The organism is Streptomyces sp. NPDC088766 (assembly GCF_044750845.1).
Lineage (GTDB): Bacteria > Actinomycetota > Actinomycetes > Streptomycetales > Streptomycetaceae > Streptomyces.
In genome coordinates this window covers 113,141-339,443 of sequence record NZ_JBIVKQ010000001.1, presented here as the reverse complement: position 1 = coordinate 339,443, position 226,303 = coordinate 113,141, and the positions used below count along the sequence as shown (strand labels likewise).

General features: G+C 72.7%; 190 protein-coding genes, 3 pseudogenes and 1 riboswitch (2 of these 194 cut by a window edge). Of the genes and pseudogenes, 87 read left to right on the top strand and 106 right to left on the bottom strand.

From position 1 onward, the window contains the following. The 3 genes in view from ACIP5W_RS01515 to ACIP5W_RS01505 are tightly spaced (each overlapping or abutting the next) and all read left to right on the top strand, a layout consistent with a single transcriptional unit that may run on beyond the window. On the top strand, positions 1-1,122 hold the 3' portion of the coding sequence (locus tag ACIP5W_RS01515) for a toxic anion resistance protein (RefSeq protein WP_401464983.1). It extends 54 nt beyond the left edge of the window; only the last 1,122 of its 1,176 coding nucleotides appear in the window; its start codon lies off the left edge, out of view; its stop codon occupies positions 1,120-1,122. Further along, positions 1,119-2,672, top strand: a complete 1,554-nt coding sequence (locus ACIP5W_RS01510) for a substrate-binding domain-containing protein (RefSeq protein WP_401464980.1) — start codon at positions 1,119-1,121, stop codon at positions 2,670-2,672. Before ACIP5W_RS01515 ends, ACIP5W_RS01510 begins: the two co-directional genes overlap by 4 nt. Beyond that, positions 2,659-3,261 (top strand): hypothetical protein, encoded by a 603-nt coding sequence (locus tag ACIP5W_RS01505; RefSeq protein ID WP_401464977.1) that lies wholly within the window; start codon positions 2,659-2,661, stop codon positions 3,259-3,261. The genes ACIP5W_RS01510 and ACIP5W_RS01505 overlap by 14 nt, the downstream gene beginning before the upstream one ends. A 191-nt stretch (positions 3,262-3,452) precedes the next feature. On the opposite strand, the gene ACIP5W_RS01500 is transcribed toward ACIP5W_RS01505, so the two are convergent. Continuing rightward, complete coding sequence (locus ACIP5W_RS01500) at positions 3,453-5,276, bottom strand: phosphoenolpyruvate carboxykinase (GTP) (RefSeq protein ID WP_401464974.1); 1,824 nt, start codon at positions 5,274-5,276, stop codon at positions 3,453-3,455. 301 nt (positions 5,277-5,577) lie between these two features. On the opposite strand from ACIP5W_RS01500, the gene ACIP5W_RS01495 reads away from it, so the two are divergent. The 4 genes from ACIP5W_RS01495 to ACIP5W_RS01480 all read left to right on the top strand — a co-directional run bounded on the left by ACIP5W_RS01495 (position 5,578) and on the right by ACIP5W_RS01480 (position 9,363). Then, positions 5,578-6,291 (top strand): hemolysin III family protein, encoded by a 714-nt coding sequence (locus ACIP5W_RS01495; RefSeq protein WP_401464971.1) that lies wholly within the window; start codon positions 5,578-5,580, stop codon positions 6,289-6,291. A 124-nt stretch (positions 6,292-6,415) separates the two neighbouring features. After that, entirely contained in the window at positions 6,416-7,960 is a 1,545-nt protein-coding gene (locus ACIP5W_RS01490; RefSeq protein ID WP_401464968.1) for a DHA2 family efflux MFS transporter permease subunit, read from the top strand. Beyond that, positions 7,957-8,598 (top strand): TetR/AcrR family transcriptional regulator, encoded by a 642-nt coding sequence (locus ACIP5W_RS01485; RefSeq protein WP_401464965.1) that lies wholly within the window; start codon positions 7,957-7,959, stop codon positions 8,596-8,598. Before ACIP5W_RS01490 ends, ACIP5W_RS01485 begins: the two co-directional genes overlap by 4 nt. 33 nt (positions 8,599-8,631) lie before the next feature. Next, positions 8,632-9,363, top strand: a complete 732-nt coding sequence (locus ACIP5W_RS01480) for a Mut7-C RNAse domain-containing protein (RefSeq protein WP_401464962.1) — start codon at positions 8,632-8,634, stop codon at positions 9,361-9,363. Between the two features lie 168 nt (positions 9,364-9,531). Here the strand turns inward: ACIP5W_RS01480 and ACIP5W_RS01475 are convergent, their stop codons facing one another. Together ACIP5W_RS01475 and ACIP5W_RS01470 are read right to left on the bottom strand one after the other, a co-directional pair. Next, positions 9,532-11,946: a galactose oxidase-like domain-containing protein gene (locus ACIP5W_RS01475; protein WP_401464959.1), complete on the bottom strand. Its 2,415-nt coding sequence runs from the start codon at positions 11,944-11,946 to the stop codon at positions 9,532-9,534. Between the two features lie 132 nt (positions 11,947-12,078). Then, the gene (locus ACIP5W_RS01470; protein ID WP_401464956.1) at positions 12,079-13,485 is read right to left on the bottom strand and encodes a glycosyltransferase family 39 protein; all 1,407 of its coding nucleotides are present in this window, start codon (positions 13,483-13,485) and stop codon (positions 12,079-12,081) included. Between the two features lie 750 nt (positions 13,486-14,235). On the opposite strand from ACIP5W_RS01470, the gene ACIP5W_RS01465 reads away from it, so the two are divergent. Further along, the gene (locus ACIP5W_RS01465) at positions 14,236-15,462 is read left to right on the top strand and encodes a glycosyltransferase (RefSeq protein WP_401465649.1); all 1,227 of its coding nucleotides are present in this window, start codon (positions 14,236-14,238) and stop codon (positions 15,460-15,462) included. Beyond that, positions 15,459-16,649, top strand: a complete 1,191-nt coding sequence (locus ACIP5W_RS01460; RefSeq protein WP_401464953.1) for a glycosyltransferase — start codon at positions 15,459-15,461, stop codon at positions 16,647-16,649. Before ACIP5W_RS01465 ends, ACIP5W_RS01460 begins: the two co-directional genes overlap by 4 nt. A 450-nt stretch (positions 16,650-17,099) precedes the next feature. Here the strand turns inward: ACIP5W_RS01460 and ACIP5W_RS01455 are convergent, their stop codons facing one another. After that, complete coding sequence (locus tag ACIP5W_RS01455; protein WP_401464950.1) at positions 17,100-19,130, bottom strand: thioredoxin domain-containing protein; 2,031 nt, start codon at positions 19,128-19,130, stop codon at positions 17,100-17,102. A 429-nt stretch (positions 19,131-19,559) separates the two neighbouring features. On the opposite strand from ACIP5W_RS01455, the gene ACIP5W_RS01450 reads away from it, so the two are divergent. Together ACIP5W_RS01450 and ACIP5W_RS01445 are read left to right on the top strand one after the other, a co-directional pair. After that, positions 19,560-20,126 (top strand): Uma2 family endonuclease, encoded by a 567-nt coding sequence (locus ACIP5W_RS01450; RefSeq protein WP_401464947.1) that lies wholly within the window; start codon positions 19,560-19,562, stop codon positions 20,124-20,126. A 267-nt stretch (positions 20,127-20,393) separates the two neighbouring features. Next, positions 20,394-20,783 (top strand): annotated as a pseudogene (locus ACIP5W_RS01445) (purine phosphorylase); the annotation flags it as partial. 267 nt (positions 20,784-21,050) lie between these two features. Here the strand turns inward: ACIP5W_RS01445 and ACIP5W_RS01440 are convergent. Beyond that, the gene (locus ACIP5W_RS01440; protein WP_401464944.1) at positions 21,051-21,296 is read right to left on the bottom strand and encodes a hypothetical protein; all 246 of its coding nucleotides are present in this window, start codon (positions 21,294-21,296) and stop codon (positions 21,051-21,053) included. After that, entirely contained in the window at positions 21,289-22,149 is an 861-nt protein-coding gene (gene mca / locus ACIP5W_RS01435; protein WP_401465646.1) for a mycothiol conjugate amidase Mca, read from the bottom strand. The genes ACIP5W_RS01440 and mca overlap by 8 nt, the downstream gene beginning before the upstream one ends. A 181-nt stretch (positions 22,150-22,330) precedes the next feature. On the opposite strand from mca, the gene ACIP5W_RS01430 reads away from it, so the two are divergent. Beyond that, the gene (locus tag ACIP5W_RS01430; protein ID WP_401464941.1) at positions 22,331-22,729 is read left to right on the top strand and encodes a DUF4307 domain-containing protein; all 399 of its coding nucleotides are present in this window, start codon (positions 22,331-22,333) and stop codon (positions 22,727-22,729) included. A gap of 170 nt (positions 22,730-22,899) precedes the next feature. Then, on the top strand, positions 22,900-23,400 hold the full coding sequence (greA, locus tag ACIP5W_RS01425) for a transcription elongation factor GreA (RefSeq protein WP_401464938.1): 501 nt from the start codon (positions 22,900-22,902) through the stop codon (positions 23,398-23,400). Between the two features lie 93 nt (positions 23,401-23,493). Here greA and ACIP5W_RS01420 read toward each other — a convergent pair whose 3' ends face one another. The 3 genes from ACIP5W_RS01420 to ilvA all read right to left on the bottom strand — a co-directional run bounded on the left by ACIP5W_RS01420 (position 23,494) and on the right by ilvA (position 26,878). Then, positions 23,494-24,351, bottom strand: coding sequence for an ABC transporter permease (locus ACIP5W_RS01420; protein WP_401464935.1), 858 nt, complete (start codon positions 24,349-24,351; stop codon positions 23,494-23,496). Continuing rightward, complete coding sequence (locus ACIP5W_RS01415) at positions 24,348-25,337, bottom strand: ATP-binding cassette domain-containing protein (protein WP_401464932.1); 990 nt, start codon at positions 25,335-25,337, stop codon at positions 24,348-24,350. Before ACIP5W_RS01415 ends, ACIP5W_RS01420 begins: the two co-directional genes overlap by 4 nt. A 311-nt stretch (positions 25,338-25,648) precedes the next feature. Beyond that, on the bottom strand, positions 25,649-26,878 hold the full coding sequence (gene ilvA / locus ACIP5W_RS01410; protein ID WP_401464929.1) for a threonine ammonia-lyase: 1,230 nt from the start codon (positions 26,876-26,878) through the stop codon (positions 25,649-25,651). Between the two features lie 163 nt (positions 26,879-27,041). Between ilvA and ACIP5W_RS01405 the strand changes: the two genes are divergently transcribed. The 3 genes from ACIP5W_RS01405 (at position 27,042) to ACIP5W_RS01395 (ending at position 28,454) form a co-directional block, all read left to right on the top strand. Then, positions 27,042-27,545: a MarR family winged helix-turn-helix transcriptional regulator gene (locus ACIP5W_RS01405; protein WP_401464926.1), complete on the top strand. Its 504-nt coding sequence runs from the start codon at positions 27,042-27,044 to the stop codon at positions 27,543-27,545. 160 nt (positions 27,546-27,705) lie between these two features. Continuing rightward, entirely contained in the window at positions 27,706-28,209 is a 504-nt protein-coding gene (locus ACIP5W_RS01400; protein ID WP_401464923.1) for a sigma factor-like helix-turn-helix DNA-binding protein, read from the top strand. After that, positions 28,206-28,454: a hypothetical protein gene (locus tag ACIP5W_RS01395; RefSeq protein WP_401464920.1), complete on the top strand. Its 249-nt coding sequence runs from the start codon at positions 28,206-28,208 to the stop codon at positions 28,452-28,454. The genes ACIP5W_RS01400 and ACIP5W_RS01395 overlap by 4 nt, the downstream gene beginning before the upstream one ends. A gap of 150 nt (positions 28,455-28,604) precedes the next feature. Here ACIP5W_RS01395 and ACIP5W_RS01390 read toward each other — a convergent pair whose 3' ends face one another. Continuing rightward, positions 28,605-29,759, bottom strand: coding sequence for a cystathionine gamma-synthase (locus ACIP5W_RS01390; protein WP_401464917.1), 1,155 nt, complete (start codon positions 29,757-29,759; stop codon positions 28,605-28,607). A gap of 131 nt (positions 29,760-29,890) precedes the next feature. Between ACIP5W_RS01390 and ACIP5W_RS01385 the strand changes: the two genes are divergently transcribed. From ACIP5W_RS01385 to ACIP5W_RS01375, 3 genes are all read left to right on the top strand, one after another. Beyond that, positions 29,891-31,009, top strand: a complete 1,119-nt coding sequence (locus ACIP5W_RS01385; protein ID WP_401464914.1) for a hypothetical protein — start codon at positions 29,891-29,893, stop codon at positions 31,007-31,009. A gap of 101 nt (positions 31,010-31,110) precedes the next feature. Then, on the top strand, positions 31,111-31,785 hold the full coding sequence (gene msrA, locus ACIP5W_RS01380; protein ID WP_401465643.1) for a peptide-methionine (S)-S-oxide reductase MsrA: 675 nt from the start codon (positions 31,111-31,113) through the stop codon (positions 31,783-31,785). A 49-nt stretch (positions 31,786-31,834) separates the two neighbouring features. Further along, a complete protein-coding gene (locus tag ACIP5W_RS01375; RefSeq protein WP_401464911.1) occupies positions 31,835-32,428 on the top strand; it encodes a DUF4291 domain-containing protein in 594 nt (197 codons plus the stop codon). A gap of 362 nt (positions 32,429-32,790) precedes the next feature. Here the strand turns inward: ACIP5W_RS01375 and ACIP5W_RS01370 are convergent, their stop codons facing one another. Continuing rightward, positions 32,791-33,522, bottom strand: a complete 732-nt coding sequence (locus ACIP5W_RS01370; protein WP_401464909.1) for a hypothetical protein — start codon at positions 33,520-33,522, stop codon at positions 32,791-32,793. A 384-nt stretch (positions 33,523-33,906) separates the two neighbouring features. Between ACIP5W_RS01370 and ACIP5W_RS01365 the strand changes: the two genes are divergently transcribed. Then, positions 33,907-34,647 carry a hypothetical protein gene (locus ACIP5W_RS01365; protein ID WP_401464906.1) on the top strand — a complete coding sequence of 247 codons (741 nt, stop codon included), beginning with the start codon at positions 33,907-33,909 and terminating at the stop codon, positions 34,645-34,647. Between the two features lie 85 nt (positions 34,648-34,732). On the opposite strand, the gene ACIP5W_RS01360 is transcribed toward ACIP5W_RS01365, so the two are convergent. Continuing rightward, positions 34,733-35,773 (bottom strand): NAD(P)-dependent alcohol dehydrogenase, encoded by a 1,041-nt coding sequence (locus tag ACIP5W_RS01360; RefSeq protein WP_401464903.1) that lies wholly within the window; start codon positions 35,771-35,773, stop codon positions 34,733-34,735. Between the two features lie 168 nt (positions 35,774-35,941). On the opposite strand from ACIP5W_RS01360, the gene ACIP5W_RS01355 reads away from it, so the two are divergent. Beyond that, entirely contained in the window at positions 35,942-36,859 is a 918-nt protein-coding gene (locus ACIP5W_RS01355) for a helix-turn-helix domain-containing protein (protein ID WP_401464900.1), read from the top strand. Between the two features lie 146 nt (positions 36,860-37,005). Here ACIP5W_RS01355 and ACIP5W_RS01350 read toward each other — a convergent pair whose 3' ends face one another. From ACIP5W_RS01350 to ACIP5W_RS01335, 4 genes are all read right to left on the bottom strand, one after another. Next, complete coding sequence (locus ACIP5W_RS01350) at positions 37,006-37,689, bottom strand: ABC transporter ATP-binding protein (protein ID WP_401464897.1); 684 nt, start codon at positions 37,687-37,689, stop codon at positions 37,006-37,008. Between the two features lie 43 nt (positions 37,690-37,732). Then, the gene (locus ACIP5W_RS01345) at positions 37,733-39,181 is read right to left on the bottom strand and encodes an ABC transporter permease (protein ID WP_401464894.1); all 1,449 of its coding nucleotides are present in this window, start codon (positions 39,179-39,181) and stop codon (positions 37,733-37,735) included. 135 nt (positions 39,182-39,316) lie between these two features. Next, positions 39,317-40,564, bottom strand: a complete 1,248-nt coding sequence (locus tag ACIP5W_RS01340; RefSeq protein ID WP_401464891.1) for an Ig-like domain-containing protein — start codon at positions 40,562-40,564, stop codon at positions 39,317-39,319. Between the two features lie 236 nt (positions 40,565-40,800). Next, a complete protein-coding gene (locus ACIP5W_RS01335) occupies positions 40,801-41,178 on the bottom strand; it encodes a hypothetical protein (RefSeq protein WP_401464888.1) in 378 nt (125 codons plus the stop codon). A 109-nt stretch (positions 41,179-41,287) separates the two neighbouring features. Here ACIP5W_RS01335 and ACIP5W_RS01330 point away from each other — a divergent pair, with 109 nt between their 5' ends. Together ACIP5W_RS01330 and ACIP5W_RS01325 are read left to right on the top strand one after the other, a co-directional pair. Then, complete coding sequence (locus ACIP5W_RS01330; RefSeq protein ID WP_401464885.1) at positions 41,288-41,608, top strand: LAETG motif-containing sortase-dependent surface protein; 321 nt, start codon at positions 41,288-41,290, stop codon at positions 41,606-41,608. A 42-nt stretch (positions 41,609-41,650) separates the two neighbouring features. Then, positions 41,651-42,451 carry a hypothetical protein gene (locus ACIP5W_RS01325; RefSeq protein WP_401464882.1) on the top strand — a complete coding sequence of 267 codons (801 nt, stop codon included), beginning with the start codon at positions 41,651-41,653 and terminating at the stop codon, positions 42,449-42,451. A gap of 59 nt (positions 42,452-42,510) precedes the next feature. Here the strand turns inward: ACIP5W_RS01325 and hutH are convergent, their stop codons facing one another. The 5 genes from hutH to ACIP5W_RS01300 form a co-directional block, all read right to left on the bottom strand. Next, positions 42,511-44,049 (bottom strand): histidine ammonia-lyase, encoded by a 1,539-nt coding sequence (gene hutH / locus ACIP5W_RS01320; RefSeq protein WP_401465640.1) that lies wholly within the window; start codon positions 44,047-44,049, stop codon positions 42,511-42,513. Between the two features lie 155 nt (positions 44,050-44,204). After that, positions 44,205-45,347: a diguanylate cyclase domain-containing protein gene (locus ACIP5W_RS01315; protein WP_401464879.1), complete on the bottom strand. Its 1,143-nt coding sequence runs from the start codon at positions 45,345-45,347 to the stop codon at positions 44,205-44,207. Between the two features lie 82 nt (positions 45,348-45,429). Further along, positions 45,430-46,230, bottom strand: coding sequence for an enoyl-CoA hydratase/isomerase family protein (locus tag ACIP5W_RS01310; protein ID WP_401464876.1), 801 nt, complete (start codon positions 46,228-46,230; stop codon positions 45,430-45,432). A gap of 1,174 nt (positions 46,231-47,404) precedes the next feature. After that, positions 47,405-48,532, bottom strand: coding sequence for an adenylate/guanylate cyclase domain-containing protein (locus tag ACIP5W_RS01305; protein WP_401464873.1), 1,128 nt, complete (start codon positions 48,530-48,532; stop codon positions 47,405-47,407). 199 nt (positions 48,533-48,731) lie between these two features. Beyond that, positions 48,732-49,622 (bottom strand): biotin--[acetyl-CoA-carboxylase] ligase, encoded by an 891-nt coding sequence (locus ACIP5W_RS01300; protein WP_401464870.1) that lies wholly within the window; start codon positions 49,620-49,622, stop codon positions 48,732-48,734. A 110-nt stretch (positions 49,623-49,732) separates the two neighbouring features. On the opposite strand from ACIP5W_RS01300, the gene ACIP5W_RS01295 reads away from it, so the two are divergent. The 4 genes from ACIP5W_RS01295 to ACIP5W_RS01280 all read left to right on the top strand — a co-directional run bounded on the left by ACIP5W_RS01295 (position 49,733) and on the right by ACIP5W_RS01280 (position 53,515). Continuing rightward, positions 49,733-51,325 (top strand): acyl-CoA carboxylase subunit beta, encoded by a 1,593-nt coding sequence (locus ACIP5W_RS01295; RefSeq protein WP_401464867.1) that lies wholly within the window; start codon positions 49,733-49,735, stop codon positions 51,323-51,325. A 10-nt stretch (positions 51,326-51,335) separates the two neighbouring features. Beyond that, the gene (locus ACIP5W_RS01290; protein ID WP_401464864.1) at positions 51,336-51,542 is read left to right on the top strand and encodes an acyl-CoA carboxylase epsilon subunit; all 207 of its coding nucleotides are present in this window, start codon (positions 51,336-51,338) and stop codon (positions 51,540-51,542) included. Positions 51,543-52,725: 1,183 nt separating this feature from the next. Then, positions 52,726-52,854, top strand: a complete 129-nt coding sequence (gene mmpB, locus ACIP5W_RS01285; protein WP_401464861.1) for a morphogenic membrane protein MmpB — start codon at positions 52,726-52,728, stop codon at positions 52,852-52,854. Positions 52,855-52,894: 40 nt separating this feature from the next. Then, positions 52,895-53,515, top strand: coding sequence for a Maf family protein (locus ACIP5W_RS01280; RefSeq protein WP_401464858.1), 621 nt, complete (start codon positions 52,895-52,897; stop codon positions 53,513-53,515). Here ACIP5W_RS01280 and ACIP5W_RS01275 read toward each other — a convergent pair. Further along, positions 53,484-53,969: a hypothetical protein gene (locus ACIP5W_RS01275; protein WP_401464855.1), complete on the bottom strand. Its 486-nt coding sequence runs from the start codon at positions 53,967-53,969 to the stop codon at positions 53,484-53,486. The genes ACIP5W_RS01280 and ACIP5W_RS01275 overlap by 32 nt on opposite strands. A 377-nt stretch (positions 53,970-54,346) precedes the next feature. On the opposite strand from ACIP5W_RS01275, the gene ACIP5W_RS01270 reads away from it, so the two are divergent. After that, positions 54,347-56,119, top strand: a complete 1,773-nt coding sequence (locus ACIP5W_RS01270) for an acetyl/propionyl/methylcrotonyl-CoA carboxylase subunit alpha (protein WP_401464852.1) — start codon at positions 54,347-54,349, stop codon at positions 56,117-56,119. 304 nt (positions 56,120-56,423) lie between these two features. Here ACIP5W_RS01270 and ACIP5W_RS01265 read toward each other — a convergent pair whose 3' ends face one another. Together ACIP5W_RS01265 and ACIP5W_RS01260 are read right to left on the bottom strand one after the other, a co-directional pair. After that, positions 56,424-57,386, bottom strand: coding sequence for a DeoR/GlpR family DNA-binding transcription regulator (locus ACIP5W_RS01265; RefSeq protein ID WP_401464849.1), 963 nt, complete (start codon positions 57,384-57,386; stop codon positions 56,424-56,426). Between the two features lie 178 nt (positions 57,387-57,564). After that, positions 57,565-59,013 carry an NAD(P)H-quinone dehydrogenase gene (locus tag ACIP5W_RS01260; RefSeq protein ID WP_401464846.1) on the bottom strand — a complete coding sequence of 483 codons (1,449 nt, stop codon included), beginning with the start codon at positions 59,011-59,013 and terminating at the stop codon, positions 57,565-57,567. Positions 59,014-59,129: 116 nt separating this feature from the next. On the opposite strand from ACIP5W_RS01260, the gene ACIP5W_RS01255 reads away from it, so the two are divergent. The 3 genes from ACIP5W_RS01255 (at position 59,130) to ACIP5W_RS01245 (ending at position 62,460) form a co-directional block, all read left to right on the top strand. Further along, positions 59,130-59,567, top strand: a complete 438-nt coding sequence (locus ACIP5W_RS01255) for a gamma-glutamylcyclotransferase (protein WP_391979938.1) — start codon at positions 59,130-59,132, stop codon at positions 59,565-59,567. A 118-nt stretch (positions 59,568-59,685) separates the two neighbouring features. Further along, positions 59,686-60,510, top strand: a complete 825-nt coding sequence (locus tag ACIP5W_RS01250) for a purine-nucleoside phosphorylase (RefSeq protein ID WP_401464842.1) — start codon at positions 59,686-59,688, stop codon at positions 60,508-60,510. Positions 60,511-60,828: 318 nt separating this feature from the next. Continuing rightward, positions 60,829-62,460, top strand: coding sequence for a phospho-sugar mutase (locus ACIP5W_RS01245; protein WP_401465637.1), 1,632 nt, complete (start codon positions 60,829-60,831; stop codon positions 62,458-62,460). 653 nt (positions 62,461-63,113) lie between these two features. On the opposite strand, the gene ACIP5W_RS01240 is transcribed toward ACIP5W_RS01245, so the two are convergent. After that, positions 63,114-63,821: a PH domain-containing protein gene (locus tag ACIP5W_RS01240; RefSeq protein WP_401464839.1), complete on the bottom strand. Its 708-nt coding sequence runs from the start codon at positions 63,819-63,821 to the stop codon at positions 63,114-63,116. 201 nt (positions 63,822-64,022) lie between these two features. On the opposite strand from ACIP5W_RS01240, the gene deoC reads away from it, so the two are divergent. Genes deoC through ACIP5W_RS01225 form a run of 3 tightly spaced genes read left to right on the top strand, consistent with a single transcriptional unit; the run spans position 64,023 to position 67,313 of the window. Continuing rightward, positions 64,023-64,991 (top strand): deoxyribose-phosphate aldolase, encoded by a 969-nt coding sequence (gene deoC / locus ACIP5W_RS01235; protein ID WP_401465634.1) that lies wholly within the window; start codon positions 64,023-64,025, stop codon positions 64,989-64,991. Between the two features lie 5 nt (positions 64,992-64,996). Then, positions 64,997-66,433 (top strand): aldehyde dehydrogenase family protein, encoded by a 1,437-nt coding sequence (locus ACIP5W_RS01230; protein WP_401464836.1) that lies wholly within the window; start codon positions 64,997-64,999, stop codon positions 66,431-66,433. Further along, positions 66,426-67,313, top strand: a complete 888-nt coding sequence (locus ACIP5W_RS01225) for an aldehyde dehydrogenase family protein (protein ID WP_401464833.1) — start codon at positions 66,426-66,428, stop codon at positions 67,311-67,313. The genes ACIP5W_RS01230 and ACIP5W_RS01225 overlap by 8 nt, the downstream gene beginning before the upstream one ends. Positions 67,314-67,386: 73 nt before the next feature. On the opposite strand, the gene ACIP5W_RS01220 is transcribed toward ACIP5W_RS01225, so the two are convergent. Continuing rightward, positions 67,387-67,800, bottom strand: coding sequence for a hypothetical protein (locus ACIP5W_RS01220; protein WP_401464830.1), 414 nt, complete (start codon positions 67,798-67,800; stop codon positions 67,387-67,389). A gap of 62 nt (positions 67,801-67,862) precedes the next feature. Here ACIP5W_RS01220 and ACIP5W_RS01215 point away from each other — a divergent pair, with 62 nt between their 5' ends. After that, positions 67,863-68,567 (top strand): uridine kinase, encoded by a 705-nt coding sequence (locus ACIP5W_RS01215; protein WP_401464827.1) that lies wholly within the window; start codon positions 67,863-67,865, stop codon positions 68,565-68,567. 270 nt (positions 68,568-68,837) lie between these two features. Here the strand turns inward: ACIP5W_RS01215 and ACIP5W_RS01210 are convergent, their stop codons facing one another. Beyond that, positions 68,838-69,632 (bottom strand): SigE family RNA polymerase sigma factor, encoded by a 795-nt coding sequence (locus tag ACIP5W_RS01210; protein ID WP_401464824.1) that lies wholly within the window; start codon positions 69,630-69,632, stop codon positions 68,838-68,840. Between the two features lie 609 nt (positions 69,633-70,241). Here ACIP5W_RS01210 and afsQ1 point away from each other — a divergent pair. From afsQ1 to ACIP5W_RS01185, 5 genes are all read left to right on the top strand, one after another. Then, on the top strand, positions 70,242-70,919 hold the full coding sequence (afsQ1, locus tag ACIP5W_RS01205; RefSeq protein WP_401464821.1) for a two-component system response regulator AfsQ1: 678 nt from the start codon (positions 70,242-70,244) through the stop codon (positions 70,917-70,919). Next, positions 70,916-72,472 (top strand): sensor histidine kinase, encoded by a 1,557-nt coding sequence (locus tag ACIP5W_RS01200; protein WP_401464818.1) that lies wholly within the window; start codon positions 70,916-70,918, stop codon positions 72,470-72,472. The genes afsQ1 and ACIP5W_RS01200 overlap by 4 nt, the downstream gene beginning before the upstream one ends. Before the next feature lie 5 nt (positions 72,473-72,477). Then, complete coding sequence (locus ACIP5W_RS01195) at positions 72,478-73,089, top strand: hypothetical protein (RefSeq protein ID WP_401465631.1); 612 nt, start codon at positions 72,478-72,480, stop codon at positions 73,087-73,089. Between the two features lie 70 nt (positions 73,090-73,159). Next, positions 73,160-73,708 carry a VanZ family protein gene (locus ACIP5W_RS01190; protein ID WP_401464815.1) on the top strand — a complete coding sequence of 183 codons (549 nt, stop codon included), beginning with the start codon at positions 73,160-73,162 and terminating at the stop codon, positions 73,706-73,708. 96 nt (positions 73,709-73,804) lie between these two features. Next, the gene (locus ACIP5W_RS01185; RefSeq protein WP_401464812.1) at positions 73,805-74,008 is read left to right on the top strand and encodes a PspC domain-containing protein; all 204 of its coding nucleotides are present in this window, start codon (positions 73,805-73,807) and stop codon (positions 74,006-74,008) included. A gap of 67 nt (positions 74,009-74,075) precedes the next feature. Here ACIP5W_RS01185 and ACIP5W_RS01180 read toward each other — a convergent pair whose 3' ends face one another. Together ACIP5W_RS01180 and ACIP5W_RS01175 are read right to left on the bottom strand one after the other, a co-directional pair. After that, positions 74,076-74,429 carry an ATP-binding protein gene (locus ACIP5W_RS01180; protein WP_401464809.1) on the bottom strand — a complete coding sequence of 118 codons (354 nt, stop codon included), beginning with the start codon at positions 74,427-74,429 and terminating at the stop codon, positions 74,076-74,078. A 134-nt stretch (positions 74,430-74,563) separates the two neighbouring features. Then, entirely contained in the window at positions 74,564-75,727 is a 1,164-nt protein-coding gene (locus tag ACIP5W_RS01175) for an adenosine deaminase (RefSeq protein ID WP_401464806.1), read from the bottom strand. Positions 75,728-75,840: 113 nt separating this feature from the next. On the opposite strand from ACIP5W_RS01175, the gene ACIP5W_RS01170 reads away from it, so the two are divergent. Then, the gene (locus ACIP5W_RS01170; protein ID WP_401464803.1) at positions 75,841-76,602 is read left to right on the top strand and encodes an alpha/beta hydrolase; all 762 of its coding nucleotides are present in this window, start codon (positions 75,841-75,843) and stop codon (positions 76,600-76,602) included. 42 nt (positions 76,603-76,644) lie between these two features. On the opposite strand, the gene ACIP5W_RS01165 is transcribed toward ACIP5W_RS01170, so the two are convergent. Beyond that, on the bottom strand, positions 76,645-77,595 hold the full coding sequence (locus tag ACIP5W_RS01165; protein ID WP_401464800.1) for a LysR substrate-binding domain-containing protein: 951 nt from the start codon (positions 77,593-77,595) through the stop codon (positions 76,645-76,647). A 63-nt stretch (positions 77,596-77,658) separates the two neighbouring features. Here ACIP5W_RS01165 and ACIP5W_RS01160 point away from each other — a divergent pair, with 63 nt between their 5' ends. Continuing rightward, positions 77,659-78,963 (top strand): MFS transporter, encoded by a 1,305-nt coding sequence (locus tag ACIP5W_RS01160; RefSeq protein ID WP_401464797.1) that lies wholly within the window; start codon positions 77,659-77,661, stop codon positions 78,961-78,963. A 162-nt stretch (positions 78,964-79,125) separates the two neighbouring features. Beyond that, positions 79,126-80,142, top strand: coding sequence for a sigma-70 family RNA polymerase sigma factor (locus tag ACIP5W_RS01155; protein ID WP_401464794.1), 1,017 nt, complete (start codon positions 79,126-79,128; stop codon positions 80,140-80,142). Here the strand turns inward: ACIP5W_RS01155 and ACIP5W_RS01150 are convergent. Next, positions 80,026-80,457, bottom strand: coding sequence for an STAS domain-containing protein (locus ACIP5W_RS01150; RefSeq protein WP_401464791.1), 432 nt, complete (start codon positions 80,455-80,457; stop codon positions 80,026-80,028). The two genes, ACIP5W_RS01155 and ACIP5W_RS01150, sit on opposite strands and share 117 nt — an antisense overlap. A gap of 97 nt (positions 80,458-80,554) precedes the next feature. On the opposite strand from ACIP5W_RS01150, the gene ACIP5W_RS01145 reads away from it, so the two are divergent. Both ACIP5W_RS01145 and ACIP5W_RS01140 read left to right on the top strand, forming a co-directional pair. Further along, positions 80,555-81,157 (top strand): TetR/AcrR family transcriptional regulator, encoded by a 603-nt coding sequence (locus tag ACIP5W_RS01145; RefSeq protein WP_401464788.1) that lies wholly within the window; start codon positions 80,555-80,557, stop codon positions 81,155-81,157. A gap of 4 nt (positions 81,158-81,161) precedes the next feature. Next, positions 81,162-82,334, top strand: coding sequence for a lipase (locus tag ACIP5W_RS01140; RefSeq protein ID WP_401464785.1), 1,173 nt, complete (start codon positions 81,162-81,164; stop codon positions 82,332-82,334). Positions 82,335-82,496: 162 nt separating this feature from the next. Here ACIP5W_RS01140 and ACIP5W_RS01135 read toward each other — a convergent pair whose 3' ends face one another. The 8 genes from ACIP5W_RS01135 to ACIP5W_RS01100 all read right to left on the bottom strand — a co-directional run bounded on the left by ACIP5W_RS01135 (position 82,497) and on the right by ACIP5W_RS01100 (position 92,715). After that, positions 82,497-83,774, bottom strand: a complete 1,278-nt coding sequence (locus ACIP5W_RS01135) for a thymidine phosphorylase (RefSeq protein ID WP_401464782.1) — start codon at positions 83,772-83,774, stop codon at positions 82,497-82,499. 111 nt (positions 83,775-83,885) lie between these two features. Continuing rightward, complete coding sequence (locus ACIP5W_RS01130) at positions 83,886-84,290, bottom strand: cytidine deaminase (RefSeq protein ID WP_401464779.1); 405 nt, start codon at positions 84,288-84,290, stop codon at positions 83,886-83,888. Next, complete coding sequence (locus tag ACIP5W_RS01125; protein ID WP_401464776.1) at positions 84,287-85,549, bottom strand: ABC transporter permease; 1,263 nt, start codon at positions 85,547-85,549, stop codon at positions 84,287-84,289. Before ACIP5W_RS01125 ends, ACIP5W_RS01130 begins: the two co-directional genes overlap by 4 nt. Further along, a complete protein-coding gene (locus tag ACIP5W_RS01120) occupies positions 85,549-86,670 on the bottom strand; it encodes an ABC transporter permease (RefSeq protein WP_401464773.1) in 1,122 nt (373 codons plus the stop codon). Before ACIP5W_RS01120 ends, ACIP5W_RS01125 begins: the two co-directional genes overlap by 1 nt. Further along, complete coding sequence (locus ACIP5W_RS01115; RefSeq protein WP_401465629.1) at positions 86,667-88,319, bottom strand: ABC transporter ATP-binding protein; 1,653 nt, start codon at positions 88,317-88,319, stop codon at positions 86,667-86,669. The genes ACIP5W_RS01120 and ACIP5W_RS01115 overlap by 4 nt, the downstream gene beginning before the upstream one ends. Before the next feature lie 257 nt (positions 88,320-88,576). Continuing rightward, positions 88,577-89,623, bottom strand: coding sequence for a BMP family protein (locus ACIP5W_RS01110; RefSeq protein ID WP_401464770.1), 1,047 nt, complete (start codon positions 89,621-89,623; stop codon positions 88,577-88,579). Between the two features lie 516 nt (positions 89,624-90,139). Then, positions 90,140-91,201: a BMP family protein gene (locus ACIP5W_RS01105; protein WP_401465626.1), complete on the bottom strand. Its 1,062-nt coding sequence runs from the start codon at positions 91,199-91,201 to the stop codon at positions 90,140-90,142. 284 nt (positions 91,202-91,485) lie between these two features. Then, positions 91,486-92,715, bottom strand: coding sequence for a M20 family metallopeptidase (locus ACIP5W_RS01100; RefSeq protein ID WP_401465623.1), 1,230 nt, complete (start codon positions 92,713-92,715; stop codon positions 91,486-91,488). Positions 92,716-93,080: 365 nt separating this feature from the next. Here ACIP5W_RS01100 and ACIP5W_RS01095 point away from each other — a divergent pair, with 365 nt between their 5' ends. Then, positions 93,081-93,344 carry a hypothetical protein gene (locus ACIP5W_RS01095; RefSeq protein WP_401464767.1) on the top strand — a complete coding sequence of 88 codons (264 nt, stop codon included), beginning with the start codon at positions 93,081-93,083 and terminating at the stop codon, positions 93,342-93,344. A 136-nt stretch (positions 93,345-93,480) separates the two neighbouring features. Here ACIP5W_RS01095 and ACIP5W_RS01090 read toward each other — a convergent pair whose 3' ends face one another. The 4 genes from ACIP5W_RS01090 to ACIP5W_RS01075 form a co-directional block, all read right to left on the bottom strand. After that, entirely contained in the window at positions 93,481-94,569 is a 1,089-nt protein-coding gene (locus ACIP5W_RS01090; RefSeq protein WP_401464764.1) for a hypothetical protein, read from the bottom strand. A gap of 55 nt (positions 94,570-94,624) precedes the next feature. Next, entirely contained in the window at positions 94,625-95,563 is a 939-nt protein-coding gene (locus ACIP5W_RS01085; RefSeq protein ID WP_401464761.1) for an N-acetylneuraminate synthase family protein, read from the bottom strand. Positions 95,564-95,575: 12 nt separating this feature from the next. Next, positions 95,576-96,871: a cytidylyltransferase domain-containing protein gene (locus ACIP5W_RS01080; protein WP_401464758.1), complete on the bottom strand. Its 1,296-nt coding sequence runs from the start codon at positions 96,869-96,871 to the stop codon at positions 95,576-95,578. Between the two features lie 133 nt (positions 96,872-97,004). Next, positions 97,005-98,366 (bottom strand): DUF6716 putative glycosyltransferase, encoded by a 1,362-nt coding sequence (locus ACIP5W_RS01075; RefSeq protein ID WP_401464755.1) that lies wholly within the window; start codon positions 98,364-98,366, stop codon positions 97,005-97,007. Between the two features lie 197 nt (positions 98,367-98,563). On the opposite strand from ACIP5W_RS01075, the gene ACIP5W_RS01070 reads away from it, so the two are divergent. The 4 genes from ACIP5W_RS01070 (at position 98,564) to ACIP5W_RS01055 (ending at position 105,106) form a co-directional block, all read left to right on the top strand. After that, a complete protein-coding gene (locus tag ACIP5W_RS01070) occupies positions 98,564-99,565 on the top strand; it encodes a glycosyltransferase family 2 protein (RefSeq protein ID WP_401464752.1) in 1,002 nt (333 codons plus the stop codon). Then, the gene (locus ACIP5W_RS01065; RefSeq protein WP_401464749.1) at positions 99,565-100,929 is read left to right on the top strand and encodes a polysialyltransferase family glycosyltransferase; all 1,365 of its coding nucleotides are present in this window, start codon (positions 99,565-99,567) and stop codon (positions 100,927-100,929) included. Before ACIP5W_RS01070 ends, ACIP5W_RS01065 begins: the two co-directional genes overlap by 1 nt. 252 nt (positions 100,930-101,181) lie before the next feature. After that, positions 101,182-103,779 (top strand): glycosyltransferase family 4 protein, encoded by a 2,598-nt coding sequence (locus tag ACIP5W_RS01060; protein WP_401464746.1) that lies wholly within the window; start codon positions 101,182-101,184, stop codon positions 103,777-103,779. 166 nt (positions 103,780-103,945) lie between these two features. Continuing rightward, the gene (locus ACIP5W_RS01055) at positions 103,946-105,106 is read left to right on the top strand and encodes an acyltransferase family protein (RefSeq protein WP_401464743.1); all 1,161 of its coding nucleotides are present in this window, start codon (positions 103,946-103,948) and stop codon (positions 105,104-105,106) included. Positions 105,107-105,284: 178 nt separating this feature from the next. Here ACIP5W_RS01055 and ACIP5W_RS01050 read toward each other — a convergent pair whose 3' ends face one another. The 7 genes from ACIP5W_RS01050 to ACIP5W_RS01020 form a co-directional block, all read right to left on the bottom strand. Further along, positions 105,285-106,865, bottom strand: a complete 1,581-nt coding sequence (locus ACIP5W_RS01050) for a methylmalonyl-CoA mutase (RefSeq protein WP_401464740.1) — start codon at positions 106,863-106,865, stop codon at positions 105,285-105,287. Between the two features lie 517 nt (positions 106,866-107,382). Then, positions 107,383-108,561 carry a hypothetical protein gene (locus tag ACIP5W_RS01045; protein ID WP_401464737.1) on the bottom strand — a complete coding sequence of 393 codons (1,179 nt, stop codon included), beginning with the start codon at positions 108,559-108,561 and terminating at the stop codon, positions 107,383-107,385. Then, the gene (locus ACIP5W_RS01040) at positions 108,561-109,220 is read right to left on the bottom strand and encodes an RNA polymerase sigma factor (RefSeq protein WP_401464734.1); all 660 of its coding nucleotides are present in this window, start codon (positions 109,218-109,220) and stop codon (positions 108,561-108,563) included. Before ACIP5W_RS01040 ends, ACIP5W_RS01045 begins: the two co-directional genes overlap by 1 nt. A 410-nt stretch (positions 109,221-109,630) precedes the next feature. Continuing rightward, positions 109,631-110,554, bottom strand: coding sequence for a hypothetical protein (locus tag ACIP5W_RS01035; RefSeq protein ID WP_401464731.1), 924 nt, complete (start codon positions 110,552-110,554; stop codon positions 109,631-109,633). 87 nt (positions 110,555-110,641) lie between these two features. Then, a complete protein-coding gene (locus ACIP5W_RS01030) occupies positions 110,642-111,259 on the bottom strand; it encodes an RNA polymerase sigma factor (protein WP_401464728.1) in 618 nt (205 codons plus the stop codon). A gap of 185 nt (positions 111,260-111,444) precedes the next feature. Next, positions 111,445-111,885, bottom strand: a complete 441-nt coding sequence (locus tag ACIP5W_RS01025) for a hypothetical protein (protein ID WP_401464725.1) — start codon at positions 111,883-111,885, stop codon at positions 111,445-111,447. A 172-nt stretch (positions 111,886-112,057) separates the two neighbouring features. Beyond that, the gene (locus ACIP5W_RS01020) at positions 112,058-112,525 is read right to left on the bottom strand and encodes a hypothetical protein (protein ID WP_401464722.1); all 468 of its coding nucleotides are present in this window, start codon (positions 112,523-112,525) and stop codon (positions 112,058-112,060) included. 149 nt (positions 112,526-112,674) lie between these two features. Between ACIP5W_RS01020 and ACIP5W_RS01015 the strand changes: the two genes are divergently transcribed. Continuing rightward, a complete protein-coding gene (locus ACIP5W_RS01015; RefSeq protein ID WP_401464719.1) occupies positions 112,675-113,169 on the top strand; it encodes a DUF1877 family protein in 495 nt (164 codons plus the stop codon). Positions 113,170-113,299: 130 nt separating this feature from the next. On the opposite strand, the gene ACIP5W_RS01010 is transcribed toward ACIP5W_RS01015, so the two are convergent. Beyond that, entirely contained in the window at positions 113,300-113,887 is a 588-nt protein-coding gene (locus ACIP5W_RS01010; protein WP_401464716.1) for a hypothetical protein, read from the bottom strand. A 153-nt stretch (positions 113,888-114,040) separates the two neighbouring features. After that, positions 114,041-115,639, bottom strand: coding sequence for a glycoside hydrolase family 20 protein (locus tag ACIP5W_RS01005; protein ID WP_401465620.1), 1,599 nt, complete (start codon positions 115,637-115,639; stop codon positions 114,041-114,043). Between the two features lie 237 nt (positions 115,640-115,876). On the opposite strand from ACIP5W_RS01005, the gene ACIP5W_RS01000 reads away from it, so the two are divergent. From ACIP5W_RS01000 to ACIP5W_RS00980, 5 genes are all read left to right on the top strand, one after another. Continuing rightward, on the top strand, positions 115,877-116,431 hold the full coding sequence (locus tag ACIP5W_RS01000; RefSeq protein WP_401464713.1) for a 2-oxo-4-hydroxy-4-carboxy-5-ureidoimidazoline decarboxylase: 555 nt from the start codon (positions 115,877-115,879) through the stop codon (positions 116,429-116,431). 258 nt (positions 116,432-116,689) lie between these two features. Next, positions 116,690-117,070: a succinate dehydrogenase, cytochrome b556 subunit gene (sdhC, locus tag ACIP5W_RS00995; protein WP_363091276.1), complete on the top strand. Its 381-nt coding sequence runs from the start codon at positions 116,690-116,692 to the stop codon at positions 117,068-117,070. Positions 117,071-117,075: 5 nt separating this feature from the next. Beyond that, positions 117,076-117,558 carry a succinate dehydrogenase hydrophobic membrane anchor subunit gene (locus ACIP5W_RS00990; protein WP_401464710.1) on the top strand — a complete coding sequence of 161 codons (483 nt, stop codon included), beginning with the start codon at positions 117,076-117,078 and terminating at the stop codon, positions 117,556-117,558. A 23-nt stretch (positions 117,559-117,581) separates the two neighbouring features. Next, positions 117,582-119,336, top strand: a complete 1,755-nt coding sequence (gene sdhA / locus ACIP5W_RS00985) for a succinate dehydrogenase flavoprotein subunit (RefSeq protein WP_401464707.1) — start codon at positions 117,582-117,584, stop codon at positions 119,334-119,336. Then, positions 119,336-120,109, top strand: a complete 774-nt coding sequence (locus ACIP5W_RS00980; protein ID WP_401464704.1) for a succinate dehydrogenase iron-sulfur subunit — start codon at positions 119,336-119,338, stop codon at positions 120,107-120,109. Before sdhA ends, ACIP5W_RS00980 begins: the two co-directional genes overlap by 1 nt. Before the next feature lie 124 nt (positions 120,110-120,233). Here ACIP5W_RS00980 and ACIP5W_RS00975 read toward each other — a convergent pair whose 3' ends face one another. The 4 genes from ACIP5W_RS00975 to ACIP5W_RS00960 form a co-directional block, all read right to left on the bottom strand. Next, positions 120,234-120,497 carry a TM2 domain-containing protein gene (locus ACIP5W_RS00975; protein ID WP_073495377.1) on the bottom strand — a complete coding sequence of 88 codons (264 nt, stop codon included), beginning with the start codon at positions 120,495-120,497 and terminating at the stop codon, positions 120,234-120,236. A 335-nt stretch (positions 120,498-120,832) separates the two neighbouring features. Then, on the bottom strand, positions 120,833-121,243 hold the full coding sequence (locus ACIP5W_RS00970) for a DUF2752 domain-containing protein (RefSeq protein WP_401464700.1): 411 nt from the start codon (positions 121,241-121,243) through the stop codon (positions 120,833-120,835). Continuing rightward, the gene (locus ACIP5W_RS00965; RefSeq protein ID WP_401464697.1) at positions 121,236-121,703 is read right to left on the bottom strand and encodes a TM2 domain-containing protein; all 468 of its coding nucleotides are present in this window, start codon (positions 121,701-121,703) and stop codon (positions 121,236-121,238) included. The genes ACIP5W_RS00970 and ACIP5W_RS00965 overlap by 8 nt, the downstream gene beginning before the upstream one ends. A 92-nt stretch (positions 121,704-121,795) precedes the next feature. Further along, on the bottom strand, positions 121,796-122,266 hold the full coding sequence (locus ACIP5W_RS00960; protein ID WP_401464694.1) for an ATP-binding protein: 471 nt from the start codon (positions 122,264-122,266) through the stop codon (positions 121,796-121,798). Between the two features lie 235 nt (positions 122,267-122,501). Here ACIP5W_RS00960 and ACIP5W_RS00955 point away from each other — a divergent pair, with 235 nt between their 5' ends. The 5 genes and pseudogenes from ACIP5W_RS00955 to ACIP5W_RS00935 form a co-directional block, all read left to right on the top strand. Next, positions 122,502-123,356 carry a helix-turn-helix domain-containing protein gene (locus tag ACIP5W_RS00955; RefSeq protein WP_401464691.1) on the top strand — a complete coding sequence of 285 codons (855 nt, stop codon included), beginning with the start codon at positions 122,502-122,504 and terminating at the stop codon, positions 123,354-123,356. A 7-nt stretch (positions 123,357-123,363) separates the two neighbouring features. After that, positions 123,364-123,561, top strand: coding sequence for a DUF397 domain-containing protein (locus ACIP5W_RS00950; RefSeq protein WP_401464688.1), 198 nt, complete (start codon positions 123,364-123,366; stop codon positions 123,559-123,561). Positions 123,562-123,672: 111 nt separating this feature from the next. Beyond that, positions 123,673-124,083, top strand: coding sequence for a VOC family protein (locus ACIP5W_RS00945; RefSeq protein ID WP_401464685.1), 411 nt, complete (start codon positions 123,673-123,675; stop codon positions 124,081-124,083). A gap of 135 nt (positions 124,084-124,218) precedes the next feature. Then, positions 124,219-125,022, top strand: coding sequence for a TetR/AcrR family transcriptional regulator (locus ACIP5W_RS00940; protein WP_401464682.1), 804 nt, complete (start codon positions 124,219-124,221; stop codon positions 125,020-125,022). A gap of 64 nt (positions 125,023-125,086) precedes the next feature. Further along, positions 125,087-125,293: pseudogene (locus ACIP5W_RS00935) on the top strand (hypothetical protein); the annotation flags it as partial. A 130-nt stretch (positions 125,294-125,423) separates the two neighbouring features. On the opposite strand, the gene ACIP5W_RS00930 reads toward ACIP5W_RS00935, so the two are convergent. Both ACIP5W_RS00930 and ACIP5W_RS00925 read right to left on the bottom strand, forming a co-directional pair. Beyond that, positions 125,424-126,713, bottom strand: a complete 1,290-nt coding sequence (locus ACIP5W_RS00930; RefSeq protein WP_401464679.1) for a metallophosphoesterase — start codon at positions 126,711-126,713, stop codon at positions 125,424-125,426. A gap of 72 nt (positions 126,714-126,785) precedes the next feature. Beyond that, entirely contained in the window at positions 126,786-127,025 is a 240-nt protein-coding gene (locus tag ACIP5W_RS00925; protein ID WP_366059686.1) for an SCO4848 family membrane protein, read from the bottom strand. Positions 127,026-127,116: 91 nt separating this feature from the next. Between ACIP5W_RS00925 and ACIP5W_RS00920 the strand changes: the two genes are divergently transcribed. Continuing rightward, entirely contained in the window at positions 127,117-128,511 is a 1,395-nt protein-coding gene (locus ACIP5W_RS00920; protein ID WP_401464676.1) for a D-alanyl-D-alanine carboxypeptidase family protein, read from the top strand. Here ACIP5W_RS00920 and ACIP5W_RS00915 read toward each other — a convergent pair. The 3 genes from ACIP5W_RS00915 to ACIP5W_RS00905 all read right to left on the bottom strand — a co-directional run bounded on the left by ACIP5W_RS00915 (position 128,465) and on the right by ACIP5W_RS00905 (position 131,064). Continuing rightward, positions 128,465-129,415, bottom strand: a complete 951-nt coding sequence (locus tag ACIP5W_RS00915; protein WP_401464673.1) for a YihY/virulence factor BrkB family protein — start codon at positions 129,413-129,415, stop codon at positions 128,465-128,467. The two genes, ACIP5W_RS00920 and ACIP5W_RS00915, sit on opposite strands and share 47 nt — an antisense overlap. A 103-nt stretch (positions 129,416-129,518) precedes the next feature. Continuing rightward, positions 129,519-130,547, bottom strand: a complete 1,029-nt coding sequence (locus ACIP5W_RS00910) for a decaprenyl-phosphate phosphoribosyltransferase (protein WP_401464670.1) — start codon at positions 130,545-130,547, stop codon at positions 129,519-129,521. Further along, positions 130,540-131,064, bottom strand: a complete 525-nt coding sequence (locus tag ACIP5W_RS00905; RefSeq protein ID WP_401465617.1) for a phosphatase PAP2 family protein — start codon at positions 131,062-131,064, stop codon at positions 130,540-130,542. Before ACIP5W_RS00905 ends, ACIP5W_RS00910 begins: the two co-directional genes overlap by 8 nt. A 198-nt stretch (positions 131,065-131,262) precedes the next feature. On the opposite strand from ACIP5W_RS00905, the gene ACIP5W_RS00900 reads away from it, so the two are divergent. Both ACIP5W_RS00900 and ACIP5W_RS00895 read left to right on the top strand, forming a co-directional pair. Further along, positions 131,263-132,612 carry an FAD-binding protein gene (locus ACIP5W_RS00900; protein ID WP_401464667.1) on the top strand — a complete coding sequence of 450 codons (1,350 nt, stop codon included), beginning with the start codon at positions 131,263-131,265 and terminating at the stop codon, positions 132,610-132,612. A 27-nt stretch (positions 132,613-132,639) separates the two neighbouring features. After that, complete coding sequence (locus ACIP5W_RS00895) at positions 132,640-133,395, top strand: decaprenylphospho-beta-D-erythro-pentofuranosid-2-ulose 2-reductase (RefSeq protein ID WP_401464664.1); 756 nt, start codon at positions 132,640-132,642, stop codon at positions 133,393-133,395. A gap of 7 nt (positions 133,396-133,402) precedes the next feature. Here ACIP5W_RS00895 and ACIP5W_RS00890 read toward each other — a convergent pair whose 3' ends face one another. The 12 genes from ACIP5W_RS00890 to ACIP5W_RS00835 all read right to left on the bottom strand — a co-directional run bounded on the left by ACIP5W_RS00890 (position 133,403) and on the right by ACIP5W_RS00835 (position 148,593). After that, positions 133,403-133,996 (bottom strand): 2'-5' RNA ligase family protein, encoded by a 594-nt coding sequence (locus tag ACIP5W_RS00890; protein WP_401464661.1) that lies wholly within the window; start codon positions 133,994-133,996, stop codon positions 133,403-133,405. A 172-nt stretch (positions 133,997-134,168) separates the two neighbouring features. Next, complete coding sequence (trpS, locus tag ACIP5W_RS00885; protein ID WP_401464658.1) at positions 134,169-135,182, bottom strand: tryptophan--tRNA ligase; 1,014 nt, start codon at positions 135,180-135,182, stop codon at positions 134,169-134,171. Positions 135,183-135,305: 123 nt separating this feature from the next. Then, positions 135,306-136,757, bottom strand: a complete 1,452-nt coding sequence (locus tag ACIP5W_RS00880; protein WP_401464655.1) for a glycine hydroxymethyltransferase — start codon at positions 136,755-136,757, stop codon at positions 135,306-135,308. A 360-nt stretch (positions 136,758-137,117) separates the two neighbouring features. Continuing rightward, positions 137,118-138,065 (bottom strand): ABC transporter substrate-binding protein, encoded by a 948-nt coding sequence (locus tag ACIP5W_RS00875; RefSeq protein ID WP_401464652.1) that lies wholly within the window; start codon positions 138,063-138,065, stop codon positions 137,118-137,120. A 1-nt stretch (position 138,066) separates the two neighbouring features. Then, positions 138,067-140,007, bottom strand: coding sequence for an ABC transporter permease (locus ACIP5W_RS00870; RefSeq protein WP_401464649.1), 1,941 nt, complete (start codon positions 140,005-140,007; stop codon positions 138,067-138,069). Then, positions 140,007-141,125 (bottom strand): glycine betaine/L-proline ABC transporter ATP-binding protein, encoded by a 1,119-nt coding sequence (locus tag ACIP5W_RS00865; protein WP_401464646.1) that lies wholly within the window; start codon positions 141,123-141,125, stop codon positions 140,007-140,009. Before ACIP5W_RS00865 ends, ACIP5W_RS00870 begins: the two co-directional genes overlap by 1 nt. Next, positions 141,122-142,750, bottom strand: a complete 1,629-nt coding sequence (locus ACIP5W_RS00860; protein WP_401464643.1) for a GMC family oxidoreductase — start codon at positions 142,748-142,750, stop codon at positions 141,122-141,124. Before ACIP5W_RS00860 ends, ACIP5W_RS00865 begins: the two co-directional genes overlap by 4 nt. A gap of 129 nt (positions 142,751-142,879) precedes the next feature. Continuing rightward, positions 142,880-144,400: an aldehyde dehydrogenase family protein gene (locus ACIP5W_RS00855; protein WP_401464640.1), complete on the bottom strand. Its 1,521-nt coding sequence runs from the start codon at positions 144,398-144,400 to the stop codon at positions 142,880-142,882. A gap of 256 nt (positions 144,401-144,656) precedes the next feature. Then, complete coding sequence (locus tag ACIP5W_RS00850) at positions 144,657-145,646, bottom strand: malate dehydrogenase (protein WP_401464637.1); 990 nt, start codon at positions 145,644-145,646, stop codon at positions 144,657-144,659. Positions 145,647-146,032: 386 nt separating this feature from the next. Further along, positions 146,033-146,869 carry a DUF2690 domain-containing protein gene (locus tag ACIP5W_RS00845; protein WP_401464634.1) on the bottom strand — a complete coding sequence of 279 codons (837 nt, stop codon included), beginning with the start codon at positions 146,867-146,869 and terminating at the stop codon, positions 146,033-146,035. Positions 146,870-147,134: 265 nt separating this feature from the next. Then, positions 147,135-147,671 (bottom strand): DUF3017 domain-containing protein, encoded by a 537-nt coding sequence (locus ACIP5W_RS00840; RefSeq protein ID WP_401465614.1) that lies wholly within the window; start codon positions 147,669-147,671, stop codon positions 147,135-147,137. A gap of 67 nt (positions 147,672-147,738) precedes the next feature. After that, on the bottom strand, positions 147,739-148,593 hold the full coding sequence (locus tag ACIP5W_RS00835) for a bifunctional methylenetetrahydrofolate dehydrogenase/methenyltetrahydrofolate cyclohydrolase (protein ID WP_401464631.1): 855 nt from the start codon (positions 148,591-148,593) through the stop codon (positions 147,739-147,741). 281 nt (positions 148,594-148,874) lie between these two features. Here ACIP5W_RS00835 and ACIP5W_RS00830 point away from each other — a divergent pair, with 281 nt between their 5' ends. Further along, the gene (locus ACIP5W_RS00830) at positions 148,875-149,516 is read left to right on the top strand and encodes a hypothetical protein (RefSeq protein WP_401464628.1); all 642 of its coding nucleotides are present in this window, start codon (positions 148,875-148,877) and stop codon (positions 149,514-149,516) included. A 388-nt stretch (positions 149,517-149,904) separates the two neighbouring features. Here ACIP5W_RS00830 and purH read toward each other — a convergent pair whose 3' ends face one another. Together purH and purN are read right to left on the bottom strand one after the other, a co-directional pair. Continuing rightward, the gene (gene purH, locus ACIP5W_RS00825; protein WP_401464625.1) at positions 149,905-151,476 is read right to left on the bottom strand and encodes a bifunctional phosphoribosylaminoimidazolecarboxamide formyltransferase/IMP cyclohydrolase; all 1,572 of its coding nucleotides are present in this window, start codon (positions 151,474-151,476) and stop codon (positions 149,905-149,907) included. After that, positions 151,473-152,102 carry a phosphoribosylglycinamide formyltransferase gene (gene purN, locus ACIP5W_RS00820; protein WP_401464622.1) on the bottom strand — a complete coding sequence of 210 codons (630 nt, stop codon included), beginning with the start codon at positions 152,100-152,102 and terminating at the stop codon, positions 151,473-151,475. The genes purH and purN overlap by 4 nt, the downstream gene beginning before the upstream one ends. A 334-nt stretch (positions 152,103-152,436) precedes the next feature. On the opposite strand from purN, the gene ACIP5W_RS00815 reads away from it, so the two are divergent. Further along, complete coding sequence (locus ACIP5W_RS00815) at positions 152,437-153,261, top strand: hypothetical protein (RefSeq protein ID WP_401464619.1); 825 nt, start codon at positions 152,437-152,439, stop codon at positions 153,259-153,261. A 454-nt stretch (positions 153,262-153,715) separates the two neighbouring features. Here the strand turns inward: ACIP5W_RS00815 and ACIP5W_RS00810 are convergent, their stop codons facing one another. Next, a complete protein-coding gene (locus ACIP5W_RS00810; RefSeq protein ID WP_401465612.1) occupies positions 153,716-155,176 on the bottom strand; it encodes a DUF6350 family protein in 1,461 nt (486 codons plus the stop codon). Positions 155,177-155,290: 114 nt separating this feature from the next. Here ACIP5W_RS00810 and ACIP5W_RS00805 point away from each other — a divergent pair, with 114 nt between their 5' ends. Next, a complete protein-coding gene (locus ACIP5W_RS00805; RefSeq protein ID WP_401464616.1) occupies positions 155,291-156,472 on the top strand; it encodes a sigma factor-like helix-turn-helix DNA-binding protein in 1,182 nt (393 codons plus the stop codon). A gap of 97 nt (positions 156,473-156,569) precedes the next feature. Here the strand turns inward: ACIP5W_RS00805 and sucD are convergent, their stop codons facing one another. The 7 genes from sucD to ACIP5W_RS00770 all read right to left on the bottom strand — a co-directional run bounded on the left by sucD (position 156,570) and on the right by ACIP5W_RS00770 (position 165,980). Beyond that, complete coding sequence (gene sucD / locus ACIP5W_RS00800; protein WP_363091233.1) at positions 156,570-157,454, bottom strand: succinate--CoA ligase subunit alpha; 885 nt, start codon at positions 157,452-157,454, stop codon at positions 156,570-156,572. 21 nt (positions 157,455-157,475) lie between these two features. After that, complete coding sequence (gene sucC, locus ACIP5W_RS00795; protein ID WP_392240530.1) at positions 157,476-158,654, bottom strand: ADP-forming succinate--CoA ligase subunit beta; 1,179 nt, start codon at positions 158,652-158,654, stop codon at positions 157,476-157,478. A 534-nt stretch (positions 158,655-159,188) separates the two neighbouring features. Continuing rightward, a complete protein-coding gene (locus ACIP5W_RS00790; RefSeq protein WP_401464612.1) occupies positions 159,189-159,623 on the bottom strand; it encodes a hypothetical protein in 435 nt (144 codons plus the stop codon). 126 nt (positions 159,624-159,749) lie between these two features. Continuing rightward, positions 159,750-160,370, bottom strand: coding sequence for a hypothetical protein (locus tag ACIP5W_RS00785; RefSeq protein ID WP_401464609.1), 621 nt, complete (start codon positions 160,368-160,370; stop codon positions 159,750-159,752). A gap of 466 nt (positions 160,371-160,836) precedes the next feature. After that, positions 160,837-162,027, bottom strand: a complete 1,191-nt coding sequence (locus ACIP5W_RS00780; RefSeq protein WP_401464606.1) for a VWA domain-containing protein — start codon at positions 162,025-162,027, stop codon at positions 160,837-160,839. Next, on the bottom strand, positions 162,024-164,477 hold the full coding sequence (locus tag ACIP5W_RS00775; protein WP_401464604.1) for a DUF5682 family protein: 2,454 nt from the start codon (positions 164,475-164,477) through the stop codon (positions 162,024-162,026). Before ACIP5W_RS00775 ends, ACIP5W_RS00780 begins: the two co-directional genes overlap by 4 nt. Before the next feature lie 348 nt (positions 164,478-164,825). Next, the gene (locus tag ACIP5W_RS00770) at positions 164,826-165,980 is read right to left on the bottom strand and encodes an AAA family ATPase (RefSeq protein WP_401464601.1); all 1,155 of its coding nucleotides are present in this window, start codon (positions 165,978-165,980) and stop codon (positions 164,826-164,828) included. Between the two features lie 145 nt (positions 165,981-166,125). Here ACIP5W_RS00770 and ACIP5W_RS00765 point away from each other — a divergent pair, with 145 nt between their 5' ends. Next, complete coding sequence (locus ACIP5W_RS00765) at positions 166,126-167,487, top strand: SWIM zinc finger family protein (protein WP_401464598.1); 1,362 nt, start codon at positions 166,126-166,128, stop codon at positions 167,485-167,487. A 215-nt stretch (positions 167,488-167,702) separates the two neighbouring features. After that, positions 167,703-169,307 carry a DUF5691 domain-containing protein gene (locus ACIP5W_RS00760; protein WP_401464595.1) on the top strand — a complete coding sequence of 535 codons (1,605 nt, stop codon included), beginning with the start codon at positions 167,703-167,705 and terminating at the stop codon, positions 169,305-169,307. A gap of 280 nt (positions 169,308-169,587) precedes the next feature. On the opposite strand, the gene ACIP5W_RS00755 is transcribed toward ACIP5W_RS00760, so the two are convergent. After that, the gene (locus tag ACIP5W_RS00755) at positions 169,588-170,004 is read right to left on the bottom strand and encodes a cobalamin B12-binding domain-containing protein (RefSeq protein WP_398097142.1); all 417 of its coding nucleotides are present in this window, start codon (positions 170,002-170,004) and stop codon (positions 169,588-169,590) included. A 458-nt stretch (positions 170,005-170,462) separates the two neighbouring features. On the opposite strand from ACIP5W_RS00755, the gene ACIP5W_RS00750 reads away from it, so the two are divergent. Next, complete coding sequence (locus ACIP5W_RS00750) at positions 170,463-171,389, top strand: esterase/lipase family protein (protein ID WP_401464592.1); 927 nt, start codon at positions 170,463-170,465, stop codon at positions 171,387-171,389. Between the two features lie 348 nt (positions 171,390-171,737). Beyond that, positions 171,738-173,255, top strand: a complete 1,518-nt coding sequence (locus ACIP5W_RS00745; protein ID WP_401464589.1) for a M23 family metallopeptidase — start codon at positions 171,738-171,740, stop codon at positions 173,253-173,255. A gap of 66 nt (positions 173,256-173,321) precedes the next feature. On the opposite strand, the gene pcrA is transcribed toward ACIP5W_RS00745, so the two are convergent. Then, entirely contained in the window at positions 173,322-175,808 is a 2,487-nt protein-coding gene (gene pcrA / locus ACIP5W_RS00740) for a DNA helicase PcrA (RefSeq protein ID WP_401464586.1), read from the bottom strand. A gap of 231 nt (positions 175,809-176,039) precedes the next feature. Continuing rightward, a riboswitch (cyclic di-AMP (ydaO/yuaA leader) is annotated at positions 176,040-176,207 on the top strand. Between the two features lie 50 nt (positions 176,208-176,257). Here pcrA and ACIP5W_RS00735 point away from each other — a divergent pair. Continuing rightward, positions 176,258-177,418, top strand: a complete 1,161-nt coding sequence (locus ACIP5W_RS00735; RefSeq protein ID WP_401465609.1) for an NlpC/P60 family protein — start codon at positions 176,258-176,260, stop codon at positions 177,416-177,418. 150 nt (positions 177,419-177,568) lie between these two features. Next, complete coding sequence (locus tag ACIP5W_RS00730; RefSeq protein ID WP_401464583.1) at positions 177,569-178,543, top strand: tellurite resistance/C4-dicarboxylate transporter family protein; 975 nt, start codon at positions 177,569-177,571, stop codon at positions 178,541-178,543. Here ACIP5W_RS00730 and ACIP5W_RS00725 read toward each other — a convergent pair. After that, entirely contained in the window at positions 178,521-178,874 is a 354-nt protein-coding gene (locus tag ACIP5W_RS00725) for a hypothetical protein (protein WP_401464580.1), read from the bottom strand. The two genes, ACIP5W_RS00730 and ACIP5W_RS00725, sit on opposite strands and share 23 nt — an antisense overlap. A gap of 500 nt (positions 178,875-179,374) precedes the next feature. On the opposite strand from ACIP5W_RS00725, the gene ACIP5W_RS00720 reads away from it, so the two are divergent. Next, positions 179,375-180,445, top strand: coding sequence for an NlpC/P60 family protein (locus ACIP5W_RS00720; protein ID WP_401464577.1), 1,071 nt, complete (start codon positions 179,375-179,377; stop codon positions 180,443-180,445). 10 nt (positions 180,446-180,455) lie between these two features. On the opposite strand, the gene ACIP5W_RS00715 is transcribed toward ACIP5W_RS00720, so the two are convergent. Beyond that, positions 180,456-181,196 (bottom strand): LuxR C-terminal-related transcriptional regulator, encoded by a 741-nt coding sequence (locus tag ACIP5W_RS00715; RefSeq protein WP_401464574.1) that lies wholly within the window; start codon positions 181,194-181,196, stop codon positions 180,456-180,458. Then, positions 181,196-182,518 (bottom strand): PspC domain-containing protein, encoded by a 1,323-nt coding sequence (locus tag ACIP5W_RS00710; RefSeq protein WP_401464571.1) that lies wholly within the window; start codon positions 182,516-182,518, stop codon positions 181,196-181,198. Before ACIP5W_RS00710 ends, ACIP5W_RS00715 begins: the two co-directional genes overlap by 1 nt. 143 nt (positions 182,519-182,661) lie before the next feature. Between ACIP5W_RS00710 and ACIP5W_RS00705 the strand changes: the two genes are divergently transcribed. After that, positions 182,662-184,080: a PspC domain-containing protein gene (locus ACIP5W_RS00705; protein WP_401464568.1), complete on the top strand. Its 1,419-nt coding sequence runs from the start codon at positions 182,662-182,664 to the stop codon at positions 184,078-184,080. After that, entirely contained in the window at positions 184,067-184,318 is a 252-nt protein-coding gene (locus ACIP5W_RS00700) for a hypothetical protein (protein WP_401464565.1), read from the top strand. Before ACIP5W_RS00705 ends, ACIP5W_RS00700 begins: the two co-directional genes overlap by 14 nt. A 77-nt stretch (positions 184,319-184,395) precedes the next feature. Here ACIP5W_RS00700 and ACIP5W_RS00695 read toward each other — a convergent pair whose 3' ends face one another. The 3 genes and pseudogenes from ACIP5W_RS00695 to ACIP5W_RS00685 all read right to left on the bottom strand — a co-directional run. Next, positions 184,396-184,929: a DoxX family protein gene (locus tag ACIP5W_RS00695; RefSeq protein ID WP_401464562.1), complete on the bottom strand. Its 534-nt coding sequence runs from the start codon at positions 184,927-184,929 to the stop codon at positions 184,396-184,398. 164 nt (positions 184,930-185,093) lie between these two features. Beyond that, a complete protein-coding gene (locus ACIP5W_RS00690) occupies positions 185,094-186,371 on the bottom strand; it encodes a hypothetical protein (RefSeq protein ID WP_401464559.1) in 1,278 nt (425 codons plus the stop codon). Positions 186,372-186,545: 174 nt separating this feature from the next. Then, a pseudogene (locus ACIP5W_RS00685) lies at positions 186,546-186,692 on the bottom strand (class II aldolase/adducin family protein); the annotation flags it as partial. 110 nt (positions 186,693-186,802) lie between these two features. Here ACIP5W_RS00685 and ACIP5W_RS00680 point away from each other — a divergent pair. After that, positions 186,803-187,294: a pyridoxamine 5'-phosphate oxidase family protein gene (locus tag ACIP5W_RS00680; RefSeq protein ID WP_401464556.1), complete on the top strand. Its 492-nt coding sequence runs from the start codon at positions 186,803-186,805 to the stop codon at positions 187,292-187,294. 40 nt (positions 187,295-187,334) lie between these two features. On the opposite strand, the gene guaA is transcribed toward ACIP5W_RS00680, so the two are convergent. Further along, entirely contained in the window at positions 187,335-188,915 is a 1,581-nt protein-coding gene (gene guaA, locus ACIP5W_RS00675) for a glutamine-hydrolyzing GMP synthase (RefSeq protein WP_401464553.1), read from the bottom strand. 209 nt (positions 188,916-189,124) lie between these two features. Between guaA and ACIP5W_RS00670 the strand changes: the two genes are divergently transcribed. Then, positions 189,125-189,517: a chorismate mutase gene (locus tag ACIP5W_RS00670; protein WP_401465606.1), complete on the top strand. Its 393-nt coding sequence runs from the start codon at positions 189,125-189,127 to the stop codon at positions 189,515-189,517. An 850-nt stretch (positions 189,518-190,367) separates the two neighbouring features. Next, positions 190,368-191,390: an LAETG motif-containing sortase-dependent surface protein gene (locus ACIP5W_RS00665; RefSeq protein ID WP_401464550.1), complete on the top strand. Its 1,023-nt coding sequence runs from the start codon at positions 190,368-190,370 to the stop codon at positions 191,388-191,390. Positions 191,391-191,506: 116 nt separating this feature from the next. Here ACIP5W_RS00665 and ACIP5W_RS00660 read toward each other — a convergent pair whose 3' ends face one another. The 8 genes from ACIP5W_RS00660 to ACIP5W_RS00625 form a co-directional block, all read right to left on the bottom strand. Beyond that, positions 191,507-193,384 carry a GMC oxidoreductase gene (locus ACIP5W_RS00660; RefSeq protein ID WP_401464547.1) on the bottom strand — a complete coding sequence of 626 codons (1,878 nt, stop codon included), beginning with the start codon at positions 193,382-193,384 and terminating at the stop codon, positions 191,507-191,509. Positions 193,385-193,413: 29 nt separating this feature from the next. Further along, a complete protein-coding gene (locus ACIP5W_RS00655; protein WP_401464544.1) occupies positions 193,414-195,027 on the bottom strand; it encodes a succinic semialdehyde dehydrogenase in 1,614 nt (537 codons plus the stop codon). Positions 195,028-195,131: 104 nt separating this feature from the next. Next, complete coding sequence (locus ACIP5W_RS00650) at positions 195,132-195,638, bottom strand: hypothetical protein (RefSeq protein ID WP_401464541.1); 507 nt, start codon at positions 195,636-195,638, stop codon at positions 195,132-195,134. Between the two features lie 28 nt (positions 195,639-195,666). Continuing rightward, the gene (locus tag ACIP5W_RS00645; RefSeq protein WP_401464538.1) at positions 195,667-197,499 is read right to left on the bottom strand and encodes a serine/threonine-protein kinase; all 1,833 of its coding nucleotides are present in this window, start codon (positions 197,497-197,499) and stop codon (positions 195,667-195,669) included. Positions 197,500-197,601: 102 nt separating this feature from the next. Next, on the bottom strand, positions 197,602-199,191 hold the full coding sequence (locus ACIP5W_RS00640; protein WP_401464535.1) for a serine/threonine-protein kinase: 1,590 nt from the start codon (positions 199,189-199,191) through the stop codon (positions 197,602-197,604). Positions 199,192-199,347: 156 nt separating this feature from the next. Further along, entirely contained in the window at positions 199,348-201,255 is a 1,908-nt protein-coding gene (locus ACIP5W_RS00635; protein WP_401464533.1) for a protein kinase, read from the bottom strand. A gap of 171 nt (positions 201,256-201,426) precedes the next feature. Further along, on the bottom strand, positions 201,427-203,859 hold the full coding sequence (locus ACIP5W_RS00630; RefSeq protein WP_401464530.1) for a protein kinase: 2,433 nt from the start codon (positions 203,857-203,859) through the stop codon (positions 201,427-201,429). A 258-nt stretch (positions 203,860-204,117) separates the two neighbouring features. Beyond that, entirely contained in the window at positions 204,118-206,223 is a 2,106-nt protein-coding gene (locus ACIP5W_RS00625; protein WP_401465603.1) for a serine/threonine-protein kinase, read from the bottom strand. A gap of 309 nt (positions 206,224-206,532) precedes the next feature. Here ACIP5W_RS00625 and ACIP5W_RS00620 point away from each other — a divergent pair, with 309 nt between their 5' ends. Continuing rightward, a complete protein-coding gene (locus tag ACIP5W_RS00620) occupies positions 206,533-207,657 on the top strand; it encodes a serine hydrolase domain-containing protein (RefSeq protein WP_401465600.1) in 1,125 nt (374 codons plus the stop codon). A 152-nt stretch (positions 207,658-207,809) separates the two neighbouring features. Here the strand turns inward: ACIP5W_RS00620 and ACIP5W_RS00615 are convergent, their stop codons facing one another. After that, entirely contained in the window at positions 207,810-209,516 is a 1,707-nt protein-coding gene (locus ACIP5W_RS00615) for a glycerol-3-phosphate dehydrogenase/oxidase (protein ID WP_401464527.1), read from the bottom strand. Between the two features lie 294 nt (positions 209,517-209,810). Between ACIP5W_RS00615 and ACIP5W_RS00610 the strand changes: the two genes are divergently transcribed. Beyond that, positions 209,811-211,019 (top strand): nucleotide sugar dehydrogenase, encoded by a 1,209-nt coding sequence (locus ACIP5W_RS00610; RefSeq protein ID WP_401464524.1) that lies wholly within the window; start codon positions 209,811-209,813, stop codon positions 211,017-211,019. 295 nt (positions 211,020-211,314) lie between these two features. Here ACIP5W_RS00610 and ACIP5W_RS00605 read toward each other — a convergent pair whose 3' ends face one another. From ACIP5W_RS00605 to ACIP5W_RS00590, 4 genes are all read right to left on the bottom strand, one after another. After that, positions 211,315-212,439 carry a GuaB3 family IMP dehydrogenase-related protein gene (locus ACIP5W_RS00605; protein ID WP_382785277.1) on the bottom strand — a complete coding sequence of 375 codons (1,125 nt, stop codon included), beginning with the start codon at positions 212,437-212,439 and terminating at the stop codon, positions 211,315-211,317. Positions 212,440-212,544: 105 nt separating this feature from the next. Beyond that, complete coding sequence (gene guaB, locus ACIP5W_RS00600) at positions 212,545-214,047, bottom strand: IMP dehydrogenase (RefSeq protein ID WP_401464520.1); 1,503 nt, start codon at positions 214,045-214,047, stop codon at positions 212,545-212,547. A 261-nt stretch (positions 214,048-214,308) separates the two neighbouring features. Further along, positions 214,309-214,896 carry a sigma-70 family RNA polymerase sigma factor gene (locus ACIP5W_RS00595; protein WP_383241209.1) on the bottom strand — a complete coding sequence of 196 codons (588 nt, stop codon included), beginning with the start codon at positions 214,894-214,896 and terminating at the stop codon, positions 214,309-214,311. Positions 214,897-215,535: 639 nt separating this feature from the next. After that, positions 215,536-216,147 (bottom strand): response regulator transcription factor, encoded by a 612-nt coding sequence (locus tag ACIP5W_RS00590; RefSeq protein WP_003948568.1) that lies wholly within the window; start codon positions 216,145-216,147, stop codon positions 215,536-215,538. 379 nt (positions 216,148-216,526) lie between these two features. Here ACIP5W_RS00590 and ACIP5W_RS00585 point away from each other — a divergent pair, with 379 nt between their 5' ends. After that, positions 216,527-216,862: a WhiB family transcriptional regulator gene (locus ACIP5W_RS00585; protein ID WP_401464517.1), complete on the top strand. Its 336-nt coding sequence runs from the start codon at positions 216,527-216,529 to the stop codon at positions 216,860-216,862. A 111-nt stretch (positions 216,863-216,973) separates the two neighbouring features. On the opposite strand, the gene ACIP5W_RS00580 is transcribed toward ACIP5W_RS00585, so the two are convergent. Next, positions 216,974-217,870 carry a LysR family transcriptional regulator gene (locus ACIP5W_RS00580; RefSeq protein ID WP_401464514.1) on the bottom strand — a complete coding sequence of 299 codons (897 nt, stop codon included), beginning with the start codon at positions 217,868-217,870 and terminating at the stop codon, positions 216,974-216,976. Positions 217,871-217,963: 93 nt separating this feature from the next. Between ACIP5W_RS00580 and ACIP5W_RS00575 the strand changes: the two genes are divergently transcribed. From ACIP5W_RS00575 to ACIP5W_RS00555, 5 genes are all read left to right on the top strand, one after another. Beyond that, a complete protein-coding gene (locus ACIP5W_RS00575) occupies positions 217,964-218,638 on the top strand; it encodes an MOSC domain-containing protein (RefSeq protein ID WP_401464511.1) in 675 nt (224 codons plus the stop codon). A 97-nt stretch (positions 218,639-218,735) separates the two neighbouring features. After that, the gene (locus ACIP5W_RS00570; RefSeq protein WP_401464508.1) at positions 218,736-219,509 is read left to right on the top strand and encodes an SDR family NAD(P)-dependent oxidoreductase; all 774 of its coding nucleotides are present in this window, start codon (positions 218,736-218,738) and stop codon (positions 219,507-219,509) included. 125 nt (positions 219,510-219,634) lie between these two features. Beyond that, positions 219,635-220,324: an ester cyclase gene (locus ACIP5W_RS00565; protein WP_401464505.1), complete on the top strand. Its 690-nt coding sequence runs from the start codon at positions 219,635-219,637 to the stop codon at positions 220,322-220,324. A 164-nt stretch (positions 220,325-220,488) separates the two neighbouring features. Next, positions 220,489-224,937 (top strand): BREX system serine/threonine kinase PglW, encoded by a 4,449-nt coding sequence (gene pglW, locus ACIP5W_RS00560; protein ID WP_401464502.1) that lies wholly within the window; start codon positions 220,489-220,491, stop codon positions 224,935-224,937. A 134-nt stretch (positions 224,938-225,071) separates the two neighbouring features. Then, positions 225,072-226,303, top strand: the 5' portion of a protein-coding gene (locus ACIP5W_RS00555; protein WP_401464500.1) for an ATP/GTP-binding protein. Its footprint extends 91 nt past the window's final position; only the first 1,232 of its 1,323 coding nucleotides appear in the window; its start codon is at positions 225,072-225,074; its stop codon lies off the right edge, out of view.

Below are 226,303 nucleotides of genomic sequence, written 5' to 3'. Positions count from 1 at the left end.
GTGCCGCGGGAGAGGGCCGGCGGACTCGTGCCGGTCGACGACCGGGTCCGCACCGACATGGCCGCCAAGGCCGCCGCGTACGTCGGCGGCCTGGCCGCCCTGGACGCCCGCTCGCCCGAGTTCGCCGGCAAGGTCGGCGAGATCACCGCGCTGGGTGCCGGCGAGATGCGCACCGCGACCGCGCAGTCCAACCGGATGCTGGAGCGCACCGTGCGCAGCCTGCCCGACAAGGGCGGGGACGCCTCGTCGAAGGTGGCCGGCTCGCTCGTCGAACTGCGGCGCGTGGTCGAGGACCTGGACCCGCGGGACCTGCCCGCGAGCAAGGGGCGCAGGTTCCTGTCCCGGCTGCCCGGCGGCAACCGGCTGCGCGACCACGTCGCCAAGTACGCCTCCGCTCAGGGCACGTTGAACAACATCGTCGGTTCGCTGCGGGGCGGCCAGGACGAACTGCGCCGCGACAACGCCGCACTGCAGACCGAGCGGGTCCGCCTGTGGGAGACCATGGGCAAGCTCCAGGAGTACGTCGTCCTGACCGAGGCCCTGGACGAAGCCGTCGAGCAGCACATCGCCGGCGTCGGGGCCACCGACCCCGCGCAGGCCGACACTCTGCGCGCCGACGTCCTCTTCCCGGTCCGGCAGAAGCACCAGGACCTGCTCACCCAGCTCGCGGTGTGCGCGCAGGGGTACCTCGCCATGGACGTCGTACGCCGCAACAACGACGAGCTGATCAAGGGGGTCGACCGGGCGGCCACGACGACCGTGTCGGCACTGCGGATCTCCGTGATGCTGGCCTCGGCGCTGGACAACCAGAAGAAGGTCGTCGAACAGGTCAACGCCCTGCGCGGGACCACCGAGGACCTGATCCGGGGCAACGCGGAGATGCTGGCGACGCAGAGCGGGGAGATCCAGCGCATCGCCGCCGACCCGGCGGTGGGGGCCGAGACCCTGCGGACCGCCTTCCAGCAGATCCACCGCACCCTCGACGCCATCGACACGTACAAGGTGCAGGCCACCGAGGCGATGGCGGTGACGGTGGAGAACCTGACCTCCGAACTCCAGCAGGCGAGCGCCCGTCTGGACCGCAGCCGCTCGCAGGGCGCGCTGGAAGGAGGCCTCGGATGAGACGGCCGGCCGCCGCCCTGCTCGCCGCCGTCGCCCTGCTGACCGCGTGCACGGCCGCCCAGGAGAAGGGGAAGGAGAAGGACGCGGGCGCCCCCGAGCCGGGCACCCTGCGCGTCCTGGCCTCCAGCGAACTCAGCGACATGACACCGGTCTTCGAGCAGATCGAGAAGGACACCGGTGTCACGCTCCGGCCCACCTACATGGGCACCCTCGACGCCGTGGACCTGCTGGCCGACGGCAAGGCCGACGGCCGCTACGACGCCGTGTGGCTGTCCTCCAACGACTATCTGCGGCTGCGCCCGGACGCGGCGGAGCGGGTCCTGTCGGAGACCCCCGTCATGTCCAGCCCGGTCGCCGTCGGCGTCCGGACCGCCACGGTCGAGAAGTTGGGCTGGAAACCGGCCGAGGTCACCTGGTCGCAGATCGACCGGGCCGTCCGGGACGGGCGGCTCACCTACGGCATGACCGACCCGGCCCGCTCCAACTCCGGTTTCTCCACACTGATCTCGGTCGCCTCCGCGCTCTCCGGCGCCCAGTCCGCGCTCACCGACGCGGACGTGACGAAGGCCCGTCCCCGGCTGAAGGAGTTCTTCCGGGGACAGAAGCTGACCTCGGGCTCCTCGGGCTGGCTGGCGAGCGCGTACGCCCGCCGCGGCGACGTCGACGCACTGCTCAACTACGAGTCCGTCCTCAAGGGCATCCCGGGCCTGACCGTGATCCGCCCGACGGACGGCGTCGTCACCGCCGACTACCCCCTCTCCTCCCTCGCCGCCACCGGCACGACGACCCGCGAGGACGTGCGCCGGGTGGCCGAGGCGCTGCGCACGGACGCCGTGCAGCGGCTGATCACCGACCGCACCCACCGCCGTCCGGTCGTCGCCTCGGTGCCGCCCGCGGCGGGCCTCGACACCGCCCGGCGGCGCGAACTGCCCTTCCCCGGCACCCGGTCCGTCGCCGACGGCCTGCTCGACGCCTACGAGAACGAGCTGCGCCGCCCCTCGCGGACGGTGTACGTCCTCGACACCTCCGGATCGATGGAGGGCGGCCGCCTCGAGGGGCTGAAGGCGGCCCTCACCGGCCTCACCGGCGACTTCCGCGACCGGGAGGAGGTCACCCTGATGCCGTTCGGCTCGGACGTGAAGAGCGTGCGCACGCACGTCGTCGACCCCGCCGACCCGGAGAAGGGACTCGCCGCGATCCGCAGCGACACCGGGGGCCTGGAGGCCGACGGCGACACCGCGATCTTCACCTCCCTGGAGAAGGCGTACGACCATCTCGGCACCGGCACCGGCACCGGCACGGACGCGTTCACGTCGATCGTGCTGATGACGGACGGCGAGAACACCGCGGGCGCCGACGCGGACGACTTCGACGCCTTCTACCGCGGGCTGTCCGGCGACCGCCGGAACATCCCCGTCTTCACCGTCCTGTTCGGCGACTCCGACCGCGCGGAACTGGAGCACATCGCCGAACTGACCGGCGGCCGCCTCTTCGACGCCCGGCAGGGCTCGCTGGACGGCGCCTTCGAGGAGATCCGTGGCTACCAGTAGGTTCGTGGGCTACCTGGAGTCCCGCAAGAACATCGCCGGCAGCGGGTGCGGGCTGGCCGGCCTGGTGCTGACCTTCACGGGTGTGGCGGGGCCGTACTGGCCGGTCGTGGTCGTCGGCCTGTACGGCGCGGGCGCGCTGATCGCGCCGCCGGAGCGGCCCGCGCCGCCGGACTTCCCCGACCCCTCCGCGCAGCTCGACGAGGTGCGCGGCGACTTCCGCCGGCTGGAGACCTATCTCGCGGACGTCGAACTGCCGCCCGCGGCGGCCGGCCGGCTCACCGAACTGACGGAGCTGCTGGCCGCGTTGCTGGACCCGGGCTGGGTCACCGAGATCCTCGCCCAGGACCCGGAGGCGGTGCACGCGCTGTCGCGGGCGGTGCGCCAGGACGTGCCGGAGGCGGTCGACACGTTCGTGCGGACCCGCTGGTGGACGCGGCTCGCGCCCGGTCAGGAACCGCCCGAGCGCCACCTGGAGCGGCAGCTGGGGCTGCTGCACGAGGAGGCGGAGCGGCTGGCGGCGGGGCTGCGCGAGACGGAGGCGCGGCGGCAGGAGTCGCACACCCGGTACCTGGAGGACCGCTCGAAATAGGGCGTGACAAGGGCGAAGGCCTGCCGCCGCCCGTCCCGTCGGGGCTGACGGGTGGGCGGCGACAGGCCCTGGGCCCCCCACGCCGTTGTGCGGGGCCTCGCCGGTCCTTGGTGCTGTCACCGCGGCCGGCCGTGACGATGTTGCTGGTCAGGGCTCGATCGGAACCGGCCGCGGCGTATGGAGGGGGCTGGTCAGCCCAGGCGCTGCACCAGAGCGCGGTACTCGTCCCACAGCTCCTTCGGCGTGTGGTCGCCGAAGGTGTCGAGGTGGTCGGGGATCAGGGCGGCCTCCTCGCGCCAGATCTCCTTGTCGACGGTGAGGAGGAAGTCGAGGTCCTTCCCGTCCAGGTCGAGGCCCTCGGTGTCCAGGGCGCCCGGCGCCGGCAGGATGCCGATCGGTGTCTCGACGCCCTCGGCCCTGCCGTCCAGGCGCTCCACGATCCACTTCAGGACGCGGGAGTTCTCGCCGAAGCCTGGCCAGACGAACCTGCCGTCGTCGTCCTTGCGGAACCAGTTGACGTAGTAGATCTTCGGGAGCTTCGCCTGGTCCTTGTCCTTGGCGACGTCGACCCAGTGGCCCATGTAGTCGCCCATGTTGTAGCCGCAGAACGGCAGCATGGCGAAGGGGTCGCGGCGCAGCTCGCCGACCTTGCCCTCGGCGGCGGCGGTCTTCTCGGAGGCCACGTTGGCGCCGAGGAAGACGCCGTGGTTCCAGTCGAAGGACTCCGTCACCAGCGGTACGGCGGTGGCGCGCCGGCCGCCGAACAGGATCGCCGAGATCGGCACGCCCCTGGGGTCCTCCCACTCGGGCGCGATGATCGGGCACTGCGAGGCGGGGACGGTGAAGCGGGCGTTGGGGTGGGCGGCAGGGGTCCCCGTCTGCGGGGTCCAGTCGTTGCCCTTCCAGTCAGTGAGGTGGGCGGGCGGCTCCTCGGTCATGCCCTCCCACCACACGTCGCCGTCGTCGGTGAGGGCGACGTTGGTGAAGACCGCGTTGCCCCACAGCGTCTTCATCGCGTTGGCATTGGTGTGCTCGCCGGTGCCGGGCGCGACGCCGAAGAAGCCCGCCTCGGGGTTGATGGCGTACAGCCGGCCGTCCTCGCCGAACCGCATCCAGGCGATGTCGTCGCCGATGGTCTCGACGGTCCAGCCGCGGGTGGTCGGCTCCAGCATGGCGAGGTTCGTCTTGCCGCAGGCGCTCGGGAAGGCGGCGGCGACGTACTTCGGCTCGCCGTGCGGCGGGGTCAGCTTGAGGATCAGCATGTGCTCGGCGAGCCAGCCCTCGTCGCGGGCCATGACGGAGGCGATGCGCAGGGCGTAGCACTTCTTGCCGAGCAGGGCGTTGCCGCCGTAGCCGGAGCCGTAGGACCAGATCTCGCGGGTCTCGGGGAAGTGCGAGATGTACTTGGTGGTGTTGCACGGCCAGGGGACGTCCGCCTCGCCCTCGGCCAGCGGCGCCCCGAGCGTGTGCACGGCACGCACGAAGAAGCCGTCGGAGCCGAGCTCGTCGAGGACGGGCTGTCCCATGCGGGTCATGGTGCGCATGGACACGGCGACGTAGGCGGAGTCGGTGATCTCGACGCCGATCGCGGAGAGGTCCGAGCCGAGGGGGCCCATGCAGAACGGGACGACGTACATCGTCCGGCCCTTCATCGAGCCGCGGAAGACGCCCTTCTCACCGGCGAAGATCTCCCGCATCTCGGCGGGGGCCTTCCAGTGGTTGGTCGGGCCCGCGTCCTCCTCCTTCTCGGAGCAGATGAAGGTGCGGTCCTCGACCCGGGCGACATCGGTCGGGTCGGACGCGGCGTAGTAGGAGTCGGGGCGCTTGACGGGGTCGAGCTTGCGGAAGGTGCCCTTCTCCACCAGCTCCTCGCACAGCCGCCGGTACTCGGCCTCGGATCCGTCACACCAGACCACGTTGTCCGGCTGCGTCAGTTCGGCGATCTCGTTGACCCACGAGATCAGTTCCTGGTGCTGGGTGGGGATGACGGGGGGAGCCGCGATGTCGCGCGCCACGATCGCTCCTAGGTGAGGGATTTTGTCCTTTTTGCCCCGTGGGGGCCGCGACCCGGATGCTTCGCAGCGAGCTGCTGAGCGCTCATCCGGTGCCGACCGCACTCATTTGATCATCCGACGTGCGCACGCATCTGTCCAGAGGGCATCACAGATGAGCGGCGTGAGGCTCGCCACGTACACTCCCGCCGACGCCCGCCGCACCCTCGGCGTCCGATCGGGGGCGTGAGACGATGACCACTCCTCGTCGCCCATCTCACCCCGGCGAGCCGTAACTTACGGTTCCGTAGGTACGATGGAACGCATGACTGCGTCCGCCCCCGACGCGCGTACGGACACACCGGCCGCCGGCCGTGGTCCCGTCGCGCTCTCTCTGCCGCATCCGGTCAAACCCAAGCTGCGCGGCTGGCTGCACCTCGCCATGTTCCCCGCCGCCCTGGTCGCGGGCCTCGTGCTCACCGCCCTCGCCGACTCCACGAGGGGCCGTATCGCCTGCGGCGTCTTCGCCCTCACCGCCTGCCTGCTGTTCGGCGTGAGCGCGCTCTACCACCGGGGCGACTGGAGCCCGCGCATGGACGGCGTCCTGCGCCGCCTGGACCACGCCAACATCTTCCTGATCATCGCGGGCACCTACACGCCGCTGACGATGCTGCTCCTGCCGGGCGCCAAGGGCGAGGTGCTGCTCTGGGGCATCTGGGCCGCCGCCGCGGCGGGGATCGTCTTCCGGGTCTTCTGGGTCGGCGCCCCGCGCTGGCTCTACACGCCCTGCTACATCGCGATGGGCTGGGCGGCCGTCTTCTTCCTGCCCGACTTCATGCGCACGGGCGGGATCGCCGTGCTGGTCCTGGTCATCGTCGGCGGCCTCCTCTACAGCGCGGGCGGCGTGATCTACGGCATCAAGCGCCCGAACCCGTCACCGCGCTGGTTCGGCTTCCACGAGGTGTTCCACTCCCTCACCCTGGCCGCGTTCATCACGCACTACGTGGGCATCTCACTGGTCGCCTACCAGCACGGATAGACCCCACCACCCCTCCGAGGGCCACGGCTTGCGAGCCGTGGCCCTCTTCCGTGCGCGCGAAACGGCGGACACGGCACGGCACCTTCATTGACAGACACCACCTTTTGACAGTTACTCTCATTTCATGGTGACTACCGCAAGCCCCGATCCACGCCGTTGGTGGGCGCTCGCCGCCCTGGTCGCGAGCATGCTGACGCTCGGCTTCGACATGACGATCCTCAACGTGGCGCTCCCGACGATGGCCCGGGACCTCGGCGCCTCCACGGGTGAGCAGCAATGGATGGCGGACTCCTACGTCGTCGTCTTCGCCGCGCTGATGCTGCCCGCCGGACTCCTCGGCGACCGCTTCGGCCGCCGCCGCATGCTGATCACCGGACTCGGCGTCTTCCTCGCCGGCTCGCTGGCCGGGGCGCTGGCCGACGGCGTCACCGGGGTCGTCGCCGCCCGCGCCGTGATGGGCGTCGGCGCCGCGCTGGTCACCCCGCTCGCCCTGTCCGTGCTGCCTTCGCTGTTCGCGCCCGACGAGCGCACCAAGGCCGTCGGCATCGTCTCCGCCGGCTCCACGCTCGGTCTGCCGCTCGGCCCGATCATCGGCGGCTGGCTGCTCGACCACTACTGGTGGGGCTCGGTCTTCCTGATCAACCTGCCGATGGCCGCGATCGGCATCGCCGCCTGCGTCCTCCTGCTCCCGGAAACCAGCGACCCCGCCTCCCCCAGGGTCGACACCGCCTCCACGGCGCTCACCGCGACCGGGCTCGGCGCGCTCATCTACGCGATCATCGAGGCGCCCACCCGCGGCTGGACCGACCCCCTGGTCCTGGCCCTGTCCGGCGCCGCCGTCGTCCTGATCGCCGCGCTGGTCCTGCGCGAACGGCGGGTCGCCCGGCCCATGCTCGACATGTCGCTGCTCGGCCGGCACGGTTTCCTCCTCAACGCCCTTGCCGCGACCCTGGTGATGTTCGTGCTGTCCGGCCTGATGTTCGTACTGCCGCCCTACCTCCAGGCCGTCCTCGGTCACGACACCCTCGGCACCGGCGTGCGACTGCTGCCGCTGATGGGCGGTCTGCTGGTGGCCGCGCGGGCCGCGCAGCCGGCCGTGGCCCGCTTCGGGTCGCGGGCCGTGGTCAGCGCGGGCCTGGTGGTCCTCGCCTTCGCCACCCTCCTGGGCAGCCGCACGACGGTGGACTCCGGGTACGGCTTCACCGCCCTGTGGCTGGCCGTCGCCGGGACCGGCTTCGGCTTCTCGATCGTCCCCGCCATGTCCGGCGCCCTCGCCACCCTGCCCGCCGACCGGGCCGGAAGCGGCTCGGGCCTGCTGATGACCCTGCGCCAGGTGGGCGGCGCGATCGGCATCGCCCTGCTGGGCAGCCTGCTCGCGAGTGCCTACCGCGACCGCCTCGACGTCGGCGGACTGCCCGCGGACGCCGCCGACACCGCCGGGGAGTCCGTCGTCGCGGCGCACGTGATCGCCGGCCGGGCGGGCTCGACGGACCTCGTGGCCTCCGCGAACAGCGCTTACGTGCACGGCATGGGCGTCGCGATGCTGGTGTGCGGCGCTGCCGCCCTCGTCGCCGCCCTGCTGGCGGCCGCGTTCCTGCCGGGGACCGTGCACGGCGCCCGGCCCCTCGCCCCTGACCTGGCCGCCCCGAAGGCCGATGCCCGACAATGACCACCATGACGGCCGCACGCTCCCCCCTCTCCCCCGCCGACCGCCCCCACCTCGGGCTCCGCGAACGCAAGAAGATCAAGACGCGCGAGGCGATCCGCTCCGCGATGTACGCGCTGGCCGAGGAGCAGGGGTACGAGGCGACGACGGTCGAGCAGATCGCCGAGCGGGCCGAGGTGTCGCCGTCGACCGTCTTCCGCTACTTCCCGACCAAGGAGGACATCGTCCTCACGGACGAGTACGACCCGATCCTGGTGGAGGACGTGCGGGCCCGGCCCGCGGACGAGCCGTGGCCGGAAACCATCCGGCACGTGATGCTGGCGGCCGCGCGGGCCGGTGTCGAGGAGGACCCGCGCGTGGCGCGGCTGCGCACCCGGCTGATGGCCGAGGTCCCGGCGGTGCGCTCGCGGATGATGGAGAGCATGTCGGTCACCGGCCGCATGATCTGCGCCGCGCTCGCCGAGCGCACCGGCCGCGACCCCGACAGCCTGGAGGTCCGCGTCTACGCGATGTCCTTCATCGGCGCACTGATGGAGGCCTCCCTGTACTGGGCCGAGAACGGCCACCAGGGCGACTTCACCGCCCTCGTCGACCGCGCGCTGAACGTCCTGGAGCACGGCCTCGGCAAGGAAACCCCCTGAGGCCCCGCCGCCTCCCCGTGCCATCCTGACCAGGTGAACGCACCCGAGATCCGCGTCGAAGTCGCCCCCGAGCTGGCCCTGTTCGTCCCGCACGCCCGGCGGGCCGGCGCCACCGCCCTCGCCGTCGACGGCGTCTCCACCCTCGGCCACGTCGTCGAGTCCCTCGGGGTGCCCCTCACGGAGGTCGGCACCCTCTTCGTCGACGGCCGCGAGGTACCGGTCTCGCACGTCCCGGCCGACGGCGAGTCGGTGGACGTACGCCCCGTCGCCCGCCCCCAGCGGGTGCCGGGCGCCCCGCTGCGCTTCCTCCTCGACGTCCACCTCGGCACCCTCGCCCGCCGGCTGCGGCTGCTCGGCGTGGACACGGCGTACGAGTCGGCCGACATCGGCGACCCGGCGCTCGCGGCCCGCTCGGCGGCCGAGCGGCGGGTCATGCTGAGCCGCGACCGCGGTCTGCTGCGCCGCCGTGAGCTGTGGGCGGGCGCCTTCGTCTACAGCACCGGCCCCGAGGAGCAACTCCGCGACGTCCTGGACCGGTTCGCCCCCGAGCTGCGCCCCTGGACGCGCTGCACCGCCTGCAACGGACTGCTGCGCGAGGCCGCCAAGGAGGAGGTCGCCGACCAGCTCAAGGGCGGCACCCGGAAGTCGTACGACGTGTTCGCGCGGTGCCTGGACTGCGGGCGGGCGTACTGGAAGGGCGCGCACCACGAGCAGCTCGAGGCCATCGTGGAGCGCGCCCTCCGGGACTTCGCGGGCGACCGCTAGCTGTTGCGAAAGTGGCGTCGTCGCCCGAAGGGCGGCCGCGCGGCGTCCGGTGCGTGCTGTCGGCGTGCCGCCCGGAAGTCCTCGTACTGGGCGTACTCGGGCTTCCGGGCGGTGCGGCGAGAGGGCGTGCCGGGCGTCGCGCGGCAGGCGCCACTTTCGCAACAGGCTCTAGCGCTGCTTCTTCCGCACGTCGCCCTTTCCGCAGGCGATGCCGTCCCTGGTGCGGTCCAGGCCGTGGCGGTCGCGGCCGGAGACCTTCAGGCCGGTGCCGTAGCCCTTCTTCTCCAGCCAGTCGCAGCGTTCGACGACGGTGTTCGCCTTCTTCGGGAAGGTCCAGGGCACGCACTGGCCGATGGTGCCGTAGGAGTGGTCGCAGCCGTCGAAGCCCGCGGGCATCTCGACGCCCTCGTGGCCCTGGTGGTTGTGGTGGTCGCCGTGGCCGGTGCTCTCCGGTACGGCGGTGCCGGCCTCGTTCGCGGGGACGGCCCGCAGGTCCTCCGCGAAGTCCTGGACGCGGGCCGCCGCGACCTGGCCGGCCGCTCCGATCCGCACCCACGTCGACACCGACGGCACGCCGTTCGCGTCGACGACCGACAGCATGTACCAGCCGGGCGGGGCCAGGTCGGGGTTGCTGGTGAGGCTGAGGTCGATGGTGTCGCCGTCGACGGTCATCGGCAGGTCGACGTAGCGCTGGTTGGGGTCGGAGGAGTGGGTGATGGCCGCCGGGCGGATCAGGGAGGCCTTGACCACCGGCTTGTCGACCGTGATGCGCTGGTCGGTGCCGTACGCCCAGGTGGTGTTCGCCACCGAGGTGATCCGCGGGCGTGCGCCCCGGAACAGGTAAGGCGGCTCGTAGAGGGACACCCGCTGGTCGAAGGAGCCGTCGCCCGGGTTGTCGCCGACGCTCAGGACGCGGCCGTCGGGCAGCAGCAGGGACGAGGAGTGGTAGGTGCGCGGGACCGGGTCGGTCGCCAGGCCGGCCTGGAAGGTGTTGCTCGCCGGGTCGTACATCGACGCCTCGAAGACGGGGTCCTCGCGGTAGGTGTGCAGGGCGCCGCCGGTCTCCAGGACCTTGCCGTCCGGGAGGATGACCGCGGAGACGTACACCTTGCCCTGGTCGCCGGTCTGCGGGGTGCCGTCCTGGTAGTGGCCCTGCGGCAGGTTCGGGCCCGGCACGTACTGCGGCGAGTCGGCCTTCATGTCGATGACGTCGACGAGCCGGTGCGCGTCGGGCGACACGGTGTGGTTGCCGCCGCCGATCGTGGCGACCTTCTGGTCCTGGGCGGGGGGCAGCAGCACCGACATGGACTGGTCCCGCTCGTCCTTCTTGCGCAGGCCCGGCACCTCGGCGACGGTGCCGGCGCCGTAGTCGTACACGGAGGCGCCGGTGCCGGGCAGGCCGTTGCCGAAGACGTGGCTGCCGGTGTAGAAGAGGCGGCCGTCCTGGAGCAGGATCATCGACGGGTACAGCCCCCAGAAGGACCAGGCCTGCTTGGTCTCGCCGAGCGGCAGCCACTCGTTCCGGGCGTAGGAGAAGTGCTCGTTGACGACGGTGCCGGAGGAGTCCTCGGCGAGGCCGCCCAGCGAGATCACGTCGCCGTTGCCCATGGCGGTGGCCGACGGGTACCAGTGGCCCGCCAGCATGTCGTTGACCTTGGTGTAGGTGTTCCGGTCGGGGTCGAAGACGTAGCTGGTGCGCAGGCCCTTGTAGCCGACGCTGCCGTCGGGTGCCGCGTAGTCCTTGTTGCCGCCGACGACCAGCACCCGGCCGTCGGGGAGCTGCACGTGCCCGGCGCAGAAGAAGTCCTCGGGCGTCGGGATGTCGGTGTAGGCGCCGGTGACGGGGTCGTAGAGCGAGGTCCTGAAGGTGCCCGCCTCGAACATGTCGAGGTTGTTGCCGGAGCCGGCGATGAGCAGGACCTTGCCGTTGTGCAGCAGCACCGAGTGGATCGCGCGGACGGGCATGCGGGAGGTCTGGACGGTCCATTCGCCCGTGCACTGCGGTCCGGTGCCGCCCGTGGCGCAGGGGTCGGGGCCGGCGGGGACGGTGGCGTCCGTCATGGCGTAGTCGTCGGTGGTGAGGGTGCCGACGCCGTAGAGGGCGCCGCCCCAGGTGATCCGGTCGGTGTCGGGCGGGATGACCGGGGTGCGGACCTCGGTGCGGGTCCAGCCGGCCGACTGCTCCAGGGTCTTGAGGTCGGTCCAGTAGACCCAGCCCTGGACGGTGTCGTGGCGGAAGAGGGTGAAGGCCACGTCGGGTGTCGTGGACCTGTACCAGAACGACAGGTCGTACTGGTGGGCCGGAGTGACCTGCGGGGCGCAGTCGTTCTCCAGCATCATCGTCTTGCGGTCGCCGTCGGCGCGCCGGGTCAGCTCGATGCGTACGGCCCGGCTGCCGGAGTGGGCGTCGTCGGTGACGGTGAAGGAGAAGTCGTTGTCTCCCCAGCCCGACTTCTCGAAGCACTGCGGGAACCGGGACGGCCCGTCGAGGATCTCCAGGCCGGGGTTCCTGACCAGGTTGGTGGCGGCGGTGGCGGGCTGGGCGCCCAGCGGGCCGAGCCCGAGGGCGGCGGCGAACAGCATGAGGGCGGTGAGCAGCAGACGCGGTGTCCTTCCGGGTGGAAGGGTCCGCCGCCCTGGTTGTCTTCGGGCTCCGTACATGGGTTCCCCCCTTGTTCACGGGCTCCCCGCATCACGGGTGGTGCACCACTCGCGTCACTCGTCGTGCTCGATGCGGAGGATGTCGATCCGGCCGTCGCCCTCGCCGAAGGTGGCGACCGGCGTGCCGTGCGCGAACAGGTCCCGCAGGGTGGGGAGATGCTCGCGCTCACCGCGCAGGGCCGGGGTGGACACGACGTAGTCGATGTCCTTCCAGCCGTGCGGCAGCGTCTTGGTGACCGCCGGGTCCTGGTCGAGCTTGTAGTGCCAGATGACACCGGTGCCCGGCCGGTGGCCGGCGTCGACCGCGTCCAGCCAGAGCACGCCGTCGGTGACGACGCGCACCTGGTCGCGGTCCTTGACGGGCGTCTCGCGCAGCCAGCGGGCGGCGTCGTGGTAGACGCCGTTGTCGTCGGCCCGCGCGGCGGCACGGTCCTGCTCGTACCAGTGCGGTGCGGTGATCACCACGGCCAGCGCGACGGCCGCCAGGGAGGCGGTGGTGCGCGGCCCCGGCCGGGCGGGCAGCCGTCTCACCGCGGCCCCGGCGGGCCCCGCCACGGGACGCGGCCCGCCGGGCAGTCTGCTCACCGCGGCCTCGGTCAGCCCGGCCGCGGTGAGCGCCAGGAAGGGCAGGACCTGCACGATGTACATCTGCGGCAGGTAGCCGCCGGGGCGCAGGGCGACCAGCGCCAGCACCAGCACGGCGAGGGCGGCGGGCCGCAGCCGGCGTACCGCGAACGCGCAGACGGCGGCCGCGGCGCCGCCGATCAGCAGATACGGGTCCCGGTCCAGCCAGCCGGTGAACAGCTGGTGGGCGTCGGTGCCCTCGGCGAACGCCGATCCGCTGCCCTCGCGCCCGCCGAGCTGGAACTTGAGCGTGCCGAGCAGCGAGACGTGTCCGGCGCCGGGGAACAGCTCGCCCTTGAGCAGGGCGTACAGCGGATAGAACAGGCCGGTGAGGACGAACCCGGAGCCGAAACCGGCGAAGGAGAACTTGCGGGTGCTGGGGTGACTGCCCTGCCAGAGGGTGACCAGCAGCACGGGCAGCAGGACCGCGATGGTCTCCTTGGAGAGCACGGCAACGGCGAACGCCATGCCGGCCGCGGCGTGGTGCCACAGGTGGCGGCGCGGCGACAGCGCGAAGGCGAAGGACACCAGGACCCACAGGACGGCGAAGTTGTCCAGGTAGATCTGCCGGTGCAGCACCACGGCGAGCGGTGACAACGCGTACAGCAGCATCGCCGCGGCGGCCGTGGGGCGGGCCAGGCCGAGGCGCCGGCCGACGACGAAGACGAGGACCATCGACGCCGCGGCCACCGGCAGCATGGCGATCCGGCCCTGGACGAACGTGGGCAGGTCGGGCAGCAGCCGGTCGGGCAGCCAGGACACGGAGGCGAGCTGTATCCAGCCGAGCGGCGGGTGGTCGTACCAGTAGGTGTAATGCGCGAGTTCGCCGTGCTGCACCGCCCACGCCTGCGCGAGATAGGTGCCCTCGTCGTCGTTCGGGAATGGGTAATTTCCGATTCCGAGAATCCTTGCCAGGAGACCGGCGACGAGAACGGGCGCAACCCAGAAATAATCGCGCCGTAACACACTCCCGCGCAGGGAGGTGCGATCGGTCGCGGAATCTCCGGGCCCCGGCCGGGAAACGGAAGGAGCGCCTTCGGAAAGCTCTGTTTCGGACTCGTCACGCGCACGCGTTTTCGGCACGGCAGTCCCCATGCGGAATCCCCCCACCCACTTCTCGGCCTGACGGCAGCCGCGGGACTCCCCCTCGAAACCCCCCGGAATCAGGCATGCCGGAGCATCATGGCACACGCCTGGGCGACGCATAAGCAGAACCCATGACTCCGCTTGCGGCGGGTACCATCACGCCGAGGCCACATTGCGAGGGAAATGCCGAACCTGCTAACTTCGGCCCTGGTTTGCTCGTGGGCCCGAATTGATCATGCGCGAAAACTCCGTGATATCGAGGTGGGAAACCGGCTGGGAACCGGCCTCTCGCCAAGGGCAGCCACACATCACGAGCATCACACGGAACACCGTCCGCCGGGGGGCCGCAGACGGACGATTCCTTTCCTGAGAAAACCCGAGAACACCCGAGAACACCGGGTTGCACCCGGTGGAACAACATGTTCCGACAAGGATGACCAAGAAAGACCGAGGGGGGAATTCGTGGTCTCCGCCATTCTGTTCATCGATTCGATCGTCCTCATGGCCGCCGCCGGCGTGACCCTGTGGTGGATGCTCCACGCCTGGCGCACCCCGGAGACACTGGAGTCGACGGCCTTCGCCACGCCCGACGGCAGGGCGGACCTGTCCTTCTCACTGCTGGTCCCGGCCCGCCACGAGGAGGCCGTCCTGCGGCACACGGTCGAACAGATGCTCCGCATCGACCACCCGGACTACGAGATCCTGCTGATCGTCGGACACGACGACCCCGGCACCGCCGCCATCGCCCACGAACTCGCCGCCGAGCACCCCGCCAGGGTGCGCACGGTCGTCGACACCCACGCCAGGAAGAACAAGCCCCGCGCCCTCAACACCGCGCTGCCGCACGCCCGCGGCGAGATCATCGGGGTCTTCGACGCCGAGGACGTCGTCCACCCCGAACTGCTCAGCCACGTCGACTTCGCCTTCCGCCACGAGAACGCCGACGTCGTCCAGGGCGGCGTCCAGCTGATCAACTACCGGAGCAGCTGGTACAGCCTGCGCAACTGCCTGGAGTACTTCTTCTGGTTCCGCAGCCGGCTGCACCTGCACGCCCGCAAGGGGTTCATCCCGCTCGGCGGCAACACCGTCTTCGTCCGGTCCGCACTGCTGCGCGACACCGGCGGCTGGGACGGCGACTGCCTCGCCGAGGACTGCGACCTCGGCGTCCGGCTGTCCAGCGGCGGCGCCAAGGTCGTCGTCGCCTACCACTCGGCGCTGGTCACCCGCGAGGAGACGCCCGGCTCCATCAGGGCGCTCTACAAGCAGCGCACCCGCTGGAACCAGGGCTTCCTCCAGGTCCTGCGCAAGGGCGAATGGCGTCGGCTGCCCGGCTTCGGCCAGCGGATGCTCGCCCGCTACACGCTCAGCACCCCGTTCGTGCAGGCCGCGACCGGCGTGATGATCCCGCTGGGCATCCTCTTCGCCCTCGTCGGCGGAGTCCCGCTGCCCTTCTCGATGTTCGCCTGGCTGCCCATGCTGCCGATGGCCGCCATGATCGTCTTCGAGGCGGTCGCCCTGCACGACTTCGGCCGCGAGTACGGCTTCCGCATCAGCCTGGGCCAGTACGCGGGGCTCGTCCTCCTCGGCCCCGTCTACGCCGTGATCCTCGCGGGCGCCGCCCTGCGCGCCGTGTGGCGCGAGTACACCGGGCGCCGCGACTGGGAGCTGACCTCCCATGCCGGCGCGCACCTCCCCGTCCACACCCCGCAGCCCCAGGAGGCACGGTGACGGCCCCGCCCGCCGACGTGTCCATCGTCGTCCCGACCTTCAACGAGGCCGACAACATCCACGAGTTGCTCGCCCGCATCGGCGCCGCGATCCCCTCGGGGACCCGCGCGGAGGTCGTCTTCGCCGACGACTCCACCGACCACACCTGCGAGGTCATCGAGGAGGCGGCCCGCCGCGGTGCCGTCCCGGTCGTCCTGCACCACCGGCCCGTCCCCGAGGGCGGCCTCGGCGGTGCCGTGGTCGAGGGCATCGCCCGCGCCTCGGCGCCCTGGATCGTCGTCATCGACGCCGACCTCCAGCACCCGCCCGAACTCGTCCCCCACCTCGTCGCCCGCGGCACGGCGACCGGCGCCGAACTGGTCGTCGCCAGCCGCTACACGGACGGCGGGGACCGCGGCGGCCTCGACGGCGGCTACCGCAGACTCGTCTCCAGCTCCTCCACCCTCCTGGCCAAGTCCCTCTTCCCCCGCGCCCTCGGCGGCCTCACCGACCCGATGAGCGGCTTCTTCGCGATCCGCCGCACGGCGGTCGACCGCGCCTCGGCACACGACGAGGGCCTGCAACCCCTCGGCTACAAGATCCTCCTCGAACTGGCGGTACGGTGCCGCCCGCGCGGCGTCACCGAAGTCCCGTACGCCTTCGGGGAACGGCACGCCGGCGAGTCCAAGTCGACCGCCCGCGAGGGCATGCGCTTCCTGCGCCACCTGATCACCCTGCGCACCGCCGACCCCCGCGCCCGCGCCGTCGTCTTCGGCCTCATCGGCCTGTCGGGCTTCGTCCCCAACCTGGCCCTGCTCTGGCTGCTCACCAGCCGGGCCCCCGGCCTGCACTACGCCCCGGCGGAGATCATCGCCAACCAGGCGGGTCTCCTGTGGAACTTCGCCCTCATCGATTCCTTCGTCTACCGCAACCAGCGGCGCCACCACCGGCGCGGGATACGGCTCCTGACGTTCGCCGCCGTCGGCAACGCCGACCTGGTCGCCCGCATCCCGCTCGCCGCGCTGCTCATCGGCGCCGCCGGCATGACCGCCCTGCCGGCGACGGCACTCGCCATGGCGATCGTCTTCACGGCCCGCTTCCTGGTCGTGGACCGCTGGCTGTACCGCCGCCTGCACACCACCCTTCCGCCCCTCCCCCGCGTCACGCCGGACCCGGTCCCGGACCCGGTGCCGGACCCGCTGGGGTGACGGCGGGGGCCGGAGCGACGGCCGGAACAGGGCGGGAGGGACGCTGGGGCGAGGCCTCAGAACGGCTGGGGCGAGGCCTCAGTCACGGCTGAGGCCGGGGCCCGACTCGGCCCGACTCGGCCCGGCTCGGCCCGACTCGGCCCGGTCGGCCGCCGGCCGGCCCCGTCGGCGTGCGGGGCCGGCGGTGACACGGCCGCGACCGGCCGGAAGCAGGGCTGACACCTGCGCGACCCCACCCGGCCGGCCCCGGCCCGCTCCGGCCCGCTCCGGCCCACCAGACCACCGGGCACCGGGCGCGGGGCCCAGTCGGCGGACGCGACCGGCGGTGACACGGCCGGCGGTGACACGGCCGCGGCCACCGGAGGCGGAGCCGTCACCCGTGCCGCTCCGCCGCGGGGCGCGACCGGCTCCCGCCGCGCCGCCCCCGCGCCGCGGACGGCGCCCCGCACCTCACGGGGTGAGCTTCGCGCGCAGCGCGTCCACCTCCGTCACCGGCAGATCGCACACGAACCCGCGGCAGACGTACGCCGTCGGCGCCCCGCCCACCAGCGCCCGGTCGGCGAGCAGCAAAAACTCCTCGCTCCCCGGCGTGCCACAGGCGACCACCGCTCCCGGCGCGGTCGCCAGCAGCGCGGCGCGATGCAGCTCGCGCGTGCCGGGATCGTCGAGCGAGGGTCCGACGACGGCCACCTCGCGCGGCCCGTCGAGCAGCGCCTCGGCGGCGGCCAGACCCCATCCGATGAACCGCGGCACCCGCGGCCCGAGCGCCTTCACGACCCCCAGCGCCTTCTCCGCGGCGGCGCGGTGCGCCTGCGAACCGGTGTGGGCGGCGTACGACAGCAGCGCCCCGGCAGCCGCCGACCACCCGGAGGGCACCGCGTTGTCGGTCGGGTCCTGCGGGCGCCGGATGAGCTGCTCGGCGTCCGACGCCGTGTCGTACAGGGACCCCGACTCCGGGTCGGTGAAGCGCGCGAGGACGTGGTCGAGCAGGAACCCGGCGAAGTCCAGCCAGACCCCCTCGCCCGTCACCCCGGCCAGCGCGAGGAAGCCCTCGGCGACGTCGGCGTAGTCCTCCAGGACGCCCGCGTTGGACCCGGCCCTGCCGTCCCTGCTGGTCCGGGTGAGCCGCGCCTGGTCGTCGAGGTGCAGCCGGACGAGGAGATCGGCGGCGGCGACGGCCGCGTCCACCAGGTCGGGCCGGTCGAAGTAGGCGCCGGTCTCGGCGAGCGCGGCGACGGCGAGGCCGTTCCAGGCGGCGACGACCTTGTCGTCCCTGCCGGGTGCGGGCCGCTCCGCCCGTGCGGCCAGCAGCCGCTCCTTCACCGACGCGATCTTCTCCGCGTCGAACACGCCTTCCCGCTGCGGCAGTTGAAGCACGGAGGCGCCCTCCTCGAAGGTGCCCTCGTCGGTCACCCCGAAGTGGGCGGCGGCCAGCGCCGCGTCCTCGGCGCCCAGGGCGTCGGTGAGCTGCTCGGGCGTCCACACGTAGTACGCCCCCTCCACGTTCCGCCCGGTTCCGTCATCGCTGTCGGCGTCCAGCGCGGAGGCGAAACCGCCCTCGGCGGTGCGCAGTTCCCGCACCATGAAGTCGGCGGTCTCCAGGGCGACCCGCCGGGCCTGCTCGGACCCGGTCGACCGCCACAGGTGGGCGTACACCCGGCACAGCAGCGCGTTGTCGTACAACATCTTCTCGAAGTGCGGCACCGTCCAGTCCCGGTCGACGGAGTAGCGGGCGAAGCCGCCCCCGAGCTGGTCGTAGATCCCGCCGCGGGCCATCCGCTCGCAGGTGTCCCGCGCCATCTGCAGGGCGCCGTCGGCACCGGTGCGCGCGTGGTGGCGCAGCAGGAACTCGATCACCATGGACGGCGGGAACTTGGGCGCCCCGCCGAACCCGCCGCGCTGCGGGTCGTACTCCCGGGTCAGCCCGAGCAGTGCCTGCGCCAGCTGCTGCTCGCCGGGCGCCAGGCTGTCACCGTAGGAGATCTCGCGTCCGGCGAGGTCGCGCACGATCTTCCCGGCGACCTCGGCGACCTCGTCCCGCCGCTCGCCCCAGGCCTGCCGTACGCCCTCCAGCACCTGCCGGAAGGACGGCATGCCCTGCCGGGGCGCGGGCGGGAAGTAGGTGCCGAAGTAGAACGGTTCGGCGTCCGGCGTGAGGAACACGGTCATGGGCCAGCCGCCCTGCCCGGTCGCGGCCTGCACGGCCTCCATGTACACGGCGTCGATGTCGGGCCGCTCCTCACGGTCGACCTTGACGCTGACGAAGTGCTCGTTGAGTTGGTCGGCGGTGGCCTGGTCCTCGAAGGACTCGTGAGCCATGACGTGGCACCAATGGCACGCAGAGTATCCGACCGACAGCAGAACGGGGACGTCGCGCCGTTTCGCCTCCTCGAACGCCTCGGGTCCCCAGGGCCACCAGTCGACCGGATTGTCAGCGTGCTGGAGCAGATAAGGCGAGGTCGTACCAGCCAACCGGTTCATACGGCCCAGCCTCTCACAACGCCTGGAACGACCGGCGAAACCCTCACGAGCCCGCCCCGCTCGGCTGAATTGCCCTTGTGGGCCATCACATGGTGGGCGGCCCCTCCTCCTCGGAGTCGGCATCGAACCTTTCTAGTGCTGTGGCCGGAAAGGTTTGCCGGAAAGCTCGCGGCGCCCGGTGCGGTGCATCGCAAGGCGGAGCATTGCCCGCGTACTGGATGTACTCGGGTGATGCGACAACGCGGCGGTGGGGGCCCCTCCCGCGCGAGCGAAGCCGAGCGTGGGGGAGCCGTGCCGGACGTCGCGAGCCGGTGAACCTTTCCGGTCACAGCACTAGGCGTTCCCCCGGCCCGGGCGACTCGACACCTCGAAACAGTAGGCTGGGGCAGCAGCGCCGGCCCTGCCGAGGCTCCTCGAAGGAGGTACACCATGACGGCCGAGATGGTGGCGCCCGCGTGGATGCATCCGCAGATCAGCGCGGAACAGTACGACTCCTGGTCCGAGGAGCAGTGCGCCGGCATCGAGATCGTGGACGGGATGGTCGTCGTGGGCCCGAGCGCCTCGAAGCGGCGCAACCGGCTGGCGCGGGTCCTGGCCAACGCCCTGGACGCTGCTGCAGGCCCGGACTGGAACGCCGACACGGACTTCGACGTCCGCCTGCAGGACGTTCCCCTCACCAATCACCGCCCGGACGTCATCGTCCACCGGGCGGAGACCATCGACCTCACACCCACCCGCCCCGAACACGTTCTCCTGGTCGTCGAGGTCGTGTCGCCCGGCTCGGAAACCACCGATCGGGTTGTGAAGGTGGACCAGTGCGCCAAGGCAGGCATCCCCTTCTACTGGCGGGTCGAGCAGGCCGCCACCGGGGTCCCGATCGTCTACACCTACGTTCTTGATCCCGCCACAAAGGTCTACAGGGACGGCGAGATGTTCACCGGCGCGGTGAAGGCCACCGCACCTTTCCCCGTCACGGTCGATCTCGGGGTCATGTAAGGACGGAGAGGTCTCGCTTTCGACATCCGACCGATAGCGCTCGGACAGTCGTTGCTCGCGGGCGATCGGAACACTCACCGCCTTCGGGCCGGATGCACCACCCCGCGGATGCCGTGCCGGCCCGTAGGCGATCGTTTAGCCGTGCCCGGTCAGGAACTGGTCAAGGTCACGTTGACGGAAGATCGCACCACCCGGGACGGCTACCCACGAAATTGCCCCAGGTCTCGGCATCCAGTTGCAGTTCCATGAGCGCGGTACCCGGTTCGACGCGGTACCCGGTTCGAAGTGGGCACCGTACGGGGCACATCGTGCCGTGTCGCGCTCGGCCTGACGAACAAGGGGAACCATTCCGCCGCGGTGATCGCAGAACGCGCGATCCAGGAGTTCTCGCCGGTGGCCGTGCTGTTCGTCGGAGTCGCCGGCACCCTGTGGGACGCCACCAGGCCGGGTGACGTGGTGATGGCGTCACACGTGTACGCCTACCACGGCGGGACCAGCGAGGAAGACGGGCTCAAAGCCCGTCCCCGGGCGTGGGAGGCGCCGCACGGCATCAGCCGGCTCGCCTCGCACCTGGCCCGTTTGGACGACCGGGCGGACCCCACACCCGGTCACGAGGACGGACCGCAAGTGCGTTTCGGGGCGATCGCCGCCGGCGACCAGGGCGCGGATGCCCCACCGACCGATGCCGACCACTTCCGGCGCGGGCCTGCGCCGTCGTGGCTGCGCGAGGCCGGAGGCCGGGGCCGTCGTGGCTCCACGGGCCGGGGACCTCCGCGCCACCGCCGTGACTCCACGGGCCGAGGGCCCACGGGCCGCCGACGGGCGCAGCCCGCGGGGCCGCAGGGGCTGGCGCGGCGCGGCCCGTCGGCACCGCTGCCCGCGCGGGCGGGTGGCGGTGCCGGCGGTCCGCAGGTGCGGCCCGGCTCAGCCCTTGGCGGGCGTGGGCTTCTCCGTGGTGGTCTCGCCGGAGGCGTCCTTGGGGGTCTCCACGAAGTCGACCTTGCCCATGCGGCGGTTCATCGACTTCATCAGGCCCCAGACCGCGATCGCCATCGCCGCGAAGACGATGAAGCCGAGGACGCCGGGGGTGACCTTGTTCTCGTCGACCTCCTTGGCGAGGGGGACGAGGTGCGTCATTGCCAGGCTCACGCTTGCGCTCATGTCAGGCATTGTCGCGGATGCCCGCAAAGAGGTCGTCCTCGGGGAGGGAGGTGTCGACGCGCGACTTCGCCAGCTCGTACTCCTCGGTCGGCCAGACCTCCTTCTGGAGTTCCATCGGCACCCGGAACCAGCCCCCGTCGGGATCGATCTGGGTGGCGTGCGCGATCAGCGCCTTGTCGCGGATCTCGAAGAAGTCGGCGCACGGAACGTGCGTGGTCAGCGTGCGCTCGACCCGCTCGAACTCGCTCCAGCGCTTGAGCCAGTCCCCGTACGGCGACTCCAGGCCGCGGTCGAGCATGGCCTGGTGCAGCGCCTCGGTGCGCGGACGGTTGAAGCCCTGGTTGTAGTAGAGCTTCAGCGGCCGGTACGCCGGCCCGAACTCGCCCTCCGGGTACTTCGCGGTGTCGTCCGCGCCCTCGAAGGCCACCATGGAGATCTTGTGGGTCATGATGTGGTCGGGGTGCGGGTAGCCGCCGTTCTCGTCGTAGGTGGTGATCACCTGGGGGCGGAAGGAGCGGATCTGCTTCACCAGCTCACCGGCCGCCTTGTCGACGTCCTCGAGGGCGAAGCAGCCCTCGGGCAGCGGCGGCAGCGGGTCGCCCTCGGGCAGCCCGGAGTCGACGAAGCCGAGCCACTCCTGCTTGACCCCGAGGATCTCGCGGGCCTCGTCCATCTCCTTCTTGCGCACCTCGTGGATGTGCTCCTCGATGTAGGTGTCGCCCTGGAGCTTCGGGTTGAGGATGGAGCCGCGCTCCCCGCCCGTGCAGGTCACGACCAGCACGTCCACCCCCTCGGACACGTACTTCGCCATGGTGGCCGCGCCCTTGCTCGACTCGTCGTCGGGGTGGGCGTGCACGGCCATCAGTCGCAGCTGGTCAGTCAAGACTCAAATCCTCAGTAAGTCGGCGCCCCCGTGGAACGGGGTGCGATCGGCGGCTTCTATAGTGACCGAATCGGGGGGCCAATAATTCCGTGGTCCTGCCCCCGCAGCCCACTTTCGGACCTTCGCCCGACCGGCCGGAGGCCTTGCCGAGAGGACGATCATGAGTACGGCGAGCACGCGACCGCCCGAGGGCCGTTACGGCCGTTCCTCGGACGAGCGCGCGGACCGCACACTCAAGGTGGCCGGTGCCGTCCTGGGTGCGCTGCTGCTCGCGTTGGTCGGCTACTTCGCCTACCACTACGTCGCCCAGAACAAGATCAGCGGCGAGATGATCACTTTCCAGGTCTCGGACGACTCGGTGCGGGTGCACCTCGAGGTCCGCAAGGACGCGGGGGTGAGCGGTTACTGCACGGTCCGCTCACAGGCCGAGAACGGTGCCGAGGTGGGCCGCGCCGACTTCCGCTTCTCCGGCCCGGACACGCGGATCGACAAGGTGGTCACGCTCCGTACGACGTCCCGGGGCACCACGGCGGAATTGCTGGGTTGTCACGAGGACTGATCATCGCCGCAATACGCGGGCACTGACCTGCGTCGACGTAAGTCTTACGGCTTATGTCCTCCCCCTTGGGCCGCTGAATTGTTAGGCTCGTGGTTTCGCCCATCTGTGGAGGAACATGCTTCCGGGTAGGGCGATGCTTTGTTATTCCCAGTACCGACGAGGAGCACCCTGTGACCCAGACCAGCGAGAACGTCACCTGGCTGACCCAGGAGGCGTACAACAAGCTCAAGGATGAGCTTGAGTACCTTACTGGTCCTGCGCGCACCGAGATCGCCGCCAAGATCGCGGCCGCGCGCGAGGAGGGCGACCTGCGTGAGAACGGCGGGTACCACGCTGCCAAGGAGGAGCAGGGCAAGCAGGAACTCCGTATCCGCCAGCTCACCCAGCTCCTGGACAACGCCAAGGTGGGCGCCGCCCCGGCGTCCACGGACGGTGCGGTGGCGCCCGGAATGGTCGTGACGATCGCCTTCGACGGTGACGAGGACGACACGCTGTCCTTCCTGCTGGCCTCGCGTGAGTACGCGAGCTCCGACATCGAGACCTACTCGCCGCAGTCGCCGCTGGGCTCCGCCGTGATCGACCACAAGGTCGGCGAGGACGCGGAGTACGAGCTGCCGAACGGCAAGAAGGCCTCCGTGCGCATCCTCAAGGCCGAGCCCTACAACGGCTGACGGACCCCGGCGGTCCGCACCGCCCCCATTCCCGATCGGACCCCCGGCGCCCGTGGCGCCGGGGGTCTCGTCATGCCCGGTGGGCCGGCGCGGTCATGCGGTGGCCGAGCGGTACTTGCGTACCGCCAGGGTGCGGAACACGAGGATGATCACCACCGAGTAGAGCAGCGAGGCCCAGACCGGGTGCTGCATGGGCCAGGCGTCGGAGGTCGACTGTCCCGGGTTGGCGAACAGGACGCGGCAGGCCTCGACGGTGGCGCTGAAGGGGTTCCAATCGGCGACGTGGCGCAGCCAGGGCGTCATGTTGGCGGTGTCCACGAAGGCGTTGGAGATGAAGGTGACCGGGAAGAGCCAGATCAGTCCGCCGGAGGTGGCCGCCTCGGGGGTGCGGACGGACAGGCCGATGAGGGCGCCGATCCAGGTGAACGCGTAGCCGAGGAGGAGCAGCAGGCCGAAGGCGGCCAGGACGCGTGCGGCGTTGGTGCTGCCGTCGGAGCCGACCCGCCAGCCGACCAGGAGCGCGACGACGGCGAGGACGAGCAGCGTCAGCGCGGTCTGCACGAGGTCGGCGAGGGTGCGGCCGGTGAGGACCGCGCCGCGGGCCATGGGCAGGGAGCGGAACCGGTCGATGAGGCCCTTGTTCATGTCGTCGGCGATACCCGCACCGGCGCCGGCGGTGGCGAAGGTGACGGTCTGGGCGAAGATCCCCGCCATGAGGAAGTTGGTGTAGTCGGCGGCGCTGGTGCTGCCGCCGACCCGCATGGAGCCGCCGAAGACGTAGGTGAACAGCACCACGAACATGATGGGCTGGACGAGCCCGAAGATGATCATCTCGGGAATCCTGGACATCCGGATCAAGTTGCGTTTTGCAACGACCAGGGAGTCCCGGACGCTCTGCCCGAGCGGGTTGCCCGGGGCCGCGCCCGGGACGGCGTCGGTGACGGCGCTCATTTCACGGCCTCCTTGCCGTTGTCCTCGGACTTGCCCCCGCGCCCGTCCTCGGCGGCGTGTCCGGTGAGGGACAGAAAGACGTCGTCGAGGGTGGGGCGGCGCAGGCCGATGTCGTCGATCTCGATGCCGCGGATGTCCAGCTCCCGGATGACCTCGGCGAGGAGCTTGGCGCCGCCGGTGACGGGCACGGTGAGCTTGCGGGTGTGCTCCTCGACGGTGGTGTCGCCCTTGCCGAAGCCGGCCAAGACCTCGACCGCGGTCGGCATGTGCTCGCGGTCGTGCACCACGACCTCCACGCGCTCGCCGCCGGTGCGGGCCTTGAGCTGGTCGGAGGTGCCGCGGGCGATGACCTTGCCGTGGTCGACGACGGCGATGTCGTGCGCGAGGTGGTCGGCCTCCTCCAGGTACTGGGTGGTCAGCAGCAGTGTCGTGCCGCCGGAGACGAGTCGCTTGATCACCTCCCACAGCAGCTGGCGGTTGCGCGGGTCGAGGCCGGTCGTCGGCTCGTCCATGAACATCACGGGCGGGGAGACCACGAGTGCGGCGGCCAGGTCGAGGCGGCGGCGCATGCCTCCGGAGTAGGTCTTCGTGATGCGGTCGGCGGCGTCCGCGAGGTCGAACTGGTCGAGCAGTTCGGCCGCCCGGGCCTTCGCGGCCCTCGCCCGCATCTGGTAGAGCTGGCCGACCATCTGGAGGTTCTCGCGGCCGGTCAGGTACTCGTCGACGGCGGCGAACTGACCGGAGAGGCCTATCGAGCGCCGGACCTCGTTGGGATGCTTGAGCACGTCGAGTCCGGCGACCACGGCCCGGCCACTGTCCGGGCGCAGGAGGGTGGTCAGGCAGCGGACCGCGGTGGTCTTGCCCGCGCCGTTCGGCCCGAGGAGGCCGAGGACGGTGCCCTCCGGGACGTCGAGGTCGACGCCGTCCAGAGCCCTTACGTCGCCGAAGGTCTTCACCAGGCCTTCGGCATGGATGGCGCCTGGCATGTGAGTCTCCACGTCGTCGGGGATTCTTCGGAAAGACTAGATTTGTACGTTTCGCTCCGCCCGCCCGGGACGCGTCGAGCGCACCGGCGAGATGGCGTGACCCACACCGTAACGCGATGTATCGCGTCCCTCAACGGACTTACCCGAACGAGTGACCAAGAGGATTCCGGCCCGGCGTACGGCCCGGCGTACGGCCCGGCGTACGGCCCGGCGTACGGCCCGGCGTACGGCCCGGCGTACGGCCCGGCCGGCGCGCTGCGCCGACGCCGGCCGGCGGGCGCCGACATCGGTCGATGACGGTGCAACCGGCCTCAGTCGATGACGGTGTAACCGGCCTCGCGCAGGGCCTGGCCGACCTCGGCGCAGTGCACCGGCCCCTTCGTCTCCAGGTGCAGCTCCACCTCCGCCTCCGTGAGCCCGAGCCGCGGGTCGGTCCGCACGTGGCTCACGTCGAGGACGTTGGCGTCCACCGTCGACAGCACCCCGAGAAGCGTCGCGAGCGCACCGGGCCGGTCCGTCAGCCGCAGCCGTACGGCCAGGTAGCGGCCCTGCGCGGACATGCCGTGCCGCAGGACGCGCTGCATCAGCAGCGGATCCACGTTTCCGCCGGAGAGCACCGCGACCACCGGCCCCTCGAAGGCGTCCGGCGCACTCAGCAGCGCCGCCACCGGACTCGCCCCGGCCGGCTCGACGACCAGCTTGGCCCGCTCCAGACAGAGCAGAAGCGCGGCGGCCAAGGCGTCCTCCGACACCGTGCGCACCTCGTCCACCAGGTCGCCGACGATCCCGAAGGGCACGTCACCGGGCCGGCCGACCCTGATGCCGTCCGCCATCGTCGCCGGACTGCGCAGCGACACCGGCCGGCCCGCCGCCAGCGAGGGCGGATAGGCCGCCGCCCCCTCCGCCTGCACCCCCACGATCCGCACGTCGGGCCGCAGCGCCTTCACCGCCACGGCGATGCCCGCCGCGAGCCCTCCGCCCCCGATCCCCACGACGATCGTCCGCACCTCCGGGCACTGCTCCAGGATCTCCAGACCCACCGTGCCCTGCCCGGCGATCACGTCCGGGTGGTCGAAGGGGTGGATGAACACGGCTCCGGTCTCCGCCGCGTGCTCCTGCGCGGCCGCCAGCGTCTCGTCGACCACCTGCCCGTGCAGACAGACCCGCGCGCCGTACTCCCGGGTCGCGCTGATCTTGGGCAGCGGGGCGCTCGTCGGCATGAACACCGTGGACCGCACGCCCAGCAGGGTGGAGGCCAGCGCGACGCCCTGCGCGTGGTTGCCCGCACTCGCCGCGACGACCCCGGCCGCCCGCTCCTCCGGCAGCAGGCCGGCGATCCGGACGTACGCGCCGCGCAGCTTGAACGAACCCGTCCGCTGGAGGTTCTCGCACTTGAGGTGCACCGGCGCCCCGACGAGCTGGGACAGGTGCCTGCTGCCCTCCATCGCGGTGGTCCGCGCCACCCCCGACAGCATCTTCTGCGCGCCGCGCACATCGTCGAGGGTGACGGGCCGCAAGGAGTCGGCCGTGCCATAGCTCATGACATCAGCATCGCAGTTCACAGGCGGGAACGACCGCTGCGACCAACCACCGAGACCGGTTTCCGCAGCGCCGGTACGACCCGCCTCCGGGCCGCGTACCCTGTCCCCCAACCCAGCACCCCTTTCATGAAGTGAGCCCCCGGCCATGCCCACAACACCTGAAATGTCGATGGACATGACGACCGTCGGTGACACCGGTCTTCTGGACACGCTGCAGCACGAGGTCGCGGTGTTCGCGCGCCGTGCCGAACAGACCCGGCTCGGCGGCGTCGGGCAGGTGCGCAACTCCATGGACCGCGCCGCCTACCTGCTGCTCAACCGCCTCGACAAGGAAGGCCCGATGGGCGTCAAGGCGCTCGCCGCGAGCATGGGCATCGACTCGTCGACCGTCACCCGGCAGGTGGCGCCGCTGGTCGACACCGGTCTGGTCAAGCGCACCTCGCACCCCGAGGACGGGCGGGCCGTGGTGCTCCAGCTGTCCCCGCGCGGGCTGTCCCGGCTGGACGAGGTGCGGTCCTCCAGACGTCAGCTGATGGCCGAGCTGACCAACGACTGGAGCCCGCAGGAGCGCGAGGCGTTCTGCGCGCTCCTCACCCGCTTCAACACCGCGCTGTCCACCCGGATGGCCTCCCCTCTCCCCGGTACGGAGCCCGCACCGGCTTCCTGACCCCCGCACGCAACGCGCGTCCCGCACGCAACGCGCGTCCCGCGCGTGCGCGGCTCTTGACCGACGGCCCGCCCCTGGCCTCATATGAGACCGGGTCCCCGTTCGCCGCAGCCGGCCGGGATCCGTTCCCAGGGGGTCGCCGGCAGGCGGGAGGCGCGCGGTGCGAGCACGGCATGCGGGCCAGGACGCCCGCCGGGCCAAGGATTTCGAGGCGTTCGTGGCGGGCGCGGGCGGGCGGCTGACGCAGACCGCCACCCTGCTCACCGGGGAACCGTCCGACGACAACCCGCGCGCGCGTCGGCTGCTGACGCACGCCCTCGCGCACACCTACGCGTGCTGGGACCGGCTGCGCGGCGAGGACCCCTACGACCACGCCCGCCGGCACCTCGCCGTCCGCTTCGCCGGCACCGCCTGGCACCGGTACGCCGCCCTGGGCGGGCCCCGCCGGCACCTCACCGGCCCGCTGGCGGGCCTCACCCCGCGGGAACGCCTCGTCCTGGTCCTCAGGCTCTACGAGGGCGTCGGCGAGGAACAGGTCGCGGCCCTCCTCGGCCTGCCCACGGAACGCGTCCACACCATCTGCGACCGGGCGACGGCGACCGTCCTGCACCCGCCTCCGGCACCCTCGCCCCGGACCCCCGCGACGAAGGCGGCGCCGACGTGAACCGGCCCCAGCGGGAGGCCGCCGTACGGCAGATCATGGAGCGGACGGTGCCCCGGCTGCCGCCCGAGCTGCACACGGACGCCGTCCGCCGCGGCAGCCGTATGCTGCGCCGCCGCAGGCTCGCCCGGCGCCTGCTGTGGCTGCTGCTGTGGACGGCGGCCGTCGCGTTCGCCGTCTGGGCGACGGTGGCCGAGCCGTGGGTGGAGCCGCCGTCGGAGACGACCCCACCCCTGACCGGCTGGTGAGGCCGGACCGGACTTCGGCCCGGGGCGTGTCCGACGGTTCGCGTCGGACCAGCGCGCGGCGTCCGGTGCCGGGAGCACCTCCCACGCCTTTCGGGCAGTGGGGGAGCCGTGCCGGGCGTCGCGCGCCCGGCGGGAATCGTCGGACACGCCCTAGCCGAGGGCCTGCTGGAGGTCCGCCAGCAGGTCGTCGACGTTCTCGATGCCGACCGAGACGCGCACCAGGTCGGCCGGGACCTCCAGGGCCGAACCGGCCGTGGACACGTGCGTCATGCGCCCGGGGTGCTCGATCAGCGATTCCACGCCGCCGAGGGACTCGCCCAGTGTGAACACCTGGGCGCGGTTGCACACCTCGACCGCGGCCTCCTCGCCGCCCGCCACCTGGAACGACACCATGCCGCCGAACGCCCGCATCTGCTTGGCGGCGACCTCGTGACCGGGGTGGTCCGGCAGACCCGGGTAGAGGACGTTCGTCACGCGTGCGTGCCGGGTGAGCATGTCGGCGACCTTGGTGGCGTTCTCGCTGTGCCGGTCCATGCGCACCGACAGCGTCTTCGTGCCCCGCAGCACCAGCCAGGAGTCGAACGGACCGGCGACCGCGCCCATCGCGTTCTGGTGGTAAGCCAGCTCCTCGCCCAGTTCCCGGTCGCCCACGATCAGCGCACCGCCGACGACGTCCGAGTGGCCGCCCATGTACTTGGTCAGCGAGTGCACGACGACGTCCGCGCCGAGCGCCAGCGGCTGCTGGAGGTACGGCGTGGCGAAGGTGTTGTCGACGACGAGCCGGGCGCCCGCGTCCCGCGCCACCTGCGCGACGGCCGCGATGTCGGTGATGCCGAGCAGCGGGTTGGAGGGGGTCTCCACCCACACCGCCTTCGTCTTCGGGGTGATCGCGGCCCGTACGGCGGCCGGGTCGCTGGTGTCGGCCACCGACCACTCCACACCCCACCGGGAGACGACCTTCGCGAACAGCCGGAAGGTGCCGCCGTAGGCGTCGTTGGGGATCACCACGTGGTCGCCGGGGCTGAGCAGCGTACGCAACAGGCAGTCCTCGGCCGCCAGTCCGGAAGCGAACGCGAGGCCCCGGACGCCGCCCTCCAGGGCGGCCAGGTTCTCCTCCAGGGCGGTCCTGGTCGGGTTGGCGCTACGGCTGTACTCGTAGCCGCCCCGCAGCCCGCCGACGCCGTCCTGCTTGTAGGTCGAGACCTGGTAGATCGGCGGGACGACCGCGCCGGTGAGGGGATCGGCGGTGTTGCCCGCATGGATCGCGAGGGTCTCGAAGTGCTGACTGATGTGCCTGTCGCTCATGGGCACCGAGCGTAGTGCGCCGGAGTCGAAGGTGCGGGACGGCGGGGTGGCCGCCGCCCCCACCGGGAGGTTTTCCACAGGCGGGCGGAGGGGGTTGGCCAATTGTCGGCGGCGTCTGGAACCCTTGGGGCATGGAAATTCTCTGGGTCCTGATCGCGCTGGTCATGCTCAGCTTCGTGCTGCTGCCGTTCCTGCGGCGCAGGCGCGGCGGGATCGAGCAGGTCCCGGCCGGTCACCCCGACGCCGCGGACCCCGCGGACTACGGCTTCGTCCGCGAGGAGGAGCTGGACATCCGCATGCCCGGCCCCGACCAGGACCTGCTCGACGTCCTGGACGTGGTGCAGCGCACCCAGGACCACCGGGCCGCCCGGCAACTGCTGGTGGGCACCGAGGTCGAGGGCGAGCGGCGCTGGCAGCGCGTGCAGGCCTTCGCGGGCGCCGCCGCACTGGAGCTGCAGCAGCGGCCCGGCGGGGTCGGTGACACGCCGGGCGGGCAGTGGCTGCGGGTGTGGCGCGCCGAGGCGCCCGAGGATCCGGGCGGTGCGGCGGTGCACGCCGAGTTCCTCGTCCAGCAGGCGTGGCGCACCTCGACGCCGGGCACGGACGACTTCCGGATCATCATGGAGGAGGCGAAGGACGCCTGCGGACAGGCGGCGCTGCTCGCCCCCGGTGACCCGGTCCCGTACATCGTCGAGCTGTCGGTGGCCCGCGGTCTGGGCTACTCGCAGCGCGAGTTCGAGCAGCTCTGGCTGAAGATCCTGGACCGCGCCCCCGCGCACATGGGCGCGCATCTGGCGGCCCTGCACTACTGGTGCGAGAAGTGGCACGGCTCGCGCGAGACGGCGATGTCCTTCGCGGAGGCCGCGGCGGCGCGCGCGCCCCGGGGCTCCCTCCTCGCGGCGATGCCCCTCTTCGCGGTGTTCGAGCACCTCCCCGAGGTCAACCTGGTCACCGGCTTCTACCAGAGCGAGGTCGTGACCAGGGCGATCCACGGCGCCCTGTTCGCCGTCCACGCGGCCCGCCCCGACGACCCCATGCTGGCGCACGTGCGCCACCTCCTGGTCTTCTTCCTGGTGCGCGCCGAACGCTGGTCGGAGGCGGTGAACCAGCTGGTCCACGTCGACGGCCACGTGGGCGCGCTGCCCTGGACCCTGTCCGCCGACCCGGCGGGCGAGTTCGCGGTGTACCGCGCGCTGGCCGTGGCGGGGTACGAGGCCAACGGCGGCAACCCCGCGTCGCTCCCGAACTGAGCCCGGACACGAGCCCGGCCCGGCCCGTGGCTCGGGCCCCGGGCCGGAATGCGCCGGGGCCCACAGGCGTTGACATGCCCGGACCCCTGATTGGAGACCGCATGTTCCTGCACAGCAGCAAGCCCCAGCTCCCGACCCCCGAGCAGGCCTTGCCCGGCCGCACCGAGCCGGCCTTCTCCGTCCCCGACCGCCACACCGTGCTCGGCACCCCGCTGCTCGGCCCCTACCCCGAGGGCCTGGAGACCGCCGACTTCGGCCTGGGCTGCTTCTGGGGCGCGGAGCGCAAGTTCTGGCAGCTCCCGGCCGGTGTGTGGACGACGCTGGTGGGCTACCAGGGCGGCCACACCGAGCACCCCACGTACGAGGAGGTCTGCTCGGGCCTGACCGGCCACACGGAGGTGGTCCGCGTGGTCTTCGACCCGGACGTCATCTCCTACGAGACCCTCCTGAAGACGTTCTGGGAGTCCCACGACCCCACCCAGGGCTTCCGCCAGGGCAACGACGTCGGCACCCAGTACCGCTCCGCGATCTACACCCACACCCCCGCCCAGTCCGCCACGGCCGAAGCCTCCCGCGACGCCTACCAGCAGGTCCTCACGGCGGCGGGCCACCCCACGATCACCACGGAGATCCTCCCGGCGCAGGACCGGACGTTCTACCCGGCGGAGGGCTACCACCAGCAGTACCTCTCCGACGCCAAGAACCCGAACGGCTACTGCGGCCTCGGCGGCACCGGGCTGTCGTGCCCGATCGGTGTGGCCAGGGCCGGGGGCTGAGTCCTTAAATCGGTGGCCGCCCGCACCGGGCGGCCGCACGCTGTACGCCATGGAAGAACCGCAACGCCGGATCCGCGCCGTCCACACGGAGTCCACGGTCACCGTCCACCAGGCGTACCCACCGGAGATCGGCGTGCCCGCCGCGCGCGACGGCCGCTTCCCCGCTGCGTGGAAGCGGGACCGGATGACCTGGATCAAGCCGTCGTTCCTGTGGATGATGTACCGCTGCGGCTGGGGCGAGAAGGCCGGACAGGAGACGGTCCTCGCCGTCGAGATCTCGCGCGAGGGCTTCGACTGGGCGCTGCGGCACGCCTGTCTGTCGAGTTACGTGCCCGAGGTGCACGCCGAGCGCGCGGCCTGGCAACGTCAGTTGAAGCGTGCGCCCGCTCGCGTGCAGTGGGATCCCGAGCGGGACCTGCGTCTGCGGGCCCTGCCGTACCGGTCGCTGCAACTCGGCCTCACCGGGGAGGCAGCACGACGCTACGCGGACGAGTGGACGGTCGCCGTCCGCGACGTGACGCCGCTCGCCCGCGAGATACGCGGCCATGTGGCCGGTGGCGACCTCGACGCCGCGGCCCGGCTCCTCCCGCCCGAACGCCCCTACCCCGCCCCGGACGAACTCCTGGCCCACCTGCGCGGGTGAGGTGTCCGGACACGGCTGGGGCGTTGTTCGGCCTGGTGGGGTGCCGCGGTCGGCCGCGATCGTGCGCGCTGCCCGCGCGCAGGGCGCACACCGAGCACCGTCCCGGGTGCGCACGACCTCGACCGGCGGCTCCGAGGTCTTTTGTCCGTCCGTGACCGTCGGACGCGGCGAACCGCCACAGGAGGAGTGGAAGGCCGCGCCCGGAAACGACCGGTCGGGCAGTTTCCGGGCCGTCAGCCCACTGCTCGGCCCGTCATCGGGCCACGGGGAGGTTCTCGGCCGGTCCTTCCCCGCGTCTGCCCGTGCCCACACCGTCGAGATGAGCCGTCTCCGTTTGCCGCAGCACAGCCGGAGTGTCGGCGTCAGCGTGAGTGGGACGGAGCGGTCAGGGCCGCCCGTGTCCGCGCACCCCCGACGGGGCGGAAGCCGGGGTTCGTCACGCAGCCGAGGTTCTGGTAGATGCTGGCGTTCGTCTGGGGGTCGAGGCCGGCCCAGTGGTACTGGCACGCCCCTTCGATGAACCTGCCCTGTACCCCGCCCGGGAAGTCGATCTCCTTGTTCCACAGGTACGGCGACTGGATGCCGGTCATCCGGGCGGTGGCGTTCACGTCGATTCCGCCGGGGGCCTGGATCGCGTACACCCAGCCGTCCTTCCCGCCCCCTGTGGCGAATCCCTGCGCCACCCACCGGTCACAACTGGTGCTCACGTGCGCGGTGTTCTGACCGCCGCCCCCGATGATCCACTTCGACAGCGGTGTGAGGTCCGTACCCAGCGGGGTGAAACCGCTGCGGAAGATCGCCTGCGGGTCCGGTCGGGTGTCGCCCCGCCACAGCGTGTTGTCGTCGTGCCGCCAGTACCAGTCCTCGCGCACCGCGGCGAGGTCCACCTGCGGCTTGATCGTGCGGTCCGTCGTGGTCAGTGCCCACTCCGACGGCCGGTACCCGCCGGTCGGGCCGCAGGGCCCGGTGTCACGGATCTGCTCGGGAGTCCCCGGGAACGGGTCCGCCGATGCGGCGGCCGAGGGGACGAAAGTCAACGAGGCGACAGCGAGTGCCGTGGCGGAAGCGATCCGCAGCGCAGCCTTCTTCAACATGGTCGGGCCGATCTCTCACTCGGGGACGTGGCCCGTGCTTCCTATCGGGAATGCCGGGAGCGAAGGCTCAGGCGTTCACGAGGGTCGCCCGCAAGCACCACGCGGTTCACTCACCCGGCGCACGCTCCCTCCGACGACGTTGCGCATGCCGTTCCCGCCACGCCCGCCGAGCCGCACCGCCTGCGCGCCCGCCACCCCGGCCGGCGCTCCGTCCGCCCCTGCGGCTGCCGCCCCCGTCACCCGCACCCGCACCCGGCAGGGGCGTCGAGGAAATCCGGCGGCGCACGGCCGCTCGTTCGTGAGTTACTGCGCGGGCAGCCGGTTCGACCGCGGCTGCATCCGCATCCGTCCACGTCGTCCGTACCGAACCCCGGGGAGATCCGCATGAATGGCAGCAGTGACGTGTTCCTGATCGGTGGGGGGCAGGACGAGTCGGCCGTCGGTGCCGTCTACGCTCCCTTCCTGCGCGCCGCCTCCGCGGCCGTGCCCCGGGTGCTGTGCGTCCTCGTCGACGAGGGCGAAGGCGCCGGCCTGTTCGCCCGGTACGACACCCTGCTGCGCAAGGCCGGCGACTGCGCGCCGGTGCCGCTGCTGCTGCCGCTCGGGGAGCCGTTCGAGCCGGGGGCGCTGACGGCGGACGTGGACGCGCTGCTGGTGTGCGGCGGGCTGACACCGGCCTACCAGGAGGCGTTCGCCGGCAGTCGTGACGCGCTGCCCGCGCTGCTCGCCGAGCGGGGTGTGCCGTACGCCGGCTACTCCGCGGGGGCCGCGATCGCGGCGCGGGACGCGGTGGTCGGCGGCTGGCTGGCGGACGGGGTGGCGGTGTGCCCGCCGGACACCGCGGAGGACCTGGAGGAGATCGAGGTGCGGCCCGGACTGGGGCTGGTGCCGTTCGGGGTGGACGTGCACGCGGCGCAGTGGGGGACGCTGGCGCGGCTGGCCGCGGTCGTGGCGGGCGGGCGGCTCGCGCACGGGGTCGCCGTCGACGAGAACACGGTGGTGCGGGTCGTGGGCGGACGGGCGCAGGTCTCGGGAGTCGGCCGCGCCCACTCCGTACGGCCCGCGCCGGGCGGCGGGGCGCTCGTGCGGTCGTACGGCGCCGGTGAGTCCTTCTCCGCGGGCTGACCAAGAGGCCGGGCCCGCGGAGGACGTACGACGAGGGCCCCCGCCGGCGTGTGCGGCCGGGGCCCGTCGATGGTGACGTGGGACGTCAGATGGTCGCCGTGTCGATCACGAAGCGGTAGCGGACGTCGCTGGCCAGCACCCGCTCGTACGCCTCGTTGATCTCGGAGGCGCTGATCAGTTCGATCTCGGCGCCGAAGCCGTGCTCGGCGCAGAAGTCCAGCATCTCCTGGGTCTCCTGGATGCCGCCGATTCCGGAGCCGGCGAGGGTCTTGCGGCCGCCGATCACCGAGAACAGGTTGAGCGCGACGGGCTCCTCGGGGGCGCCGACGTTGACGAAGGCGCCGTCCGTGCGCAGCAGGGCCAGGTAGGCGTCCAGGTCGAGCGGGGCGGAGACGGTGGACAGGATCAGGTCGAAGGTGCCGGCCAGTTCCCTGAAGGTCTCCGGGTCGCTGGTGGCGTAGTAGTGGTCGGCGCCCAGCTTCAGGCCGTCGTCCTTCTTGCGCAGCGACTGGGAGAGCACCGTCACCTCGGCGCCGAGGGCGTGCGCGATCTTGACGCCCATGTGGCCGAGGCCGCCCATGCCGAGGACGGCGACCCTCTTGCCGGGGCCGGCGTTCCAGTGCTTCAGCGGGGAGTAGGTGGTGATGCCGGCGCAGAGCAGCGGGGCGGCCACGTCGAGGGCGAGGCCGTCGGGGATGCGGACGACGAAGTTCTCGTCGACGACGATCTTCTCCGAGTAGCCGCCGTAGGTGGGTTCGCCGTCCTTGCCGACGGCGTTGTACGTGCCGACGCTGCCGCCGGTGCAGTACTGCTCCAGGCCGGCCTTGCAGTTGTCGCACTCGCGGCAGGAGTCGACGAGGCAGCCGACGCCCACGCGGTCGCCGACGGCGAACCTGGTCACACCGGGGCCGACCTCGGAGACGACGCCCGCGATCTCGTGGCCGGGCACCATCGGGAAGATGGCCTCGCCCCAGCCCTCGCGGGCCTGGTGGATGTCGGAGTGGCAGATGCCGGCGAACTTGATGTCGATCAGGACGTCGAACTCGCGGACCTCCCGTCGCTCGATCGTCGTGCGCTCCAGCGGAGCCTTGGCGGAGGGTGCGGCGTACGCGGCAACAGTGGTCATGCCGGGGTTCTCCTAGCAGTCGTACGCCCGGTCGGCCTTCGGACCGGGCATGGCGTCCAGCCTGCCCCGTATCGCGGCGTCCACCCAGGCCTCACTTGTGCCTACGTTCGCCGTGCCTACCACTGGCGGGGTCAGGTTCGCCTGCGTACGACCGTGAATACTGGACGCATGGACGAACAGGCCGATGCCGTACCGCAGCCCGGCGGGCGTCTGGACCGGCGTGCCGAACTCAGCGAGTTCCTGCGCACCCGGCGCGCCCGGCTGAAGCCGGGGGACGTGGGGCTGCCCGACTTCGGGCGGCACCGCCGGGTGCCGGGGCTGCGGCGCGAGGAGCTGGCGCAGCTGGCCGGGGTGTCGGTGGCGTACTACACGCGCCTGGAGCAGGGCAACGGGCGGAACGTGTCCGCGGAGGTGCTGGACTCGATCGCCCGTGCGCTGCGGCTGACCGATGCCGAGCACGCGCACCTGACCCATCTCGCCAAGCCGAAGCAGCACAAGAAGAAGCCGGCGGCACGGGGCCGGCAGGTGCGGCCGGCGCTGCGGGAGCTGCTGGACCAGATGGACGGGGTGCCCGCGTACGTGGTCGGGCGGCGGTCGGAGATCCTCGCCTGGAACCGGATGGCGGCGGCCGTGTTCGGGGACTGGGGCGAGCTGCCGGTCGCCGAGCGGAACTGGGCGCGGCTGGTGTTCCTGCGGCCCGACTACCGCGATCTGTTCGTGGACTGGGAGCAGAAGGCGATCGACATCGTGTGCACGCTGCGGATGGACGCCGGCTGCTATCCGGACGACCCGCGGCTGTCGGCCCTGGTGGGTGAGCTGTCGGTGAAGAGCGAGGACTTCCGGCGGCTGTGGGCGACGCACGACGTCAAGGACAAGGGCTACGGCGTGAAGCTGCTGCACCATCCGCTGGTGGGTGAGCTGTCCCTGCACTTCGAGGGGTTCCAGCTGCTCGGGGAGGGTGAGCAGACGATGGTGACGTATCACGCGGAGCCGGGGTCGCCCTCGGCGGAGGCGCTGCGGCTGCTGGCGAGCTGGGGGGCGGACGCGAGCCGGACGGGGGCGGGCTCCCCGTCGTCGCCGGTGTGACGACGCGCGCGCCTTCCCGGGCCGGGCGCGAACGGCCCGCCAGAGGCCGGTGCCTCGGGGGCCGTTCGCTCGTCGTGCCGTGCCGTGGGGCGTCGTGTCGTGCCGTGGGGCGTCGTGCCGTGCCGTGTCCGGGGTGCCGTACCGCGTCAGGAGACGGCGTTCTCCTTGACCGTGATCCTCCCCTTGCGGATGGTGGCCACGCGCGGGGCCCGCTTCGCGATGGTGGAGTCGTGGGTGACCATGATGAAGGTCAGGCCGTGCTCCTTCCACATGGTGTGCAGTACGTCCATGATCTCGTCGCGCATGCCCTCGTCGAGGTTGCCGGTGGGCTCGTCGGCGAGCAGCACCTTGGGCTGCTTCACCAGCGCGCGGGCGATGGCGACGCGCTGCTGCTGGCCGCCGGACATCTCGCCGGGGAGGTGTCCGAGCCGTTCGCCGAGGCCGACGGACCTCAGGGCCTCGGCGGACCGTTCGCGCCGCTGCTTGCTCTTCACGCCGAGCGGGACGAGGGCGGTCTCGACGTTCTCCTGCGCGGTGAGCGTCGGGATGAGGTTGAAGGACTGGAAGACGAAGCCGATGTTCTCGCTGCGCACCTTCGTCAGCCTGGCCTCGGACAGTGCGGCCAGGTCGGTGCCGTCGAGGACGACCTCGCCCGCGCTGGGCCGGTCGAGCCCGCCGAGCATCTGCAGGAGGGTGGACTTGCCGCCTCCGGTGGGGCCCTGGATGACGAGCCGGTCGCCGTCCGGGACGGTCAGGTCGACCCCGTCGAGGGCGTGGACGGTGTCCTTGCCGCGGGTGTAGCGCTTGGTGACGCCTCTGAGTTCGTACATGGGGACAACAACTCCTGGAATGGGTACGGGGGTCGGCGGTTGGTTATTCGACGCGTCGCAGTGCGTCGGCCGGCCGCAGCCGGGACGCCCGCCAGCCGCCGAACGCCCCCGCGATCAGACCGCCGGCGACGGCGAGTCCGACTGCGACGGCCACCGTCGTGACGCTCACCGGCGCCGTCAGCGCGACGTCGAGGGTGCGGGCCGCGGCCTGCCGGCCCGGACCGCCGAAGCCGCCGCCGGGGCCGCCCTGGCCGCCGCCGGCGGAGCCGCCCAGCTCGGCCTGGAGGGTGGGGCTGACGGCGGTCACGAGGTAGGCGCCGCCGAGGCCCAGCGCGATGCCCAGGGCGCCGCCGAGGAGGCCGTTGACCATGGCCTCGCCGACGACCTGCCGGGTGACCCGGCCGGACTTCCAGCCGAGCGCCTTGAGCGTGCCGAACTCACGCACACGCCGGGACACCGCGGAGGAGGTGAGGAGTCCGGCGACCAGGAACGCGGCGACGAGGACCGCGACGGACAGCCACTTGCCGACGCTGGTGGCGAGCGAGGAGGCCGTGGAGAGGGAGCCGGAGACGGTGTCGGCGAGGTCCGCGGAGGTCGTCACCGTCGTGCCCGAGACGTTCTTCTGGATCGCGGACTCGACGCTGTCGATCTTCTGCGAGTCGGTCGCCCGGACGTAGATCGTGGTGACCTTGTCCTTGGAGTCGCTGAGTGTCTGAGCCTGCGTCAGGGGGATGTAGACGTCGGCGGCGGAGTCCCCGCTGTCGGCGGTGGCGATGCCGATGACGCTGAACTCGACGCCCTTGACGGTGACCGTCGAACCGGCCTTGAGCTTCTTCTCCTTGGCGTAGGCCGAGTCCACGACGGCGACCTTCGCGTTCGTCTCGGTGGTCTTGAAGGTACGGCCGCCGGTGATCTCGGAGGAGGTCAGCGGGCCGAGCGCGGGCTCGGTGACGTCGGTTCCGTAGACGGAGTAGTTGTCGACGTCGAAGTCGGCGCCGCCGCCCTGGACCTCGCCCTGCGGCTGGCCGTCGCCGCCGCCGGGTCGGCCCTGTCCGCCGGCCTCGCCCTGCTGGAACTGGCCACGGGTGAACTGGCCGTTGACCTTGATGACCGTCAGGCTCAGTCCGCCGACCGCGTCGGAGACGCCGCTCTGCTTGCCGACCTCGGTGACGGTGGCGGCCGACAGGGTCTGGAAGCCCTGGACCATGACGCGGTCGCTGCTCTGCTCGGTGTCGGAGTCGCCGTCCTGCGCGTCGAACCGGAACCGCGGGCGCTCGGAGGTGTTGGCGGTGGGCTCGGCCGCCTTGGTGACCGTCATGTCCGTGCCCAGGCCGTAGAGGGACTGGAGGACCTTGTCCTGGGCCTTCCCCATGCCGGCGGACACGGAGGTGACGACGATGACCAGCGCGATGCCCAGGGCCAGTCCGGAGGCGACGACGAGGGCCGCTTTCCTGCGGCGGCGCAGTTCGCGCCTCAGGTAGGTGAAGAACATGGCCGCAAGCTAGGTACGGAGCGTGATGAAGGCGTAAGGCCGGCATAAAAGAAGCATGAGAAGGCTGTGCCCGGGCCCGGAAACACCGGTGCCGCCCCTGAGGGCGGCACCGGTGGACTGTGGACGGGATGTGCGTCAGGCGGCCGAACCGGCCTTCCACTGCGCCCAGTCCATGTTCCAGCCGTTGAGGCCGTTGTCCGGCGAGACGGTCTTGTCGCCGGTGTTCTGGACGACGACCACGTCACCCACGATCGAGCTGTTGTAGAACCAGGCGGCCGGCGTGTTCGGGTCGTCGGCGCCCTTGGTGTCGGACAGGCCGACGCAGCCGTGGCTGGTGTTCACCGAGCCGAAGATGGACTTGGCGCCCCAGTAGTTGCCGTGCAGGAAGGTGCCGGAGCTGGTCAGGCGCATGGCGTGCGGCACGTCCTTGATGTCGTACTCGCCCTTGCCGTCGTCGTCGGTGAAGCCGACCGTCGCGCCGTTCATCCGGGTCTCCTTGAACTTCTCGGAGATCACCATCTGGCCCTCGTACGTCTTGTTCTCGGGCGAGCCGGCCGAGATCGGGATGGTCCGCACGGTCTTGCCGTCCTGCGTGACCTTCATCTGCTTGGTCTTCGCGTCGACGTACGTGACCTGGTTGCGGCCGATCTTGAACGTGACGGTCTTCTGCTGGACGCCGAAGACCCCGTCGGCACCCTCGACCCCGTCGAGCGCGAGCTTCAGCGTGACGGTGGAGTTCTCCTGCCAGTACTCCTCGGGCCGGCAGTCCATGCGGGTGGCGCTGAACCAGTGGCAGGCGACTTCCTGACCGCTGGTGGTGTTGACCGTGACGCCCTTCTGGACGGCGGCCTTGTTGGTGATCTCCTTGTTGAAGTTGATGGAGACCGGCATGCCCACGCCGACGGTCGAGCCGTCCTCCGGCGTGAAGTTGCCTATGAAGCTGTTGTCGGGGGAGACCGTGGTGAAGGAGGCGTTCTCGTGGGCCTCCAGGCCCTTGGAGTCCTTCGCGGTCGCCGCCAGCTTGTAGGTGGTCGAGCGCTCCAGCTGGACGCCGGGCTTCCAGCTGGTCTTGTCGGCGGACAGCTCGCCCGCCACCTCGCTGCCGTCGGCCGCGGTCATCGTCACCTGGGTGAGCGTGCCCTTGCTCACGGTCACGGTCGCGGAGTTGTTGATGGAGGCGTTGTTCGAGCCGTCCGCAGGTGTGATCTTGATCTGGGCCTCGGAGGACTTCTGGGCCGCCGCCTCGTCGGCCTGGGCCTGTGAGGAGCCGCCTCCGCCGTCGGCCGCGTCACTGTCGCCGCTCGAGCACGCAGAGAGCACCAGAACACCACCGAGCAGGGCGGACGCGGTCATGAGACCCCTGCGCCGCCTACCGTCCGTCATCACACGCTTCTCCATCGTCGCCGAATCCCGGTAACCCCCGGGAGTCCCCGTCAAGACCTTCAACGCTACGACCGGTTCGTCCCGTTCCACATATGCCTGATGTGTGGGCCACACCACGTCCGCGGGCGCCCGGTCCCCTCCGGGGCCCCTGGTGCGGGTGTCGGTCGACGCGTCCCCTGAGACGACGAAACCCCGGGCGGTGGTTGCCGCCCGGGGTCACGAATTCCCCGAGACGCTCAGCCGATGCCGCCCGCGCGGCCGTCCTCCTCGACGTCCGCCGCGCCGTCCCGGTCGTCATCATCCTCGTCGAGGTCCCAGTCCGGCGAATCGGGGTCGTAGTCGACGGGCTCGGTGGACCAGGAGGCCTGTTGGAGTTCGACGCCGGGGATCTCGCCGACCAGGTCGAACGGGTCCACGAGACAGGCGAGGGCCTCGGCCGTGTCTTCCGTCACAGCACTCTCGGCCTGCGTGCGCTCACTCTCCGGAACCTCCGGGTCCGCGGCCTCCTCCGCAAGTCGCCGCAGCGCGGCCGCGGTCAGGGCGCCCTCGTCGTCGATCTCCAGGACGAGTTCGAGACGAAGGCGGACAAAATGTGATGTCTTTTCGGTAGTCATCCCCGGAGCGTACGGCTACCGGCGCCCGCGGCTTTCCCGCGGCCCACGCCGTTCATTAGCATCGGTGCACACGGCCAATTCGCCAGCGCCACAAGGGGATCGATATTCCGTGTCATCCGCTCGCCGTCCGTTGCTGACCGCCACCGCCGCGGGAACCCTGCTGGGTGCCCTGTGGTTCGTCCCGAACGCCCAGGCGACCCAGGACGAGCCCACCAGAACGGCCGTGACGACGCAGGTCACCACCCAGGCGCGGGCCGCGTCCACGGACATCGCCGGCACCGCTCTCGCCGACGGCACCTCCGCCGGCACCCGCCTGGCCGACACCGGAAGCTTCGACACCACCCCGTACATCGTGGGCGGGACGACCCTGCTCGCCCTCGGCGCCGGCTTCGTGGTGTATTCCGTTCGCCGGGAACGTCTGGGTTTCTGAATTGATTTGACGCTTACTTGACCCGACCTTCATAGTCCGCTCATGAAGAGATCATCGGGGGCGCGCCTGTGCGCCACGGCTGCTGTCGGCGCACTGTCGCTCGTCCTCATCACGGGCTGCTCGGACGAGGGGTCGAAGAAGGACTCCAAGGGATCCTCGAAGGGTTCCGGTTCCTCCTCCTCGTCCTCGGCCCCGGCCGCGAAGGCGCTGACCGCGGCCGAGCTGGAGAAGCTGCTGCTCGCCCAGGGCGAGGTCAAGGGCTACAAGATCGACGCGGGCGACCCCAGCCTGCCGGCGTCCAAGAGCGCGGTGAAGGTCGACAAGTCCGCCTGCGAACCGCTCGTCTACGCCATTTCCGCCCTCCCGCCGGGTGACACGGACGCGAGCGCGCGGAACACCGTCACGGAGGACAAGTCGGCTCAGGCGGGCACCAAGTCGCCGGAGGACATCAGCGAGTCGGACATCGAGGACGCCTTCGACGTCACCACCACGCTCGTCGGTCTCTCGTCCTACGAGGGCGACGGGGCCGAGAAGGCCATGAAGGCTGTCACCGACAGCGTCACGGCCTGCTCCGGCGGGTTCAGCATGTCGGCCGACGGCGAGACCCAGAAGGCCACCGAGGTCACTTCGGCCAAGGCCTCCGGGCTCGGCGAGGAGTCCGTGGCGTTCACCGTGGTCGCCGACATGGACGGCGAGGGTACGGCCAACTTCCAGGTCGAGGTGGTGCGCAGCGGCAGCACGGTCGCCACGTTCTACGGGATCAACCTCGGCGCGCTGGCCAAGGGCGGGGACTCCAAGGTCCCGGCCGCCGTCTCCCAGGCGCAGGTCGCCAAGCTCAAGTAGGCACACCGGGGCCCTGCCGCAGGCGCGTGCGCGCCTGCGGCAGGGCCCTTTCGTGCCGTCTAGCGGAGCGGCCCCGTCACCGTCTCCACGGCCGCGACCAGCCGTCCGTCGCGCACGACGGCGTCGGCCGCGGCGAGGTCGGGGGCGAGGAAGCGGTCCGGTCCCGGGCCCCGGACTCCCGCCTCGCGTACGGCGGCGAGGACCGCGCGGGTCGCGGGCGCCGGCGTCAGCCCCTCGCGCAGCTCGACGGCGCGGGTGGCGGCGTACAGCTCGACGGCGAGGACGCGCGTGAGGTTGTCGATGGCGGTGCGCAGCTTGCGGGCCGCAGACCAGCCCATGGAGACGTGGTCCTCCTGCATCGCGGAGGACGGGATGGAGTCGGCGGAGGCCGGCACGGCCAGCCGCTTCAACTCGCCGACCAGCGCGGCCTGCGTGTACTGGGCGATCATCAGGCCCGAGTCGACACCGGCGTCGTCGGCGAGGAAGGGCGGCAGGCCGTGGCTGCGGTTCTTGTCCAGCAGCCGGTCGGTGCGGCGCTCGGCGATCGACGCGAGGTCGGCGGCGGCGATGGCGAGGAAGTCGAGGACGTAGGCCACCGGGGCGCCGTGGAAGTTGCCGTTGGACTCCACACGGCCGTCGGGCAGGACGACCGGGTTGTCGACGGCGGAGGCCAGCTCCCGTTCGGCGACGAGGCGGGCGTGGGCCATGGTGTCCCGTCCGGCGCCGGCGACCTGCGGGGCGCAGCGCACGGAGTAGGCGTCCTGGACGCGGGGCGCGTCGTCCTGGTGATGCCCGGTCAGCTCCGAACCGGCCAGTACGGCAAGCATGTTGGCGGCGGAGTCGCCCTGGCCGGGATGCGGGCGGATGGCGTGCAGCTCGGGCGCGAGGACCCGGTCGGTGCCGAGGAGTGCCTCCAGCGTCAGGGCGGCCGTGACGTCGGCGGACTTGTAGAGGCGGTCCAGGTCGGCGAGGGCCATGATCAGCATGCCGAGCATGCCGTCGGTGCCGTTGAGGAGGGCCAGGCCCTCCTTCTCGCGCAGTTCGACGGGGGCGATGCCGTGCTCGGCGAGCAGCTCGCCGGCGGGCCGTACGGCCCCGTCCGGGCCCTCGGCGTCCCCCTCGCCCATGAGGGTGAGGGCGCAGTGGGAGAGCGGGGCGAGGTCGCCCGAGCAGCCGAGGGAGCCGTACTCGTGGACGACCGGGGTGATGCCGGCGTTGAGGAGGTCGGCCATGGTCCGTGCGACCTCGGGCCGTACGCCGGTGTGTCCGGAGCAGACGGTCTTCAGGCGCAGGAACATCAGGGCGCGGACGACCTCCCGCTCGACGCGCGGCCCCATGCCGGCGGCGTGCGAGCGGACGATGTTGCGCTGGAGCCGGCCGCGGAGTTCCGGGCTGATGTGCCGGGTGGCGAGGGCGCCGAACCCGGTGGAGACGCCGTAGACGGGCTCGGGCTTGGCCGCCAGCGCCTCGACGATCTGGCGCGCCGCGGCGAGGGCCGCCACCGCCTGCTCGGAAAGCTCGACCCGGGCGCCGTCGCGCGCCACGGCGAGCACGTCGGACGCGGTCACGCCCGAGGTCCCCACCACCACAGTGTGCATATCCATATTCAGGAGCGTACGCAGTGAAGATGAAGATGTCACCAGTGGGGGCGGGCTTCGCCCCTTACCGGTACGTCACCGCCGCTTACCGGTACGCCACCGCCGCTTACCGGTACGTCACCGCCGCCCGGCGCCGCCCGCACAAGCGCCGCCGCTCACCGCCGCCCGCGGAAACGCCGCCGCTCCCCGGCCGGACCGTGCGGCGGCTCGTCGGCCAGGCGGACGACCGGGTCGTCGGGCCCCTGCCGCCCCGCGACGACCGGCCGGGCGGCCCGGACGGCCTTGGCGCGGTACTGGGCCGCGTCCGCGAGCCGGAAGAGACGGCGGGCCGACCGCACCGGCCCGATCGGGTCCCCGGTGGAGGCGACCCCGCAGGCCACGCCCTCGCCCAGCTCCAACTCGGCCGCCCGGCGGCACAGTTCGTCGGCGACCTTCACCACGTCGTCGGCGGCCGGGCCGACGGCGAGCAGACAGAACTCGTCCCCGCCGAGCCGGGCGGCCAGCCCGCCGGGCAGCATCGCCCCGCACAGCGACAGCACGGACCCGAACCGCTCCAGGAGCCGGTCGCCGACGGCGTGCCCGCAGGTGTCGTTCACCCGCTTGAGCCCGTTGAGATCGCACACGACGAGACTCACCACGTCCCCGTGCACCCGGTGCCGCTCCACCGCCTCCTCCAGGCGTACGTCCACGGCGCGGCGGTTGGCCAGGCCGGTCAGGGCGTCCGTGAAGGCGAGCCGGCGGGCCTCCTCCAGCCGCTCGGTCTGGGCGAGCCCGGCCGCGACCACGGCCGCCAGGACCGTCGCGAAGTCGGCGTCGCCGCGGTCGAAGACGGGGGTGCCGGAGGAGCGGGCCACATACAGCTCGCCCCACGCCCGGCCGTGCAGCACGATCGGCGCGACCACGCAGGAGCCCCGCCCGCGCCGGCGCAGGGCGGCGACCCTCTGGTGGCAGTAGCCGGGGCGCCCGGCGGCCGGCCCCTGGGCCGTCTCCACCCAGGCGTCGGGCTCGCCGCCCGCCATCCAGCGCTCGTGCAGGAACTCGGTGATCTCCGGGAACCGGTGCACCGGATAGGCCTCGTCGTCCGGGAACTCGTCCTCGTCCGGCGCCCGGTCCCCCACGTTCACGAGGACGCGCAGCCGCCCGAGGTCGCGCTCCCAGACCGACAGCGCGGCGAACCCGCCGGCCAGCGCCCGGCAGGCACCGAGGGCCGCCGCACGCCACGACTCGCGGGGCGTGCGCGCCGCCGCCATCCCCTGCGCCAGCGCCACCACGGCCGCGAGGCGTCTGTCCTCACCCATCTCCCCAGGCTAGGGATATTTCGCCGCAAAGGGGACTCCTGGGCGGCGTCAGGAGTGACGGCCCCGCCTCCCCCGGACCGGTTCACCGCCCCGGCCACCGCGGCTTGCGCTTCTCGTTGAAGGCCGCGACCCCCTCGGCCCGGTCCCCGGAGAAGGCCACCGTCCGCCAGGCCGCGTCCTCCACCTCCAGACCCGCCCGCAGGTCCAGCCCCTGCCCCAGCCGCAGGGCGCGCTTGGCAGCCCGCAGCCCCACCGGCGAGTTCGCCCCGATGCGCTCCCCCAGCGCCAGCGCCTCCTCCCGGTCCCGCCCCTCGTCCACCAGGACGTCCACCAGCCCCAGCTCCCGCGCCTCGGCGGCCTCGACCCGCCGCGCGGAGAAGATCAGCTCGGCCGCGCGGGCCGCGCCCACCCGGCGGGGCAGCAGCTGGGTCCCGCCGCCGCCCGGGATCACCCCGACCGACACCTCGGGCAGCCCCACCACGGCCGTCCGGTCGGCCACGATCACGTCACAGGCCAGCGCCAGCTCGAAGCCGCCGCCCAGCGCGAACCCGTGCACCGCCGCGACCGTCGGCACGGGCAGCTCCAGCACGCCGGTGTACGCCCCCCGCGCGACCGGCCGCTGCCGCACCAGTTCGGCGTCGGAGAAGGAGTTGCGCTCCTTGAGGTCGGCCCCGACGCAGAAGGCCCGCTCGTGCGTCGAGGTGAGCACGACCACCCGTACGTCCCGGTCGTCACCCAGTGCCGCGCAGGCGGCCCCGACGGACCGGGCCATCTCGGTCGACACGGCGTTCATGGCCTTGGGCCGGTCCAGGGCCAGCTCCGCGACATGCCCGTCCCCGTGCCGCCGCACCAGCACGAACTCCCCGAACCGTTCCTCACTCATGACACCCTCCGGGTTAACGCGGGTTAACAGACCTGGCTCGCCCGATCATCGCAGCCGCGCCGCGCCGGGAAAAGGCCCGGCCGCGTCCGGCCCGCGCCGCACTCGGCCCCCGCCCACCCGTTCGAGTGACATCCCGCCCGACTCCACCCGCACCGCCCAAGGGAGCGCATAACGTGCGTCCGCCACGGCGCAGAGGGGGCGCGACGACATCGGGAAGGGCACGCGATGACGACCACACCGGTGAGGACCCGGGCCGCAAGCGCGAGAGCGGACTGTGCCGAGGAGGCCACCGAGGCGACGGGGACCGGCCGCGCACCGCACCGCCGCACCCGCGGGCGGCATCGCCGGCCCCGGTCCCGGCCTCGGCCCCGGAAGGCGCTGTTCGCCGCGGGCGGGTTCGCGCTGGCGGTGGGGGCCCTGAGCCTGCTGCGGCCGGGCCCGGACTCCGGCGTGGACACCGCCGAGGCCGGACCCCGGCTCCAGCCCACCGCGGACACCCGGCCGGAGACGGCCACGGGCCACCCGGCCGGCGCGACCGGCGTGGCCGGCGCGGTCTCCCCGGCACCCGGGCCGACGCCCACCGCCCCCGTTCCGATGGGCGGCACCCCCGCCTCCCCCGCGGTCCCCGCCGCCTCCCCGACCTCCGCGGTCCGCGCCCCCAGCGGTCCCTACGGCCCCCGCGCGACGCCACCGGCCGCGGCACGCCCGCGCACACCGGCGCCCACGTCCTCCCGGAGCGCGTCTCCCCGGCCTCCCCACGATTCCGGGCCCGCCGGGCCCACGGCGTCCCCGGCGCCCGGCCCGGCCACCGTCCCGCCGTCTCCCGGGCCGACGGGCGGTCCCGTCCTCTGCCTGCCGGTCGTCGGACTCTGCGTGGACACGCTGACCGGTCCAGCGAACTGAACCGGGGAACGGGACCCGGAGCCGGTCCGGCGGATCGCGCCAAGGACGCGGGACCCGGCACGCCCGCCCCCCGGACGAGTGCCCCGGCGGCGCCGTCCTCGGCCGCCGGCTCCCCCACGCCCGGTCGCGTTCGCGCGAGGGCCCCACCGCGACGACGGGCTCATACGCCGCGCAACCGGACGTACCGGCCCCGCTCACCCGGACCGAAAGGCGCCGCCGGCCCCTCCGACTCGACCCGCCGGTTCCCTCCGGCTCGCTCCGCCGGACCGGCCTACGCGCCGCCGCCGTTGCGCCGCGTGAGCAGCCAGGGCTCGACCACGCCCAGCCCGCGCACGGGCCGCTGCCACATCGGCTGGAGCGCGAACCGGTACCCGGGCGGCTCCTCGCCCTCCTTCTCGGCGGCGGCCGCGGCCTCGGCGGCCGCCGTCTCCGAGGCGGGCGCGTCGCCGGTGCGGACCAGTTCCTCGGCGAAGGCGCTGTCCACGAGCACGGCGTCCCGGGGCGCTATCGACGTCAGCCGGGAGGCCAGGTTGACCGTCGTGCCGAAGACATCGCCCATCCGGGTGGTCACCGTGCCGAAGGCCATGCCGACCCGCAGCTCGGGCATGGTCGGGTCGTTGCTCATCGTCTCGACGAGCAGCAGCGCGATGTCGGCGGCGGTGCCGGCGTCGTCGGCCGCGTACAGCACCTCGTCGCCGAGGGTCTTGATCAGCCGTCCGCCGCGGCCCGCGACCAGGTCGGCCGCGGTGGTCTCGAAGGCCTCGACCAGTTCGCCGAGCTCCTCCTCCTCCATGCGGCGGGTCAGCCGTGTGAAGCCGACGAGGTCGGCGAAGCCGACCGCGAGCCGGCGGTCGACCATCTCGTCGTCGTCCGCGGCCTGCACGACCCGCCCCGCCGAGGCGGCGAGCTGCCTGCGCCACACGTAGACGAGGAACTCCTCCAGTTCGGGCAGCAGCAGCTCGACGATCGGATACGTCACCTCGGTACGGGTCATCCCCGGCTCGGGCGGCTCGGTCAGCCCCTCCAGGAAGGAATCGATCTGCCACTCCGCCAACCGGGCGGTGGTCTGCCCGGTGGACCGCGCGACCTGCACCGCCATGGCCTCGCTCAGCAGCCCCGCCTCGACGAGACCGGCGAGGCGGCGCAGGGCCAGTACGTCGGCCTCGGTGAGCGCCTTGGCCTGCCCGATGTCGGCGAAGCCCATGGCACGCCAGAAGCGGGAGGCCAGCTCCATGGAGACACCGGCGCTGCGGGCCGCCTGGAAGGGGGTGTAGCGGCGCTCGGCGCCGAGGATGAGCTGCTCGAGGCGCAGGGCGAGAGGGTCGTCGCCGGGGTCGGCGGCCGGCACGTCAACCCGGCCGTCCGCGCCCTCGTCGGAGCCCGTGTCGTCGACGGTCACGCCTGCTGCCCTTCCGATCTATCGCGGTCAGGTTTCGACCGGCCCCAACTCTACGGCAGGTGTGCGCCAGCTCACTCCGTCCGCAGAAGAGGCCCGTCCCGCCACCGACCCGGTCGACCGGCCGGCGACGGTCGGGCGTCCCGGTCCGTCCGGGGCCGTCCCGCAGGAGGAGTTAGAGGACGAACCGCCCGGGCACGGCTCACGCCGGCCGCAGGTGCACGATGTCGCCCGCGCCCACCGGCTCCCGCACCCCCTCCCCCGTGGCGATGACCAGCCGCCCGTCCCCGTCCACGGCCACGGCCTCCCCCACCACCGAACGCTCCCCGGGCAGCTCCGCCCGCACGGTCCGCCCCAGCGTCGCGCACCCCGCCGCGTACGCCTCCTGGAGCCCGGACAGGGACGGGTCCCCGCCGGCCCGCCGCCATCGCCCGTACCACTCCTCCAGCGAACGCAGCACCGCCCGCAGCAGCGGATCGCGGTCCGTGCTCACCGCCCCGGCCAGCGCCAGCGACCCCGCCTGCGGCACCGGCAGCTCCCCGGCCCGCAGGGTGACGTTGATGCCGACGCCCACCACGACCCCGTCCGCCCCGGCCCGCTCCGCCAGGATCCCCCCGGCCTTGCGCTCCTGGCCGCCGACGGTCACCAGCAGGTCGTTGGGCCACTTCAGCGCCGTGTCGACGCCCGCCGCCCGGGCCAGCCCGGTGGCGACCGCGACGCCGGTCAGCAGCGGCAGCCAGCCCCACCGCGCCACCGGCACCTCGGCCGGCCGCAGCAGTACGGAGAAGAACAGCCCCGAGCGCGGGGGCGCCGTCCAGCGCCGGTCCAGCCGCCCCCGGCCGGAGGTCTGCTCCTCCGCCACCAGGACGGTGCCCTCGTCGGCCTTCCCGGCGGCGGCGAGCGCGACCAGGTCGGAGTTGGTGGACCCGGTGCGGGGCACGATGTCGACCGCCGTCCACAGCCCGCCCTCGCGGAGGAGTCCGCGCCGCAGCGCGACGGCGTTGAGGGGCGGACGGTCCAGATCGGACCACCGGCTGCCGTGTCCTGGATCTCCTGGGGTCCCGGGGTTTCCTGCTGCATCTCGCGGCGTCATGCAAGCCACCCTAGGTGTGGTAAATGCCGCACTGCCGATCGGTGGGGCCGCCACTACTCTACGGATGAGTAACCGTCCCCCCTTTTGAGCAGGCAGGGAGCCGCATCCCGATGTCCGAGTCGGAAGAGATCGACATCCACACGACCGCGGGAAAGCTCGCGGATCTCCAGCGCCGCGTCACGGAGGCGACGCACGCCGGCTCCGCACGCGCCGTCGAGAAGCAGCACGCCAAGGGCAAGCTGACGGCCCGTGAGCGCATCGAACTCCTCCTCGACGAGGATTCGTTCGTGGAGCTGGACGAGTTCGCCCGGCACCGCTCCACCAACTTCGGCCTCGACGCCAACCGCCCGTACGGGGACGGTGTCGTGACCGGGTACGGCACCGTCGACGGCCGGCCCGTCGCCGTGTTCTCGCAGGACTTCACCGTCTTCGGCGGTGCGCTCGGCGAGGTCTACGGCCAGAAGATCGTCAAGGTCATGGACTTCGCGCTGAAGACCGGCTGCCCGGTCATCGGCATCAACGACTCCGGCGGCGCCCGCATCCAGGAGGGCGTGGCCTCGCTGGGGGCGTACGGCGAGATCTTCCGCCGCAACACCCACGCCTCCGGGGTGATCCCGCAGATCAGCCTGGTCGTCGGGCCGTGCGCGGGCGGCGCGGTCTACTCGCCCGCGATCACCGACTTCACCGTGATGGTCGACCAGACCTCGCACATGTTCATCACCGGCCCCGACGTCATCAAGACGGTCACCGGCGAGGACGTCGGCTTCGAGGAGCTGGGCGGGGCGCGCACCCACAACTCCACGTCGGGCGTGGCCCACCACATGGCGGGCGACGAGAAGGACGCCGTCGAGTACGTCAAGCAGCTGCTGTCGTACCTGCCGTCGAACAACCTCTCCGAGGCCCCGGCGTTCCCGGAGGAGGCGGACCTCGCCGTCTCCGACGAGGACCTGGAGCTGGACACCCTCGTCCCGGACAGCGCCAACCAGCCGTACGACATGCACACGGTGATCGAACACGTCCTGGACGACGCCGAGTTCTTCGAGACGCAGCCGCTGTACGCGCCGAACATCCTGACCGGCTTCGGCCGGGTGGAGGGCCGTCCGGTCGGCGTCGTCGCCAACCAGCCGATGCAGTTCGCGGGCTGCCTGGACATCAAGGCCTCCGAGAAGGCGGCCCGGTTCGTGCGGACCTGCGACGCGTTCAACGTCCCGGTCCTCACCTTCGTGGACGTGCCCGGCTTCCTGCCCGGCGTGGACCAGGAGCACGACGGCATCATCCGCCGCGGCGCCAAGCTGATCTACGCCTACGCGGAGGCGACCGTCCCGCTGATCACGGTCATCACCCGCAAGGCCTTCGGCGGGGCGTACGACGTCATGGGCTCCAAGCACCTGGGCGCCGACCTCAACCTGGCCTGGCCGACCGCCCAGATCGCGGTGATGGGCGCGCAGGGCGCGGTCAACATCCTGCACCGTCGCACGATCGCCGAGGCGGAGTCCGCGGGAGACCCCGAGGCGACCCGCGCCCGGCTGATCCAGGAGTACGAGGACGCGCTCCTCAACCCCTACATCGCCGCCGAACGCGGTTACGTCGACGCGGTGATCATGCCGTCGGACACCCGCCGGCACATCGTGCGGGGCCTGCGTCAGCTGCGCACCAAGCGGGAATCCCTCCCTCCGAAGAAGCACGGCAACATCCCCCTGTAAGGAGCCCGCTGTGATCAAGGTCGTACGGGGCAATCCGACCCCGGAGGAGCTGGCCGCCGCACTGGCGGTGGTTCACGCCCGCGCCGCGGCGGCGACGGCCGAGCCGTCCGGCGCGCAGGACACCGGGGACTCCTGGTCGGACCCCTCCCGCATCGCGGCCCGCCGCCTGCCCCGTCCGGGCCCGGCCGCCTGGGGCCGCACGTACTGGCCGGGCTAGGGCGTGTTTCGAAAGTGGCGTCGTCTGCCCGAAGGGCAGGCCCGGCGGCGTCTGGTGCGTGCGATCGCAAGGCGGAGGGTCGCCCCGATACTGGTTGTATCGGGGTGATCCCGACAACGCGGCTGGGGGTGCCCCCTCCGGGGGAGTGCGTGCCAGACGTCGCCAGGCAGACGGGACTTTCGAAACACGCCCTAGTCCGGCCTCCCGCCCGTCACGGACGGACGGCCACGGCTCCGGCCGTCACCGCGTATCCCGCGCCGCCCGGGTGCAGGTGGCCGCCGGAGCCGCACGCGGGGTGCGTCCGGTCCGGGTCCGCCGGATCGGCCAGGGCCTGTCCGGCGGATCGAGTCGGAGGAAACCGGCGGCTCCTTGCAGCCGAGGCGAGCGGGGTCCGGTGCGTCCGGCTGCAAGGCGGAGGAGGGCGTCGACGCGGTGTGGGCACCTCCCGGCCGAAGGCCGGGGACGTCGGCAACCGACGGCAACGCCGCTGGAGGTACCCCCCTCCGGGGGAGGGCGTGCCGGACCCCGCATCTCCGGCATGATCCGCCGGACAGGCCCCGGTGCCCGGCTCAGGTCCACGACCGCGTCGTAGTCGTAGGCGCCGGAGCGGCGCACCCAGGCGTCCACCTCGCGGCTCACCCCGGCCGCGTGCTCGCCCCAGCGGTCCGAGCCCCCGAACGGCAGCAGGGTCGCCCCGATCACCCGCAGGCCCCGCAGGTGGCCCCGGGCCGGGATCGCCGTGGGTCCCGCGCTCCCGAAGGTGAGGCGGGTGACGGAGTCCGGCTCGACGGCGGCGCCCGCGGCCGTGCGGGCCACCGTGGCGGCGGCGACCCGGACCGGGGAGGTGCCGTAGGCGTTCGACAGCCGGATGCGCATCCGGTCGCCGCCCGCCGTCAGCCGCCCGCCGTCAGCCGTCAGCCGTCAGCCGTCAGCCGTCAGCCGTCAGCCGTCAGCCGGACGGTCTGGCGCACGGACCGGCGCCAGAAGCCCTCGCGGGACCAGTTGGGGTGAAGCCCTCGCTGGGGAGCTGGGGCGGGGCGGGGCGGTCCGAGCGGTGGTGGACGCGGGCGTGTCCTCTCGTCGGCCGGCACAGCGCGAGCCTTGATGAGACAACAGTCCCGTCTGGCGAAGTTGAGTACGCGTACTCAGGCGTCCGGCACCGCGTCGCCGCAGGCTGGACGGCATGCTGTGGTCCGACCCGGAGAACGAACCGCCCGAGGAACTGCGCGACACGCAGGAGATGCTGCGGCGGCTCGGACTCCTCATGGCGCTGGCCATGGTGCTCGCGATGATCGTCATCGGCCTGAGGTGACCGGGGTGAACGCGGCGCGGCACGCCGATACCCTGACCGCATGACCGATCAGCCGCGCCGCCGTCTCGTGCTCGCCTCCCAGTCCCCCGCCCGGCTGGGCCTGCTGCGCCAGGCAGGCCTCGACCCCGAGGTGATCGTCAGCGGGGTCGACGAGGACGCCGTGACCGCCCCCACCCCCGCCGAACTGGCACTCGCCCTCGCCGAGGCCAAGGCCTCCGTCGTGGCCGCGAAGCCCGAGGTCCGGGGCGCCCTGGTGATCGGCTGCGACTCGGTCCTCGACCTGGACGGCGAGGCCCTCGGCAAGCCCGCGGACGCCGAGGAGGCCACCGCCCGCTGGAAGTCCATGCGCGGCCGCGTGGGCACGCTGCAGACCGGCCACTGCGTCTACGACACCGTCACCGGGCGCTACACCTCCGGCGTCGCCTCCACCGTCGTCCGCTTCGGCGAGCCCACCGACGAGGAGATCGCCGCGTACGTCGCCTCCGGCGAGCCCCTCCACGTCGCCGGGGCGTTCACCCTGGACGGCCGCTCGGCACCGTTCATCGACGGCATCGACGGCGACCACGGCAACGTGATCGGCATCAGCCTGCCGCTCGTGCGCCGGCTGCTGGCGCATCTGGGCGTGGGCATCACGGAGTTGTGGGCGCCGGCGGACCGCTGACCGGGGCCGGCCCCTGGCCCTTCGGCCCCTCGTCCCGGGGCTCGGCGGCGGGCGCGGCGGGCCCGTCGTGGCGGTCGTACGTCATCAGCAGCAGCACGATGAGCGCGAGCACGACGACCATGAACAGGAAGGCGGGCCACCCCACCAGCCCCCACGCGGCGGCGGCCAGCAGCCCGTGCACCACCGCGGCGCTGATCAGCAGGACGCGGCCGAAGCCGGCCGGGGGCCGGTCGCGGACCGCCACCAGCAGGGCGACCAGCCCGCAGAAGGCGAAGTAGAGGCCGAAGACGATCCCGCCGGCCTTCGACGACGTCGACATCATGTCCGGGTCCAGGCCCGCCAGGGACATGTCCTGACGGTCGACGACGATCCCCAGGAACCAGTTCAGCGCGGCGACGCCGAGCGCCTCCACGACGAGCACGACCGCCACGACCACTGCCACCGGTCTGCGCATCACCGGCCCCACCCACTTTCGACCCGGCCCGTACGGGCCCCCTAGCAACCCCGAGTAGCGTTCGAGACGCCACGAACGCTACTAACGGGTAAACCAGGGGACAAGGGTTCTGCCGGCGGCAAAGAATCATTGGGCCATTCGTAGGGACTCCACAAAGAATCGGAGTGGGCCGCAGCACGTGCTCACAGAGACCTTGGCCACAGTGGAGGGCTAGGGTTTCCGGAAGGAGTGCTGCGTACGGCGGTGCTGCAAGGGATTTCGCAATCGAGTGAGCCTGACATCACGCTGCGTGTGGGAAAGCTCACCATCGAGGACGGGTCGATGAGTCGTGTCGGCAGTCCCTAAACTCGGCTTGTTTCAAGGAGGGAGCCTCAATCGTGCGCAAGGTGCTCATCGCCAACCGTGGCGAAATCGCAGTCCGCGTGGCCCGGGCCTGCCGGGATGCCGGTATCGCAAGCGTCGCCGTGTATGCCGAACCGGACCGGGACGCTCTGCATGTCCGCGCCGCGGATGAGGCGTTCGCCCTGGGCGGTGACACTCCCGGCACCAGCTACCTCGACATCGAGAAGGTGCTGAACGCCGCCCGCGAGTCCGGGGCGGACGCGATCCATCCCGGCTACGGGTTCCTCTCGGAGAACGCCGAGTTCGCCCAGGCCGTCCTGGACGCGGGCCTCATCTGGATCGGCCCGCCGCCGCAGGCCATCCGCGACCTCGGCGACAAGGTCGCCGCCCGGCACATCGCCCAGCGCGCCGGTGCGCCGCTGGTGGCGGGCACGCCGGACCCGGTGTCGGGTGCCGACGAGGTCGTCGCCTTCGCCGAGGAGCACGGCCTGCCCATCGCGATCAAGGCCGCCTTCGGTGGCGGCGGACGCGGCCTCAAGGTCGCCCGCACCCTCGAAGAGGTCCCCGAGCTGTACGACTCGGCGGTCCGCGAGGCCGTCGCCGCCTTCGGCCGCGGCGAGTGCTTCGTCGAGCGCTACCTCGACAACCCCCGGCACGTCGAGACCCAGTGCCTCGCCGACAGCCACGGCAACGTCGTCGTCGTCTCCACCCGTGACTGCTCCCTGCAGCGCCGGCACCAGAAGCTGGTCGAGGAGGCCCCGGCGCCGTTCCTCTCCGACGAGCAGCTCGCCGAGCTGTACTCCTCCTCCAAGGCCATCCTCAAGGAGGCCGGCTACGTCGGCGCCGGCACCGTGGAGTTCCTCGTCGGCATGGACGGCACGATCTCCTTCCTGGAGGTCAACACCCGTCTCCAGGTGGAGCACCCGGTCACCGAGGAGGTCGCCGGCATCGACCTGGTGCGCGAGATGTTCCGCATCGCCGACGGCGAGGAACTCGGCTACGACGACCCGGCGCTGCGCGGCCACTCCTTCGAGTTCCGCATCAACGGCGAGGACCCGGGCCGCAACTTCCTCCCCGCCCCCGGCACCGTCACCACGTTCGACGCCCCGTCCGGACCGGGTGTGCGGCTCGACGCGGGCGTGGAGTCCGGCTCGGTCATCGGCCCGGCCTGGGACTCCCTGCTGGCCAAGCTGATCGTCACCGGCCGCACCCGCAAGGAGGCCCTCCAGCGGGCCGCCCGCGCCCTGGAGGAGTTCCGGGTCGAGGGCATGGCCACCGCCATCCCCTTCCACCGCGCGGTGGTGAAGGACCCGGCGTTCGCCCCCGAACTCACCGGCTCCGACGCGCCCTTCACGGTCCACACCCGCTGGATCGAGACGGAGTTCGTCAACGAGATCAAGCCCTTCGCGGCCCCCGCGGACACCGAGGCCGACGAGGAGACGGGCCGCGAGACGGTCGTCGTCGAGGTCGGCGGCAAGCGCCTGGAGGTCTCCCTCCCGGTCTCGCTCGGCATGTCCCTGGCCCGTACGGGCCTCGCGGCGGGCGCCAAGCCCAAGCGGCGCGCGGCGAAGAAGTCCGGCCCCGTCGCCTCCGGTGACACCCTCGCCTCCCCGATGCAGGGCACCATCGTCAAGATCGCGGTCGAGGAGGGCCAGGAGGTCAAGGAGGGCGACCTGATCGTGGTCCTGGAGGCCATGAAGATGGAACAGCCCCTGAACGCCCACCGCTCCGGCATCGTCAAGGGCCTCGCCGCGGAGGTCGGCGCCTCGATCACCTCGGGCGCCCCCATCTGCGAGATCAAGGACTGACCCGACCGGTCCGATCAGGAACCCCGCGCACCGGAAGAGGGCGCGGGGTTCCGCCGTCACGGGCCCCTGCCGAGCAGCCGACGGCACCCTCACCCACCCGGGGGCTCGGGCCCCTGCCGCACACCGGCTCCGCCGCGCGGGCGCGCCCTCATCGGCAGGACACGGTGACCGATCAGCCGACGGCACCCCAGCCCACCCAGGGGCGCGGGGAACTGCGCGACCGGCCACGACGGAGCGCCGCCCGCCCACGCACCTCACCACCCACGGGCGACAAGGTGCACCGCCAGACCGCCGGAGGCGACCGCTACCGCCGTCGCATGTCCGCGACCCGCGCACGCTCGGCCCCCGGTGCCTGCTCACCCAGCACCGCGGCCGCCCGCAAAGCCGCCGCGGCGCCTTGCATCTGCCCCCGCCGGGGAGCCGGCAACGGTACGTCCCGACGCTGCTGCCGCCGCGCCGGGACCGCCTCACCCCCCGGGCTCCCCGCCGCCCCCGCCACGGCGATCTGCACCCCCTGGTCGGCGAGAGCCTGGAGTTCCGTGCCGGCCCGGTCGTCGTGCGCCGGCGGCTCGTCGGTCACCAGGCGGGTGATGACGTCCGTCGGCACCGTCTGGAACATGGTGTCGGTGCCGAGCTTGGTGTGATCGGCGAGGACGACGACCTCGGCGGCGGCCTGGACGAGGGCCCGGTCGACCGACGCCGACAGCATGTTGGAGGTGGACAGACCGCGCTCGGCGGTCAGGCCGCTCCCGGACAGGAAGGCCTTGGAGACCCGCAGTCCCTGGAGGGACTGTTCGGCTCCGCTGCCCACGAGGGCGTAGTTGGAGCCGCGCAGGGTGCCGCCGGTCATCACGACCTCCACGCGGTTGGCGTGCGCCAGTGCCTGGGCCACCAGCAGGGAGTTGGTGACGACGGTGAGTCCGGGGATCCGGGCGAGCCGACGGGCCAGCTCCTGGGTGGTGGTTCCCGCTCCGACCACGATGGCCTCGCCCTCTTCGACGAGGGTGGCGGCGAGGTCGGCGATGGCGGTCTTCTCGGCGGTCGCGAGATGGGATTTCTGCGGAAAGCCGGACTCGCGGGTGAAACCGCCCGGCAGTACCGCACCGCCGTGCCGGCGGTCGAGGAGTCCTTCTGCCTCCAGTGCGCGCACGTCCCGCCGTACGGTCACTTCGGAGGTCTGGACGACGCGGGCGAGTTCACGGAGCGACACGGCTCCGTTGGCTCGCACCATTTCGAGGATCAATTGGCGACGTTCTGCAGCGAACACGAAACTGACAGTAACGCGGGCGACCGTCTGCTTTCAGCTCTTTGCGCCGAATAGCGGAAGTTGTTCGCAGAGCAGCACACGAAGTGGTATATGGCCCCGGCCGTCCCGCCCGCGCCACGCGCGCATGCGGCAACTCCCCGTCATCGGCGGGGAGTCGGTGCCGGCTGCCGGACCGGCCCTACGCGTCGCTGCCCGTCTTCCGGGTGTGCAACTGCCGTGCCACTTCGGCGATCGAGCCCGAAAGAGACGGGTACACCGTGAAGGCGTTCGCGATCTGTTCGACCGTCAGATTGTTGTCGACCGCGATCGAGATGGGGTGGATGAGTTCGGAGGCGCGCGGCGCCACGACGACGCCGCCGACGACGATCTCCGTGCCCGGACGGCAGAAGATCTTGACGAAGCCGTCGCGGATGCCCTGCATCTTGGCGCGCGGGTTGCGCAGCAGCGGCAGCTTCACCACGCGGGCGTCGATCTTGCCGCCGTCGACGTCGGCCTGGGAGTAGCCGACGGTGGCGATCTCGGGGTCGGTGAAGACGTTCGACGAGACGGTCTTGAGGTTGAGCGGGGCCACCGCGTCGCCGAGGAAGTGGTACATGGCGATACGGCCCTGCATGGCGGCGACGGAGGCCAGCGCGAAGACGCCGGTCACGTCACCCGCGGCGTACACGCCGGGGGCGGTGGTGCGGGAGACCCGGTCCGTCCAGATGTGGCCGGACTCGCGGACCCTGACGCCGGCCTCCTCCAGGCCGAGGCCCGCGCTGTTGGGGATGGCGCCGACGGCCATCAGGCAGTGCGAGCCGGTGATGACCCGGCCGTCGGCGAGGGTGACCTCGACGCGGTCGCCGACGCGCTTGGCGGACTGGGCGCGCGAGCGGGCCATGACGTTCATGCCGCGGCGGCGGAAGACGTCCTCCAGGACGGCGGCGGCGTCCGGGTCCTCGCCGGGCAGCACGCGGTCGCGGGAGGAGACGAGGGTGACCTTGGAGCCGAGGGCCTGGTAGGCGCCCGCGAACTCGGCGCCGGTGACGCCGGAGCCGACCACGATGAGTTCCTCGGGCAGTTCGCGCAGGTCGTAGACCTGGGTCCAGTTGAGGATGCGCTCGCCGTCGGGCTGGGCGTCGGGCAGTTCGCGGGGGTGACCGCCGGTGGCGAGGAGGACGGCGTCGGCGGTGAGGGTCTCCTCGGTGCCGTCGGCCGCGGTGACGACGACCTGGCGGGAGCCGTCGAGGGCCTGCATGCCCCGGAGCCGGCCGCGGCCGCGCAGGACGCGGGCGCCGGCCCGGGTGACGGAGGCGGTGATGTCGTGGGACTGGGCGAGTGCGAGCCGTTTGACGCGCCGGTTGACCTTGTCGAGGTCGACGCCGACCACCCGGGCCGACTGCTCCATCGGCGGGGTGTCGTCGGCGACGATGATGCCCAGCTCCTCGTAGGAGGAGTCGAAGGTGGTCATCACCTCGGCCGTGGCGATCAGGGTCTTCGACGGCACGCAGTCGGTCAGCACCGACGCCCCGCCCAGACCGTCGCAGTCGACGACGGTCACCTCCGCGCCGAGCTGGGCGGCCACCAGGGCCGCCTCGTATCCGCCGGGTCCGCCACCGATGATCACGATCCGAGTCACGTACTCCATTGTCCCGCACGAGCGGGGGTGCTACTTCCCCGGGGGGCCGGGGAAGGTACGCCCGTTGCCGGAGGGGCACGGGACGACGGCCGTGACGTGCGGACCGGCTGCCGTAGTCTCGTCGCATGTCGCTCTACGCCGCGTACGCCGGCAACCTCGACGCGCGGCTGATGTCCCGCCGCGCTCCGCACTCGCCGTTGCGCGCCACCGGCTGGCTGAACGGGTGGCGGCTGACGTTCGGGGGCGAGCAGCTGGGCTGGGAGGGCGCGCTCGCGACGATCGTGGAGGATCCCCTCTCCCAGGTCTTCGTCGCGCTGTACGACCTGGCGCCGCCGGACGAGGAGTCGCTCGACCGGTGGGAGGGCGTGGGCCTCGGCATCTACCGCCGGATGCGGGTGCGGGTGCACACCCTGGACGGCGAGGAGCAGAGCTGGGTGTACGTCCTGAACGGCTACGAGGGCGGGCTGCCCTCCGCCCGCTACCTGGGCGAGGTGGCCGACGCGGCGGAGTCGGCGGGGGCACCGCACGACTACGTGATGGAGCTGCGCAAGCGCCCCTGCTGAGGTCCCGGCCCCTTTCGTCCCCTCCGCGCCGTCCCTGTCGGAAACGACAAGACAACGATCGCCATCCCGTGGGCTCTGTCATCTACGCGCGTAGGCCCGGACCGGCTACCCTCATCGCGTGAACGCATCTCTTCTCCCGGACGACATCCAGGGCGACCCCCACTCCGCCGCCGACGCCGCAGCCGCGCGCCTGCGCGAACTGACGGGCGCCGAGACCCACGACGTCGCCCTCGTGATGGGCTCCGGCTGGGCACCGGCCGTGGACGCCCTGGGCGCCCCCGACGCCGAGTTCCAGGTCACCGAGCTGCCCGGCTTCCCGCCGCCGGCGGTCGAGGGCCACGGCGGCAAGATCCGCTCGTACCGGATCGGCGAGAAGCGCGCCCTGGTGTTCCTGGGCCGCACCCACTACTACGAGGGCCGCGGGGTGGCCGCCGTCGCCCACGGCGTCCGTACGGCGGTGGCGGCCGGCAGCAAGACGATCGTGCTGACCAACGGCTGCGGCGGCCTCCGCGAGGGCATGCGGCCGGGTCAGCCCGTTCTGATCAGCGACCACATCAACCTCACGGCGACCTCCCCGATCGTCGGCGCGAACTTCGTCGACCTGACGGACCTGTACTCGCCGCGGCTGCGGGCGCTGTGCAAGGAGATCGACGCCACGCTGGAGGAGGGCGTCTACGCCCAGTTCCCCGGCCCGCACTACGAGACGCCGGCGGAGATCCGGATGGCCCGGGTGATCGGGGCGGACCTGGTGGGCATGTCGACGGTGCTGGAGGCCATCGCGGCGCGCGAGGCCGGCGCCGAGGTGCTGGGCATCTCCCTGGTGACCAACCTCGCCGCGGGGATGACCGGCGAGCCGCTGAACCACGAGGAGGTCCTCCAGGCCGGCCGCGACTCCGCGACCCGCATGGGCGCCCTGCTGACCCAGGTCCTCGACCGGCTGTAAACGGCGCCGGCCCGTGCCCTCCCGGCCCGTGCCCTCCCGGCTCGTACTCTCCCGACCCGTGCCCGTACTTCCCCGCCCCGACCCGGTGAGCCGAAAAGCGACGGCGGGGCGATCCGGTCCGCCCGGTGGCACCCCCTCCTGGGGAGCTTGCACCCCCTCCTGGGGAGCTTGAGGACGAGGCCCGTTCAGGGCCGGCAGCGGGGTCCGGGTGCGCAGCCCCCCGGGTCCGGTGGGTCCCCCCGCTCGAGCGAAGCCGAGAGCGGGGGGAAGGACGGCGGGGGCGAGACAACTCACGTACGACTCGAGAGGTTGACCACCGTGCACGACGACCTGATCGCTCGCGCCCGCACCTGGCTCGCCGAGGACCCCGACGAGGAGACCCGCGAGGAACTCGCGGCCCTCCTCGACGCCGGGGACCTCCCCGAGCTCACCGCACGCTTCGCCGGCACCCTTCAGTTCGGCACCGCCGGCCTGCGGGGCGAACTCGGCGCGGGCCCGATGCGCATGAACCGCGCCGTCGTCATCCGTGCCGCCGCCGGCCTCGCCGCGTACCTCCGCAAGCAGGGCAGCCACGACGGCCTCGTCGTCATCGGTTACGACGCCCGACACAAGTCGGAGGCGTTCGCCCGCGACACCGCCGCCGTGATGACCGGCGCGGGCCTGCGCGCGGCCGTCCTGCCCCGCCCGCTGCCGACGCCGGTCCTGGCCTACGCCATAAGGCACCTGGGCGCGGTCGCCGGCGTGGAGGTCACCGCCAGCCACAACCCGCCCCGCGACAACGGCTACAAGGTCTACCTGGGCGACGGCTCGCAGATCGTCCCGCCCGCGGACGCGGAGATCGCCGCCGAGATCGACGCGATCCGCTCCCTGGCCGACGTACCCCGTCCGGACGGCGGCTGGCAGGTCCTGGACGACTCCGTGCTCGACGCCTACCTGGCCCGCACCGACGCCGTCCTCGCCACCGGCTCGCCCCGCACCGCGCGCACCGTCTACACGGCGATGCACGGCGTGGGCAAGGACGTCCTGCTGGCGGCCTTCGCCCGGGCGGGGTTCCCCGAGCCGGTCCTGGTCGCCGAGCAGGCCGAGCCGGACCCGGAGTTCCCGACCGTCGCGTTCCCCAACCCGGAGGAACCCGGCGCGATGGACCTCGCGTTCGCGAAGGCCCGCGAGACCGAACCCGACCTGGTCATCGCCAACGACCCCGACGCCGACCGCTGCGCCGTGGCCGTCAAGGACGGCGACCGGTGGCGGATGCTGCGCGGCGACGAGGTCGGCGCCCTGCTCGCCGCGCACCTGGTGAGCCGCGGAGCGCGCGGGACGTTCGCCGAGTCGATCGTCTCCTCCTCCCTCCTCGGCCGGATCGCCGAGAAGGCCGGCCTGCCCTACGAGGAGACCCTCACCGGCTTCAAGTGGATCGCCCGCGTCGACGGCCTGCGCTACGGCTACGAGGAGGCCCTCGGCTACTGCGTCGACCCCGACGGCGTACGCGACAAGGACGGCATCACCGCCGCGCTCCTCGTCACCGAGCTGGCGTCCGAACTGAAGGAGCGCGGGCGCACGCTGCTCGACCTGCTCGACGACCTCGCCGTGGAGCACGGGCTGCACGCCACCGACCAGCTGTCGGTGCGCGTGGCGGACCTGACGGTCATCGCCCGTGCGATGGAGCGGCTGCGCGAGAACCCCCCGACCGAGCTGGCCGGGCTGGCAATCACCCGCGCCGAGGACCTCACGCGGGGCACCGACCGGCTGCCGCCCACCGACGGGCTGCGCTACACGCTCGACGGGGCCCGCGTGATCGTACGGCCCAGCGGCACCGAGCCGAAGCTGAAGTGCTACCTGGAGGTCGTGGTGCCGGTCGGCTCGCGCGACGGTCTCCCGGCGGCCCGCGCCCGCGCGACCGAACTGCTCGCGGCCCTGAAGCGGGACCTGTCGGCGGCGGCCGGCATCTGAGCCGTGGGGTCGGGGCGCCGCCGGACGGTGGCGCCCCGACCCGTGTCCGACCCGTGTCCGACCCGTGTCCGAGCCGTGGGGTCGGGGCGCCGCCGGGCGCCCGCGACGCGCCCTGTGTCCGGGCCGTAGCGGCGGGGTGCCGCCCGGCGGCCGTACTCCCACCGGCGACCGAGCCGCAGGCACGGTGCGCCACCGGGCAGCGGCAACCCGGCCGGCAGCCAAGCCCTGGGCAGAGAACGCCACCGGGCAGCGGCACCCCGGCCTGCATCCCGGCCTGCATCCCGGCCGCAGGCACTGGGCGCCGCCGGGCGAGGGCACTTCTTCGGCTGATCGCGCGGGCCGCGCGGCGGGCCTTCGGCGGGCGCCCCGGCCCCGGCGTCCGCGCGCGCCACCACCGTGGTGGGGCCGGGGCACCCCGACGCCACGAGGCGCCGGCGCTCGGGCCCCGGCGCCCGGGTCCCGGAGGCACGCGACGGCGTGGCCCCACTGCCCCGGCCGTCCCGGGCCGGGCCGATCAGAGGGGCGCGACGGCGCGGCAGCGCAGCCTCCGCCGTCCCCCGCCGGGCCCCCGGAGGAACGCGAGGGCGCGGCAGTGCGGCCCCGGCCGTCCGGCGGGCGGGCCCCGTGCCCTCGGTCCCGCCGAGGGCGCGAGGTCATCCCACGGCGAGCAGGATCGCCAGCAGCAGGGCGCCGGCGGCGGCCGGGCCCACGATCTCCCAGGCCCACCGCACGGTCACCTCGCCCTGCGCGGACTCCTCCTTCTGCCGCGCTTCCCAGAGGTTGCGCAGCTCGTCCATGGCCTTGTCGGACTCGGCGCGCGCGGGCCCCTCGGGAACGTCCGGGCCCCCGTGCGAGGACAGCCCGCCCCCGAACCCGGCGGGCCCCCCGAAGCCGCCGCGCCTGCGGCGCGGCCGGCCCTCGCGCTCGGCGGCCTGGTCCGCGGCGAGACGGTCCTGCTGCCGGGCGGCCCGCTTGCGCGCCCGCAGCGAGACCGGGATCGACCAGAGCTGGAACTTCTGCCCGGACTCGGCGACGACCTCGTTGGAGTACGCCGACCGCAGTGAGGCGACCTGCCCCCAGGGCAGCACGACCACGCGGAACGGGTTGCGCACCCGCAGCCGGTCGTCACCGGCGAACACGGCCGGCCGCAGCGTGAAGGCGGTGACCAGCGGAACCAGCAGGATCAGCGTGGCGAGCGCCAGCCACGGCGTCCGGCCCTCCCCGGCGACGATCGCGTCCACGCCGAGCCAGCCGACCAGGCCGAGCAGCAGCACCCCGCCGGCGAACCCCGCGGGCGACCGGTACACCCGGTCCTTGACACCGGTCACCGGCACGGGCCCCTGCTCATCCGAACTCGTCATACCCCCGATTCTGCCCGACCGCCCGAACCGCCTCCCCCGACGCCCCCGCCCGGCGGCCCGCCCCGGCCGCCGGGCGGGGCCCGAGCCCAGCCGTGCGGACTCGTTCCTGGCCACCGCGCCGCCCCCTCGGCCACCACCGCCCCCGGAACCCGTCGGGGGCTGTACACCCGCTACGCGCGTAGATATGCTCGTCTGGTGACCATGCCCACCAACGCACCCGCACCCACCGCGGCACCCCCTCTCCCGGACGTCACCACGTCCGACGCCACGCTGCGCCGCTTCCTCCACGGGCTCCCCGGCGTCGACGCGGTCGGCCTGGAGGCGCGCGCCGCGGCCCTCGGTACCCGTTCCATCAAGACGACCGCGAAGGCGTACGCCATCGACCTCGCCATCTCGATGGTCGACCTGACGACGCTGGAAGGCGCGGACACCCCGGGCAAGGTCCGGGCGCTCGGCGCGAAGGCGGTCCACCCCGACCCGACCGACCGTACGACCCCCTCGACCGCCGCGGTCTGCGTGTACCCGGACATGGTCGCCACCGCGAAGGCCGCCGTCGCCGGCTCGTCCGTCAAGGTCGCCTCCGTCGCCACCGCCTTCCCGGCCGGCCGCGCCGCCCTCGGCGTGAAGCTGGCGGACGTCCACGACGCCGTCGCCGCGGGCGCCGACGAGATCGACATGGTCATCGACCGCGGCGCGTTCCTGGCGGGCAAGTACCTGAAGGTGTACGAGGAGATCACCGCCGTGAAGGAGGCCTGCGGCACGAGCGCCCGCCTGAAGGTCATCTTCGAGACGGGCGAGCTGTCGACGTACGACAACATCCGCCGCGCCAGCTGGCTCGGCATGCTCGCCGGGGCGGACTTCATCAAGACGTCCACCGGCAAGGTCGCGGTGAACGCGACGCCCGCGAACACCCTCCTGATGCTGGAGGCCGTCCGCGACTTCCGTGCACAGACCGGCGTGCAGGTCGGCGTGAAGCCGGCCGGCGGCATCCGCACCACCAAGGACGCCGTCAAGTTCCTGGTCCTGGTCAACGAGACCGTGGGCGGGGACTGGCTGGACAACCACTGGTTCCGCTTCGGCGCCTCCTCGCTGCTGAACGACCTGCTGATGCAGCGTCAGAAGCTGGCCACCGGCCGCTACTCCGGCCCCGACTACGTGACGGTGGACTGATCACCATGGCTTCTCTGTTCGAGTACGCACCGGCGCCCGAGTCCCGCTCGGTCGTCGACATCGCGCCCTCCTACGGCCTGTTCATCGACGGCGAGTTCACCGAGGCCGCCGACGGCAAGGTCTTCAAGACGGTGTCCCCGTCGACCGAGGAGGTCCTGTCGGAGGTCGCGCGGGCCGGCGCCGAGGACGTCGACCGCGCCGTGCGGGCGGCCCGCAAGGCCTTCGAGAAGTGGTCGGCGCTGCCCGGCGCGGAGCGCGCGAAGTACCTGTTCCGCATCGCCCGGATCATCCAGGAGCGCAGCCGCGAACTGGCCGTCCTGGAGACGCTGGACAACGGCAAGCCGATCAGGGAGACCCGCGACGCCGACCTCCCCCTGGTCGCCGCGCACTTCTTCTACTACGCGGGCTGGGCCGACAAGCTGGACCACGCCGGGTTCGGAGCGGACCCGCGCCCGCTGGGCGTCGCGGGCCAGGTCATCCCGTGGAACTTCCCCCTGCTGATGCTGGCGTGGAAGATCGCCCCGGCCCTCGCGACCGGCAACACGGTCGTCCTGAAGCCCGCGGAGACCACCCCCCTGTCCGCACTGTTCTTCGCGGACATCTGCCGCCAGGCGGGTCTGCCCAAGGGTGTCGTCAACATCCTCCCCGGGTACGGCGACGCCGGCGCCGCGCTGGTCGCGCACCCGGACGTGAACAAGGTCGCCTTCACCGGTTCCACGGCGGTCGGCAAGGAGATCGCGCGGACCGTCGCGGGCACCCGCAAGAAGCTCACGCTCGAACTGGGCGGCAAGGGCGCGAACATCGTCTTCGACGACGCTCCGATCGACCAGGCCGTCGAGGGCATCGTCAGCGGCATCTTCTTCAACCAGGGCCAGGTCTGCTGCGCGGGCTCGCGCCTGCTGGTCCAGGAGTCGATCCACGACGAGCTGCTGGACTCCCTCAAGCGCAGGCTCGCCACCCTGCGCCTGGGCGACCCGCTGGACAAGAACACCGACATCGGCGCGATCAACTCCGCCGAGCAGCTCGCACGCATCACCTCGCTGGTGGAGCGCGGCGAGGAGGAGGGCGCGGAGCGCTGGTCCCCGGAGTGCGAACTGCCCGCCTCCGGCTTCTGGTTCGCCCCGACGCTGTTCACGAACGTCACGCAGGCGCACACGGTGGCCCGCGACGAGATCTTCGGTCCGGTCCTGTCGGTCCTCACCTTCCGCACCCCGGACGAGGCCGTCGCCAAGGCCAACAACACGCCGTACGGCCTGTCGGCGGGCATCTGGACGGAGAAGGGCTCCCGCATCCTCGCGGTGGCGAGCAGGCTCCGGGCCGGTGTCGTCTGGTCCAACACGTTCAACAAGTTCGACCCGACCTCGCCGTTCGGCGGCTACAAGGAGTCGGGCTTCGGCCGCGAGGGCGGCCGCCACGGCCTGGAGGCGTACCTCGATGTCTGACCGTTTGAGCGTCTTCAAGACCTACAAGCTGTACGTCGGCGGGAAGTTCCCGCGTTCCGAGAGCGGCCGGGTGTACGAGGTGTCGGACTCGAAGGGCAAGTGGCTGGCGAACGCGCCGCTCTCCTCCCGCAAGGACGCCCGTGACGCGGTCGTGGCCGCGCGCAAGGCGTTCGGCGCGTGGTCCGGCGCGACGGCCTACAACCGGGGCCAGATCCTCTACCGGGTCGCCGAGATGCTGGAGGGCCGCAAGGGCCAGTTCGTGCACGAGGTCGCCGACGCGGAGGGCCTGTCGAAGTCGAAGGCCGCCGAACAGGTCGAGGCCACGATCGACCGCTGGGTCTGGTACGCGGGCTGGACCGACAAGATCGCCCAGGTCGTGGGCGGCGGAAACCCGGTGGCGGGCCCGTACTTCAACCTGTCGTCCCCGGAGCCGACGGGCGTGGTCGCGGTCCTCGCCCCGCAGAAGTCGTCGTTCCTGGGCCTGGTCTCGGTGGTGGCCCCGGTCATCGCCACGGGCAACACGGCGGTCGTGATCGCGAGCGAGCGGTCCCCGCTCCCGGCCCTGTCCCTGGGCGAGGTCCTGGCCACCTCCGACCTGCCCGGCGGCGTGGTCAACGTCCTCTCGGGCCGTACGGCGGAGATCGCGGCGCCCCTGGCGGCGCACCAGGACGTCAACGCGATCGACCTGGCCGGCGCCGACGACGTGCTGGCGAAGGAGCTGGAGGTCGCGGCGGCCGACAACCTCAAGCGCGTCCTGCGTCCACAGCCTGTGGACGACTGGCGGGCGGCGCCCGGCACCGACCGCATGACGGCGTTCCTGGAGACGAAGACGGTCTGGCACCCGACGGGTTCGCTGGGCGCGTCGGGCTCGTCGTACTGAGCCGTCGCGAGAAGCCGGAGGGCCGCGCCCTCTCCCCGTCCGGGGAGGCCGCGGCCCTCTCTGCACGCGTGCGCTACGACCGGCCGCCCAGCAGCCCCGTCACCTGCCCGAGCACCGGGATCGACCCGATCGACTGCGCCTGCGCCACCGGGCCCGTCAGGGCCTTCGAGGTGAGCGGCCGGAAGTCGGCGAGCTGGGTGCCGACGCCGTTGTCGAGCGGGTCGACGCCGGTGCCCGCGAGCGGGTTGGGCTTGAGGTCGGCGAGCGGGCCGGTGACGTAGCCGACCGTGCCGGTCAGCGCCCGCAGACCGGCCTGCGGGTCCACGTCGCCGAGCGAGGTCGGGCGGGTGTGCAGTACGCCCGTCGCCGTCTGCGCCTCGTCCGCGGACGCCGTCGTCGCGCCCGCCCCCAGCGCCACTCCGACGGTCGCGAGGGCGATCAGGGCGCGCTGGGCGGTGGGGCTGTGGGGGGAGGCGTGTCGGGCCATCGGTGATGCCACCTTCTAGTGCACTGGGTGATCCGGTCGACACGTAGGGTAGTTGGGGTGTGATGCGCGCTGCAAAGCCGACCCGCGGGGTCGTGACCGGCCGGGCCGATGCCTCACACTGGTGTCCCGTGAGTCCCCATCCGCCCGTACCCACGCGAGTCGTGCTGCTCTGCGGCCCTTCCGGCTCCGGCAAGTCCCTCCTCGCGGCCCGCTCCGGCCTCCCGGTGCTGCGCCTCGACGACTTCTACAAGGAGGGCGACGACCCGACGCTGCCGCTGGTCGCGGGAAGCTCCGACATCGACTGGGACGACCCCGGTTCCTGGGACGCGGACACGGCCGTCGCCGCCATCGTCGACCTGTGCCGCACGGGCCGTACCGAGGTGCCCGTGTACGACATCTCGCTGAGCGCCCGCACCGGCGCGGAGCGCGTCGAGATCGGACGGACCCCGCTGTTCCTCGCGGAGGGCATCTTCGCCGCCGAGATCGTCGACCGCTGCCGTGAACTGGGCGTGCTGGCCGACGCGCTGTGCCTGAGCCGCGGCCCGGTGAAGACGTTCCGCCGCCGTTTCCTGCGGGATCTGCGGGAGGGCCGCAAGTCCGTGCCGTTCCTGCTGCGCCGCGGCTGGCGCCTGATGCGCGCCGAACGCTCCATCGTGGCCCGCCAGAGGGCGCTCGGCGCCCACGCCTGCGACCGCGACGAGGCGATGGGCCGCCTGGCGTCCGCGGCGGCCGGCCACCGCGCCCCGGCGGCCCGTACGGCGGCGTGACGCCCGCCGGGCGCGGGGGAAGGCCGGGAACACCCGCCCGCGGACGCGGGAAAGCGGGACCGGACGGACCCCCCGGCCCTCCAGCCCCGCTCCCCTTCGTGCTCCCCCGTGTCCCCCGGGTGGTGCTCCCCCGTGCACGTGCGCGGTACCGCTCGCTCCCCAACGTCCCCCGTCGGGCCCCCCGGTACCGCTTCCCCCGTGTTCCCCCGTTCCCCCCGTTTTCCCCCGTGCACCGGCTTCCGTGACCGGAAGCCGGATCCCCCGTGCGCCTCAGGCGACCAACTCGCCGAAGGCGTCCTCCTCGTCACGGCCGAAGCTGAGGACCTCGTCCTCCCGCAGCCGGCGGAGCGACCGCCAGATGCTGGACTTCACCGTGCCGACACTGATGCCGAGGATGCCCGCGATCTCCGGGTCGGTGCGGCCCTCGTAGTACCGCAGGACCAGCATCGTCCGCTGGAGTTCGGGCAGCCGGGCCAGCGCCTGCCACAGGACCGTGCGCAGTTCGGTGCCGCGCATCGCGTCCGTGTCGCCGGCCGTCTCCGGCAGTTCCTCGGTCGGGTACTCGTTCAGCTTGCGGCGGCGCCACGCGCTGATGTGCAGGTTGGTCATCGTCCGCCGGAGGTATCCGCCGACGGCCGCCTTGTCGCTGATCCGGTCCCACGCCCGGTAGGTCGAGAACAGCGCGCTCTGGAGCAGGTCCTCGGCCTCGAAGCGGTCACCGGTGAGGTGGTAGGCGGTGGCGTACAGGGAGGCGCGGCGCTCCTGGACGTAGGCGGTGAACTCCGCCTCCGACAGCGAACGGCGCTCCCCCGTGGCCTCCCTGTACGCGGCTCCCCCTGCCGTACCCGTGGCGGCTGCCGCCGCGGGCGTCTCCCCCGTGCCGGCGTCGACCACCGTCATGAACCCGGTGTGCTGACGCCCGGCGCCGCGGGCGCACCCCCGCCCCCCGCGCTCGAAGCCGGCGCGGGACGGACCCCCGTCGGCACCGGACCTCTCCGAACCCCGGTTCACGTCGTGCAGGCGCGTGATCACTGCGCTGGTGTTCAGGCTGTGCAGCGTGTTCATCTCGCGCCCCCCGTCGTGGACTTGCGGTGATTCGGTCTGTCGTTCCGGGCTCGGCGTCCTGCTTCCCCGCCCGTGCCGAGAAGCTTGCCGACGCCACTTCATCGCTGTGTCCGTCGTCTGTCACAGACCTGTCACAGGGGCCCGTCACGGCGACACCACAGATCCCGCACAGGCGTTGCCGGTAGCCGTGGGGCGCGGCTTCGGGCGGGCCGGCGCGGGAATGCCGACGGGGGAATGCCGACGCGGGAATGCCGGCGGGTCGACCGGCCGGGCGGCGAGGGCCGGCCGGTGCTCCGCGGTCCGGCCGGCCGCCCCGTTCCCCGTGTGGTCCGTGCGCGGTCCGCGCACGGCCGGGGGCGCCGGCACCGCGCCCGGCCTGTGACGCGTAGCGCCGCCCTCGGTCCGCGCACGCCCGGCGCGCTGCCCGGAATCGTTCGAACAGGCAGGTCCGCGGGCCGCCGGCGGACCGGGGCCCGGCCTCCGTACCGGCGCTCGCGGGGTGCCCGGCGAGCCGCCGCGCGCCGCGCGCGGCGCGGAAACCGCGCACCTGCGGCACCCGAGCCCGGACCACGGGTCGAACGACAGCCCTCCATGGGCCAGAATGAGCCTGTGCCTTCCCTGTTGCTGATCGAGGACGACGACGCCATCCGTACGGCCCTGGAGCTCTCACTGACGCGCCAGGGACACCGGGTGGCGACCGCTGCGAGCGGTGAGGACGGTCTGAAGCTGCTGCGCGAGCAGCGGCCGGATCTGATCGTGCTGGACGTGATGCTGCCAGGCATCGACGGGTTCGAGGTGTGCCGCCGTATCCGGCGCACCGACCAGCTGCCGATCATTCTGCTCACCGCGCGCAACGACGACATCGACGTGGTGGTGGGGCTGGAGTCCGGCGCCGACGACTACGTCGTCAAACCGGTGCAGGGGCGGGTCCTCGACGCCCGGATCCGGGCCGTGCTGCGGCGCGGGGAGCGCGAGTCGAACGACGCCGCGACCTTCGGCAGCCTCGTCATCGACCGTGCGGCGATGACGGTGACGAAGAACGGCGAGGACCTCCAGCTCACCCCGACCGAGCTGCGGCTGCTGCTGGAGCTGAGCCGCCGCCCCGGACAGGCACTGTCCCGGCAGCAGTTGCTGCGGCTGGTCTGGGAGCACGACTACCTGGGCGACTCACGGCTGGTGGACGCGTGTGTCCAGCGCCTGCGCGCCAAGGTCGAGGACGTCCCGTCCTCCCCGACGCTCATCCGCACCGTGCGCGGAGTCGGCTACCGCCTGGACACCCCTCAGTGACACGAGCGCAAGGGGGGGTCCGCGGCTGGTCCGCGGCGCGCAAGGGACATCTTTCACGGCTGCGGTTCACCAGCCTGCGGCTGCGGCTCGTCGTGGTCTTCGGGGCGGTGGCACTGACCGCCGCGGTGTCCGCCTCGGGCATCGCCTACTGGCTCAACCGCGAGGCCGTGCTCACGCGTACCCAGGGCGCGGTGCTGCGGGACTTCGAGCAGGAGATGCAGAACCGGGCGGGCTCGCTTCCCGAGCACCCGTCGCAGGACGAACTCCAGCACACCGCCGGGCAGATGGCCAACAGCAGCCAGCGCTTCAGCGTGCTGCTCGTCGGCGAGGACGCCAACGGCACGACCGTGTACGGCAACTCCGGGGGCCTGAACGGCTTCTCCCTGGAGGCCGTGCCCGAGTCGCTGCGCACGGCCGTCGGCAAGAAGCAGGACGCCGCCTCCGGCAACAAGTCGCCGTACCACCTGTACTGGCAGCGGGTGGTCGACCACGGCACGCCGTACCTGATGGCCGGCACGAAGGTGATCGGCGGCGGCCCGACCGGCTACATGCGCAAGTCGCTCGAGCCGGAGGCCAAGGACCTCAACTCCCTCGCCTGGTCGCTGGGGATCGCCACCGGCCTCGCACTGATCGGCGCGGCGCTGCTCGCGCAGGCCGCCGCCACGACCGTGCTGAAGCCGGTGCACCGCCTCGGGGTGGCCGCCCGGCGCCTCGGCGAGGGCAAGCTGGACACCCGGCTGCAGGTCTCGGGCACCGACGAACTGGCCGATCTGTCACGCACCTTCAACAGAACGGCCGAGGCCCTGGAGAAGCGGGTGGCGGACATGGCGGCCCGCGACGACGCGTCCCGCCGCTTCGTCGCGGACATGAGCCACGAACTGCGCACCCCGCTCACCGCGATCACCGCCGTCACGGAGGTGCTGGAAGAGGAACTGGACGCGGAGTCCGGCAGCATCGACCCGATGATCGAACCGGCGGTCCGCCTCGTCGTCAGCGAGACCCGGCGCCTCGGTGACCTGGTCGAGAACCTGATGGAGGTCACCCGCTTCGACGCCGGAACGGCCCGCCTGGTCCTGGACGACGTCGACGTCGCCGACCAAATCACCCACTGCATCGACGCACGCGCCTGGCTCGACGCGGTGGAACTGGACTCCGAGCGCGGCATCCACGCCCGCCTCGACCCGCGCCGCCTCGACGTGATCATGGCCAACCTGATCGGCAACGCCCTCAAGCACGGCGGCTCGCCGGTACGCGTCTCGATCCGGGAGTCGCAGGACGAGGTCGTCATCGCCGTCCAGGACCACGGCCCCGGCATCCCCGAGGACGTCCTCCCGCACGTCTTCGACCGCTTCTACAAGGCGAGCGCCTCCCGCCCCCGCTCCGAGGGCAGCGGCCTGGGCCTGTCCATCGCCCTGGAGAACGCCCACATCCACCGCGGCAGGATCACCGCCGCCAACTCCCCCGAGGGCGGCGCGGTGTTCACCCTGTACCTGCCACGGGACGCTTCGGAACTGGCGGAACGATCCGAGAAGGACAAGGGGGACGCCTCATGAACCTCATGAAGAGGCGCCGTGTACGCCCTCTGCTCGCCCTTCCCCTGCTCGCCGGGCTGCTCACCGGCTGCGGGATCCGGGCCACGGAGGTGCCGACCGACTTCGGCCCCGCACCCTCACGGGTGCGCTGCTCCCTCGCCGAACCCGAGGTGACGACCCAGACCGCGAGGGGCGTCCCGGTCCGGGTGTTCCTCCTGTGCGGCTCGTCCCTGGTGGCCGTGGACCGCGCCCTGCGGGTGCCCGACGGTACGACGGACTCCGGACGCCGGGTCCTGGTGGCCCAGGGCCTCCTGGACGAACTGGCCGAGTCGCCGTCCGCCGCCGAGAAGGAGGCCGGCTACAGCACGGACGTGCGCGGCGGCATGAAGGTGAGCGGCCCGGCTCCCGGGGACGCCGACGACACCCTGCGCCTGAGCACCTCCCCCGGCGCTCTCACGTCGTACGCCCTGGCCCAGCTGGTGTGCACCTTCTCCGACTCGGCGGCGGCGGAGGGCGACGGCTCGGTGGTGCTGGGCGGCCCCGCGCCGGAACGCCCCCGCCGCTACGAGTGCACCGACGAGGTCCGCTCCCGCCCCGGCTCGGCGGAACCCCCGTCGGCGGACGCCTCGAACAGCTGACGCCGGACGGCGTGACGCACGCCCCTCCCGCCCCGGAACCGATCCCGCCGCCTTCCGCGTCTAGGGGAACGTGCAGCGTCAAGGCATCGGCGGCAGCGCCGTGATCCGCATCCGTGCGGCCGGGAGTGTCCTCCTGGTCGCACATCTCCTGTTCGTCGCCTGGCTCACGCTGCGCCCACTGGACGTCCCCTGGGTGATGCCGACCAACCTGCATCCCTTCGCGGGCATCCGGGCGGACCTGAGGCTGGGCGCGTCCGAGGCGGCCCGCCGCATCGGTGAGGACCTGGCCCTGCTGGCCCCCCTCGGCGTCCTCCTCCCGCTGGCGCACGGCAGGCCGGCCGTCTCCCCGCTGGCCTCCCTGGTCCGCACGGTCACGGCGGGCGCCCTGCTGTCCCTGGCGATCGCCCTGCTCCAGACGGGCGTGCCCGGCCGCGCGGTCGACATCGACTCGGTGCTGCTGAACGCGACGGGCGTGGCGCTGGCGCACGTGGCGCTGGTCCCGGCGGCCCGGTCCCGGCTGCGCCACCGCGGTGCGCGGCAAGGGCTGCGCGGCGCGGGCCCGGAGGAGCCGGCTCAGGGTCTGACCCCGACGATTCCCAGGGTCGGGATCGCCCCGTAGAGCGACGTTTCATCCGCTTCGTCTTCGTAGCGTTGTGTTCACCGGGGGCGGTCGACCAGAGCCCGCCCCGGACCGACGCTCACGAAGGAGCCGCAGATGTCCAGCAGCCTCGCCCGCCCCACCCACGGCCGCATGATCGGCGGAGTGTGCGCCGCGCTGGCCCGCCGCTTCGGTACGTCGGCCACGACCATGCGCGTGGCCTTCCTGCTCTCCTGCCTCCTGCCGGGCCCGCAGTTCCTGCTCTACATAGCGCTGTGGATCTTCCTTCCCTCCGAGGACAAAGCCCGCACGGCCTGGTGAGCGCACATGCCGTCGGGGCGCCCCCGGGAAACCGGATGCGCCCCGACGGCGTGCGGGCGGGGCTGGTTCAGCCCAGCGGGATCCCGTTCACCGGCAGCCCGTGCGTGGGCAGGCCCTGGAGCGGCAGACCGCCGAGCAGACCCGCGACGGGGGCGGTGGGACCCTGGGCGAGGAGCTGTGCGGCGACGGGCTGGGCGGCGGTCAGACCCGCACCCAGCGCCGGCTGGGCCTGTGTCAGCGCGTCCCCGGCGACCGGCAGGGCCTGGGCGACGTTCTCCGCCGGCAGCGTCCTGGTGACACCGTCCAGGGTCCGGGCGGCGTCCGGGACGGCCGGCGCGGCGTTGGCGGCGCCCGCACCGGCGGCGGCGAAGGCAGCGCCGAGGGCGGCGACACCGAGGGTCTTGACAGCAGACTGCTTCATGATGAATGCGTCCTCGAAATACGGGTGACTGAGCGGTCCATGACCGTAAACACGGGATACCGGTCACCGCAAACATCGAAATGCGGACGGATCGTGAAGACCCGTCCCCGCGAAAAGCCCGAAAAGGCGGGCGCTCAGCCTTCTTCGCGGGAAGAACCGCTGGTGGATGCGGTCTGCCGGAAAAGCCATTCGGACTTCAGTTCTGCGTAACCGGGCTTGATCACGTCATTGATCATGGCCAGCCGTTCATCGAAAGGAATGAATGCTGACTTCATAGCATTGACGGAGAACCACTGGAGATCGTCGAGCGTATAACCGAACGCGTCGACAAGGTGCTCGAATTCCAGGCTCATGCTGGTGCCGGACATCAGCCGGTTGTCGGTGTTCACCGTGGCCCGGAAGTGCAGCCGCCGCAGCAGCCCGATCGGGTGCTCGGCGTACGAGGCGGCGGCCCCGGTCTGGAGGTTGGAACTGGGGCACAGCTCCAACGGGATGCGCTTGTCGCGGACGTACGAGGCGAGCCGTCCGAGCTTCACCGAGCCGTCCCCGGCGATCTCGATGTCGTCGATGATGCGGACGCCGTGTCCGAGCCGGTCCGCGCCGCACCACTGGAGGGCCTGCCAGATCGACGGCAGCCCGAAGGCCTCGCCGGCGTGGATGGTGAAGTGGTTGTTCTCGCGCTTGAGGTACTCGAAGGCGTCGAGGTGCCGGGTGGGCGGGTAGCCCGCCTCCGCGCCGGCGATGTCGAAGCCGACGACACCCAGGTCCCGGTAGCGGTTGGCGAGTTCGGCGATCTCCAGCGCGCGGGCGGCGTGCCGCATCGCGGTGAGCAGGGCGCCGACGCGGATCCGGTGGCCGTTCGCGCGGGCGAGCCGCTCGCCCTCCCGGAAGCCCTCGTCGACGGCCTCGACGACCTCTTCGAGGGTCAGACCGCCGTCGAGGTGCTGCTCGGGCGCGTACCGCACCTCGGCGTAGACGACGCCGTCCTCGGCGAGGTCCTCGGCGCACTCACGGGCGACCCGGACCAGCGCCTCGCGGGTCTGCATGACGGCGACGGTGTGGGAAAAGGTCTCCAAGTACCTTTCCAGGGAACCGGAGTCGGCGGCTTCCCGGAACCAGATGCCGAGCTTGTCGGGGTCGGTCTCGGGGAGGCGGGTGTACCCGGCGTCCCGGGCGAGGTCGACGACGGTGCCGGGCCGCAGGCCGCCGTCGAGATGGTCGTGCAGCAGAACCTTGGGCGCCCGGCGGATCTGCTCCGGACTGGGGGCGGCGCCCTTCTGGATGCTCTGGCTCGTCATTTCCGCACTCTAACTCCTACGCGCGTAGACCGCCCGGCGGACAACTCGGTCGATACGCAACGGTGACCGCACGGCCGGGTGGAGTACACCGGGGCTTCTGAGAATGTTCTGTCATGGGACAGCAAGCGACGCCGCTTCGGTCGGCCAGCCTGGGGAGGGTCAGCGGTCCGGAGCCGCGGGCGGTGAGCGGGGCGGTACTGCTGCTCCCCGGCGGCGAGGAAGTCTCCGGCCGCAGACCCTCGCCCCTGTGGCCGACCGCCTCCGTCCGCGCCCTCGGGCGCAAACTAGCCCGCGCGGGACGGGAGGAGGGCCTGGCCGTGCACGTCGTGCGGTACCGCTACCGCGGCTGGAACGGCAGCGAGGCCCATCTGGCCGCCGACGCCTCCTGGGCCGCCGACGAGACCGTACGGCGCTACGGGGACGTCCCCGTGTGTCTGGCCGGCTTCGACATGGGCGGACGGGCGGCGCTGCGCGCGGGCGGTCACGAGGCCGTCAACTCCGTACTGGCCGTCGCTCCCTGGCTGCCCGAGGAGGACGTGGCGGTACCGCCCGAACCGGTGAAGCAGCTGGCGGGGCGGCGGGTGCTGATCGTGCACGGCACCAATGACGAACGGACCGACCCGGAGCTGTCGTTCCGGCTGGCGGCGCGGGCGAAGAAGGCGAACCGGGACGTGTGCCGGTTCGAAGTGCACTCGGACGGCCACGGGTTGCACCAGCACCGCGCCGAAGTGCTCTGCCTGTGCGAGGACTTCGTGATGGGGGCGCTGTTCGGGAAGGATTTCTCCCGGCCGGTCGAGGACGCGTTCGCCGCCCCGCCGCCGCTGGGGCTGCGGATGCCGCTGGCCTCGGGGTTCGGGCGGTCGCTGCGGCGGTAGGGAGCGGGCGCCGCCGGGCTCGGCGAGGGCGTCGGCCCACGGCTACGGCAGCAGGTTGCCCCTCCGCGACAGCAGGAACTTCTTGAAGGCCGCCACCGGCGGGGTGTCGGGGTGGCCGTCCAGCCAGGCCACCCCGATCTCGCGGGCCGCCCTGGGGGCGGTGACCGTCAGTTCGACCACGCCGGGGCGGGGGACGGCGGGGGGCGGCAGCAGCGCCACGCCCAGGCCCGCGGCCACCAGGCCGCGCAGGGTCTCCGCCTCCTCGCCCTCGAAGGCGATCCGCGGGCGGAAGCCGGCCTCCTGGCAGAGGTCGTCGGTGATGCGGCGCAGGCCGTAGCCGGCTTCCAGGGTCACGAAGGTCTCGTCGGCGGCCTCGGCGAGGCGGACGCGCCGGCGGGTGGCGAGGCGGTGGTCGGCGGGCACGACCAGGCGCAGTTTCTGTTCGTCGAGGCGGCGGGCGACGAGGTCGGGGGCGTCCGGCACCGGCGAGGTCAGGCACAGGTCCAGTTCGCCGGCGCGCAGCCGCTCCAGCATCGCCTCGCCGTAGTTCTGGACCAGGCTGAAGCGGACGCGGGGATGGTCCGCGCGGAAGGCGTGGATCAGGCCGGGGACGGTCTCGGCGCCCATGGTGTGCAGGAAGCCGAAGGCGACCTTGCCGGTGGCCGCGTCGGCGTCGGCGCGCACCTCGTCGGCGGCGCGCTCGACCTCGGCGAGGGCGCGTTCGACGGAGGTGAGGAAGGTGCGGCCGGCGGGGGTGAGGGAGACGGTGCGGCCGCGGCGGGCGAAGAGGTCGACGCCGAGGTCCTGTTCGAGGCGGACCATGGCGCGCGACAGGGTCGACTGCGGGACCTGCATCTCCTGCGCGGCTCGCGTGACGTGCTCGGTGCGGGCGACGCCCGCGAAGTACGCGAGCCGCGGGGCGAGCAGCGTGACGATGTCTTCTGTGTCACCGGACGGTGACAGCTGCCCCTGTGACCTCTGCTGATGCGCCATGGGAACGATTATGGGGTTTCCGTGCATTGGACGGATGAGCGGGGCGGTCCGTAGGTTCGAGGCATGTCTCCCGCCAGTACCGGGGCGTCCACCACCGTGGGCGCCGTCGCGACCGTTCCCGCCGCCTCCGCCGCTCCCTCCTCCGCCTCCGCTCCCTCCTCCGACCCGCGCATGGCTCCGGGTGGCCCCGGTTATCGCCGGATGAGTTTCGCCCTGTTCCTGGCCGGGGTGGCGACCTTCGCCCTGCTGTACTCCACGCAGGCGCTGCTGCCGCTGATCTCCGGTGAGTTCGGGGTCGCGGCGAGCGACGCGAGCTGGACGGTGGCGGCGGCGACCGGCGGGCTGGCCCTGTTCGTCCTGCCGATGAGCGCCCTGTCGGAGCGCTACGGCCGCCGTACGGTGATGACCGGATCGCTGGCGGTCGCCGTCGGCCTGGGGCTGCTGGTCCCCTTCGCGCCGTCGCTGGGCGCCCTGGTGGTGCTGCGCGGTCTGCAGGGAGCGGCGCTGGCCGGTCTGCCGGCGTCCGCCACCGCCTATCTCGCCGAGGAGGTCCGTCCGCGGGCCCTGGTCACGGCGATCGGCCTGTTCGTGGCGGGCAACAGCGTCGGCGGGATGAGCGGCCGGGTCATCACCGGCTGGGTCGCCCAGGAGTGGGGCTGGCGGGTCGCGGTCGCGGTGATCGGCGCGGTCGCGGTGGTCTGCGCGGTCGCGTTCCGCCTGCTGCTGCCGGCGCCGCGGCACTTCACGCCCGGTTCGCTGCGCCTGCGGGTGCTGGCCCGTACGGTCCGCGATCACCTGGCCGATCCGCTGCTGCGCCGTCTGTACGCGATCGGCGCGCTGTTCATGACCGTCTTCGGCGGCGTGTACACGGTCATCGGCTACCGGCTGACCGAGGGGCCGTTCTCGCTGCCGCAGGGCATCGTCGGCTCGATCTTCCTCGTCTACCTGGTGGGCACGGTGTCCGCGTCGACGGCGGGCCGCCTGGTCGGCCGCCTGGGCCGGCGCGGGGCCCTGTACCTGGCGGGCGGTACGACGGCCACCGGTCTGCTGGTTTCCCTCGCCGACTCGCTCCCGCTGGTCCTGCTGGGCCTGGTGCTGATCACGGCGGGCTTCTTCGCGGGGCACGCGGTGGCCTCCTCGGCGGTCGACAAGACGGCGACGACGGGCCGCGCGCAGGCCTCGGCGCTCTACCAGTCCGCGTACTACATCGGTTCCAGCGCGGGCAGCACGGTCGGCGCGACGGCGTTCCACGCGGGCGGCTGGGCCGGCACGGTGGGCGTGGGCGTCCTGGCGGTGGTCGGCGTCGTGACGATCACGGTGTTCGGTTCGCGGGCGGCGCGCCGGCAGCCCCTGGCCGCCGCGCACTGAGGTCCGCGCGTTTGGGCACTCCCCGGCATTCGCCTCACCATCCCTGCTCCGAGCTGGGGTTTCGCCGGCTCGAGGGGCCGTTGTCAGTGGGCTGCGGTAGCTTCCGAAGTACTGGGGCGCACAGGCGCGTGACAGAACGGCCACAGGGGCGGGTGGACGACGATGAGCGACAGTACGGCGACGGTGGAGGACCTCGACGCCAGGCTGGAGAGACACCGGGTCGAGCTGACGGGGTACTGCTACCGCATGCTCGGTTCCTCCTTCGAGGCGGAGGACGCGGTGCAGGACACCCTGGTGCGTGCCTGGCGGAGTTACGACAGGTTCGAGGGCCGTTCCTCGCTGCGGTCCTGGCTGTACCGCATCGCGACCAACGTCTGCCTGGACATGCTGTCCGCGGCCGGCAAGCGGGCCCGCCCGATGGACCTCTCCGAGTCCACGCCGCTCGCCCGGGCCGCGCTCTGCCCCCGCCCGGACCACACCTGGCTGGAGCCCGTGCCCGACGCGCGCGTGCTGCCCACGGTGCAGGACCCGGCGGAGGCGGCCGTCGCCAAGGAGTCGGTGCGGCTGGCGTTCATGGCCGCGCTCCAGCAACTGCCGCCCAAGCAGCGGGCCGTGCTGATCCTGCGCGAGGTGCTGGCGTGGCGGGCGAGCGAGGTCGCCGAGCTGCTGGAGACCTCGGTCGCCTCGGTGAACAGCGCGCTCCAGCGGGCCCGCGCGACCCTCGCCGAGCGCGCCGACTCCGCCGCGGACGCGGCGGTCTCCGACCCGTTGGACGAGGAGCAGCGAAAACTCCTGGAGCGCTATGTGGCGGCCTTCGAGGGGTACGACATGTCGGCGCTGACGGCCCTCCTCCACGAGGACGCCGTCATGACGATGCCGCCGTTCGACCTCTGGCTGACCGGCCACGACGACATAGCGGGCTTCATGACCACGATCGGCTCGGCCTGCGAGGGTTCACGCCTGCTGCCGGTCCAGGTCAACGGCCTGCCGGGGTTCGCGCAGTACAAGCCGGACCCGGAGAAGGGCGGGTACACGCCCTGGGCGGTGCAGGTGCTGGAGATCTCAGACGGCCGCCTCACCGGATTCCACTTCTTCCTCGACACCCAGCGGTGGTTCCCGCTGTTCGGGCTTCCTCTCCACCTCGAAGCGGAGCCCGACCAGGTCGAGCAGGGCGAGTAGCGCCGGGTCGGGGGCGCGCAGGCGTATGCGCCCCCCGCCCCGGCCGGCCGTCAGCCGGAGCCGCGCCAGCAGGTCGACGGCCATGAGCCCCGGCGTCCCGAGCCCCTCCGCGTCGCAGACGACCACGGCGCCCGCGGTGCCCGCCGTGCCCTCGGTGCCCGCTATGCCGTCGGTGCCCGCGGTGCCCTCCATCAGAAGCCGCAGGTCGTCGCAGAGCTCTGCCACCCGGCTGCGGGTGACGGGGCCGGTCAGGGTGAGTACGGGGGGTGTCGTCGCGTCCACGGGGGGTAGACCGGGCGGGCGCGTACAACTCATCGCCTCATCGAACTACGCCATGCACCTGTTTGCCTAAACCCTTTAGCCAGATGCAGAATAGTGTCAGGTTTCTGGCGAGAGGACGTGGAGAACTGTCATGGCGCGTGCAGGCCTGACCCCGGAGCGGCTGACCCGGGCGGGCGCGGAGATGGCCGACGAGGTCGGCTTCGACCAGGTGACCGTCTCGGCGCTGGCCCGCCGGTTCGACGTCAAGGTCGCGAGCCTGTACTCGCACGTGCGCAACTCGCACGACCTGAAGACGCGGATCGCGCTGCTGGCCCTGGAGGAACTGGCCGACCGGGGCTCCGCCGCGCTGGCTGGCCGTTCCGGCAAGGACGCCCTCACCGCCCTGGCCGACGTCTACCGCGACTACGCCCACGACCACCCCGGCCGCTATGCCGCCGCCCAGTTCCGGCTCACCCCTCAGGCCGCCGCGGCGAGCGCCGGGGCGCGGCACTCCGAGATGACCCGGGCCATCCTGCGCGGCTACGACCTCACCGAACCCGACCAGACGCACGCCGTGCGGCTGCTCGGCAGCGTCTTCCACGGCTACGTCAGCCTCGAGCAGGCCGGTGGCTTCAGCCACAGCGCGCCCGACTCCCAGGAGTCCTGGTCCCGCATCCTCGACGCCCTCGACGCGCTGCTGCGCAACTGGCCCGGCCCGGACCCCTCCCCCACGACCCGTCGAAACGCAGGATGAAGCGATGTCTTCCGATACCCACTGGATCACCACCCCCCTCACCGACGACCTCCTGCGCGGGGCCCTGGAGACCGAGCGCACCGAACACGGTCTGCTGCCGCACCGGCTGCCCGCACGGGCCCGCGCCCAGTGCGCCGACGGGCAGCTGGCCATGGCCGAGTCCCAGCCGTCCGGCGTCCGGCTGGTCTTCCGCACCCGGGCCACCGCCGTCGAACTGGACACGCTGCCCACCAAGCGGGACTACGTGGGCGCGCCGCCCCGGCCGGACGGCGTGTACGACCTGGTCGTCGACGGACGCCTGGTGGGCCAGGGCACCGTGCCGGCCGGTCACGTCCTGACCGTCGACATGGCCGCGGGGACCTTCGAACGCCGCCCCGGCCGCCCCGGCACACTCCGCTTCACGGACCTGCCCGAGGGCGTCAAGAAGGTCGAGATCTGGCTGCCGCACAACGAGACCACCGAACTCGTCGCCCTGCGCACCGACGCCCCCGTGGAGCCGGCGGGCGCTCCGGACCGCCGGGTCTGGCTGCACCACGGCAGTTCGATCAGCCACGGCTCGGACGGCGCGAGCCCCACCCGCATCTGGCCCGCGCACGCCGCCGGGCTCGGCGGGGTGGAGCTGATCAACCTCGGGCTGGGCGGGAGCGCCCTGCTCGACCCGTTCGTCGCGCGGGCGCTGCGGGACACTCCGGCCGATCTGATCAGCGTCAAGATCGGTATCAATCTCGTCAACACGGATCTGATGCGGCTGCGGGCCTTCGGGCCCGCCGTGCACGGGTTCCTCGACACCGTGCGGGAGGGGCATCCCGACACGCCGCTGCTGGTCGTGTCGCCCATCCTGTGCCCGATGCACGAGGACACGCCCGGTCCCACCGCTCCGGACATGCGGGGGCTGGAGAAGGGGGTGCTGCGGTTCGTTCCCCTGGGGGACGCGGCGGAGGTGCCCGGCGGGAAGCTGACCCTGCGGGTCGTCCGGGAGGAGCTGGCGCGGATCGTCGGGGAGCGGGCCGCCGACGATCCGGAGCTGCACCACCTCGACGGGCGGGAGCTGTACGGGGAGCGGGACGTCGAGGAGTTCCCGCTGCCCGACCAGCTGCACCCGGACGCGGCGACGCATCTGCGGATGGGTGAGCGGTTCGCCGCGGCTGTCTTCGGCGAGGGGGGCGCGTTCGCGTGAGGGGCGTCGGGGGCGGCCCGGGCGGTTCTTTCGCCCCCGCCGCCCCTTCCCGTCCCGTCCGGGGGCTGCCGCCCCCAGCCCCCAGACCCCAGACCCCAGACCCCTGCTTCGGCCTGAACGGCCTCGTCCTCTAACGCCGGACGGGCTGAAGGGCTGAAGGGCTCAGGCGATGCGCTCCAGCACCACCGGCGACGCCGTGTACGGCGTTCCCGCCGCGGCGATGTCGTAGGAACCCGCCACCGCCTCCAGGGCGTAGGCGAACCGCTCGGGGGTGTCGGTGTGGAGGGTCAGCAGGGGCTGGCCCTCGGTGATCGTGTCGCCGGGCTTGGCGTGGAGTTCGATGCCGGCGCCCGCCTGCACCGGGTCCTCCTTGCGGGCGCGGCCCGCGCCCAGACGCCAGGCGGCGACTCCGACGCCGTAGGCGTCCAGGCGGGTGAGGACGCCGGTGGCCGGGGCCCTGACGACGTGCTGTTCCCGGGCGGTGGGCAGGGGGGCGTCGGGGTCGCCGCCCTGGGCGGTGATCATGCGGCGCCAGGCGTCCATCGCGGAGCCGTCGGCCAGGGCCTTCGCCGGGTCGGCGTCGCCCAGACCGGCCGCGTCCAGCATCTCGCGGGCCAGCGCCAGGGTGAGTTCGACGACGTCGGCCGGGCCGCCGCCCGCCAGGACCTCGACCGACTCGCGGACCTCCAGGGCGTTGCCCGCGGTCAGGCCGAGGGGGGTGGACATGTCGGTGAGGAGGGCGACCGTCCGGACGCCGTGGTCGGTGCCGAGGCCCACCATCGTGGAGGCCAGCTCGCGTGCGTCCTCGATGGTCTTCATGAAGGCGCCGGTCCCGACCTTCACGTCCAGGACGAGGGAGCCCGTTCCCTCGGCGATCTTCTTCGACATGATCGAGGAGGCGATCAGGGGGATCGCCTCGACCGTGCCGGTGACGTCGCGCAGGGCGTACAGCTTCTTGTCGGCGGGGGCCAGGCCGTCGCCCGCCGCGCAGATCACGGCGCCGGTGGTGCCGAGGACGTGCAGCATCTCCTCGTTGGAGAGCAGGGCGCGCCAGCCGGGGATGGACTCGAGCTTGTCGAGGGTGCCGCCGGTGTGGCCGAGGCCGCGGCCCGAGAGCTGCGGGACCGCCGCGCCGCAGGCGGCCACCAGGGGGGCCAGCGGGAGGGTGATCTTGTCGCCGACGCCGCCCGTGGAGTGCTTGTCGGCGGTGGGGCGGGACAGGGACGAGAAGTCCATGCGCTCGCCGGAGGCGATCATCGCTGCCGTCCAGCGGGCGATCTCGCGGCGGTTCATGCCGTTGAGCAGGATCGCCATGGCGAGCGCGGACATCTGCTCGTCGGCGACCTCGCCACGGGTGTACGCGTCGATGACCCAGTCGATCTGTTCGTCGCCGAGTTCGCCGCGGTCCCGCTTGGTGCGGATGACGGAGATGGCGTCCATGGCCATGGATTTCCTTCCGAGGTGCAGAACTTCCGAGGTGCAGAAGACGGTGCGTGAAAAGTGTGCGGCCCCTCCGCCCGGTTCACGCGAGTCGGAGGGGCCGCACGGGAGTCACTTGGTGAGGTGGTCCGGGCCGAAGGCCTGCGGGAGCATCTCCGCCAGCGGCAGGATCCCGGCCGGCGTCTCCAGCAGCAGGTCCGGTCCGCCGAACTCGTAGAGCAGCTGGCGGCAGCGGCCGCACGGGACGAGGATCTCGCCCCGGCCGTCCACGCAGGTGAAGTGCGTGAGCCGGCCGCCGCCGGTGCGCTGCAGCTCCGAGACCAGCCCGCACTCGGCGCACAGGCCGATGCCGTAGGAGGCGTTCTCGACGTTGCAGCCGGAGACGGTACGGCCGTCGTCGACCAGGGCCGCCACGCCGACCGGGTACCCCGAGTAGGGGGCGTACGCGTGGCTCATGGCCTCGCGGGCCAGCTCGCGCAGGACGTCCCAGTCGACGCCGGCGGCGGCCGGGGTCACTTGCCCTGCCCCTTGCGATAGGGCAGACCGTCGGCCTTGGGCATGCGCAGGCGTTGCGCGGAGAGCGACAGCACCAGCAGCGTCACGATGTACGGGGCCGCCGAGACGACCTGGCGCGGCACCTCGTCCACGCTGGTGTACCAGAAGAACATCACGGCCGAGATCACCGCGGTGACGACGGCGGAGACGTACTTCTTCTTCCAGGCCAGGTAGGCCGCGCCGAACACCAGCAGGATCGCGAGGAGCAGGATCAGGGCGTGCACGTTGGTGGTGCCGCCGCGCAGGTTGAGGCTGTCGGTGTAGCCGAACAGGCCGGCGCCGAGGGCGAGGCCGCCCGGCATCCAGTTGCCGAAGATCATCGCGGCGAGGCCGATGTAGCCGCGGCCCGCGGTCTGGCCGTCGAGGTACACGTTCGAGGCGACGATCGACAGGAAGGCGCCGCCGAGGCCGGCGAAACCGCCCGAGACGATCACGGCGATGTACTTGTACTTGTAGACGTTGACGCCGAGGGACTCGGCGGCCACCGGGTTCTCACCGCAGGAGCGCAGGCGCAGGCCGAAGGCGGTCCGCCACAGCACCCACCAGGTGGCGGGGACGAGCGCCACCGCGACGACGGTCAGCGGGGAGAGGTTGGTGACCACGCCGCCGACCAGACCGGCGATGTCGGAGACCAGGAACCAGTGCTTGCCGTTGAGGGTCTCCAGCCAGCCGGACAGGCCGGGGATGTCGAAGGTGCCCAGCGACTCGATCGGCGGGGACTGCTTGGAGGAACCCTGCGGGGCGTCCTCGAAGGTGAACTTCGACAGGTAGCGGGTGGTGCCCAGCGCCAGGATGTTCAGCGCCACGCCGGAGACGATGTGGTTGACGTTGAAGGTGACGGTGGCGACGGCGTGCAGGACGGCGCCGAGCGCGCCGCCGATGATGCCGAAGGCGACACCGGTCCAGGGACCCCACTGGTAGCCGGCCCAGGCGCCGAACCAGGTGCCGAGGATCATCATGCCCTCGAGGCCGATGTTGACGACGCCCGCGCGCTCGGCCCACAGGCCGCCGAGGCCGGCGAGGCCGATCGGCACGGCGAGGCGCAGCGCGGTGGACATCTGGCCGGTCGAGGTGATGCCGTCCGCGCCCGAGATCAGGCGGACGATCGAGGTCAGGACCAGCACGCCCGCGATGACCAGCAGGAGTACCGGGAGAGACATGCGGCGGCCGCCCTTGCCGGGCTGCTTCGCCTGCGGCTTGGCGATGGTCGCGGTGGACATCAGGCCGCCACCTCCTTCTTGGCGTTGTTGTCGGTGGCCTCGGCCAGTTCGGCGCCGACCCGCTTCTGCTGGCGGCGCAGACCCCACTGGCGCACGGCCTCGTAGGAGATGACGACCGCGAAGACGATCAGGCCCTGCATGATCGTGGCGATCTCCTTCTCGTACGCCACCGGGGTCGCGTAGTCGAGGGCGGGCGAGGTCTTCTCCAGGAAGGCCCACAGCAGGGCGGCGAGCGCGATGCCGCCCGGGTTGTTGCGGCCGAGCAGGGCGATGCCGATGGCGGTGAAGCCGAGGCCGGCCGGGAAGCTGAGGCTGTAGGTGTGCGCGGAGCCGAGCAGCAGCGGCAGACCGGACAGGCCGGCGACGGCGCCGGAGATCAGCATCGCGGTGAGGACCATGCGCTTGGCGTTGACGCCGGAGGCGGCGGCGGCCGTCTCGGACTCGCCGGTGGCGCGCAGGTCGAAGCCGAAGCGGGTGCGGTTGAGGACGATCCAGTAGCCGATGCCGAGGGCGACGGCGAGGAAGACCAGGCCGTAGATCTCGCCGACGTCCTGGCCCAGGTCGATGCCGGGCACCCAGCCGGATTCCTTCATGATGCCGGTGGTGACGTTGTCGCCGACCAGGACGCCGAAGTTCTCGCGGAGGGTGAGGTAGCCGATGAGGCTGGTCGCGATCGCGTTGAGCATGATCGTCGCGACGACCTCGCTGACGCCCCGGGTGACCTTCAGGACGCCCGCGATGCCCGCCCAGAAGGCGCCGGTGAGCGCGCCGACGAGGAGCAGCAGCGGGATCTGGAGGAAGGACGGCAGCGCCACGTGGGCGCCGACCACCGCGGTCATCATCGCGGCGAGGCGGTACTGGCCGTCGACGCCGATGTTGAACAGGTTCATCCGGAAGCCGAGGGCGACCGCGAGGGCGGCGACGTAGTACAGCGAGGCCTGGTTGACGATCAGGACCTGGACGTCGGAGTAGGGGACCTGCTCCAGCATCAGCCGGTACGGCTCGAACGGGTTCTTGCCGGAGGCGATCAGGACGACCGACGTCAGCAGGATCGCCGAGACCAGCGCGATGACCGGGCCGGCCACCGCGAGGAGCAGGCGCTCCTTGTCGAACTTCTTCATCGGGCCTCGTCCTCCGGGGCGGCTTCTTCTTCGACGTGCTCGAGGTGCCCGGACGCGGCGCCGGTCATGGCCGAGCCGAGTTCCTCGGGGGTGACGGTCGCCGGGTCGGCGTCGGCGACCAGCCTGCCGTCGTAGATCACCCGGAGGGTGTCCGACAGGCCGATCAGCTCGTCCAGGTCGGCGGAGATCAGCAGCACGGCCAGGCCTTCGCGGCGGGCCTCGCGGATGCGGTCCCAGATCTGCGCCTGCGCGCCGACGTCCACACCGCGGGTGGGGTGGGCGGCGATCAGGAACTTGGGGTTGTGGCTCATCTCGCGGCCGACGATCAGCTTCTGCTGGTTGCCGCCGGAGAGGGAGGCGGCGGTGACGTCGATGCCGGGGGTGCGGACGTCGTACTCCTCGACGATCCGGCGGGTGTCGGCCTGCGCGCCCTTGGGGTTGAGCCAGAAGCCCTTGGCGTTGGGGGTCTCGGTGACGTGGCCGAGGATGCGGTTCTCCCAGAGGGGGGCCTCCAGGAGCAGGCCCTGGCGGTGGCGGTCCTCGGGGATGTAGCCGACGCCGGACTCGCGGCGCCTGCGGGTCGGCCAGGGGGTGATGTCCTCGCCGAGGAAGGCGATGGTGCCGGAGTCGGCGTTCTTGGTGCCGATCAGGGCGTCGATCAGTTCCGTCTGGCCGTTGCCCTCGACGCCGGCGATGCCCATGACCTCGCCGGCGTGGATGGTGAAGGTGACGTCGTCGAGGACCTTCTTGACCACGCCGGGCGCCTCGACCAGGGAGCCGGGGCCCACGGGCTCGGCCTCCACGCCCAGGGAGGCGCCGCCGCCGGCGTAGACGGTGAGGTTCTCGACCTTGATGACGGGCTGGTCGGTGACCGTCGACTCGGCCGTCTCCGGGGTGGGCAGTTCGCTGCCGACCATCATCTCGGCGAGCTGACGGGGGCTCGTCTCGGCGGGTACGGCCGTGCCGACGGTCGTCCCGCGCCGGATGACGGTGATCTCGTCGGCCACCGACAGGACCTCGCCCAGCTTGTGGGAGATGAAGATGACGGAGAGGCCCTCGGACTTCAGTTCGCGCAGGTTGGCGAAGAGGGCGTCGACCTCCTGCGGGACCAGGACGGCGGTCGGCTCGTCGAGGATGAGGTGGCGGGCGCCGCGGTAGAGGACCTTGAGGATCTCCACGCGCTGGCGGTCGGCGACACCGAGGTCCTCGACCAGGGCGTCGGGGCGTACGCCGAGGCCGTAGCGGTCGGAGATCTCCTTGATCTTCTTGCGGGCGCCGCCGCCGATGCCGTACAGCTTCTCGCTGCCGAGCGCCACGTTCTCCAGGACGGTCAGGTTGTCCGCGAGCATGAAGTGCTGGTGGACCATGCCGATGCCGCGCGCGATGGCGTCGGCGGGGCTGGAGAAGCTCACCTGCTCGCCGTCGACCGCGATGGTGCCCTCGTCCGGCTTCTGCATGCCGTAGAGGATCTTCATCAGGGTCGACTTGCCGGCGCCGTTCTCGCCGACGAGGGCGTGCACGGTGCCCTTGCGGACGGTCAGGTGGATGTCGTGGTTGGCGACGACACCGGGGAATCGCTTGGTGATGCCCGCGAGCTCTACCGCGACTGTCGACGGGGCGGTGAGCGGAGGGCTGCTGGACGCGTCGATGGCGCACTCTCCTCGGGAAAGGGGCCGCTCTACGCGCGTAGCGCCCCTGCTTTAAATAGTGCCCGGACCTGATCGATCTTGATGACCGGCTTTTCGGTCGGTCTCGATCCGTTCCGAGCATTCTGCCGCGCGAACGGGGCGCGGGGAGTCATCGTCCCCGCACCCCGTTCCGAGGTCGTAACGCTGTCATTACAGCGCTTCTTCGGCCATGCCTTCGACAGTTCTCGACGAATCTCGACAGGCCGACGACACGGTCGTCAGGAGGTCTTCACCGTGATGGTGCCGTTCTTGATGCCTTCCTCGGCCTTCTTGACGGCGGCCTGGATCTCCTGGTTGCCCGCGAAGGTCGGGTTGGAGTTCGCCAGGCTCACGCCGCCGTTGGCGAGGTCACCGCGGACCACACCGGTGGCGGGCTTGCCGTCCTCGACCGACTTGGCGAGCGTGAAGACCGCGCCCTCGACGTTCTTCATGGCGGAGGTGAGGATCGAGTCCTTGTACGCCTTGAGCGCGTCCTGCTTGTACTGGTCCGAGTCGACGCCGATGGCCCAGATCTTGTTGGCGTTGGCGGCCTTGATGACGCCCTGGCCGGAGAGGCCGGCGGCGGCGTAGACGACGTCGGCGCCGGCGTCGATCTGACCGTCGGCGGCGCTCTCGCCCTTGTCCGGGCTGGAGAAGCCGCCCTCGGCCGCGGTCTCGGTCAGGTACTGCGACTTGACCGTGACGCCCTTCTTGGTGTCCGCGACGCCCTGCTTGTAGCCGGCCTCGAACTTGTGGATCAGGGGGACGTCCACACCGCCGATGAAGCCGACCACGTTGGACTTGGTCGCCTTGGCGGCGGCGACGCCCGCCAGGTAGGAGGCCTGCTCCTCGGAGAAGACGAGGTCGGCCACGTTGTCGGCCTTGGTCTGCTCGTCGTCCACGATGCCGAAGGTGGTCTTCGGGTACTTGGCCGCGGCCTCCTTGACGGCCGGCGCGTAGGCGAAGCCGACGCCGATCACCGGGTTGTAGCCCTGCTTGGCGAGGCTCTCCAGGCGCTGCACCTTGTCGGCGTCGGACTCGCCGTCCTGCGGCTCGACCGCGGTCGACTTGTAGCCGAACTCCTTGTCGGCCTTCTCCATGCCCGCGGTGGCGGCGTCGTTGAAGGACTGGTCGCCCTTGCCGCCGACGTCGTACGCGAGGGCGAGGCCCAGGTTCTTGTCGTCGCCGGAGGAGGACGACGTGGACGAGCTTCCGCAAGCGGAAACGGTGACGGCGAAGGCTGCGGTAGCAACACCAGCAACCGCGATACGGGACACCCGGCGCATGGAACGAGACTCCTTTGTGCAAGCGCCCTTACCAGGCGCTGGTTCCGCCGCAGCGTAACGCGCGTAGACCAGACGGAAAAACCCTTCTGTCCGGTCCGTTACCGAGCTGTGGCCACAGTTTGCGCCCCAGCGTACGGACCCTGGAGCGCCACGTGCGGGAGGCCGGGGCCGCTGGTCTGCGAGGACGCCCTCGACGGGCACGGGCGGGAGGCTCCGCGGGCGGCTCCGCCGGTGACGGGGGCTCCGGGCCCGGGGCGCCCCGTGGTGCGGGCAGCCGCCCCCGGGCGGGGCGGGGGCGGGGTTCTCACCCCCGCCGCCCCTTCCCCGTCCCGCCCCTGGGGGCTGCCGCCGCCGGCCCCCGCTCCCGGCCCGAACGGCCTCGTCCTCGAGCGCCGGACGGGCCGGGAGCCGGCCCCTCCGGCGTTCGAGGAGCAAGGCCGAAGAACGCGGGCGGCCCCGCTCGCGCGTCCCCCGGACGGGGACGGGCGGGCAGGGCCGGTGCCGCGGCGGGGCGGGCTACTTCGTGTCGACGGTGACCTTGCCGTCGATGATGTCCTGCTTGGCCTTGTTCACGGCGTCGACGACGTCCGTCATGGCCTTGTACTTCGGGTTGGTGTCGGCGAAGCCGACGCCGTCGTTGGAGAGGCTGCCGCGGACCACGCCGGCCAGGGGCTTGCCCTCGTGGACGGACTTGGCGAGGTCGTAGACCGCGCCGCCGACGTTCTTCAGCGCCGAGCCGAGGATGTAGTCCTTGTACGCGGCCAGCGAGGTCTGGGAGTACTGGTCGGAGTCGACGCCGATGGCCCACACCTTCTTGCCCGCGGCCTCGGAGATCACGCCCTGCCCGGACAGGCCGGCCGCGTGGTAGATGACGTCCGCGCCGGCCTCGATCTGGCCGCTCGCCCCCGCCTTGCCCTTGTCGGGGCTGGAGAAGCCGCCCTCCTGGGGCGTCTCGGTCAGGTACTGCGACTCGATCTTGATGGCCGGGTTGACCGACTTGGCGCCCTGGACGTAGCCGGCCTCGAACTTGTGGATGAGCGGGATGTCCACGCCGCCGATGAAGCCGATGTGCGCCTTCTTGGAGGCCTTCGCGGCGGCGACGCCGGCCAGGTAGGAGGCCTGCTCCTCGTGGAAGACGAGGTCGGCGACGTTCTTCGCCGTCACGGTCTCGTCGTCGATGATGCCGAAGGTGGTGTCCGGGAACTTCGCGGCGACCTCCTTGACGGCCGGCGCGTAGATGTAGCCGACGCCGATCACCGGGTTGTAGCCCGACTGGGCGAGCTGGGTCAGCCGCTGGACCTTGTCCGCGTCCGACTCGCCGTCCTGGGGCTCGACGTCCCGGCCGCCGATGCCGAACTCCTTGTCGGCCTTCTGGAAGCCGGCGTACGCGGCGTCGTTGAAGGACTGGTCGCCCTTGCCGCCGATGTCGTACGCCAGACCGATGCCCTTGCCGGAGTACGTGCCGGACTCCTTCTCATCGGCCTTGGAGCCGGTGCTCGACTCGCCGCAGCCGGTGGCCACCAGGGCCACGACCGCGACGGCCGCCGCCGCCTGGACGAACCCGGTCCTTCGAGATATGAGACGCACAGCAGCACCCTTCATCCCCACGGCGCCGTCGCCGGCCCGCATTCCCCAATGTGGCGCCTCCGGCACGGCTCCCCGACAGGCCGTCCCGAGGGGCGATTCCGGCGCACAGTAACGCGCGTAGAAGGCGAGGGGAACGGGGTTCCTCGTGGCCGTTATCGATTCGTGCCGCCCCCGCGTCGCAACGGGGTCCCACGGGTTACGCCCCGGTGACACAGGCGGACGAAGGGGTGCCTTTCGGGCACCCCTTCGTCCGGGCCGTCACCGGCGTCCCGTGCTCACGCCGTCCGGGTCGCCGCGTCCAGCAGGGCCGCCGCGGTGAACAGCTCCACCCCCACGGTGATGGCGTGCTCGTCGGCGTCGAAGTCGCCCTGGTGCAGATCGCGGACGGTGCGCTCGCCCGGCGTACGGACGCCGAGGCGGGCCATGGCGCCGGGGACGTGCTCCAGGTACCAGGAGAAGTCCTCGCCGCCGAGGCTCTGCTCGGTGCTCTCCACCGCCTCCTCGCCGCGCCGGGCGACCATGGCGTCCCGGAGCAGGCCGGTGACGTCGGCGTCGTTGACGACCGGGGGGACGCCGCGGACGTAGTTGATCTCGGACTTGGCGCGGTGCAGGTTGGCGACCTCGTCGATCGCGGCGACGACGAGGTCCGGCGCCTGCCGCCAGGCCTCGATGTCCAGGCAGCGCACGGTGCCGGACAGCTCGGCGTGCTGGGGGATGACGTTCGGGGCGTGGCCGCAGTCGATCCGGCCCCAGGTCACCGCGAGGCCGGCCCGGGTGTCGACGCGGCGGCCGACCAGCGCGGGCACGTCGGTGACGACGCGGGCGGCGGCGGTGACGAGGTCGGTGGTCAGGTGCGGGCGGGCGGTGTGGCCGCCGGGCCCGTCCAGGGAGATCTCCAGGCGGTCGCAGGCGGAGGTGATGGCACCGTTGCGCAGACCGATCAGACCGGCGTCCACGCGCGGGTCGCAGTGGACGGCGATGATCCGGCCGACACCGTCCAGGGCGCCGTCCTCGATGGCGTCGGCGGCACCGCCGGGCAGCACTTCCTCGGCGGGCTGGAAGATCAGCCGCACCGGGCGCGGGAGCCGGCCCTCGCGGTGCAGGCCGGCGAGGACGAGACCGGCACCGAGGACGACCGTGGTGTGCACGTCGTGACCGCAGGCGTGGGCGCGGTCGGGGACGGTGGAGCGGTAGGCGCAGTCGGCCTTGGTGTCGGGGATGGGCAGCGCGTCGATGTCGGCGCGCATCGCCAGGACGGGGGTGCCGTCGGCCGAGTCGCCGATGTCGCAGATGAGCCCGGTGCCGGCGGTGAGTACGCGGGGCTTGAGGCCCGCCCTCTCCAGGCGCTCCTTGATCGCCGCCGTCGTACGGAACTCCTGGTTGCCCAGCTCGGGGTGCATGTGCATGTCGCGGCGGAAGGCGACGAGCTCGGCGCGCAGGGCCTCCGGCAAGCTGCCGGGGAGCACGGCTTCCCCTGAAGGATCGGCCTCGGACTCTCGGGACATCAGTTGCTTCACCCTCTGAAGGGTAGGACGCCGGGACGGTCGGCTGACCCACGATCAACAAAACTTCAACCCGTTAGGGGAAGAAAAGTTGGCCGCGCGGCGCATGGCTGGCATTCGGGCTGGGTAAACTCCGCCGGTTCAAGCCGAGTGGATCATGGCTTTCCGGCCCATCCCTCCATCTTCCTCCTCCACGGTTACCACGGCCCACTCGAAGCACGCCCGGCTGTCCACGAAGCGGACCAGCGGATGGGCAGCGCCCCCCCCGCTCTTCCCGGGTTCGGCTGCCCGGCGGACGGGCGCACCACTGGAGTCCGGGCCCGTGAACGAACCGAACAGCCGCTCGATCCGACACGCACCTGCCGGCGGTGTTCGCCGAGTTCCGGCACGTCCTCCTGCCCGGCAGGTACCTGCTGCTCTGCTTCCAGACGGGGGACGGCGAGCGGCAGCGCCTGACGCAGCGGTTCGGCCGGGAGATCGTTCTCGACCACTACTGGCGCACGCCGGAATCGGTCGCCGAACGCCTCACCGACGCGGGCGCCGAGGTCCAGGCCCGCGTCGTGCTGGAGCCCGAGGGAGGCGCGACCCGGCCGCGCGCGTTCCTGCCGGCCCGCAGGCCGGAACAGTCCTGACAGCGACGGGGAGGCGGCCCTGACCGCGGCGGGGAGGCGGCGTCCCGGGCGCCCGGGCGCCCGCCGGTGAGGCGTGCCGGCACGCGTCGGCCGGACGGGTGGCGGGTGTGCGCCGGTGAGGCCGCTCCGGGGGCGGTCAGGCGGTGGTGACCCGGGCCAGGCGGTCCACTCCGCGGGCCGTTCCCGTGACGCCTGCGAGGAAGCTCCGGGCCCGGGGCGAGGCGCTCTCCGTCAGCCAGGCCGGGTCGATGTCGCAGACCGCGACGCGGACGTCCGTGCCGGCGAGGGCCAGCGGGAGGGTGTGGACGACCGTGGAGGGGAAGCTGAGGACGGTTCTGCCGACGGGACCGCGGCGGGCGATGAGTTCGAGGGGGAGGTCGGGGCGGACGACCTCCAGGCCCGTCTCCACGGCGAGGCGGTGGAGTTTCTCGGCGCTCTCGCGGCGGTGGGCGAAGTAGCGGGCGGCGCCGTGGGCCCTGGCGAGGACGCCGACGGCGTGCAGATAGCGGTCGCCGTCGACGACGCCGGTCTCGACGAGGGACGTACCGACCAGGTCGGCGCCGTTCGTCACCCGGGGCGGGCCGAAGCGCTCGCGGGTCCAGGCGAAGGTGTGGGAGGTGACGGACACCCCGTCCGGGGCGTCCGCTATCGGCATGGCGGAGAAGACCTCCACGCGGCGGGCCGGGCCGGGGGTGAGGCGGCGGCGGGCCGAGGAGGACACCGGCGCGAACAGCAGGTCGCGGGGGCCGGGACGGCCGCCCTTGCGGTGCCAGCGCACCAGGCGTTCGCCGCGGGCGAGCTGGCCGACGAACTCCATGGTGGCGGTGCCGTCGTCGACGACGACGAGGTCGTGGGCGCGGGTGATGGTCAGCAGGAGCTGGACGTACCGGGAGAACGGGTCGCCCATGACGATCCGGTCGGCCCGGCGCAGCTCGCGGGTCAGGCCGCCGATGGTGTGGAAGGGGGCCGCGGGGCCGCCGCGGGCCTCCTCCCAGCGGACCTCGTGGCCGTCCTGGCGGGCCAGTTCGGCCATGCGGCGCAGCTGGCCGCGGGTCATGGGGTCGGTCGGGGACAGGACGACGAGGGTGAACCCCGCGCCGGGCTGCTCCTGGGGACGCGGTCCCTGGGCGTGCGCCCACTCCAGGACGTTCAGGAGCTGCACCGGACTCTCGACGAACGCGAGGGTGTGGGGGGTGGTGCCGGAATTCCCGGCGCGAGGGCTCATCGTCGTACGACCGTCCCGTGAGGCACTGGTAGCGGTGGCCGGAGGGGCTGCGGGGTCAGACGCCGACGGGTTCGCCGGCCGCCGCGGCGATCTCCGCCTCGGTGACGACGCCCGGGACGCGGCGCAGCTTCTTCATCGGGCCGAGCTCGGACTCGTAGACCTTCTTGACGCCGTCGCCGAGGGAGGCCTCGATGGTGCGGATGTCGCGCACGAGGCGGGTGAGGCCCTGCGGCTCCACGGAGGCGGCCTGGTCGGAGCCCCACATGGCGCGGTCGAGGGTGATGTGGCGCTCGACGAAGGTGGCGCCGAGGGCGACCGCGGCGAGGGTGGTCTGCAGGCCCGTCTCGTGACCGGAGTAGCCGATCGGAACGTTGGGGTACTCGGCCTGGAGGGTGTTGATGACGCGGAGGTTCAGCTCCTCGGCCTTCGCCGGGTACGTCGAGGTGGCGTGGCAGAGCAGGATGTTGTCGCTGCCCAGGACCTCGACGGCGTGGCGGATCTGCTTCGGGGTGGACATGCCGGTGGAGAGGATGACGGTGCGGCCCGTCGCACGCAGGGCGCGCAGCAGTTCGTCGTCGGTGAGGGAGGCGGAGGCCACCTTGTGGGCGGGGACGTCGAACTTCTCCAGGAAGGCGACGGCCTCGGTGTCCCAGGGGGAGGCGAACCAGGCGATGCCCTTCTCCCTGCAGTACTCGTCGATCTGCCGGTACTCGTCCTCGCCGAACTCCACGCGGTGGCGGTAGTCGATGTACGTCATCCGGCCCCAGGGGGTGTCGCGCTCGATGTCCCACTGGTCGCGCGGGGTGCAGATCTCGGGCGTGCGCTTCTGGAACTTGACGGCGTCGCAGCCGGCCTCGGCGGCCACGTCGATGAGCTTGAAGGCGTTGTCGAGGTCGCCGTTGTGGTTGATGCCGATCTCGCCGCAGATGTAGACGGGGTGACCGGGGCCGGCCGTGCGCGAACCGAACTGGCGGAGGCGGGAGTTGGTGCTCATGGGAGGGGTTCCTTACTTGGTGAGGGGGGCGGGGGAGTCGAGAGAGGGTCCGAGGATCCAGCCGGCGATCTCCCGGATCGCGCCGTCGCCACCGGGGAGGGTGGTGACCGCGCGTGCGGCGCCGCGTACGACGTCGTGGGCGCTCGCGACCGCCACGGGCCAGCCCACGAGGGCGAAGCACGGGAGGTCGTTGACGTCGTTGCCGACGTAGAGCACGCGCTCCGGCGCGATGCCCTGCTCCTCGCACCAGTGCTTGAGTGCGAGGTCCTTGTGGTCGATGCCGTGCAGGACCGGGAGCCTGAGCTTCCGGGCGCGGGCGGCGACCACGGGGTTCTGTTCCGTGGACAGGATCAGCAGCTTCAGTCCGCTCCTGCGCAGGGCGGCGATGCCGAGGCCGTCGCCGCGGTGCACGGAGACGAACTCCCGTCCGTCGGAGTCGATCAGCACCCGGTCGTCGGTCTGGGTGCCGTCGAAGTCGAGGACGACCGCATCGATGTCGGCGGCGGTCGGGAGCGAACCGGTGGGGGTCCCCCCGCCCGGGCGGAGCCGGGACTCGGGGAGGTCCGCGTCGAAGAGGGGGGCGAGGGCGCGGGCGCGGGCCAGGTCGTGCGGGTCGTCGATCTCCAGCACGCGGGCCGGGTCGGTGCGCACGAGGTCGGTGCGGCCGAAGAAGCGGTGGCCGTGCTCGCGGAAGCCGGCCGCGTCCATGGCGTAGGCGGCGCCTGTCTCCAGGAGGTCCTGGGGGCGGTCCTGGCGGCGTGGGCGGTACGACTTGTCGTGGTTGACGCCGAAGCCGCCGGCCGAGCCGGCGCCGTCCGAGCCGTCGCCGTCGGTGCCGTCGCCGGTGCCGTCGCGCCAGACGAAGCCGTGGAAGGGGGCGACGGTGACGGCGGTGTCGGCACCGTTCTCGACGACCGCGGCGGCCACGCCGTCGATGTCCTCGCGGACGAGGAACGGGCTGGTGCACTGCACCAGGAGCACCGCGTCGACGGCGGTGCCGTGCCGGGCCTCGTGGGCGTCCATGGCGTGCAGGACGGCGGCCTCGGAGGTGGCGGTGTCGCCGGCGATGGCGGCCGGGCGCAGCACGACCTCGGCACCGGCCTCACGGGCGGCCACGGCGATGGCCTGGTCGTCGGTGGACACCACGACGTCGGTGACGAGCCGGCCGGCCAGGCACTCCCGCACGGCCCGCGCCACCAGGGGCACGCCGCCGACGGGCGCGAGGTTCTTCGCGGGGACGCCCTTGGACCCGCCGCGCGCGGGGATCACGGCGAGGACGCGGCGCACGCCCGCCTGGGAGGGGGACATGGGCGGGACTCCTTGACGGGAAGGACGGAAAGGACCCGAAGGACCCGAAGGACGGGAAGGACCGGAAGGACGGACGTCGTTCACGGCGCCCCCTGTACGGGACCGGGGCGGCGAACGGCCGCGTGGCCGGCGTTCACAGGTCGCCCATCCGGCGGATGACCGGGGCGACGCGCTGGACGCCGTGGCGGTAGGCGCCGCGGGCGGCGCGGCGGACGATCTGGCGGACCGGTCCGGGTTGCCGGTCCGCGGCCGGGGCTCCGGGCAGCGGGCTGCCGTCGGGGCCGAGGTGGTGGCGGGCCAGGACGGCGGGGAGGTAGCCGGGGGCGGTGGCGGGTGTGTAGTAGGGGGTGAGCGGCGGCAGGCCGCCGGGGCGGTCGAGCAGCTCGGTGATGCGTTCGCGGGCCGTGTCGAAGGCGCGTTCGTACGAGCCGCCCCCGGCGGCGACGCCCTGCCGGGCCACCCATTCCTCGTCGGGGACGGGCCGGTGCCCGGCGTCGAGCTGGTCCCAGGAGGCGAGGCAGCCGGAGCCGATGAAGTGGTGGTTGCCGAGCGCCTCGCGCACCCCGAGGTCGGTGAGGACCGCGGTGGGGATGCGGCGGTGCAGGGATTCCAGGGCGGCGGTGGAGCTGACCGTGACCATGAGGTCGGTGCGGTCGAGAACTTCGCCCATGTTGCCGTACACGAGGCGGAAGTTGGCGGGCGGGTCGAGCCGCTGTGCCAGCTTCTGGTACGGCAGCTCCTCTATGTGGGTGGTGTGTTCGCCGGGCCGGGAACGCAGCTTGAGCAGCACCTCGCGCTCGGGGTGCGACCGGGCGTGCCGGACGAGCCGTTCGAGGAGGTAGGTGCGGTCCCTGCGGTTGTCGGGCACGGAGGGCTGCGCGGCGAAGACCACGGTGCGGGGGTCGTGCCCACCGGTGTAGGGGGCGCCGCCGAGGAACGGCAGGGCGACCTCGGTGACCGAGGAGGCGTCGGCGCCGACCCCGTCGTACACGGCGCGGAAACGTTCGGCGTCCTGGCGGGAGTTGGCGAGGACGAGGTCGGCGCCGTGCCGCAGCAGCAGACCGTCGGCGAGCTTCTCGTAGACGACGCCCACGTAGCCGGTGACGACGACGGGCCGCTCGGCGCCGTCCTCCCAGATCCGCTTGAGGCCGTGCAGGATCGCCTGGACGCCGCCGCCGACCAGCGCGAGAACGAGGACGTCGTACTTCTCGGTCGCCACGGCGCGCAGGAACTCGACGGCCGTCACCTCGCGCAGGGAGTCGGCGCGCACGCCGACCTCGGCGAGCTGACGGGGGGTGGGGGTCGCCCGGCCGCGCAGGAGGTAGCCGTCGAGGACGGGGGCGACTTGCGCGCCGTCCTGCGGTCCGGCTTCCATGGACGGGCCCGGCTGTCCGCCCGGAGCGATCCGGCCCGCGGTCGCCGCACCCCATTTCCAGCGGGTGTCGGAGTCCGCGAGTACGGCGATCCGTGAGGGCTTCGAAGTACGTGGTGGCACGCCGAAGACGCTAGGAAGCAAAACCCGGGATTTGTCCAACCGCGACGCAACGGAAAGTTAACAGCACGCCACCGGTTACCGAACCGGCTCGTCAACTCCGCGGAAATACACGGGATGCACCGATCCGACACATCGAGTTCATCGCCCGTACCCTTACCGGAAATTTCCACCGCCGGGCGCGCTCCTAGGATTTCGGCGTGCCCAAGCTTTCCGTGATCGTGCCGTTCTACAACGTCCAGCAATACGCGCCGGACACCCTCAGAAGCCTTCTCCTTAACGCCCGCCCGGACTTCGAGTTCGTGCTGGTCGACGACCGTTCGAAGGACGGGACGCCCGCCGTTCTCGAACGGGCCGCCGAAGAGCTGTCGAAGGTCGCCGAGGTGCGTCTGATCCGTCATGAGGAGAACGGAGGGCTCGCCACCGCACGCAACACCGGACTGGATGCCGCGCGGGGCGAGTACCTGACGTTCCTGGACGGCGACGACTGGCTCGCGCGTGGCTATCTGACCGATCTCGTCACCGCGATCGAGGAGCTGGGCTGCGACTTCGTGCGCGTCGACCATGTGCAGGCCACCGCGCGCGCCCGCACCCTGGTCCGGCATCCGCACGGGCTGCGGGGGGAGGTGCTGAACCCGCGCGAGGCGATCCTGCCCGCGGACCGCTCGACGTCGGTGGACTACCCCTACGCCTGGGCCGGCGCCTACCACCGCCGGCTCGTCGACCGCGGGCTGCTGCACTTCACCCACGGGCTGCGGACCGCCGAGGACCGGCCGTGGATCTGGAAGCTGCACCGGGAGGCGGAGTCGTTCGCCGTGCTGAATCTGCTCGGCGTCTTCTACCGGCGCGGGGTCGCCTCCTCCCTCACCCAGATCGGCGACGCCCGCCAGCTGGACTTCATCCGCGCGTTCGACCAGGTCGTCGAGGAGACCGCACGGGACCCCGAGGCCGACCGGCTGCTGCCCAAGGCGGTGCGGACCTACTGCGCGATCATCGCCCACCACCTCGGCGAGATCGAGAAGTTCGAACCGCCGGTGGCCAGGCAGCTGCGCACGATGAGCGCGGCCGCCGTCAGGCGCCTGCCGCAGGACCTGCTCGCCGAGGTCCTGGACACGATGGACCTGGAACGCTCGTCGACCCTGCGCCGGCTGCGCCGCGGGATCACCTCCTCACGGACCGGCACCCCGAAGGCGGCCGCCTGATGCCTCGTACGACCCAGATCTTCTGCGCCTCCACGCTGTACGGCGTCGCGACGCTGGCCGCCGCGCTGGACTCCGGCGGTTTCCCCGCCGCGGACCGCCGGGTGCTGCTGGTGTGCAACAACACGACGACCCCGGAGACCACCCCGTCGCTCGACGAGATGCCGGGCTTCGCGCCGCTGCGGAACCGCTTCGACGCGGTGCTGTCCTGGAACGAGGCGATCAGCCCCTTCCATCCGGGCGCCTGGGCACCGCGCCCGGACGACGTGCCGCTCCTGGAGCGCTATCTGCGGCTGCTGTGGGGTCTCGGCGAGGACCGCGTGGAGCTCGTCCTGGAGTCGATCCAGGTCAATCCCGCACAGGCCGTCGCACAGGTGTTCCCCGGAGCGCCCGTCGACGTGTACGCCGACGGACTGATGAGCTACGGGCCGACCCGCAACAAGCTCGACCCGCTGATCGGCACGCGCGTGCGCCGGCTGCTCCACCTCGACCTGGTGCCGGGGCTGGTGCCGCTGCTGCTCACCGAGTTCGGGGTGCCCGCGCGGACCGTGCCGACGAGCGGCTTCCTGAAGGTCCTCGGCGAGATCGGCGAGGCCGTGGCGGACCTGCCCGCGCTGCCCGACGACGCCGCGCTGCTGCTGGGCCAGTACCTGTCCGCGCTCGACATCCTCACCGTGGAGGAGGAGGAGGACCTGCACGTACGGATGATGCGGGGGGCGGTCGCCCGCGGGCACCGGGCGGTGGTGTTCAAGCCGCACCCCACGGCGCCGGCCCGCTACAGCCGGGTCCTGGAGGCCGAGGCCGGGAGGCTGGGCGTCGACCTCACGGTGCTGGACACGCCGGTCCTCGCCGAGGTCCTGTTCGCCAGCGCGCGGCCGGCGCTGGTGGTGGGCTGCTTCTCCACCGCCCTGTTCACCGCGTCGACGTTCTACGGACTGCAGGTCGCCAGGATCGGCACCGAGCGGCTGATGGACCGGCTCGCCCCGTACCAGAACAGCAACCGGGTGCCGGCCGTGCTGGCGGACGCGCTGCTGCCGGACCTGGAGGACGGCGGGGACGAGACGCGCATCCCCGAGGAGTCGCTGACCGATCTGGTCAGGACGGTGGGCTACGTGATGCAGGCCCAGATCCATCCTGGCCTGCGCCCGGAGGCCGAGCGGTACCTGCGCACCCGTCTCGGGCCACGCACCAAGCGGTACTTCAAGCGCCGGCGGCTCACCGCGCTGGGTCTGCCGGGTGGCATCCCGGAGCGGCTGTCGTTCCTCCCGCACAACTCCACCGCGCGCCGGGTCGTGCGACGGGCGAGAGCGCTCCGCAGGGCGGTACGCCGGACGAAGGCGTCGGGCAAGCCGGTCCGGCGGGGGTGAACGGCGGATCCGGAAGGGGCGGCACGGGCACGGGTGCGGGCGGCGGGGGCTTCGGGGCACCCGGGGCCTGGGGACACACAAGGCCTGGGGACACCCGGGGCCTGGGGACGCACAAGGCTTCGGGACGCCCAAGGCCTCCGAAAACACGAGGCTTCGGGACATCCAGCCGCATCCCTGAGCACATCGAATGTTCACCGAGAGTTCGATCCGGGCGGCCCGTTCGGGAAATCCAGGTCGTATTTCATTCACACCGTGCGCATCGCCGTGTTTGTCGAGAACCGCAATGGCGTCGGCCTCGCCTCGGAGATCCTGCGGGCCGAGGGAGCCGACGCCCACTCGTTCCATCTCATCGGCGCCGACCGGGACGGGAAAATCGTCGGATGGACGGAGGAGGAGGCCGCCGCCCGATTCGGCGGCCGGCCGGCACGCGCTCTCTTCACGGGGGACGAGGAGCTGAACGACGCCGATTTCCTGGAGGAATTCGGTCACCGCATGCGCGCCTTCGTCGAAAAGGAGCGCATCGACCGGCTGGTGTTCTTCGAAGACCTGTCGCAGCGCAGCCGGCGGCTGGCCGGCGCGCTGGGCCGCACGCTGCCGCTCGTCCTCGTGCAGGACCGCCACCTCGACTTCCACCACCGCAGGACCGGCACCGGACGGCGCGACCCGAGCTGGTACTACGGCTCCTCGTTCCCGGCCGCCGTCTGCGTCTGGGGCCCGGCGACCGCGCACCACCTGCTGTTCCGCTCCGCCGACGCCGCCCCGCCCGTCCACATCACCGGTGCCCTCGGCCACAGCGACGACCCGGCCCTGCTGCGGGCCGTCCGCTCCGCCACCCACCGGCACGACAGGAAGCCCGGCGAGCCGCTGCGCATGATGGTGCTCGACCAGCCGCTGGGCAAGCAGGGCAAGCTGTCCCGCGAGGAGCACCGCGAACAGCTCGCCCGACTGCGCGAGGCGCTGGCCGAGTTCGGCGAGGTCGAGGTCGGGCAGTATCCCGCCGCGCTCGACGGGTACGACCTCGCGGTCACGTTCTTCGCCCCGGCCCACCTCCGGGCGCTGCGGGCAGGCACCCCGCTGGTCCTGTTCAGTCCGCCCCCGCTGAACACCGTCTTTCCCACCATGAGCCACCCGCTGCTGCGCAATGCGGGCACGCTCGGCGAACTCGTCGACGTGGTCGCCGGATTCAAGCGCTCGGGCGAGTTCGCGGCCAACGCGCACGGTGAGCCCGTCGAGCACTTCGTCGCCTTCCAGGACGACGTCGCCGGGCGGGTGCTGCGCGTCGTCGAGGAGGCCGCCGTACCGGCCGAACCGCCGGCTCCGCGCTGGACGCCGGCGGGCGACGGGGCGGGGAGCGGCCTGTCGCGGGCCGAACGGGCGCTGCGCGCCGTGCGCGGACGGCTGGAGCGGCCACGCTCGCTGGCCGTGCTGGGACTCGGCTTCACCTACGTCACCGGGGTGGCGATCCCCGTCCTCACCTACACGCAGGCGCTGCTCGCGCGCGGTCCGGTCGACATCCGCTACTTCGACCTCGAGGCCTACGGCCGCTGCGAGGACGTCATGGCGGACCTGGCGGACGCCGAGGTCGTCCTGATCAACAGCCTGGCCCCGTTCTGGCGTTCGCCGCTGGCGGGCGAGCTGGTCGCGGGGTTGCGGGAGCGGGGGAAGTCCGTGGCGCTGTACGCCCACGAGACCGAGTACGTCATGGACTTCGAGGGCTCGCGCAACCCGCTGCGGCACCAGGAGCTGGTCGGCCTGCTGCCCGGCCTGAAGGTGCTGTGCGTGTCGAACGCCCAGGCCGACATGTTCCGCGGGCTGGGGGTGAGCGATCCGGTCGTGGTCTACAACACGGTTCCCCGTGACGCCCACCGCGTACGTGCCAGGCCTGCGCCCGGTGCGCGGCCGCGCATCGTGATGGTCGGTTCGATGCAGGACCGCAAGGGCCTCGACCTGTTCTCGCGGGTCGCCGAACTGGCGTACGCGCAGGGGCTGCCGTGGCGTTTCGCGTGGATCGGCCAGCGGACGTGGCGCATCGGCCCCTCCACCCTGCTGTCGGACCGGGTCGAGTGGACGGGGGCGCTCTCCCGCGACCGCGTGCGGGAGGAACTGGCCGCCTCCGACGTCTTCTTCCTGTCCAGCGTCGACGACCCGATGCCGCTGTCCGTGGTCGAGGCGGTGCAGCAGCGGCTGCGGACGGTCACCTACCACCGGGTGGGGTCCCGGGAGGTCCTGGAGGGCGTGTCCGGCTACCGTGCCTTCGCCGAGTACACGCCGGAGGCGGCGCTCGACGCGCTGCGCCGGGTGCTGGACGAGGAGATCTCGGAGCCCGGGTACAGGGACGTCGAGGAGCTCTTCGACATCGAGGCCTTCACCGCCCGGATGACGACGGCACTGGGTCTGCCGGGACCCGGTGAGCCCGTACGGCGCCCGGCAGGCGACGGCGTGCCAAAGGCCGGCGGCGAGGAGGGCGGGGACCCCGCGCCCGCGCCGTTCCCCGCGGTGCTGTCGCGGCCCGGCAGCTATCTCATCGAGGACTTCGTCCGGCACGTCACGGCGGGCCGTGACGACGACGCCCTGCGGGTGGGCACCGAGATCCTGCGCCACCGGCAGCCGGTGGACGTCCTCGTCGGCATGGCGGAGATCAGGGCGGGGCGCGGCGAGGCGGACGAGGCGTGTCGGCTGCTGTCCGCGGCGGCGGTCGCGGGTGGCGACCGGGCCCAGGTCTGGACGGAGATCGGGCGGGTCGCGGGCCTGCTCGGCGCGCGGGGCCGGTCCGTCCGGCAGCTCGCGCGCAGGGAGTCGGTCCGCATCCGGCTCGGCAGCCGTTCGGCCCGGCTGCTGAAGCGGAACTGACGTCGTGGTGAACACGCGACGACGGATGGACAAAGGCCGCCCTGTCGAACAAAAGACCCCCTGATCAGGCTCTAGGATCCCCGTTGACGACTCTCCGGTGATCCGATCGTCTCCGGTCAGGAGCGTGCGCAAGAAGAACCCACGGGGCACTGCGAGGGATACCAGCGTGACCGAAACGGTCGTGAGCACATCGAAGCCTCAGCCCACCGCGGCTGCCTCCGCCCAGGAGCCGGGTGTTCCGCTCCCGCCCGCGCCGGCACCGGCCCGCCGGGAGGGCGGCAGGCTCCGCGCGCTGGACGGACTGCGGCTGGTCGCCGCGCTGATGGTGGCGGTGTACCACTACGCCGGCCGCGGCGGCTACGTCACCGAGGCCTGGGGCACTTCGCCGAAGCACCAGTTCCCCACCCTGCACGCGTTCGCCGCCTACGGGTGCCTGGGCGTCCAGGTGTTCTTCGTGATCAGCGGGTTCGTGATCTGCATGAGCGGCTGGGGCAGGTCCCTCACGTCGTTCTTCGCCTCCCGCGCGTCCCGGCTGATGCCGGCCTACTGGGTGGCCGTCCTGCTGGTGACGGCGGTGTTCGCCCTGCCGCCGGTCGTCTACGAGGCCGTGTCGCCGAGCGACGCCCTGGTGAACCTGACGCTCCTTCAGCAGCCGCTGGGCGCGGACCGGGTGCTCGGCGTGTGCTGGACGCTGTGGGTGGAGATCCGCTTCTACGCCCTGTTCGCGCTGTGCGTCGTCCTGCCGGGGGCGAACCGCCGCCGGGTCGTCATGTTCTGCGCGCTCTGGACGCTGGCCGCCGCCGTCGCGCAGGCCGCGCACCAGCCGCTGCTCGACCTCGTCCTGATGCCGGAGTACGCGCCGTTCTTCGTCGGCGGCATCGGCCTTCACCTCGTCCACCGCGACCGCAGGGACGCCTACGCCTGGGGCATCGTGGCCGTCAGCTTCCTGATCGGCCAGCACTACGCGGTGGGCGAGCTGTGGAACGCCTCGGACCCGGACGCCTTCGCCCACCGCACCACCACCGGCATCGTCGGCGTGGTCGCGTTCGGGTTCGTCGCCGTGGCGGCGATCGCGCTCGGCCTCCTGAACCGGGCGAACTGGCGCTGGCTGACGGTGGCGGGGGCTTTGACGTACCCCTTCTACCTGGTGCACGAGCACCTCGGCTGGGTGGTCATCCGCGTCCTGCACCGCACCCTGGGCCTGCCCGCCGGGGTGACCTTCGCACTGACCGTGGCCTCGATGCTGGCGCTGGCCTGGCTGCTGAACCGCTTCGTCGAGAAGCCGCTGACACCGCGACTGCGCGGGGTGCTGTCCCGGCCGCTGTGAGCCGGGGAAAGCGACCGGCTCGGGGCGGCCGGCTCAGAACGACCGGCTCACGGGATGCCGTGGCAGGAGGGGATCCCGACGGCCGGACGGTCACCCGGGCCGGACGGTCACCCGGGCCGGGCGGCGGCCCGGCAGCCGGGCTCCGGGCTCATGGACCACCCGGCCGCTCCGGCACGGCTCAGAACGCGTCGCTGGGCACGTAGGTGCCCCAGATCTCGCGCAGGGCGTTGCACACCTCGCCGACCGTGGCGCGGGCCCTGAGGGCGTCCTTCATCGGGTAGAGGACGTTGTCCTCGCCCTCGGCGGCCTTCTTCAGTTCGGCGAGGGCCGCGTCGACCGCCGGCTGGTCGCGCTCGGCGCGCAGCCTGGCGAGGCGGTCGGCCTGCTGGGCCTCGATGGCCGGGTCCACGCGCAGCGGCTCGTAGGGCTCCTCCGCGTCGAGCTGGTAGCGGTTGACGCCGACCACGACCCGCTCGCCGGAGTCGGTCTCCTGGGCGATGCGGTACGCGCTGCGCTCGATCTCGCCCTTCTGGAAGCCGTGCTCGATCGCGGAGACCGCGCCGCCGAGGTCCTCGACCTTGCCCATCAGCTCCAGGGCGGCGGCCTCGACGTCGTCGGTCATCTTCTCGACGACGTACGACCCGGCGAAGGGGTCGACCGTCGCCGTCACGTCCGTCTCGTAGGCCAGGACCTGCTGCGTGCGCAGCGCGAGCCGGGCCGACTTGTCGGTGGGCAGCGCGATCGCCTCGTCGAAGGAGTTGGTGTGCAGGGACTGGGTGCCGCCCAGGACGGCGGCCAGCCCCTGGACGGCGACCCGGACCAGGTTGACCTCGGGCTGCTGGGCGGTCAGCTGCACGCCGGCCGTCTGCGTGTGGAACCGCAGCATCAGCGACTTGGGGTTCTTCGCGCCGAACTCCTCGCGCATCACCTTCGCCCAGATCCGGCGGGCGGCACGGAACTTGGCGACCTCCTCCAGGATCGTCGTGCGGGCGACGAAGAAGAAGGACAGGCGGGGGGCGAAGTCGTCGACGTCCATGCCGGCCGCGACCGCCGTGCGCACGTACTCGATGCCGTCGGCCAGGGTGAAGGCGATCTCCTGCGCGGGCGAGGCACCCGCCTCCGCCATGTGGTAGCCGGAGATCGAGATCGTGTTCCACTTCGGGATCTCGGCCTTGCAGTACTTGAAGATGTCGGCGATCAGACGCAGCGACGGCTTCGGCGGGAAGATGTACGTCCCGCGCGCGATGTACTCCTTCAGCACGTCGTTCTGGATGGTGCCGGTGAGCTGGTCGGCGCCGACGCCCTGCTCCTCCGCGACGAGTTGGTACAGGAGCAGCAGCAGGGCGGCGGGCGCGTTGATCGTCATCGACGTGGACACCTTGTCCAGCGGGATCCCGCCGAACAGCACCCGCATGTCGTCGATCGAGTCGATCGCGACGCCGACCTTGCCGACCTCACCGGAGGCGATCGGGGCGTCGGAGTCGTGGCCCATCTGGGTGGGCAGGTCGAAGGCGACCGACAGGCCCATCGTGCCGTTGGCGATGAGCTGCTGGTAGCGGGCGTTGGACTCCGCCGCCGTGCCGAAACCGGCGTACTGGCGCATCGTCCACGGCCGGCCGGTGTACATCGAGGGGTACACGCCCCGCGTGTACGGGTAGGCGCCCGGCTCACCCAGCTTCTCCGCCGGATCCCAGCCCCGAAGGGCGTCCGGCCCGTAGACCGGTTCGATGGGCAGTCCGGACTCCGACTCGCGCGCCATGGTGTGTTGCCTCCCGCTGAACGTTACTCGCCAGTTACCGGCTGGTACGGCCCGATCCCTCGACGGACTGTAGCTGTGTGCCTGCACCCGGTGGAGGGGAGCACGCTGGGACCTTGCTCACAGACTTGCTGCGGTCCCCGTCACCACCATGCCGGGCCGTTCGCGCGGCGTCATCCGGGGAGCGCCCGTGGGGCACGCGTGCGGGGCTCACCCGCAGCGCCGACGGGCACGGCAAAGATCGCGGTGCTGTTCGCGCGGAGGAGGGGGCGGCCGAGGCGTCGCCGCGAAGTGGGAGGTATGGGGCGCGGGCGGGACCGGGGGAACGTGTCCCGCCCGCGCCAGGTGCACGAGCCGTAGGTACGGGGGGAACCCCGGCTCAGTGCGAGGGCCGATGACCAGTCGGCTCACTACTTACTGCGGCTGGGCCGCCGAAAACGTCACACCCTGCGGCCGAAAATTTTTGCGACGTACGAAGTCGCAGGTCAGAGGGGGTGCGGAGAGTGCCGGCGCGTGCGGCCTACGGCCCCTTGGCACCCTTGCCGTCCTTCTCCGCCGCCTCCTGCGCGGCGCTCTTTTCGGCCTTCTCGCTCTTGTCGGCCTTCTCGCTCTCCGCGTTCTTCTCGCTCTCCGCGTTCTTCTTTCCGCCCCGGTTCTCGCCGCCCTTGCCGGTCGTCCCGCCGGACTGCCCCGCGCTCTGGCCGCTGTTCTGGCCGCTGTTCTGGCCGCCGTTCTGGCCGCCGTTTTGGCCGCCGTTCTGGCCGCCGCCGTCGACGTCGCCCTCGTCCGTGGCCTTGCCGCCGGCCGGCTCGCCGGAGGCCCGGCCTTCGCGGTCGCCGAGGAGGCCCGCGCAGTACGCCGGTACGCGCGCGGAGCCGCCCGCGGCGCGCTCCAGGGCGCGGCTGCGCTCGGCGGCCAGTGTCCGGCCGGCGCCCTTCTCCCGGCAGGACGCGGCCAGGTCGTCGGTGCGGGCGCCGGAGCCGTCCGGGCCCGGAGCCGGGATGTCCTGCACTCCGCCGCCCGGGGCCGCCGAGCCGGTTCCGCCGGGGGAGGTACCGGGCGTGGGCGAGCCGAGGGGGCCGTCCGGTCCGGGGGTGGCGGTGGCGGACACGGAGGCCGCCGGGCCCGGTTCGGCGTCGTCGAGCGGCGTGGGCAGGAGCCCGGTGCCGGCCGCGACCGCGACCCCGCCGACCATCCCGACGGTCAGCGCGGCGGCCAGCACGAGGCGGGCGGGGCGGCGGGGGCGACGGCCGTACGAGCGGACGGGACCGCCGATGCGGACCAGGCCGGCGTCCTCGACGGGCGCGGGCCGGTACGGGACCGCCGGCTCGTCGCCGGGCACCGGTTCACGGGCGGCGGCCCGCCCGGCAAAGAGGGCCGGGGCGGCGCCCGGCGCACGGTCCGCCCGGATCTTGCGGAACGCGGCGAGGGCCGCCGCCTCACCGGGAAGTTCCTCGTCCTCGGGGGCGGGCGGGGCCGACATCGCGGCGAGCGCGCCCAGGGTCCTGGCGAGCCGCTCGGCATCGTCGCGGTGGGCGGGCGCGACAGCGTTGTCCGCCGTCTCCCCGGCCAGCAGGCGTTCCGCCGTCTCACGGTTCAGCCAGCGGCCGGCGGAACGGCCCCCCACGGGGCCGGCCGGGGGTTCCGTGTCCCCGGCGTCTCCGGGCTCTCCGGGGAGGACACAGCGATCGTCGGCCATCACACGTCCTTCTGCGTCGGCGCGCACGCACGCGTCACACCGCCGGACGCCACCGCACGCCCCCTCGGTGCCCGCTGCGCCGGCAGCGCGTCGAGCACGCCCGCCGTGTCCGGGTCCTCGCCGAGCAGCTCGGCGAGCTTCCTCAGCCCGCGGTGGGCGGCCGTACGTACGGCGCCGGGCCGTTTGCCGAGCGTCTCGGCGGCCGTCTTGGCGTCGAGGCCCACCACCACCCGCAGGACGACCGCCTCGGCCTGCTCCTGGGGCAGACGGGCGATGAGATCGAGGGTGCGGCCGGTGGCGAGCGCCTCGATGGCCTCGCCGGCGGTGTCGGACTCGGCGGCCCGGCCGGTCAGTTCCGTCTCGTCGCCGACGGCCACGGGCCGGCGCCCCCGCATCCGGATGTGGTCCAGCGCGCGGTTGCGGGCGATCCGGGCGGCCCAGCCGCGGAAGCGGTCGGCGTCCCCGCTGAACCGCTCCAGGTCGCGCGCTATCTGGAGCCAGGCCTCCGAGGTCACGTCCTCGGCGTCGGGGTCGCCGACCAGGGTGCGGACGTACCCGAGGAGCCGCGGGTGCACCGAGCGGTACACGGCACGGAAGGCGGCCTCGTCCCCGTGCTGTGCAGCAAGCACCGCGGCTGTCAGCTCCGCGTCGTCCCCCACGTCGTGGTTCCTCGGTCGATGGTGCGGTCCGCCGACCGCAGGGGGTCGGGGCCGCTGATGGTGGCGGCCGCAGTCGGTCACGCTGCTCCAGCCCTTCCGCCGTCCGGCGCGAAAGGCACGTTACGACCTGAAACCACCGGTCGTCCATGTCCGCACGAGCTGCAACCGACTCGTGACGCGGACGCGCGGGCACCGGGTGTGACAGAAAACGCACGCACGGCGCTGTAGGAGGTACGGGTCGCCGCGCGGCCCGTGCCGCGCGACGGCCGGGGCCTCTCCTGTGGGGGGTGGCGGCTCCGGCCGTTGCCTCGGCGGCACCGCCGGCCGCCGCCCGGACGGCTCGTCGCGACGGCACCACGGCTGCGGCCGGCTCATCGCGACGGCACCGTCGACAGGCCGGCCGGCGACGGTTACCGGTCCCCGGCCTCGGCCTTCGGCGTCTTCGCGGGCTGCGGCTGGCCGTTTCCGGTGTTTCCCGTGCTTCCGGAGGCCCCGGTGTCTCCCGTGGTTCCGGTGCTGCCGGAGCCTGCGGTCCCGGCGTTCCCGGCCGTTCCGGTTCCGGTTCCGGTTCCGCTGTTCCCGGCGGTTCCCGCGCTCGCCGCGTTCCCCGTGGTGCCGGCGTTGCCCGTGCTGCCGGTGTTTCCCGTGTTCCCGCCGGCCGGGTCGGCGGAGCCGGCGCCCTTGCCCTCGCCGCCGTTCCCGGGTGTCGCCGTGGCCGACGCGGTCCGTGCCGCGCAGTAGGCGGTCACCTTCTCCTCGCCGCCCGCGGCGGCGACCAGGCGCCGCCACGCCGTCGCGTCCATCGCTCTGCCCCGGCCCGCCACCTGGTCGTAGGCGCGGCAGTGGGCCTCGGTGTCCTCGGCGGGCGGCGGCCGGTCCCGGTCCGCGGCGACGCCGGAGGACGGCGGTGCGGCGGGTCCGGCGCGCCGGGCCTCCGACGCGCTCGCGGACGACGACGTGCCACGGCCGCCGCCGTCCGCGGTGTCCGCCGAGGAACCGGCCGAGCCGATCGCGGCGACCGCGACGCCGCCGAGGGTGAGGCTCGCCAGGACCACGGAGAGCGTGGCCCGCAGCGAGCGGACGGTGTGCCGCTGTCCACGGGGCCGCCAGTCGTCCCGCCGCCTGGTACGGGCGCGGTGCGCGCCGGCGTCCCGCGCGGCCCGGAAGGCGGCGACGGCCTGCCGCTCGCGCTCGGCGCCGCCGGAGGTGTCCCGCAGGGCACGCGCGAGCAGTGCCTCCACCCGGGCGTGACCGTCGTCCGTGCCGGGGACGGGGCGGGCGGGGTGGGCGTGTCGGCGATGGACGTCCTCGCCGCCGCTCATCCGTTCACCCATGTCCGATTCCGCCTGTCGTGCTTGTGCGAGCTCTGCCTCCGGGCACATCCGCCGCCCCTGATCCATACGGGCCGCGACCGTCACCGTTCATTTCGACTCCCCCAGCGTCCGGGGGCCGTCATCCGTCACACCTTCGCCGCCGAGCCGGCGCGCGAGCCCCTTCAGGCCCCGGTGGGCGGCCGTGCGGACCGCGCCGGGGCGCTTGCCGAGGACGCGGGCCGCGGCGGGTCCGTCCAGACCGACCACGACCCGCAGCAGTACGGCCTCGGCCTGATCACGCGGCAGTTCGCGTACGAGTTCCAGGGCCCGCTCGGTGGACAGGGACTCCACGACCTGGTCGTGGGTGTCGTGCCGACCGGGCAGGTCGAGCACGTCCTGTTCCAGCGTGGCGGCCCGGGGCCGGACCCGCAGCCTGCGCAGATGGTCCAGGGCCCGGTGCCGGGCGATGGTCGCCGTCCAGCCCCGGAATCCCGCCCCGTCGCCCTTGAACCGCCCGAGGTCGCGGGCTATCTCCAGCCAGGCGTCGGAGGCCACGTCCTCGGCGTCGTCGCCCACGATGCCGCGCAGATAGCCGAGCAGCCCCGGTTGCACGATCCGGTACGCGACCGCGAACGCGGCCTCGTCGCCGTCCTGCGCCCGTGCTACCGCCGCGCCCAGTTCCCCGTCGTACGGCTGCGCGCGCCGGGGTTCCCCTCCCTGGCCCAAGACTGTCCTCGTTCGTGCGGAGTTCGTGGCGGGTGCGTGGCGAACGCGCCGTGCACCGGTCCCGGTCGCGTCCTCGCCCCCACGGTCATCAGCGTCGGGCCTCACAGAAGTGTCACAGGACGCCGTCGGCGCCGGCTCGGCCCACCCCCGTGGGACCGTGCCGACGACGACGGCGCGCCCCCGGGTCAGGCGGCCGCCCCCCTGACGGGGGCACCCCTGCCCGGTGTCCGCCGGGCCCTGCCGTGCAGGGTCAGGTAGAAGGTGTGCAGGGACTCGTCGGTACCGCCCGCCTCGAAGCGGTTGACGACCTTGCCGAGGGGGTTCCAGACCCGTCCGTCCGGCATGCGCACCCCGACGGGCTGGCCGAACCAGGCCCGCTGCCGCTCGTCGAGGTCGACCCACGCCGCGCCGGCCCGGCGGACCAGCACCTCCCCCACGTACGCCCCGAGTTCGACCAGCGTGTCGTGCGCCCGCTCCCGGTCGGCGCCGCCCTTGCGGAGCCCGTCGACCAGGAAGTCGACGACGCGCAGGCTGGCGACGGAGTAGTCCAGCGGCAGCCGGCCGCGTGCGCCGACGCGCGCGACGAATCCGGCCGCGCGGGCTCTCATGCCGTCCGCGTCCTGCATGGCGCCGTCCCTCCCCTCGGGTGGCGGGACCCTCGGGTCGGGTCCCTCCGCCTGCCCCAGCGGATCGGTTCGCGCAAGCATCACGGGTCCCGACTGTGTCGCTGGTCACACCGGCGGTGAGCAGGGCGCCGTGCCGCGCGGGACCTCGGAGGCCGCCGCGTTCACACCGTGGTCAGGCCCGGTCCGTGCGGGTCGCGTCCCGGCACAGCAGGCGCAGGGAGCCGTGGCCGCCGAAGCAGCGGCGGGCCTCGTCGACCGGGTCCCACAGCCGGCCGTCGGGGGTGCGGACCCAGTGGTCGCCGCCCGTCGCCCACCACTCGCCGCCGGTCTCGCGGACGATCACCTCACCGCCGTAGGCCCCGAGCCCGCGCAGCACGTTCTCGACGGCGCCGTACGGCGTGTCCTCGCGGCGCAGCTCGTCGATCACCCGGTCGACGCGCCACAGGCTCTGCGCCGAGTAGTCGAGGTGCAGCCGCGCGCCCTCGCGCAGCGCGGTCACGGCGTCCGCCGCCCACCGCGCCGGCTTGGCCGCGGCGGAGGGCCGGCCGCCCGGCTGGGTCTGCCCCGGCGCCGGAGCCCCCGGCGCCGGAGCCCCTGGCGCCGGGACCTCCGTCGCGGCGTCCGTCGCGTCCTGAGTCACATTCCACGTCACATACGGAACAGCGAGGTCCGCCCGCATTCCGTCACCCGGCGCCGGGCCGTTCCCGGGACCGGCGCAGGACCGCCCCGACTTCCCCGCACGACGGACACGGGAGTGACACTTCCGCCCGTCCGCGCGCTGCCGGAGTGATGAGCGCGTACTTCCACTTCCGCGCCGTACCGGCCTCGGCGCTGCGCAACAGCGCCGGCTGGCTGCGGAGACTCTTCGAGGACGACCAGGACGCGATGCGCGGCCGGATCGGACGGCACCGCGAGGAGATCCTGGACGACCGTTACCCCGACCAGCAGCTCCTGTACGCCGACGCCACGCCGGAGCACGTCGACGCCGGGCCCGGGGCCCATGTGGTCCTCGGCGGCCAGCGGGTCTGCGCCACGGGCCCGAAGCAGTCGCCGTTCCTGCTGCTCACCGCGGCCCAGACGACACGGGTGGCGGCGTTCCTCGCCACGTCCGACTTCGACGACCTGTGGCGCCCGGTCCGCCCCGAGCTGCTCCCCCGTTACGGCGGCCCGGCCCAGGAGGCCCGCACCCGTGCCGCCTTCGCCTCCGCCCACGCCGACCTGACGGCCTTCTACACGACGACCGCGCGGTACGGCGACGCGGTGGTGAAGTGGCTGCGCTCCTGAGCCGACTGTGCTCCTGAGCCGGCTGCGCTCCTGAACCGGCGGTCCTGCCGAGCCGACGGCTCTCCGGAGCCTGCGGCACGCCCGGACCGGCGGCACGCCCGCGCGCCCGGACCAGCCCCGCACGCCCGGGTCAGCCCCGTCCGCGCGCCCTGCGGGAGACCACCGCCCGCAGCACCCGGCGTCCCTCGACGGAGACCTCCAGGGCCCGGCGCAGCCCGCCCGCCCCGTGCCCGGCCAGCACCTCCAGGACGGTGACCTGGCGGCGCAGTTCCGCGGCGGCCAGCGGCGGCATGTCCTCGGTGCTGCCCGCGCGGCGGGAGTCGAGCGGGGCGGGGTCGTCGGCCGGGTCGAGGAGCCGGTGGATCCGGAGCGAGGCGACCGAGCAGGCGTCCGCCCAGGCCCGCAGCTGCGCGGCGGTGCGTTCGGCGGGGGCCGCCGCCAGCATCCGCCGGGCGAGCAGGACGGCCTCGTCGCCACCGCCGCCGTCGCCCTCGCCGTCCTCCCCGGCCAGGTCCCCGCCGACGCCCAGCTTGCCGCGGATCTGCTCCAGCAGCCCGCCCCAGTCGGCCGCGTCGGAGGCGTCCGTGAGGTTCCCCCACAGCGGGCGCAGGATCTCGTCGTCGCCCCCCAGGAGGGGCACGCACCGGTCCAAACAAGCCAGTCCGCTCGCGGCCAGTCCGCGTTCGTCGGCCCTGGCGATGAGGTCCACCAGGCTCATTCACGCCTCCCTGTCCAGGGCACCGCCCTTACGGAGCCCGCACTTCCCCTTACTGCGTGCGACAGCCGAGGAGTGTCACAGGAGAGCGGAAGGAAACTTTTCGGCCAAGCGGCGGAGGCGGCCACGAGCAGCGCCGCGAAGGGGCCGCGAGGCTCACCCCAGGCGGTCCGCCAGTGCCTTGAACTGCGTCCAGGACAGCTCCGGGGCGCCCGGGTCCCACAGCTTCTGCACGGTCGCCCGCAGCGGCATCCGGATGCCGGCCGCGACCTGCTCCTGCGTCTGGGAGTTCGCCAGGTCGCACCAGACGGCGAAGGTCCCGCCGAGGATCTGGTCGTCGTAGCGCGCGGGCACCGGCGTCGTGCCGCGCAGCACGCGCGGGGTCCACCGCTCGTAGATCCGCTGCCCGGTCGGGTAGACGAAGGTCTGCGGCTCGCCGAGGACGTAGTACAGGAACTCGTCGTTGTAGTTGACGACCTCGCGGCCCGCGGCCAGGTGGTCGACGGGCGGGCGCGCCCCGATCTCCTTGCCGGTCCAGTAGGCGACCCGCAGGGCGGCGTCGGCCTTCACGGAGGTGCCCTCGAAGAAGCCGTCGTTCCAGGCGCGCACGGTGCGGTCGTGGGCGCGGACGGTGCCGGCGCGGTCGTCGAGCCAGCCGGTCGCGAGGTCGGCGACGCCGGCGCCGGCGCCGTACCGCTCCCGCGCGGCGGCGGCGAGCTGCGGGTAGGAGGCCTCCGGGTCCGAGACGGTCAGGGCCTGGTACTCGTCGCCGCCCAGGTGCCACTGCCCGCCGGGGAACAGCTCGGCGTACTCGTCGAGGAGGTCGTCGAGGAGGGCCGCGGAGGCGTCCTTGGAGATGTCGATCGCCCCGCGGGTGGCGACGCCGCGCGCGTTGCGCAGTTGCAGCTCGGGGTGGGCGGCGAGGACGGCGCCCAGGTGTCCGGGCGAGTCGATCTCGGGCACGACGGTGATGTGCCGGCTCTCCGCCAGGTCGACGATCTTGGCGACCTGCGCCTTGGTCAGGTGCTGCCGGGAGACGATCTCGGGGTGGGTGTCCGACTCGATCCGGAAGGCCTGGTCGTCGGAGAAGTGCAGTCCGATCTCGTTGAACTTCAGGTCCCCCAGCTCCCGCACCCGGTCCTCGATCCACCCGGGCGTGAAGTTCTTGCGCGCGATGTCCAGCATGAACCCGCGCCGCGGCTTGGCCGGCTCGTCGCGCACGACGCCCTCCGGCGCCGTACCGCCGCCGTGCACCTCCTGCTTCAGGGTGCGGGTGCCGTAGAACACGCCCGCGTCGGACGGCCCGCTGACGGTCACCCGCCCGCCGCGCACGGTCATGGTGTAGGACTCCGGGTCCGCGCCCTCGTCGTCGTTGAGGGACAGCCGCAGGTCCCCGGCGCGCACGTCGTCCCGTTCGCCCGCGTACGTCATCCCCAGCTCACCGGCGACCAGCCGGCCCTCGTCGGCCAGGTCCGTGTCGCTCACCACGACCCGCTGCTTCGCCGCCGGCCGCCAGCCGGGACCGCGCGCGGGGGTGTGCGCGCGGACGGCGGGAATCGTCCGCGGGGCGGTGGAGAGGGCGTACGACCGGCTGGGCGTGGGGCTCGCGCTCGACGCCGACGGGGCCGGATCACCGCTCGCGCCGCCGGACGCGGCGCCGGCCCGGTCCGCCGACCCCGCGGGCGTCCCGCCGCCGTCGCCGGAGGCCCAGACGCCCACGCCCGCCCCGAGCACGACGACGAGGCCGCCGGCCAGCAGGGCTCGTCGTACGGCCTTCTCCTGCGGCCTCTTCCGCGGCGCCCGGCGCCGATGCCTGTGCCTGCTCACCCCGACAACCTACGGCCCGCGTCCGGCCGAGGCGCGCCGAGGGAGTCCACCCCCCGTTGCGAAACTCTCCCGTGCGGGTGAAATTCGGGCATCCGTCGGACAGGTCATGAGCACTCTCGATAACGTGACGTCACACCTTTCACCACATCCCCTGCCGCACCACACGTGATGCGAGGATCCCCACTGCCCGCGCACCGTCTCTCCGACCTTCCGGACCGCGTCGTCCTGCCGGCCCTCCCGGAACAGACCAGGACCCCTCCGCCGGCCCCCACCGCCCTGGACGGGTTCAACGGCGCGCCCGCGGCCGAGACGCGCCGTGTCCTCCTCACCTGCCTGCGCAGCCCGCGCTGGGCCCACCTCGTCACCGCCCACCGCCCCTACCCCACCCTGGACGCCCTGCTGGCGGCGTCGGACGAGGCGGCGTACGACCTGACGGCGGGGGACCTCACGCAAGCGCTGGCGGCGGAGTCCCTGCCGCCCCTGCCGGCGGACGCCTACGGGGCGGCCCACATGGCGCTCGACGCCGCGCGCACGGTCTACGAGGCCCGCTTCGGCCACCCGTTCGTCGTCTGCCTGGACGGGGTTCCCCCGCCGGAGGCCCTGGACCACGTCCTGGAAGCCATCCGGTCACGATTGGCGAACGATCCCGAGGAGGAACGGGTGGTGACGGCGGAGGAACTGCGCCGCCTGGCGAGGCAGCGGCTGACCGGGCTGCTCTGACGCCGCGGGGCCGCGCCCTCCCGGCTCACGGGCCCCACCAGCCAGGACGCGACCGCAGACCGGGACGAAGGGGGCACCCCACCCCAGATGCCGCAATGATCACCCATACGCGTGCCAGTTTGATCACACAGGTAGGCCCCCTGTAAGACCGGAGCCCTCGCGTGGCTACGATGCTGGGGGCCGGTGGACCGTACCCGGCCGGGCCCGTCCGACACCGAAGCCGGCAGGCCCCAATCCCCGCTCCCGGAGGGTTCTTCCGTGCCGGCTGGAACGCTGTACCGCGGCCGGGAAGGAATGTGGTCCTGGGTGGCTCATCGAGTCACCGGCGTCCTCATCTTCTTCTTCCTGTTCGTACACGTGCTGGACACCGCACTCGTGCGGGTCTCCCCCGAGGACTACGACAAGGTCGTAGCCACGTACAAGACGCCGATCGTCGCCGTGCTGGAGTACGGCCTGGTCGCCGCCATCCTCTTCCACGCGCTGAACGGTCTGCGTGTCATCGCCGTCGACTTCTGGTCGAAGGGCCCGCGCTACCAGAAGCAGATGCTCTGGACCGTCGTCGGCATCTGGGTCGTGCTGATGCTCGGGGCGATCTACCCCGTCCTCGGCCACGCCGCTCGTGAAGTCTTCGGGAGCTGAGACAGATGGCCACCACTGAAACCACCGCGTCCGGGGTCGGCCCCGTCGAGGGCGCCTCCCAGTACGACGTCGACCACCCGGCACCCCTGATCGAGGCGCCGCGCAAGCGGACCAAGAAGACCCCGAAGTCGACCCGGGGCAACTTCGAGATGGCCGCCTGGCTGTTCATGCGCCTGTCCGGCGTGGTGCTGGTCGTCCTGGTCCTCGGTCACCTGCTGATCCAGCTGGTGCTGGACGGCGGCGTCTCCAAGATCGGCTTCGCCTTCGTGGCCGGCCGCTGGGCCTCGCCGTTCTGGCAGGTCTGGGACCTGCTGATGCTGTGGCTGGCGATGCTGCACGGCACCAACGGCCTGCGCACGGTCATCAACGACTACGCGGAGCGCGCGAACACCCGCCTGTGGCTGAAGGGCCTGCTCTACACCGCCACGGTGTTCACCATCCTGCTGGGCACGCTGGTGATCTTCACCTTCGACCCGAACATCCGCTAGGCACGGGGCTGAGGCAACCACTGATGAAGATCCACAAGTACGACACCGTCATCGTCGGCGCCGGCGGCGCCGGTATGCGCGCGGCGATCGAGTCGACGAAGCGCAGCCGGACCGCGGTCCTGACGAAGCTCTACCCCACCCGCTCCCACACGGGCGCCGCGCAGGGCGGCATGGCCGCCGCGCTGGCCAACGTGGAGGAGGACAACTGGGAGTGGCACACCTTCGACACGATCAAGGGCGGCGACTACCTGGTCGACCAGGACGCCGCCGAGATCCTGGCGAAGGAGGCCATCGACTCGGTCCTCGACCTGGAGAAGATGGGCCTGCCGTTCAACCGCACCCCGGACGGCACGATCGACCAGCGCCGCTTCGGCGGTCACAGCCGCAACCACGGCGAGGCCCCGGTCCGCCGGTCCTGCTACGCGGCCGACCGCACCGGCCACATGATCCTCCAGACGCTGTACCAGAACTGCGTGAAGGAGGGCGTGGAGTTCTTCAACGAGTTCTACGTCCTCGACCAGCTGATCACCGAGGTCGACGGCGTCAAGAGGTCGGCCGGCGTCGTGGCGTACGAACTGGCCACCGGCGAGATCCACGTCTTCCAGGCGAAGGCCGTGATCTACGCCTCGGGCGGCACCGGCAAGTTCTTCAAGGTGACGTCGAACGCGCACACGCTGACGGGTGACGGCCAGGCGGCGGTCTACCGCCGCGGCATCCCGCTGGAGGACATGGAGTTCTTCCAGTTCCACCCGACCGGCATCTGGCGCATGGGCATCCTGCTGACGGAGGGCGCCCGCGGTGAGGGCGGCATCCTGCGCAACAAGGACGGCGAGCGCTTCATGGAGAAGTACGCGCCCGTCATGAAGGACCTGGCGTCGCGCGACGTCGTGTCCCGGTCCATCTACACGGAGATCCGTGAGGGCCGCGGCTGCGGTCCCGAGGGCGACCACGTCTACCTCGACCTCACCCACCTCCCGCCGGAGCAGCTGGACGCCAAGCTGCCGGACATCACCGAGTTCGCGCGCACCTACCTCGGTATCGAGCCGTACACGGACCCGATCCCGATCCAGCCCACCGCGCACTACGCGATGGGCGGCATCCCGACGAACGTCGCCGGTGAGGTGCTGGCCGACAACACCACGGTGGTGCCCGGTCTGTACGCCGCCGGTGAGGTCGCCTGCGTGTCCGTGCACGGCGCCAACCGGCTGGGCACGAACTCGCTGCTGGACATCAACGTGTTCGGCAAGCGCGCGGGCATCGCCGCCGCCGAGTACTCCCAGAAGGCCGACTTCGTCGAGCTGCCGGAGGACCCCGCGTCCCTGGTCGTCGCGCAGATCGAGCGGCTGCGCAACTCGACGGGCACCGAGCGGGTGTCGACGATCCGCCGCGAGCTGCAGGAGACCATGGACGCCAACGTCATGGTGTTCCGTACCGAGCAGACGATCAAGACGGCGGTCGAGAAGATCGCCGAGCTGCGCGAGCGCTACCTGAACGTCTCGATCCAGGACAAGGGCAAGCGGTTCAACACCGACCTGCTGGAGGCCGTCGAGCTGGGCAACCTGCTCGACCTGGCCGAGGTCATGGCCGTCTCCGCCCTCGCCCGCAAGGAGTCCCGCGGCGGTCACTACCGCGAGGACTACCCCAACCGCGACGACGTCAACTTCATGCGCCACACCATGGCGTACCGCGAGGTCGGCGACGACGGCACCGAGTCCATCCGTCTCGACTACAAGCCGGTCGTCCAGACCCGCTACCAGCCGATGGAGCGTAAGTACTGATGGCTACCCCCGTTCTGGACAAGGCGGACTCGGCCCCCGAGCCCGGTTTCGCCGACTCCCCGTACATCACCGCCGTCTTCCGGATCCGCCGGTTCAACCCGGAGGTCTCGGCCGAGTCGACCTGGGAAGACTTCCAGGTGGAGATCGACCCCAAGGAGCGTGTCCTCGACGCCCTCCACAAGATCAAGTGGGAGCTGGACGGCAGCCTGACGTTCCGCCGTTCCTGCGCCCACGGCATCTGCGGGTCCGACGCGATGCGGATCAACGGCAAGAACCGCCTCGCGTGCAAGACGCTGATCAAGGACATCAACCCCGCGAAGCCGATCACGATCGAGCCCATAAAGGGCCTGACGGTCCAGAAGGACCTCGTGGTCGACATGGAGCCGTTCTTCCAGGCGTACCGCGACGTCATGCCCTTCCTCATCACGAAGGACACCAACGAGCCGACGCGTGAGCGGCTCCAGAGCGCCGAGGACCGCGAGCGCTTCGACGACACCACGAAGTGCATCCTGTGCGCCGCGTGCACGTCCTCGTGCCCGGTGTTCTGGAACGACGGGCAGTACTTCGGCCCGGCGGCCATCGTCAACGCGCACCGCTTCATCTTCGACTCGCGCGACGAGGCCGGCGAGCAGCGCCTGGAGATCCTGAACGACCGTGACGGCGTGTGGCGTTGCCGTACGACGTTCAACTGCACGGACGCCTGCCCGCGCGGCATCGAGATCACCAAGGCGATCCAGGAGGTCAAGCGGGCGCTGATCACCCGCCGCTACTGATCCCGGCCGTCAGGGTCCGGACCCCGGTCCGGGGTCCGGGCCGTCCCGGTCCGGGCGACACGCCGAGGGCCCCGCTCCGCGCAGCGATGCGCGAGCGGGGCCCTCGGCGTCGAGCGGGCGGGGATCAGCCGCGCAGGACGCGGCCCTGCGCGTCGGTGCGGTCGTTGCTCGTCAGGAACAGGATGCCGTCGATGAGCGCCCAGATGCCGAGGCCACCGCAGGTGAGGAGCTGGGCGACGCCCACGCCGACGGAGCCGACGTAGAACCGGCCGATGCCGAGGGTGCCCAGGAAGAGCTGGAGGATGCCCGCGACGATCTTCGACTTGTCGGAGTACGGACGGCCCATCGGGTCGACGCCGTAGGGGGCTTCGGGGGTGGGGACGGTCATGAGAACTGCTCCTGGATCGCTTCGTGTTCAGGCGTTCCCGAAGCTGGTTGCTCCGGGACGGGGTCCAGGAGGGATGCGAGTTCTCCATACGCCGAGCTTGCGCCGACCGTGCGTCGACCACGTCCGCGCACGCCTTTCGGCCATGCAGGACGTCCCCCCTGTGAGCCGTGAGCCTAGAGAACACCGAAGGCAAGAAGGGAGTAGGAACGAACGATCGTTCCTATTCCGTGATCAATTCCCGCCAACCACCGGGTACCCGACAGGATTTGCGCACCGGTGTGCGGGCGGCGCGGGGCGGGCTCCGGCGGTCTCCCGGCGGGCTCCGGCGGGGCGCTCTAGAAGACGTTGCGCGCGACGGTCCACGTCACGGCGAGGCCCAGGATCACGGCCTGGGAGCGCCTGCTGAACGTGGGCCGCCAGCGGCGGCCGCGCAGCCCTTCCCACATCCAGCGGCCCAGCAGCGCGAGGGCGAAGGGCGAGGCCAGGAGCAGGGCCCGGTTGTCCAGCCAGGCGGCGCCGAGGTGACCGTGCATCAGGTCGTACGTCATGCGCGTGCCCCCGCACGCGGGGCACAGCAGGCCGGTGACGAAGCGGAACGGGCACTGGGGCAGCAGGTGCCCGCCCTCGTGCGGGTCGGTGACGTACAGGTAGGCCGAGCCGGCCAGACCGGCGGCGAGCACCGCGAGGGGTGCCGCCGCCGGGTGTCGCAGGAGGGAGCCGGGCTCCCCGCCCACCACGTCAGCCACGCAGGATCCGGCCCTGGGCGTCGGTCTTGTCGTTGCTGGTGAGCAGGATGATGCCGTCGACGAGCGCCCAGATGCCGAGGCCGCCGCAGGTGAACAGCTGGGCGAGGCCGAGGCCGACGTGGCCGATGTAGAAGCGGCCGACGCCGAAGGTGCCGAGGAACAGCTGGAGGATGCCCGCGACGATCTTCGACTTGTCGGACAGGGGCCGGCCGTAGGGGTCGTAGCCGTAGGGCGCGTTGGGGTCACCGGTGTAGGCGCCGGGCGGGACGGCACCGGGGGGCGGGTAGCCGCCCTGCTGGTAACCGGCCTGCGGGTAGCCGGGCTGCTGATATCCAGGCTGCTGGTAGCCGCCCTGCTGCTGTCCGCCCTGCGGGTACCCGTAGGGGCCGGGCTGGCCCGCGCCGGGGTACCCGTAGCCGGGCTGGGGCGGCTGCTGGGGCTGCTGGGGCTGCTCTGTCACGGTGGGTTCTCCCCCGAAGTCACACGATCGATCGGATGCACGTCATCTTGCATGACACGACGTGCCCTGAAGAAGTCAGGTGGTCCATCGTCCTACGCGGTGGCGAGTTCGCACCACACGTACTTCCCCCGGTTCCCGGATCCCGCCGCCGGCTGCCACCCCCAGGTCTCGGAACAGGCCCGCACCAGCCCGAGCCCACGTCCGTCCTCCCTTTCACCGAACTCGCCGAAGTCGTCCGACTCCGCCGGAAACCGGGGCGGTTCGGGGTCCGCGTCCCACGCCCCGATCCACAGCACCCCGTCCGCCCACCGCACGCGGAGCGCCGCGGGCCCCTCGGTGTGCCGCACGGCGTTGGACACCAGCTCGGCGGCGAGCAGCTCGGCGGTGTCGACGAGGCCGATCAGCCCGTGAAGGGTGAGGATCAGCCGGAGCGTGCGGCGGCAGACGGTGACGGCACGGGGGTCGTCGGGGATGTGGAGGGAGTACTCCCAGGGCTCGCCGGCCTGGGACCGCTGAGACTGCTGGGACTGCCTGGACTGCTGCGGGTTCTCGTCCTCGGACATGCGTCGGCTCCGGTTCGGTGGTGGGGTTTCGGAGAGCGCGGAAGACTCGCGGGCGGTGTCATGCCGCAGCCGTCCTGGCAGGACGGGGCGGTGCGCTTCCGGGATCCCGGCGATTCCGCAGCGTATGCGTCGCATCACCGAAAGTAGACCTGGATTTATAGGTCTAGCAAGTGGATCGCGTAATCTGACGCCGAACGAGTGCCGCCGACAAGCGCGTTGGATCGAGGAGCCGCACATGGCCGGGTTGAGGCGTGAACCGACAGCACGTCAGAAGCGCCTCGGGATCGAACTGCGCAAACTGCGGGATGCGGCAGGCCTCACCGGACGCGAGGCGGCGGCCGCGCTCGGGGTCAGCTCGGCTCAGATCAACCAGATCGAGTCCGGCCTCTCCGGCGTGAGCAGGCAGCGCCTGCGTCGCCTCGCAGCCGTCTACGCCTGCTCGGACGGCAAGTTGATCGATGCCCTGGCAGCCATGGCGACCACCCGGAGCCGGGGCTGGTGGGAGGAGTACCGGGGCACACTGCCGACGCCGTTCCTGGACCTGCCCGAACTGGAGCATCACGCCCGCTACCGGTGGGATGTGGAGTTCCTCCACATCCCGGGCCTGCTGCAGACCGAGGAGTACGCCCGTGCGCTCTTCTCCTACGTCAACCCCGAGTTCCCTCAGGACGAGGTGGAGCGATGGGTCGAGCACCGTATGAAGCGCAAGGTCATCGTCGAGGGACCCGAGCCGATCCCGTACGAAACCGTGATCCACGAGGCCGCGCTGCGGATCCGGGTCGGCGACCAGGCCGAGGCACGGGCCCAGCTCACCCGCGTCCTTGAACTCTCCGAGGCCGACAACGTCACCGTGCGGGTCATCCCCTTCGCCCTGAAAGGCTTCGGCGGGGCAGGCAGCGCCATGGTGTACGCAGGCGGCTCGGTCCCCCAGTTGGACACCGTGGTCCGCGACGGTCCGAACGGCCCGGTGTTCATCGACGCCGCAGCCCAACTCAGCCGCTATCGAACGCTCTTCCGTAGGGTGGAAGCGGTGTCACTCGAGCCCGAGCACTCGCGTGACTTCATCCACAGGCTGGCGAAGGAGCTGTGAGGACGACATGACCACCCCCGACGACACCTGGCGCAGGTCTTCCTACTCGGGCGGCGGCCAGGGCGACGCCTGCGTCGAAATCGCCGATCTGGACACCCGCATAGCCATCCGCGACTCCAAGGCCCCCGCCCGCGCCACCCTCACCTTCCCGGCGCCCGCCTTCGCCACGTTCGTCGAGACCCTGAAGAAGAACCCGGCCGCCTGACCCGGAACAGCCGGGTGCGGCCACCCGTGTGGCACACACCGGCGGCGGCGACCGCATGAAGCGGCGTCGGCAATCACGGATTCGTGCCCGCTCCCCACTTATTCTGACGTTATGTCAGACGACCAGTCCTACGAACTGCTCGGGTTCGACAACGTCCTGCTGCCCGTCGGCGATCTCGGTGAGGCCGTCGGGTTCTACGAGCGGGCCGGGTTCGCGGTGGCGTTCCGGTTCGACGAGGCCGGGATCGCGTTGCTGAAGGTCGGGGGCGAGACGCCCGGCATCCTGCTGCGCGCGGAGGAGGCGCTCGGGCACCGGCCGCCGCCGTGGGCCGCACCGCGCCTGTGGCTGGAGGTGCCGGACGCGCGCGCGGCGGCCCGCGCGCTGGCGGACGCCGGCATCCAGCCCCTCGACGAGCCGTTCCCCGTGGCCACCGGCTGGACCGTCGAGGTCGCCGACCCCTGGGGGAACGTCCTCGGCCTCACGGACTACTCCAAGCGGCCGGAGCTGGGCCGCCGGACGTGACCCGGCACGGGGCGCGGGGCGGGCGGCCCCGGTGCCGCCGGGCGGGCGGACGGCCGTACCGCCCGGCGCGGGGCCGGGTCCGCGCCTCCCGGCCGGTGACGGCGGCCCTCGCCCCCACTGACTAGGCTCCTGCCCGTGCCCGTGAACAACGACGGTCCCGCCGAGGCCGCTCCCCCGACCCGGTCCTCCGAGGCCGTCGCCCCGACCAAGTCGGAGCAGACCCGCGCGCGGATCCTGGAAACGGCGATGCGGCTGTTCCAGGAGCGCGGCTACGACCGGACCACGATGCGGGCCATCGCCCAGGAGGCCGGGGTCTCCGTCGGGAACGCGTACTACTACTTCGCCGGCAAGGAGCACCTGATCCAGGGCTTCTACGACCGGCTCGCCGCCGAGCACCGGGTGGCGATCGGGGAGCTGCTGGAGCGGGAGACGGACCTGGAGGCGCGGCTGGCGGGCGTGCTGCGGATCTGGCTGGACGTGGCGACGCCGTACCACGAGTTCGCGGTGCAGTTCTTCAAGAACGCCGCCGACCCGGACAGCCCGCTCAGCCCCTTCTCCCCGGAGTCGGAGCACGCGCGCAACGAGGCCATCGGCGTCCACAGGACGGTGCTGGCCGGTTCGAAGGCGAAGGTGCCGGAGGAACTGCGGGAGGTGCTGCCCGAGTTGATGTGGCTGGCCCAGATGGGTCTCGTCCTGTACTGGATCTTCGACCGCACCGAGGGCCGCGAGCGCAGCTACCGGCTCGCCGAGCGGGGCGCGCGCCTGACCGCGCGCGGGGTGGCGCTGGCCCGCTTCCGGGTGCTGCGGCCCCTCGTCCACGAGGTGCACGAGCTGTTCACGGACTTCCTGCCCGGCATGACCAAGGCGCTGCCGGACCCGGCGAGGAAGCAGAAGGAGCAGAAGGAGCAGCCGCCGGGCCCGGCGGACCGGGAGGACTGACGTCCGCGGGGCCGTCCCGGACGAGTTCCTCGGGCACGGCGTTCGCCTGGCCGGCGAAGGCGACCTGGGCGTACGCGATCCGCCCGTCCCGGCTGACCCGGGCCGCGCCCTCGCCGGCCGTGTCCGGCCCGATGCGGCACTCCTCGACGTGATGCTGCCCGACGGCGACGGTCGCGCCCTCGGGCGGGAGCTGCGCGCGCGGCGGCCGGAGCCGGCCCTGGTCTTCCTGACCGCGCGGGACGCGCCCGCGGAGATCGTCGGCGAGGTGGGCGTGCGCACGGCGCCGGGCGAGGGCCTGACGGTGACGGTACGGCTGCCGGCCCGCCCGGCGGAGTGCGCCCAGGCACCCGCCGGACGCCGGGTACGCCGGTCGCCCGTGGGCCGGATCCGGTCGAGCGTTCTCAGGCCTGCTTCGACGCCAGTTCGACGACCGTGATGTCCGAGGGGGCGCCCACGCGCGTGGGCGGGCCCCAGGCGCCGGCGCCGCGCGAGACGTAGAGCTGGGTGTCGCCGTAGCGCTCCAGGCCCGCGACGGTCGGGTTCGCGGCGGCGGCGAGGAGGTTTCCGGGCCAGAGCTGGCCGCCGTGGGTGTGGCCGGAGAGCTGGAGGTCGACGCCGTGCTCGACGGCGTCGTGGATCTGCACGGGCTGGTGGGCGAGGAGGACGCACGCGCGTGCCCGGTCCCGGTCACCGAGGGCCTTCGCGAAGTCGGGGCCCTGGCCCTCGCTCTCGCCCGCGATGTCGTTGACGCCGGCCAGGTCGAACCACGGCAGTTCGGTCCGCGTGTTCTCCAGGGGCAGCAGGCCGAGCCGCCGCACCTCCTGGACCCACTGCTCGGCGCCGGAGAAGTACTCGTGGTTGCCGGTGACGAAGAAGCTGCCGTGCCGGGCCCGCAGCTGCGCGAGCGGGGCCGCCGCCGGGCCCAGGTCCTTGACGCTGCCGTCGACCAGGTCGCCGACGACGGCGATCAGGTCGGGCTGCGTGCCGTTGATGGTGTCGACGACCTTCTGGGCGAAACCGCGGCCGAGGACCGGGCCCAGGTGGATGTCGCTGACGACCGCGATCCGGTAGCCGTGCGCCGCGCGCGGCAGCCTGGCCAGCGGGACGGTGACCCGCTTCACCTGCGGGCCCCGCAGCACGCCGTAGGTGCCGTGGCCGACGGTCCCGGCGGCGGCCGCGGCCGCGGCGCCGCCGATGACGCGGGAGACGAACAGGCGGCGGGAGGGGGCGGCGGGGCGCGGGGAGGCGGTGTCCTGCGGGGGCCGCGGCTCCTCGGGCGGCGCGGGCGTTCCGGGTCCGGGCGGGGACGCGGGCACGGTCTCGGGCTCCTCGTCCCGCGCCTCCTCCGGCACCGGCACCCGGGCGGCCGCCCGCCGCTCCAGGACGCGCCGCAGCAGCGGACGTACGGCCTCGCCCGCCAGGACCGCCAGCAGCAGGTACACCGACAGCGCCATCCACAGGAAGCCGGGCCAGGCCAGGACGCGCTGGAGCCAGAAGGGGGCGCCGGCGCGTTCGGCGACGAGGGCGCCGACCGCGAGGGCCCAGCCGCCCGCGATCAGTACCGCGCCGCCGCGCCGGACCCGGCCGGGGGCGCGGGTCGTGTCGCGGAACAGGCGGCGCCACAGGTACCAGTTGGCCACGACCAGGACGGCCAGGAAAGCCAGGGCGAGCAGCACGAAAAGGATGGCCACGGTGTTCGTATCCCCGCTGTGGGCGTCGGAGGTCGGGCGTCGGAGGTGGGGCGTCGGGCGTCGGGCGTCGGGCTATGAGGTTCGGCGCAGTGCACGCAGTCCGCGCAACCCGATGGCCCCGACGACCGTCCCCAGTACGAAGGAGACGACGGCGAGCGTCAGATGGACCCAGAAGTAGGCCGTGGGGTCGCCGTCGTCGAACGCGAGCCCGCTGCTGTCCTTGATCAGGTTTTTGACGAAAGTGACCCAGATGACCCAGCTCCACACCCCGAAGGCGAGAAGGAACCAGGACACCGGACGGCTGAGCTTCATGCGTTCAGTATCGCCGCCCGCTGTCCGGTTCCATGAGGGGGGTGGGGAGGGGAGCGGGACTTCCCGTGGTCTGCCAGGTACTTTCTCCGTCGTGCCCGCACCCTTGAAGCAGACCGCCAGACGAACCCTGCTGGTCGCCTCCGCGACCCTCGCGTCCCTCGCGCTGACCGCGCCCGTGTCCACGGCCGCGCCGACCCCGTCGCCCTCGGCCCCCGCCCCGGCCCCGGCCTCCGGTTCGCCGTCCGCCTCCCCCTCGGCTCCGGCTCCGGCTTCGGCTTCGGCTTCGGCTTCGGCTTCGGCTTCGGCTTCGACCAGCGCGTCCGCCACTCCCCCGGCGAAGATGTCGTCGCTCGGCGGCGCCCGCCTCGGGCAGGCCGGGACACAGGTCCAGCTCGCCGGCGGCGCGCCGGTGCTGCCGAAGGACCTCACCGCGCGGTCCTGGATCGTCGCGGACGCCGAGTCCGGAGAGGTGCTCGCCGCGCACAACGCGCACTGGCGGCTGCCCCCGGCGAGCACCCTGAAGATGCTCTTCGCCGACACCGTCCTGCCGAAGTTCCCCAAGGCCACGCAGTACAAGGTCCGCACGGAGGACCTGCAGGGGGTGGGCGCCGGCTCCAGCATGGTCGGGATAAAGGAGGGCGAGACCTACTCGGTCCACGACCTGTGGCTCGGCGTCTTCCTGCGTTCCGGCAACGACGCCGTGCACGTCCTGTCGTCCATGAACGGCGGCGTCGCGGCCACCGTGCAGCAGATGAACGACCACGCCGACGAACTGCAGGCCCTGGACACCGACGTGGTCTCGCCCGACGGCTACGACGCCCCCGGCCAGGTCTCCTCGGCCTACGACCTGACGCTGATCGCCCGCTCCGGCCTCCAGAAGCAGGACTTCCGCGAGTACTGCTCGACGCAGACCGCGAAGTTCCCGGGCGCCACGACGAAGAACAAGAAGGGCCGGACGGTCCGCGAGACCTTCGAGATCCAGAACACCAACCGGCTGCTGACCGGCGACTACGACATCACCCAGTACCAGGGCATCGCGGGCGTCAAGAACGGCAACACCACCAACGCGGGCGCCACCTTCACCGGCGTCGCCGAGCAGGGCGGGCGGGTCCTGCTGGTCACGGTGATGAACCCGGAGAAGGACGACCACAACGAGGTCTACAAGGAGACCGCCGCCCTCTTCGACTGGGGTTTCCAGGCGGCCGGCAAGGTGACCCCGGTGGGCGAGCTGGTCCCGCCGAGGAGTGCCGCGCAGGCCAGCGCGCAGCCCGGCGCGAACTCCGGCGAGGGCGGGGAGGCCGGAGAGGCCGGCGGCGTCGGCAACGTGTCCGAGCGGCCGGTGGCGGGCGCGGTCGCGAAGAACGGCTCCGGTGGCGTCGGAACCGCCATGGCGATCGCCGGCGGGGCACTGGTGCTGCTCGCCGGTGCGGCGTTCCTGGTCAACCGCCGGTGGCCGCTGCCGGATCTGGTGCGCCGCCGCCGCTGACCCCGTCCGGGGCGCCGGTTTCGGTGTCGGACCCGGTGTCGGTGCCGGTGTCCGCGCCGGCGGACCCCGTCGCGGTCCACGCGGCGCAGAACAGGACCAGTTTCGCCGTGAAGTTGATCCACAGCAGCAGGGCGATGGGCACGCCGAAAGCGCCGTACATGCTCTTCGTGGCCACGCCCTGCAGGTAGCCGCTGAGCAGCAGCTTCAGCAGTTCGAAGCCGACGGCGCCGGTGAGCGCCGCCACGATCAGGCGGCGGCGCGGCGGCTCCACGCCCGGCAGCAGCGTCAGGACGTACAGCAGGAGCAGGAAGTCCGCGAGGACGGCGACGGCGAACGCGGCGACGCGCAGCAGGATGCCGCCCCAGCCGGACTGGTCGATGCCCGCCCGTTCGATGATCCAGCCCACCATCGCGGAGGCGACGGTGGAGATGGCGAGGGTGACGAGGACGGCGCCGCCGAGTCCGAGGAGGATGCCCAGGTCCTTGAGCTTGCGCAGGACCGGGTTCTCCTCCTCGTCGGACAGTTCCCACACCGCGCGCAGGCACTCGCGCGTCGAGCCGGCCCAGTTGACGCCGGTGAACAGCAGGGCGGCGCCGGCGATGAGGCCGACGGTGCCGGCGTTCTGCACCAGGCTGTCGATGTTCAACCGGTCGGAGATGCCGGGCACCTGGTCGGTGATCCTGTCCTGGAGTTCCTTCTGCCGCTCGGGGCCGAGGGTGGCGGCGCCGATCGTGGCGACCACGGTGAGCAGCGGGAAGAGCGCGACGAAGCTGGTGAACGTCATCGCGGCGGCCAGCATCGTCCACTGCACCCGGTCCAGCCGCTCGTACGACCGCCACGCGTGCGTGGTCATCACCCGCGCGATCCACGGCCCGATCCCGGGGAGCTTTTTCAGCCAGTCCATGATCCGACTCCCCTGGTGAGACGTGCGCGGTGCCCGGGCCGGGCGTCCTGGGGGTCCGTCTACCCCGAAACCGCCGGACGGTGGCCCGCGGCCGTACGGCGCGTCACCAGTCGGCCACCGCCAGACCGTACATGGTGAGCCAGGCCAGGCCGATCAGGGCGAGGGCGCGGTCGCCGAGGACGACCTCCTCGGGTTCGCCCGCGGTGCCGCGGTCGGCGAAGACGGCGTAGCGCAGTACGGCCAGGACGAAGGCGACCACGGACAGCTGGCGCCAGGGCAGCACGCTGGTGTGCGGGACGCCGCCCTCCTCCAGCGCCCACAGGCAGTAGCCGAGCACGGCGACCCCGGCCGCGAGCTGCCAGACGAAGCGCAGGTAGCCGGTGGTGTACTCGGTGAGCAGGGCGCGGGTGGCGCCCGCCGTCCCGGCCATCTGCACGGCCTCGGAGTAGCGCTTGGCCGACACCATGAACAGCGCCCCGAAGCCGGTGGTGATGAGGAACCAGCGCGACAGCGGGATGCCGAGCGCGAGCCCGCCGACCATGGCCCGCATCAGGAAGCCGGTGGTGACGACGACGAGGTCGACGACGAGGACGTGCTTCAGGCTGACGCAGTACGCCAGTTGCATGGCCAGGTAGGCGACGAGGAGTCCGGCGACGGCGGGTGTGGTCAGCCGGGCCGCGGCGGCCGGGGCCAGCACCGCGAGGGTGCCTCCGACGGCGTAGGCGACGGGGACGGGGACCTGTCCGGCGGCGACCGGGCGGTGCCGTTTGGTGGGGTGGGCGCGGTCGGCCGCGGCGTCACGGGCGTCGTTGACGAGGTAGACGGCGGCGGCGCAGGCGGTGAACAGGGCGAGGACGAGGGCGAGTTCGGTGAGGGCGTGAACGGTGAACAGCTGCCCGGCCGCGGCGGGGGCGGCGACCACCAGGACGTTCTTGACCCACTGCTTGGGGCGGGCGGTGCGCAGCAGGCCGGCCAGGAGGGAGCCGGTGGGCGCGGTGTCGCCGGGGTGCGGGGCGGGGCCGGTGTCCGTGTCGGGGCGGTGGTGGCGGGTGCGCTGTCCCAGGAGGGCGGGTTCCGGGGGGTGCGGCTCGGCACGGCGGTGGGTCCCGGCGAGGGGTGCGGCCTCAGTCACGGACGCCTCCCCCGGCCCGGTGCGCGCCGGCTTTCATCCAGGGGGTGCCGACGCGCGCCGCGAGTGCTCCGAGGACTGCTCCCGCGGCCACGTCGGAGGGGTAGTGCACGCCCACGACCAGGCGCGACAGGCACATCGCGGCGGCGAGCGGGGGCACGGCGTACGCCCCGAGGGCTCCGTAGGCGACGGCGGCGGCCGCGGCGGAGGTCGCGTGCGAACTCGGGAAGGAGTGCCGTCCGGCGGTGCGGACCAGGGGTTCGACGTGTGTCGGGCGGGGGCGGCGCACCATCCGTTTCACGCCCATGCTGGCGAGGTGGGCGCCCGCGGTGAGCGCGGTGGCCCGCAGCCAGGCGCCGCGCCGGGCGCCGTCGAGGGCGGCTCCGGCCAGGCCCGCCGCGAGCCACAGCGCGCCGTGCTCGCCCGCCCGGGACAGGGTGCGCGCGGCGGCTGCCAGGCGCGGGTCGGCGCCACGGGCGTGGACCGCCGTGAGGATGCGGTGGTCGATGCCGGTCTCCATGCCGTCGCTACCGGTCTCCATGCCGTCGATGCCGTCCGAGTCGTCGCTGCCGTCCAAGTCGTCCATGTGGATTCACTGTTCACGCCGGGCACGCCGAATCTCGGGCAATATCGAGCGACATACCATTAATCACCCATTTCGGGGAGGAAGGAATGTTTTAAAACTAATCACTCCCAAAAGGGCGATACGGTCACCGACATGCCTGCCGAGACCGTTTCCGTCACGGGGTGGGGCCGCACCGCTCCCTCCACCGCCCGTCTGATCCGTCCCAGGACGTACGAGGAGGCCGTGACCGCCGTCCGGGACTGCGGGGCGCGCGGAGGCATCCCCCGGGGCCTGGGACGGGCGTACGGGGACGCGGCGCAGAACGCCGGCGGGGCGGTGCTCGACATGACGGGCCTCGACCGGATCCACGTCGTCGACGTGGCCGGCGGCAGCGTCCTGTGCGACGCGGGCGTCTCCCTGCACCACCTCATGGAAGTCCTGCTGCCCCTGGGCTGGTTCGTGCCGGTGACCCCCGGTACCCGCTACGTCACCGTCGGCGGCGCGATCGGCGCCGACATCCACGGCAAGAACCACCACGTGTCCGGCTCCTTCTCCCGGCACGTCGTGTGCCTGGAACTGCTCACCGCCGACGGCACGGTCCGTACGGTCCGCCCCGGCACCCCCCTCTTCGACGCGACCGCGGGCGGCATGGGCCTGACCGGGGTGATCCTCACCGCGACCGTGCGGCTGCGGCCCGTCGAGACGAGCCTCATGTCCGTCGACACCGAGCGCGCGACCGACCTCGACGACCTGATGGCCCGGCTGACCGCCACCGACCACCGCTACCGCTACTCGGTCGCCTGGATCGACCTGCTCGCCCGCGGCGCCGCCACCGGCCGGGCCGTCCTGACCCGCGGCGACCACGCCCCCCTCGCCGCCCTGCCCGCCCGCGCGCGCAGGGCGCCGCTGTCCTTCCGCCCCGCCCGGCTCCCGGCCGCGCCCGCCTGCCTCCCCGGGGGACTGCTCACGCGCCGGACCGTGGGCCTCTTCAACGAACTCTGGTACCGCAGGGCGCCACGCGCGCGTACCGGCGAACTCCAGCGGCTGTCCGCCTTCTTCCACCCCCTGGACGGGGTCCCGCACTGGAACCGCGTCTACGGCCGCGGCGGCTTCGTGCAGTACCAGTTCGTCGTCGGCCACGGCCGGGAGGAGACCCTGCGCCGGATCGTGGACCGCATCGCGCGGCACCGCTGCCCGTCCTTCCTCGCCGTCCTCAAACGGTTCGGGGAGGCCGACCCCGGCTGGCTCTCCTTCCCGGTGCCCGGCTGGACGCTGGCCCTGGACGTCCCGGCGGGCCTGCCGGGCCTCGGCGACCTCCTCGACGGACTCGACGAGGAGGTCGCCGCCGCCGGCGGGCGCGTCTACCTCGCCAAGGACTCCCGGCTGCGGCCGGACCTGCTCGCCGCGATGTATCCGCGGCTGGACGACTTCCGCGCGCTGCGCGCGGAGCTGGACCCCCGCGGGGTGTTCGTCTCCGACCTCGCGCGCCGCCTCACCCTCTAGAACACCCCCGGAACACCAGGAGCAGTCGTGAAGGACGCCTTCGGCCTTCCCCAGTCCCTTCTCGTGCTGGGCGGCACGTCCGAGATCGCGCTGGCCACCGCGCGCCGGCTGGTCGCCCGCCGCACCCGCACGGTCCATCTGGCCGGACGCCCCTCGCCCGCCCTGGAGTCGGCCGCCGCGGACCTGCGCGCCCTCGGCGCCGACGTGCGCACCGTCGCCTTCGACGCCCTCGACCCCGAGGCGCACGAGGACGTGCTGGGCAAGGTGTTCGCGGAGGGCGACGTCGACCTGGTGCTGCTCGCCTTCGGCGTCCTCGGCGACCAGGCCCGCGACGAGCGCGACCCGGTGGCCGCCGTGCGCGTCGCGCAGACCAACTACACGGGCGCGGTGTCGGCGGGCCTGGTGGCCGCCCGCGCGCTCCAGTCCCAGGGCCACGGCTGTCTGGTCGTCCTGTCGTCCGTCGCCGGCGAGCGGGCCCGCCGCGCCAACTTCATCTACGGCTCCAGCAAGGCCGGCCTGGACGCGTTCGCGCAGGGGCTGGGCGACGCGCTGCACGGGACGGGCGTCCACGTCATGGTCGTACGCCCCGGCTTCGTGCGCACGAGGATGACCGCGGGCCTGGAGGAGGCGCCGCTGGCGACCACCCCCGAGGCGGTCGCGGCGGCCGTCGAACTGGGGCTGCGGCGGCGCTCGGAGACGGTGTGGGTGCCGGGGGTGCTGCGCGTGGTGATGTCGGGCCTGCGGCACCTGCCGCGCGGACTGTTCCGCAGGCTGCCGGTCTAGAGCAGATCTAGGCCCTGTCGATCAGCGGGCGGGGGAGGGCGTCGCGGTCACCGTGGGCGGCCTGCGGAGGGACGACCGGGCCGCCGAAGGCGTACTCGCGGAGCTTGCGCCAGACGCCGTCGGCGCCCTGCTCGTGGAGGCCGAAGCCGGTGCAGGACCATTCGGCCCGGTAGTCGGCGAGTTCCTCGTACGCGCGGTCCATGGCCGCCTCGTCGATGCCGTGCGCCACCGTGACGTGCGGGTGGTAGGGGAACTGGAGGTCGCGGGCGACCGGCCCGGAGGCGTCACGGATCCGCTGCTGCAGCCAGGCGCAGGCCGAGACTCCCTCGACCACCTGCACGTACACCACGGGCGACAGGGGCCGGAAGGTGCCGGTGCCGCACAGCCGCATCGGGAACGGGCGGCCCGCCTCGGCCACCGAGGTCAGGTGCGCGTCGACGGCCGGGAGGACGCCGGCGTCGATCTCGGTCGGCGGCAGCAGCGTGACGTGCGTGGGGATACCGTGAGCCGCGGCGTCGCCGAAGCCCGCGCGCCGCTCCTGGAGCAGGCTGCCGTGAGGCTCCGGGACCGCGATCGACACGCCGATCGTTACGGTCCCCACGTCGTCTCCTTCGTCGCGTCGGATGTGCCGGGCGCCGGCCCCGTGCCTGGTGCCTGGTTCGTACTCAGTCGTACGGCTATCGACTGTACGGCCACGGCCGTGTCGAGGGCAGGCGCAGCGGAAGTGATGTGCAGCGCTCTGCCCGGTGGAACGTGCGTGCGGTGGTGCGCCCTCAGTGCTTGGCGGGCAGGAAGCCCACCTTCTGGTACGTCCGGGCCAGCGTCTCGGCGGCGACGGCGCGGGCCTTCTCGGCGCCCTTGGCCAGGATCGAGTCGAGCGTCTCGGGGTCGTCCAGGTACTGCCGGGTGCGGTCCCGGAACGGCGTGACGAAGTCGACGACGACCTCGGCGAGGTCCGTCTTGAGGGCGCCGTACAGCTTGCCCTCGTACTGCCGCTCCAGCTCCGGGACGCTCGTGCCGGTGAGGGTCGAGTAGATGCCGAGGAGGTTGCTCACGCCCGGCTTGTTCTCGGTGTCGTAGCGGATGACCGTGTCGGTGTCCGTGACCGCGCTCCTGACCTTCTTCGCGGTCGCCTTCGGCTCGTCGAGCAGGTTGATGAGGCCCTTCGGCGTGGACGCCGACTTGCTCATCTTGATCGACGGGTCCTGGAGGTCGTAGATCTTGCCGGTCTCCTTCAGGATGTACGGCTTCGGGATCGTGAAGGTCTCGCCGAAGCGGCCGTTGAAGCGCTCGGCGAGGTCGCGGGTCAGCTCGATGTGCTGGCGCTGGTCCTCGCCGACGGGCACCTCGTCGGCCTGGTACAGCAGGATGTCCGCGACCTGGAGGATCGGGTAGGTGAACAGGCCGACCGAGGCGCGGTCGGCTCCCTGCCGGGCGGACTTGTCCTTGAACTGGGTCATGCGGGAGGCCTCGCCGAAGCCGGTGAGGCAGTTCATGACCCAGGCGAGCTGGGCGTGCTCGGGGACGTGGCTCTGCACGAACAGCGTGCACCGGTCCGGGTCGAGCCCGGCCGCGAGCAGCTGCGCGGCGGCCAGCCGGGTGTTGGCGGTCAGTTCCGCCGGGTCCTGCGGAACCGTGATCGCGTGCAGGTCGACGACCATGTAGAACGCGTCGTGGGACTCCTGGAGGGCCACCCACTGACGGACGGCGCCGAGGTAGTTGCCGAGGTGGAACGAGCCTGCGGTGGGCTGGATCCCGGAGAGCACGCGGGGACGGTCATTCGCCATGCCCACCATTGTCTCAGAGCCACGAGGGTGGTTCCGGAGGGTGGTTCGGGAGGGTGGTTCGGGACGGGGTTCCCGAAGTGGGGGGCGCGGGCCCGTACGGCCCCGCGCCCCTCACGGGGTGCCTCAGCCCAGGTCGATCTGCGGGTACAGCGGGAAGCCCGCCACCAGGTCGGTCGCCCGCCGGGAGATCTCGTCGGAGACCTTCTCGTCCAGGACGTGGGAGGCCTTCGACGGGGCGCCCGACTTCGTCGTGCCCGGCTCCGCCGTCGTCAGGACGCGGTCCATCAGGGCCGCGACCTCGTCCATCTCGGCCGTGCCGAGGCCGCGCGTGGTCAGCGCGGGGGTGCCGACCCGGATGCCGGAGGTGTACCAGGCGCCGTTGGGGTCGGCGGGGATCGCGTTGCGGTTGGTGACGATGCCCGAGTCGAGGAGGGCCGACTCGGCCTGGCGGCCGGTGAGGCCGTAGGACGTGGCGACGTCGATCAGGTTGAGGTGGTTGTCGGTGCCGCTGGTGACGAGGGTCGCGCCGCGGCGCGTCAGCCCCTCCGCCAGCGCACGGGAGTTGTCGACGATGCGCTGGGCGTAGTCCCGGAAGGCGGGCTGCCGGGCCTCGGCCAGGGCCACCGCCTTCGCGGCCATGACGTGCGGGAGCGGGCCGCCGAGGACCATCGGGCAGCCGCGGTCCACCTGGTCCTTGAGGGAGTCGTCGCACAGGACCATGCCGCCGCGCGGGCCGCGCAGCGACTTGTGGGTGGTGGTCGTGACGATCTGGGCGTGCGGGACCGGGTCGAAGTCGCCGGTCAGCACCTTGCCCGCGACCAGGCCGGCGAAGTGCGCCATGTCGACCATCAGGGTCGCGCCCACCTCGTCGGCGATCTCCCGCATGATCCGGAAGTTCACCAGCCGGGGGTACGCGGAGTAGCCGGCGACGATGATGAGCGGCTTGAACTCGTGGGCCGTGGCGCGCAGCGCGTCGTAGTCGATCAGGCCGGTGGCCGGGTCGGTGCCGTAGGAGCGCTGGTCGAACATCTTGCCGGAGATGTTGGGGCGGAAGCCGTGGGTGAGGTGGCCGCCGGCGTCCAGGGACATGCCGAGCATGCGCTGGTTGCCGAAGGCCCGGCGCAGTTCGGCCCAGTCGGCCTCGGAGAGGTCGTTGACCTGGCGGGCGCCGGTCCTCTCCAGGAAGGGCGCCTCCACGCGGTCGGCGAGGACGGCCCAGAAGGCGACCAGGTTGGCGTCGATGCCGGAGTGCGGCTGGACGTAGGCGTGGCGGGCGCCGAAGAGTTCGCGGGCGTGCTCGGCGGCGAGGGACTCGACGGTGTCGACGTTGCGGCAGCCGGCGTAGAAGCGGCGGCCGACGGTGCCCTCGGCGTACTTGTCGCTGAACCAGTTGCCCATCGCGAGGAGGGTGGCCGGGGAGGCGTAGTTCTCGGAGGCGATCAGCTTGAGCATCTCGCGCTGGTCGGCGAGCTCCTGGCCGATCGCGTCGGCGACGCGCGGCTCGACGGCGCGGACCGCGTCGAGGGCGGCGCGGAAGGCGGTGGACTCGGTGGAGAGGGGCTGCTGCTCTGACATGACGTCGGCCTCCGGATGGCGTGGCGTGCAAGCGGTCACGGTCTCGGTCTGGCCCAGGCGCACGGCACTCGGTCGCTCCGGGCCGCTCCCCGATGGTCCGTCCCATCCCAGCGCGCCAGTCACGGCCCGACCGCCAGCCTACCGGGGCCACCGGACGCCGACGGCGCGACGTCCACCATGCGAGCGACGGCGGAAAGGGCCGCCGGCCCCGCCTCCGAAGCGGGCGTACGTCCCTCTCGCAACGGTGGGGGCCCGGCAGGCCGGAGCGCCGGGCGGCCCGGTCGGCAGCCACCCGGCGCCGTCGCGCGGACCGCGCGGCAAAACGCCGACGGTGCCGTCCGGGCCACCGGGCCGCCGGGGCTAGGACAGCCACGCGCGCCAGGTCGGCTCGTGGCTGTCCACCCACTTCTTCGCCGCTTCCTCCGGGCTGAGCTTCTGGTCGGCGATCAGCAGGGAGACCATGTTCTGGTCCTCGGTGGTCCACTTGAACTTCTTCAGGAAGGCCGCCGCCCGGCCGCCGCTCCTCGCGAAGTCCGCGTTGAGGTACTTCTCCAGCGGGGTGTGCGGATAGCCGCAGGCGACCTTCTGCGGGTCGGCGTCGCAGCCCTCCTCGTACGCGGGCAGTTTCACCTCGGTCATCGGGACCTTCTCGAACAGCCACTGCGGGGAGTACCAGTAGGTCAGGAAGGGCTTCTTCTCCTCGGCGAACCGGCGGATCTGGGTGATCTGCGCGGCCTCGGAGCCGGCGAAGACGACCTGGTAGTCCAGGTTCAGGTTCTCCACCAGGGCCTTGTCGTTGGTGACGTACGACGGGGAGCCGTCCATCAGCTGGCCCTTGCCGCCGCTCTCCGCGGTGCGGAACTGCGCGGCGTACTTGTCGAGGTTCTTCCAGTCGGTGACGTCGGGGTGCGCCTTCGCGAAGTACGTGGGGACGTACCAGCCGATGTGTCCGGTGACGCCGAGGTCGCCGCCGCGCGCGATGGTCTTCTTGTCGTCGACGTAGCGCCGTTCCTGGTCGGGGTGGCCCCAGTCCTCCATGATCGCGTCGACGCGGCCCTGGCTGAGGGCGTCCCAGGCGGGCACCTCGTCGACCTGGACGGTGTCGACGCGGTAGCCGAGTTCGTGCTCCAGGAGGTACCGGGCGACGGCCACGTTGGCCTGCGCGCCCACCCAGGACTGGACGGACAGGGTCACGGTCTTCGCGCCGCCGGCGCCCGCGAACGGCGAGGCCTGCTCGGTCATGTCGGCGGCGCCGCAGCCGGTCAGCAGCAGCAGGCCCGCCGCCGCAGCGGTCGTACGCAGTCGCATGTCAGGCTCCCTTCTCGGTGCGCCGGGCGGCCGGCTGGGTCACGCGGTCGAGCATCAGGCCGAGGCAGACGATCGCGGCGCCGGCCACCAGACCGGTCGCGAGGTCGCCCTGGGCGAGGCCGAAGACGGCGTCGTAGCCGAGGGCGCCGCCGCCGACCAGGCCGCCGATGACGACGACGGCGAGGACCAGGACGACGCCCTGGTTGACGGCGAGCAGCAGCGCGGGCCGGGCCAGCGGGAGCTGGACCTGGCGCAGTTGCTGGCCGCCGGTCGCGCCGAGCGAGCGGGCGGATTCCAGGGCGGCCGGGTCGACCTGGCGCAGGCCCTGGGCGGTGATGCGCACGACGGCGGGCAGCGCGTAGACGACGGCCGCGGCGACCGCGGGTGCGCGGCCGACGCCGAACAGGGCGACGACGGGGATCAGGTAGACGAACTGCGGCATCGTCTGGAAGACGTCGAGGACGGGGCGCAGCAGCCGCTCGACGCGGTCGCTGCGGGCCGCCGCGATTCCGGTGGCGAAGCCCAGCACGAGGGTGACGGCGACCGCCGCGAGGACCTGCGACAGCGTGTCCAGCGACGGCTCCCACACGCCGAGCACGCCGGTCGCGGCCATGGCGAGGACGGCGGTCAGCGCGGTGCGCCAGGTGCCGATCGGCCAGGCGAGCGCGGCGACCAGCAGCAGCACCGACCACCAGGGCAGCCACAGGAGGCCGTCGCGGACCGGGTCCAGGACCCAGGTGGTGAAGTGGCCCGCCCAGTCCGCGGTGCCGCCGACGACGGGCACGCCGGAGTAGAGGTGGCCGGTCATCCAGTCGACGACGCGGTTGACCGGTTCGGCGATGGTGACCGTCCACGCGTCCGGCCAGTCGGGCCGGCCGGCCAGCCGTACGGCGACGGCGAGGGCCGCGGCGGCGGCGAGCAGGGCGTACGTGGTGCGGCGGCCGTGGGCCGGTCCGGTGCCGCGTCCGGCGGCGGCCGTCACCCGGTCGAGGACGACCGCGAGCAGCACGATGGGGATGCCGGCCGCGAGGGCCGCGCCCACGTCGACGGAGGCGAGCGCCTGGTAGACGCGGTCGCCGAGTCCGCCGCCGCCGATGACCGACGCGATGACCGCCATCGACAGCGCCATCATGATCGTCTGGTTGAGGCCGAGGAGGAGTTCCCTGCGGGCCAGCGGGATGCGGGCGGTCAGCAGGCGCTGGCGGGCGGTGGCGCCGAGCGACTCGACCGCCTCCAGGACCTCCTTGTCGGCGCCGCGCAGGCCGAGCGCGGTGAGGCGGGCCATGGGCGGGGCGGCGTAGACGACGGTGGCCAGGACGGCCGCCGGGACGCCGATGCCGAACACCAGGACCACGGGGAGCAGGTAGGCGAAGGCCGGCAGCACCTGCATGGTGTCCAGGACCGGGCGCAGGGCGCGGTCCATGCGGTCGGAGAGGCCGGCGGCGAGGCCCAGCAGCGCGCCCACGACGACGGACGCGAGGACGGCGACCACCATGAGGGCGAGGGTCTGCATGGTCGGCACCCACATGCCGAGCAGGCCGCAGGTCAGGAACGCGGCGGCCGTGCCGAGTGCCGGCCGCACGCCCGCGGTGCGCCAGGCGACGACCGCGCCGAGCGCGGTGACGCCGGCCCAGCCGGCGGCCAGCAGGAACAGGTAGACGGCCCGCACGGAGAGGACGACGGCGTTGCTGACGTGGCCGAAGAAGTAGAGGAACAGGGGGTGGCTGTCCCGGTTGTCGATGATCCAGTCGTTGGCGCGGGTCAGCGGGCCGGTCAGGTCGACGGTGAGGGCGGCGGGCCAGGTTCCGCTGTGCCAGCGGGCGTGGGCGAGGGGGGCGAGGACCGCCGCCGCGAGGCCGAGGACGAGGAGTTTGCGGACGACGGGGCTGCGCAGGACGCCGGGGAGGGGGACGCGGAGGGCGGGTGCGGTGATCGTCGCCATCAGACGGCCTCCTCACGGGGTTCCGCCCCCGTCGCGGCACCGGGTGCCGATCCCGCGACGACCCCCAGCAGGGCGTCGGAGTCGACGACTCCCACGCAGCGGCCGTTGTCCATCACCCGGGCCGGGGTGCCGGTGCGGGCGACCGCTTCGATGGCCTCGGAGACCGTGGCGTCGGGAGCGACGGCCGGGCCGTGGCCCGCGTCCGCCGGGGTCGCGGCACGCATGGCCGTGCGGACGGAGAAAACCTGCTCGCGGGGGACGTCGCGGACGAACGCGCGGACGTAGTCGTCGGCGGGCGAGCCGACGATCTCCTCCGGGGTGCCGAGCTGGACGACGCGGCCGTCGCGCATGAGGGCGATGCGGTCGCCGAGCTTGAGCGCCTCGCTCAGGTCGTGGGTGATGAAGACCATCGTGCGGCCCTCCTCGCGGTGCAGGCGGATCACCTCCTCCTGCATGTCCCGGCGGATCAGCGGGTCGAGCGCGCTGAACGGCTCGTCGAAGAGGAGGACCTCCGGGTCCACGGCCAGCGCCCTCGCCAGTCCCACCCGCTGGCGCTGACCGCCGGAGAGCTGGCCGGGCCTGCGGTGCTCCATGCCCGCCAGACCGACCTTGGCGACGACCTCGCCGGCCCGCTCGCGACGCTCGGACCTGCCGACGCCCTGGATCTCCAGGCCGTACGCCACGTTGTCGAGGACCGTGCGGTGCGGGAGCAGGCCGAAGTGCTGGAAGACCATCGCGGCGCGGTGGCGGCGGAGTTCGCGCAGGCGGGTGCGGTCCATGGCGCGGACGTCCTCGCCGTCGACGACGATGGTGCCGGCGGTCGGCTCGATCAGCCGGGTCAGGCAGCGCACGAGGGTGGACTTGCCGGAGCCGGACAGGCCCATCACGACGAAGACCTCGCCCTTGCGGACGTCGAAGGAGACGTCCCGGACGGCGGCCGTGCAGCCGGTGCGCGAGCGCAGCTCGGCGGCCGGGAGGGCGGCCAGCTCCGGGTCGGCGGGCACGCGTTCGGACTTCGGGCCGAAGACCTTCCAGAGGCCCTCGACGGAGAAGACGGGGGCGGGGACCGCGGGCGTGGGGACCGCGGGGCTGGCGGGGGTGGCGGGGCTCGTGGTCATCGCGCACCGCCCCCGATCGGGCCCGCGGCCCGCTCGCCGGTCACGCCGTCCGGCCGTTCACCGGTTTCGCCGTCCGGCCGCTCGCCGGTTTCGCCGTCCGGCCGTCCGCCGATCAGTTCGGCCGCGCGTTCGCCGACCATCAGCACGCCGATCATGGGGTTCACGGCGGTCATGGTCGGGAACACCGACGCGTCGGCGATGCGCAGCCCGTCCAGGCCGCGGACGCGCAACTGCGGATCCACCACGGCCAGTTCGTCGTCGGGCGCGCCCATGCGGCAGGTGCCCGCCGGGTGGTAGACGGTGTGGGCGACCTTGCGGGCGTACTCGCTCAGTTCCTCGTCGCCCGTGAGGTGCGGGCCGGGGGCCACCTCGCGCTTGAGCCAGCCGGCGAGCGGCTCGGTCCTCGCGATCTCGCGGGCGATCCTGATCCCGTCGACGAGGGTGCGGCCGTCGTAGTCGTCCTCGTCGGTGAAGTAGCGGAAGTCCAGGGCGGGCTTCACCGCGGGGTCCGGGCTGGTCAGGTACAGGCGGCCGCGGCTCCTCGGCTTCGGGATGTTGGGGGTCATCGAGACGCCGTGGGGCGGGCGTTCGTAGCCGAGGCGCTCCGGATTGTCCGTGAAGGGGATCTGGTAGAAGTGGAACATCAGGTCGGGGCCCGGCTGTTCGGGGTCGCGGCGCACGAACAGGCCCGCGTCGGAGTCCATCGCGGAGTTCTCGGGGATCGGGCCGTGCGTCTCCCACACGATCACCGACTCGGGGTGGTCGAGGAGGTTCTCGCCGACGCCGGGCAGGTCGTGGACGACGGGGATGCCGAGGGCGTCCAGGTCGGCCTTCGGTCCGATGCCGGAGTGCAGGAGCAGGCGGGGCGAGTCGACGGCGCCCGCGCACAGCAGGACCTCGCGGCGGGCCCGGACGGTGAACTCCTCGCCGTCGGCCGCGCGTACCTGCACGCCCGTCGCCCGGGTGCCGTCCAGCTCCAGCCGGTGGGCCCAGGTCTCCAGGAAGATGCGCAGGTTCGGGCGTTCGTCCATGACCGGGTGCAGATAGGCGACCGAGGCGCTGGAGCGCTTGTTGTCCTCGGGGTGGTAGGCCAGGTCGAAGAAACCGGTGCCCTCGGTGAACGGCCTCTGGTTGAAGCCCTCGACGCGGGGTACTCCGAGTGCGGCCTGCGCCGCGTCGACGAAGTCGCGGGCGATGGCGTTCCGGTCCTTCTCGTCGACCGGGACGATGTTGTTCAGCAGGCGGGCGTAGTACGCCTCCATGGCGACCGCGCCCCAGCCGTCGGCACCGGCCGCCTCCCACTCGTCCCAGTCGGAGGGGAGCGGCTTGAAGGCGATGAGGGTGTTGTGGGAGGAGCAGCCGCCGAGGACGCGGGCACGGCTGTGCCGGATGTGGGAGTTGCCGCGCGGCTGTTCGGTGGTGGGGTAGTCGTAATCGAGTTCGCCGCCGAGCAGGCCCATCCAGCGGCGCAGCGTGAGGACGTCGTCGCGGCCGACGTCGCTGGGGCCGCCCTCGACGACGGCGACGGTGACGTCGGGGTTCTCGGTGAGGCGGGAGGCGATGACGGAGCCGGCGGTGCCACCGCCGATCACGACGTAGTCGTAGACGTGGGGGGTCTCGGGCATGAGGACTCCTGTGGATGGGGGGCGGACGAGCGGGGGGAATGCGGGCCGTGGGGCGGCCGGGCACGAGCGGGCCGGGAGTCGACCGGACGCGGGCGGGGTCGCGGGCGGGCCGGACGCGGGGGTCGCGGGTCAGCCCGCGAACCAGCGGACGGGCTTCGGCGCGAGGTTCTGGTAGACGTGCTTGGTCTCGCGGTACTCGGCGAGTCCGGCGGGGCCGAGTTCGCGGCCGACGCCGCTCCGGCCGAAGCCGCCCCACTCCGCCTGCGGGAGGTAGGGGTGGAAGTCGTTGATCCAGACGGTGCCGTGGCGGAGCCGGCCGGCGACCCGCCGCGCGCGGCCCGCGTCGGCGGTCCAGACGGCGCCCGCGAGCCCGTACTCGGTGTCGTTGGCCAGGGCGACCGCCTCGTCCTCGGTACGGAAGGTCTCGACGGTGAGGACCGGGCCGAAGACCTCCTCGCGGACGACGCGCATCTCGCGGTGGCAGTGGTCGAGGACGGTCGGCTCGTAGAAGTAGCCGTCCCGCGGCCGCTGCGGGCAGGGGTCGGGGCGCCTGCCGCCGGAGCGCAGCACGGCGCCCTCGGCGAGCGCCGACTCGACGTACGCCTCGACCTTCGCGCGCTGCTGCGCGGAGACGAGGGGGCCGCACTCGACGCCGTCCTCGGTGCCGCGGCCGAGGCGGATCCGCCCGGCCCGGCGGGCGAGTTCGGTGACGAAGCGGTCGCGGACGGACTCCTCGACGATGAGGCGGGCGCCCGCCGAGCAGACCTGGCCGCTGTGGATGAAGGCCGCGTTGAGGGCCTGGTCGACGGCGGTGTCGAAGCCCTCCTCGGTGGCGCAGGCGTCGGCGAAGACGACGTTGGGGTTCTTGCCGCCGAGTTCGAGGGCGACCTTCTTGACGCCGGGGGCGGCGGCCTGCGCGACCTTGGTGCCGCTGACCAGGCCGCCGGTGAAGGAGACCAGGTCGACGTCGGGGTGCTCGGCGAGGCGGGCGCCGACCGAGTGACCGGGGCCGGTGACGATGTTGGCGACGCCGTCGGGCAGGCCGGCCTCGGTGAGCAGGCCGATGAGCGCGACCGTCGTCAGCGGGGTGATCTCGCTGGGCTTGACCACGAAGGTGTTGCCGGCGGCGAGCGCCGGAGCGATCTTCCAACTGGCCTGCAGGAGAGGGTAGTTCCAGGGGGTGATCAGCGCGCACACGCCGACCGGTTCGTGGACGACGACGCTGTGGACGTCGGGCGAGCCCGCGTCGACGACCCGGCCGGGGGCCTCCGCGGCGACGAGGTCGGCGAAGTAGCGGAAGGCGTCGGCGACACAGTCGATGTCGACGCGGCCCTCCTCGACGGTCTTGCCCGCGTCCCGGCTCTCCAGCAGGCCGAGCTCTTCGCGGTCGCGTACGAGGAGCCCGGCGACGCGGCGCAGCAGCGCGGCGCGCTCGGCGGCGGGGGTGCGCGGCCAGTCTCCGTGGTCGAAGGCCTGCCGGGCCGCCGCCACCGCGAGATCGGTGTCCTTCTCGTCGCCCTCCGCGACCAGGGCGAACGGCAGGGCGTCCGCGGGGTCGAGGATCTCGCGCGTGGCACCGGAGACGGCATCACGCCATTCACCGCCCGCGCATATGGTCTTCCGTGCCTGGAGTTCTGTGCTGTCCGCCATGATCGGGGTTGCCTTCCGTGCCAGTTCCGTGACCCTGGGTGGCACCTGTGTCACCCGTCGGGACCGCAACCTCGTGCCCCCCGGTTTCGATTGCATGCGTGACCGGTGGCCGAAAGTGTGCCACGTCACTGAAAATGCGGACGGAGCGGGGCAAATCTCGCACAGTGTGGGCCCGGCACGGCCCCGGACGCACCGATCCCCGGGCGGCCGGTGCCGCCCGGGGATCGGGAAGTGCGGTGGTTCGGCGAGCCGTGGCTCAGATGAGGCCGAGCGCGCGGACCGCTTCGCGCTCCTCGGCCAGCTCCTGCACGGAGGCGTCGATGCGGGCGCGGGAGAACTCGTTGACGTCCAGGCCCTGGACGATCTCGTACGCGCCGTCCTTGGTGGTGACCGGGAAGGAGGAGATGAGGCCCTCCGGGACGCCGTAGGAACCGTCGGACGGGATGCCCATGGAGGCCCAGTCGCCCTCGGCGGTGCCGTTGACCCAGGTGTGGATGTGGTCGATGGCCGCGTTGGCGGCGGAGGCCGCGGAGGAGGCGCCGCGCGCCTCGATGATGGCCGCGCCGCGCTTGGCGACGGTCGGGATGAAGTCCTCGGCCAGCCACTTCTCGTCGTTCACGACCTCGGCGGCGTTCTTGCCGGCGATGGTGGCGTGGAAGATGTCCGGGTACTGGGTGGCGGAGTGGTTGCCCCAGATGGTCAGGCGCTTGATGTCGGCGACCGTGGAGCCCGTCTTCTTCGCGAGCTGGGTCAGCGCGCGGTTGTGGTCCAGGCGGGTCATCGCGGTGAAGCGCTCGGCCGGTACGTCCGGGGCGGCGGCCTGGGCGATCAGCGCGTTGGTGTTGGCCGGGTTGCCGACGACGAGGACCTTGATGTCGTCCGCGGCGTGGTCGTTGATGGCCTTGCCCTGGGGCTTGAAGATGCCGCCGTTGGCCTCCAGGAGGTCACCGCGCTCCATGCCCTTGGTGCGCGGGCGGGCGCCCACGAGGAGGGCGACGTTGGCGCCGTCGAAGGCGACGTTCGGGTCGTCGGTGATGTCGATGCCCTGAAGCAGCGGGAACGCGCAGTCGTCCAGCTCCATGGCGGTGCCCTCGGCGGCCTTCAGCGCGGGGGTGATCTCCAGCAGGCGCAGCTTGACCGGCACGTCCGCGCCGAGCAGCTGGCCGGAGGCGATGCGGAAGAGCAGTGCGTAACCGATCTGGCCGGCCGCGCCGGTGACGGTGACGTTCACGGGAGTGCGGGTCATGGCGTTCTCCGTATGACAGCTGGCGGTGGGGCGTCCCTGCCCCGGACGTTTGATCGATCTCTTGGCGTCAAGAGATCGACCAGCGGTCAGGCTATCGCGCTTGCGGGATGCCGTACGTCCGGGGCCGTGTGGCCCGTCCCACAGCGTGGTGTCCGGTCGCGGTCGCCGCACGGCGTCGCGGATTTCCCGGCCCGGGAGTGCGGGAGGCGGCCGCCGGTCCGGGAGAGGGGGGAACCGGGCGGCCGCCGGTGGGGGTGCCGGGTCGTGCCGGACTCCCGTGGGGGTACCGTTCGCGTGCCCGGGGTGGAGCGGGGTATGCCCGGGTGCGCCGGCTTCTTTCCCGGCCGGTTCCGGCGGCCGGTTCCGGCGGCCGGACCGGTCCCCGCCTACGTGCAGCCCCGCTGCCCCGAGGCCAGTTCGGCGCACGCGCGCAGCTCGCCCGGCTCCCTCACGGCCGCCATCGGGGTGTACGCGATCGTCTCGTCGTCGCCGGTGATGCCGCCGGTCCTGCTCGTCCCGCCCACGGTCGCCAGGACGGTGTCGCCCGGTACCGCCCCGGTGAGGCGGCCCCAGGCGGCGCCGCACGTGCCGCTGTAGCGGACCTCCAGCAGGGCCGCGCCGACGGTGACGCTGCGTGCCGTGGTGACGTGCTCGCCCGTGCACCCCATCTTCTCCGGGTCCTTGCCCGTGCAGCCGGGACCGGCGCACAGCACGCCCGGCGGCAGGCCGGGGGCGACGGAAGGGGCCGGTGTCCGGGCGGCGGTCCGGCCGCTGTCGGCGGGTCCGCCGTCGGTCAGGAGGAAGGCCCCCACGGCGACGGTCACCGCGCCGAGCGCGCCGGCCAGGAACACCGCCGGGCGCCGCGCGGGCCGCCCGGGGCCGGACCCCGGGGTCGTCACCGTGCGGGCGCGGGACAGCAGGACGGCCTCGGTGGCGTCGCCGTGGCGCAGTTCGGAGCGGCTCCAGGCCCGCTCGGCCAGTTCCCACAGGGTGATCAGCGGGACCGGGTCGGTGCCGGTGACCTCGGCCAGGGCGACGACCGCGCCCTTGGGGGCGAGGAGGCGGCCGTCGAGGTAGCGCTCCCAGGACGCCTCGCCGTAGCCGGTGCCGTCGGCGAGCGCGGCCGGGCTCGCACCGCTGCCGTCCGCGATCCGGCGCAGCCGCGTGACGAACTCCCGGACCTGCGGATCCAGTGCGTCCGGCAGATCCTTCCAGCGAGGCATCGGTCCCCCCCCTTCCACCGCCGTGTCCCCTCGCGGCCACGGTAGCGCCCGGCCGGACACCACGGCTCCCCCGGCGGGATCGGTTCCCGCTCCGGAGGTGACTGTGGCCGGGCGCGCACACGGTGGCGGAACGGTCACCGCTGTGCCACAGCCCGCGGCCGGGCGTTGAACGGCGCGCTCCCCGTGCGGCAGCGTGGAACACGACGGCGGCCCGTCCTTCTCGGGGGAGAGGACGGGCCGCCGTACGCGCGCGCAGGCGGGGCCGTCAGCCGTCGACCGTGAAGTGCAGGGTGTCCTTCAGGAAGGGGATCTGCAGCCACGGGCCGGGCTGGGCCATGAGCGCCAGCAGGACGATCGCCGCGCCCAGCACGCCGTACGTCGCGATGTCGGTGAACCGGGAGCGGACGGCGAGCATGCCGACGCCGGGCAGGAACCAGCGCAGGGCGGCGCCGCCGAGCAGGGCGGCGCCGATCAGGATCGTGCCGACGCGGAACTGGTCGAAGGCGGTCACCAGCAGGCCCAGGGCGACCAGGCCGAGGACGGCCAGGATCGGCCACTGCCGGGCGGGCGCGGGCGCGTCTTCGGGCGCGGCCCGGCCGCCGCCCTCGGGGCGGGCGGTGTCCCGCGTGAACAGGGGGAAGCGGCGCGTGACGCGGCGCGGGACGCCGTCGGCGTCGGGTGCGCTGACCGGGTCGCTGACGACGGGCTCCGCGAACACCCGCTCCTCGGCGGACCGGGCCGCCGCACCGCCGTCGGCGCGGTCCGCGGTGTCGGCGCGGTCCGTGGCGTCGGAGTGCTCCATGGCGCCGGTCGGGTCGCCTGCTTCGGTCCGGTCGCCGGCGTCGGTGCGTTCGGGGTGGTTCCCGCGGTCAGCCGACACTGCGCTCCGCCGCCTCGACCACGTTGACGAGCAGCTGGGCACGGGTCATCGGGCCGACGCCGCCCGGGTTCGGGGAGATCCAGCCGGCCACCTCGCGGACGTCCGGGTGGACGTCGCCCACGATCCTGCCCTCCGCGTTGCGGGAGACGCCCACGTCGAGGACGGCCGCGCCCGGCTTGACGTCCTCGGCGCGGATCAGGTGGGCCGAGCCCGCGGCGGCGACGATGATGTCCGCCCGCCTCAGATGCGCCGAGAGGTCGCGGGTGCCGGTGTGGCACTGGGTGACCGTGGCGTTCTCGCTGCGCCGGGTCAGCAGCAGCGGCATCGAGCGGCCGATGGTGACGCCGCGGCCGACGACCACGACCTCGGCGCCCTTGATCTCGACGCCGTGGCGGCGCAGCAGGGTCAGCACGCCGTTGGGGGTGCAGGGCAGCGGGGCGGGTTCGTTGAGGACGAGGCGGCCGAGGTTCATCGGGTGCAGGCCGTCGGCGTCCTTGGCGGGGTCCATCAGTTCGAGGACGCGGTTCTCGTCGATGCCCCTGGGCAGCGGGAGCTGCACGATGTAACCGGTGCAGTCCGGGTCCTCGTTCAGCTCGCGGACGACCGCCTCGATCTCCTCCTGCGTGGCCGTGCCGGGCAGTTCGCGCTGGATGGAGGCGATGCCCACCTCGGCGCAGTCACGGTGCTTGCCGGCGACGTACTTCTGGCTGCCGGGGTCGTCCCCGACGAGGATCGTGCCGAGGCCGGGCGTGACGCCCTTCTCCCTCAGCGCCGCCACTCGGGCGGTCAGGTCCGACTTGATCTCGGCTGCGGTGGCCTTGCCATCGAGAATCTGGGCGGTCATGGACCCATCCTCCCGGATGACGCCCTCCCGGTTCCAATCCGGGTGACCCCAGCGCCGGACGTCCCCGCCTGGCCGGTGCGACGACCGCTCCGGCGGTGATCCACCGAGTTGCACTTGCACAACGTCCCGGGTCACCGGCTGGACAACGAACCGGCGGTCGGCCGACGATTGACGTCCAGTGCCGCGGGCAGTACCGGGGGGACGCACCGCACCGTGGGATCTTCCTCCGCACGTGCCACGCGTCGTCCCCGCACCCGAGTGCACACGGAGGAAGGACCGCCATGAGCTTCGGCGAGCCGAACAACCCCTACGGGCCGCCGCCCCAGCAGCCCCCGGCCGCTCCCGGCTACGGCCACCCGCAGCAGCCGCCCGCCCCCGGTCACGGCGTCCCGCAGGCCCCGCCGTACCAGCAGCAGGCGTATCCGCAGCAGGCGTACCCGCAGTACCCGGGCGGCGACCCGTACTTCCAGGGCGGCCACCACCCCGGCGGCCCGGTGCAGATGCCGCGGCCGACCCGCGTCGCGCAGGTGCTGCTGGGGGTCATCGCGCTGGCCCACCTGATCATCGCGGGCTCGTACCTGTGGGTGCTGTCCCGGTGGGACGAGGAGATGCTGGAGGCCGGCGTGACCGGCGACCCGGACGTCGAGCGCTACGCCGACCTCGGCAAGGGTGTCGTGGTGTTCATGACGGGCCTGGCCACCGTGTTCGCGATCCTCGGCATCGTGCTGCTCCTCCAGTACGCCAAGGGCGGCAACGCCGTGCGCGTGTGCTCCATCGTGTACGGCTCGTTCGCCATCGTCACCGGCATCTTCATGCTGTCGGCCTGGGGCCTCGGCCTCATCCTCATCGCCGTCAGCATCCTGGTGATCGTCTTCTGCGCGAAGCGCGAGAGCGCGGGCTGGTTCCGCCGGCCGCGCCACTGACCCACCGGCCGGTCCCGCGGGGCGCCCGCACCGCTCGGCGGGGGCGCCCGTTCTGATCACCGGGGACGCCCGCCGTACCGCGCGCCGAACGGTTCGCGCCATTCACGCCCGAGGGCCGTGTCGGACCCGTCCGGAGGGGGACACGGCCCCGGCGCGTCGCCCTGCCCTGACTGCGGTAGCCGTCGGGCACGGGGAGACGCACCTTGTACAGCATCATCGTGGTACCTCCGCCGGCATCTGGGCCTTCGGGGTCCTCGCCCACAAGTGGGTGACCTCCGGCTCCTGCTCGCGGTGGCTGACCTGAGCCACCGGGCGCCGGCAGCGGAAGGCGGGCGGTCCGGCAGGGTGCCGGGCCGCCCGCCCCCGCGTCAGCGGCGGACCGTCGGCGTCAGTGGAAGAAGTGGCGCGTCCCCGTGAAGTACATGGTGACGCCCGCCTTCTTCGCGGCCTCGACGACCAGCTCGTCACGGACCGAACCGCCCGGCTGCACGACGGCCTTCACCCCGGCCTCGACGAGGATCTCCAGCCCGTCGGGGAAGGGGAAGAACGCGTCGGAGGCGGCGTACGACCCCTGCGCTCGCTCCGCGCCGGCCCGCTCGACGGCGAGCTTCGCGGAGTCCACCCGGTTGACCTGGCCCATGCCGACGCCGACCGAGGCGCCGTCCTTGGCGAGCAGGATCGCGTTGGACTTCACGGCCCGGCAGGCCTTCCAGGCGAAGGACAGCTCGGCCAGCTCGTCGGCGGCGAGCGCCTCACCCGTCGCCAGCGTCCAGTGGGCCGGGTCGTCGCCCTCGGCCTGGAGGCGGTCGGTGACCTGGAGGAGGGCGCCGCCGTCGACGGGCTTGACCTCGACCGGGTCGGCCGGGGCGCCCTCGGCCTTGAGCACCCGGATGTTCTTCTTCCTGGCGAGGACCTCCAGGGCCCCCTCCTCGTAGCCGGGCGCGACGATGACCTCGGTGAAGATCTCGGCGACCTGCTCCGCCATCTCCTTGGAGACCGGGCGGTTGACCGCGATGACGCCGCCGAACGCCGACAGCGGGTCGCACGCGTGCGCCTTGCGGTGCGCCTCGGCGACGTCCGCGCCGATCGCGATGCCGCAGGGGTTGGCGTGCTTGATGATCGCGACGCAGGGCTCGTCGTGGTCGTACGCGGCACGGCGGGCGGCGTCCGTGTCCGTGTAGTTGTTGTACGACATCTCCTTGCCGTGGAGCTGCTCCGCCTCGGCGAGGCCGCCGGTGCCGTCGACGTAGAGCGCCGCGCCCTGGTGCGGGTTCTCGCCGTAGCGCAGGGTGTTCTTGCGCGCGTAGGTGTGGCCCAGGAAGTCGGGGAAGCCGCTGTCGTCGACGGCCGCGTAGTCGTCGGCGAACCAGGAGGCGACGGCCACGTCGTAGGCGGCCGTGTGCTGGAAGGCCTCGGCGGCCAGCCGCTTGCGGGTGGCGAGGTCGAAGCCGCCGTCCTCGACCGCGGCGAGGACGGTGGCGTACCGCTCCGGGCTGGTGACCACGGCGACCGACGGGTGGTTCTTGGCCGCGGCGCGCACCATGGACGGCCCGCCGATGTCGATCTGCTCGACGCACTCGTCGGGCGAGGCTCCGGAGGCGACGGTCTCGCGGAACGGGTAGAGGTTCACGACGACGAGGTCGAACGGCTCGACGCCCAGCTCGGCGAGCTGGAGCCGGTGGTCCTCCAGCCGCAGGTCGGCGAGGATGCCGGCGTGCACGCGCGGGTGCAGGGTCTTGACGCGGCCGTCCAGGCACTCGGGGAAGCCGGTCAGCTCCTCGACCTTGGTGACGGGGACGCCGGCGGCGGCGATGCGGGAGGCCGTGGACCCGGTGGAGACGAGGGTGACACCGGCCTCGTGCAGCCCGCGGGCCAGCTCTTCGAGGCCGGTCTTGTCGTAGACGCTGACGAGCGCGCGACGGATCGGCCGCTGGGTGCTCTCGTTGCTCTCGGCGGTCACTGGATAACTACCTTTCGTCCCTCGATGCGATAGCCGTTGCGGGCGAGGCGCCCCACGACCTCGACGAGCAGCCTTCGCTCGACTTCCTTGATGCGCTCGTGCAGCGCGCTCTCGTCGTCCTCGTCCCGGACCTCCACCACGCCCTGCGCGATGATCGGGCCGGTGTCGACGCCGTCGTCGACGAAGTGGACGGTGCAGCCGGTCACCCGGGCGCCGTACGCGAGCGCGTCCCGCACTCCGTGGGCGCCCGGAAAACTGGGGAGCAGAGCGGGGTGGGTGTTGACGAACCGCCCACCGAACCGCGCCAGGAACTCCTTGCCGACGATCTTCATGAACCCGGCGGACACGACGAGGTCGGGCTCGTGGGCGGCGACGGCCTCCGCGAGGGCGGCGTCCCACTCCTCGCGGGTCCCGTAGTCCTTCACCTTGCGCACGAAGGTGGGGATCCCGGCCCGCTCGGCCCGCGCGAGCCCTTCGATGCCCTCCCGGTCCGCGCCGACGGCGACGATCTCGGCGCCGTACGCCTCGACACCGGTCGCGGCGATCTCGTCGAGCAGCGCCTGGAGATTCGTACCGGAACCGGAGACCAGCACGACGAGGCGCTTGGCCTCGGGCTTGGCGGCCACGATGGGGCCCTTTCTCGGGGGAGCGTCTGTCCGTCGGCCGACTCACGACGCCACGCCTGTGCATTCATACGAATGCTTCGCGCCCCGGGATACGGGGAAGTCTACGAAGCGGCCGACCGTCAGCAACGATACCGGCACACCGGACGGCCCCCGCGGGACGGGGGCGTGGCCGGAAGGTAGCGTCTGGGGCGAGCGGGCTCGGGAACGCGGTCGTCGTGCGGAGCGTTTCCCCTGTGACCGCTCACAACCGCTCACATCCGACAGCCGTATGCGGTCGCCTCGGCCAGCAAGCCGTGACCACCGTCGTGATCACTTAGGGGAAGACGCTCTCTTGATGCCGGACCGCAGCCTGCGACTCCTCACGCTCCCCCCGCAGTCACCGCAGGGAGGGGAGCGCGGCGCCGTGCTGCTGCGGGAGCGCCCAGCCACCCCGCCCGACGCGTCCACGGGCCGGGCGAACGGCCACGAGGGCTCCTCGTCGAAGAATTCCCCGCCGAGCGGCTCCTCACCGAACGCCTCCCCGCCCAGCGACTCCTCGCCGAGCGACGACAACCCCTTCGCCCCGCCGCCGGAAGGCACCCCCGACCGCCCGTGGCAGCCCCGCCGCCCGCCCCGGGGCGAGGGCGAGCCGCCGTCCGGGAACTCCCCCTGGGGCAGCCAGTGGAGCGACCGCCAGCCCGGCCGTTCCGGCGGCGGCTTCGGCGAGCGCCCCGGCGGCCCTCCCGAGGGCGGCGGCCCCGGCTCAGGCCCCACTCCCGGCCCGCGCTGGGACCCCACCGACCCGTCCCAGCGCCGCGCGCGCTACGCCGTCCTGTGCGGCATGTGGGCCTTCTTCTTCGCCCTCTTCGGCTGGCCCTACGTGGCACTCCTCCTCGGCGCACTGGCCCTCAACTGGGGCATCAGCGCGCTGCGCGCCAAGCCGCGCACCCCCGACCCGGACAACCCCCAGCCGCCCGCCCGCCCGCAGACCACGGCGGCCGTCAGCGGCATCGTCACCGCCTCCCTGGCCCTGGCCCTGGTGGCCCTCACCTTCACGGCCCAGCTGGTCTACAGCGACTACTACACCTGCACGAACGACGCCCTGACCAACGAGTCCAAGCAGGCCTGCAACGACCTCCTGCCGGAACAGCTGAGGAACGTCCTGGGCGGCAACAGCTAGGCAGCACGCCCCAGGGGCAGGGGCTGCGCCACCGAGGCCCTGGGCTCCGCCCCCGGGCCCCACGCCCACCCACCCCGGCCCGGCGGGCCGAAACCGCTCCGGCCGGGCGTTCCCTCCCGGCCGGGGCCGAGCATCCCGCACCCCCAGCGCCCACCCGCCGGGGAGGAGCGACGAACACCGGTCGGCACACGCAGCCCGCCCGAGGGCGCCCCTCCGGGAGAGCCTGAGGACGAGGCCCGTCCAGGGCCGTCAACCGGGGTCCGGGGGCAGGACGCCAGGAGCGGCGGCTCCCGGACAGTGAACTCCGATCGGCACACACAACCCGTCCGGGGATGCCCCCTCCGGGGGAGCCTGAGGACGAGGCCCGTCCAGGGCCGGCAGCAGGGGTCCGGGGGGCGACGGCCCCCGGGGTCTGGTCGGTAAGGGGCGGCGGGGCGAGAACACTCCCCGCCGTTCACGGCGTCCCGGTGCCTTCCTCGCGCTCGAAGTCGTACGGCTCGGCGTCCGCGCCGGATGCCTGCGCGGGCACGGCTCCCGGCAGCGGCACCGGTGCTGGTGCCGGCACCGGCAGCGGCACCGGCGTCCGCACAGACGCAGCCGCGCCCGTCACCTCGCCCCGCCCCCACCACCACCGCAGACCGAGTCCCACCGGCATCCCCACCCCCACCACCCACACCCACACCGCCACCCCCACCTGCCACCCCACCGGCCCGAACCGGGCCAGGGTCCCCACTCCCAACGGCCCCCCGGCCATACCCGCCAGCACGCCGAACCCCACCGCGCACAGCACCCCCGCCAGCCCCACCACTCCCACCGCCCGCTTCCAGGACCAGACCCGTCCGCCGGGCCGCACGGCACCCCGGCCCACGAACATCCCCACCGCACCCCCGCCCAGCAGCGCCACCACCGCCGCGGCCCAGTTCAGCACCCCGCCCGCCCCCGCCTCCGGCACCGCCGCGAGCAAGGGGAACGGCGGCAGCAGCGGAGCCGGATCGGAGGCCAACGGCGTCACCACGTGCCCGGTCCCCAGCACGAACCCGGGACCCACCGCGTACGCCGCCCCCCACACCGCCGCGTTCGGCACCAGCACCACGCACAGCAACAGCACCGCGAACCGCCCCGACCAGACCTCGGTCAGCTCCAGGAACGCCCCCCGCGCCGCCCCGAGGTGCCACACCGACGAGACCGCCACCAGCAAGGCACCGCCCCCCGCCAGCACCGCGGCCCCCGCCCCCGCCGCCCGCACGGCCACCGCCACCCGTTCCCGCCCCTCCGCCCCCAGCACCAGCCGCCGCGCCCCGCGCGGCAACAGCGCCAGTACACGCTCCACGGGCCCGCGGGGACGCCCGTACGCCGCCCACACCCCGGCCCCCGCCGCGACGGCCACGAGCACCGGCAGCGACACCCCGGCCCCGAGCAAGGAGGGCCGCAGGGCGCCACCGGCCGCGTACCCCGCGGCCGCCGCGGCGACGGCGAGGTATCCGAGGACCACCCCCGCCCACGCGGTCCGCGCGCCCACCAGGGGAGCGCCCTCCTCCCCGGTCCCGTCCACGGCGTCGCGCGCGGCGCGGTGCAGCAGCCACACCGGCAGGGCGAGCAGCAGCAGGGGGGTGACGCCGACCGGCGCGGGGACCCCGGAGAGGGTGTCGGCGCGGACCAGTTCCACCCCGTGCGCCAGCAGCCACAGCGCGGCCGCGACATGCAGCGCGCCACCGGGCCCGCTGTCCGGATAGGGCGAGCTGATCCACAGCACCGTCACCAGCACGGCGATCGAACCGAGCCCGAGCCCCGCGGCCAGCGCACCGCCGAGCAGTCCGGCGGCCAGTCCGGGGGAACGGTGGCGGGACCGGACGAGCCGGACGAGCCGGACGAGCCGGACGAGGAGGAGCGACAACGACGAACGACGGACGGTCATCTGGATCACGCCCGCCATGGTCCCAACGACACGCGCCTTCCCGTCGTAACGGGCGAACCACCGTTGTGTCGCTCAATATACGTTTATGTACTTTTTCGTACGAAGGGGTGCCCTGTGACACAGTGCTTCGACACCCCGCTCCCCCCTCCCAAGGAACGCCGACGCCTGCGCGAGAGGGGCTCGCTGACGCAGGCTCAGGTGGCGGTGCGGCTGGGCGTCAGCAGGGAGACGGTGCGCGCGTGGGAGGCCGGCCGCTCCACTCCGAGCGGCCGCACGAGGGAGTCGTACGCGAAACTGCTGGCCGAGCTGGCGGACGAGCCACCGGCCGGGGTGACGGCTGAGATGACGGCCGAGGTGACGGGCCCCCAGAAGGCCCGGCCCGCAACCGGACTGACGGCCGGTCCGGACACGGCCGAGAGGCCCCCCGCCCCCAAGCCCGTCTCCGCCCCCACCCTCACCCCCACGGCCACACCCGCCCCACCGTCCTCCCTCTCCCCTCCCCTGACCCCCGCTCAGGCCTTCGACGCCCTGTACGCGTTCTGCGCCCCGGCCCTCGTCCGCCAGGCCTACCTCCTGACCGGCCGCCGCGAACTGGCCCGCGAGTCGGTCGAGCAGGCCTTCCAGATCGCCTGGCAGCGCTGGCCGGAGGTGGCCGTCGACCCCGACCCGCCGAGCTGGGTCCGCGCGACGGCGTACGAGTACGCGCTGTCCCCCTGGCACCGGTTCCGCCCCCGCTACCGCCACCCCGAACCACCGCCGGCCGACGCCTGTGACCGCGCCCTGCTCGACGCCCTCCTGACGCTCCCGCCGTCCTACCGCCGCACCCTCCTGCTGTACGACGGGGTCGGCCTGGGGCTGCCGGAGACCGCGGCGGAGACGGAGGCGAGCACACCGGCGGCGGCGAACCGCCTGCTGCACGCGCGCGCGGCGATCGCCGCCCGGCTGCCGGAGCTGGCGGAACCGCGCGAGCTGCACCGTCGCCTGGCGGAGACGGCGTCGACGGAACGCCTGCGCGCCGCCAAACCCCCGACGGTACGGATCGGCAGCGAACGCCGGGCCCGGTTCTGGACCAGGGCGGCGATCGCCGTCACGGTGGCGATCATCGGCGCGACGGCCCTCACCCTGAGATCGGCCCCCACCCGCTACGAGCCCCCGGTCCCGCCCGGCGAGACGGTTCGCGGCGTCCCCCCGAGGACGGCTCCGGGACCCCTCTCGACCGCGGAGCTGGCACTGAGGGCCAAACTCCGGGCGGAAGCGGCGAACGGCCCGGAGAGACTCCGGCCGGAGCCCCGCTGACGCGACGGCCCCGGCCTGCGCGCCGCCCGCGGACACACCGGTGGGCCCGTCCCCCGCGAGGGGACGGGCCCACTGACGTTCAGCCGGCGAAAGCCGTTCAGCCGGCCAGGATCTCCCGGGCCAGCTTCGCCGTCTCGGTCGGCGTCTTGCCGACCTTGACGCCGGCGGCCTCGAGGGCCTCCTTCTTGGCGGCGGCCGTACCGGAGGAGCCGGAGACGATGGCGCCGGCGTGGCCCATGGTCTTGCCCTCGGGCGCGGTGAAGCCCGCGACGTAGCCGACGACCGGCTTGGTCACGTTCTCCTTGATGAAGGCCGCGGCCCGCTCCTCCGCGTCGCCGCCGATCTCACCGATCATGACGATCAGGTCGGTGTCGGGGTCGGCCTCGAACGCGGCGAGCGCGTCGATGTGCGTGGTGCCGATGATCGGGTCGCCACCGATGCCGACGGCGGACGAGAAGCCGATGTCGCGCAGCTCGTACATCATCTGGTACGTCAGCGTGCCGGACTTCGAGACCAGGCCGATACGGCCCGGCTTCGTGATGTCGCCCGGGATGATGCCGGCGTTCGACTGGCCCGGCGTGATGAGACCGGGGCAGTTCGGGCCGATGATCCGGGTCTTGTTGCCCTTCGAGCCCGCGTACGCGTAGAACGCGGCGGTGTCGTGGACAGCGATGCCCTCGGTGATGACGACCGCGAGGGGGATCTCGGCGTCGATCGCCTCGATGACGGCGGCCTTGGAGAAGGCCGGCGGCACGAAGAGGACGGAGACGTTGGCGCCCGTCTTCTCCATCGCCTCGGCGACCGTGCCGAAGACGGGGATCTCGGTGCCGTCGATGTCGACCGACTGACCCGCCTTGCGGGGGTTCACGCCGCCGACGATGTTGGTGCCGTCCGCCAGCATGAGCTTGGTGTGCTTCATGCCCGTGGCACCGGTCATGCCCTGGACGATGACCTTGCTGTCCTTGTCGAGGAAGATAGCCATGGCTGTGTCTGTCCCTCTTCCTTACTTCGCAGCCGCGAGCTCGGCGGCCTTGTCGGCCGCGCCGTCCATGGTGTCCACGCGCTGGACCAGCGGGTGGTTGGCGTCGGAGAGGATCTTGCGACCCAGCTCGGCGTTGTTGCCGTCCAGGCGGACGACGAGGGGCTTGGTGACTTCCTCGCCCTTGTCCTTGAGCAGCTGCAGCGCCTGCACGATGCCGTTGGCGACCTCGTCGCAGGCGGTGATGCCGCCGAAGACGTTGACGAAGACGGACTTGACGTCCGGGTCGCCGAGGATGATCTCCAGGCCGTTCGCCATGACGGCGGCGGAGGCGCCACCGCCGATGTCGAGGAAGTTGGCGGGCTTGACGCCGCCGTGGGCCTCACCGGCGTACGCGACGACGTCGAGGGTGCTCATGACGAGACCCGCGCCGTTGCCGATGATGCCGACCTCGCCGTCGAGCTTGACGTAGTTGAGGTTCTTCTCCTTGGCCGCGGCCTCGAGGGGGTTGGCCGCCGCGTGGTCGACGAGCGCCTCGTGGTCGGGGTGGCGGAAGTCCGCGTTCTCGTCCAGGGAGACCTTGCCGTCGAGGGCGATGACGTCGCCGGAGGCGACCTTCGCCAGCGGGTTGACCTCGACGAGGAGGGCGTCCTCCTCGATGAAGGTCTTCCACAGCGTCACGAGGACGTCGGCGACCTTGTCCGCGACCTCGGCCGGGAACTTCGCGGCCTCGACGATCTCGCGGGCCTTCTCGGGGGTCACACCCTCGTTGGCGTCGATCGGGGTCTTCGCGACGGCCTCGGGGCGGGTGGCCGCCACCTCCTCGATCTCCATGCCGCCCTCGACGGACGCGATGGAGAGGAAGGTGCGGTTGGTGCGGTCCAGGAGGAAGGAGACGTAGTACTCCTCCAGGATCTCCGGGGCCGTCTCGGCGATCATCACCTTGTGGACCGTGTGGCCCTTGATGTCCATGCCGAGGATGTCCGTCGCACGGGCGACGGCCTCGTCCGGGGTGGCGGCGAGCTTCACGCCACCGGCCTTGCCACGGCCGCCGACCTTCACCTGGGCCTTGACCACGGACTTGCCGCCGAGACGCTCAGTGGCTGCGCGGGCCGCCTCAGGCGTGTCGATGACTTCACCGGCCAGCACCGGTACATCGTGCTTGGCGAAGAGGTCCCTCGCCTGGTACTCGAACAGGTCCACGCGCTTCCGTCCCTATCAGTGATCTCGCGGTTCGTTGTCTGCGTGGGCGTGCCGCGAGGGCAACGTGACGTCCGCCGTCTGTCAGTCACAAGGGAGGCGCACACGGTGTCCGAGCGCGCGGCATGTCCGTCTCGCAGGTTATCGCTGCTTGCGGGGGGCCCCTAAATCGAGGGTCACACCTGAGCGGTGATACCTGTCACATGATGCCGACATCACTGGCACGCCGTGCCGCCTGTGAGGAGGTGGTGCGCGACCGGGACGGAGACCGGGAGGGGTCTCACCGGGCTGGGGCCGGCCCGGTGAGACCCGTGGAGCAGCCCCGGAGGGGCTCAGGGCGGGCCGCCCCCACCCCAATGGGGGCGGCCCGGCCCCGTTCCGCGGGGGTACGGCCGGAACGACCGACGGCTTCGGCCGTCCGGGTCCTGCCTCCCGCGGAGCGGGTGCCCCGCCGGCGTGCGGCCGACGGGAAGGATGCGGGGCCCGCGGAGCACGGTGCACACGGGTGCGCTCATCGCGTGCGCGGGCCGGGTGGGATCAGCCGCGCCGGATCCCGGCGGCGTCCGGCCCCCGCGCGGGGACGACCGTGTCCGCAGCCGCCGCGGCACCGGTGAGGGCGTGCCCGGCAGCCGACCGGGCGGCGGAACCGGCCGTACCGGCCACGCCGTACGCCGTCGAACCGACGCCACCGGTCGCCTCGTACGCGAAGGGGGCGACAGGGGCCGTCAGCTCCCCGGCGAACCGGTCAGCCGTGCGGGTGACGGTCCGCGAAGGGAGCGGCGGGCCGGGGCCGGCGGCGAGCGTGTCGTCGACGGTGCCGGTCACGTCCGGCGGGGTGAGGGCGGGGGCCGGCGTCCCGTCCGCGTTCGCGGCGGTGGAACCGAGCACCCGCACGCCCGTGACACCGGCGGCCATGACGAGGGAACGGCGGAGGTCCTTGTTCATGCGTACGTCGGGTTTTTGAGGGTTCATGCGTACGTCGGGTCCTTGAGGCTGGAAGGCATCCGGACACCGGAGCGGGAACACGGGCTCCGGGCCGGCGGGCAACGTGTCTCCACCCCGCGCGGCAGTCGCGCGGGGGAGGGAGGACGGCCTGCCCTAGCCGGGGAAGACGGGGATGTCCCGGTACCTGTCCTCGATCTCGGCCGCGTCCGTACGCATGGCGCCGCCGGGCACCAGCAGCAGCGGCACCCGCTGATGCGGCGGCACGGCGTGCGCGTCGCCGTGCCGCGACGCACCGCCGTCGAGCTGTGACGCGCTGCCCGGCGCGCCCTCGGGCGCCCCGGCGGGCGCTCGCTCCGCGGGCGCGTGGGTGCCGGTCACGGCATGCCCGGCACGGACCTGCCCTCCGCCGTGCGCGACCGGTCCTCCCGGTGCCTCGCGCACGAGACCCCGGGGGCCGTACGACGGTCGCGGCGCCGCCGGGGCCACGGTCCCGGAGTCCGGCCCGGGGTCCGACGCCGGATGGTCCGACACCGGGAGGCCCGACGCCGGGAAGCCCGACACGGGGAGGTACGGGGCCGGGAGGTCCGGCAGCGGCAGGGTGGGGGCCGGCAGGGACGGCGGCGAGGGAGGGTCCGGCAGCTCGGGGAAGGAACCCGGCGGGGGCAGCGTCGGCAGTTCGGGGACGCTCGGCAGCGACGCCGTGGGCACCACCTCCGCCACCGCCGCAGCCAACTGCTCGCTCACGCGCTCCAGTACTTCACCGGCGGACTTCACGACCCCCTCCGCCCCCTCCGCAACCAGAAGCACGGGGTGCGTCGGGGCAGCCGAATCCACCGGCGCTTCCTCGGCCGGGGCCGGGGCCGACGCGGAAGGCACGGAAGGCACGGAACCGGATGCAGGTCCGGATCCGGAAACGGCGTGCGGCGAGGCCGGTTCGGCCGCGGTCCGTGACAGCAGGGCGGTCGCCGCCTTCGCCGTGGACGCCGACGCCGTGGACGCCGGCGACGTGGCCGCGGCCGGCGGTGCTCCGTCCGCCGCCTGCGCCTGCCCCCCGAGGAGGAGTCCCAGCGCGAACAACCCGCCCAGCAGCAGCACGCCGCGCAGCGCGATGCTTGCGGCGACGGCGGGCAGGCGGGCGGGGCGGGCCAAGGGGGAGGAACCTCCCGTGCGACGAAACGAGGCGTTCGATCCTCGCACGGAAGTCCCGAGGTTGCGCAAGCCTCCTGTTACCGATGGCTGGTCATGTCCCGTTTGCCGCAACGGTGTCCAGATCCGGGACGGGAAGCGGGCGTTTCTCGATCGCCGCCGCCATCACGTCCGGGAACAGGTCGGGCGTACAGGCGAAGGCGGGCGTGCCCAGCGCCGCCAGGGCGGCGGCGTGCTCCCGGTCGTAGGCGGGCGCTCCTTCGTCGGAGAGCGCGAGCAGGGCCACGAACTGCACCCCCGACGCCTTCATCGCCGCCACCCGCTTCAGCATCTCGTCACGTATGCCTCCCTCGTAGAGGTCGCTGATGAGCACCACCACCGTCTCGGCGGGGCGGGTGATCTGCGACTGGCAGTAGGCCAGCGCCCGGTTGATGTCCGTGCCACCGCCGAGCCGGGTGCCGAAGAGGACGTCCACGGGGTCGTCGAGCTGGTCGGTGAGGTCGACGACCGCCGTGTCGAAGACGACGAGCCGGGTGCCGACCGTCCGCATCGACGCCAGCACCGCCCCGAACACGGAGGCGAAGACGACCGAGGGCGCCATGGACCCCGACTGGTCGACGCAGAGGATCACCTCCTTCTTCACGGACTGCGAGGCCCGCCCGTGACCGACGAGCCGCTGGGGCACGACCGTCCCGTACTCGGGCAGGTAGTGCTTGAGGTTGGCGGCGATCGTGCGGTTCCAGTCGATGTCGTGGTGGCGGGGCCGGGCGACCCGGGCACCGCGGTCGAGCGCGCCGGTGAGGGTGGCACGGGCACGGCCGGCGAGCCGTCTCTCCAGGTCCTCGACGACCTTGCGCACGACGGCCCGCGCCGTTTCCTTCGTCGTCTCCGGCATCGCCTTGTCGAGCGAGAGGAGGGTGCCGACGAGGTGCACGTCCGCCTCCACCGCCTCCAGCATCTCCGGCTCCAGCAGCAGCGCGGCCAGCCCGAGCCGCTCGATGGCGTCGCGCTGCATGACCTGGACGACGGAGGACGGGAAGTACGTCCGGATGTCCCCCAGCCAGCGCGCCACCGACGGCGCCGACGCCCCGAGCCCCGCCGAACGGTCCCGCCCCGTCCGCGCCCTGTCCCCCTTGCCGTAGAGCGCGGCGAGCGCGGCGTCCATGGCCGCGTCCCGCCCGGACAGTTCGTGCCCGGTGCCGTCCGCCTCGCCGCCGCCGAGCACGAGCCGCCAGCGCCGCAGCCGCTCCCGCGCGGGGTCCGTCTCCCTCGTCTCGGAGGTCATGTCCTCACTCCTGCCGGATGGTCGTCGTCCCGCTGCGTCCCGTCCGGTCCCAGCAGCAGCCGCACCACGGGGAGGACGGCGTCCGCGCGTCCCGCGTCGATCTCGTCCGCGAACCCGGCGGTCCCGGCACCCGCCCGCACCACGGTTCCCCTCTCCCCGGGCCCTCTGCGCACCAGCTCCCCGAGGGTCCGGCGCACCCCCGCCCCGTACGCCGAGAACGTCCGCCGCAGCAGCGGCAGTACGTCCGTGAACGCCTCCGCCGGCACCGCCGACAGCCAGCCGTCGACCAGGTCGAGCAGCCGCTCGTCGTGCACGAGGAGCAGCCCGCCGCCGGCCCCACCCCCGACGAAGCCCTCGATCCAGGCGGCCGCGTCCGCTGGCGGCGTCCCCGGCGACAGCGCGAGCCCCATCAGCCGCGCCGCCTCGTCCGCCTCCAGTTCCCCGTCGTCCAGCAACAGTCGTACGGCGCGCCCCCGCACGACCCCCGCCACGCCACGCCGTCCGGACAGCAGCCGCAGCACGTCCCGCCAGCGGTCGCGGAGCCGGCTGTGCAGCGGAGCCCGCTCCGCCCCGGCCTCCTCCTCGAGCAGCCCCACCGCACCGTGGACCGCGTCCACGTGGCCGCGCATCTCCTCGGCCGCGTCGGCGTCGAGTGCGGCGCACGCCGGCGGCAGGCCGACGAAGATCCGCTCGGCGAGCCCCACGGCGACGTCGGCGAGCGCGTCGGTGCCGGTGCCGCGCACGTCGCCGTAGCGCAGGGAGCGGACCAGGGCGGGGAGCGCCTGGGCGAGATGGCCGACGTCCGTGTCCAGGGCGGCCCGCTCGGCGATGACCCGCATCACCGTCGGCAGGGCGTCCGGCAGCCCGGCCGGCAGGCAGCGCTCCGCGAGGGCGGTCGCCTCGGCGAGGCCCCGCGCCGCGAGGGCGTCCGCCTCCGCCCTGGCGGTGGCGGCGGCCGGTACGGTCGTCCCCCACACCCCGGCCTCGGCGACCCGGACGGACAGTTCGGGCTGCCAGCGCAGCCGCCAGGTCTCGCGGAACGTGCCCGTGCTCCCCCGCGGGACCACCGGCTCGCCCCAGTCCACCCGCAGCAGGCGCAGCCGGTGCAACAGCCTGCTGCGCTCGGCGTCGGTCTCCTTGCGCAGGTCCAGTTCCAGCTCCCGTTCGGCCGCTTCGGGTTTGAGCCGCAGGCGGCGCCGGCGCCGGTCGAGGTCACGCTGCAGGGGCACCGCGGGCGCGGAGGCGGGGACCTCCCCCATGACGTCCCCCACGACCAGCCGGTCCTCGATCAGCGCCAGCGGTACGTCCGACCCCTCGCACAGCACCGCCCGCACGGCGTCGGTGGTCTCGCCCAGTCCGGGCAGCGGGCGGCCGCGCAGCGCGGCGAGCGTCTCGGCCAGCCGGACCGCCTCGATGACGTGCGCCGGGGAGACGACACGGTCCTCGTCCCGCAGGAGGCCGGCCACCTTGGTCAGCCACCGCTCCACCGGCCGGTCGGGGGCGGCGAACAGATGCGCGTACCAGCCCGGCGAGTCGATGCCGGCGCCGTATCCCCCGGCCCGTGTCAGTCTGCGGTGGGTCCACGGCACCCACGTCAGGTCGGACTTGATCTTCGGCAGTCCTCTCACCAGCGCCCGGTCGGCGGTGAGCGCCGGGGTCCGCCGGAGTGCGGGCACGTGCCACGCGCCGCACACCACCGCCACGGACCCGTCCCCGAACTCCCTCAGTGCCGCCCTCAGCTGGAGCCGCATGTAGGCCTCCCGCACGAGGTCCCGCTCGGTGTCCGCGGCGCCGGGCTCGTCCCGCAGGGCCGTCATGGCCTCCTCGATCGCGGCGAAGGGCGCCAGCGGGTCGCGCCGCCCCGCCCCCCGGTGTTCGACGACGTCCTCCCACCAGCGCTCGGGGTCGTCGTAGCCGGCGGCGCCGGCGAGCGCGGCGAGCGGGTCGACGCGGGGATCGTCGCCCGGCGGCCGCGCCTCGGGTGCCGCGCCCCCGGGCCCGGTGCCGTCGGACTCCGTGCCGTCGGACTCCGTGCCGTCGGACTCCGTGCCCTCCGGGTCCGTGCCCTCGTACGGATTCCGCTGCCAGGCCAGGGTGTGCGCGGCCGGCAGGTCGATGAAGCGGGCCGGGACGCCGTGCTCCAGGGCCCAGCGGAGCGCGACCCACTCCGGGGAGAACTCGGCCATCGGCCAGAACGCCGACCGTCCGGGCTCGTCCACGGCGTGCGCGAGGAGGGCGACCGGGGGCCGCAGGTCCTCGTCCGCGGCCAGCGCGATCAGCGCGTCGGCCTCGGGCGGGCCCTCGATGAGCACGGTCCGCGGCCGGGCGGCGTCCAACGCCCTGCGGACCGCCCGCGCCGACCCCGGCCCGTGATGCCGCACCCCGAGCAGCAGGGCCTGGCCCGGGCCGGCCGCGGACCGCCCGCCCGGCTCTTCCCCGGCGGCCCGCATTCGCCGTTCCCCGCTTCCGCCCTCCCCGACAGCCCCGGCCGCCCCGTCACCGGCCACCCCGTCGCCGTCGTCGCCGTCCGGACCCCGTACCCGGCCCCCGACTCCGTCCGTGCCCCCGGAGACCCGGCCGCCGGTGGTCCCGCCCCCCGTCCCTCCCGGCCACCGGTCCCCGTGCCCTCCCTCCCCGGCGCCGAGGGCCACCCGGCCGTCCTCGGTCACCTCACCGTCCGGCATCCCGGCTCCTCCCCCGTGGTTCCCCGTCCGGCCGCCGTCCCCCGGCCCCTCGCCCGGCCCGTGTCCGCCCGCGCCCCGCCGGAACGCAGCCCCGGACCGTGTCCTCGCGCCCCCTCACGCGGTCACCTCCCGGCACGCCCGGTAGAAGTCCGCCCAGCCGTCCCGCTCGCGGACGACCGCCTCCAGGTACTCCCGCCACACCACCCGGTCGGCGGCCGGGTCACGGACGACGGCGCCGAGGAGGCCCGCGGCGACATCGGCCGGGCGCAGGACGCCGTCGCCGAAGTGGGTGGCCAGCGCGAGACCGTTGGTCACCACGGAGATCGCCTCCGCGGGCGACAGGGTGCCGCTCGGCGACTTCACCTTCGTACGGCCGTCGGAGGTGATCCCGTCGCGCAGTTCGCGGAAGACGGTCACCACGCGGCGGATCTCGTCGATGCCGTCGGGCCCGGCCGGCAGGTCGAGGGAGCGGCCGATCTGGCCGACGCGCCGCGTGACGATGTCGACCTCGGCCTCGACGCTCTCCGGCAGCGGCAGCACCACCGTGTTGAAACGGCGGCGCAGGGCGCTGGACAGCTCGTTGACCCCCCGGTCGCGGTCGTTGGCCGTGGCGATCAGGCTGAAGCCGCGGACCGCCTGCACCTCCTGCCCCAACTCCGGTACGGGCAGTGTCTTCTCCGACAGGACGGTGATGAGGCTGTCCTGCACGTCGGCCGGGATCCGGGTCAGTTCCTCCACCCGTGCCGTCATGCCCTCCGCCATGGCCCGCATGACGGGGCTGGGCACCAGCGCGGCCCGGCTGGGGCCGTGGGCGAGCAGCTGCGCGTAGTTCCAGCCGTAGCGGATCGCCTCCTCCGGGGTGCCCGCCGTGCCCTGCACCAGCAGGGTCGAGTCACCGCTGACGGCGGCGGCCAGGTGCTCGGAGACCCAGGTCTTGGCGGTGCCGGGCACACCGAGCAGGAGGAGGGCGCGGTCGGTGGCGAGCGTGGTGACGGCGACCTCGACGACGCGGCGCGGGCCCACGTACTTCGGTGTGATCACGGTGCCGTCCGGCAGGGTGCCGCCGAGGAGGTAGGTGGCGACCGCCCACGGCGAGAGCTTCCAGCGGGCGGGGCGCGGACGGTCGTCCTGAGCGGCCAGCGCAGCGAGTTCGTGGGCGAAGGCGTCCTCGGCGTGCGGCCTCAGGACCTCCTGACCGGGTGTGCCGTTCGCGGGCGCGGAGTGGTCGTGGCGTGGTTCGGCGGACGTCGGTCCGACGCTGACTGACATGGCTGAGGCCCCCTCCAGCTCGGCCGGTTCGGATCTGGTGTCCACCTTGCACCACCCCACTGACAATCCGCTCCGACCTGGGAAAACACCTCCGCGAGGGCCTTCACGGGACCGATTGTCAGTGGGGGGACCTACCTTCGACGACATGACACAGCAGGGGGTGCGCTGGACCGTGGACCAGGTGCTGGCACTGGCGCCTGACGCCGGGTCGCGCACAGCGGGGAGCGAACTCGGCGCGGCCGGTGCGTGGTCCGGGACGGGGTGTTCCGGCGAGGGGGCGGTGTGGGGGCTGTGCGGGGGCAGTGGCGGCGGCCCGTACCGGACGGTCGTCGATGTCGGGGACCCGTCCGGGCCCGCGTACAGGTGCAGTTGTCCGAGCCGGAAGTCCCCGTGCAAACACGCGCTGGGGCTGTTGCTGCTCTGGTCGGAGGGGGAGGAGGCGGTGCCGGCCGGAGCGGAGGAGCGGGCGCCGGACTGGGCGCGGCCGTGGCTCGCGGCGCGGCGGGGGCGCGCGCGGGGGGAGCGGGGGGCGGGTGCGCCGAGTTCCGGAGCGGGACCCGCCGATCCGGAGGCGGCCCGTCGCAGAGCCGAGCGCCGCGCCGAGCGCGTCACCGCGGGGGCGACGGAGTTGGAGCAACGGCTCGCCGACCTGCTGCGTTCCGGCCTGGCCGCGGCCGAGCAGGCGGGGTACGGGCTGTGGGATGAGGCGGCGGCCCGGATGGTCGACGCCCAGGCTCCCGGACTGGCTTCGCGTGTAAGGGAGTTGGGGGCGATCCCCTCGTCCGGGGCCGGCTGGCCGGTGCGACTGCTGGAGGAGTGCGCGCTGCTCCACCTCCTCGACCAGGGCTGGCTGCGCCGCGACCGGCTGCCGGAGGCCCTGGCGACGACGGTCCGCACCCGTGTCGGTCTCACCCGGTCGCCGGACGGACCGCCGCTGCGCGACGACTGGCTGGTCCTCGCCCAGTACGACGTCCCGGACCCGAAACTGACGACCCGCCGCATCTGGCTGTACGGCACGACGTCGGGCCGCACGACGCTCCTTCTCTCCTACGGAGCCGCCGGCCGCGCGCCCGAACTCTCGCTGCCGGTCGGTCTGGCCCTGGACGCGGAGGTGTCGGCGTATCCGGGTACCGGGCAGCGGCGGGGTGCCCTGGGTGAGCAGTTCTCGCCGCCCGTGCCCACCGCGGTCCGGCCGGGCGGTGTGACCACGGCGGAAGCCGCCGCCCGCTACGGCTCGGCGCTGCGGGACGATCCCTGGCTCGACTCGGTGCCGGTGACCCTGGACGCCGTCGTCCCCACGCCGGACGGGGCCTCCTGGCAGCTGGCGGACGCCGACGGGGACACGGCGCTGCCGCTCACACCGGCGGCGGCCCGACCCGGGCTGTGGCGTCTGGTCGCCCTCTCGGGGGGCGCTCCCGTCACGGTCTTCGGCGAGTGCGGCCACCGCGGCTTCACTCCCCTGACCGCCTGGCCGCAGACCCCTGGAAGGGCGGTCCACCTGTGCTGACCCCTCGGGACTCCGTCCGGCCTGCGCAAGGTGACCCGGCACCCGCACCCGGCACCCGGCACCCGGCCCGTGCCCGCCCCGCCGTCCGCCCCGCCCCGCCCCGCCCCGACACCGGCCTCGGCCGGCCACCTCCGCCGGCCACCTCGTCCGGCCGGGAGGACCACGTCCGCGACACGCCCCGCCACCCGACTCGGTGAGTCAAGAAAGGGAAGCGCATGACCGGTACCGCACCGGCCTCCTGGGACGACCTCGTCGCCATGGCCCTGCTCGGGACAGACCGGCGTACGCCGCCGGGCGTGGCGCCCGGCCGCTCCGCGTCCGCGGCGTTGCTGGACGCGGCGGCCGCCGAGACCGTACGGCGGCGGGCCGGGCTGCGGCCGGGGCGGGCGGCGCCGCGCCCCGAGCCGGCTCCCGAGGATCCGCGCCCGGCGCTGCCCGCCGCCGCGGCCCGCAGGCTGGCCCGCCTGCTGGCGGACCGCCCCGGCACCGGCGGAGGCGGCCGCAGGGGCACGGCACCGGACCTGATGGAGTTGCTGCCCCAGTGGCTGGCGGCCGCCAACGCCCGTGGTTTCGCCGCTCCCGCCGAGACTCTGCCCGCTCTGCTGGACGCGGCGCGCGGCCGGACCGACCTGCGCCCGGCGGCGCTCGAGTTCGCGGGCCCGCGTGCGCTGTGGCTGGCCCGGCTCAATCCGGAGTGGCGGTTCGCCCTGCGTTCGACACCGGGCGGCGGGACGTCCCTGCCGGGCCCGGAGGAGACCGGCCGGACAGCGGAACTGTGGCAGGAGGGCCTGTTCGCCGAGCGGGTCGCCCTCCTCGCGGCGATCCGCTCCCGCGATCCCGACGCCGCCCGCGCGCTGCTGGAGTCGACCTGGCCGACGGAGCGCGCCGAGGACCGCCTGATGTTCCTCGACTCGCTGCGCACCGGCCTCGGTCCCCGGGACGAGCCCTTCCTGGAGCAGGCGCTGGCCGACCGCAGCCGCAATGTGCGTGCCACGGCGGCGGAGCTGCTGTCGGCGCTGCCGGGGTCGGCGCTGGCCGCGCGGATGGCGGTGCGGGCCACCGCGTGCGTGGCCGTCGACCGCACGCGGGACACTCCGACGATCGTCGTGGAGGCCCCGCACGAGTGCGACGCGGCGATGGAGCGCGACGGCGTGGTGCCCAAGGCGCCGCCCGGACGGGGCGAACGGTCCTGGTGGCTGGGCCAGTTGGTGGAGTCGTCCCCGCTCGCCTCCTGGCCGGCGCGGCTGGGCGGCCGTACGCCGGAGGAGATCCTCGCACTGCCGGTGGCCGACGACTGGGTGGGCGAACTGCACGCGGCGTGGTGCCGGGCGGCCGTACGGCAGCGGGACGCCGGCTGGTCGCGGGCGTTGCTCGGAGCGCCGTCGGCGCCGGAGGCGGGCGGACCGGGGGCGGTCTCCCTCGCGGAGCGGACCAGACTGCTGGGCACCCTGCCGACGGGCGAACGGGCCGACTGGGTGGCCGGTTTCATCGCGACGCACGGACTGTCGGAGGCGTTCCAGCTGCTCGGGGTGTGCGCGGTGCCGTGGGCCGCGCCGCTGGGCCGGGCGGTCCTCGACGCGCTCAACATCGCCCGGGACGCGGGGAGTTACCCGTGGAGTTTCAGCGGGGTGATGGGCCTGGCGGAACGCTGCCTCGACCCGGCGGAGGCCGCCCGCCTCGACGGCCTGCTGGCGGTTCCGGAGGAGCCGGAGGACGCCTCGCCCGGTGCCGGAGGCTACTGGGCGGAGGCGTTCCAGCGCCTGGGGACGACGCTGCGGTTGCGGGCCGTGATGAGCGAGGAACTGGGCGCGGTGCGATGACACCGGCCCACGATGCCGCCCCGCGCCCGCACACCTGTGGGTGCGCGCCCTGCACGTGAGTGTCCCGCACGTGCGTGCCCTCTGCATCTCCCGGGCCACGCGTCTCCGCGCGTCCGTCCCTGTCGGCGTCCGTCCCTGTCGGCGTCCGCCCGTGCCGGCGCCTGCCGGAGCCCGTGGGCCGGCCGTCCGCGCCGCGTGCGGCCCGTCAGGGGCGATGCCGGGTGCGGGGCGCCGCCCCCGGATGACCGCTGCGGACCATCCGGCCCCGCCCGGGACCGTCCTACGCTCCCGCCGGCTGTCGTACGTTCGCCCGCACCCAGTCCACGATCGACGCCGTGGTCGCGCCGGGCGTGAAGATCTCCGCGACGCCCTTCTCCTTCAGCGGCGCGATGTCCGCCTCGGGGATGATCCCCCCGCCGAAGACCAGGATGTCCGCCGCGTCCCGCTCCTCGAGGAGTTCGATCACGGCGGCGAAGAGCGTGTTGTGCGCCCCGGAAAGGATGGACAGACCGATCGCGTCGGCGTCCTCCTGGATCGCGGTGTCGACGATCTGTTCGGGGGTCTGGTGGAGGCCCGTGTAGATGACCTCCATACCGGCGTCGCGCAGCGCACGCGCGATCACCTTGGCCCCGCGATCGTGGCCGTCGAGCCCCGGCTTGGCCACCACCACGCGGATCGGACCGGCTGCCACACCCATCACTGCCTCCATGAAGCGACTACATCCATCCGTACCGATTCCCTGCGTACCGAGAGGTACCACCACACCGGCCGGGGGAAGTGAACGAACGTTATCCCCAGCATCCCGCAACCGGCGGTTTTACGGTGCGCACAGAGGGGGAAATCACACAATGGGACACGTTCACCGAACGCGGTTGTCTCTCCCCGGACGGGGAACCCGGGACAGATCCGCGCAACGGGAGCCGCACAGAGGTCGCCGCACCGCCGCGTCGCAGACCGCGCGCCGTGGCAGTACGGCACATCGACGCAGGCTCGATGGGCAGGCAGGACAGGGTCGTCGACGTCAGGAGCGCCGGGAGCAGATCGCTCACCCCCCACTACAACGCCCTTCGCGCTCCGCCGGCCGCCTCCGCCGCGACTTCCATGAGGGCACACGGGGGTCAGAGCCGTCCTCGGCGTGCCGACAGGAGGTCGGCCATGCAGGTCACCCGGGCCCTGGAGCCCTTTCTCCCGTACCGCCTCTGCAGGCGCCTGTTGCCGAGCGGGCTGATGGGACTCTCCGCGACGCTCCTCAAGGCGACCGCCCTGGAGCTCGCGATCCTCACGGGGCATCTCCTCCTGTACCCGTCCGGCATCGTCCAGGAGCGCCGCGGCGGGACCGCGCCCGCGCTCCTCCCTGACGGTGGCACCTCGACGGCCGGAGGGGGCGGGGATCCGGCGCGGCTGCCGACGCAGGCCCCGCCGCCGGTCGTCCTCCTGCACGGCTTCATCGACAACCGCTCCGTCTTCGTCCTGCTGCGCCGCAGTCTCGCCCAGCACGGCAGGCACCGTGTGGAGTCGCTCAACTACTCGCCGCTGACCTGCGACATCCGGATAGCCGCCGAACTGCTCGGACGGCACATCGAGGAGATCTGCCAGCGCACCGGCAGCAGCCGGGTGGACGTCGTGGGGCACAGCCTCGGCGGGCTGATCGCCCGCTACTACGTGCAGCGGCTGGGCGGCGACGCACGCGTGCGGACGCTGGTCACGCTGGGCACCCCGCACGCCGGGACCCGGGTGGCACCGCTGGCGAACGCCCACCCGATCGTGCGCCAGATGCGTCCCGGCTCGCAGGTCATCGAGGAACTGTCCCGGCCCGCGCCGGGCTGCCGTACGCGTTTCGTCAGCTTCTGGAGCGATCTGGACCACCTGATGGCGCCGCTGGAGGCAGCCCGCCTCGACCACCCCGACCTCCTGGCGGAGAACGTGCAGGTGAGCGGCATCGGCCATCTCGCCCTTCCGGTGCACCCGGCGGTCGCGACCGGCATCCGGGACGCCCTCGACGGAGACGGCGCGGCCACGGACGCCACGCCCGGCACGCCCGGCACGCCGGGAGCGCACACCGGCGATCTGACGGTCGCCTGAGAACAACCGTCCGGACGACCGGAAGACGTCACAAGCAGTCCAGGATCGGACGTGCAACGCCACTTCCGTCCGTAAAGAGACACGAGGTGGCATAACAGCCGCTCCGCGCGGCCGACTTGACGGGCCCGCACCACACCGAGACGGTCGTCAAATTTCGAACAGGTTTCGAACATAGGGCCAAACCCGTGCCCGCCCTCCCCCGAAACCCCACCGAATGCCCCTTTCCCGCGAGCATGAAACCTGCGGAAGATTGTCGTGCCCGCATACCGCCGGGTACAGTCGCCGCACTGCTCTGGCAGCCCCTGTTGTGCTCTGGCAGACCCTGTTGTCTAGGCGAGAGAGAAGTTGGTGAACGACCGTCACCCGTCGGGGACCATGACCACCCCGGCTCCGGCTTCCGACGCCGAACCGGCGCACCAGGCGTCGTACGGCTCCCCGGAAGCCCAGTACGGCGACTTCACCACGTACAACGGCTACGACTCCGGCACCTACGACACCGGCGCGCACGCCACGGGTCACTTCACGGTCGACCCCCTCTTCGGCAACATGCCGGGCGACGCCGCACCGGCCGCCACGACCGGGGTGTACGAGGCCACGCAGTGGTCCACGGGCAGCCACCAGATCCTGAACCAGGACCCGTACGCGGCCCAGCACCACGCCGCCTACGACACGGGCGCCTACGACACCACCGCCTGGTCCACGGACCAGCAGCAACTGCCGGGCATCCCACCGCAGGCCACGGCGGCCGACGGCGGCTGGGCGTCCCCCCTCGCGGAGGGCGACACCGGCACCTGGCGCGCGCCCGACTCCACCGCCGACCCGACCCAGCAGTGGGAATGGGGCACGCAGGCCTTCGACACCGGCGCCCACGACGCGACCCAGTGGAACTCCGACGGCGGCGAGGCCACGGAGAGCGGCGACGAGTACGGGCAGCCGGGCGAGGCCGCCTTCGACGAGCAGGCCGAGATCCCCTTCGACCAGCAGGCCACCGCCACCTTCGAGCAGGTCGGCCGCGACGGCTCCGGTCCCGGCGACGACGGGCCGGCCGACGCCGCCCCGCTCCTCCTCGACGACCAGGAGGAGGCCGTCCCGGCCCCACTCGGACGGGCCGCCACCCGCAACGCGAACCGTTCCCGGCGCCGTACGCCCGCGCGGCGCTCCGCGCTGCTGACGGTGGCCGTGCCCTCGGCGTGCGTCATGGGCGTGGCCGGTATCGCGGCGGCCTCGGTCGGCACCCTGACCGGTGGCGACGACCAGGACACCACGGCGTCCGCCTCCGAGGCGCAGGCGGTGAAGCCGTCCGCCGCGAACGACAAGCTGGACACCCAGCTCCGGACGCTCACCGCCGAGGCCGACGCTTTCGCCGACCGGGCCAGCCGCACGCAGGAACGCATCGACCTCAAGGCGCAGCAGGAAGCCGAGAAGAAGAAGGCGGCGGCTGAGGCGGCCCGCAAGGAGCGGCTGCGCCCCAAGTACGCGCTGCCGGTCGCCAACCAGGGACTGAGCGCCTACTACGGCCAGTCCGGTGTCAACTGGATGTCCCAGCACACCGGCATCGACTTCCCGGTGTCCTACGGCACCACCGTGATGGCGGCGACCGACGGCACCGTGCGCACCCAGTGGAACAGCGCCTACGGCAACATGATGATCGTGACGGCGAAGGACGGCACGGAGACCTGGTACTGCCACCTCTCCAGCTACCGCGTCGCCTCCGGTACGACGGTGAAGGCCGGCGACCCGATCGCGTACTCCGGGAACTCCGGCAACTCCACCGGCCCGCACCTGCACTTCGAGGTCCGGCCGGGTGGAGGCTCCTCGATCGACCCGCTGTCGTGGCTGCGCAGCCACGGACTCGACCCGACGTAGCCCCCTTCGCAACTCCGCGCTGAGCCCCCGCCGTCGGCCTGACGCCGGGGGCTCATGCCGTGCGCGCTACAGCTTCTCCACCGGCGCGTACCGCAGCAGCAGCCGCTTCGGCTTGGCCTCGCCGAAGTCGACCGTCGCCTCCGCGTTGGCGCCCGTGCCCTTCACACCGACGACGGTGCCGAGGCCGAACTGGTCGTGGGTGACGCGGTCGCCGACGGCCAGGGCGATCACCGGCTTCTCCGAGGTGCGCCGCGTGGCGAAGCCGGACGCGCCGGCCGCCGAGGAACGCGAGCGGGACGACGACAACGAGGCCGCCACCCCGGACACCGGGCCGGAGGACAGGGGCGAGGTCGCCCCCGTCCGCTTCCAGTCCACGTGCGCAGCCGGGATCTCCTCCAGGAACCGCGAGGGCGGGTTGTACGACGGCTGCCCCCAGGCGCTGCGCAGCGCCGAGCGCGTCAGGTAGAGCCGCTCCCGCGCGCGGGTGATGCCGACGTAGGCCAGGCGGCGCTCCTCCTCCAGCTCCTTGGTCTGGCCGAGGGCGCGCATGTGCGGGAACACGCCGTCCTCCATGCCGGTGAGGAAGACGACCGGGAACTCCAGGCCCTTGGCGGTGTGGAGGGTCATGAGCGTGATGACGCCCGAGCCGTCCTCGCCCTCGTCCGGGATCTGGTCGGAGTCGGCGACCAGCGCGACCCGCTCCAGGAAGTCGGAGAGCGAGCCGGTCGCCTCGCCCTCGCCGGACTCCTGCTCGAACTCCAGGGCCACGGCGGCGAGTTCCTGGAGGTTCTCGATGCGGGTCTCGTCCTGCGGGTCGGTGGAGGCCTGCAACTCGGCCAGGTAGCCGGTGCGTTCGAGCACGGCCTCCAGGACGGTCGCCGGTCCCGCGCCCGACTCGACGACCGTGCGCAGCTCCTCCATCAGCGTGTTGAACCGCTTGACGGCGTTCGTGGAGCGCGCGGCCATGCCGTAGGCCTCGTCGACGCGCTTGAGGGCCTGCGGGAAGCTGATCCTCTCGCGCTGGGAGAGGGCGTCGATCATCGCCTCGGCGCGCTCGCCGATGCCGCGCTTGGGCACGTTGAGGATGCGGCGCAGCGGCACCGAGTCCTCGGGGTTGGCGAGGACGCGCAGGTAGGCCAGGACGTCCCGGACCTCCTTGCGCTCGTAGAAGCGGACGCCGCCGACGACCTTGTAGGGCAGGCCGACGCGGATGAAGACCTCTTCGAAGACGCGGGACTGGGCGTTGGTCCGGTAGAAGACGGCGACGTCACCGGCCTTGGCCTTGCCCGCGTCCGTGAGGCGGTCTATCTCGTCGGCGACGAACTGCGCCTCGTCGTGCTCGGTGTCGGCGACATAGCCGGTGATGCGCGCGCCCTCACCCGCGTTGGTCCACAGGTTCTTGGGACGGCGGGACTCGTTGCGCTCGATGACGGCGTTGGCGGCGGTGAGGATCGTCTGGGTGGAGCGGTAGTTCTGCTCCAGCAGGATCGTGGTGGCGTCCGGGTAGTCCTCCTCGAACTGGAGGATGTTGCGGATGGTCGCCCCGCGGAAGGCGTAGATCGACTGGTCGGCGTCACCCACGACGCACAGCTCGGCAGGGGGCAGGTCGTGCGCGTTCCGCGGTGCGTCCACCGGCTGTTCGACGGACCCGACGAGCTCCCTGACCAGGGCGTACTGGGCGTGGTTGGTGTCCTGGTACTCGTCGACGAGGACGTGCCGGAAGCGGCGCCGGTAGTGCTCGGCGACGTCGGGGAAGGCGCGCAGCAGATTGACCGTCGTCATGATCAGGTCGTCGAAGTCGAGGGCGTTCGCCTCGCGCAGCCGCGACTGGTACATGGCGTAGGCCTGCGCGAGGGTCTTCTCGAAGCCGTCGGCGGCCCGGGCGGCGAAGTCCTCCTCGTCGATCAGCTCGTTCTTGAGGTTGCTGATCTTGGCGCTGAAGGACTTGGGCGGGTAGCGCTTGGGGTCGAGGTCCAGGTCGCGGCAGACCAGGGCCATCAGGCGCTTGGAGTCGGCGGCGTCGTAGATCGAGAACGACGAGGTGAAGCCGAGCCGCTTGCTCTCACGGCGCAGGATGCGCACGCACGCGCTGTGGAAGGTCATCACCCACATCGCGTTCGCCCGCGGGCCGACGAGCTGCTCGACGCGCTCCTTCATCTCGCCCGCGGCCTTGTTGGTGAAGGTGATCGCGAGGATCTGGCCCGGATGGACGTGCCGCTCGGCGAGGAGGTGGGCGATGCGGTGGGTCAGCACGCGCGTCTTGCCCGAGCCGGCACCGGCGACGATGAGCAGCGGGGTGCCGGAGTGGACGACGGCTGCGCGCTGGTTCTCGTTGAGCCCCTCCAGGAGCGCCGCCGCGTCGATCGGCGGGCGCGGGGCGCCGTCGCGGTAGTGGGTGTCCCGGTCCGGCGGCACGTCGAACTTCCCGCCGAACAGATCGTCCGGAACCGGTTCCGGAGAGTGATCGTCCTCGGGCGGCGGCGGGGGTTCCTCGTCGTGGCCGCGGGGGGCCTGGAGGTCCGCCAGGAAGCTGTCGTCAAAGAGGCTGCTCATCGCTCTCCGAGTCTAGGCCGCCCCACCGACAACCCGAGGCCGTCCGGGAAACATCCCGGCCCCTCACCGACCGGGGCGCCCCTTGCACCGTCGGTGACCGCGAACGGCGAAACGTCCGGAGGTCACGAAAATGTATCGGGCATATCACCCACCAACCTTCACAGGGGCCACACCAGTTGGCTACCGTGCCGGGCAGGCCGCTCGACCCCTTCCGGCGAACCTCGCCGGGCCGCGCGGCCTCCGCCGAGTCCGGTGTGCCCCGCGGCAGCCGGAGCCGGGGACCCACCGAGAACTTGGGGTGAATCGGCTCACTCCTGCGGGAGCAGAGCCGTAGGGCAACCCTTCCAAGCATTCGCCCGAACCCGACAGCTAACCCGGTAGGCGGAGCATGGAAGGAGTCGCCTCCCTTGGCGTCGCAGCACCGCAAGCCGCGCACCGCGAGCACGCGCATGGCGGGCATCCGCACGCCCGCTCTCGCCACCGCCGCCCTCACCTCGGTGGCCCTGCTCTCGCAGACGGCCAACGCCGCCCCCTCCACCGACGACAGGCCGAGCCTGGAGGAGGTCGAGAAGAAGGTCGACGACCTCTACCGGCAGGCGGAGTCGGCCACCGAGAAGTACAACGCCGCCAAGGAGAAGGCGACCAAGCAGCGCAAGAAGGTCGACACCCTCCTCGACGACGTCGCGCAGCGCGCGCAGAAGCTCAACGACGCGCGCGAGGAGCTGGGAACCTACGCCGCCGCCCAGTACCGCACCGGCGCCTCCGCCCCCGACACGGCGACCCTCCTGCTCGCGGACTCCCCGCAGGACTACTTCGACCAGACGCAGCTGATGGGGCGGGTGACCGACCGCCAGAAGGGCGCGGTGGACGACTACTTCGCCGACCAGGCGGAGACGATGAAGAAGCGCCAGGAGGCCTCCCGGAGCCTCCAGACGCTGACCGACTCGCAGAACGACCTGAGGACCGCCAAGGCCGCCGTCCAGAAGAAGCTGGGCTCCGCCCGCGCGCTGCTGTCGCAGCTGACGGCCGAGGAGAAGGCGCGGCTGGCGAAGATCGAGGAGCGCAAGCGGCAGGAGGCCGCCCGCAAGGCCGCCGAGCTGGCCGAGCAGCAGGCGGCGCAGGCGGCCGCGCAGCAGGAGAGCGCCGGCTCGCCGGATCCGGCGGGCACCGGCACGTCGACGTCCTCGTCGTCCCCCTCCAACTCCCCCTCCACGTCCACGTCCACGTCCACGTCCACGGACTCCTCGTACGCCACCAAGGCCGAGAAGGCGCTGGCGTTCGCCCGCGCGCAGATCGGCAAGCCGTACGTGTGGGGTGCGACCGGTCCGGACTCCTACGACTGCTCCGGTCTCACCCAGGCCGCCTGGAAGGCCGCCGGCGTCTCCCTGCCGCGCGTCACCTACGACCAGGTGAACGCCGGCACCACGGTCTCCCTCTCCGCCGCACAACCCGGTGACCTGGTCTTCTTCTACGCCGACGTCACCCACGTCGGCATCTACATCGGCAACGGCATGATGATCCACGCCCCGAAGCCCGGCGCGTACGTGCGCGAGGAGTCGATCTACTACGACGGGGAGTCGTCGATCCACAGCGTGGTGCGCCCGGCCTGACGGAGCACCCTGACGGAGCACCGCGCACGGGGGCCGGGTCCGCGTCCCCACGCGGCCCGTGCGCCCACGTGTCCCGCGCCCGCGCGTTTTTCGCCGCCCACGCGCGCGTGCACCGGGGGAAGCCGCCGCGCCCTCCCTAGCATCGGCGGCATGCCCCGCACTTCTTCCCTCCGCGTCTGGTGGGCGCAGCGTCCCCCGGCGGCCGGGGCCGCCGTGATGGCGACCGGCGTCCTGTCGGTCGGCCTGCTTCAGACGGGGTACGACGTCCTGTCCCGCATCGCTCTGGCGGCGGCCTGTGCGGCCTGGCTGGCGCTGGCGGCGGACTTCGTCCTGCGGCTGGTGCGGGAGCACGAGCGGTGGCGGGCCGAGGCGGCCGTGCCGGGGGCGCTCACGGCCGTGGCGGCCACCGCCGTCCTCGGCACCAGGCTCACCGCGGCCGGCCGGCCGGCCCTCGCCTGGGCGCTGCTGGCCCTGGCCGCAGTGCTGTGGCCGGTGCTCCTGGTGAACGTCGTACGGCGCTGGGGCCGGCGCATGCCCGGATCGGTGTTCCTGTGCTGTGTGGCGACCCAGGGGCTCGCGGTGCTCGCGGCGAGTCTGGCGCGGGCCGAGTCGACGGCCTGGCCGGCGCACGCGGCACTGGCGCTGTTCTGGCTGGGCCTCGTCCTCTACGGCCTCGCGCTGGCCCGCTTCGACCCGCGGCAGGTGCGGGAAGGTCCCGGGGACCACTGGGTGGCGTGCGGGGCGCTCGCCATCTCGGCGCTGGCCGGGTCGAAGCTCCTGGTGGCCGGGGACGGCGGCCTGTATCTGTGGAACGGCGACGACCGTGACGTCCTGCGCACGATGACCGTCGCGCTGCTGGTGCTCGACCTGGCCGGGTACGCCGTGCTGCTCGTCGCGGAGGTGCTGTGGCCCCGGACGCGCTACGACGTGCGCCGCTGGGCGACGGTGTTCCCGATGGGGATGACGGCGGTGGCGACGCTGTCGGTCGCCGCCGCGGTCGACGTGCCGTGGCTGAGGGGCCCCGGGGAGGTGCTGCTGTGGGTCGCGGTGGCGGCGTGGCTGGCCGTCGCCGCGGGCGCGGTCGTGGACGCGCGGGCGTCGCTCAGGTCCAGAGCACCGCGATGAAGACGTTGGCCACGGTCAGCAGGCCGACCAGGCCGAACAGGGGCTTCTCCACCCGCTCGTCGTCCCGCTTCACGTAGACGAGGCCGAGGATCACGATCAGCAGGGCCAGCTTCACCCCGATCTTGATGTTGTTGACCTCCTGGTCGTCGGCCTGGTTGAGGCCGACCAGGATCACGCCGGTGACCAGCATCGTCGCGGCACCGTGCAGCATCGCGGGGACGAAGCGGGCCGTGCCCTGCCCCATCGCCTTCATCTGCGTGAGGAAGCCGCCGAGCAGCGCGGCGATGCCGATGATGTGCAGGCCGACGAAGAGGTGGATGAGTACGTCCATGAGGCCGGATGCTAGCCACCGGGCCGGACGCCTCCCGACACCGGCCCACCCCACCGTCCCCGCGTGCATCTGTGCATCTGTGCACAGATGCACAGGTGCACCTCATAGCAGCGTGCCGCTCCGGGGTGCCCCGGATTCACCGCATCGGTCGGCCCGCCGCGTGAAGTCGACGCCCCGGGACCGGTGGTGCGGCCACTTCCGGTCACCTGGCAGTCCACTCCTGTCACTTCCGTACATCGCGTCACCGGACCGACCCGAACGGGCCTAGCGTCCTCCCCCAGGTGACCGGCTTCCCACCGCCGCCCGGCCCGGGGCGGCAGTCGGACACCACCGCCGAGAGTCCGGCGACGCTCCGCTCCCCCGTGCGGGCGTCGCCGGGCACGTCAGCCGCACCGCGCGGCCGTGCGTCCGCTCCCCCGGCGGCCGAGGACCGTCCCCGCGGCCCCGGTCCCCGGCGGCCGTACCGACGAGGCGGTCGACGAAAGGACGTGCAGTCCCACGTGGCAGCGCACCGCAAGCCCCGCCGGCGTTCGGCCGGCGGCCACACGGCCCGCACGGCGGTGACCATCGCCCTCGCCGGTGTGGCCGGCGCGACCGCCTTCGACGGGATCGGGCACGCCGAGCCGAACCCCACCCCGGCACAGGTGAAGGCCAAGGTGGCCAAGCTGTACCGGGAGGCCGAGGCCGCCACCGAGAAGTACAACGGCGCCCGCGAGAAGGCGACGGCCGCCGAACGACGACTGGAGGCGCTGCGCGACGAGGCCGCGCGCAAGGAGGCCCGGCTCAACACGGCCCGCGAGGCGCTGGGGACGATGGCCGCGGCCCAGTACCGCGGTGGCGGCCTCGACCAGGCGGTGCAGCTCGCGCTCTCCGACGACCCCGACCAGTACCTCGACAACGCCGCCTTCGCCGAACGGGCGGGCGACCGCCAGTCCGCCGCCGTCAACCGGGTCGGCAGGCAGCTGCGGGAGCTCGAGCAGCTGCGCGGCGCCGCCCGCGTCCAGCTGACCGCGCTCAAGACGCGTCAGGCGGAGCTGAAGCGCCACAAGAAGACGATCACCGAGAAGCTGGGCACGGCGCGGCGCCTGCTGAACCGGCTCACGGCCGAGGAACGGGCGCGTCTCACCGCGGACACCGGCGGCGGAACGGACACCCGTGCCTCACGGACCTCGGCGGGAGCCCGTGCCGGCCTGCCCTCCCCCGGCACGGCCACCGCTGCCAACTCCCGCGCGGCGGCGGCCGTCTCCTACGCCTACGCCAAGCTGGGCAGCCCCTACGTGTGGGGGGCGACCGGCCCGAACGCCTTCGACTGCTCGGGCCTGATCCAGGCGGCGTACCGCTCGGCGGGCGTCTCCCTGCCCCGCACGACGTACGCCCAGATCGACGCCGGGCACCGCGTCTCCCGCTCCGAACTCCGGCCGGGCGACCTGGTGTTCTTCTACCCCGGCATCACCCATGTCGGGCTCTACATCGGCGGCGGCAGGATGATCCACGCCCCGAACCCGTCGGCCCCGGTGCGCGTGGCACCGATCGACGAGATGCCGTACGCGGGGGCCACCCGGGTGGTCTGAGACTCCCCCGTCACACCAGCCGTCGGGCCGTCGCCCAGCGGGTCAGCTCGTGGCGGTTGGACAGCTGGAGCTTGCGCAGCACCGCCGAGACGTGGGACTCGACCGTCTTCACCGAGATGAACAGCTGCTTGGCGATCTCCTTGTAGGCGTAACCGCGCGCGATGAGGCGCAGCACCTCGCGCTCGCGCTGGGTGAGGCGGTCGAGGTCCTCGTCGACCGGCGGGGCGTCGGTGGAGGCGAAGGCGTCCAGGACGAACCCGGCGAGCCGCGGCGAGAAGACCGCGTCGCCCTCCTGGACGCGGAAGACGGAGTCGACCAGGTCGGTGCCGGTGATCGTCTTGGTGACATAGCCGCGGGCGCCGCCGCGGATGACGCCGATCACGTCCTCCGCGGCGTCCGAGACGGACAGGGCGAGGAAACGCACGGGCCGCTCGGCGTCGCTCATCAACGGGGCGCAGCGGCGCAGCACTTCGACGCCGCCGCCGCCCGGAAGGTGCACGTCGAGCAGGACGACCTCGGGCCGGGTCGCGGTGATGACCGTGACCGCCTGGTCGACGTCGGCGGCCTCGCCCACGACCTCCACACCGGTCTCCTCGGTCCGGCCGATCTCGGCCTGCACGCCCGTGCGGAACATGCGGTGGTCGTCGACGAGGACCACCCGCACGTGCCGTCCGGCGCCGCCCCCGTCGTGCGCGGGCCCGGCCGCCGGGGCCGCCCCCGTAGTGCCGTTCGTCTCGGTCGGGTCGCTCATCACTTCTCCGCCCTCTCCATCTCCAGCTCGACCTCCGTGCCGCCGCCCGGGACCGCCCGCAGCCGCGCAGTGCCGCCGTTGCGCTCCATGCGGCCGATGATCGATTCTCTGACGCCCATCCGGTCGGCGGGTATCGAGTCGAGGTCGAAGCCGGGACCGCGGTCCCGGACGGACACGAAGACCGTCCTGCCCTCGACCTCGGCGTAGACCTGTACGGCGCCGCCCTCGCCACCGTACTTCGCGGCGTTCACCATCGCTTCGCGCGCGGCCTGCATCTGTGCGGTCAGCCGCTCGTCGAGCGGGCAGTCGCCGACGACCACGACCTCCAGGGGGACGCCGTGCTTGTCCTCCACCTCGGCGGCGTGGCGCCGGACCGCGTCGGCGAGGGCGGTGGGCTCGTCCGTCTCGTCCTTGCCGGTGCCCTCCGGCTTGTACAGCCAGGTGCGCAGGTCGCGCTCCTGGGCGCGGGCGAGGCGGCGCACCTCGCCCGCGTTCTCCGCGTTGCGCTGGATCAGGGTCAGGGTGTGCAGCACCGAGTCGTGCACGTGGGCGGCGACCTCGGCCCGCTCCTGCGCGCGGATGCGCATCAGCCGCTCCTCGGACAGGTCCTGCGTCATGCGCACCAGATAGGGCCCGGCGAGCAGGGTGATGCCGACCAGGACGGCGAGGGCCGCCTGCAGGACCGAGCCGAGGTGGGCGGCGGAACCCTGGAGGACGAAGATGCCGGAGACACCCGCGGTGACCAGCAGGACACCGGCGCCGGCACGCAGCAGCGTGAGCGTACGGCGTCGGCGGCCGACCTCGACCCAGCGGGCCCGCCGGGCGTTGTCCGCCTGGCGCCAGACGAGGGCGACACCCGCGCCGACCAGCACGGCGGGCAGGAGGTAGGCCTTGGCGCCACTGCCCAGGTTCACATTGCCGACGAAGACCATGGCGACGACGACCATGAGGAGCAGGGCGACGATCTGGCCCTTGTCGGGCTTGCGGGCGACGAGCCTGCGGCGGCCGTCGGGCGCGGTCCCGGTGGCGACGAAGGAGGGGGGCCGCTGGTCGCCGACCCCGCCGATGCCGAGCGGCACGAAGAACCAGAAGGCCGCGTAGAGCAGGGCGCCGAGGCCGTCCGCCATGAACAGGCCGACGAACACGAGCCGCACCCAGATCACGGGCAGCCCGAGATGCCCGGCGAGCCCCCGCGCCACACCACCCAGCCAGCGTCCGTCGCCGCTGCGGTAGAGCTTGCGCGGCGGCCGCGGTTCGACGAGTGGCGCTGTTGCGGCTTCCGGCATGCCAACGATGGTCACACGGCCACAGGTCCCGGGCATCAGGGTTCGCCCCCGAGACGCCCCTGATCTTCGACGGGCCCGCACGTCGAACGTGTCCCGGGCGACGGCTCAGGGCCGATATCAGGGTCCGACCAGGGTCGTTCCGACTGCCGCCGGGGCCGCTCGCCCGCCACCATGGACTCATGACGGATCACCAGCACGCCGCGGACACCGGACCGGACGGGAGCGGCGCACCCGACGCGGCCACCCCGCCCGCCAGCGCCCACGGCGGGGCGTCGGCGCCCGGCCCCGGTTCCCACCCCGGCGGCGGCCCCGGCCTCGCCGAGCGCCCCCCGCACCGGTTCCGCCGCGACCGCGAGCACAAGATGCTCGCCGGGGTGTGCGCGGGCCTCGGGCGGCAGTGCGACATGGACCCGGTGATCTTCCGGATCACGCTCGCCGTGCTCTCCGCGACCGGCGGCATCGGACTCATCTTCTACGGCTTCGCCTGGCTGTTCGTCCCCTACACCGACGACGGCCAGAACGAGGTGCGCAAGCTGCTGACCGGCCGGGTCGACGGCCAGGCCCTCGCGGCCGTGCTGTTCGCGCTGGTGGGCTGCGGAGTGTTCCTGTCGATGCTCAACAACGGCGGTGTGCTCACCTTCGCCGTCGTCCTCTCCCTCCTGCTGGCCGGCGCCGGCTACTGGTCGCGGTACCGGGAGGCCTCCGACGCCGACCCGCTCGCCGCCCAGGCCGTCGCCGACGCCCCGCCGGAGGCCCAGGCGCCCCCGGTCCCGGCCGCGTACCCGTCCTGGTGGCGCGACCCGATAGTGAAGGACGGCACGCACGACGGCGGCACGGGGTACCTGTGGGGTCCCGGGGACTCCCACGCCCCGGAGTTCGTGCCGTCGGTCCACGTCGACTTCCTCGGGCACGCGCACGCCAGGGAGGCCATACGCTCCTTGCACAGCCGGCCGACCCGGCCACGAAGCCCCCGCTGGACAGGCGGCTGGTCCTTCCTGCTCGCGCTGCTCGCGGGCGGCCTGGCGACCCGGCTCGCCTGGGACGAGCACCCGCTGGGCACCAGCCTCCAGGCCGGCCTGTCCGTCGCGCTGATCGTGCTCGGCACGGGCATCGCGGTCAGCTCGCTGCTGGGACGCACCGGCGCGGGGTCGGTCCTCCTGGCGATCGTCACGGCCGGCCTGCTCGCCGGCTCGGCCACCGTGCCGAAGAACGTCGGCACGCGCTGGGTCGACACGACGTGGCGGCCCACGGCGGTGGCGGACGTCCGGGAGGGCTACGACCTCGGCACCGGCGACGCCGTCCTGGACCTCTCCCGGCTCCGGCCCGCGAAGGGGCAGACGGTGAGCACCGACGCCGAGGTGGGGCTCGGCCGGCTGCGGGTGATCGTGCCGCCGGAGGTGACGGTGACCGTCCGGATCGACGTGGGCCTGGGCGACATCCAACTGCCGGGTGACGACCAGAAGGACGTGGACGTGGAACCGGGCAAGCACAAGGAGGTGACCTTGTCCCCCGTCTCCGGCGGCAAGGACACCGGGACGATCGACCTCGACCTCCGGGTCGGGGCGGGACAGGCGGAGGTGGCCCGTGCTGCGTCATGAGTTCCGGCCGGGCCGGCTGGTCGCCGGCTCCGCCTTCGTCCTCGTGGGAGTCATGTACGCGGGCGACGCGGGCGGTCGCTGGGAGACGCCCTGGTTCGCCGTCATACCCGTCGTCGTGGGCGGTCTCTGTCTGGCGGCCGTGACCGGCCTCGTGACCCGTGCGATCCGCGGACACCGGGACGGAAACCCGGACGCCGCCGCGGAACGGGACGCGGGAGCGGGAGCCGCGGGAAGCTGACCTCCGGAGCGGGAGCCGGAGCGGCGGGAGCGGCGGGAGGCTGGCTCCGGAAGGGGGTGTGCCGGGGGCGGCACGGCCTACAGGAAGCCTCCGGACCGCTGACGCCTCCTGGCGTGCCAGGCGGCGTCGAGGGAGAGGACCGGGGCACCGGCGAGGACGAGCGGCAGCCACGCCATGAGGTAGGCGAGGTCGTTGCCGTAGTAGTACGGGTCGGAGGCCCAGCTCACGGTCAGCCACAGGCTGAGGGAGATCAGCGCGCCGCCGAGGGCGGCGAGGCGGGTGAGGACGCCGAGAAGGGTTCCGATGCCGACGGCGAGTTCGCCGAAGGCCATGGCGTAGCCGAAGCCGGTGGGGCTCTTGAGGGCGAGGTCGACCAGGGCGGGGATGGCCGAGGAGTCCCGTACGGCCCGCATGGTGTCACCGATCGAGCCGGCGCCGCTGTCCTTGAGGAAGGCGCCGTCGGTGAGTTTGTCCAGGCCGGCGTAGACGAAGGTGACGCCGAGGAAGATCCGGAGCGGGAGGAGGGCGTAGCGGGTGGCGGTGTCCCGCCAACTGCCGCGGCCGCCGTCGCGGTAGAGGGAGTGCGTGTCCGTCCGCCTGCCGTGAGTCATCGCCCGTAGCCGCCCGTCGCCCGCAGTGGTGGAGCCCTCGGCAAACCATACGCAGGAAAGGGGCGGTGCGCTCAATGGTCGGTCAGGTCGCCGAACACCTCTTCCGGGCCTTGGCCGTTCGGGTCCTGTGCGTCCGGCTCCCGCTCGCCCCCGTCCCGCCTGTCTCAGTCCGTCACGTCGATCGCGTAGCGGTTCGTCTCCACGCCGGCCGCGGTGACCACCTGTACCTCCACCCGGCCGGGCTCGACCTCCACCGGGACCGGGACGGTGAGGACCGCGTCGGTGGGGTTGCTGAAGCCGCCCGTGACCGGGACGAGGGGCACATGGACGTGGACGGGGCCGATGCGGACGACCATGCGGGAGAGGCGGTCGGCGGTCTGCGCACCCGGCGGCACGAATCCGGCGCCGCGGATCTCGATGTCGTCACCGGTGCGGATCGGGGCGTCCAGGTCGCCCGCCTCACGGGAGCGGACGACGGACAGGATCACGGGCCGCCCGCCCTCGGCGTACTTCCCGGCGAGGTAGGTCGCGGCCGACACCAGCACCACCACGGCGAGGCCCCAGGGCAGGTCGGGCAGCTGGTCGGGGCGGCGGGCGAGGCGTACGGCGGCGAAGGCCAGGGCGACGGCGCTGATCACGACGTACTGGATGTCGGCGAAGGTGCCGTGGCCGGCGTCGTCGGTGAACAGGTCGGCGGCGCGGGGCCGGGCGGCGCGGACCTTCTGGAGCCGCTGGCCGAGGACGCGCAGACCGACCACGCGCCGCACCAGCACGGCGATCGCGCAGACCACCGCGAGGACGGTCACCACGCCGGCGCCGCGCGCCAGGTCGAGTCCGGAGATCAGGGCGTCGCGCTCGGCGGGTCCGGACGCGGCCGCCAGCCTGCCCACCAGGACCAGCACCGCGTACGCCAAGAACAGCACCCAGGCGGCGGCGACCGCACGGGAGGTGGACAGGCGGTTGTCCTCGCCGATCACGGGGGCCAGTGCTCCGCCGCGCGTCCGGTGGAACCAGGAGGCGGCGGTCAGGGCGCCGCCGACGAGCAGCGCGGCGAGCAGTCCGGCGGTGCGGGCCGTGGTCCAGCCGGCGCCGGTCGCGGTCAGGGACTGCACCAGCAGCAGGGTGACGACCGCGGCCCCGACCGTGCAGGCCGTGCGCAGCCAGACGCGGTTCAGCCAGGACCGGCCCTCGGCGCGGCCGCGTTCGGCGACGAGCTCGGCGGACTGGGCCAGTTCCTCCGACACCCACTGGCGGGAGGCGGACGCCGAGTGGGCGACGGCGGCCGGCAGGCCCTGTCCGGCGGCGAACTCGTCGCGCTTCACCAGGAAGGCGGCGACCGCCCGCCGGTGCCCCTCGCGCGCCCCGTGCGGGCAGTCCCCGCAGGCACAGCCCCCGTCGTGCGCGCCCGGTTCCGGGCCCTGTCTCGCCTCCTGCACCGCCACTGCCGACGCCCGCCTTCCCCGCTACCCGTACGGCTGATGGCCCCGGTGAGAACCGGCCACCGCCTCTGTGAACAACTCCCCTGCGACGACAGCGAATTGTGCCCTACGGCACCCCGTCGCGTTCCGGCAGGTCTGGTCAGCGCGGGTGACGCCGGGCCCGCCGTGTTGACCCGGCTAGCCGAGCAGGTCGGGTTCGCTGCGGCTGATGTCCTGCCACAGGGGCTGGTAGTTGATCCACGCCACCAGGTCGCCGCCGAGCTGTTCCCGGGTCGCCACGGCAGCCTTGTGGTCGATCAGGACGCGCCGGCCTCCGACCCGGGCGCCGGGCGTCCCGCGCCGGCCTCCGGCTCGCGGCACCGCCCTGTCCTGCCGAAGACGGACCGGATTCATACCGGACAGAAGATGTCGGGTATCGGCGTCACACTCGCCGTATGACAGCACGTTCCACGACAGCGGTGAAATGGGCGGTGTTCGCCGAGGCGGAGCCGGAATTCGCACGGGTCGTCGAGGACCGGTTCGGCGCCTTCACGCACCACGTCCTCGCGACCCTGCGCAGGGACGGCTCCCCGCGCACCAGCGGCCTGGAGGTGCGCTTCCTGGACGGTGAGCTGTGGTTCGGCATGATGCCGGGCTCGCTCAAGGTGTTCGACCTGCGCCGCGACCCCCGTTTCTCGCTCCAGGCCAACCCGGGCGAGGGCACCGGGATGGGCGGCGGCGACGTACGGGTCAGCGGGCGGGCCGTCGAGGTCGAGGACGGGGAGGCGCGGGCCGGGTACGTGAAAGAGGTGGAACCGCCGCAGCCGTTCCACCTCTTCCGCACCGAGCTGACGGAGGTCGTACGGACCTACGTCGAGGACGACACGTACCTGGTCGCCCAGGTCTGGAAGCCCGGAGAGCCGGTGCGCGCTCTCAGGCGGACCTGACCCCCGCAGGGCCTGCTCCAGAAGGCCTGCGCCGGGGGGCCTACTCCCACTCGATGGTGCCCGGCGGCTTCGAGGTGACGTCGACGACGACCCGGTTGACGTCACGGACCTCGTTGGTGATCCGGGTGGAGATCTTCGCGAGGACGTCGTACGGCAGGCGCGACCAGTCGGCCGTCATGGCGTCCTCGGAGGAGACCGGGCGCAGGACGATCGGGTGGCCGTAGGTGCGGCCGTCGCCCTGGACGCCCACACTGCGGACGTCGGCGAGGAGAACCACCGGGCACTGCCAGATCTCGCGGTCCAGACCGGCCGCCGTCAGTTCCTCACGGGCGATCGCGTCGGCGTCGCGGAGCAGGTCGAGGCGGTCCTTGGTGACCTCGCCGACGATCCGGATGCCGAGGCCGGGGCCGGGGAACGGCTGGCGCTGGACGATCTCCTCCGGCAGGCCGAGTTCCTGGCCGACCATGCGGACCTCGTCCTTGAACAGCTTGCGCAGCGGCTCGATGAGCTGGAACTCGAGGTCCTCGGGCAGTCCGCCCACGTTGTGGTGGGACTTGATGTTGGCGGTGCCGGTGCCGCCGCCGGACTCGACCACGTCCGGGTACAGGGTGCCCTGGACCAGGAACGCGACCTCGGGGCCCTCGTCGGCGATGATCTCCGCCTGGGCCTGCTCGAAGACGCGGATGAACTCGCGGCCGATGATCTTCCGCTTCTCCTCGGGGTCGGAGACACCCTTGAGGGCGGTGAGGAAGCGCTCCTCCGCGTCGACGACCTTCAGCTGGACGCCGGTCGCGGCCACGAAGTCCTTCTCGACCTGCTCGGTCTCGCCCTTGCGCATGAGGCCGTGATCGACGTAGACGCAGGTCAGCTGGGAGCCGATGGCCTTCTGGACCAGGGCGGCGGCCACCGCGGAGTCGACGCCGCCGGACAGGCCGCAGATCGCGCGCTTGTCGCCGACGAGTTCGCGGATGGCGGCCACCTGCTCGTCGATGACGTTGCCGGTGGTCCAGTCCGGGGTGAGACCCGCGCCGCGGTACAGGAAGTGCTCGAGCACCTGCTGGCCGTGGGTGGAGTGCATGACCTCGGGGTGGTACTGGACGCCGTAGAGCTTCTTCTCGTCGTTCTCGAAGGCGGCTACGGGGACGACGTCCGTGGAGGCCGTGACGGAGAAGCCCTCGGGGGCGGCGGAGCAGGCGTCGCCGTGCGACATCCACACGGCCTGCTCGGCCGGGGTGCCCTCGAAGAGGGTGGAGGAGGAGCGGGAGACGTGCAGGTCGGTACGGCCGTACTCGCGGGCGCCGGTGTTGTCGACGGTGCCGCCGAGGGTCTGCGCCATCAGCTGGAAGCCGTAGCACATGCCGAAGACGGGGACGCCGGCCTCGAACAGCTCGCGGTCGAGGCGGGGGGCGCCCTCCTCGTAGACGGACGAGGGACCGCCGGAGAGGATGATCGCCGCCGGGTTCCTGGCGAGCATCTCCGCGACCGGCATGGTGCTCGGCACGATCTCGCTGTAGACCCGGGCCTCGCGGACTCGACGGGCGATGAGCTGGGCGTACTGCGCGCCGAAGTCGACGACCAGGACGGTGTCGGGGGCGGCGGCAGCGGGAGTCGCTGTTGACACGGGGGCCTTCCGGCGGTTTGGGCGGGGTCTCTGTGCTGGCCAATTCTACCGAGGTGGGCGTGGGACCGGTCCCGCGCCGGGGACCGCCGGGCCCGCGGCCCCCGGCGCCCGTGAACCGCCGTGGCATACTGGCCCCATGCTTTCGCACGCGACCTTCGTCTTTACCTATGGCACCCGGCCCGCCGGCTGCCATGGTCGTGCTGCTTGAGCTGACGCAGCGACTTCCCAGGCGCCCCGGGCCGACAAGGCCCGGGGCGCCTGTCGTTTCTCCCGGGTCCTGCCGTTCCGGGGCATCCGTACCCACCACCACAGGAGCCCCCATGACCGCCACCGACGTGACCGGCGCCCGCACCCCCGAGGCCGCCGACCTGATCACCGGCGCGCGTGACCGCATCGACGCGCTCGACGACCGGATCATCGGTCTCATCCAGGAACGGGTCGCCGTGTCCGCCGTGATCCAGGAGGCCCGGATCACCTCCGGCGGCCGGCGCGTGAACCTGTCCCGCGAGATGGAGATCCTCGACCACTACCGGCAGGCCCTCGGCAAGCCCGGCACGTCGCTCGCCATGACGCTCCTCGAACTGTGCCGGGGTCGCATCTGAGTTCGGTGCCCCTCTCACCCGTACGGCGCGTGACCGGCCCCGGACGGCTTCGTTGGTCCCGGTGTCCGCTCCAGCCAGGGGCGGGCCCGGAAGAACCACGCGTGGCTCACTGGAGCGATGAGGCGCACGGGTCGTGCCGTGCGCCGTGGGACCTCGCTCCAGGGAAGTGACCGGACGGCAGGGGACAGCAGCCCGGTCACCCAAGAGAACGGCCGGCCCCGGGGACGCTCGGGGCCGGCCGGCGGGAAGGGCAAAAACACACAAGGGCTGGGTCAAACGGTTGCGGGCGCCGCGTTCATCCAGCACGATGCGTAGAAAGCCCCAAGTCCCGCCGGGGACAACCGCATTGCACCACTCTCCCGCACTGTGACCCGATGAGTGGCGTTGTGTCCCCACCGACCGCCAAAGGTCCGGACCAGTCGCGCGCCCCGCGTACGCCCCGGCGGCCATCCGGCGCGGACACGGAAGCTCGACAAGCCAGCGGCGCAACCCCCCGGCGCCGCTCCGCAGGCACCGGCGCCGCCCTGACGCCGGTGCTGACGGTAAGGAAGGGCCCCGCGGATCCGTCCCGCGGGGCCCTTCGCCGTACCGGGCAGACCCCTTCGCCGTACCGGACAGGGCCCTTCGCCACGCCGGGCAGACCCCTTCGCCACGCCGGGCGGAGCCCTCTCCATGCCGGTGTGACGCATGCCACATAAGAAGCGTGTGAAGAGAGGGCAACTCTTCACAGGCTCGGCCGGTCACACCTAGCGAACTCAGGGCCGTCAGCCGCTCCCCCATGCGGAAGGCCTCCTCAACCGCGCCGCGGCCTCGCCGCCGTGACGCATCTCATCGATCGAGGTCTCTTTTCATGAAGCTCCGCCGAGCCGTGGTGACCATGGCCGCGACCGCCGTCCTCGCGCCGCTGGCCCTGCTGTCGGCGCCGACCGCCTTCGCCGAGGAGAGCGGCACGGCGTCAGCCAGCGCGTCGTCGTCCGAGAGCACCTCCGCCTCGCCGTCCGACTCGGCGGGTTCCTCGGAGTCCGCGTCCGCGTCCGAGTCCGCCTCCGAGTCCGCGTCGAGCTCGGCGTCCGCCTCCGAGGAGACGGAGCCGACCGGCTCCCCGTCGTCCTCCTCTTCGTCCTCCTCGTCGGCGTCCGCCTCCTCCTCGCCCGGCGGGGAGCCGTCGGAATTCCCCGACGACTGCCCGGTCGACGAGGACGGCGTCGACGTCGACTCCCAGCTGGAACTGTCCGTGTCCGGTCTGCCCGGCAAGATCGTCGCAGGCAGCGGGTGGCACACCTTCAAGCTCACCGCCGCCAACCACAGCGACGAGGCCCTGGGCACCGTGCAGTGGCTCGCGGCCATCGACAACGAGTCGATGAGCGACGACGAGCGGACCTGGCTGAGCACCTACGCCAAGATCGAGTACTACGACCCGCAGGCCAAGGCCTGGGACTCGATAGCGGACGACTTCGGCAACGGCTTCTACTTCGGCCAGACGGAACTCGGTCCCAAGGAGACCGTCGACATCAAGCTCCGCGTCGACATCACGGCGAAGGCCCCGGCCGGCGACGGCTTCACCCTGGGCCTCGGCGGCTACGTCGACGCGGAGAAGAACTGCGTCCACAGCTCCTTCGCGCTCTACGAGTTCACCGTGCTCCGGCCCGGCAGCAGCAACGACGACCCGGGTGAGGCCAAGCCGGGCGAGGGCCAGGCCCCCGAGGGCGGCAAGCAGCCGCAGGGCGGCGCCAACGAGATCCCCGCCACCGGCAGCCTCGCCGAGACCGGCTCCAGCTCCGTGCTGCCGATGATCGGCCTGGTCGGCGGTGTCGCCGTCGTGGCCGGTGCGGGTGCGGTGTTCACCGCGCGCCGCCGCAGGACACAGGCGTAGGCCTGACAAGGCCCCTGGGGCCACCGTGAAGGAGGGACCTGCGCTCGGAGGGGGGCGCAGGTCCCTCTTTCGTGTCCGGTGACCTCTTCTTCCGGGTCCGGTTCTTCCGGGTCCGGCTACTTCTTCGGTGGCACCGTCGGCATTCCCAGGAACGGCAGCCGCAGGGCCGCGAACGCCTCCGCCGGGACCGCCGGGTCGCGCGGTTGCACCGGCTTCAGCCGCTCGTAGGCCGCTCCCTGTGCGGGGCGCGGGTCCCGCTCGCCCTTGTTCGGCCAGTACGACATCGCGCGCTCGGCCTGGGCGGTGATCGTCAGCGACGGGTTCACGCCGAGGTTCGCCGAGACGGCGGCGCCGTCCACGACAGAGATGCCGGGGTGGCCGTACAGCCGGTGGTAGGGGTCGATGACGCCGGTCTCGCGTGAGTCGCCGATCGGGCAGCCGCCGAGGAAGTGGGCGGTGAGCGGGGTCCCCATCAGCTCGCCCACGTTGGAGCCGGCGAAGCCGTTGATCTCGGCGGCGAGGGCGTCGGCCGCCACCGAGGCCGCCTTGATCTGCTTGGGGTTGGGACTGCCGTGCCCCTGGCGTGCGGTGAGCAGGCCCTTGCCGATACCCGTCTGCTTCAGGTGCGTCGTCAGCGAGTTGTCCAGGGACTGCATGACCAGGCCGATGATGGTCTTCTCCGACCAGCGGCGGTTGGACAGCGAGCGCAGCACGAGGACGGGGTGGCGGGCGGCGTTCGCCAGCCAGCCGGCGACCCGCGACGAGCCCTCCGCGTACGGCACCTGGAGGATCGACAGGCTGCCCATGGAGTTGGAGCCCTTGCCGTAGCGGACCGGCTCGATGTGGGTGTGCGCGTCCGGATGGATCGAGGACGTGATCGCGACGCCGCGCGTGAAGTCGGCCTTCGCCCGCCCGGTCGCCCTGCGGTAGCGGCGGTCGTCGGTCTGGGCGCCGACCAGCGCCTCCGAGTTGGTGCGGGTCAGCTCACCGAGCCGGTCGGAGAGGTACGGCAGCTGCCGGCCCGCCTTCATGCGGTGCAGCAGGGTCTGGGTGCCGTAGGTGCCGGCGGCGAGGACGACCCGGCGGGCGGTGAAGGTGCGGCCGCGCGACCTGCGGCGGTCGTCGGTCGGGAGGGTCGCCACCGCGTACCCGCCCCGGGAGTCGTCGGTGACCGAGACGACCGTCGTCAGGGGGTGGACGACGGCGCCCGCCCTCTCGGCGAGGTAGAGGTAGTTCTCGTTGAGGGTGTTCTTCGCGCCGTGCCGGCAGCCGGTCATGCACTCGCCGCACTCGTTGCAGGCCTTGCGGGCGGGACCCGCGCCCCCGAAATAGGGGTCCGCGGCCTGCTCGCCGGGCCGTGCCGTCACCGACCCGTCGGCGTCCTTGCCGTCCCCGAAGAACACGCCCACCGGCGCCATGTGGAAGGTGTCGCCCACACCCATCCGTTCGGCCGCCGCCTTGAGGTGCACGTCGGACGGGGTCGTCGTCGGGTTGAGGCGCACGCCGAGCATGCGGGTGGCCTGGTCGTAGTAGGGGGCCAGCTCCTCCTGCCAGTCGGTGATGTGCCGCCACTGCGGGTCCTCGAAGAAGGGCTTCGGCGGGACGTAGAGGGTGTTGGCGTAGTTGAGGGAGCCGCCGCCGACGCCCGCTCCGGCCAGAACCATGACGTTGCCCAGCAGGTGGATGCGCTGGATGCCGTACATGCCGAGCCTGGGGGCCCAGAGGTAGTTCTTCAGGTCCCAGGAGTTCTTCGGGAGCGACTCGCGGGTGAAGCGGCGGCCGGCCTCCAGGACGCCGACCCGGTACCCCTTCTCCGTGAGGCGCAGGGCGGTGACCGAGCCGCCGAAGCCGGATCCGACGACGACGACGTCGTAGTCGTACGCGTCGTCCACGGCCTCGGTGTCGACCTCGGTGTCGGTGTCGGTGTCGACCGCGGCGTCCTGGCGGCCGGGGCCGTCCTCGTCCCGGGGCTGGGCGGAGTTCTCCTGTGACACGTGCTCTCCTCGTCGAGAACGGGTGCGGTCTAGCGGAAGCGGAACGCCTTCATCAGGCGCAGGCTGCGGCTCATGAACTCCGCGTACTTCTCGTCGTCCATGCCCAGCGACGGCGCCATCGGCAGCAGCCGCTGCTGGGCCACCGTCTGGGCCTCGGTGTACTTGAGGATGCCCTCGGAGCCGTGGCGGCGGCCGAGGCCGGAGTCCTTCATGCCGCCCATGGGCGACTGGACGCTGCCGTAGGCGGGGGCGTAGCCCTCGTTGACGTTGACGGTGCCGGTGCGCAGGCGGGCGGCGACCGCGCGGCCGCGCCGGCCGTCCTTCGTCCAGACCGAGGAGTTCAGGCCGTACGGCGTCGCGTTGGTGCGTTCGACCGCCTCGTCGTCGGTCGCGAAGCGGTAGACCGAGACGACCGGGCCGAAGGTCTCCTCGCCGCACACGGACATCGGTTCCGTGACGCCGTCGAGGATCGTCGGCTCGAAGAAGTACGGGCCTATGTCCGGGCGGGCGACACCGCCGGCGACGACCCGGGCGCCCTTGGCGACGGCCTCCTCCACGTGCCGGGTCACGGTCTCCAGCTGGCGTTCGCCGACGAGGGAGCCCATGTCGGCGCCGTAGGCGAGGGACGTCCCGAGGCGCATGGCCTTCGTGCGGGCGGCGAAGCGCTCCAGGAAGGCGTCGGCGATCGACTCGTGGACGTACAGCCGCTCGATGGAGATGCACAGCTGACCGGCGGAGGAGAAGCAGGCGCGGACCGCTCCGGCGGCGGCCTTGTCGATGTCGGCGTCCTCCAGGACCAGCATGGCGTTCTTGCCGCCGAGTTCGAGGGAGACGCCGACCAGGCGGGCGGCGGCACCCTGCGCGACCTCGCGGCCGGTGCGGGTGGAGCCGGTGAAGGAGACGTAGTCGGCGTGCCGGACGACCTCGGGGCCGACGACCGGGCCCTCGCCGATGACGACCTGGAAGACCTCGGCGGGCAGCCCGGCCTCGATGAGCAGGTCACGGGCCCACAGCGCGGTGAGGCAGGTCTCCGTGTCGGGCTTCATGACGACCGCGTTGCCCGCGACGAAGGCGGGCAGCGCGTCGCCGACGGAGAGTTCGAGCGGGTAGTTCCAGGGAGCGATCTGGCCGACGACCCCGCGCGGGTGACGCAGCTCGGTGACCTTGGTCAGCGTCGGCATGGCGCCCGCGTGCCGCTTCGGCCGCAGGTAGGCGGGGGCCTTGCGGCCGTAGTGACGGGCCGCGACGGCGACCGCCTGCACCTCCTCGTGGGCGTGCAGGCGCGCCTTGCCGGTCTCCAGCTGGATCAGGTCGAGGACCTCGCCCTGGCGCTGGAGCACCAGGTCGTGGAAGCGCAGCAGGACCGCGGCCCGTTCCCGCACCGGCACCTGCGCCCACACCGCCTGCGCGGCCCGGGCCGCGGAGAACGCCCGCTGTACGTCCTCGGGAGTGGACTCGGGCAGGTCGGCGAGCTTCTCGCCGGTGAACGGCGTGTGGTTCGCCGTGAGCCCGGAACCGACGACGCCCCTGGTGAGGTGGGCGACGAGCTGGGGGGTCACCACGTCGGCGGCGGTACGGGCGCCGGTGGGGGTCGGGGCGAGGGGGTTGGTACCGGTCTTCTCCGGGGCCTGCGAGTCCGTCATGAGCCGCAGGGTATGACGTGGCGAACACTTTTGGTACCCGTCGGTAATAGGGATTCACCGACCGCACACACGACGCCAGTGGTCACTGGCAACAAACCCGCTGATCAGCGCGTTGTGCGTGATGGTTCCCCGTTCCACGACACCGCGCCCCGCGGCATCTCGATCCGGAGCCGGTCACGGGCCGCCGCGAGGACGGCCGTGCCCCGCTCCTCGTCCCACGCGCCTCGGCCGCCCGCCCGAGCGGCGACCCCGGCGCCCTGTCCCACTGCGTGAGGCGTACGCCGACGGAGCTCCATGACGATCCGGGGCAGTCCGTCCCGAAGGCCCCCGCCCTCCTCCACGACGACGTCGTGGAGGGAGACCGCGCAGGGGTGCTCGACGCGGGCGGCGGCGCGGGCCTCGTGGTGGAGGCGGTGGGCCGCACGGCGACGGGCCTCGTCCCCGGGATTCCCCGGCAACCGGGTTTCCCTGACGGCCGCCCCGCGTTCCGCGGGCAGGTCCCGGGCCCGCCGCACGGTGCCCGTGACGCCGGCTCCGACGCGTTCGAGCAGCCGGTAACGCCCGCCAAGGGCAAGGCCGTTGGCGCCTCCGGGGTCCCCGTCGCCGCTCATGTCACATGCCTGCCACGAGCGTGGCCCGTCAGAGCCTGTCCACGTCGAGGTGGGCGATCGCCGTCCGCGCCACCTCCCGGCCCCGCTCCGTGAAGTCGCCCTTGCCGGGGTAGGCGACGGTGAGCTTGTACATGTCGCCGGCGGTGGACTTGTAGTACAGGGTCCGCATCTCGCGGGGGCGGGGGTTCTGGGTGTCGTCGGTGGTGTAGCGGACCGTGTTCTCGGCGGCCGGCCTGCCCCGGTACTCGGCGGTGGCGTCCGGCTCGGTCTTCGGCCCCTTCGGCATGTCGAGGGCGTAGCTGCCGTTGGTCTTGAAGTCGTCGTTGTCCTCGTACATCTCGGCGGCCGCGGAGTCCTTGATCTCGCCGCCGGTGTCCTCCGCCTTGCGGTCGACCGTCAGGACGATCGAGACGGCCCCGCTCGGGTCCGTGAAGCTGACCCAGTGGTCGTCGTCCGACTCCCGGTCCGGCGTGCCGATCACGTAGTCCTTCGGCACCGCCAGCGTCGCGGTGACGTCCTTCTGGGCGCTCGTCGTCCAGTCGGCGGGCAGCCCGCCGCCGGAGGGGCCGGCGACGATCAGCCAGGCCGCGACCGCGGTGGCGACGACCGCCGCCCCGAGCCCGGTCCAGAACAGCCTGGTGCCGACCCGCAGACCCCAGCCGGCCCGTCCGGCACTGACCACGACGGACCAGCCGTCGATCGGGCCCATCGCGGCTCCGGTACCGGCTCCGGTACCGGTGCCGGTACCGGTGTCCACTCCGGCTCCGGCTCCGGCTTCGGTGGGGCTTCCGGGCGCGGTGACCACCTGGGCGGGCGCCGGGGCGGGCGCCGGGGCGGGCGGGTTCGCGGCGCGCTCCAGCAGGGCGCGGACCTGCGCGGCCTGCGGGCGGCGGGCCGGGGCCTTCTCCAGCAGGCCGTTGATGGCCTCGGCGAGCGGGCCCCGCGCGGCGGCGGGCGGCGCGGGCGCGGCGTTGAGGACGGACTGGAGGGTCGCCGGGGTGTTGCTGCGGCGGAACGGCGAGACGCCCTCCGTCGCCGCGTACAGCACCACGCCCAGCGACCACAGGTCGGACGCCGGGCCGGGGCGCTGGCCCAGCACCCGCTCGGGCGCGATGAACTCGGGCGAGCCGACGAAACCGCCGGTGTCGGTCAGGTTGGTCTCGCCCTCGATCTGGGCGATGCCGAAGTCGGTGAGGACGACCCGGTCGTGCCGCCCGAGCAGCACGTTGTCCGGCTTCACGTCCCGGTGCAGGATGCCCGCCGCGTGGGCGGCCTCCAGCGCGCCGAGCACCTCCAGGCCGACGCGGGCCGCCTCGCGCACGCCGAGCGTGCCCTCCTGCAGGGCGGCGCCGAGCGAGCGCCCGTGGACCAGCTCCATCACGATCCACGGCTGCCCGTCGACGACCGCGACGTCGTGGACGTTCACGACGGACGGATGGTCCAGCCGGGCCGCGGCCCGCGCCTCGCGCCGCATCCGCTCGAACGCGTTGGCCCGTTCACGTTCGGGAAGGTGGTCCGGTACGCGCGGCTCCTTGACCGCGACCTCCCGGTCCACCGTCTCGTCCTTGGCCCGCCACACCGTGCCCATGCCGCCGTGCCCGAGCTTGGCGAGGAGCCGGTAGCGGCCCGCGATGAGCCGCCCGACGCCGTTCTCCCGCGGGACGGGCGCGGCCTGGGCGGGCATCGCGTAGGGGTTGCCGGGCTGCGGACCCGGCGCGTCGTGGGACGCCTGCGGAGGCTGCGGCACCTGCGGAGGCTGCTGTGCCTGCGGAGGCTGCTGCGCCTGTGCCTGCCGAGGCGGTTGCAGAACAAAACTCGTGGTCTCGTCGGCCCCGTGGCCCGGTCCCCCGTTGTGGCTCATGCGTCCATCCATATCGCGCCACTCGGGCCGATATCCACCAGGGGCCCCCACCGGTCACAGACCCGTGACGCAGCCCGTCCCTCATCTCCCCTTATTCCGGCCTTATTCCGGTACGAGCGTGTCGACGGCCACGTCGAAGTACTCGCGCGCCTCCCGCGCCTTGCCCACCGGCGCCGAGACCCACACGTCGTACAGCCGCCCGCCGTCCTCCCAGCACAGGTCGTACGTGTGCCGGGCGCCCTCCGCCGCGTCGAAGCCGTCCCAGGTGAACTCCCAGAGGGCGGCGGGCCGTCCGGCGCGCGTCGTCTCGGTGACGCGGCCGTCGCGGTAACCGGGGTTGGTGTCGGGGCCGTTGAGCGCGGCGCGTTGCATCACCCCGAGCGGGCCGCCGGGCTGGGGCACGCCGATCTTCACGCCGATCCGGAAGATCTGCCCCGGGGACAGGTAGAAGACCCGTTCGCCCTGCGGATCCCGGGTGAACCCCTCCGGTACGGCGAGCGTGAACCCGGCCGGGTCGGCGACGACGCGGTAGCCGGCGGGCGCGCTGGGGCGGCTCCGGGACGGGGTGGCGGAGGGGGTGGGGGCGGGCGTGCCGCTGGACGTCGTACCCGCCGCGCCGCCCGGTCCTCCCGGTCCTCCCGGTGCCGAACTCGACGGCGTGCCGCCCCCGTCGCCGTCCCGGTCGAGCAGCAGCGCGGCCGACACGCCGGCGCCCACCATCGCCGCGACCAGCAGCGCGGCCACCAGCGCGCCCCGCGTGGACCGCCGGCGGAGCGGGGGGTCCGGGACGGGGCGGGCGGGCCGCTGACGCGGCAGGTCGGCCTGCGCGGGCGGGTACCCGGTCCGGACGGTCGGCGTGCGCCCGGTGTCCAGGAAGGCGCGCAGCATCCGCTCGGCCCGCTCCGCGTCCAGCCGCCGGTCCGGATCCCGCTCCAACAGCCCCCGTACGACGGGCAGGAGCGGCTCGGCCTGCGGAGGCGTACGGATGTCGGCGAAGACGACGGCGTGCAGGATGCCGCCGAGCGAGTCGCGGCGGAACGGCGACTCGCCGCTCAGTGCCGTGCACAGCAGCGCGCCCAGCGACCACAGGTCGGACGCGGGGCCGGTCCGCTCCCCGGACATGCGTTCCGGCGCGGTGTACTCGGGCGAACCGACGAAGGAGCCCGTCTCGGTGAGGGTGGTGGCGCCCGCGACCTGTGCGATGCCGAAGTCGGTGAGGACGGCGCGGCCGGTGGCGGAGTCGACCAGGACGTTGGCGGGCTTGATGTCCCGGTGCAGCACACCGGCCGCGTGTGCGGCGCGCAGCGCGCCGAGCAGGTCGGCGCCGATCCGGGCGGCCTCGCGCGGGTCGATCGGGCCCCGCTCGGCGATCCGGTCGGCGAGCGAGCCGCCCTCGATCAGCTCCATGACGATGTAGGGCCGTTCGTCCTCCACGACGACGTCGTGCACCACGATGATGTGCGGGTGACTGAGCTGGGCGACCGCGCGGGCCTCGCGCAGCGTCCGGTCACGGCGGGCGCGGGCCTCCTCGGCGGACAGGGAGTCGTCCTGGACCAGTTCCTTCACCGCGACACGCCGTCCCAGCAGGTGGTCCGTCGCGCGCCACACGATTCCCATGCCGCCACGCCCGAGCCTCGCCTCCAGCCGGTAGCGGCCCGCGATGACCCGGACGGCGTCCCCCTCGGTCCCCATGGGCCCATCATGCCCCACCGGACGCCACGCCTCCGGGGCGCTGATCGGCCAAGTCGCGCGCGTCGCCGCCCCGCCGCAACGGTGCCGGACTCACCAGGGTCTTCCGTCCGGACCAGGCCGGACCCCGCGAGCCCGGCCTGATCCGGACGAGAGGCCTCAGGTGCCCGGCGGCTCCCGCCAGCTCTGCAGCACCGAGGTGAACTGCCGGGCGGTGCGCGCCCAGTCCTCGGCGGGCGAGGACATGTAGATGACGTACTCGGTGCCGTCGCGGGAGATGTACGTCTCCTCGACCGCGTGCCGCGGGCCGGGGAATTCGGTGTCCTTGGCGAGCGCGGTCCAGGTGTACTCCCACCGGGCGCCCTCGCGGTCGCGGTAGGTGTTCCGCTCCAGGGTGACCTGCTCGTAGTCGACCAGTCGCTGGAGCTGCTGTTCGAGGTCGACCTGGTGGGCGTACGGGTCGTCGAAGTCCGGGGACGTGTCGATGGCGATGCGGACGAAGTGCTCGCCGCCGTCGGGCGAGTAGTCGACCTGCTTCAGGTCGCCGTCGTCCTGGAACAGCTTCCGCTCCCAGGTCCGGGGCAGCGAGAGCCCGAACCCGAGGGGATCGTCGATGTCCACCCAGGTGTCGGAGACGGCGCCCCGGTCCTTCTGCTTGCCGGTGGCGGTGGGGCTGGGGCTCGGCGAACCGGAACCCCGCGTCGTACCGTCGCCGTCCCAGGTCCGCAGCGCCACCGCCGTACCGCCTCCGACCAGCGCGGCGACGACTACCACGAGCGCGAGGGTGCGCAGCCGGCGGCGCCGGGGCGGCCGGCTCGGCGAGGTCTGCCCGGGTCCCGGCCCGGTCGGCCCGTTGGCGGTCGGGCCGGTGGCGGTCGGGCCGTTGGCGGTCGGGCCGGTGGCGGTCGGGCCGGTGACGGTCGGGCCGGTGACGGTCGGGCCGGTGACGGGGTGGACGTGCGTCCCGGAGGCGGCCGGGACGGGGGTGGCGGAGGCGGGGGTGCCCGGCCCCGCCACCGTCCCGGCGTACGGGCCGGGGGGCGGGTACGGCGTGCCGCCGGCGTACGTGGCCCCGGACGGGTACGGCGTGCCGCTGCCGTCCGCGAGGTGGGCCGTACCACCGGCCGGTGCCCCGGTCGCCATCCTGTTCACCCCGGCGGTCGTTCCGCCGCCCTGGGCGCCCCGGCCCTGCTCCGGCCTCGGCCCCGGCCCCGCGTACTGCGTCGGTACGTACGCCTGTGCCTCGTCGGGCCGGCGGCCCTCCGCCGCCTCCGCGAGCAGGCGTTCCGCACCGTCCGTGTCGGGCCGGGCGGCCGGGTCCTTGCGCAGCAGCGCGGTGATGACGGGGGCGAGCGGGCCGGCGTACCGCGGCTCGGCGGCCTCCTCCTCGACGACCGCCTGCATCGTGGACAGCGGCGAGGTTCGGCGGAACGGCGAACGGCCCTCCACCGCCGTGTACAGCGTGGCGCCGAGCGCCCACAGGTCGGAGGACGGACCCGGGTCGTGGCCGCGGACGCGCTCGGGGGCGAGGAAGTCGACGGACCCGACGACCTCTCCGGTGCGGGTGATGGTGGTGTCGCCCTCGATCTGGGCGATCCCGAAGTCGGTGAGCAGGACCCGGCCGTCGTCGGAGAGCAGCACGTTGCCGGGCTTGACGTCGCGGTGCAGGACGCCCGCGGTGTGCGCGGCACGCAGGGCGCGCAACACCCACAGGCCGATCCGGGCGGCCTCGGTCGGCTCGACACGGCCGTCCGCCTTGACCGCGTCGGCCAGTGAACGGCCCTCGACCAGCTCCATCACGATCCAGGGACGGCCGTCGTGTTCGAGCACGTCGTGCACGGTGACGACGGCGGAGTGGTTGATCCGCGCGGCGGCGCGGGCCTCGGCCCTGGTGCGCGCCAGCAGGACCGAACGGTCGCTCTCGGAGACGTAGAGCGCGGCGGTCAGCTCCTTGAGGGCGACGGACCGGTGCAGCAGGTCGTCGTGCGCGCGCCATACGCGGCCCATGCCGCCGCTGCCGATGGCGTCGACGAGCCGGTAACGGCCCGCGACGAGCAGGCCCTGCATCTGATTCACGTTGCCCCGCAATGCTCTTGACAGGATCAGCGTAAAGACCGGCCCCCGTCCGGGGAACCTGCGGGGGGCCACGGAAACCGCACTGTGACGGTTGTCGCTTCTGCCCTTGTGAGGGAACCATCGGCGCCGACCGGTGAACCGCCGGTGTTACCGAACGGTCGCTCAGCCCGTGTAGCGGTAGCTGGCTGACGCCTGCTCGAACAGCCGCGTCACCTCGTCCCGCTCGGCCTCCGGGCCGCGCAACTGCACGACGTGGTAGCGCCCGTCGAGAAGCAGCGCGACGTTGCGCACGAACAGCTCGCGCCCGTCGCCGCCGGTCCAGGTGAACTGCCCCTCGGCCGAGGTCCGTCCACCCACCTGGATGGTCCGCAGTCCGGACGCGGTCGCCCAGCTGGAGTCGCGGTAGGGCTGCAACTCGCCCTCCTTCTCGCGCTGGTACACCATCGGATCGCTGCCGTACCGGGCGGCGGAGTCGCGCCCCGGCACCACGATCAGCTCGAAGCCCGCGTGGGTGTAGACGACCTGACCGCGCCCGTTCTTCGGGGTGCGGTCCCAGCCGTCGGCGACGGCGATCTGGAAGCCCTCGGCGTCCTTGCGCAGCGTGAAGCCGCCGGGCAGAGCGCCGGACTGCGTCTCGGTGCCCCCGGAGGCCGACGCGGAGGGGGTGTTGCCCGATGCCGGAGGGCTGCCGTCGTCGGGCCGGGGCTCGCTGCTGGCGTCGGGTGCCGGGTTCACCTGGCCCGCGGCACCGGTCCGCTCCGCACCGCCCGCGCTGCCGGTGCCCTCCTCATCGGCCTTGGGCATGAACATCACGGCATAGGCGACCGCCGCGGCCAGCAGGAGCAGCACCAGCACGACCAGGGTGCGGCCCAGGCTGCGAGGTGAGCGTCCCGTCTCCGGCCGGCCCCGCTTGTGCCGCGCGTGCGCCGCGGGCAGCCCCGCGCGCCGTCTGCGCACCAGCTCGCCCTTGCGGCGCACGATCGGCAGCCGTCGCGGGTCGGTGGGCGGTGCGGCGACCACGTACGTCCCCGCCTCCGGTTCGGGTGCCGAGCGCACCAGCGAACGCAGCCAGCCGCTCAGTTCCTCGAAGTCCAGCCGTTCGGTGGGGTCCTGACGCAGCAACGACTCCACGACCGGCCGCAGCGGCCCGCACTCCTCGGCGAAGGCGGGCGGTTCGGCGCACACCAGTTGCACCAGCTCGGCCGTCGAGTCCTCCGGATAGGGGGCGTGTCCCTGCACGGCGCGGAACAGCAGCGCGCCGAGTGCCCACAGATCGGTCGCGGGCCCGATGGGCGCGGCCAGTTGCCAGTTCTCGTGCACGGGTCCGGCCTGCTCCGGTGCCCAGCGCTCGGTGACGGGCCCGACCACGGCCATCCGTGCCTGCCGCGCCCGTTCCGCGGCCGGCGCCGTGGCCGGCCCTCGCCGCGCTCCGGCCCCGGTGGCCGGCTCGTCCCAGCGCGACCCCGCCGGCGCCCCGCCGCCGCTCCGCGCCGGCACGGGCACCACGCCGGTCCCGGGCGGCCTCGGGCCGGGGGCACCGCCCACACCGTAGGGATCGGCGATCCGCCCGGGAGGCGCACTTCCCGCGCCGCCCGGCCCGGTGCCGGTGTCGCCCTCGACCGGGGTACGGGCACCAGGCAACGCCGCCCGGCCGCCCTGCTGGGCCTCGTGCACCCGGGCCGCGGCCCGTGCCCCCGCGCGGTAGGCCGCGATCGCGCCGGCCCGCGCGGCACGGATGTCCCCGCCCGTCTCCATGGGCCGGCGAGCCACCGCCCCGGAGGCACCGGGCGCCGGCTCCGTCCCCGCCGCGGGCAGCCCACCGGCGGCCCGCGCTTCGATCGCCGCCCGCCGCGCGGCCTCGGGATCTCCGCCACCGGCACCACCGACACCACCGGCACCACCAGCACTACCGGTCCCGGCGTCTTCCCGCCCGCGCTGCGGGTGCTGCTCCTGCGCCGGCTCCTCGGTCACGGGCACCGGGTCGTACCCGCACAGCGCCTCTTCCGCCGCGCCGACCGCCAGCCCGGTCAGCATGACCCGGCCGTCGTCGCAGACGAGCACCGTGCGCGCGGTGATGTTGCGGTGCACCCAGCCGTGCGCGTGCAGCACCCGCAACGCCATGAGCACGTCGGAGGCGACCTCCGCCGCCCGGTACGGCGTCAACGGCTTCTCGGCGAGCAGCGCCGCCAGCGGCCGGGCGGACACCAGTTCGCTGACGACCCAGAGGGAACCGCCCTCGGCGAACACGTCGAAGACCTGGTCGAGCCGTGGGTGGTCGGGAATGCTCGCGGCGGCCTGCGCGGCCTCCACGGCCCGCCGTACGACGGGGTCGGCGGGCCGGCGCGTGCTCGCGCCCAGGCCGGAAGCCCCCACCGGCCGGCGTGCTCCGCGCTCCCGTGCGGTGAACCCCTCGGGCAGCCCCTCCGCGTCGAGCACCTCGGCCTCGACGACCTCCGGCAACGGCACCTGCCGGACCAGGACTTCCTGCCCGCTGTAGGTGTCGAAGGCCCGGGACTCGGTGAGTTCGTACTCGTCGGAGGGCGGCAACGGCAGGCGGTAGCGGTCGGCGAGTACCCGTCCCGCATAGTCGTCCACGACGCCTCCCCCGGCCGGCCGGTCGGTCACATCCGTTCGTCCCGCGGGCCGTTCCAGCCGAATCAAGCCGGATCCAGCCGGACAGCTGGATGCGTACGGTCCGCAGCCATTCACGATACGTGCCGGAGGCAACCCGGAAAGAGGGGATGCCACATCTCACGCACCGAAACCCCGCCGAGGGCCTGCCGGACACCCGTCACGACCGCGCCGTCGGACGAGCGGGGAGCCGCGGACGAGCGCGGCCCGCCCCGCCCGGCGCTACTTCTTCGGCGTGAACGTCTCCGTGAGGGTCTTCCAGGTGTTCACCCGGAGAGCACCGTCCCACGCGGCGGCCTTCGCCGTGTACATCAGCGCGTGCCCGAGGTGGTCGCCGACCACGAATCCGCGGTCGATCGTCCGGTACGCCGTCCCGCCCTCCGAGTAGGTGAACTCCCAGTCGGCCGTGTTCCAGCCGCGGTAGTCCACCTTCTCTATGCGGACCTTCTGGTACTGGGAGCGCTTCATGTAGCGCTCCTGGTTCTCCCAGTCCGCGACCGGGTCGTCCTTGGGCGTGGTCGTCCAGGCCACCAGCAGCCTCTGCCCGTCGGGCCCCGTGAAACGGTCCCCCGCGGCGCCCGTGGACTGGTACTTCCAGCCGGCGGGCAGCCCGATCGAGTAGCCCTGCTTCCCCCTGTACGTCGTGACGGCCGCACCGGCGCCGGTGGCGGAGCTGCCCGAAGCGGCGCCGCCGGCCGTGGTGGTGCTGCTGGGCGTACTGTTGCCGGAGGCCGAGCCGGTCGTCGCGGACTGCGATGCCGAGCCGTCCGTCCGCGTCCCGCCGTCCTCGTCCTCCTTGGTGTCGGCGGCAGCGCTGTCGCTGGCGACGGCCGAGGAACCGCCGCCGGTCTTCGCGCCATTCGCGTCGTCGTCGCCACCACCGAGGGTGAGGGCCAGTACCGTGCCGAGGACGGCGAGCGCCACCACCACGGCGATGATCACCAGTGTCCGCTTCGGCACCACGTCGGTCAGCGGCGCCCTGCGCACGGGCCGCGGCGGCAGGTCGGGCGGCGTCATCACGGGCCACCCCGAACTGCGCCCGGCAGGCTGCCCGTTCGCCCCGCGGGCCTCCTGCCCCGCAGTCCCGGCGCCGCCTGCCGCCCCGGTCGTGGTGCGGGTCACCGGCACGGAGGCGGAGGGCGCGGTGGTGGTCGTCCTCCCGCGGGCGGTCCCCGCGGCCTCGGCGGCTGCCACGGCCGACGCCGAGGTGACGGCCCCGGCGGCCGCGCCGCCGCGCGTCTCCTCCTGCGTGCCCAACGACGCCGAAGCGGACGACACGTCGGCCGACTTGGCGCGGGCGGCGGCCGAGGTGGCCGCCCCGGCGGCGACCGCCGCCTTCCGCACGGACCGCAGGGCCCCGCGCAGCTTCTCCGCCGTCTCTCCCCCGGATGAACCCGCCCGGCTCTGGGAACTGTCCGGCTGCGCCGGCAACGGCACGAGCTTCGTCGCGTCCGCCGGCTCGGCCTCCCGGGGCTCCGGCGCGTGGATCACCTCGTTGAGTTTCGCCCGCGCCCCGGCGTCGTCCAGCCGGTGCACCGGGTCCTTGGTGAGCAGGCCGTAGATGACGTCCCGCAGCGGACCCGCGTTCTTCGGCTCCTCCAGCGGCTCGGTCATCACCGCGGTGAGCGTGGCGATCGCGGAGCCCTTGTCGTAGGGAGGTGTGCCCTCGACCGCCGCGTACAGCAGACCGCCCAGCGACCACAGGTCGGCCGCCGGTCCGGGCTTGTGGCCGCGGGCGCGCTCCGGCGAGATGTAGGAGGGCGCGCCGACGAGCATGCCGGTCGAGGTGATGGACGGGTCGCCCTCGACCTGGGCGATGCCGAAGTCGGTGAGCACGACCCGGCCGTCCTCGGCGATCAGCACGTTCGACGGCTTCACGTCGCGGTGCAGGATGCCCTCGCGGTGGGCCGACCGCAGTACGTCGAGGATCGCGAGCCCGACCTCCGCCGCGCGCCTCGGTTCCAGCACCCCGTCCTCACGGATGACCTCGGCGAGCGACTTGCCCTCGACGAGCTCCATCACGATCCACGGCCGGTCGTCCTCGTCGACCACGTCGAAGACCGTCACCGCGCTGTTGTTGCGGATCCGCGCGATCGCCTTGGCCTCACGCAGCGTCCGGGTGATCAGCCGGCGCTTCTCCTCGTCGTCGATGTTTCCCGGGAACCGCAGCTCCTTGACGGCGACCGTGCGTCCGAGGGTCTCGTCCTCGGCTCGCCACACCGTCCCCATGCCGCCGCGGCCGAGTACGTCTCCCAGCCGGTACCGCCCGGCGAGGAGACGTGCGCTCTTGTCCTGACGGGATGCTCCCGCCCGCTCCGCCTCCGACATGCGTCCCCTCATGCAACCCGCCCTGACAGAGCCTTCATTGTCCCTCACCCGACAAGTGCCCGACGCCCAGGGTGCCCCTCACCACCCCTCAGGACCGGCGCATTTCGGCCAGAAGGTGCAGCAGACTCCGGCCAACAGGCGGAACGAACCCCGCCCGGTGTACGAAAAGCCCCTTCTGCGAGCCGGACTGCGACCGGGTACCCGGCGCGAAGCCCGCTCAGGGCCCCGGTGCGAGACCTCCCCACCCACTCTGCATGATGGGCACATCAGGGACACGAAGTGGAAGGGAAGGGGAGGGAGAGCCCCGTGATCCGACCACTGCGCGGGCTCCTGGTCGTCCCCGTGGCCCTGGCGCTCCTGGGACCCACCACGGCCGACTCCCGCCCGGGCCCCGGCGCCGGCGCGACCGCCACCGCCGACACCGTCGCCACCGCCGACTCGTTCCTGCCACTGCTCCGCACCCGGGGCGAGGTCCCCGCCGCCGCCCTGCTGGCCGACGAGAAGAGCGGCACCCGCTACGCCGAGTCCGGCCCGGACATCTCCCGGTCCGACCACTTCCGGGCCGGCAGCGTCACCAAGACCTTCCTCGCGACCGTCATCCTCCAACTGGCCTCCGAACGGCGGCTGTCGCTCTCCGACCCGGTGGAGCGGCATCTGCCCGGCCTGGTGCGGGGAGCAGGCAACGACGGGCGCGCGCTGACCCTGCGTTCCCTGCTGAACCACACCAGCGGCCTGTACGACTTCGCCCGGGACACCGGCGGCACCCGCCCCGTCACTCCCGTTCAGGCCGTCCGCATCGCCCTCACCCACCCTCCGGCCGACCGCGGCCGCTACGCCTATTCCAACACCGACTACGTCCTGCTCGGCCTGGTCGTCACCCGGGTCACCGGCCGCTCCTACGCCACGGAGGCCGAACGGCGCATCCTCGATCCACTCGGTCTGGACGGCACCTCCTTCCCCGGTTCCCGCACCTTCCTGCCCTCCCCCCACGGTCGCGCCTACGGCACGGACGGATCCGACGTCACCGATCTCGACCCACGGGTGGCCGGGGCCGCGGGCGAGCTGGTGACGACCCTCGCCGACCTGAACCGCTTCTACTCCGCCCTCCTGAGCGGCGAACTGCTCCCCCCGCGCTGGCGGAGGGAGATGCTCGACACCCGCGCCGCACACGGCTCGTACGGCCTGGGGCTGATTCCGGCGCGCCTGCCCTGCGGAGTGACCGTGTGGGGGCACAACGGCCGGATCCCGGGCAGCTACGTGCGCACCGCGGCCACCGTCGACGGCCGTCATGTCCTCACCTTCCGCGTGAACACGACGGCGATGGCGGACCCCGACCTCGAACCGGCCCTGCTCGCCGCCGAGTTCTGCCCTCGCACCTATTGGAACGAGCAGGCCCCGAACGGAGATCCCGGCCAGCAACACTCGTTCGAGTGAAGCAGTGGGCGGTCCCGCCGGGCCGACCTCACGCACGGGGCCGACGGGAGCATCACGGATGCCTTACGCGCAGGCACCGTGTGCGTGAACCTCACGCACAGGCACCGTGCGAGGGGGAGTCTCACGCGCGGGACCGCGGGACCGCGGGGCCCTCACAGCGGCACGATGTCGGGCGCCCCCAGCCGCGCCGCGTCCGCCGTCAGGTCGTCGGGCTGCCGTTGCGACTCCCGCTCGGCCTCCACCCGCTTCTCGTAGTGCTCGACCTCACGCTCGATCTGGCCCTTGTCCCAGCCGAGGACCGGTGCCATCAGTTCCGCCGCCTCCCGGGCACTGCGGGTGCCCCGGTCGAAGGTCTCGATGGAGATGCGGGTACGCCGGGTCAGCACGTCGTCCAGGTGCCGGGCCCCCTCGTGCGAGGCGGCGTAGACGATCTCGGCGCGCAGGTAGTCGTCGGCCGCGCGGAGCGGCTCGCCGAGCGTGGGGTCCTCGGCGACGAGTTCGAGGAGTTCCTCGGTCATCGAGCCGTACCGGTTCAGCAGATGCTCGACGCGCACCACGTGCAGCCCGGTCCGGGCGGCGATGCGCGCCCGCGCGTTCCACAGCGCCCGGTAGCCGTCCGCGCCCAGCAGCGGCACGTCCTCCGTGACGCACTCGGCGACCCGCAGGTCGAGGCCGTGCACCGCCGCGTCGACGGCGTCCTTGGCCATCACCCGGTACGTCGTGTACTTACCGCCCGCCACCACGACGAGCCCGGGTACGGGGTGGGCCACGGTGTGCTCGCGGGAGAGCTTGCTGGTGGCGTCCGACTCGCCGGCGAGCAGCGGGCGCAGTCCGGCGTAGACGCCCTCGACGTCGTCCCGGGTGAGCGGCACCGCCAGGACGGAGTTCACGTGCTCCAGCACGTAGTCGATGTCGGCGCTGGAAGCGGCCGGGTGGGCCTTGTCGAGGTCCCAGTCGGTGTCGGTGGTGCCGACGATCCAGTGCCGGCCCCAGGGGATGACGAACAGCACGGACTTCTCGGTGCGGAGGATGAGGCCCGTGGAGGAGTGGATGCGGTCCTTGGGCACGACGAGGTGGACGCCCTTGGAGGCGCGGACGTGGAACTGTCCCCGCTCCCCCACCATCGCCTGCGTGTCGTCGGTCCACACGCCCGTGGCGTTGACCACCTGACGGGCGCGGATCTCGTACTCCCCGCCGCCCTCGGTGTCCTGGACGCGTGCGCCCACGACCCGCTCACCCTCGCGCAGGAAGGCGGCCACGCGCGCGCGGTTGGCGGTCTTCGCGCCGTACGCCGCCGCCGTGCGCACCACGGTGGCCACATGGCGGGCGTCATCGATCTGGGCGTCGTAGTACTGAAGGGCTCCTACGAGCGCGTCCTTCCTCAGGGCGGGTGCGACCCGCAGGGCGTGACGGCGGCTGAGGTGGCGGTGGGTCGGCAGACCCCTGCCGTGGCCGCGGGCCATCGACATCGCGTCGTAGAGCGCGACGCCCGAACCGGCGTACCAGCGCTCCCAGCCCTTGTGCTGGAGCGGGTAGAGGAACGGCACGGGCTTGACCAGGTGCGGAGCCAACCGCTCCAGCAGCAGTCCGCGCTCCTTCAGCGCCTCCCGGACGAGGGCGAAGTCGAGCATCTCCAGATAGCGCAGCCCGCCGTGGATCAGCTTGCTCGACCTGCTCGATGTGCCCGACGCCCAGTCCCGCGCCTCGACCAGCCCCGTGGACAGGCCGCGGGTGACTGCGTCGAGGGCGGTGCCCGCACCGACCACCCCGCCTCCCACGACCAGCACGTCCAGCTCGCGCTCGGCCATGGCCGCAAGTGACTCGGCGCGCTGCGCCGGCCCCAGTGTCGCTGTCCTCACCGCTGCCTCCCGCTGTCGGTCACGCCGGCCGCACCGCCTTCAGGGCGAGGTCCGGCCCGTATCCCCCATGCCCCAATGGTGACCGTGTTGCCCGACTTCAGCCACCACTCACCCCAGCCTGTGGACAACTCTCACGGAAGCCCACCTGCCCGCCGCCGGCCTGCCGGAAAACACAGCCGATCAATCCCACAAATCGGTCATATTTACTCCTAGTCTGACATTGCGCTCGCCCGTCCTGTCCACAGGGCTTGCGCACCTGTCCCGCTTCGGTTACTGGGAAGGACGGCCCACGCCATGCCCGCAGATCTCGCCGTCATCGGACTCGGCCCGCTCGGCCTGCCCCTGGCCCAGGCCGCCGTGGCCGCCGGCATCCCCACGCTCGGCTACCGCACCGGGCCCGAACCCGGCTCCCTGAGCCCCGCCGAGCTGCGCCGGATGCTCTCGGGGGGTTTCCGGCCCGCCACCGACCCCGCCGAACTGGGCCGGGTACGCACCGCCGTCATCTGCGCCCCCACGCCGCGCGACGCCGACGGCGGGCTCGACCTGAGCCAGGTGGAGGCGGCCGCCCGCACCCTGGCCGGACACCTGCGCCCGCACACCACCGTGATCCTGGAGTCGCCCGTGCCTCCGGGGACGACCGAGGAGTTCCTGCGGCCGCTCCTGGAGGAGATGTCCGGTCTGCGCGCGGGCCGGGACTTCCACCTCGCGTACTCCCCCAGCCGGGTCGACCCCGGCCGCCGCGACTTCACGCCCGCCAACACGCCGCAGGTCATCGGCGGCCTCACCCCCGCCTGCACCGAGTCCGCCGCCGCCTTCTACGGCCGTCTCACCGACAAGGTGGTACGCGCGCGTGGCCTCAGGGAGGCCGAGACGGTGACCCTGCTGGAGACCAACTTCCGGCACGTCAACATGGCCCTCGTCAACGAGATGGCCGTCCTCTGCAACGACCTGGGCGTGGACCTCTGGGACGTCATCCGGTGCGCCGAGACCAAGCCGTTCGGCTTCCAGGCCTTCCGCCCCGGCCCCGGCGTCGGCGGCCACTCCGTACCCATGGACCGCACCGGCCACCACGGCAGCCCCCTGCGCATGGTGGAACTCGCCCAGCAGGTCAACAGCCGCATGCCCCGCTACGTCGTCCAGCGCGCCACCACTCTCCTCAACGAGCACGGCAAGTCGGCGCGGGGCGCGCGCGTGCTGCTGCTCGGCGTCACCTACAAGGCCGACCTCGCCGACCAGCAGGGCACTCCCGCCCAGGAGATCGCGATCCGCCTGATGGAACTCGGCGCGGCCGTCAGCTACCACGACCCGCACGTCCCGTCCTGGAGCGTCCTGGGCCGCCCGGTGCCCCGCGCCGACTCGCTGTACGAGGCCGCCGCCGACGCCGACCTGACGATCCTCCTCCAGCAGCACCGGACGTACGACCTCCAGGGCCTCTCCGTGAAGGCACAGCTGCTGCTCGACACGCGGGGCGCCACGCCGACGGGGGCGGCGCACCGGTTGTGAGCCGGGGCGCGCGCGGCGGCCCCGGGCTCCGGAGGCTGGTGGCACAGGGCACGGCACGCCGGTACCGTACGAACAGGTGGAGCCCACCGCAGTGGCCACTGCGGCAGGCTCCTGATGGTTCACGGAGTGTCCGCCCCTAGGTGTTGTGGGGGCGGCCGCTCACCATCCGAAAAGCCGCAAGATCCACCTCCTCCCGCACCGCACGCCCCCACACCCCCGCGCCCGTCCTGGCATGCGAAAGGGGCCGGTCGGCTCACCCGGGTGAGCTGACCGGCCCCTGCCGAAAACGTGCGGTCTACCGCCGGTGCACCGAGTCCGCCACCGTCACCTCGACGCGCTGGAACTCCTTCAGCTCGCTGTAACCGGTGGTGGACATGGCGCGGCGCAGGGCGCCGAAGAAGTTCATCGAGCCGTCCGGCGTGTGGGACGGGCCGGTGAGGACCTCCTCGATGGTGCCGACCGTGCCGAGGTCGACCTTCTGGCCGCGCGGCAGCTCCTCGTTGACGGCCTCCATGCCCCAGTGGTGGCCGCGGCCGGGCGCGTCGGTCGCGCGCGCGAGCGGGGAGCCCATCATCACCGCGTCGGCGCCGCAGGCGACGGCCTTGGGCAGGTCGCCGGACCAGCCGACACCGCCGTCCGCGATCACGTGCACGTACCGGCCGCCGGACTCGTCCATGTAGTCGCGGCGGGCGGCGGCGACGTCGGCCACCGCCGTCGCCATCGGGACCTGGATGCCGAGCACGTTGCGCGTGGTGTGCGCCGCGCCGCCGCCGAAGCCGACGAGGACGCCCGCCGCGCCCGTGCGCATGAGGTGCAGGGCCGCCGTGTAGGTGGCGCAGCCGCCGACGATGACCGGGACGTCGAGTTCGTAGATGAACTGCTTCAGGTTCAGCGGCTCGTGCGAGCCGGAGACGTGCTCCGCGGAGACCGTGGTGCCGCGGATGACGAAGATGTCCACGCCGGCGTCGACGACGGCCTTGGAGAACTGGGCCGTGCGCTGCGGGGAGAGCGCGGCGGCGGTGACCACGCCCGAGTCGCGCACCTCCTTGATGCGCTGCCCGATCAGTTCCTCCTTGATCGGCGCGGAGTAGATCTCCTGGAGCCGGCGGGTCGCCTTGTCGGCGGGCAGCTTGGCGATCTCGTCCAGCAGCGGCTGCGGGTCCTCGTACCGCGTCCACAGGCCCTCGAGGTTGAGCACGCCCAGGCCGCCCAGCTCGCCGATGCGGATCGCGGTGGCCGGGGAGACGACGGAGTCCATGGGGGCGGCCAGGAACGGCAGCTCGAAACGGTAGGCGTCGATCTGCCAGGCGATCGAGACCTCCTTCGGGTCCCGCGTACGGCGGCTGGGGACGACGGCGATGTCGTCGAATGCGTACGCCCGGCGGCCGCGCTTGCCGCGCCCGATCTCGATCTCAGTCACGTGTGTGGCCTTTCCCTGATGCGTTGCAGCGTCTTCCAGTATCGCCGACGGGCACGGCAAAGGCGGCCCCGGAGGTTCCGGGGCCGCCCTGGGAAGCCCGTACGACTACTTGCTGCTGTAGTTGGGTGCCTCGACCGTCATCTGGATGTCGTGCGGGTGGCTCTCCTTGAGGCCCGCGGAGGTGATGCGGACGAAGCGGCCCTTGGTCTCCATCTCCTCGATGGTGGCGGCGCCCACGTAGCCCATGGTCTGGCGCAGGCCGCCGACGAGCTGGTGCAGCACGGTGCCGAGCGGGCCGCGGTAGGGCACCTGGCCCTCGATGCCCTCGGGCACGAGCTTGTCGTCGGCCGCGACCTCCGCCTGGAAGTAGCGGTCCTTGGAGTACGACTTGCCCTGGCCGCGGGACTGCATGGCGCCCAGCGAGCCCATGCCGCGGTACGACTTGAACTGCTTGCCGTTGATGAACTGCAGCTCACCCGGGGACTCCTCGCAGCCCGCGAGGAGGCTGCCCAGCATCACCGTGTCGGCACCGGCGGCCAGCGCCTTGCCGATGTCGCCGGAGTACTGCAGACCGCCGTCGCCGATCAGCGGGACGCCCGCCGGGCGTGCGGCGAGGGACGCCTCGTAGATGGCGGTGACCTGCGGGACGCCGATGCCGGCGACCACGCGGGTGGTACAGATCGAGCCGGGCCCGACGCCGACCTTGATGCCGTCGACACCGGCGTCGATCAGGGCCTGGGCGCCGTCACGCGTGGCGACGTTGCCGCCGATCACGTCGACGCGCACGCTCGACTTGATCTTCGACATCCAGGTGAGGGCGTTGCTGTTGTGGCCGTGGGAGGTGTCGACGACCAGGAAGTCCACGCCGGCCTCGGCGAGGGCCTGGGCGCGCTCCAGCGCCTCGGGGCTGGCGCCGACGGCGGCGCCGACGAGCAGGCGGCCCTCGGCGTCCTTGGCGGCCCGGGGGTACTGCTCGGCCTTGACGAAGTCCTTGACCGTGATGAGGCCCTTGAGGACGCCCGCCTCGTCGACCAGTGGGAGCTTCTCGATCTTGTGGCGGCGCAGCAGCTCCATGGCGTCCGTGCCGGAGATGCCGACCTGGCCGGTGACCAGCGGCATCGGGGTCATGACCTCACGCACCTGACGGGTGCGGTCCGACTCGAAGGCCATGTCACGGTTGGTGACGATGCCGAGGAGCTTGCCGCCGCCGTCGGTCACCGGAACACCGCTGATGCGGAACTTGGCGCACAGCGCGTCGGCCTCGGCCAGCGTGGCGTCCGGGTGCACCGTGATGGGGTCGGTGACCATGCCCGACTCCGAGCGCTTCACCAGGTCGACCTGGTTGACCTGGTCCTCGATGGAGAGGTTGCGGTGCAGGACGCCTACGCCGCCCTGGCGGGCCATCGCGATGGCCATGCGGGACTCGGTCACCTTGTCCATCGCCGCCGAGAGCAGCGGGATGTTGACACGAACATTGCGGGAGATGCGGGACGAGGTGTCGACCGCGTTGGGGAGCACCTCGGATGCGCCCGGCAGCAGCAGCACGTCGTCGTAGGTGAGCCCGAGGGTCGCGAATTTGGCGGGCACTCCGTCGACGTTGGCAGTCATGACACCTTCCCCAAATGGCCTTGATCGGTGCGGATGTCCATGCTAACGGGAAGCGCACCCCCGGAATTCCACGCTCCGGCGTGACTCCGGGCTTCGTATGTTCGTACGGCGGCGGCGCTCGGCCCGTTCAGCGGGCGGGCCGCCGGCACCTGTTCGGGGAACGGGCCGTCGGCCCTGTCCAGCCCAGGGCTGTCCGGCGTCGGGCCCGCTGTCCGGTTCGCTCGAGGAACGGCGGCGGGAGCACGGCGTGACCGAGCGGTGCTACTGCTCGGCGAGGGCCCGCAGCCTGCTCAGCGCGCGGTGCTGGGCCACGCGCACGGCCCCGGGTGACATTCCCAACATCTGGCCGGTCTCCTCCGCGGTGAGGCCCACCGCGATGCGCAGCAGGAGCAGTTCCCGCTGGTTCTCGGGCAGGTTGGCCAGCAGTTTCTTCGCCCATTCGGCGTCGCTGCTCAGCAGGGCCCGCTCCTCCGGCCCGAGGGAGTCGTCGGGGCGTTCCGGCATCTCGTCGGAGGGGACGGCCGTGGAGCCGGGGTGGCGCATCGCCGCGCGCTGGAGGTCGGCGACCTTGTGGGCGGCGATGGCGAAGACGAAGGCCTCGAAGGGACGGCCCGTGTCCTTGTAGCGCGGAAGGGCGAGGAGGACGGCCACGCAGACCTCCTGCGCGAGGTCCTCCACGAAGTGGCGCGCGTCACCGGGGAGCCGGGACAGCCGGGTGCGGCAGTAGCGCAGGGCGAGGGGGTGGACATGGGCCAGCAGGTCGTGCGTGGCCTGCTCGTCGCCGTCCACCGCGCGATGCACCAGTCCGCCGATCGCCCCGGGGGCACGGACCGCCTCGTCTTCGCGCATCGGTCCATGGTGCACTGCGGCCGGACGGGCCGCGGCACCGTGCCCTTCGTTGTGCACCGAAGCGTTATGAGCAGGTGCGCCGGAACTCATCCCCTGCGCCCTCCCGTCCCGCTCGACCGACTCGTCCCCGAGGAACTCCACACCTCAAGGATGCGGCATCCGCGGCGAAACGAGCAGCGGGCATCCGGCGAGGTACTGCGCCGCCGCCGGGCACCGACCGGCCGACAGGGGGTTCCCGCACGTCCTGCACCCTGCGCGAGCAGGGAGGTTCGTCCATTCCCCCGCTCCTGTCCCTGGGATCGGTTTGCTCGAAAAGTCCGCCGCACAGCCCGGCAGGGCCGCGACTCCGAGGAGTCGGCCCCGGCACCGCATGCGCTCCCCGCCGACGACACCCGCGAGCGCCGACGACGACCGCCACGACGACCGCCTCGACGACCTCACGCGCCGGACCCCGCTCGCCGGCGGTCCAGTACGTGCCGCCGCTCACCGGAAGCGGTCCGCCGGGCGAGGGCGGGCCGGGGCCGGGCCGGGACGCCCAGGTCCTGTCCGGCGGATCAGGCCGGAGACGCGGGGTCCGGTACGCCCGTCAGGGCCGCACGGTGCCGCCGGTTCCCTCCGACTCGATCCGCCGGACAGGCTCTAGCGGACCAGGCCCCACCGGAAGCCGAGCGCCACGGCGTGGGCACGGTCCGAGGCGCCGAGTTTCTTGAACAGACGGCGGGCGTGGGTCTTGACGGTGTCCTCGGAGAGGAACAGCTCGCGGCCGATCTCGGCGTTGGAGCGGCCGTGGCTCATGCCTTCCAGGACCTGGATCTCACGCGCGGTGAGCGTGGGCGCGGCGCCCATCTCGGCCGAGCGCAGCCGCCGTGGGGCGAGCCGCCACGTGGGGTCGGCCAGGGCCTGGGTGACCGTCGCCCGCAGTTCGGCGCGCGAGGCGTCCTTGTGCAGGTAGCCGCGGGCGCCGGCGGCGACCGCGAGCGCGACGCCGTCGAGGTCCTCGGCGACGGTCAGCATGATGATGCGTGCGCCCGGGTCGGCGGACAGCAGCCGGCGGACGGTTTCCACACCGCCCAGTCCCGGCATGCGCACGTCCATCAGAATGAGGTCCGAGCGGTCGGCACCCCAGCGGCGGAGGACTTCCTCGCCGTTGGCCGCCGTCGTCACGCGCTCGACGCCGGGCACGGTCGCGACCGCGCGGCGGAGCGCCTCTCGGGCAAGCGGGGAGTCGTCGCAGACGAGGACGGATGTCATGGCCGTCCTCCGCAGCTGATGCGCGTCACCTTGTGCCTCCAGGCTGGTACGTATCGTCACCTGTGCGGTCGACCGTCTCGGACGCTTGCCCGAGCGTTTGTGTTTTCAACCGCCACCGCACACTCAACGATGGTCACTCGAAAGAGTTACGGGGCCGCGTGCATTCTTCGGCACTCTACGTGAGGAGGCGGACACGGCCGAGAGAGCCGCGCGGACCCGCGAGCTTTCCTCATAACCCATGCCCCGTTCAGCCCCATTTCTTCCCATTTACTGGTGTCTGAGGCTAGATTCGCAATGAGTCATATTTTCATCTCCTTAGATCGTAGTTGTACGGTCGTGGGCACCGTATCCGCTCAGCACGGCTACAAGGGGTCACGCAATGGCAGATTTCTCCCGCCTTCCCGGACCGAACGCGGACCTGTGGGACTGGCAGCTCCTGGCCGCCTGCCGCGGGGTGGACAGCTCGCTCTTCTTCCATCCCGAGGGCGAGCGCGGGGCGGCACGGAGCGCTCGCGAGAACTCGGCCAAGGAGGTCTGCATGAGGTGCCCGGTACGCGCGCAGTGCGCGGCGCACGCGCTCGCGGTGAGAGAGCCGTACGGCGTGTGGGGCGGGCTGACCGAGGACGAACGCGAGGAGCTCATGGGGCGGGCGCGCAACCGTCTGGTGCCGGCGTCGGCAGGCACGGGCGGCACGGGCGGCGTTTCGAACAACTGAAGGAACGTTTCTTCACGCAACCGAGGGCACGCACACGCGCATGCCCTCATCTCTTGAGTGCCCCGGCCCCTACGACCCCTGCGGCCCCGTACGCCCCCCGCGGCCGTACGGTTACCGCGCCGCCGCCCGCGCGAGCTGCTCCAGCGTCGCCGCCACCGCCGGCACCTGGGCCAGGTCGGGCAGGGTGAGCGCGACGACCTCGCGCCGCACCGCCGGCTCCAGGGTCACCGCACGCGCGCCCCGCGGCCGTACGGACTCGATCGCGAGCTCGGGGAGGACGGCGACGCCGAGGCCCGCGCCCACCAGGCCGGCCACCGCCGGGTAGTCGTCGGTCGCGAAGTCGATGCGGGGGGTGAAGCCCGCCGCCTCGCACACCTCCACCAGCCGGCCCCGGCAGCGCGGGCAGCCGGCGATCCACGGCTCGCGGGCGAGTTCGCCGATGGCGAGGGAGTCCGCGCACGCGAGCCGGTGGCGTTCGGGCACGAGGGCGACGAGCCGGTCCGTCAGCAGGGGGCGGACGACCAGGTCGGACCATTCCTCGGCGCCCGGTGCGTCCTCGTAGCGGAAGGCGAGGGCGATGTCGCAGTCGCCGGCGCGCAGCTTCTCGACGGACTCGGGCGGCTCGGCCTCCTCCAGCGAGACCCGGGTCCCGGGGTGCGCGGCGCGCAGGGCGGCCAGCGCGGTCGGGACGAGCGCGGAGCTGCCGCTGGGGAAGGAGACGAGGCGGACCCGGCCGGCGCGCAGACCGGCGATCGCGGCGACCTCCTCCTCGGCGGCGGTGAGTCCGGCGAGGATCCCGGCGGCATGCCGTACGAGGGCCTCGCCGGCCTGGGTCAGCCGCATCTCGCGGCCGCTGCGCACCAGCAGCGGTGTGCCGACGGACGTCTCCAGGGCCTTCATCTGCTGGCTGACCGCGGGCTGGGTACAGCCCAGCTCGCGGCCCGCCGCCGAGAAGGACCCGGTGGCGGCGACGGCGCGCAGCACGCGGAGATGACGGGCCTCGATCATCCCTCGAGCATAGGCGAGTCGCATAAGGGAGCCTTGGGAAAGGGGGCGAATAATGCGTCGACACTTTGACCGCCGACCGCTTAGCGTGCCGCCATGAGGCTTCTGTCCGTCAATGTGGGCCGTCCCGAGGCCGTGCCGTACACCGACCAGCCCGACGGGCTGACCGGTATCGACAAGCGGCCCGTCGAGGGGCCGGTGCGGGTGGCCGCGCCCGGTCCGAAGGGCGTCGGCGGAAGCGGGCTCTCCGGGGACGCGGTGTGCCACCTGCGCCATCACGGCGGTAACGACCAGGCGGTGTACGCCGTCGCGCGCGAGGACCTGGACGACTGGGAGCGCGAGCTGGGGCGCACGTTCGCCAACGGTGCGTTCGGCGAGAACCTCACCACCACCGGTCTGGACGTGTCCGGGGCGCGGATCGGCGAGCGCTGGCGGATCGGCCCGGAGGTGGTGCTTGAGGTGACGGCGGGGCGGATCCCCTGCCGCACCTTCCAGGGCCACGTGGGTGAGAGGGGCTGGGTCAGGCGGTTCACGCGGAAGGCCGCGACGGGCGCCTATCTGAGGGTGATCACGCCGGGCGAGATACGCGCGGGGGATGCCGTGGAGATCGTCCACCTGCCGGAGCACGAGGTGACGGCCCGGATGGAGTTCCAGGCCACCACCACCCACCGGGAGCTGCTGCCCCGGCTGCTGGCGGCCGGCGAGGCACTGCACCCGGAGACGCTGGCGGCGGCCCGCACGTACGTCGAGAGGTACGGGGACGGGGTCTGAGCCGCCGCCACCCGTGACGGTGCGTGCGGCTCCGTCACTTTCCGCAGGCCGCGTGCGCAGAGCGGACGCCCGGACTACGGGTCACTAACCTTCTGCCATGACAACGGCTCTGATCACAGGTTCGACCGCGGGTATCGGTGCCGCGTTCGCGCGACGGCTCGCGGCGGACGGGCACGACCTCGTCCTCGTCGCCCGGGACACCCAGCGGCTGCGCGAGCAGGCGACCGAGTTGCACGACCGGCACGGCATCGAGGCGGAGGTGCTGACGGCCGACCTGGCGACGGACGAGGGCATCGAGACGGTGGCCGCCCGGCTCGGTGACCGCAGGAACCCCGTCGACCTGCTGGTCAACAACGCCGGCTTCGGCAACAAGGGCCGCTACCTCGACGTGTCGATGGCCGACGAGCTGAGGATGCTCAAGGTGCACTGCGAGGCGGTGCTGCGGCTGACGTCGGCGGCGGCCGGGGCGATGCGGGAGCGGGGGCGCGGGGGCGTCGTCAACGTGGCCTCGGTGGCGGCCTTCGTGCCGCGCGGGACCTACGGCGCCTCCAAGGCGTGGGTCGTGCAGTTCACGCAGGGGGCGGCGAAGGACCTGGCGGGCAGCGGGGTGCGGCTGATGGCGCTCTGCCCGGGCTTCGTGCGCACCGAGTTCCACGAGCGGGCCGGGATGGGCACGGACAACATCCCCGGCTGGATGTGGCTCGACGCGGACAAGCTGGTCACGGCAGCGCTGGCGGACCTGGCGCGCGGGAAGTCGGTGTCGATCCCCGATGCGCGCTACAAGGCGCTGATGGGCCTGGTGAAGGTGACGCCCCGGTCGCTGCTGGGCGGCATCAGCTCGCGGACCGGGCGGAAGTACGGACCGCAGTAGCAGGCGGGCGCGCTCGGCCCCATGGACGGACGTACAGGCGGCAGGCAGCGGGCGGCGGCCCCGGCGCTCCGGTGGGAAAATGGGGCGTGACAAGGGCCTGACCCAGGGGGGCCGGAGGCGACGCGATGACCTTCGTACAGCTCATCGATTGCAGGACGAGCCGGTTCGACGAGATGAACCGGCTGATGGACACATGGGTCGAACAGACCAAGGGGAAGCGGACGGCGACGCACGCGATGGTCGGGAAGGACCGGTCGGACGCGTCGCACTTCGTCGAGATCGTGGAGTTCCCGTCGTACGAGGAGGCGATGCGGAACTCGGGCCTGCCGGAGACCGAGAAGATCTTCGACGACATGGTCGCGCTCTGTGACGGGATGCCGACCTTCACCGACCTGGAAGTGGTGCGCGACGAGCAGCTGAACCGCGCGACGGCGCGGGAGTGGTTCGAGCGGGCCGGGACGATCGGCATCGACCACACGTTCGACCGGATGACCGACGACTATGTGGACCACGACCCCTCCAGTCCGCAGGACAAGGGATTGCGAGCGGCGCGCGAGGAGTTCGCGGGCTGGCGGCGGGCCTTCGACTTCTCCTTCCGGGTCGACGACCAGATCGCCGAGGGCGACCGGGTGTGCACCCGCTGGACCTGGACCGCCCGGCACAAGGGCGACTTCCTGGGCATGCCCGCCACCGGGCAGGACGTCGGCATGACCGGCACGACCTGGCAGCGCTTCCGGGACGGCATGATCTGCGAGGGCTGGTGGCAGTACGACCGCGTGGGTCTGATGCGACAGCTGGGGGTACTCGGGGAGTAGCCCGCGAGGGTCAGTCGAGGGTTCCGTGCCCCGCCCGGCGGGGGACGGGGCCCTCCGCCGTCCCGCGTCGAGAGGGCACGGGTCGACTGTCGTAGGGGGCGACTAGGATTTCCGCCTGCCCTCGGAGGAGGCCCGGACGGTTCGGCATCAGGATTCCCTCCTCTGTGTCAGTGCCGTCTCGGAGGTGCTCGGTGCCCGCTGTCCCCAAGCCGACAGCCCTCGCTCCGCGGGAGCGTTGGTTCCAGCCCCGGCGATCCGGGTTCCGCTGGGAGCAGGAGGGACTGGACCACCTTCGTGGGCTCATGCCGGCGACCGAGCCGAACCGGGCCTGGGCGACGTTTCAGTTCACCGGGGCTTCGGGCCGGATCAACGAGTGCGACGTACTGATCGCCGTGCCCGGTGGCCTCTATCTGCTGGAGTTGAAGGGGCACCCCGGCCGGGTGGTGAACCACGGCGACACGTGGCAGTTCCACGGGGACCGCGTGCGCACGATCCGCAACCCCTTGTATCTGACCGACCTCAAGGCCAAAGAGCTGAAGGGCCAGTTGGAGCGGGCGGCTCGGGCGTCGGGGATGGACCCTCGGCAGGTTCCGTTCATCAAGCCCGCGGTGTTCCTGCACGACCCGGGACTCGTGAGTCAGCTGGACGAGTTCCAACGCACCTCGGTGTACGGCCTCAACGACGGTGCGAGCGGTCTGCCGAGGATCTGGGACGACTTGCTGGGCCGCCCGCCGGAGCGGGAGAGCTGGCGCATCACCCCGTTGATCAGCCAGCGGCTGGAACAGCTGATGCAGAGGATCGGCATCAGCCACTCCACCGCGCATCTGCGCTTCGGGGACGACTGGAAGCTCGAACCCCGTGCTCTCGACGCGGGCCCCGGCTGGGAGGACCGGCTGGCGGTGCGCGACGACCAGCTGGTCCAGGAGAGCGGCCGGGTGCGCATATACCTGGCCGGGGCGGCGGCCTCCGACGAGCAGCGCTCGAAGGTCGAGCGGGCGGCCCGCCGCGAGTACCAGGTGCTCCAGGGCGTCAACCACCGCGGGATCGTGCAGGCGGTGCAGATCCGCGAGCACCAGGGCGGACCGGCGATCCTGTTCCGGCACCGCGAGTCGGACCTGCGGCTGGATGCCTACCTCGACGCGTACGGCGGGCAGCTCACCCCCGTGTTGCGCCTCGATCTGGTGCGGCAGCTCGCCGAGGCGGTGCGGTACGCCCACAACCGGTCCCTCTACCACCGTGCGCTGGCCGCCCGGTCGGTCTATGTCTCCGCGCGGGAGGACGGCAGCGAGCCGGTCCTGCGGATCGCCGACTGGCAGACCGCGGCCCGCGACTTCGAGACGACGCTGCACCGCTCGCTCGGTGACACTCCGCTGGACGCGGGGCTCATCGCGGACACGGCGCAGGTCTATCTGGCACCGGAGACGGATCAGGAGTTCGCCGATCCGGTGGACCTGGACGTGTTCGGCCTCGGCTCCCTCACGTATCTGCTGCTCACGGGCCGCCCGCCGGCGGACCGTCGCAGCGCGCTGCTGGAGCGGCTCCAGAGTGACAAAGGGCTCCATCCGTACGCCGTCTCCGACTCCGTCTCGGCCGCCCTGGACCACCTGGTCTTCCGTGCCACCGCCGCCGATGTCCGGGACCGCCCGGCGTCCGTGGACGAGTTCCTGGAGCTGCTGGCCGCGGCCGAGGCGGACGCCGCGGTTCCGCAGCCGTCGGGCGGTCCTGCCGCCGATCCCCTGACCGTGCAGCCGGGGCAGCCGCTGGACGGTGAATGGACCGTCCTGCGGGTTCTGGGGACAGGTGCCACCGCCCGTGCGCTGCTGGTCCGCCGTACCGCCGCGGAGGACGGCGAGAACTCCCTCCGGGTCTTCAAGGTCGCTCTGGACCAGGAGAAGGACGCGCGGCTGCTCGCGGAGGCGAAGGCGCTGAAGGAGGTGGGCGGTGGGCAGATCGTGAAGCTGCTCGCCGAGCCGCGCGAGCTGGCGGGGCACACCGTCCTGGAGATCGAGTACGCGGGTGGTTACCGCGCGGAGGACGACCGTGAGCCGGTGAGTCTCGGCTCCCGGCTGCGCGACCAGGGTCCGCTGGGGTACGACCAGCTGGAGCGGTTCGGCAACGACCTGTTCCTCGCTCTGGACTCCCTCGCGGCGCGCGGGGTGCGGCACCGCGACATCAAGCCGGACAACCTCGGGCTGTTCAAGCGCGGTGACGGTTCCTGGCAGCTCATGCTGTTCGACTTCTCCCTGGCCGACGCCCCGGACCAGGACCTGCACGCGGGCACGCGCGGATACCTCGACCCGTTCCTGGGGAGCGCGGGGCGCTCGCGTTACGACGACCACGCCGAGTGGTACGCCGCAGCCGTCACCCTGCACGAGATGGCCTCCGGCGAACGGCCCGTGTGGGGGGACGGCCAGGGTGATCCGCGCATGGTCGCCGACGCGGCGCTGCACGTGTCGGCGGAACTGTTCCCGCAGGCGCTCAGTGAAGGCCTGAAGGAGTTCTTCGAGCGGGCGCTGCACCGGGACGTGGAGCAGCGGTACGACAGCCTGCGGCAGGTGCAGGAGGCGTGGCGGCAGGTCTTCCGCAGGGCCGACGCGGCCCGCCCCGCGACGACTCCGGCCACGGTCGGCATCAGCACGGAGGACCTGGAGGACGCCCGTGAGCAGGCGGCCGAGGCCGCCGGGCTGAGGACGCCTCTCGCGGCGGCCGGTCTGTCCCCTCGTGCCGTGTCGGTCGCCGAGAGCCTGAAGGCCCACACGGTCGAGCAGCTTCTGGACATCCCTCCCCACCACATCTCCCGGGCCCGCGGCGCCGGCAACGCGATCCGCAAGGAGCTGAACCGCCGCCACCGCCAGTGGACACAAGCCCTGCGCCGCCGCGCCGGCGTGAAGAAGCCGGTGGCTCTGGAGCCGGACGCGCCGGAAGAGGCGCTGGAGTCGGTCGACACGCTGGCCGCGCGCCTCACGCCGCCGGAGGGCAGGCGCCGTACCCGGCCGCGTTCCGACGTGGTCCGCGCGACGTTGCAGCTCCCGGGTGTGCTGGAGGCGGGTGAGGCGCTGGAGCCGTGGCCGGCGCAGAGTCAGATCGCGAAGGCGCTGGGGGTCAGTCAGCCGACGGTGTCCGGCAACCAGCAGGCGGCGGTGGAGCAGTGGGCGGAGCTGCCGTGGCTCGCGCGGGTGCGGGACGAGCTGGTGGCGATCCTGGCCGACCGGGACCGGGTGTCCACGGCGGAGGAACTGGCGTCCGAGCTGCGTGCCCGGCACGGCGCGGGCGCCGGTGATCCCGTCGAGGCGCAGGCCAAGGCGCTGGCCGTGGTGCGGGCCGCCGTCGAGACGGAGATCCGCAAGCGGGACGACGAGGAGTCCGACGCGCAGAGCTCCGGTCCGGGCGAGGCGTCCGCGCGGTTCGCGGTGCAGCGTCGTGGCGGGCGGGTGGTCGTCGCACTGGAGGACCAGCCGGGGGCCGACGACCCGACACCCGCGGAACTGTCCGACTACGCAGCCGAGTTGGGCGAGCGGGCCGCGGACCTGGCCGGACGTGATCCGCTGCCCGGCCGTGCCACCGTGCTGCGGGAGCTGCGTGCCGTACCGGTTCCGGAGGGCATGCCCCCGCTCGCCGACACCAGGCTGGTGGAACTGGCCGCCTCCATGGCGGGCGGCGTGGCCGTATCCCCCCGGCTGGAACTGTTTCCCCTCGCCCTCGGGCTGGCCCGAGCCCTGCGTATCTCCCAGGCCCCGGCGGGCGTACGCCCCGACACCGGGATCACCACGGCCGACCTGCTGTCCCGGGTCCGGGCCAGGTTCCCCGGCCTGGCGGTGCTGGACGAGACGACGTACGTGGAGCTGGCGGAGGCGCTGGTCGAGTCCGGGTTCCCCCTGGTCTTCGACCACGCCAGGCGTCGTTTCCTCCCGCAGGCCCAGGACGGTACGCGCAGTCGCGCGGGTGTGTCCTCCTCGGTGCTCACCAGCACGAGTTCCCTCTACGCGGCGGCCCAGGGCAGGATCGCCGAGGGCCGGGATCCGCGTGAAGTGCTGTCCGTGCGACTGACGGAGGCTCGCCGCCACGGCGGTTTCCTGGCGCTGACCTTGAAGGGGGCGGAACTGCCAGGTGTCGCAGGATCTCTGACGGAGCGGTACGGCACCACGGCAGTGCCGTTGAACACGATGTTCCTGGACGCGCTGAAGGAGCTGGCCGAGGAACAGGGCGTGCGCTGGCAGGCGCTGCTCAAGGCGGACGCCAAGTACGCGGCGACCGGCGCGATGGGCGCGGCGCTCGCCTCGTACACCCGGCTGGCGGCCGAGCGGGTGCGGCAGCGGGTGGTGGAACTGGCGGAGGGTTCCGGTCCGCGTTCCGTCCTGCTGGTCCACGAGGCCGGTCTGGTCGCGCGGTACTGGGAGGCCGGGGGCCGGGAGCTGCTGGCGGCGCTCCAGCAGTCGGCGCGGCGCCCCGCCGACACCCCGCACGGGCTGTGGCTGCTGCTGCCGGTGGAGGACCCGCGCGCCACGCCCACGCTGGACGGGCGGACGGTGGAGGTGGTGGACCGGGCGACGGAGTGGGAGGTGCTGGACGGGTTGTTCGTGAAGGGGTTGCGGTCGGAGCCCGCGCGCGCCTGAAGGCACACCCGTAAGGCTTGTCCTCCCTCCTGACTGTCCAGTTCTGCTTGCCAAGTCCCTTTATCGGCGATTCACTTGCAGGAAAATCGGTGAAACTGGCCTTGAGGGGGGTGTTCATGCTTTTGAACTTCAGGGTGGCCAATCACCGTTCGATCCGTGACGAGTTGGAGTGGCAGCTCCAACCGGTGTACGAAGGGGATCGGCCGCCGGGCACCGCGTGGGAGGCGGTACCGGTCGCGGGGATCTTCGGCTCGAACGCAGCCGGCAAGTCCAATGTCGTCGACGCGCTGCGCTACATGGCGGAGATGGTGACCCGGTCGCACCTCCTGGCGGAGGACGGCGAAGGGGTGAACAGGCAGCCCTTCCTCTCGGACGTCCGGGAATCCGGCTCCTCCTGGTACGTCGCCGACCTCCTCGTGCGGGGGACCAGGTACGTCTACGGCTTCGAGGTGGACGACGAGCACGTCGTCGGCGAATGGCTGTACGCCTACCCGGAGGGGCGTAAACGGGTGGTGTTCGAGCGGAACGGGGACGACTTCCGTGTCGGCAGTTCGCAGGATCGCCCCAAGGAACTGCACACGGTCGCCGACGTGACGGCTCGCAATGGGCTGTTCCTGTCCGTAGCCGCTCGGTTGAAGACGGCCACGGACGTGGTCCACCCGGTGTACCAGTGGTTCCGCAGCGACCTGGTGTTCGGTGGCCATCTGACGAACGGTCCGATGCACCGTTCGCTGACGCTCAAGAACCTCGTGCGTCGGCTGGACCAACGGGGAGAGCCGACCCACCTGCGGGACCTGCTGCGTGTCGCGGACCTCGGGATCGAGGACTTCCGCGTGGAGACGGTCGAGGAGGAGCTGTACTCCCCGCGGTCAGCCTCCCGGAGTGTCGAGACGGAGGCGCTCTTCGACATGCCGAGGACATACCGGCGGAAACGCCATGAGCTGCTTCTCAGGCACACCGGCAGGAACGGCCCGTTCGAGGTGCCGCTGGACGCGGAGTCAGCCGGTACGCAGGCGCTGGTGGAGTATGCGTTCACGCTGGAGGGGGTGGCCCAGCGTGGCGGCACCCTGGTCGTGGACGAGTTGGGCAGCAGTCTGCACCCGCGGCTCAGCGCCTTCCTCGTCGGTCTCTTCCAAGACCCCGAGCACAACCCGCACGGCGCCCAGCTGCTGTTCACCAGCCATGACGTGAGTCTGCTGGGCCGCAGGGCCGGCGAGGACATCCTGAAGCGGGACCAGATCTGGTTCGTGGCGAAGAACGAGTTCGGGGAGAGCTCGTTGTATCCGCTGTCCGACTTCCGGCCGCGCCAGGACGAGAACCGGGAACGGCGCTATCTGAGCGGGAGCTACGGCGCGGTGCCCATGGT

What these genes read in the sequence shown, in the direction of transcription:
- ACIP5W_RS01100 (WP_401465623.1), bottom strand. Translation starts at nt 92,715, where the DNA reads ATGTCCCGAGAGTCCGAGGCCGATCCTTCAGGGGAAGCCGTGCTCCCC.
- ACIP5W_RS01240 (WP_401464839.1), bottom strand. Translation starts at nt 63,821, where the DNA reads ATGACGAGTTCGGATGAGCAGGGGCCCGTGCCGGTGACCGGTGTCAAG.
- ACIP5W_RS00770 (WP_401464601.1), bottom strand. Translation starts at nt 165,980, where the DNA reads ATGTCAGTCAGCGTCGGACCGACGTCCGCCGAACCACGCCACGACCAC.
- ACIP5W_RS01465 (WP_401465649.1), top strand. Translation starts at nt 14,236, where the DNA reads ATGGCCGCCGCCGGCGTGACCCTGTGGTGGATGCTCCACGCCTGGCGC.
- ACIP5W_RS00880 (WP_401464655.1), bottom strand. Translation starts at nt 136,757, where the DNA reads ATGTCAGAGCAGCAGCCCCTCTCCACCGAGTCCACCGCCTTCCGCGCC.
- ACIP5W_RS00610 (WP_401464524.1), top strand. Translation starts at nt 209,811, where the DNA reads ATGCCCGCAGATCTCGCCGTCATCGGACTCGGCCCGCTCGGCCTGCCC.
- ACIP5W_RS01195 (WP_401465631.1), top strand. Translation starts at nt 72,478, where the DNA reads ATGAAGAGGCGCCGTGTACGCCCTCTGCTCGCCCTTCCCCTGCTCGCC.
- ACIP5W_RS01220 (WP_401464830.1), bottom strand. Translation starts at nt 67,800, where the DNA reads ATGGCCCGACACGCCTCCCCCCACAGCCCCACCGCCCAGCGCGCCCTG.
- ACIP5W_RS00695 (WP_401464562.1), bottom strand. Translation starts at nt 184,929, where the DNA reads ATGACTCACGGCAGGCGGACGGACACGCACTCCCTCTACCGCGACGGC.
- ACIP5W_RS00750 (WP_401464592.1), top strand. Translation starts at nt 170,463, where the DNA reads ATGCAGGTCACCCGGGCCCTGGAGCCCTTTCTCCCGTACCGCCTCTGC.
- ACIP5W_RS00725 (WP_401464580.1), bottom strand. Translation starts at nt 178,874, where the DNA reads ATGGACGTACTCATCCACCTCTTCGTCGGCCTGCACATCATCGGCATC.
- ACIP5W_RS00765 (WP_401464598.1), top strand. Translation starts at nt 166,126, where the DNA reads ATGACACAGCAGGGGGTGCGCTGGACCGTGGACCAGGTGCTGGCACTG.
- ACIP5W_RS01310 (WP_401464876.1), bottom strand. Translation starts at nt 46,230, where the DNA reads ATGAGTGAGGAACGGTTCGGGGAGTTCGTGCTGGTGCGGCGGCACGGG.
- ACIP5W_RS01025 (WP_401464725.1), bottom strand. Translation starts at nt 111,885, where the DNA reads ATGCAGGACGCGGACGGCATGAGAGCCCGCGCGGCCGGATTCGTCGCG.
- mca (WP_401465646.1), bottom strand. Translation starts at nt 22,149, where the DNA reads ATGGCCGTGCACGCCCACCCCGACGACGAGTCGAGCAAGGGCGCGGCC.
- ACIP5W_RS01455 (WP_401464950.1), bottom strand. Translation starts at nt 19,130, where the DNA reads ATGAACCGGTTGGCTGGTACGACCTCGCCTTATCTGCTCCAGCACGCT.
- ACIP5W_RS01375 (WP_401464911.1), top strand. Translation starts at nt 31,835, where the DNA reads ATGGAAGAACCGCAACGCCGGATCCGCGCCGTCCACACGGAGTCCACG.
- ACIP5W_RS00810 (WP_401465612.1), bottom strand. Translation starts at nt 155,176, where the DNA reads ATGACCGTCCGTCGTTCGTCGTTGTCGCTCCTCCTCGTCCGGCTCGTC.
- ACIP5W_RS00705 (WP_401464568.1), top strand. Translation starts at nt 182,662, where the DNA reads ATGACGGATCACCAGCACGCCGCGGACACCGGACCGGACGGGAGCGGC.
- ACIP5W_RS00655 (WP_401464544.1), bottom strand. Translation starts at nt 195,027, where the DNA reads ATGACGGACTCGCAGGCCCCGGAGAAGACCGGTACCAACCCCCTCGCC.
- ACIP5W_RS01335 (WP_401464888.1), bottom strand. Translation starts at nt 41,178, where the DNA reads ATGACTACCGAAAAGACATCACATTTTGTCCGCCTTCGTCTCGAACTC.
- ACIP5W_RS01295 (WP_401464867.1), top strand. Translation starts at nt 49,733, where the DNA reads ATGTCCGAGTCGGAAGAGATCGACATCCACACGACCGCGGGAAAGCTC.
- ACIP5W_RS01035 (WP_401464731.1), bottom strand. Translation starts at nt 110,554, where the DNA reads ATGGGTGAACGGATGAGCGGCGGCGAGGACGTCCATCGCCGACACGCC.
- ACIP5W_RS01120 (WP_401464773.1), bottom strand. Translation starts at nt 86,670, where the DNA reads ATGAAGAAGTTCGACAAGGAGCGCCTGCTCCTCGCGGTGGCCGGCCCG.
- sucD (WP_363091233.1), bottom strand. Translation starts at nt 157,454, where the DNA reads ATGGCTATCTTCCTCGACAAGGACAGCAAGGTCATCGTCCAGGGCATG.
- sdhA (WP_401464707.1), top strand. Translation starts at nt 117,582, where the DNA reads ATGAAGATCCACAAGTACGACACCGTCATCGTCGGCGCCGGCGGCGCC.
- ACIP5W_RS00580 (WP_401464514.1), bottom strand. Translation starts at nt 217,870, where the DNA reads ATGATCGAGGCCCGTCATCTCCGCGTGCTGCGCGCCGTCGCCGCCACC.
- ACIP5W_RS00680 (WP_401464556.1), top strand. Translation starts at nt 186,803, where the DNA reads ATGACAGCACGTTCCACGACAGCGGTGAAATGGGCGGTGTTCGCCGAG.
- ACIP5W_RS00565 (WP_401464505.1), top strand. Translation starts at nt 219,635, where the DNA reads ATGACCTTCGTACAGCTCATCGATTGCAGGACGAGCCGGTTCGACGAG.
- ACIP5W_RS00875 (WP_401464652.1), bottom strand. Translation starts at nt 138,065, where the DNA reads ATGCGACTGCGTACGACCGCTGCGGCGGCGGGCCTGCTGCTGCTGACC.
- ACIP5W_RS00815 (WP_401464619.1), top strand. Translation starts at nt 152,437, where the DNA reads ATGCCGGACCGCAGCCTGCGACTCCTCACGCTCCCCCCGCAGTCACCG.
- ACIP5W_RS01450 (WP_401464947.1), top strand. Translation starts at nt 19,560, where the DNA reads ATGACGGCCGAGATGGTGGCGCCCGCGTGGATGCATCCGCAGATCAGC.
- ACIP5W_RS01440 (WP_401464944.1), bottom strand. Translation starts at nt 21,296, where the DNA reads ATGCCTGACATGAGCGCAAGCGTGAGCCTGGCAATGACGCACCTCGTC.
- ACIP5W_RS01405 (WP_401464926.1), top strand. Translation starts at nt 27,042, where the DNA reads ATGTCGATGGACATGACGACCGTCGGTGACACCGGTCTTCTGGACACG.
- ACIP5W_RS01350 (WP_401464897.1), bottom strand. Translation starts at nt 37,689, where the DNA reads ATGTACGAACTCAGAGGCGTCACCAAGCGCTACACCCGCGGCAAGGAC.
- ACIP5W_RS01185 (WP_401464812.1), top strand. Translation starts at nt 73,805, where the DNA reads ATGTCCAGCAGCCTCGCCCGCCCCACCCACGGCCGCATGATCGGCGGA.
- msrA (WP_401465643.1), top strand. Translation starts at nt 31,111, where the DNA reads ATGTTCCTGCACAGCAGCAAGCCCCAGCTCCCGACCCCCGAGCAGGCC.
- ACIP5W_RS00945 (WP_401464685.1), top strand. Translation starts at nt 123,673, where the DNA reads ATGTCAGACGACCAGTCCTACGAACTGCTCGGGTTCGACAACGTCCTG.
- ACIP5W_RS01210 (WP_401464824.1), bottom strand. Translation starts at nt 69,632, where the DNA reads ATGAACACGCTGCACAGCCTGAACACCAGCGCAGTGATCACGCGCCTG.
- ACIP5W_RS00735 (WP_401465609.1), top strand. Translation starts at nt 176,258, where the DNA reads ATGGCGGGCATCCGCACGCCCGCTCTCGCCACCGCCGCCCTCACCTCG.
- ACIP5W_RS01225 (WP_401464833.1), top strand. Translation starts at nt 66,426, where the DNA reads ATGTCTGACCGTTTGAGCGTCTTCAAGACCTACAAGCTGTACGTCGGC.
- ACIP5W_RS00865 (WP_401464646.1), bottom strand. Translation starts at nt 141,125, where the DNA reads ATGACCACGAGCCCCGCCACCCCCGCCAGCCCCGCGGTCCCCACGCCC.
- guaB (WP_401464520.1), bottom strand. Translation starts at nt 214,047, where the DNA reads ATGACTGCCAACGTCGACGGAGTGCCCGCCAAATTCGCGACCCTCGGG.
- ACIP5W_RS00900 (WP_401464667.1), top strand. Translation starts at nt 131,263, where the DNA reads ATGCCTGCCGAGACCGTTTCCGTCACGGGGTGGGGCCGCACCGCTCCC.
- ACIP5W_RS00955 (WP_401464691.1), top strand. Translation starts at nt 122,502, where the DNA reads ATGGCCGGGTTGAGGCGTGAACCGACAGCACGTCAGAAGCGCCTCGGG.
- ACIP5W_RS01355 (WP_401464900.1), top strand. Translation starts at nt 35,942, where the DNA reads ATGGACGAACAGGCCGATGCCGTACCGCAGCCCGGCGGGCGTCTGGAC.
- deoC (WP_401465634.1), top strand. Translation starts at nt 64,023, where the DNA reads ATGCCCACCAACGCACCCGCACCCACCGCGGCACCCCCTCTCCCGGAC.
- ACIP5W_RS01365 (WP_401464906.1), top strand. Translation starts at nt 33,907, where the DNA reads ATGAATGGCAGCAGTGACGTGTTCCTGATCGGTGGGGGGCAGGACGAG.
- ACIP5W_RS01420 (WP_401464935.1), bottom strand. Translation starts at nt 24,351, where the DNA reads ATGAGCGCCGTCACCGACGCCGTCCCGGGCGCGGCCCCGGGCAACCCG.
- ACIP5W_RS01160 (WP_401464797.1), top strand. Translation starts at nt 77,659, where the DNA reads ATGTCTCCCGCCAGTACCGGGGCGTCCACCACCGTGGGCGCCGTCGCG.
- ACIP5W_RS01300 (WP_401464870.1), bottom strand. Translation starts at nt 49,622, where the DNA reads ATGACGCCGCGAGATGCAGCAGGAAACCCCGGGACCCCAGGAGATCCA.
- ACIP5W_RS01280 (WP_401464858.1), top strand. Translation starts at nt 52,895, where the DNA reads ATGACCGATCAGCCGCGCCGCCGTCTCGTGCTCGCCTCCCAGTCCCCC.
- ACIP5W_RS01275 (WP_401464855.1), bottom strand. Translation starts at nt 53,969, where the DNA reads ATGCGCAGACCGGTGGCAGTGGTCGTGGCGGTCGTGCTCGTCGTGGAG.
- ACIP5W_RS01475 (WP_401464959.1), bottom strand. Translation starts at nt 11,946, where the DNA reads ATGCTGTTCGCCGCCGCCCTCGGGCTCGGCCCGCTGGGCGCCCAGCCC.
- ACIP5W_RS01325 (WP_401464882.1), top strand. Translation starts at nt 41,651, where the DNA reads ATGAAGAGATCATCGGGGGCGCGCCTGTGCGCCACGGCTGCTGTCGGC.
- ACIP5W_RS00925 (WP_366059686.1), bottom strand. Translation starts at nt 127,025, where the DNA reads ATGAAGCTCAGCCGTCCGGTGTCCTGGTTCCTTCTCGCCTTCGGGGTG.
- ACIP5W_RS01065 (WP_401464749.1), top strand. Translation starts at nt 99,565, where the DNA reads ATGCCTCGTACGACCCAGATCTTCTGCGCCTCCACGCTGTACGGCGTC.
- ACIP5W_RS00950 (WP_401464688.1), top strand. Translation starts at nt 123,364, where the DNA reads ATGACCACCCCCGACGACACCTGGCGCAGGTCTTCCTACTCGGGCGGC.
- ACIP5W_RS00715 (WP_401464574.1), bottom strand. Translation starts at nt 181,196, where the DNA reads ATGAGCGACCCGACCGAGACGAACGGCACTACGGGGGCGGCCCCGGCG.
- ACIP5W_RS00850 (WP_401464637.1), bottom strand. Translation starts at nt 145,646, where the DNA reads ATGACCCGCACTCCCGTGAACGTCACCGTCACCGGCGCGGCCGGCCAG.
- ACIP5W_RS00870 (WP_401464649.1), bottom strand. Translation starts at nt 140,007, where the DNA reads ATGGCGACGATCACCGCACCCGCCCTCCGCGTCCCCCTCCCCGGCGTC.
- ACIP5W_RS01315 (WP_401464879.1), bottom strand. Translation starts at nt 45,347, where the DNA reads ATGGGTGAGGACAGACGCCTCGCGGCCGTGGTGGCGCTGGCGCAGGGG.
- ACIP5W_RS00645 (WP_401464538.1), bottom strand. Translation starts at nt 197,499, where the DNA reads ATGAGCCACAACGGGGGACCGGGCCACGGGGCCGACGAGACCACGAGT.
- ACIP5W_RS01125 (WP_401464776.1), bottom strand. Translation starts at nt 85,549, where the DNA reads ATGTCCACCGCGACCATCGCCAAGCCGCAGGCGAAGCAGCCCGGCAAG.
- ACIP5W_RS00665 (WP_401464550.1), top strand. Translation starts at nt 190,368, where the DNA reads ATGAAGCTCCGCCGAGCCGTGGTGACCATGGCCGCGACCGCCGTCCTC.
- hutH (WP_401465640.1), bottom strand. Translation starts at nt 44,049, where the DNA reads ATGCACACTGTGGTGGTGGGGACCTCGGGCGTGACCGCGTCCGACGTG.
- ACIP5W_RS01010 (WP_401464716.1), bottom strand. Translation starts at nt 113,887, where the DNA reads ATGAGCCTGGTGGACCTCATCGCCAGGGCCGACGAACGCGGACTGGCC.
- ilvA (WP_401464929.1), bottom strand. Translation starts at nt 26,878, where the DNA reads ATGAGCTATGGCACGGCCGACTCCTTGCGGCCCGTCACCCTCGACGAT.
- ACIP5W_RS00975 (WP_073495377.1), bottom strand. Translation starts at nt 120,497, where the DNA reads ATGACCGTCCCCACCCCCGAAGCCCCCTACGGCGTCGACCCGATGGGC.
- ACIP5W_RS00855 (WP_401464640.1), bottom strand. Translation starts at nt 144,400, where the DNA reads ATGGCGGACAGCACAGAACTCCAGGCACGGAAGACCATATGCGCGGGC.
- ACIP5W_RS00760 (WP_401464595.1), top strand. Translation starts at nt 167,703, where the DNA reads ATGACCGGTACCGCACCGGCCTCCTGGGACGACCTCGTCGCCATGGCC.
- ACIP5W_RS01215 (WP_401464827.1), top strand. Translation starts at nt 67,863, where the DNA reads ATGCGCGCTGCAAAGCCGACCCGCGGGGTCGTGACCGGCCGGGCCGAT.
- ACIP5W_RS00990 (WP_401464710.1), top strand. Translation starts at nt 117,076, where the DNA reads ATGGCCACCACTGAAACCACCGCGTCCGGGGTCGGCCCCGTCGAGGGC.
- ACIP5W_RS01340 (WP_401464891.1), bottom strand. Translation starts at nt 40,564, where the DNA reads ATGACGGACGGTAGGCGGCGCAGGGGTCTCATGACCGCGTCCGCCCTG.
- ACIP5W_RS01360 (WP_401464903.1), bottom strand. Translation starts at nt 35,773, where the DNA reads ATGACCACTGTTGCCGCGTACGCCGCACCCTCCGCCAAGGCTCCGCTG.
- ACIP5W_RS01415 (WP_401464932.1), bottom strand. Translation starts at nt 25,337, where the DNA reads ATGCCAGGCGCCATCCATGCCGAAGGCCTGGTGAAGACCTTCGGCGAC.
- ACIP5W_RS01015 (WP_401464719.1), top strand. Translation starts at nt 112,675, where the DNA reads ATGAGCGCGTACTTCCACTTCCGCGCCGTACCGGCCTCGGCGCTGCGC.
- ACIP5W_RS01495 (WP_401464971.1), top strand. Translation starts at nt 5,578, where the DNA reads ATGACTGCGTCCGCCCCCGACGCGCGTACGGACACACCGGCCGCCGGC.
- ACIP5W_RS00755 (WP_398097142.1), bottom strand. Translation starts at nt 170,004, where the DNA reads ATGGGTGTGGCAGCCGGTCCGATCCGCGTGGTGGTGGCCAAGCCGGGG.
- ACIP5W_RS00835 (WP_401464631.1), bottom strand. Translation starts at nt 148,593, where the DNA reads ATGACCGCCCAGATTCTCGATGGCAAGGCCACCGCAGCCGAGATCAAG.
- ACIP5W_RS00625 (WP_401465603.1), bottom strand. Translation starts at nt 206,223, where the DNA reads ATGTCGGAGGCGGAGCGGGCGGGAGCATCCCGTCAGGACAAGAGCGCA.
- ACIP5W_RS00730 (WP_401464583.1), top strand. Translation starts at nt 177,569, where the DNA reads ATGCCCCGCACTTCTTCCCTCCGCGTCTGGTGGGCGCAGCGTCCCCCG.
- ACIP5W_RS01165 (WP_401464800.1), bottom strand. Translation starts at nt 77,595, where the DNA reads ATGGCGCATCAGCAGAGGTCACAGGGGCAGCTGTCACCGTCCGGTGAC.
- ACIP5W_RS00830 (WP_401464628.1), top strand. Translation starts at nt 148,875, where the DNA reads ATGAGCTTCGGCGAGCCGAACAACCCCTACGGGCCGCCGCCCCAGCAG.
- trpS (WP_401464658.1), bottom strand. Translation starts at nt 135,182, where the DNA reads ATGGCGAATGACCGTCCCCGCGTGCTCTCCGGGATCCAGCCCACCGCA.
- ACIP5W_RS01050 (WP_401464740.1), bottom strand. Translation starts at nt 106,865, where the DNA reads ATGGCGCGCGAGTCGGAGTCCGGACTGCCCATCGAACCGGTCTACGGG.
- ACIP5W_RS01085 (WP_401464761.1), bottom strand. Translation starts at nt 95,563, where the DNA reads ATGAGCACCAACTCCCGCCTCCGCCAGTTCGGTTCGCGCACGGCCGGC.
- ACIP5W_RS00650 (WP_401464541.1), bottom strand. Translation starts at nt 195,638, where the DNA reads ATGAGCGGCGACGGGGACCCCGGAGGCGCCAACGGCCTTGCCCTTGGC.
- ACIP5W_RS01485 (WP_401464965.1), top strand. Translation starts at nt 7,957, where the DNA reads ATGACCACCATGACGGCCGCACGCTCCCCCCTCTCCCCCGCCGACCGC.
- ACIP5W_RS01150 (WP_401464791.1), bottom strand. Translation starts at nt 80,457, where the DNA reads ATGAGTTGTACGCGCCCGCCCGGTCTACCCCCCGTGGACGCGACGACA.
- ACIP5W_RS00915 (WP_401464673.1), bottom strand. Translation starts at nt 129,415, where the DNA reads ATGGACTGGCTGAAAAAGCTCCCCGGGATCGGGCCGTGGATCGCGCGG.
- ACIP5W_RS01175 (WP_401464806.1), bottom strand. Translation starts at nt 75,727, where the DNA reads ATGACGAGCCAGAGCATCCAGAAGGGCGCCGCCCCCAGTCCGGAGCAG.
- ACIP5W_RS01155 (WP_401464794.1), top strand. Translation starts at nt 79,126, where the DNA reads ATGAGCGACAGTACGGCGACGGTGGAGGACCTCGACGCCAGGCTGGAG.
- ACIP5W_RS00790 (WP_401464612.1), bottom strand. Translation starts at nt 159,623, where the DNA reads ATGAACCCTCAAAAACCCGACGTACGCATGAACAAGGACCTCCGCCGT.
- ACIP5W_RS01140 (WP_401464785.1), top strand. Translation starts at nt 81,162, where the DNA reads ATGTCTTCCGATACCCACTGGATCACCACCCCCCTCACCGACGACCTC.
- pcrA (WP_401464586.1), bottom strand. Translation starts at nt 175,808, where the DNA reads ATGAGCAGCCTCTTTGACGACAGCTTCCTGGCGGACCTCCAGGCCCCC.
- ACIP5W_RS01490 (WP_401464968.1), top strand. Translation starts at nt 6,416, where the DNA reads ATGGTGACTACCGCAAGCCCCGATCCACGCCGTTGGTGGGCGCTCGCC.
- ACIP5W_RS00860 (WP_401464643.1), bottom strand. Translation starts at nt 142,750, where the DNA reads ATGCCCGAGACCCCCCACGTCTACGACTACGTCGTGATCGGCGGTGGC.
- ACIP5W_RS00980 (WP_401464704.1), top strand. Translation starts at nt 119,336, where the DNA reads ATGGCTACCCCCGTTCTGGACAAGGCGGACTCGGCCCCCGAGCCCGGT.
- ACIP5W_RS01045 (WP_401464737.1), bottom strand. Translation starts at nt 108,561, where the DNA reads ATGGCCGACGATCGCTGTGTCCTCCCCGGAGAGCCCGGAGACGCCGGG.
- ACIP5W_RS00960 (WP_401464694.1), bottom strand. Translation starts at nt 122,266, where the DNA reads ATGTCCGAGGACGAGAACCCGCAGCAGTCCAGGCAGTCCCAGCAGTCT.
- mmpB (WP_401464861.1), top strand. Translation starts at nt 52,726, where the DNA reads ATGCTGTGGTCCGACCCGGAGAACGAACCGCCCGAGGAACTGCGCGAC.
- ACIP5W_RS01370 (WP_401464909.1), bottom strand. Translation starts at nt 33,522, where the DNA reads ATGTTGAAGAAGGCTGCGCTGCGGATCGCTTCCGCCACGGCACTCGCT.
- ACIP5W_RS01260 (WP_401464846.1), bottom strand. Translation starts at nt 59,013, where the DNA reads ATGGAGTACGTGACTCGGATCGTGATCATCGGTGGCGGACCCGGCGGA.
- ACIP5W_RS00590 (WP_003948568.1), bottom strand. Translation starts at nt 216,147, where the DNA reads ATGACATCCGTCCTCGTCTGCGACGACTCCCCGCTTGCCCGAGAGGCG.
- ACIP5W_RS01430 (WP_401464941.1), top strand. Translation starts at nt 22,331, where the DNA reads ATGAGTACGGCGAGCACGCGACCGCCCGAGGGCCGTTACGGCCGTTCC.
- ACIP5W_RS00635 (WP_401464533.1), bottom strand. Translation starts at nt 201,255, where the DNA reads ATGCAGGGCCTGCTCGTCGCGGGCCGTTACCGGCTCGTCGACGCCATC.
- ACIP5W_RS00780 (WP_401464606.1), bottom strand. Translation starts at nt 162,027, where the DNA reads ATGACCTCCGAGACGAGGGAGACGGACCCCGCGCGGGAGCGGCTGCGG.
- ACIP5W_RS01090 (WP_401464764.1), bottom strand. Translation starts at nt 94,569, where the DNA reads ATGAGCCCTCGCGCCGGGAATTCCGGCACCACCCCCCACACCCTCGCG.
- ACIP5W_RS01145 (WP_401464788.1), top strand. Translation starts at nt 80,555, where the DNA reads ATGGCGCGTGCAGGCCTGACCCCGGAGCGGCTGACCCGGGCGGGCGCG.
- ACIP5W_RS00570 (WP_401464508.1), top strand. Translation starts at nt 218,736, where the DNA reads ATGACAACGGCTCTGATCACAGGTTCGACCGCGGGTATCGGTGCCGCG.
- ACIP5W_RS00640 (WP_401464535.1), bottom strand. Translation starts at nt 199,191, where the DNA reads ATGGGGACCGAGGGGGACGCCGTCCGGGTCATCGCGGGCCGCTACCGG.
- ACIP5W_RS01080 (WP_401464758.1), bottom strand. Translation starts at nt 96,871, where the DNA reads ATGTCCCCCTCCCAGGCGGGCGTGCGCCGCGTCCTCGCCGTGATCCCC.
- ACIP5W_RS00710 (WP_401464571.1), bottom strand. Translation starts at nt 182,518, where the DNA reads ATGCCCGGGACCTGTGGCCGTGTGACCATCGTTGGCATGCCGGAAGCC.
- ACIP5W_RS01230 (WP_401464836.1), top strand. Translation starts at nt 64,997, where the DNA reads ATGGCTTCTCTGTTCGAGTACGCACCGGCGCCCGAGTCCCGCTCGGTC.
- ACIP5W_RS00595 (WP_383241209.1), bottom strand. Translation starts at nt 214,896, where the DNA reads ATGCGCGAAGACGAGGCGGTCCGTGCCCCCGGGGCGATCGGCGGACTG.
- ACIP5W_RS01510 (WP_401464980.1), top strand. Translation starts at nt 1,119, where the DNA reads ATGAGACGGCCGGCCGCCGCCCTGCTCGCCGCCGTCGCCCTGCTGACC.
- ACIP5W_RS01180 (WP_401464809.1), bottom strand. Translation starts at nt 74,429, where the DNA reads ATGAAGCAGTCTGCTGTCAAGACCCTCGGTGTCGCCGCCCTCGGCGCT.
- ACIP5W_RS01345 (WP_401464894.1), bottom strand. Translation starts at nt 39,181, where the DNA reads ATGTTCTTCACCTACCTGAGGCGCGAACTGCGCCGCCGCAGGAAAGCG.
- ACIP5W_RS00905 (WP_401465617.1), bottom strand. Translation starts at nt 131,064, where the DNA reads ATGGAGACCGGCATCGACCACCGCATCCTCACGGCGGTCCACGCCCGT.
- ACIP5W_RS01170 (WP_401464803.1), top strand. Translation starts at nt 75,841, where the DNA reads ATGGGACAGCAAGCGACGCCGCTTCGGTCGGCCAGCCTGGGGAGGGTC.
- ACIP5W_RS01390 (WP_401464917.1), bottom strand. Translation starts at nt 29,759, where the DNA reads ATGAGCGACAGGCACATCAGTCAGCACTTCGAGACCCTCGCGATCCAT.
- ACIP5W_RS00575 (WP_401464511.1), top strand. Translation starts at nt 217,964, where the DNA reads ATGAGGCTTCTGTCCGTCAATGTGGGCCGTCCCGAGGCCGTGCCGTAC.
- ACIP5W_RS00840 (WP_401465614.1), bottom strand. Translation starts at nt 147,671, where the DNA reads ATGGAGCACTCCGACGCCACGGACCGCGCCGACACCGCGGACCGCGCC.
- ACIP5W_RS00845 (WP_401464634.1), bottom strand. Translation starts at nt 146,869, where the DNA reads ATGCCTCGCTGGAAGGATCTGCCGGACGCACTGGATCCGCAGGTCCGG.
- ACIP5W_RS00585 (WP_401464517.1), top strand. Translation starts at nt 216,527, where the DNA reads ATGGCAGATTTCTCCCGCCTTCCCGGACCGAACGCGGACCTGTGGGAC.
- ACIP5W_RS01110 (WP_401464770.1), bottom strand. Translation starts at nt 89,623, where the DNA reads ATGCGCCGGGTGTCCCGTATCGCGGTTGCTGGTGTTGCTACCGCAGCC.
- ACIP5W_RS01255 (WP_391979938.1), top strand. Translation starts at nt 59,130, where the DNA reads ATGTCGCTCTACGCCGCGTACGCCGGCAACCTCGACGCGCGGCTGATG.
- ACIP5W_RS00775 (WP_401464604.1), bottom strand. Translation starts at nt 164,477, where the DNA reads ATGCGGGCCGCCGGGGAAGAGCCGGGCGGGCGGTCCGCGGCCGGCCCG.
- ACIP5W_RS01135 (WP_401464782.1), bottom strand. Translation starts at nt 83,774, where the DNA reads ATGGACGCCATCTCCGTCATCCGCACCAAGCGGGACCGCGGCGAACTC.
- ACIP5W_RS01385 (WP_401464914.1), top strand. Translation starts at nt 29,891, where the DNA reads ATGGAAATTCTCTGGGTCCTGATCGCGCTGGTCATGCTCAGCTTCGTG.